Source organism: Streptomyces sp. NPDC107562 (assembly GCF_055657325.1).
The window spans coordinates 113357-337376 of record NZ_JBVKBE010000008.1 but is presented as its reverse complement, the minus strand read 5'-3'; the positions used below and the strand labels follow the sequence as shown (position 1 = coordinate 337376).

Below are 224020 nucleotides of genomic sequence, written 5' to 3'. Positions count from 1 at the left end.
CGCCGCCGATCTCGAGGAGTGCGGCGACGAGGAAGAGGGCGGCGGAGCGCAGGACGAGCATGAGGGCAGCCTCGCATGCCGGGGCGGGGCTACGAGGCTCAGGGCGCCGTCGCCGTGGCCGCCCGCGCGCTCGCCGCGTACGCCGTCGGTGTCGTGCCCACCGTGCTGGTGAAGTCCCGTACGAGGTGCGCCTGGTCGGCGTAGCCGAGGTCGGCGGCGAGGCCGGCCCAGTCGACGTCGTGGCGGGTGGCGGCGAGCTCCAGGGCCTCGTGGAGGCGGTAGCGGAGGACGACCCACTTCGGGCCCACTCCGACGTGTCCCGAGAAGAGTCGTTGCAGCGCGCGTACGGACATGCCGTGCGCGCGGGCGAAGTCCTGGACCCGGCGGACGGTGCGGTCGGCGCGGATGGCCTCGACGAGGTCCATGGCGAGGTCGGCCTGGGGGTCCGGTGCCGGGGTGAGGGCGAGGAGGAAGGCGTCGAGGGCGGCCCGCCGGACCTCGTCCCGCGGGGACGACAGGATCGAGGCGGCGGTGCCGGGACCGGCGGCCGCGAAGACCTCCTCGGCGGTCAGTGTGCGGCCGGTCCAACGGGACGCCGGTGCGCCGGGCGCGTAGGGACGGAAGCCGCCGGGGCGGTACTTCACTCCGCAGACGCGTCCCCGTCCGGTCAGCTTCCTGGTGTAGAGGCCGCGCGGGATGCCCGTCACCTCGCCGTAGGGCGGTCCCTCGGCCTCGTCCCACTGGAAGGTGAGGTTCACCGAGGGGTGCGGCACGACGCGTGAGGCGTAGGGCTCGGGCAGGTCCCAGTCGATGAACCAGTAGGTCTCGACGTACCGGCGCAGCGGCTCGGCAGGCCGGTGGCGGCGGAACCGGACGCGGGTCAGCAGCCCCGCCGGGTCGACGATCCCTCGGGTGTCGCGGCGGGGTGCGGCCATGGCGGGATGGTACGTCGCGTTTGTTCAAGCGGGGCGGGTTCCGGCGTCCCTACGGTCGGGGCATGGAGACGAACAGCGGGAACGTGGGCGGGTACGGCATCGACGCTCTCCTGGGCATGGCGCGGGAGCGGGCCGTGTCGGTGGTGCGGGCGCTGCCCGACGCTGCGCTCGCCGCTCCGACGCCCTGCGCCGACTACGACGTGAAGGCCCTGGTCAACCATCTCTTCCAGGTGGTCGTGGAGTTTCAGAAGCTGGCCGCCAAGGGGACGGCGGACTTCTCCGGCACTCCCGACCGGGTCGGCGAGGGGCCGGACTGGCGGGAGCGGTTCGCGGGCGAGGCCGACGCGCTCGTGGCGGCCTGGGCGGCGCCGGGCGCGCTGGAGGGCACGGCGGGGGCGTGGCGGATGCCCGCGCCGCTGGTCGCCTCGATGGCGCTGCTCGATCTGACCGTGCACGGGTGGGACCTGTCCAGGGCCACGGGCGCCCGCCCGGCCGGGGACGAGGAGGCCGCGCCGGCGGTGGTGGTGGCGCAGCTCACCCGTACCGTCGCCGCGCTGGCGCCGACCGCTCGGGCGACGGGGGTGTTCGGGGACCCGGTGCCGGTGGCCGACGACGCTCCGGCGTTCGAGCGGCTGCTCGGGCGGACCGGGCGGGATCCGCGGTGGGCCTCTCCCACGGGCTGACAGGGGGTGCGTGGACGGGGAGGGAATAGGGGGTCGCGGGTGGGAGTTCTCCAGGTATAGTTGAACCGTCAACAACTTGGAGGTTGAGCGACCATGCAGTTCGGGATCTTCAGCGTCGGGGACGTCACCCCGGACCCCACCACGGGCCGTACGCCGACCGAGCGCGAGCGGATCAAGGCAATGGTCGCCATCGCGCTCAAGGCCGAGGAGGTCGGCCTCGACGTCTTCGCGACCGGCGAGCACCACAACCCGCCTTTTGTGCCCTCGTCGCCGACGACGATGCTCGGCTACATCGCGGCGCGCACCGAGCGGCTGATCCTCTCCACCTCGACCACGCTGATCACCACGAACGACCCGGTGAAGATCGCCGAGGACTTCGCGATGCTCCAGCACCTGGCCGACGGGCGGATGGATCTGATGATGGGGCGCGGCAACACCGGCCCGGTCTACCCCTGGTTCGGGCAGGACATCCGGCAGGGCATCAACCTCGCCATCGAGAACTACGCCCTGCTGCACCGGCTGTGGCGCGAGGACGTCGTGAACTGGAAGGGCAAGTTCCGCACGCCGTTGCAGGGATTCACGTCGACTCCGCGACCGCTGGACGGAGTGCCCCCGTTCGTGTGGCACGGGTCGATCCGGTCCCCCGAGATCGCCGAGCAGGCCGCCTACTACGGCGACGGCTTCTTCCACAACAACATCTTCTGGCCGGCCGAGCACACCAAGCAGATGGTCGAGCTGTACCGGACCCGGTACGCCCACTACGGCCACGGCACGCCCGAGCAGGCGATCGTCGGGCTCGGCGGGCAGGTGTTCATGCGGAAGAACTCGCAGGAAGCGGTGCGTGAGTTCCGTCCGTACTTCGACAACGCGCCGGTCTACGGGCACGGGCCCTCGCTGGAGGACTTCACCGAGCAGACCCCGCTGACCGTGGGCTCGCCGCAGCAGGTGATCGAGAAGACGCTGAGCTTCCGCGAGTACGCCGGTGACTACCAGCGACAGCTGTTCCTGATGGACCACGCCGGCCTTCCCCTGAAGACCGTGCTGGAGCAGCTCGACATGCTGGGCGAGGAGGTCGTGCCGGTGCTGCGCGAGGAGTTCGCCAAGGGGCGGCCGGCGGACGTGCCGGACGCGCCGGTGCACGCCTCGCTGCTCAAGGCCCAGGAAGGTGCCGGGAAGGCCGAGGAAGGGGTGAGTGCGGCATGAAGCTCGTCGTCGTCTCGGCGGGGCTGAGTGTCCCGTCGTCCACCCGGCTGCTGGCCGACCGGCTGGCCGCGGCCGCGCAACGGCAGGCGCCGGCCGACGCGCCGGTCGAGGTGCGGGTGGTGGAGTTGCGTGAGCTCGCCGTGGACATCGCGCACAACTTCACGGGCGGGTTCGCCGGCCGGGAACTGTCCGCCGCGCTCGATGCGGTCACGGAGGCGGACGGGCTGATCGTGGTCACGCCGGTGTTCGCGGCGTCGTACAGCGGGCTCTTCAAGTCGTTCTTCGACGTGATCGACCCCGAGGCGCTGGCGGGCAAGCCGGTGCTGATCGCGGCGACCGGCGGTACGGCACGCCACTCGCTGGTGCTGGAGCACGCCCTGCGCCCGCTCTTCGCCTATCTGAAGGCGATCGTCGTCCCGACCGGCGTGTACGCCGCCTCGGAGGACTGGGGTGCGGAGGGGCTGGACGAGCGCGTGGAGCGGGCGGCGGGCGAACTGGTCCGGCTGATGACCGGGCTGTCCCTGGGCAGGCCGGCCCGCGCGGAGGTCTCCTCGGGCACGTCGGCCGCCGCCGTGTTCGACGGGGCCGAGGTGGTCCCGTTCGAGCAGCAGCTCGCCGCGCTGCGGCCGGCCGGGTAGGCGTGGCCGACGAGGGCGGTCGGGGTGCCGCCGGGGGCGTCTCGGCTGTTCCGGGCGGGTGAGAGGCCAGTAAGAGAGCGAGGGCCGCTCGCCCGCCCGGTCGTGGCAGCGCCCCGCTTTGCCACACTGGACGGGTGCCCCAGACAGTGCTGCTCGCCGAGGACGACCGTGCCATCCGCAACGCCCTGGAACGGGCCCTGACCCTGGAGGGCTACCGGGTCACCGCGGTCGCCGACGGCGTCGAGGCGCTGGCGCAGGCGCATCGCACGCCCCCGGACGTGCTGGTGCTGGACGTGATGATGCCGGGGATCGACGGTCTCCAGGTCTGCCGGGTGCTGCGCGCCGAGGGGGACCGGACGCCGATCCTCATGCTGACGGCGCTCGTGGAGACGGCCGACCGGATCGCGGGGCTGGACGCGGGCGCCGACGACTATGTCGTGAAGCCCTTCGACGTCGAGGAGGTCTTCGCGCGGTTGCGGGCCCTACTGCGGCGCACGGCGGGCGGGCCCGTCGCCGTCGAGGCGCCGGAGCGGGTGCCGCTGCCCGCGCGGTACCTGGAGGCGGCCGGGCTGCGGATGGATCCGCAGGCGCGACGGACCTGGCGCGGCGAGCGGGAGCTGGAGCTGACGCGCACGGAGTTCGAGCTGCTGGAGCTGCTGGTGCGCAACGAGGGCATCGTGCTCGACCACTCCACGATCTACGACCGGATCTGGGGCTACGACTTCGGGCCGGGCTCGAAGAACCTCGCCGTGTACGTCGGCTATCTGCGCCGGAAACTGGACGAGCCGGGGGCGCCACAGCTGATCCATACCGTGCGCGGGGTGGGTTACGTGCTGCGGGAGGACTGAGTGGGCCGCCTGCGGAGGGCGGGGGCGACGGTCGGGGGCCGCCTGCGTGCCGGGACGGGGCACGGGACGGGGCACGGGACCGAGACCGGTGCCGAGGCCGGTGCCGAGGCCGGTGCCGAGGCCGGGCCCGGCTCTCCGGCGGGCGGGCGGTGGCGACGCCGCACGGCGGCGGGGGCGGGCGGGTCGGCCGGCTCGGCGGGGCGGTGGCGACCGCGGCTCGTGTCGTTGCGGACGACCTTCGCCGTGTCCTTCGCGACCGTGACCGCGGTCGTCACCGTGCTCGTCGGCATCCTGTCCTACGGCGCCGCCGCGCGGCTGGTCCGGGTCGACCAGCAGTCGGTGTTCGACGAGGTCGTGCAGGATCTGCGGGGCGAGGTGAGCGAGCGCCGGATGACCCCGGAGGACTTCTCGTCCGCGCCGGGACACGACTTCGTCCGGCCCGCCCGTACCGATGTGCAGGTCCTCGGACCGGACGGCCGTGTCGTCGACCCGGGCAGTCCGGGGCTGCCGGTCACCGTCGCCGACCGGGGCGTCGCGGGCGCGGTGCGGGCCGGGACGCTCGCCCAGCACAAGGACGTCGACGTCGGGGACGACGTCTACCGGGTCGCGACCGTCTCGCTGGGCGGCGGCCGGGGCGCGGTGCAGGTGGCGCAGGAGTTCAGCGACACCGAGGACCTGTTGCGCGCGCTCCAGCAGCGGACGCTGCTGCTGATGGCGGCGGTGGTGGTCGGGGCGGGCCTGTTCGGCTGGTGGCTGGCGCGGCGGATCACCCGGCGGCTGGTCATCCTGACGTCGGCGGCGGAGGCGGTGGCCCGCACCCGGCGGCTCGGTATCGACGTGCCCGTGACCGGCAGCGACGAGGTGGGACGGCTCGGCCGGGCCTTCGACCGCATGCTGGGCCGGCTGGCCCAGTCCGAGGAGGACCAGCGGCGGCTGGTGCAGGACGCCGGGCACGAACTGCGTACGCCGCTGACCTCCCTGCGGACGAACATCTCCCTGCTGCGCCGCATCGACGAGCTGCCGCCCGGGACGCGCGAGGAACTGGTCGCCGACCTGGCCCAGGAGGCGCGCGAACTGACCGACCTCGTCAACGAGTTGGTGGACCTGGCCGCGGGGCAGTCGGACGCCGAGCCGCCGCAGCAGGTCGATGTCACCGCCCTCGCGGAGGATGTCGCGGGCCTCGCGCGACGGCGCACCGGACGCCGGATCGAGGTCCGCGCGAGCGGCGACACGACGACGCAGGGGCGGCCGGGGATGCTGACCCGGGCGCTGTCGAACCTGGTGGAGAACGCGGCGAAGTTCGACGCCGGCGGCACCGCCCCCATCGAGATCGTGGTCTCCGGCCCGGCACGGCCGGGGACGATCCGGGTGGAGGTGCACGACCGGGGGCCCGGCGTCGCCGACTGCGACCTGGACCGCGTCTTCGACCGCTTCTACCGGGCCGCGGACGCCCGGTCCCTGCCGGGATCGGGGCTGGGCCTGTCGATCGTGCGGGAGGTGGCACTCGCGCACGGGGGCGCGCCGTTCGCCTGGCGGCGGGAGGGGGGCGGGGCGGTGATCGGGTTCACGGTGGGGGGCGGCGCTTGACGACCCCGATCGACCGCCGCTGTCGGGAAGTCGTCCCGAAGTCGTCCGGAAAGCCGGTGCCTCCCCGTGAGAGCGCTCAAGGGGAGGCACCGGCATCCGTCATTCGGTTGCGTCGACCGGGAAGTCCCGGTCCAGGACAGCTCGCACTGCTCTGATCTCCCGCCTCCAGTCAGCGCTCTTCAGGGTCGCGGGATCCCATGCGACCACGGGGTCGCCCCCCGCCACGCAGTAGCCGTAGATCTGGCCCGCGACGTCCTCGGTGAAGAGGTGGTCGAAGTGGAAGGTGCCCTCGAACGCCACCCACGCGATGCCCTCGGCGTGCGCGGCGGCCTTCCGCAGACACTGCCGCAGGTAGGGGGCGAAGTCCTGGTCGGTGTCCTGGAAGGTGAGGTCGTACTCCTGGATCACCGCCCGTCTCCCCCCTGGTTCGGGGGCGACCGGAAAGAACGCGACCTCGTCCGGACGCGGACTCCCCGCCACCTCGAAGTCGTCCGGTTCCAGCCGGGCTTCGCGACGGCCCAGCGTGAAGAGGACGACGACCGCGGGGCCGCTCCAGGAGATGGCGTCCTCGAGGGAAGTCACCACAGGCCCCACTTCGTCATGTTCTTGGCACCGGGCACCATCGCGGTGAGGAGCTTGCCCTGGTACGGCCCTTCCTTCGCCACGAACATCACCACCACCTTGCCGTTGACCCGCTTCGCGAATCCCTTGGCCTGCGTGTCGCCGACCTTCCAGTCGAACGTCTTCTCCGGTGAGGTCAGGATCTGCGAGAAGTTGTCCTGAAGGTACTTGACCTGGGAGGCGACACTTCCCTTGTTGGGGATCAGACCGTCCTTGATCAGGTACCGGATGGCATGACCGCCGCCCTTGTTCATACCCGTGAAGGCGTCCCCGACCGTGTCGTCCGTGAAGCCGATCGGGCAACTCGAATTGTGCACCAGGACGGGGGTGGCGCCGGCCAGCACGTAGTACGTGTGGAAGTCGGCGACACTCAGGTTGTGGACGCGCTGCTCGGGCGCGGTCCACGCTCTGGTCCCGCCGACCCGTGCCGGGGGACCGGCGGGGGTGCGCAGCCGGTCACCAGATGTGAGGTGCGCGGCGTCGCGCCAGGCGTTCTTCCCGCCGATCACCCGGAAGGGGTGGTTGTCGGTGCTCACGACCGTGCCGCCGGTCCGTGCGCCAGGACCGGCGACGGTGACGTCCACGAGGTTCTTGCGGCCCGTACCGGTGAGGGTGACCCGGACGCCCTTCGCCTCGGTACGGCCGGACGCGAGGTCCGTGGCCATGACCCGGTCGCCGACCCGGACGTCCTCGATCGCCTTGGTCCGGTTGCCGGCCATCAGGACTCGGGTGCCCGGGGCGAAGCTGCTCCTCCCGCAGGTCGTCTTCTTCAGGATCTTCAGCTTCAGCGCGCTGAGAGCGAGGCCCTTCAGACACGAGGGCTTCTTGTCCGTGAGGCACTTCTCGATCTCCTCGGCACCCACGTACCAGGCGATCAGGCGGTCGAGATACGTGGTGCTGATGCATCCCATGCCACCGGCGCCGTCACCGCCGCAGACCAGGAGCACCTCGCCCGGCTTGAGGTCGCCGTCCTCCAGGAGATTGCCGCGGTACTGGACCAGGCGCTTCTCGAGAGCGTTGCGCAGTTCCTCGTCGGACAGCGGCTTGCTGGGTTCCTGCGCCTCCTGCTGAATCTGCGCCTTCAGTTCCGCCACCAGTTTGTCGGCCGCGGTCCTCATGGCCGCGGTCGCGGCCTTCGCCGCGGCGTCGGCGTCCTGGCCCGCGGCTTCGGCGGAGACACCGGCGTTGTAGGCGGAGGTGTTGGCCTCGACGGAGTAGCCGTAGGCGACGCTCGCGGAGTGCTGGGCGCGTTCCGCGGAGCGGGCCGCCGACTGGGCGTCCTGCCGCGCCGCCGCGGCCGCCTCCCTGGCTGTCCGCGCGGACTGCGCGGCACGTTCGGCGGACGACGCCGCCTCGTCGGCGGACGCGTCGGCCTGCTGGGCGTACTCGTCGGCCTGGTCGGACGACGCCTTGGCCTTGTTCGCCCACTCCACGGCCTTGGCGGCGTCCTTGCGGGCTTCCGCGGCGACCTTCTGGGCGTCGGCGGCGTTCTTGTGGGCGAGCGACGCCGACTTGTGGGCGGCCAGCAGCAGGGCGTTGATCCCGGCGACGTGGGCGGCAGCGTCGGCATCCCGCTGACGCGCCTTGTGGAGCCCGATCTCCAGGAAGGGGCGCAGCCCGGACGGTGGACCGGACAGCACGGCCTGTGCCGCGGCCTGTACCTCCGGACCACCGGTGGCGAGGGCCTGGGTGACCGCCACGCGGTCGTCGTCCTCGCGGGCCCGGTACTGTCCGACGTCGAGGAACTCCGCCACGTCGGCCGCGGTTCCGTCCAACGCCTCGCCGGCCGCCGCCCGCACGCCCGGACCGCCTTCTGCCGCGAGCCTGGCGACGGCGACCCGGTCGTCGTCGTCCTTGCCCGGGTAGGCGCGGGTGCGCAGGAACTCCCGCACCTGCTCGACCGGCTTGTCCAGCACGTCGAGGGCGGCCTGCCGCTGCGCGGGGATCCGGCTGGTCGCGGCGATGTGCGCCACGCCGGCCCGGTCGTCCTGTTCGAGGGCCACCGCCAGCCGGGTGCGCACGAACTCGGCCACGTCCTCGTCGGTGCCGGACAGCGCTGCCTCGGCGGCGTCCTTCACCCAGCTTCCGCCGTTGCCCAGCATGTTGACGGCGGCCTGCCGCCCCTTGGCGGCGGTGACGGCCGGGTCGGACGCCGCCGCGGCCTCGGCCAGCAGCGTCCGCGTCTGCGAGTCGAGCTCCTGGAGACGGCCGACCTCCCACTGGGCGGCGGCCCCACGGGCCTCGTGCGCCCGGTTGGCCTCCTCGGCGGCGAAGACGGCCTCGTCCTGCTGCTGTGCCAGCCGCTCGGCGTCGGCCTTACGGGCCAGTTCCGCCACGTCGGAGGCGCGCGTGGCCGCGGTCAGCGCGTTGTTGGCGGCCTGGGTGGCCGCGTTCGCCGCGGCGGTGGACTCCTTGGCGGCGTCCACCGCCTTGCCCGCCTCGTCGGCCGCCTTGTTCGCCGCGATCGCCGCGGCCTCGGCGTGCGCGGCGGCGTCGTTGGCCGCGTCCCGTGACTGACGCGCGGCGGTGGCGGCCTGGTTCGCGTTGGCCTGGGCGGCGTTGGCCGCCCGCGTGGCCCGGTCGGCGAGTCGCTTGGCCTGAGCCGCCGCCGTCTGCGCCTCGTCGCTCTTGGCGCCCGCTTCACCGGCCCAGCGGCCGGCGTCGGCGGCCGCGGCCGCAGCCGCAGCCGCGTTGGCGCCCGCACTGGCCGCGGCTCCGGCGGCCTTCGCGGCGTTCTCGGCTGCGATGCCGGCCTGGTCGGCGGCGTCGGCCGCCTTCCGGGCTCCCGACGCGGCGGCGTTCGCCTTCTGCGCGGCCTCCCGTGCCTGCTGGGCTCGGTTGGCGTCGCCCGCCGCAGAGGCAGCGGCGGATCTGGCCGTGGACGCCGCGTTTCCGGCCTGGCTCGCGGCGTAGGCCGCCTGGGCCGCGGCGGCGGCGGCCACCCGTGCGACCGCGTTCGCGGCCGCGGCGGCGGACACCGCCGTGCGGGCCGACTGGGCCGCCCGGTTCGCGGCTGCCGCCGCCCGGGACGCGGCGGCAGCCGCCTTGCCCGCCGAGTCCTTGGCCGCCAGCGCCTCCTGTGCCGCGACCTGCGCCGCCTGCTTGGCCGCGTTGGTCGCGGCCTCCGCCTTGGCCGCCTCCTCCTTGGCGGTCTCGGTCAGCTCCTTGGCCTGCTTCTGTGCCTTGTCGGCGAGCTGGGCCAGCTGGGTGACGGTGAGCGACTCCTGGTCGCGTGCGGCGGCAACCTCCCACCCGTGGTCCAGGAAGTGCTGGACGTCCTCGGCCGTGCCGTCCAGGGCCTGGCCTGCGAGCAACTTCACGTTCGGGCCGCCGGTGGCCATCAGACGGGCGACCTGGACCCGGTTGTCGTCCTCGCGGGCCCGGTACTGGCCTTCCTTCAGGAACGCGTCCCAGTCGTCCGGCGTGCCGTTCAACGCCGCGCTGCCCGCCTCCTTGACGCCGGGACCGCCGAACGCCATGACCTGCGCCACCGACACCCGCATGTCGTCCTCGTACGGCCTGGTGAAACCGCCGTCCAGGAAGGCCTGCAGCTCCGTGGCCCCGCCGCTCAGGGCGGTGTCGGCCGCCTCGCGCACACCGGGACCGCCCAGGGCCATGATCTGCGCCACCTCGACCCGCATGTCCTCCACCTGGAGGGCCGGCAGATCCACGTCCAGGAACGTCTCGATGTCGGCGTCCGAGCCCAGCAGCACTGCTTCGGCCGCCCGCCGTACGCCCGGGCCGCCGTACTCCCATTGCAGAAGCACGTCGGCTCGCGAGTACTCCGGTGGACCGTCCGCCGCCGTGGCGGGACGCAGATCGATGCCCAGCACCATCGCCAGGGCCATGAGCGTCGCCATGACACCGTGCCACCACGGCACGGCTCTTAATCTGGCATTCAACGCGTTTTCTCCCAAATTTGACTGACCCTCAGTGGTGGCCAGGTCCTTGCATGTCGAATTGATCCTCACCGGCTCGTCACGACTGCACAATCGACACTTGGCCAACTTCAGTGTCCTTTCCGATGCCTGAAGGGGGAATTCCGTTTTCATCGGGTGTTCACCTTGGAATTCGTGTTTTCGGGTCGGAAGTGTGTGGCTCGGATCACTGTTGTTTGCGGTGTGTGCGGGTGTCAGGATTGCGGGCCGGTCCGGCCAACTGCTCGTCAACGCGGCTTGCTGCGATGGTCAGTTGCCGTTCCGGCAGTGTCATGAACCCAAGGCGAGGGACATTTATGAGAGTGCTTTCCCGGATGGTGGCCGCCGGTGTCGCCGTCGGTCTCGCGGGGCTGGCTCACACGATAGGAGCTCCCGGCGAATCGGAGACCGTCCCGGTGCGCGCCGTGGCCGATGAAGCCCCGGGATACGCGGTGGAGGATTTCGCGTATCCGCAGGCCGACAAAATCCAGCAGGAGCGGGGATTCGTCCTCAAGCGCGGTGACGGACACATCGTCCTCGCCGACTGCGGTCCGGCCGGACTGCTGGAGGTGTCGGCGCGCAACCAGGAGAAGATCTGCTTCCGGGTCACGGGGAACGAGGGCCATCTGAGCCTGGAGGTGCCCGCGGTCTACGCCGTCAAGGGCAACAGCTACCAGACCGAGGTCAGTATGACCGTCGGCACCGAGGAGAACACCTACGAGATCGACAAGAACACCTGGACGCCGGTCGGGGAGGGCACCGACCCGGACGGGCGCCGGCACATGCTCGTGGAGATCGTCACCGCCAAGTAGCCCCGTGACCACCCCACTTCACGAAGCCGGCGCTCCCGAGCCGCCCGGTCCCGCGACCCCGCCTCAAGGAAACGGACATGCCCAGACCTCGTAGCATCCGCCTCTCCACCCTGGCCGCGTTCACCGCGGCTCTCACGACGGCCCCGATGACGGTGTTCGCCGCCCCGGCCCAGGCCGTGTCCGGCGCGGCCGCGGCGGACAACGCCCACGCCTTCACCGCCCGCCTGGACATCGGGGACGGGCGACGCGCCTGCTCCGGCGCGCTGGTGTACGCGCAGTGGCTGCTCACCGCCGCCGGCTGCTTCGCCGAGAACCCGGCCGTGAGCCTCGACGTGCCGGCGGGCGCGCCCGCGCTGCCGACGACCGCCACCGTCGGCCGCACCGACCTGACCACCACGACCGGTCAGGTGCGCGACGTCGTCCAGCTCGTTCCGCACCCGGACCAGGACCTCGTACTCGCGAAGCTCGCCACCCCTGTCACGGGCATCACCCCCGTCGCTCTCAGCGCCACCGCGCCCGCGGCGGGGGAGGAGCTGCGGGTCGCCGGATACGGCCGCACCAAGACGGAGTGGGCTCCGCTGCGCCTGCACACCGGCACCTTCACGGTGGACTCGGTGAGCGCCGCCGAGGTCGGCATCACCGGCAAGGACGGCGTCGCCGTCTGCAAGGGCGACACCGGCGGCCCCGCCTTCCGCGAGGCAGGGGGAACGGTGCAGCTGGTCGGCATCAACAGCCGCTCCTGGCAGGGCGGCTGCTTCGGCACCGACGAGACCGAGACCCGTACCGGCGCGATCGGCATCCGCATCGACAAGGCGCGCAACTGGATCAACGCCAACGTCGGCCCGTCCTGCACCACCACCGGCGCCCTCTACTCCGTCACCACGGCCGGCAGCCTCCTGCGCCGCAACGTGGGCGACCCCGCCAACGGCACGGCCACCGTCCCCGAGGCCTCCACCATCGACTCCGGCTGGAACCAGTACCCCCGCGTCCTGGCCGGCCCGAGCGCCGGCTTCTACGGCATCAAGGACGACGGCCTCTACTTCAGCCACCGCGTCGGTTCCACGGGCGTGTGGGACGTGCACCACCGGAAGATCAGCACCGGGTTCACCACGTACCGTCTGCCCGAGAACCGCAACGAGATCAGCGTCGACCGCGGCGGCCACATCTGGCACGTCGACGGCGGCGGCGACCTGCGGTGGGTCCAGTACACCAGCGCCACCGACAGCTGGAACCCGGCCGGCAACAAGAAGATCGACTCCGGCTGGGGCCGCTACAGCCACATCGTCGCCACCGACGACGGGGTGCTGTACGGGATCGACTCGGCGACCGGTCATCTGCTGCGTTCACGCTACGACTTCGAGAGCGAGCGCTGGCTCCAGCGTCACACCACGGTCAGCTGGGCCGACTGGCGGGACTCGAAGAGCATCACGTCCTTCGGCGGCGACGTGCTCGTGCGGGTCAAGGCAGGCGGCGAGGTGCGCCACTACCGCTACCACGAGCCGTCCGGGAACTTCGACGGGGTCTACAACCTCCTGATCGGTTCCGGCACCCACTGGGCCGGCTACACCAGCGTGAGCGGTGCCCCGGACGCCTGCGGCCTGCGGGCCGACCCCACGCCGGAGTCCCCCGCGATCGACGCGGACCGCACCGGACCCGCCGACGTCCTGCAGACGTCCACCGGTGCGATCGAGTACGCCTACACCGACGGCCAGGGCCGCCTCGTCAACGGCCGGCAGGCCGACCCGGCCGACTTCACCTCCGTCCAGTGGACGACGGGCCCGGCCACCGAGTCGTTCTCCGGCACGCCGCAGCTCGCCGAGCAGCCCGACGGGGCGGTGGCACTGACCGTCCAGAACGTCAACAGCCGGACCTGGTGGCGCCGGCACGCCGCGGACAGCGCGTCCTGGGGCAACTGGGTCGACCTCGCCGGCGCGATGAAGGGGCACCCGGTCACCGCCGAGCGGCCCGACGGCGTGCTGGTGCAGTTCGCCGTCGACGCCGACGGCAGGCCCTGGAACCGCGCCCAGCAGCGGCCCAACGTGGACTTCATGGGCTGGATCAGGCTCGACGGCGAAGGCTTCGCCGGACCGCTGACGGCCGTCACCGTCCGCGACGGCATCCAGCTCTTCGGCACCGACGGCACCGGACAGCTGCGCACCGCGACGGTCAAGGACGGCGTGGCCGGTACCTGGACCGACCTCGGTGAGCTGAAGGTCGGCCACACTCCGGCGGTGGTCGTGTACCCCGGCTACCGGCTCGGTGTCTTCGCCCGGTCCACCGGCGGCAAGATCGTCAGCATGGTGCAGGCGAGGGAAGGGGCGGCCTTCCCCGCCACCTGGACCCAGGTCGGCGACCTCACCGCCACCGGCGCCCCGTCCGCCGTCATCGACCCGGTGACCGGCTTCACCGAGGTCGTCGCACGCGGAACGGACGGAACGATCCACACCAGCCGCGAGACCGTCCAGGGTTCCTTCGGCACGTGGAGCGCCTGGCAGCAGGCCGGCACCGAGCGGTCGGCCACCGACCCGACGGCCTTCACCTACACCGCAGGCACAGGCTCCGCCTGGGCCTACGTCTTCCGTACCGACGCGGGCGAGGCCCGCATCCAGCAGGGTCCGTCCGCCGGCTAGTCCGGCCGGTACGGCCCCCCGCCGCACGACACCGGGCGGCGGGGGGCCGTACGCCGCCCGCTATCGTCGCTGCGATCAGCCGACGCGCGGAGTCTTGATGCAGAAGACGGAACACCTCGCCCCGCATGGGGACGTGGCGGGTGCACAGGACGGGGAAAGGGAGGCCGGCGGTGCGCGGCGCACTGCCGTGGTCGCATCCTCCTGGCCGCGGCACTGGCCGCTTCTCCTGCTGGCCGCCGCGCTGCTGCCCGGTGCGTTGCTCGTCGCCGCGGGACGGTGGGGCGACGAGCCCGCCGTCCAGGCGTGGCGGACGGTGTGCCTGGCCGTCACCGTGCAGGCGTTGCCGTTCCTGCTGCTCGGTACGGCGCTGTCGGGCGCGATCAACGCGTTCGTGCCGGCGCGGGTGTTCCAGCGGTTGCTGCCCAGGCGGCCGGCGCTGGCCGTGCCGGTCGCGGGGGCCGCCGGTGTCGTCCTGCCCGGCTGCGAGTGCGCCTCGGTGCCGGTCGCGAACAGCCTCATCGGCCGCGGCGTCACCCCGGCCGCCGCTTTCGCGTTCCTGCTGTCCGCGCCCGCCGTCAACCCGATCGTGCTGACCGCCACTGCGGTCGCGTTCCCCGGCAGCCCGGAGATGGTGCTGGCCCGACTGCTCGCCTCGCTCGTCACGGCGGTGGTGATGGGCTGGCTGTGGCTGGCACTGGGCAGGACGGAATGGCTGAAACCGGCCGTCCGGCACGCGGGTCACCATGCGGGGCACAGCCGCTGGAGCGAGTTCCGGCGCGGCTTCCAGCACGACTTCCTGCACGCGGGCGGCTTCCTCGTCGTAGGGGCCATGGCGGCGGCCACCTTCAACGTGGCGGTCCCGCGGTCCGTGCTGGAGACCTTCTCCGGCTCGCCGTGGCTGTCCGTGCTCTTCCTGGCCGCGCTCGCCATCCTGCTCGCGGTCTGCTCGGAGGCCGACGCGTTCGTCGCGGCCTCGCTCACCGGCTTCTCCCCGGTCGCGCGGCTCACCTTCATGGTCGTGGGGCCCATGGTCGACGTGAAGCTGATCGCCCTCCAGGCCGGCACGTTCGGACGGGCCTTCGCGTTCCGCTTCTCCGCCGCCACGACGGTCGTGGCGGTCCTGTCCAGCGCACTGATCGGAGCGGTACTCCTGTGAAGCGCCCCCTCCAGATCACCCTGCTCGCCCTGAGCGGCGCGGGCGTCCTGCACGCCTCCCTTTTCACCGACCTCTACCTGCGCTACGTCAAGGAGGGCATGAGGCCGCTGTTGATCGCGTCGGGGGTGCTGCTGCTGGCGCTGGCGGCCGCGGAGGCGTGGTGGGGCAGGCGCAGGGACGGCGCCCCCGGTGCGCACGACCACGACGGCCACGGAGGCGAGGGCGGCGAAGGCGACGACGAGCACCACGCTCACCACAACCACTCCGGCACGCCCAGGGTCGCCTGGCTGCTGCTGCTCCCCGCGCTGAGCCTGCTCTTCTACGCCCCGCCGGCCCTCGGCGCCTTCACCGCGTCCCGCGAGGCCCCCAAGGCGCTGGCGGAGGAGGACCACTTCGACCCGCTGCCGGCGACGTCGCCGCTGCCGATGACCCTCACCGACTTCACGCAGCGCGTGCAGCAGGACCGTGAGCGGGCGATCAAGGGACGCACCGTCCAGCTGACGGGTTTCGCCACGCCTGTCCGGAACGGCTGGTACCTGACCCGGCTGATGCTGAGCTGCTGCGCGGCGGACGCCCAGTCGCTGCGGGTCCGCGTGCACGGCGTCCCGGCCCCGCCGGCCGACCAGTGGGTGACCCTGACCGGGACCTGGCACCCCTCCGGCACCCTCGGCACCAGGTCGGCCGAGGCCGCGCTGGACGCCCGGACGGTCGAGCGGATCGCCAGGCCGACGAACGGTTACACCGACGCGCTGCCCCTAACGGCGCCCTGAGGTCCGGCCTCAGGGCCAGACCAGGCAGTACGGCTGATGCCCCGCCTCGTGCAGCCGTTTCGAGAAGTCCTGCCACTCGTGGAGCAGTTGGTACACGTTGAACGCGTCCCGCGGGCCGCCCCGGTCCGGGACCGTCGACCAGATGAAGGCCGCCGCGCCCACCGCTTCCTCGCCGATGCCGCGCAGCGGGTCGACGACGGTCATCGGGAGCTTGACCACCGCGTAGTCGGGGTGCAGCACGACCAGTTCGAGCGGGGGGACCTTGTGCAGGGGGACGCCTTCGATGCCGGTGAGCACCATCGCGGCCATCGTCTCCGGCTTGATCTTGGTGAACATGCCGTTCATGCCGAGTTCGTCGCCGCCGAGTTCCTCGGGGCGCATCGAGATCGGGACGCGGGCCGCCGTGGCACCGTCCGGCGCGCCGAAGTACTTGTACGTCACCCCCACCCGACCACCATTCCTGCTCCCGGCCCGCAGTCGGTCGATCCGCTCGGACTCACTCGGCACACCCTGTGTCTGACGGGCTTCGGTCGATTCCTCCGCCTCGCGCCGGTGCTTTCCCCGCCGGGCGCGTCGAGGACCCAGGTCATCGGTCCCCTCGCCCAGTCCACCACCGCGATGCATATCTCCACCCGACTGCTTTTCTAGGACGCGGGGCCCCCGCCGCGCAACCCGATCATCGTGTCAGTGACCTCCCCCACGGCCGCGCGCCGAAACGTGCGGTGAAACACCTGTCCGCAGGATCTTCGCAGCCCCTGATCGCCGTGCCCCGCAGGAGCTGTGTGTATCAGGTCTCAGTTTCGCAGACGGACGGGGTGCAGGAGGATCGATCACGAGGTGCCGCGTCCTACCCTGAGGAGGTCAGTGGCAACCGGAAGTCCGAGAAGTCCGAGAAGTCGGAGAAGTCGCACGTCATGAGCGAACTGCCCTATTCATACGAAGCGCCTGTCTCGCAGGCTCTATTCGACCGTGCGGCCGCCGTCACGCCCGGCGGCGTCAACTCCCCGGTGCGTGCCTTCCGCGCCGTCGGCGGTACGCCCCGCTTCATGGTGTCCGGCAGCGGGCCGTATCTGACGGACGCCGACGGACGCGAGTACGTCGACCTGGTCTGCTCCTGGGGCCCCATGATCCTCGGGCACTCGCACCCCGAGGTGATCGCCGCCGTCCAGGAGGCGGTCGCGCGCGGCACGTCCTTCGGGACGCCCGGCGAGGGCGAGGTGGCGCTGGCCGAGGAGATCGTCGGGCGGGTCGGGCCGGTCGAGCAGGTGCGGCTGGTCTCCAGCGGGACCGAGGCGACCATGTCCGCGATCCGCCTCGCCCGTGGGTTCACCGGGCGGTCCAAGGTGATCAAGTTCGCCGGGTGCTACCACGGGCACGTCGACGCCCTGCTCGCCGCCGCGGGCAGCGGTCTGGCGACCTTCGCGCTGCCGGACACCCCGGGCGTCACCGGGGCCCAGGCCGGGGACACCATCGTTCTGCCGTACAACGACCTGGAGGCCGTGCACGCCGCCTTCCATGCCCACCCCGGCGAGATCGCGTGCGTGATCACCGAGGCGTCCCCCGGCAACATGGGCGTCGTGCCGCCGGCGCCGGGCTTCAACCAGGGCCTGAAGGACGCGTGTGCGCAGAACGGGGCGCTCTTCGTCTCCGACGAGGTGATGACCGGCTTCCGGACCAGCCGCTCCGGATGGTTCGGCGTCGACGGTGTGGTGCCCGACCTGATGACCTTCGGCAAGGTGATGGGCGGTGGCTTCCCCGCCGCCGCGTTCGGCGGGCGGGCGGACGTCATGGCGCACCTCGCCCCGGCCGGCCCCGTCTACCAGGCCGGCACCCTGTCCGGGAACCCGGTGGCCACCGCCGCCGGCCTCGCGCAGCTGCGGCTCCTGGACGACGCGGCGTACACCAAGGTCGACGAGGTGTCGCGGCAGATCCAGGCGCTGGTCGGCGAGGCGCTCGCGAAGGAGGGCGTCGCGCACACCGTGCAGAGCGCCTCCAACATGTTCTCGGTGTTCTTCACCGACCGCGCCGTGCGCGACTACGAGGACGCCAAGGCGCAGGCGTCGTACCGGTTCACCGCGTTCTTCCACGCCATGCTGGCGGGCGGCGTCTATCTGCCGCCCTCCGCCTTCGAGTCCTGGTTCGTCTCCACCGCGCACGACGAGCGCGCGGTGCAGCGCATCGCCGACGCCCTCCCGGCGGCGGCCCGCGCGGCGGCGGAGGCCACCGCATGAGCGCGCGGGACATCACCGTCGTCCACGTGATGCGGCACGGCGAGGTCGCCAACCCGGACGGGGTCCTGTACGGGCGGCTGCCCGGGTACCACCTGTCGGAGCTGGGGCGGCAGATGGCCGACCGGGTCGCCGAGCACCTCTCCAGCCGTGACGTCACCCACGTCGTCGCCTCGCCGCTGGAGCGGGCGCAGGAGACGGCGACGCCGATCGCCAAGGCGCACGGGCTGGACCTGGCGACAGACCCGCGGCTGATCGAGGCCGACAACGTCTTCCAGGGCAAGACCTTCGGTGTGGGGGACGGCGCGCTGCGCAGCCCCGGGAACTGGAAGCACCTGGTCAACCCGTTCCGGCCGTCGTGGGGCGAGCCGTACGTCGAGCAGGTCATCCGGATGATGGGCGCCCTGGACGCGGCGAAGGACGCGGCGCGGGGGCACGAGGCGGTGCTGGTGAGCCATCAGCTGCCGATCTGGATCCTGCGCTCGTACGTCGAGAAGCGCCGTCTGTGGCACGACCCGCGCCGCAGGCAGTGCACGCTCGCGTCGCTGACGTCCTTCACGTACGAGGGGGACCGGATCGTCTCCGTCGGCTACAGCGAGCCCGCCCGTGATCTCGTCCCGCCGCACCTGCTCGCCGGTGCGAAGCCGGTGAAGGGCAAGGACAAGGCTTTTGGGGCGTAGACGTCCTCTGTGACGAATTCGTCGTGGTCATACCGAATCGTTGACCGATAAGGGGAACCTCCCGGTGCGCCGCGCTGTCTGACTGGGTGACACCAGCGAGCGCAACGGACGGGGATGGCATGCCTCACATCAGTCGACGGGGAGCGATGGGACTCGGCGCCGGGGCCGCCGCCGCACTGGGGCTCGCCGGATGCGGAACCCTCACCTCCTCGGACGGTTCCGGCCACCCCGGCGGTTCCGGTCGGACCCCGCACAGCGGTCCGACCGGCGGCAGCCCCAGCCCCAGGCCCACCGCCCGTCCCCTCGGCGACGGGTCGACCTCCTTCACCGGCAAGCAGCCGATGCAGCCGGACCGGCCCGTGCCGCTGGAGCCCGGTCAGACCCCGCCGCAGTTCGTGGTCTTCTCCTGGGACGGCGCCGGCGAGGTGGGCAACGGGCTCTTCCCGCGCTTTTTGGACCTCGCCAAGGAGCACGAGGCGCACATGACCTTCTTCCTCTCGGGGCTGTATCTGCTGCCCGAGTCGAAGAAGCGGCTCTACGACCCGCCGAACAACCCGCGTGGCGCCTCCGACATCGGCTATCTCACGGACGCGCACATCAAGGACACGCTGGCGGGCGTGCGCCGGGCGTGGCTGGAGGGCCACGAGATAGGCACCCACTTCAACGGCCACTTCTGTGCCGGTTCCGGCTCGGTCGGCAACTGGACGCCGCAGCAGTGGCGCAGCGAGATCGACCAGGCCAAGTCGTTCGTGAAGGAGTGGCGGACCAACTCGGGCTGGACCGATCTGCCGTCGCTGCCCTTCGACTACGACAAGGAACTCGTCGGCGGTCGCACGCCCTGTCTGCTCGGCCAGGACAGCCTGCTGACCACCGCCCGTGAGCTGGGCTGGCGCTACGACGCCTCCTCGCCGGGGGGCCGTCAGGTCTGGCCGCAGAAAAAACAGGGCATATGGGACCTTCCGCTCCAGCAGATACCGTTCCCCGGGCGCTCCTTCGAAGTCCTCTCGATGGACTACAACATGCTCGCCAACCAGTCGGTGAACTCCACCAACGCTCCCGCGTACCACTACCCGGGCTGGCGCGAGCAGTCCGCGCAGGCCTACATCCAGGGCTTCAAACGGGCATACGAGACAAATCGCGCCCCCTTCTTCGTCGGCAACCACTTCGAGCAGTGGAACGGCGGCATATACATGGACGCCGTCGAGGAGGCCCTGAAGTACATCGCGGGGGAGAGGGAGAAGGGCGGCGACGTACGGCTGGTCTCCTTCCGGCAGTTCGTGGACTGGCTGGACGTGCAGCGGCCGGAGGTCCTCGACCAGCTGCGCACCCTGGACGTGGGACAGGCGCCCGCCGGCGGCTGGAAGGGCTTCGTCGAGGCGCCCGCGACCGGCACCGCGGGGTCGGGGAACGCCGCCTGACAGGCGGGTGTCCGCCCCCGAGGGGGGTGCGCAAGATCCCCAGAACGGGCATGCGAAACTTTTCACATGAGTGCCGCCCGTCGCGCCCGTAGCCGTACCGCCCTGCTCGCCACCTCCGGCGCCGCCGTCGCCGCGCTGCTGCTGTCCGCGTGCGGCTCCGGCGGTACGTCCGGGGGCGGCGGCGAGACGAACTTCGTCGCGGGCTCCGACGGCATCGACACCGCCGGCAAGGGCGACCGGGCCGCCGCGCCCGACCTGTCCGGCAAGACCATCGACGGCGGGCAGTTCGACGTCGCCGACTACAAGGGCAAGGTCGTCGTCCTGAACGTGTGGGGCTCGTGGTGCGCCCCGTGCCGGGCCGAGGCCAAGAACCTCGAAGCGGTCTACCAGGACACCAAGGACCAGGGTGTCCAGTTCGTCGGCATCAACACGCGCGACACCAGCACCGGTCCGGCGCTCGCCTTCGAGAAGGAGTTCGGCGTCACCTACCCGAGCCTGTACGACCCGACGGGCAGACTGATGCTCCGGTTCGAGAAGGGCACGCTCAACCCGCAGGCCATCCCGTCCACGCTCGTCATCGACCGGGACGGCAAGGTCGCCGCGCGCACGCTCCAGCCGCTGAGCGAGGAGAAGGTGCGCGAGATGCTCGACCCGGTCCTCGCGGAGAAGTGACGTGGGGGCAGTCACCGAGCTCGCCGCGACCGGGCTCAACGACACCGTGCGGGGCGGCGCGCTGCTGCTCGCCCTGCCCGTCGCGCTCCTCGGCGGCCTCGTCTCCTTCTTCTCCCCGTGCGTCCTGCCGCTCGTCCCCGGCTATCTCTCCTACGTGACCGGGGTCACCGGCACCGACCTCGCCGAGGCCCGGCGCGGGCGGATGGTCGTCGGCGCCTCGCTGTTCGTGCTCGGCTTCACCGCCGTCTTCGTCTCCGGCGGCGCGCTGTTCGGCTACTTCGGCTCGACCCTGCTGGAGTACCAGGCCACGCTGACCAAGGTGCTCGGGGTGCTCATGGTGGCGATGGGCGTCTTCTTCATGGGGCTGATGCCCTGGCTGACGCAGCGGGAGTTCCGCTTCCACACCCGGCCGTCGACCGGGCTCGTCGGAGCCCCGGTGCTGGGCGCGCTGTTCGGCATCGGCTGGACCCCCTGCATCGGGCCGACCCTCGCCTCCGTGCTCGCGCTCTCCTCCAACCAGGCCAGCGCGGGACGCGGAGCCGTCCTCACCGTCGCCTACTGCCTCGGCCTCGGCGTCCCCTTCGTGCTCGCCGCGGTCGCCTTCCGCAAGGCCCTCGGCGCCTTCGGCTGGGTCAAGCGCCACTATGTGTGGGTGATGCGCATCGGCGGGATCATGATGATCGCGACCGGTGTGCTGCTGCTGACCGGGGCGTGGGACCGCCTGGTGCAGGACATGCAGACCTGGTCCAACGGCTTCACTGTGGGGATCTGATCGATGAGCAAGACCACGGCAAGGGCGACCGACGCCTCGGCGGACCAGGCCCGGGAACAGCACCCGGACCCGAGTCAGGACCAGGACCTCGGCGCGGCCGGCTCCCAGCTGTCCACCGCGCCCGCGGAGGACGCCCCGAACCTGCCCGCCCTCGGCGTCATCGGCTGGGCCCGCTGGTTCTGGCGGCAGCTCACCTCCATGCGGGTCGCGCTGCTGCTGCTCCTGCTGCTGTCGCTGGCCGCGATCCCCGGGTCGCTGATCCCGCAGAGCGGCGTCGACGCGACCCAGGTCGCCGACTTCCGCAAGCGGCACGAGACCCTCGCGCCGCTGTACGACACCCTCGGCCTCTTCCACGTCTACAGCTCGGTGTGGTTCTCCGCGATCTACATCCTGCTGTTCGTCTCCCTCATCGGGTGCATCGTGCCGCGCACCTGGCAGTTCGTCGGCCAGCTGCGCAGCCGGCCGCCGGGCGCGCCCCGGCGCCTGACCCGGCTGCCCGCCTACACCACGTGGCGCACCGAGGCCGAGCCCGAGCAGGTCCGCGAGGCCGCGCTCACCCTGCTGAAGAAGCGCCGCTTCCGCGCCCACCTCGCCGGTGACGCGGTCGCCGCCGAGAAGGGCTATCTGCGGGAGGTCGGCAACCTCGCCTTCCACATCGCCCTGATCGTGATGCTGATCGCCTTCGCCTGGGGCCAGCTGTTCAAGTCCGAGGGCAACAAGCTGATCCTGGAGGGGGACGGCTTCGCCAACACCCTCACGCAGTACGACGACTTCAAGTCCGGCAACCTCTTCACCCCGGACGACCTGGACCCGTTCAGCTTCACCCTCAAGGACTTCCACGGCACCTACGAGGCCACCGGCCCCAACCGGGGCACCCCGCGCACCTTCGAGGCGAGCCTCGGCTACGGCGTCGGCGCCTACGGCAAGGAACGGCCGATCACCGTCAAGGTCAACGAGCCGCTGGAGATCGACGGCTCCAAGGTCTACCTGGTCAGCCACGGCTACGCCCCGATCGTCACCGTGCGGGACGCCGAGGGGAACGTGGTGATGGACAAGGAGGCCGTGCCGCTGCTGCCGCTGGACGCCAACGTCACCTCCTCCGGCGCGCTCATGGTGCGGGACGGCTACCGCAACGCCAAGGGTGAGAAGGAACAGCTCGGCTTCAACGCCTTCTTCGTGCCCAGCTTCGCCGGCGAGGGCCACGGCACGATGCTCTCCCAGTTCCCGGCGCTGCTGAACCCGCGGCTCGCGCTGTCGGCGTACCACGGCGATCTCGGTGTCGACTCCGGGATCCCGCAGAGCGTCTACCAGCTGAACAAGAAGAACCTCGAGGAGTTCAAGGACTCCCAGGGCAAGCTGTTCAAGAAGCGGCTGGCGGTCGGCGAGACCATGACCCTGCCGAACGGGGCCGGTTCGGTCACCTTCGAGGGCGTCAAGGAGTGGGCCGGCTTCCAGATCACCCAGCAGCCCGGCAGCGGCTGGGCCCTGTCCGGCGCCGTGGCCGCCATCCTCGGTCTGGCGGCGTCCCTGTTCATCCAGCGCCGTCGCGTGTGGGTGCGCGCGGTGCGAGGCGCCGACGGCGTCACCGTCGTCGAGATGGCCGGCCTCGGCCGCAGCGAGTCCGCCAAGGTTCCGGAGGAGCTCGGCGATCTCGCCGCGACGCTGTACGAGAAGGCGCCGGGCGCGCCGGACCCCGACGACCACCCCGCAGATTCCCCCGACCCCGACACCGACCCCGATGCCGTACCTGCCGAAGGGGCTGAGAAGTGACTCTCGCCGCCGCGACCAACGAGAACCTCGCGGACCTCAGCAACACGCTGATCTACTCCGCGATGGCCGTCTACACCCTGGCCTTCTTCGCCTACATCGCCGAATGGATCTTCGGCAGCCGTAGCAAGGTCGGCCGTACGGCCGCCGCGCTCACCGCCGCCGAGGGGGCCGCCCAGGCTCCGGCCGTCACGGTGAGGAAGGCCGGCGGGACCGCCGTGATGGAGCGGCCGAAGGTCGTCGTCCGGGCCGCGGCCGGCACCCGTGACGTGCCCGACGGGCCCGGGGCGCACGGCGGCGACGAGAAGGGCGACCTCTACGGGCGCATCGCCGTGTCCCTCACCGTGCTCGCGTTCCTCGTCGAGTTCGGCGGTGTGCTCGCGCGAGCCCTGTCGGTGCAGCGGGCGCCGTGGGGCAACATGTACGAGTTCAACATCACCTTCTCCACCGTCGCCGTCGGCGTGTACCTCGCGCTGCTCGCGCTGCGGAAGAACATCCGCTGGCTCGGCCTCCCGCTGATCACGTCCGTCCTCCTCGATCTCGGCGTGGCCGTTACCGTCCTGTACACCGCCAGCGACCAGTTGGTCCCCGCGCTCCACTCGTACTGGCTGTACATCCACGTCTCGACCGCGATCCTGTGCGGCGCCGTCTTCTACGTCGGCGCCGTCTCCACGGTGCTCTACCTCTTCCGCGACTCCTACGAGAACAAGCTCGCGGGCGGCGGCACACCGGGCCGGTTCGCCAGTTCCGTGCTGGAGCGGCTGCCCGCCGCATCCTCGCTCGACAAGTTCTCCTACCGGGTCAACGCCGCCGTCTTCCCGCTGTGGACGTTCACGATCATCGCGGGCGCGATCTGGGCCGGCGACGCGTGGGGCCGCTACTGGGGCTGGGACCCCAAGGAGACCTGGTCCTTCATCACCTGGGTCGCCTACGCCGGTTACCTGCACGCCCGTGCCACGGCCGGCTGGAAGGGCCGCAAGGCCGCGTACCTGGCGCTGGTCGCGTTCGGCTGCTGGCTGTTCAACTACTACGGCGTCAACATCTTCGTCTCCGGCAAGCACTCGTACGCCGACGTGGGGCTGGGTGCCCTGCGGTCCGTCGGGTTCTGAGCCCCGCGGCACAGGAGAAGGCCGGTTCCCGTGACCCGCGTCACGGGAACCGGCCTTCGTCGTACGGACAGGCAAGTGGACGTGGAAGCACAACTGCGCCGACGCGTACGCGCCGGGGACCACCAGGCATTCGGTGAGCTCTTCGACGCCTACGCGCGCTCCGTCTACAACCACGCCTACCGGCTCACCGGCGACTGGGCGAGCGCCGAGGACATCGTCTCGCTGACCTTCCTGGACGCCTGGCGGCTGCGCGAGAAGGTCGACGACGAGGGCGGCTCCCTGCGGCCCTGGCTGCTCGGCATCGCCACCAACGTCGCCCGCAACACCCGCCGCGCCGCGCGACGACACGCGGCCGCCGTCGCCCGGCTCCCCCGCGAGGAGGCGGAGCGTGACTTCGCCGACGAGGTCGCCGGGCGGATCGACGACGCCGCCCAGCTGGCCCTCGTACGCACCGCCCTGGCCCGGTTGCGGCGGGCCGAGCGGGAGGTGCTGGCGCTGTGCGTGTGGTCGGGTCTCGACTACCAGGCCGCCGCCGAGGCGCTCGGGGTGCCGGTGGGGACCGTGCGGTCGCGGCTCTCACGTGCCAGGACAAAACTCGCGAAACACATGGAACCGCCGAGCATGCGCGGACAGATGAGAGGTGACCGCAGCATCGCGGTCAAGCCCGTAGGGGAGGGAAACCTGTGAACGAGTTCTCCGAGAGAGACCTTCCGCCGGGCCGTCACCGACTCCTCAAGGAGCATCTGATGACCGAGATCCGGCAGTCCTGCGACCCCAGGCCCGCCCGCAGGCCCTGGCTGCGTCCCACGCTGGTGGCCGGAGCCGCCGCGGCGGTCACCGCGGTCGCGCTCACCTTCGCCGTGCCGGCCGGGTCCTCCGGGACGCCCGCCGCCTCGAAGGAGGCGGTGGCCCTGCTGGAGGACATCGCGCTGGCGGCCGAGAAGTCCGAGGTGCCCGGCGGCATCCGGGACGACCAGTTCGTCTACGTCAAGAGCCGGGACGCCTACGCCGGTCATGTCGACGGACGCCGAGTGCCGCCCGGCCCCGTCCACGACCGGGAGATCTGGCTGTCGGTCGACGGCACGCGCGCGGGGCTCCTGGAGGAGGACCGGCCGGGCCACGAGCGCCTGCCGCTGGACCCCGAGGGCTCCGGCCAGGAGCGGGCCACCAACTACCGTGCGCTGTCGAAGCTGCCGACCGACGCGGACGCGATGCGGGACTGGCTGTACCGCACCGCCGGCGCGCAGGTCGACGAGGAGCGCCCCGACCGGGACCACGCCGCCTTCGTGCTCTTCGGCGACCTGATCCGGGAGTCGCTCATGCCGCCGGAGGTCGGCGCGGCGCTGTACCGGGCGGCCGCGACGATCCCCGGCGTCGAGGTGGTCCACGGAGCGAAGGACTCCCTGGGGCGCACGGGCGTCGCGATCACCCGGTCCGGTGACGGTGAGCGCGAGGAGCTGATCTTCGACGAGAAGACCCTCACCTTCCTCGGTGAGCGCGTGGTCGGCGCCGACGGCCTGGTGGACGGCACCAGCGCGGTCGTCGAGCGCACGGTCGTCGACGAGGCCGGGGAGCGGCCGTAACACGTGCGTGCCCCGGCGTGACGGGTCAGGCTGGTGTCATGACCGGTTCCATCGAGCAGGGCATCAGCCAGACCCACGGGAACACGCACATCCTGCACTTCCTGGTGCGGCTCCCCCGGTCCATGGAGCAGGTCTGGCCCGCGCTGGCCACGGCCGACGGGCTCGCGGCCTGGTTCACCCAGGCCGACGTGCTCGAACCGCACCTCGGCGGCGCGGTCACCCTGCGTGACCTCGGTTCGGGAGAGGTCACCGCCTGGGACGTCGACCGGGTCGCCGAGTACACGGTGGAGGGCGGCGGCCGCGTCCGGTTCCATCTGGAGCGGGACGGTGAGGGCAGCGCCCTGCGGTTCACCCATGAGTTCGAGGGGGAGCAGCAGTCGGAGGGCGGCTGGCGGAATCGCTTCGAACGTCTGATTGAGGTGCTGGCGGCGGGGCTCCCGTAGCGGGAGCCCCGTGGCACGGCTCACTCCACCGTGATCGAGTCCAGCTTCTCCCGCAGATACACATGTGAGTCCACCGGCTCGTACGCCACCCGCCCCACCGGCGCCGGGACCGACTCCACCCGGGTCCCCGGCGTGCACTCGCCGAAGTAGACCAGCGACATCAGCTCCTCGGCGGGGGCGTCCGCGGGCGGCGGCAGGACGCGGTGGCGGCCGGAGCGCCAGCGGTCCCCGGTCCAACGCGCCATCAGGTCACCGATGTTGACGGTGAATGCCGCCGGGTCCCACGGGGCGTCCGCCCAGCCGCCCTCGTCCGTGTACACCTGGAGCCCGCCCTTTCCGGCCTGCCGGTCGAGGAGGGTGACCGTCCCGAAGTCGGTGTGCGGGCCGATCCGGAACTGGCCGGGCTCGGGCGCGCCGAGCACGTCCCTGCCCGGGTACCAGTTGATGTTGAAGCCGTACGTGGGACGGCCCATGTGCCGCGTGAAGAAGTCGGCTTCGAGGCCGAGAGCCCGGCCGAGCAGGGAGAGCAACTCGTTCTCCAGCACGGCCATCCGCGCCAGGTACTCCTCGCAGAGCGGCCTCAGTGCGGGCACCTCCGCCGGGAAGACGTTCGGCGCGTACCACTGCGCGTCGACCACCGGGTCGTCGAACGGCTCGTGCGTCGCGAAGGTCAGCGACTCCTTCAGGTCCGGCGGGGTCTCGGTGCCCTCCGCGTGGCCGTTGGCCTCCGCGCCGGGCCCGAGCCAGCCGCGCCCGCCGACCTTCGCGGCGTACCGCTGCTTCACGGGCGCGGGGAGGGTGAAGAACGCCCGGGCGGTCGCGCGGAGGCGGGCGCGCAGTCCCGGGTCCACGCCGTGCCCGGTGACCAGGAGGAAACCGGCGCTCTGCAGGGCCTCGTCGACGGTACGGGCGATGCGGGCGCGGGTGTCGTCGTCACCGGACAGCCAGGGCCGCAGATCGATCGTCGGGATGCGGGGGGTGGGGGAGTCACTCACCGATGTCCTCGTTCCACAGAGCCGGGTGCGTGGCGATGAAGGCGCGCATCATCGCCACGCACCCGGGGTCGTCCAGGAGCACGATCTGCACGCCGTGCTCCGCCAGCCACTCGTGCCCGCCGCGGAAGGTGACCGCCTCGCCGATCACCACCCGGGAGATGCCGAACTGCCGGACGAGCCCTGAGCAGTACCAGCACGGCGAGAGGGTCGTCACCATCGTCGTACCGCGGTACGACCGCTGCCGTCCCGCGTCCCGGAAGGCCGCCGTCTCCGCGTGCGCCGAGGGATCGCCGTCCTGCACGCGCCGGTTGTGGCCCCGGCCGAGGAGGGTGCCGTCGGGGCCGTACAGCGCGGCGCCGATCGGGATGCCGCCCCCCGCGAGTCCCGCGCGGGCCTCGGCGACGGCGGTGGCGAGCCACGCGCGTGCCCGTGCCTGATCCGGTGCCAGATCCATGGGTCCACTCTCCCGGCGCGACGACACCCGGGCAACGCCCCACCGCCCCGATCCGTCACGGCCCCACGTGCGGGGGAGGCGCCGGCCGAGGACGACGGGATCGACGGGTGGGAGGCGCTGGGCGTCTTCGCAGGGGTGCCGCAGGTCGCCGGGCGGTTGCGGCGATGGCGGACGCGGGGCTCGGCCGTTTGCCGCTGGGGCAGCCGGCGCCGCCGGGGGTTCCCTCCTCGCGCAGGGTCCCCCGCCGGGGACCGAACGTACGCGGCCCCTTCGGCGTCACAGTGAGGACGGGTGACGGACGGAGGCGGAGATGAAGAGGGACGGGTGGGCCGTCGCGGCCGGCGTGCTGGTGTTCGGGGTTTTCGGGGTGCTCCCGGGATGCGCCGTCGAGGGCCGGACCGTGACGGACGAGCAACCGGGCGGCCCCACGCGGGCGTCCGAGTGCGCCGGACGGGTGCCAGGGCGCGACCTGCAGGAGACGCTCGCGTCCGTCAGCAGCCGGGCCCAGCGGCACACGGACGTCTTCACCGGGCTCTCCGTCGACGAGGGCGCCCGGACCGTGGACGTCTACCGCGTACCCTCCGCGGCCTTCGACGCCGACGTCTGCGGTGCTACCGGAAAGGGAGTGACCCTGCGCCTGTACGACACCGACGTCGACCGCCGTGATCTGGACGCCCTCGCGGCACGGGTCTCGGCCGACATGAACCGCTGGGACGGCACTTTCGAGCTGCGTGAGGTCGGGGTGGACGAGCGGGGATGGGTGCACGTCGGCGTCGACGACCCGGACGCCGCCAGGGACGTCCTCGTGGCGGAGTTCGGCGGGGAGCACCTCAGGGTCGTGGAGGCCGGGGAGGCCTCCGCCGACTGAGCGTCAGGCCTCGTCGCCGTCCCTCTTGCGGCCCTTCTCGTCCTCGTCCTCGTCCTCCGAGAGCGACTTCAGGAACTCGGGGTTGTCGTCGGGCGCGACCCACCGCGCGCCGCGTCCGGGCCGTGTCTCCGGGCGCCGGCGCTTGCCCGCGATCAGCCAGGAGATCGAGCCGACGAGCGGGAAGAGGAGCACCAGGATCGCCCACAGCGGCTTCGGGATGTGCCGGATGTCCTTCTCGTCGGTGCTGATGCAGTCGATGAACGCGTACACGCTCAACGCCAGGGGCACGACGAACATCAGGATCCGGAGCATCGGCGGTCACCTCGTGGAACGGCGGTCGGGGGCCGCTCGCACGGCCCCCGTGACGGGGCCAGGGTAGCCCCTCGGGGATACTTGTCCGCATGGCTTACGACGATCTTCGCTCCCTGCTCAGGGCACTGGAGCGCGAGGGGGACCTGAAGCGCATCAAGGTGGAGGTCGACCCGTATCTGGAGGTCGGGGAGATCGTCGACCGGGTGCAGAAGGCGGGCGGCCCCGCACTGCTCTTCGAGAAGGTGAAGGGCTCGTCCATGCCCCTCGCCATGAACGTGTTCGGAACCGACCGGCGGCTGCTGAAGGCGCTGGGGCTGAAGTCGTACGGGGAGATCTCCGAGAAGATCGGCGGGCTGCTGCGGCCCGAACTGCCGCACGGGTTCGTCGGGGTGCGCGAGGCCTTCGGCAAGCTCGGCACGATGACCCACGTCCCGCCGAAGAAGGTCAAGGACGGCCCTGTCCACGAGGTCGTCCTGCACGGCGACGACGTCGACCTGGAGCAGCTTCCGGCCCTGTTCACCTGGCCCAAGGACGGCGGCTCCTTCTTCAACCTGGGCCTGACCCACACCAAGGACCCCGAGACGGGCGTCCGCAACCTCGGCCTGTACCGCCTCCAGCGCCACGACCGGCGCACCATCGGCATGCACTGGCAGATCCACAAGGACAGCCGCAACCACTACCAGGTCGCCGCCCGCCGGGGCGAGCGGCTGCCTGTCGCGATCGCCTTCGGCTGCCCGCCCGCCGTGACGTACGCCTCCACCGCGCCGCTCCCCGGCGACATCGACGAGTACCTGTTCGCCGGGTTCCTCGCGGGCAAGCGGATCGAGATGGTCGACTGCAAGACCGTGCCGCTGCAGGTGCCGGCGCAGGCGGAGGTCGTCGTCGAGGGCTGGCTGGAGCCCGGCGAGATGCTCCCCGAGGGCCCGTTCGGCGACCACACCGGCTTCTACACGCCGCAGGAGCCGTTCCCCGCGCTGAAGATCGACTGCGTCACGATGCGGAAGCGGCCGCTGCTCCAGTCGATCGTCGTGGGCCGGCCGCCGACCGAGGACGGACCGCTCGGCCGTGCGACGGAGCGTTTCTTCCTCCCGCTGCTGAAGATCATCGTGCCGGACATCGTGGACTACCACCTGCCCGAGGCGGGCGGCTTCCACAACTGCGCGATCGTCTCGATCGACAAGAAGTACCCCAAGCACGCGCAGAAGGTCATGCACGCGGTCTGGGGCGCGCACATGATGTCCCTGACCAAGCTGATCGTGGTCGTCGACTCCGACTGCGACGTCCACGACCTGCACGAGGTCGCCTGGCGGGCCCTCGGCAACACCGACTACGCCCGCGACCTCAGCGTCGTCGAGGGCCCCGTCGACCATCTCGACCACGCGTCGTACCAGCAGTTCTGGGGCGGCAAGGCGGGCATCGACGCGACGAAGAAGTGGCCCGAGGAGGGGTACACGCGCGACGGAGGGTGGCCCGACATGGTGGAGTCCGATCCGGAGACGGCGGCCAAGGTGGACCGCCGCTGGAGGGAGTACGGCCTGTGAGTTCCGCATCCGCCGCGCTGCCGCAGCCGGGCCGCACCAAGGCCTTCCTGCGGCTGGTGATGATCGAGCACTCGGTCTTCGCGCTGCCCTTCGCCTACATCGCCGCCCTCACCGCGATGTTCGACCTGGACCGCAACATCCACTGGGGCCGGCTCCTGCTGGTCACCGTCTGCATGGTCGGCCTGCGCACCTTCGCCATGGCCGTCAACCGGATCATCGACCGCGAGATCGACGCCCGGAACCCGCGCACCGCCCAGCGCGAACTGGTCACCGGCGCGATGTCGGTACGGCACGCCTGGACCGGCGCCCTGATCGCGCTGGTCGTCTTCCTCGGCGCGGCGGCCCTGCTCAACCCGCTCTGCCTGGCCCTCGCCCCGGTCGCCGTCATCCCGATGGTGATCTACCCCTACGGCAAACGGTTCACGAACTTCCCCCAGGCCATCCTCGGCCTCGCCCAGGCCATGGGCCCGATCGGCGGCTGGCTCGCGATCACCGGCGAGTGGTCCTGGGACGCCGTGATCCTCGGCCTCGCCGTCGGCATCTGGATCGGCGGCTTCGACCTGATCTACGCCTGCCAGGACGTCGAGACCGACCGGGAGATCGGCGTCATGTCGGTGCCGGCCCGCTTCGGCATCCCGGCGGCGATCTGGGCGGCCCGCGCGTGCCACGCCCTGACCACCGCCCTGTTCGTCTGGTACGCCCTGGCCACCGGCGCCGGCGCGTTCTTCTGGCTGGGCCTGCTGGCCGTCGCGGGCGCGTTCGTCTACGAGCACACGATCGTCCGCCCGCACGACCTGTCCCGCCTCGACCGCGCGTTCTTCAGCGTCAACGGCTTCATCGGCATCGCCCTGTTCGCGTGCGCCCTCCTCGACCTCCTGGTCCGGGGCCTGACCGTGTGAGGACGGTCGCCGGGCAGGCCGACACTGCCCGGCGGCCGGCTCCCCGTCGATCCCCAGGCGGACGACCCGTCCTGAGGTCCGCTGCGCGCACCGGTACGCTCAAGATGTGAACGCAGGGGAATCGCAGCGCGCGCCTTGGATCGTGGGGGTGTCCGGAGCTTCCGGAACGCCGTATGCGGCTGCTGTGCTGCGTGCGTTGCTCGCTGCCGGGGAGAGCGTCGACCTGGTCGTCAGCCGGGCCTCGCGGCTCACCCTGCTGGACGAGACGGGGCTCTCCTTCCGGGACGCGCACTGGCGGAGCGACCTGCGGGAATGGCTGGCCAGGGGGGCCGACGGAAAGCCGGACACCTTCGCCGTGGACCTCGACGGCGTACGGCACTGGAGCGCGGGGGACCTGGCCGCCGGGCCGTCCTCGGGCTCGTACCCGGCGAAGGGGATGCTCATCGTGCCGGCGTCCACCGCCTGCGTGGCCGGTGTCGCCCTCGGGCTCTCCAAGGACCTGCTGCAACGGGCCGCGAGCGTCACCCTGAAGGAGGGCCGCCCGCTGGTCGTGGCCGTGCGGGAGGCACCGCTCGGCGGACAGACGCTGCGCCACCTCGTCGCCCTGGACGACGCGGGGGCGGCCGTCGTACCCGCCTCGCCGGCCTTCTACGCGGGCGCCACCCACATCCAGGACCTCGTCGACTTCGTCGCCGGCCGGGTCCTCGACGCGGCCGGCGTGCCGCACACGCTCTACCGCCGCTGGGCGGGCGAACTCGGGGGCGGTTCGCGCACCACCTGAGCCGCACCCCGACCCCTCACCCCTTTCCAACTCGTCAGACTCTTCAGTGGAAGGCTTCGATCGCATGGACGCCGTGGACAGGCAGCTCATCCAGGCCCTGAGAGAGAACGGCCGGGCCTCCTACGCGGAGCTGGGGCGCCTCGTCGGGCTGTCGGGGCCCAGCGTCACCGACCGCATCAACCGGCTGGAGGCGGCCGGCGTCATCACCGGCTACCGGGCCACCGTGAACGCCGCCTCGCTGGGCCTCGGCGTCATCGCCCTGATCGGCATCTCGCTCTCCGACGCCGCCGACCACGAGGACGTGGCGCAGCGGCTGCGGGACCTGCCGGAGATCGAGGACTGCTGGTTCATCGCCGGTGACGACTCGTTCATGCTCAAGGTGCGCGCGACCGACGTGGACGGACTGGAGAAGATCATCCGCCGGCTCTCCGGCACCAAGGGCGTGTCCCGGACCCGCACCACCATCGTGCTGTCCACGAAGTGGGAGAACCGGGTGGGTGAGCTGCCCGAGGAGGTGTAGACGCGCAGCGTCGAACGGGGTCACCGCCGCCCGAGGGGCGGGGAGTACGGTGTGCGGAGTCTGTCGGAGAGAGGTGTGCGCATGGATGTCGGGCTCAAGCGCGAGCTGGAGCAGAAGGTCCGCTCCGGTGAGCGGCTGACTCGTGAGGACGGCATCGCGCTGTACGAGTCGGACGACCTGGCCTGGCTCGGCGGTCTCGCCCACGAGGTGCGCACGCGCAAGAACGGCGACGTCGTGCACTTCAACGTCAACCGCCACCTCAACATGACCAACGTCTGTACGGCCTCCTGCGCGTACTGCTCCTTCCAGCGCAAGCCGGGGGAGAAGGACGCGTACACGATGCGCATCGAGGAGGCCGTGGGGCTCGCCAAGGCGATGGAGGCGGACAACCTCACCGAGCTGCACATCGTCAACGGCCTGCACCCCAACCTGCCGTGGCGCTACTACCCGCGCTCCCTGCGCGAGCTGAAGGCCGCCCTCCCGGACGTCTCGCTGAAGGCCTTCACCGCCACCGAGATCCACCACTTCGAGACGATCTCCGGCCTCTCGGCGTCGGAGATCCTCGACGAGCTGATCGACGCCGGTCTGGAGTCCCTCACCGGCGGTGGCGCCGAGATCTTCGACTGGGAGGTCCGGCAGCACATCGTGGACCACCGCACCCACTGGGAGGACTGGTCGCGCATCCACCGGCTGGCGCACGAGAAGGGGCTCAAGACCCCCTCGACCATGCTCTACGGGCACATCGAGGAGCCCCGCCACCGGGTCGACCACGTGCTGCGGCTGCGTGAACTGCAGGACGAGACCGGCGGTTTCCAGGTCTTCATCCCGCTGCGCTACCAGCACGACTTCGTCGACATGAAGGACGGCAAGGTCCGCAACCGCCTTCAGGCCCGTACGGCCATGGCGACCCCGCTGGAGGCCCTGAAGACCTTCGCCGTCTCCCGGCTGCTCTTCGACAACGTCCAGCACGTCAAGGTCTTCTGGGTGATGCACGGCCTGCAGACCGCCCAGCTCGCCCTCCAGCACGGCGCGGACGACATGGACGGCTCGGTCGTCGAGTACAAGATCACCCACGACGCCGACAACTACGGCACGCCTCACAAGCTCACCCGCGACGACCTGCTGGACCTCATCCGCGACGCCGGCTTCCGTCCCGTGGAGCGCAACACGCGGTACGAGGTCATCCGCGAGTTCGAGGGCCCGGACCCGGCGCGCCGCGAGGCCCCGCAGCCGATGCGGCTCTGATTGCGCCCTCGGGCGCCCGTTTCGCGCGGACCCGGCCCGGGGTACCCGGCGACCGTGACTTCCCGTACGGCGGCACCCGAGGACCGGTACAGCGCCGAGCCCTTCGTCCCGGCGGAGGCCGCGAGCCTCGACGCCCTGCGCGAGGCCGCCGCCGGCTGCCGGGGCTGCCCGCTGCACCGCGACGCCACCCGGACCGTCTTCGGCGCGGGAAACGCCCAGGGACGTGTGATGCTCGTCGGCGAACAGCCCGGCGACCAGGAGGACCGGCAGGGCAGGCCGTTCGTGGGCCCCGCCGGGAAGCTCCTCGACCGGGCGCTCGCGGAGGCCGGGATCGACCCCGGTGAGACGTACGTCACCAACGCGGTCAAGCACTTCAAGTTCACGCGGGCGGAGCCCCGTAAGCGGCGCATCCACAAGGCGCCCACCCTGCGGGAGGCGGCCGCGTGCGGCCCCTGGCTCGCCGCCGAGCTCGCCCTCGTCGAACCCGAGCTGATCGTCGTGCTGGGCGCGACCGCGGGCAAGGCGCTGCTGGGCTCGTCGTTCCGGGTGACGCAGGTGCGCGGGACCGTGCTGGAGGAGGAGATCCACGGGCGCCGCGAGCGGCTGGTGCCCACCGTGCACCCGTCGTCGGTGCTGCGCGCCGACGACCGGGAGGCGGCGTACCAGGGGCTGGTCTCGGATCTCGGCGTGGCGGCACGGATACTGGCGTGAGGGCACGGGCGCGGCCGGTCGCCGGCACGTCTCGGAAGCCTCTCGCCAGACCGCGTCCGTAATAGGTACGATCCCCGCATGCCCCTTACGTTCACGCTCGATCCCGCCGTCGACCGCTCCCTGCGCGACGGCCTGCTCGACCTCTGGACGGACGTCACCAACGCCGGTGGAGCCGTCGGATTCGTCCCGCCCGTGACGCGCGAGGCGGTGCGCCCCGAACTGGTGAAGCAGTTCGTGGCGCTGGCCGAGGGCCGCAGCCGGCTGCTCGCCGGATTCGACGAGGACGGCCGCATCGCCGCGACCGCCTTCCTCACCTTCAACACCCATCGGCTGATGGGGCACTGGCTGTGGCTGTACACGGTGATGGTGCACCCGCGTCACCAGGGCAAGGGGTACGGCCGTGATCTGCTGGCGGCCGCGGCGGACGCCGCCCGCGGGTTCGAGGGCATCGAGGCGATACGCCTCACCTGCCGCAGCGGCATGGGCCTCGAGCGCTTCTACGGGTCCTGCGGCTACAAGGAGGTCGGCCGCATCCCGGACGCGATCCGTGTCGCCCCCGGCGACGACCGCGACGACGTCATCATGCTGCTGCCGCTGCACTGAGCGCCCGCAAGCGCCCGCGGCACGCACCCCCTTGCAAGATCGGCTCGCGGGCGTGCTTCACTGGACGGTGCCCTTTGGGTAGTTCTGGCCCTTCGACACGGAAGAGTGGATTGAGATGCTCCGCTACACGCTGATGCGCCTCGGAATCTTCGTGGGCTGCCTCGTGGTCGTCTGGGGCCTCGTCTACTCCGGTGTCGCCCCCCGCGGGCTCGGCGCCTCCAACGGCATCTGGGTGGTGCTGCTCGCGCTCGTCGTCTCGGCGCCGATCAGCTTCGTCGTGCTGCGCAAGGAGCGGGACCGGGCGTCCGTGCGGATCGTGCAGAAGGTGGACCGCGTCAAGGCCAACTTCGAGGCCAGCCGCAGCCAGGAGGACACCGCGGACGACGCGGCGCGCGCGCAGGGCCAGACCTCCTGAGACTGCTTTGTCGGGATTCGTAAGGTAATGCCCGCTGTGTACCTCTCAAAGTAAGGCTTTGGGGATCTCAAAGCTCTGGTGTTAAGGTCGGCGCATGAAGTCATCAGCCGCGCCCGTCATGCCTGAGCGCATGCCCGTGTGCCCGCTGCTGGTGGCGCGTCTGCACGTGGACCTCTGCTGGTGCGCGTCCGCGATCTGTCGCCTCTGACGTTCCGCGACCCCCGTCCCCACGTCAGCCCTCGCGCACCCTCACCGGAGCATGTCCGTGTCCACGCACACGCAGTCCTTCAAGCTGCCCAAGGTCCCCTTCTGGGCCCAGATACTTCTCGGCCTCCTCCTCGGCGTCCTGCTCGGCTGGACGGCCAGGAGCCAGGACGTCTCCTGGCTCGTCACCGCGCTGGAAAAGGTCGGCGACACCTTCATAGGCCTGCTCAAGCTCGCCGTCGCCCCGCTCGTGTTCTTCGCCATCCTGGTCTCGATCACCAACCTGCGGAAGGTCAACAACGCGGCACGCCTCGCGTCCCGCACCCTCCTCTGGTTCATGATCACCTCGCTGATCGCGGTGGCCATCGGTCTCGCCATCGGCCTGGTCACCAACCCCGGCGCCGGTACCGGCCTCACCCCCAAGGACGGGGAACTGCCCGAGAAGACCGGCTCCTGGATCGACTTCCTCACGGGCATCGTCCCGACCGACGTGATCACGCCGTTCACCGAACTGAACGTGCTCCAGATCGTGTTCATGGCCGCCGTCGCCGGTGTCGCCGCCCTCCAGCTCGGTGAGAAGGCCCAGCCGATCCTCACCCTGAGCGAGTCCGTCCTCGAACTGCTCCAGAAGGCCCTGTGGTGGGTCATCCGGCTCGCCCCGCTGGGCACCGTCGGCCTCATCGGCACGGCCATCGCCACCTACGGCTGGGACCTGCTCGGCAAGTACGCGACCTTCACCGCCGACATCTACGTCGGCTGCGCGCTCGTGCTGTTCGTGGTCTACCCGGTGCTGCTCGCCACCGTCGCCAAGGCCAATCCGCTCCAGTTCTTCAAGGGCGCCTGGCCCGCCATCCAGCTGGCCTTCGTGTCCCGGTCGTCCGTGGGCACCATGCCGCTGACGCAGAAGGTCACCGAGCGCCTCGGCGTCCCGAAGGAGTACGCCTCCTTCGCCGTGCCGTTCGGCGCGACCACCAAGATGGACGGCTGCGCCGCGATCTACCCGGCCATCGCCGCGATCTTCGTCGCGCAGATCTTCGACATCCAGCTCGGGGTCGGCGACTACCTGCTGATCGCCTTCGTGTCGGTGGTCGGCTCGGCCGCGACGGCCGGTCTGACCGGCGCCACGGTCATGCTGACCCTCACCCTGTCCACCCTCGGTCTGCCGATGGAGGGCGTCGGCCTGCTGCTCGCCATCGACCCGATCCTGGACATGATGCGCACGGCCACGAACGTGGCCGGGCAGGCGCTGGTGCCGGTCGTCGTGGCGGCCCGTGAGGGGCTGCTCGACCGGGAGGCGTACGACAGCGCGGGCGGCTCGCCGGTGGAGGAGCGGGAGCGGGTGGCCGTCGCCGCCTGAACCGGCGCGTGACCGGTACCGGCCCGACACCTGCCGCGCGGACCGTACGCTGAACCGCATGGGTGCCGTGAAGACCAAGCGGATGCCGCGTGCGGTCCGTGAGCAGCAGATGCTGGACGCCGCCGTCCGCATCTTCGGGCAACGGGGGTACATCGCGGCGTCGATGGACGACATCGCCGAACTGGCGGGTGTGTCCAAGCCGTTGGTGTACCTCTACCTCAACTCCAAGGACGACCTCTTCACGGCCTGCATCCGCCGCGAGGCCCGGGCGCTCTTCGACGCCGTCCGGGCCGGCGTCCGGCGCGAGGTGCCGGCCGACCGCCGGCTCTGGGACGGGCTGCTGGCGTTCTTCACCCACACCGCCCAGCACCCCGACGGCTGGTCCGTGCTGCACGTCCAGGCCCGTAGCCACGGTGAGGTGTTCGCCGCCGAGGTCAGGGCGGTGCGCGCGGACATCGTCGCCTTCGTCACGCAGCTGATCGCCGAGGCCGCCCGCGACGCGCACCGGGATCCCGGGCTGCCGGAGCCCGAGGTAGCCGGGCTCGCCGAGGCCCTGGTCGGCGCCGCCGAGTCGCTCGCCGACTGGGCCAACCGCAGCCCGCATGTGACGGCCCGGCAGGCGACGGCGACGCTGATGAACTTCGCCTGGTCGGGGCTCGGTGAACTCCTCGCGGGCCGCCGCTGGTCACCCCCGTCGGACTGAGGGCCTGTCCGTGGTGTGCGGCCGGACGGTCCCGGTGAGGTGGATCCGGCCGCCGTCGCCGCGCAGCGCGAACCGCCCGTCGTCCGCGGCGTACTCCACCGTCCCCGGCAGCGGCACCGGTGCCCGGAACTCCGCCCGCACCCGCACCGCGTCGGGCGTGCCGTGCGCGGCCAGGCAGCGGGCCACCGTCCACATGCCGTGCGCGATGGGGCGCGGGAAGCCGAACGGGCGGGCGGTGAGCGGGTGCAGGTGGATGGGGTTGCGGTCGCCGGAGACGGCGGCGTAGCGCCGTCCGACGTCGGCGGCGAGCCGCCACGCGGTCCCCGCGGACGACGGCTCGCCTCCCCGGGAGGCGGACGGCGTCCGGTCGCCGCGCGCCTGCGCGCCGACCGTGCGACGGCGCGCCAGATAGGTGCTCCGGGACTCCCACACCACCTCGCCCTGCGTGCGGGCCTCGGTCACCACCGTCGCCTGCGTCCCGCGGCGGTGCGGGGCCAGTCCCTCGACGTGCACGACGAGTTCGTAGGTGCCGTCGGCCCGCAGGGCCGTGCGGCGGGTGAGGTCGATCGAGGTGTGCACCAGGCCGAGCAGCGGGAGCGGGAAGCCCCGGCCGCTCATCAGCCGCATGGCCGTCGGGAAGGCCAGGACGTGCGGATAGGTGAGGGGGAGGGTGTCCTCGCCGGTCGGGAGGCCGCACACCCGCGCGTAGGCGGCGAGCCGGTCCAGGTCGACGCGGACACCGGACCGGAGCAGCCGGTTCCGGGGGAAGTCGGCGTCCGGGCGGGGGCGTTTGAAGGGGGAGCGGAGGGCGCCGGTGACGAGCGGAAGGTGGTCGGACAGGGACACAGCCGTTTCCTCACTCTCACCGTCCTGCTTTACTCCTCAGTAAGGTTACCGGAGGTAAGCACAACTGCCGCAAGGCCTCCGGTACTCCACATCCCCGGCCCGGGAACCTCTTCGAACCCGCACAACCTCCCCACGTGGGAGCCGTACCATCTGCCACCTGAACCCCGGGGACGCCCCCAGCACGCCCCATCGGTGAACGCCTCCGTACGCGCCGTGCGTACCTCATGCAGCGAAGCCGTACCACGCTGCAGGCCCCAGGAGCTGCCATGCCCATCTCGTACTCTTCCTCGCCCGTACCGCAGCAGACGTCGGCGTCGTCGCTCGCATACGACCCGGACGGCGGGCCGGTCCTCGTCGAGCCCGAGATACGCCGACTGGACGGCGAGGTGCGCGAGGTGGCCGTGCCGTCGCTGGTACCGCCGGTGTCGCACGGCTCGCTGGCCGACCTGCCGTTCGAGAACGCGGCCGTGGCGCCGGACCGCCCCGTCCTCAGCCGCCGCGGCGACGACGGGAGCTGGACGGACGTCACGGCGGCGGAGTTCGCCGCGCAGGTACGGGCGGTGGCGAAGGGCATGATCGCCGAGGGCCTGGTGCCGGGCGACCGCATCGCGATCATGGCGCAGACGTCGTACGAGTGGACGCTCCTCGACTTCGCGGCCTGGGCCGCCGGGCTGGTGAGCGTCCCCGTCTATCCGACCTCGTCCGTCTTCCAGACCCGCTGGATCCTCCAGGACTCCGGGGCGGTCACGCTGGTGACCGAGACGGCGGCCCAGGCCGCCGCCCTCGGGCCCGAACTCCCGCACCTGCCCGACCTGCGGCACCTGTGGGTCATCGAGAAGGGCCACGTGGACCGGCTCGCGGAGCTGGGCGAGCCGGTGCCGGACACCGAGGTCGACGTACGCCGCGGGATGCTCGGCCCGGACACCCTGGCGACCCTCGCCTACACCTCGGGCACCACGGGCCGCCCCAAGGGCTGCGCGCTGACCCACAGCAACTTCCTGGCGGAGGTCGACAACGCGATCGAGCTCCTCTACCCGGTCTTCAAGGCACGCACCAGCGAGGAGGCGTCCACCCTCCTCTTCCTGCCGCTCTCCCATGTGTTCGGCCGCATGGTGGCCGTGGCCTGCGTACGCGCCCGGGTCCGGCTGGGGCACGCGGGCAGCCTGAAGGCGGAGGACCTGCTGGCCGACCTCGCGGCCTTCCGGCCGACCTTCCTGCTGGCCATCCCGTACATGCTGGAGAAGGTCTACAACAGCGCCCGCGCCGCGGCCGAACGCGGCGGCCGGGCACCGGCGTTCGACCGCGCCGCGAAGGTCGCCCGCCGCTACGGCGAGGCCGCGGTGGCCCGGGCCGGCGGCACCGGGTCCGGCCCCGGCGCCTCCCTGAAGGCCTCCCGCGCCTTCTACGACCCGCTGGTCTACCGCCGGATCCGCAACGCGCTGGGCGGCAGGATCCGTTACGTCGTCTGCGGCGGCTCCCCGCTCGGCCGCGACCTCGCCGCCTTCTACGCGGGCGCGGGCATCGACGTGTACGAGGGCTACGGGCTGTCCGAGACGACCGGAGCGGCGACCGTGACACCGCCGCTCAAACCCCGGCTCGGCACGGTCGGCTGGCCGCTGCCCGGCACCCGGGTGCGGATCGCGGCGGACGGCGAGATCCTGCTGGCCGGCGGCCAGGTCTTCCGTGGTTACTGGGACCCGCACGCCGGCGGAGTGGTCCCGGCGGCGCCGGACGGCTGGTTCCCGACGGGCGACATCGGCCGGCTGGACGACGGCGGCTACCTCACCATCACCGGCCGCAAGAAGGAGATCCTGATCACCGCGGGCGGCAAGAACATGGCACCGGCGCCGCTGGAGAACTGGCTCCGCTCGCACCCCCTGATCTCGCACTGCCTCGTCCTCGGTGACCGCCGCCCGTACATCACCGCCCTGATCACCCTCGACGTCGACGGCATCACCCACTGGCGGCAGATGAACGGCAAGCACCCGGTGCCGCCGGAACTCCTCGTCGACGACGCGGAGCTGCGGGCGGTCCTGCAGCGCGCGGTCGACGAGGCCAACAGACTCGTCTCCCGTCCCGAGTCCATCCGCCGCTTCACCGTCCTGCCGACCGACTTCACGGAGACGGCCGGCCATCTGACCCCCTCGATGAAGCTCCGCCGGGAGGCGATCCTGCGGGACTTCGCCGGCGAGGTGGAGGCCCTCTACGGCGAGTGACGCGTCCCGGGAAATTCGTTTGCGGCCGGGCGGGTGGGGGCTTGTAGCGTGGCCCGCATGTGTGGCTTCGGCATCGGGACAGGTATCGCAGTGACCGACCGCGGGCGCGACTAGCGCCTGTTGCGACAGCGGCGGCTGCCGCGCGCAACGGGCCTGGCCGACGGACTTTCGGCCGGGTGACGCGCCTTCGCGCCCGCTCTCCCGGGATCACTCCTCGAAAGGAACCGCCGCCTCAGCGAGTCAGCGCCGGGCGGTCACTTCGTGCTGCCCGGCCTCATCCCGAAGCCGCGGAGATCCTGTTGCGCACCCCGTATCCCGGCCGCCACGAGCTGGGCCAGAACTTTCTGATCGACCCCACCACCATCGCCACCCTGGTCCGGCTGGTCGCCGGCACCGAGGGACCGATCGTCGAGATCGGCACGGGCGACGGCGCCCTCACCCTGCCCCTGCAACGCCTGGGCCGCCCCCTGACCGGCGTGGAGATCGACGGCCGGCGCGCCGCGCGGCTGGCCCGCCGGGTGCAGCCGCCGACCTCGGTCGTGCACGCCGACTTCCTGCGGTTCCGGCTGCCTCCCGCGCCCTACGTCCTGGTCGGCAACCTGCCCTTCCACCAGACCACCGGCATGCTCCGCCACATCCTGCACGCCACCGGCTGGACCGAGGCGGTCCTGCTGGTGCAGTGGGAGGTGGCACGCCGCAGGGCCGGGGTGGGCGGCGCGACGATGATGACGGCCCAGTGGTGGCCCTGGTGCACGTTCGGCCTGGCCGGCCGGGTCCCGGCGACGGCGTTCCGGCCCCGGCCCGGTGTCGACGGGGGCCTGCTGACCATGTCGCGCAGGCAGCGGCCGCTGCTCCCGCCGGCCGACCTGAATGCCTACCAGGCGCTCGTGCGGCGTGTCTTCACGGCCCCCGGCCGCGGTCTGCCGGAGATCGTCGCCGCGTCGCTGCCCCGGGCGGCCCGCCCCGAGGCCCACCGCTGGCTACGTCGGCAGGGCTTCCCGTCCCACGCCCTGCCCAAGCACCTCACCGCGGAACAGTGGGCACACCTGCACCACCTGTCGTCACGCCGGGCGTGAGGGGCAGCGCCGCCGGATTCCGCACGGAATTCCCGGAGAATTCATAGGCGCGCAAGGAATGAGAGGTGCGCGCAAAGGCAGGAGCCCCGTCGCCGGATGGCGCGGGGCTCCTTGGGTATTGCACTCGATCCTGGATCAGAGGATCAGACCGGGGTGACGTTCTCCGCCTGCGGGCCCTTCGGGCCCTGGGTCACGTCGAAGGTCACGTGCTGGTTCTCCTCAAGGGACCGGAAGCCGGTCGCGTTGATCGCGGAGTAGTGGACGAAGACGTCGGGGCCGCCGCCTTCCTGGGCGATGAAACCAAAGCCCTTTTCGGCGTTGAACCACTTCACGGTTCCGGTAGCCATAAGCCCTCCTTGGGCCCAAAGGGTTGCCCTGCTCCAGAACCAGCAAGTGTGAAGATTGAGTTCTGCACAACTGCATATGTCCGAGAACGTCGAGAGCCCGCGGTCACATGCTCCGCAGGCTCTGTACTGCAAGGGAAACCAAACTGCAACTTGCGGCGAGCCTAGCACGCGGGCAGCCGAAAGCAATAGGGGTCAAGATCACGTCACCCGGATGTTTGAACGTCGTGTCGACGTTGACGTCAAGAGGGGGACCCCAGAAGGCTGCACCCTACCCCACTGGGTCTAGCCTCTCGATGTGGACATTTCTCGCACGCGGCCGCGCGTCGGTCACATCCAGTTCCTGAACTGTCTGCCCCTCTACTGGGGGCTCGCCAGAACGGGAACGCTGCTGGACTTCGAGCTGACGAAGGACACCCCGGAGAAGCTCAGCGAGCAGCTGGTACAGGGCGACCTCGACATCGGGCCGATCACCCTCGTCGAGTTCCTGAAGAACGCCGACGACCTCGTCGCGTTCCCGGACATCGCCGTCGGCTGCGACGGACCGGTGATGTCCTGCGTGATCGTCTCCCAGGTCCCGCTGGACCAGCTGGACGGTCGCCGGGTCGCTCTCGGCTCCACCTCGCGCACCTCCGTACGCCTCGCCCAGCTGCTGCTGGCGGACCGTTTCGGCGTACAACCCGACTACTACACGTGCCCGCCCGACCTCAGCCTGATGATGCAGGAGGCCGATGCGGCCGTCCTCATCGGCGACGCGGCCCTGCGGGCCAACCTGCTCGACGGGCCGAAGTACGGGCTGGAGGTGCACGACCTGGGCGCGCTGTGGAAGGAGTGGACGGGGCTGCCTTTCGTCTTCGCCGTCTGGGCGGCCCGCCGCGACTACCTGGAGCGCGAGCCCCTGATCACCCGCACGGTGCACGAGGCCTTCCTCGCCTCCCGCAACCTCTCCCTGGAGGAGGTCACCAAGGTCGCCGAGCAGGCGGCCCGCTGGGAGGCCTTCGACGAGCGGGTCCTGGAGCAGTACTTCACCACCCTCGACTTCAGCCTCGGCGGCTCCCAGCTGGCCGCGGTGGCGGAGTTCGCCCGCCGGGTCGGCCCGACGACCGGCTTCCCGGCGGACGTGAAGGTGGAGCTGCTGCAGCCGTAGTACGGACGCGCCCGGTACGCCGATACCCTGCGGGCAGTGGAGGCGTACGGGGGAGAGGGGGCGGCCATGCAGCCGCTCGGCGTCGACGAGCCCACGGTCATCGGGCCCTACCGGCTGCTCGGCCGGCTCGGTTCCGGTGGCATGGGCCGGGTGTATCTGGGCCGCAGCGCGGGCGGCCGTACCGTCGCGGTGAAGATCGTCCACCCGCATCTCGCGCTCGACGAGGAGTTCCGCGCCCGCTTCCGCCGCGAGGTGGAGGCCGCGCGGCGGGTGGGCGGCGCCTGGACCGCGCCGGTGCTGGACGCGGACCCGCAGGCCCCGGTCCCGTGGGTGGCCACCGCCTACGCCGCCGGCCCGTCGCTCGCCGCGGCGGTCGCGGACCGGGGTCCGCTGCCCGCGCGTTCGGTACGGGCACTGGGGGCGGGCCTCGCCGAGGCGCTGGTCGCGGTGCACGAACTGGGCCTGGTGCACAGGGACGTCAAGCCGTCCAACGTGCTGCTCACCCTGGACGGCCCCCTGCTGATCGACTTCGGGATCGCGCGCGCCCTGGACGGCACCGCCTCGCTCACCTCGACCGGGGTGTCGATCGGCTCGCCCGGATACATGTCGCCGGAGCAGATCCTCGGCAAGGGGGTCAGCGGGGCGGCGGACGTCTTCTCGCTGGGCGCGGTGCTGGCGTACGCGGCGACCGGTGAGCCGCCCTTCCCCGGGGACTCCTCGGCCGCGCTCCTCTACAAGGTCGTGCACGAGGAGCCGCGACTCGACGCCCTGGAGGGCGAGTTGCGCGAGGTCGTCGAGGGGTGCCTCGCGAAGGAGCCCGGCGCCCGGCCGGCCCCGGCGGAGGTGGCCCGGCGGCTCGCACCGGAGGGGGCGGCGCGGCTGGTGGCGGCGGGCTGGCTGCCGGGGGCGCTGGTGGAGCAGGTGAGCCGGGGGGCCGTACGGCTGCTGAACCTGGAGGCGGCGGGGGGCGACGCGGCGGCGGTGGGGTTCGGCGGGCCGGTGACGGGCGCAGGACCACAGCCGGGAGCGGACGGGAGTTCGGCGGGTGCGCCCGGGGCCGTGGCCGGCGCCGGGCCGGGTGCGGCGCGTGTCCCGGATTCCGTGGTCGGCCCGGGGCCCGGGGACCTCGGGGGCACGGGTGGTGCCGCCGCCGGCGGTCCGGCCCAGGGCGTGGGGTCCGCCGTGGGGGCGTTCGGGCCGCCGCCCGTGATGCCGGGGGCGGTGCCCGAGCCGCGCGCGGCGGAACCGCAGGACAGGGTGCCGGATGCGGGCAAGCCGCCCGGCAAGGTGTCGGTGAGCGTCGCCGCGACGGCCGTACCGGAGGCCGGCGGGCGGGGCCGGCGGGTGAGCTGCACGGTGGTGCTCGCCGTCGCCTGCGCGGCGGTGACGGTCGGCTCGGTCCTCGTCTTCGACCTGCTGCCCGGCGGCCGTCCCGACAGCGCGGACAGCGCCGGCACCGACGCCGCCTCTCCCGCCCCGACCGCCGGAGCAAGCGGCGGCCCGTCCGACGTCCCGGCCCGCTACCTCGGTACGTGGGAGGGCTCGGGAACCGCCCTCGACGGCAACCTGCCCGCGGGCACCTTCCGGGTCACCGTGCAGCGCGCCGAGGTGGGCGAGGAACTGGGCCGGCTGCGGCAGACCGATCAACTGGGCGGCGTCTGCGTCGACGTGCTGACGCTGCAGCAGGTGACCGAGAAGCACCTCGTCGCCCGGTCGGTCGGAGCGAAGGACAACCACGGCGGATGCAACCAGGAGCCCGCGACGGTCCGTCTCGTGCCGGTGGGTGACGACCTGAAGTACGAGTCGGACAGCGCGGGTTCGGGCAGCCCGGAAGCCCGGATGTCGAAGCTGCGCTAGGTCTCCGACGGGTCGGCCGGACAGGAGGCGAGGAGGGTGAACAGGCTTGGGTGAAGGGCTGGTGATCGCCGCCGCCCTGGTCTGGGGCGTGGTCGCGGGCGCGCTGCTGCCGCGGGCCGCGTACCGCTTCTCCGTGCCGCCCGGCGAGGCGTGGCGGGACCGGTGTCCGGAAGGGCACCCGGTCCGGGGGTGGGCCGGGCAGGCGCGGTGCGGGATGTGCGCGGGCGACGGCCGGGGGTACGACTCCGGCGCGCCGTTCCTCGTCGCCGTCACCGCCCTCCTGTGCGCCGCCCTCGCAGCCGTCACCGGTCCCCGGCCCGAACTCGGCGTCTGGCTGCTGATCACGCCCGTCGGTGCGCTGCTCGCGGTCGTCGACCTGCGGGTTCACCGGCTGCCCGACCCGCTCACGCTGCCCCTCGCGGTCGGCACCCCGGCCCTGCTGGGAGTCGCTTCGCTGGTGCCCGGACACGCCGGGGACCCGGGCACCGCCCTGCTGGGGGCCCTCGCCCTCGGCGGCTTCTACCTCCTGCTCTTCCTGATCAACCCCGCCGGCATGGGCTTCGGCGACGTGAAACTGGCGCTCGGGGCGGGGGCGGTGCTCGGCTGGTACGGGTGGGGGGCGGTGCTGCTCGGGACCTTCGCCGCCTTCGTGTGCGGGGCGGTGTACGGGGGTGCCCTGGTCGTCCTGCGGAAAGCGGGGCGGAAGACCGCCGTTCCGTTCGGGCCGTTCCTGCTCGCGGGGGCCTGCGCCGGGGTGCTGCTCGGGGCGGCGGGCTGAGGGGCGGCGGGTGCGGAGCGGTGGGCGGGACGGGCTGAGGGCGGGGTGGGAAAACGGCTGGCGTAGGCTGGTTCAGTCCGTCCACGACCCTTGACGAAAGGGACATCCGGTGACCGAGCAGGCCGACCTCCAGTCCGTCCTCGACCGTGCCGCCGAGGGTGGGCGGATCACCCCCGAGGAGGCGCTCGACCTCTACCGGGATGCCCCGCTCCACGCGTTGGGCGCCGCCGCCGACGCCGTACGCCGCCGTCGGTACGCGGGCACCGAGCACATCGCGACGTACATCATCGAGCGGAACATCAACTACACGAACGTGTGCGTCACGGCGTGCAAGTTCTGCGCCTTCTACGCCCCGCCGAAGGACAAGGCGAAGGGCTGGACCCGGGACCTCGACGACATCCTGCGCCGGTGCGCGGAGACCGTCGAACTCGGCGGCACGCAGGTGATGTTCCAGGGCGGTCACCACCCCGACTACGGCGTCGAGTACTACGAGGAGCACTTCGCGGCGATCAAGAAGGAGTACCCGCAGCTCGTCATCCACAGCCTGGGGGCGAGCGAGGTCGAGCACATGGCGCGGATCTCCAAGGTGACGGTCGAGGAGGCCATCCAGCGGATCCACGCCGCCGGGCTGGACTCCTTCGCCGGCGCCGGCGCCGAGCTGCTGCCCGAGCGGCCGCGCAAGGCCATCGCCCCGCTCAAGGAGAGCGGCGAGCGGTGGCTGGAGATCATGGAGACGGCGCACGGGATGGGCGTCGAGTCCACGTCCACCATGCTCATGGGGACCGGCGAGACCAACGCCGAGCGGATCGAGCACATCCGGATGATCCGTGACGTACAGGACCGCACGGGCGGCTTCCGCGCCTTCATCCCGTATCTGTACCAGCCGCAGAACAACCACTTGAAGGGCCGCACCCAGGCCACCATCTTCGAGTACCTGCGGATGATCGCGATCTCCCGCCTCTTCCTCGACAACGTCGCCCACATCCAGGGTTCCTGGCTCACCACCGGCAAGGACGCCGGGCAGATGACCCTGCACTACGGTGCGGACGACCTCGGCTCGGTGATGCTGGAGGAGAACGTCGTCTCGGCGGCCGGTGCCAAGCACCGCTCCAACCTGCTGGAGATGATCGAGATGATCCGCACCGCGGACCGGGTGCCCGCGCAGCGGAACACCACCTACGAGCACCTCGTCGTGCACGACGACCCGGCGAACGACCCGGTCGACCAGCGCGTCATGTCCCACATCTCGTCCACCGCGATCGAGGGCGGCACGGCTCACCCCGAGCTGAAGCTGCTCGCCTCCAACTGACTTGCTGACCATCCACGCGGACTCCAGGGGACGCGCCCTCGCCGTGCGCGGCGAGTGGGTGCTCGCCGCCGGTGCCCTGGAGGAGCTGAACCGCGCGCATCCGCTCGCCCGCGTGCGGCGCTGGCCCGGCATCCTCACCTCGGGACTGGTCAACATGCACGGGCCCGAACTCCTGGAGCAGGCCTACCACCCGGACCCGCGCGAGGCCGGCGAACTCGGCACCGAGCCCGTGACCGGGGACGCCCTGGCCGCGCTCGGCATGGACGAGGCGCGCTGGGGCGCGAGCGCGCGACGCGGGGTGCAGCGGATGCTGGCGCGCGGGACCGTCGTGGTGGCCGGGACGTTCACCAACCGGGCCGTCGTCGCGGCCGTCCGGCGCTCCGGGATCGGCGTGACGGGGCGGCTCGGGGTGCCGGACGGCGTGCCCTCGCTCGACCCCTTCGGCTCCGGGCTGCGCGTGGACTCCCCGCCCCCGCGCGAGAGCGGTTCCGCCGCGCGCTTCGCCGTGTTCGACGTGCGGGACGAGGCGGAGCTGGCCGAGCGCGGTGGCGGCAGCTGTGTGGCGACCGTGGTGGCGGGACGGATCGTCTTCCGGCGGAAGTAGGCGGCGCCGCCTGCCCGCCCGTGAGATGCCGCGCCCCTGTCTTCGAGGGGGTGCTGCAAGAATGGTCCCCGTGACCCGCGCTTCCCTGAACAAGCAGCCGCACGAAGTCGCCTCGATGTTCGACGACGTGGCGGAACGGTACGACCTGACGAACGACGTGCTGTCGCTCGGCCAGGACCGGGTGTGGCGCCGGGAGGTCGCGAAGGCGGTCGACGCGCGCCCCGCGCAGAAGGTGCTGGACCTGGCCGCCGGTACGGCCACGTCCTCGTTGCCCTTCACGCGTGCCGGTGCCTACGTCGTGCCCTGCGACTTCTCGCTCGGCATGCTCCAGGTCGGCAAGCAGCGCCACCCCTGGCTGCCGCTGACGGCCGGCGACGCGACGCGGCTGCCCTTCAAGGACGACGTGTTCGACGCCGTCACCATCTCCTTCGGGCTGCGCAACGTGCAGGACACGGATGCGGCGCTGCGCGAGATGTACCGGGTGACCCGACCGGGGGGACGCGTGGTGATCTGCGAGTTCTCGCACCCGACCTGGCAGCCCTTCCGCACCGTCTACACCGAGTACCTGATGCGGGCGCTGCCGCCGGTGGCCCGGGCCGTGTCGTCCAATCCGGACGCGTACGTCTATCTCGCCGAGTCCATCCGCGCCTGGCCCGACCAGCCGGCGCTGGCCGAGCGGCTGGGCAAGGCGGGGTGGTCGAAGGTGGCGTGGCGGAACCTGACGGGCGGCGTGGTCGCCCTGCACCGCGGCTTCAAGGCCTGACGCAGAGGCGCGTGCCTGAGCCGACGGCGCGAGCCCAGCTCGGGCCTGGTCAGGGGCGCGTGCCTGAGCCGACGGCGCGAGCCCAGGTCGGGCCTGGTCAGGGGCGCGTGCGTGAGCCGACGGCGCGAGCCCAGGTCGGGCCTGGCCAGGGGCGCGTGTCTGGTTCGGGCCTGGTCGGGGGCGCGAGCCCAGGTCGGGCCTGGTCGGGGGCGCGTGTCTGGTTCGGGGCCGAGTCGGGGGCGCGTGCCCGGTTCGGGGCCGAGCCGCGGGCGCGGGCCCAGGCTCACCTGATCGCCTCGAACGTGTCCCCGGGCTGCCCCAGCTCGCGTTCCATCCCGCCGCGCGGCGGCCTCGGCAGCCGGGGTTCGCGGACGCCCGCGCCTCCGCCGCCCTCGCCCTCGCCGAGGTCGAACCAGACGCTGACCACCGCGCCGCGCGGCACCTCGACGCCGGGCGGCGGGTACTGCCGTACGACGTAGTCCACGACGGTCAGATGGAAGTCGGGCCGGTCGGGCGTGGCCAGCAGCACTCCCTGCGCCTTGGCCGCCTCGCGGGCGTCCATGGCCATCAGGCCGACGAACCTCGGCACGCGTACTTCGGGTGTCTTGGGTGTTATGCGCACAGATGTCACCCCCAGAGGTACTGGAAGGGTAACCGCCCGGGGGTGCCGTCCGGAAGCGTCAAGTGGCTTTCCGTAGCCGACTATTACTCTCCGTGACCGATCGAGGTGTCACAGATCCAGTCGGAAACAGTGCCCCAACTTGTCGGTCTCGGGACTGCTGAAGGTCTCGGCGAGGTGCATACCGAGTCGCTCGGTGACCGCGATCGACCGGGTGTTGCCCGCGCTGACCATGGCGACCACGCTGCCGACGCCCACCGCGCGCACCCGGTCCAGGGTCATCCGCGCGGCAGCCGTCACATACCCCTTGCCCCAGTGCTCCCGGCCGAGCCGCCAGCCGATCTCGATCTCGCCCTTCGGGCCCCACTGCCGCGGCCACGGCTGGGCGCCGGTGAAGCCGATGACCCGGTCGTCGGCGTCGAGCACGGTCCACAGGCAGAAGCCCAGTTCGGCGTCGTGTCTGCGCTGGCGGGCGGTGAGCTCCTCGTAGACGGACAGCTCGGCGGACCTGCCGCCGTGGAACTCCATGACGTCCGGGTCGTCGAAGACCCGGTGCCAGGCCACGGCGTCCTCGTCGGTGGGGACACGCAGCCGTACCACGGGCAGAGCTCGGTTCACTGGGTATCCCTTCGGCGGGTTGATCAATTCTGCTGAATAGACTGCCCATGTCCAGTGCCGGTCGGCACACAGATTTCGAACTTGGGGAGATCCCGCCGTGGCCGAGTCTCTGACGGACAACACCGCCGATGTGATCGTCGTGGGCGCGGGCCCGGCCGGCTCGGCCACGGCGTACCACCTCGCCAAGGCCGGGCTGGACGTACTGCTCCTGGAGAAGACCGAGTTCCCGCGCGAGAAGGTGTGCGGCGACGGGCTGACCCCGCGCGCCGTCAAGCAGCTCGTGGCGATGGGCGTCGACATCTCGGAGGAGGCCGGCTGGCTGCGCAACAAGGGTCTCCGGATCATCGGCGGAGGCGTGCGGCTGCAGCTGGACTGGCCGGATCTCGCCTCCTTCCCCGACTACGGACTGGTCCGCAAGCGCGACGACTTCGACGAGCAGCTCGCCCGCCAGGCGCAGAAGGCGGGCGCCCGCCTCTACGAGCGGTGCAACGTCGGCGCGCCGATCGTGGACGAGCGCACCGGCCGTATCACCGGTGTGCACGCGAAGCTCGGCGACACCGGGGAGAAGCGCGAGGTCACCTTCCACGCGCCGCTGGTCGTCGCCGCCGACGGCAACTCGACCCGCCTCTCCCTCGCGATGGGCCTGCACCGCCGCGAGGACCGCCCGATGGGCGTCGCGGTCCGCACGTACTTCACCTCCCCGCGCCACGACGACGATTACCTGGAGTCCTGGCTGGAGCTGTGGGACCGCAGGGGTCCCGGTGAGGACCGGCTGCTGCCCGGCTACGGCTGGGTCTTCGGCATGGGTGACGGCACCTCCAACGTCGGCCTCGGCGTGCTCAACACCTCCGACTCCTTCAAGGAGCTGGACTGGCGCGAGGTCCTCAAGGCCTGGTGCGCCTCCATGCCCGAGGACTGGGGCTACACCCCGGAGAACATGACCGGCCCGATCCGCGGCGCCGCCCTGCCGATGGCCTTCAACCGGCAGCCGCACTACACCCGCGGCCTGCTGCTCGTCGGCGACGCGGGCGGACTGGTGAACCCCTTCAACGGCGAGGGCATCGCCTACGCGATGGAATCCGGCCAGATCGCCGCCGACGTCATCGTCCAGGCCCACGCCCGCTCGACCCCCGCGGGGCGCGAACTCGCCCTCCAGCGCTACCCCCGCGTCCTCAAGGACACCTACGGCGGCTACTACACGCTGGGCCGGGCCTTCGTGAAGCTCATCGGCAACCCGAGGGTGATGAAGATCGCCGCCCAGCGCGGACTGACGCACCCCGTCCTGATGAAGTTCACGCTGAAGATGCTGGCCAACCTGACCGACCCGACGGGCGGCGACGCGATGGACCGCATCATCAACGGGCTGAGCAAGGTGGCCCCGAAGGCCTGATCAGGCCGTCGGCCAAGGACGGGCCGGTCCGTGACAGGACCGGCCCGGGCGGCGCGGGCCGGTGCGTGCGGGTGCCCGCGGTCGGCCGGGAATCGGGCTTACGGCCTGCGCGGCGGATCCCTACCCTCCCGTTGCCATGACAACAGAACACGCGCAACAGCCGACACGGCGGCCGCCGACCGGACGGACCCGCAGACGTTTCCTCGCCGGGACCGGTGCCGGGGGAGCCGCCCTGGCGCTGGGTGCCGCCGCCGGCCGCGCGAGCGCCGCCCCCGAGGGCCGGACCGTCGCCGTGCTCGGCGGCGGCGTGTCCGGCCTCAGCGCCGCGCACGAACTCGCCGAACGCGGCTACGCGGTGACCGTCTACGAGTACTACGACGCCCTGGGCGGCAAGGCCCGCTCGATGGACGTCCCGGGCACCGGAGCGGAGGGACGACGGCCGCTCCCCGGGGAGCACGGGTTCCGGTTCTTCCCCGGTTTCTACCGGAATCTGCCCGACACCATGCGCCGCATCCCCTTCCCCGGAAACCCCGACGGCGTGCGCGGCAACCTGCGCAACGGCACCGAGGCCCTGTTCGCCCGCGCCTCGGGCCGCCCCGATCTGCACTTCCCGCTGCGCCGCGTCACCACCCCGCCCGCCCCCGGCACCCTGACCCTGTCCTGGATCCGCGACCAGCTGATGTCCGTCCTGGACCTCGGCACCCGCCTCCCCGCCCACGAGGCCGCCTACTTCGTGGGCCGTCTGCTCGTCCACCTCACCAGCTGCGACGCCCGCCGCGAGGACCAGTGGGAGAGGACGTCCTGGTGGGACTTCATCCGGGCGCAGGAGATGAGCCCCGAGTACCAGGCGCTCCTCGGCATCGGCCAGACCCGCAACCTGGTCGCCACCCGCGCCGAGGTCGCCTCCACCCGCACCGTCGGCCGCGTCATCATCGAGGCCCTGCTGCTCTGGGGGCTCCTCGGCCGCGGCACGGACGGACCCGACGCGGACATCGACCGTGTGCTCAACGCCCCCACGAGCGAGGCGTGGATCGACCCCTGGGAGACCCACCTGCGCTCCCTCGGCGTCCACTTCGTCCTCGGTGCCCAGGTACGGGAGGTGCTGTACGGGGGCGGCCGGGTGCGAGGCGTGCGGGTCTCGGACCGCGACGGCGGCGAGGAGTGCACCGTCACGGCCGACCACTACGTCAGCGCGCTGCCCGTCGAGCACGCCCGGCTGACGTGGGGCCCGGGCCTGCGCGCGGCCGACCCGCAGCTGGCGCGCTGCGACGCGCTGGAGACGGACTGGATGACCGGGGTGATGTTCTACCTGCGCACGCCCACGCCGGTGGTCCACGGCCATGTCAACTGCCTCGACTCACCCTGGTCGGTGACGGCCGTCGGCCAGGCGCAGTTCTGGGACGTACGGGACTTCTCGCGTGACTACGGCGACGGGCGGGCGCGCGACTGCCTATCCGCGATCATCTCCGAGTGGGACAAACCCGGCATCCTCTACGGCAAGACGGCCCGCGAGTGCACGAAGGAGGAAGTCGTCGCCGAGCTCTGGGCCCAGCTGAAGGACGGCGTGAACGACGCGGGGAAGACCACGCTCCGGGACGAGGACCGGCTCGGCTGGTTCATGGACCCGGCGGTGACCGGCCTGGGTGGCCCCGCGCCGCGCAACCGCGAACAGCTCCTCGTCCACCCCACGGGCACGCTCCACAACCGCCCCACGGCCCGTACGGCGGTCCCGAACTTCTTCCTGGCCGGCGACTACGTCCGCACCGACGTCGACCTCGCCAGCATGGAAGGCGCCAACGAGTCGGCCCGACGCGCGGTCAACGCCCTGCTCGAAGCGGACAATTCACCCCAAGGGCGCTGCCTCGTCCGGGAGCTGTACCGGCCGCCCGAGCTGGAGCCCCTCAAGCGTGTCGACGCGCTGCGCCACCGGCTCGGCCTGCCCAACACCTTCGACCTCGGCTGACGCCGGCCCGCGCGGATGCGGAGGGGGGCCGCCGCCCCCGAGCGGCTGCGGCCCCTTCCCCTTCCGACCTCGATGCGCCTTTTGTGTAGTGGTGTTACGGCGCTTTCGCGTCAGAGGACGCGCACCGCACCCGAGGCCGGGTAGCCGGACAGGTCCTGGATGACGACGCCCTTCGAGGGGTTCGCCGCGTCCAGGTACTGGCCGTTCCCGATGTAGACACCCACGTGGTACGCGGAGCCCTTGCCGCCCCAGTACAGGATGTCGCCGACCTGCAGGTTGGACGTGCCGACCTCGGTGCCGACCATCGACTGGTCCTGCGACACGCGCGGAAGGTCCACACCGACCTGCTTGAACGCCGCCTGCACCAGGCTGGAGCAGTCCCAGGCGTTGGGACCGCTGGCGCCCATCACGTAGGCGTCGCCGACCTGGGCCTGAAGGAAGGCGATGACGGTCGCGACGCTGCCGCCGGACGGCACGCTCACGGCGTCGGACGCGCCGGAGGCCTCGGAGGTCGTCGAGAGGGTGGTCCGCTCGGCGTCGCGCGCGGCGCGCTCCGCGGCGGCCTGACGCGCCTCCTCGGCGGCCTTCTTGCGGGCCTCCGCCTTCTTCTTGGCCACGGCCAGGTCGGCCTTGGCCTCCTTGGCGGCCTGGGCGGCGGCCGCGTCACGCTCGGCCTGCAGCTCGTAGTTCGCGGCGGCCAGTTGCGTGGCGTCCGCGGACTGGGCGACCTGTGCCGACAGGTCGGCCGTGAGGGTGGGCAGCTCGATCGTCTGCGTCACCGGCTCGGCGGCGTTCGCCGAGGCCGACGCGCCGGCGACTGCCACGGTGCTGAGGATGCCACCGGCAACTCCGGCGCGCATCGCCATCTTCGAGGCGCTGCGCTGGCGGGGCTTCCGGTGGCTACGTATGTGAGCGGTGTGGGACATGGGAACAAGCGGTATCAGGGGCTCCTCCATACCTTCAAGAAACGTGTGGTCCGCCACAGTTGTTCAATCGGCGGCCCGAATCCCCGGTGCGTCACCCTTTATTGACGCCGTAACGGACATTGCGGACCTGGGCCATCAAGCCTGTGATCATGGGCTTTCTTCGTTACGTCCGAATTGCCCGCCACCTACCACTGGTTGGGACGGTTGGCCAACCCCGCTTCTCATGGCCCTCTCATGAATGTGGCGGAGGTCACGGAACGGTTACCGGAGTCCGTGCGTCCGGTGCACGGAATCCGACGCCGCCGAGTTCGTGAACGCGTGCACGCGTCCACATCTGGTTCCGAGGTCCCCCCGATGTGTGAACGCGGCCCACTATCAGGCCGTGGCACCCAGCTCCAATTTGCATGCAGCGGAAGTCTCTTGATATGGAGACGCCCCTCTGAGCTGCGCTGACTAGCGGAAATGTCACCACTGGTGATCACTTGAACGCTTCAAGTGCGAAGATCGCCGATCATCCGACTTCATGATCCTTCATCAGGTGGTGGAGATCACAAAGCTTGTGCAATACCCCGTGTCGCAGATCACAGAGCGGCAGGCATAAGATGCGAGGCAGTTGGGCTTGTGACCTGCTTCACATGTTCTCGATCTTCGCCGGGACGAGCGGGGCTCGTGGGACACGAGGGGCGGATGTGAGCCCATGCACCACCGCCAGCAGTCAGTGCCGACTGAGAGGAGCGAGGAGCGGTGAACGCTTATGCGCCCATCCTCGTACTGGGAGCCCTCGGGGCAGGCTTTGCGATCTTCTCCGTGGTCATGGCCACGCTGATCGGTCCGAAGCGGTACAACCGCGCCAAGCTCGAAGCCTACGAGTGCGGCATCGAGCCGACCCCCACGCCGGCCGGCGGCGGGCGCTTCCCCATCAAGTACTACCTGACGGCGATGCTCTTCATCGTCTTCGACATCGAGATCGTCTTCCTCTACCCGTGGGCCGTCACCTTCGACGCCCTGGGTGTGTTCGGGCTCGTGGAGATGCTGCTCTTCGTGCTCACCGTCTTCGTCGCCTACGCGTACGTGTGGCGGCGCGGCGGCCTGGAATGGGACTGAGGGGCCTTTAGTCATGGGACTCGAAGAAAAGCTGCCGAGCGGATTCCTGCTGACCACCGTCGAGCAGGCCGCGGGCTGGGTACGCAAGGCGTCCGTCTTCCCCGCCACGTTCGGCCTCGCCTGCTGTGCCATCGAGATGATGACCACCGGCGCGGGACGTTACGACCTTGCCCGGTTCGGCATGGAGGTCTTCCGCGGGTCTCCCCGCCAGGCGGACCTGATGATCGTGGCCGGCCGGGTCAGCCAGAAGATGGCGCCCGTGCTGCGGCAGGTCTACGACCAGATGCCGAACCCCAAGTGGGTGATCTCCATGGGGGTGTGCGCCTCCTCCGGCGGCATGTTCAACAACTACGCCATCGTCCAGGGCGTCGACCACGTCGTCCCGGTCGACATCTATCTCCCCGGCTGTCCGCCACGGCCGGAGATGCTGATGGACGCCATCCTCAAACTCCACCAGAAGATCCAGAGCTCCAAGCTCGGCGTGAACGCCGAGGAGGCGGCCCGGGAGGCGGAGGAGGCGGCGCTCAAGGCCCTGCCCACGATCGAGATGAAGGGGCTGCTGCGATGAGCGACGCCGACAGCGGGGCGCCGGACGGCGTCAACCCGGAGAAGGACCTCTCCGCCTCCAACCTCCCCGGCCAGCGCGGCCAGGGCGGCGAGGAGATCCGCGTCCAGCGCGGCATGTTCGGCGCCGACAACGGCGGTGACACCTCCGGCTACGGCGGCCTGGTCCGCTCGATCCGGCTGCCGGGACCGGCCACCCGCCCCTACGGCGGCTGGTTCGACGAGGTCGCCGACGAACTGGAGGGCGCCCTGGAGGAGCAGGGACTGCTCCCCGAGAACGCCGTCGAGAAGACGGTCGTCGACCGGGGCGAGGTCACCTTCCACATCGAGCGCGAGCACCTCGTCCGCGTCGCCCGCACCCTGCGCGACGACCCGGCCCTGCGCTTCGAGCTGTGCACCGGGGTCAGCGGCGTCCACTACCCGAGCGACAAGGGCCGCGAGCTGCACGCCGTGTACCACCTGCGCTCGATCACCCACAACAGGCTGATCCGCCTGGAGGTCAGCGCCCCGGACAGCGACCCGCGCATCCCGTCGCTGGTCGCCGTCTACCCGACCAACGACTGGCACGAGCGCGAGACCTACGACTTCTTCGGGATCGTCTTCGAAGGTCATCCGGCCCTGACGCGGATCATGATGCCGGACGACTGGCAGGGCCACCCGCAGCGCAAGGACTACCCCCTCGGCGGCATCCCCGTCGAGTACAAGGGCGCCCAGATCCCGGCTCCGGACCAGCGGAGGTCGTACTCATGAGCACGCAGCACGCAACTCCGCGGGAGACCACCGAAGGCACCGTCTACACGGTCACCGGTGGCGACTGGGACGAGGTCGTCCAGTCCGCGGCCCGTGCCGACGACGAGCGCATCGTCGTCAACATGGGGCCCCAGCACCCCTCCACCCACGGCGTGCTCCGCCTGATCCTGGAGATCGAGGGCGAGACGGTCACCGAGGCCCGGTGCGGCATCGGCTACCTGCACACCGGCATCGAGAAGAACCTGGAATTCCGTACGTGGACGCAGGGCACCACCTTCGTCACGCGCATGGATTACCTGACGTCCTTCTTCAACGAGACCGGCTACTGCCTCGCCGTCGAGAAGCTCCTCGGTATCGAGGACGAGATCCCCGACCGGGCCACGCTCATCCGGGTGCTCCTCATGGAGCTGAACCGGCTCTCCTCGCACCTGGTGTGCATCGCCACCGGCGGCATGGAGCTCGGCGCCACCACGATCATGATCTACGGATTCCGTGATCGTGAAATGATTCTCGACATCTACGAGCTCATCACGGGCCTGCGGATGAACCACGCGTACATCCGCCCCGGCGGACTCGCCCAGGACCTGCCGCCCGGCGCGGTGGACCAGATCCGCGAGTTCGTGAAGAAGATGAAGAAGAACCTCCCGGAGTACGACAAGCTCGCCACCGGGAACCCCATCTTCAAGGCCCGCATGCAGGACGTCGGCCATCTGGACCTGGCCGGCTGCATGGCCCTCGGCGCCACCGGCCCGATCCTGCGCTCCACAGGGCTGCCGCACGACCTGCGCAAGTCCCAGCCCTACTGCGGATACGAGACCTTCGACTTCGAGGTCCCGACCGCCGACACCTGCGACTCCTACGGCCGCTTCCTGATCCGCCTGGAGGAGATGCGCCAGTCGCTCAGGATCGTCGAGCAGTGCCTGGACCGGCTGCAGCCCGGGCCGGTCATGGTCGGCGACAAGAAGATCGCCTGGCCCGCCCAGCTGGCGCTCGGCCCGGACGGGCTGGGCAACTCGCTGGACCACATCAAGAAGATCATGGGCACCTCCATGGAGGCCCTGATCCACCACTTCAAGCTCGTGACCGAGGGCTTCCGCGTCCCGCCGGGGCAGGCGTACACGGCGGTCGAGTCGCCCAAGGGCGAGCTGGGGGTGCACGCCGTGTCCGACGGCGGCACCCGTCCCTTCCGGGTCCACTTCCGTGACCCGTCCTTCACCAATCTGCAGGCCATGGCGGCGATGTGCGAGGGCGGCCAGGTGGCCGACGTCATCGTCGCCGTCGCGTCCATCGACCCCGTGATGGGAGGCGTCGACCGGTGACCACCTCTTCTTCGGAGCGGGGCGTCAGCCTGGGCATGCCGGAACTGCCCGCGCCCGACTACCCGGACGACGTCCGAACCCGGCTGGAGGCGGACGCGCGCGAGGTCATCGCCCGCTACCCCGACTCCCGGTCCGCCCTGCTGCCGCTGCTGCACCTCGTGCAGGCGCAGGAGGGCCATGTCACGCGCACGGGCATGCAGTTCTGCGCGGACGTGCTCGGTCTGACCACGGCCGAGGTCACCGCGGTCGCCACCTTCTACACCATGTACCGGCGCCGGCCGAGCGGTGACTACCAGGTGGGGGTGTGCACCAACACCCTCTGCGCGGTGATGGGCGGTGACGCGATCTTCGAGGCGCTCCAGGAGCACCTCGGCGTCGGCAACGGGGAGACCACCGACGACGGCAAGGTCACCCTGGAGCACATCGAGTGCAACGCGGCCTGCGACTTCGCCCCCGTCGTGATGGTCAACTGGGAGTTCTTCGACAACCAGACGGTGCAGAGCGCGAAGCGCCTGGTGGACGACCTGCGCACGGGAGCCCGGGTCGAGCCGACCCGTGGGGCGCCGCTGTGCACGTTCAAGGAGACCGCCCGGATCCTCGCGGGCTTCCCCGACGAGCGGGAAGGGGCCGTCGAGGCCACGGGCGGCGCGGGACCCGCGTCCCTGGTGGGCCTCCGCCTGGCCAGGGGAGAGGCCGCACCCGCGCGCGTGGTCCATCCGCGGGAGGGCGGCCCGCACGAGGAGCCGCAGGACGGGGCCGTGCACGAGCCGTCGCCGACCGAGCACCTCAGCTCGCACGACGCACCGCAGAAGACATCGGCGTCCGACCCCTCCCACCCGGCAGGGCCTACCGCCGAGGAGGGGGAGTGATGACGTTGGCACCCGAGCTGAAGGACACCAGCCCCGAGAAACTGCTCGCGCCCGTGCTGTCGTCCTTCTGGGACGAGGACGGGTCCTGGACGCTGGACGTCTACCGACGGCACGACGGGTACGAGGGACTGCGCAAGGCCCTCGCGATGACGCCCGACGACCTCATCGCGTACGTCAAGGACTCCGGGCTGCGCGGCCGTGGTGGCGCCGGATTCCCGACCGGAATGAAATGGCAGTTCATTCCCCAGGGAGATGGAAAGCCGCACTATCTTGTTGTCAACGCCGACGAATCGGAACCCGGGACGTGCAAGGACATCCCGCTCCTCTTCGCGAACCCGCACAGCCTCATCGAGGGCATGATCATCGCGTGCTACGCCATCAGGTCGTCGCATGCCTTCATCTATCTGCGGGGTGAAGTCGTCCCCGTCCTGCGGCGGTTGCACTCGGCCGTGGCCGAGGCGTACGCGGCGGGCTACCTGGGCGAGAACATCCTCGGCAGCGGGCTCGACCTCGACATCACGGTGCACGCCGGCGCGGGCGCGTACATCTGCGGTGAGGAAACGGCGCTGCTGGACTCGCTGGAAGGCCGCCGGGGTCAACCGCGGCTCCGTCCCCCCTTCCCTGCCGTCGCGGGCCTCTATGCGTGCCCGACTGTCGTGAATAACGTCGAATCGATCGCCTCAGTTCCCGCCATCCTGAAAAACGGAAAGGAATGGTTCAGGTCGATGGGGAGCGAGAAGTCGCCCGGCTTCACGCTTTATTCCCTCAGCGGTCACGTCGCGAGTCCCGGCCAGTACGAGGCGCCGCTCGGGATCACCCTGCGCCAGCTCCTCGACATGAGCGGCGGGATGCGGCCCGGCCACCGGCTGAAGTTCTGGACGCCGGGCGGCTCCTCGACACCGCTGCTCACCGACGAGCACCTCGACGTCCCGCTGGACTACGAGGGAGTGGGCGCCGCGGGTTCCATGCTGGGCACCAAGGCGCTTCAGTGCTTCGACGAGACGACCTGCGTCGTGCGCGCCGTGACCCGCTGGACCGAGTTCTACGCCCACGAGTCCTGCGGCAAGTGCACGCCCTGCCGTGAAGGCACCTACTGGCTGGTGCAGTTGCTGAGGGACATCGAGGCCGGCAAGGGCGCGATGAGCGACCTCGACAAGCTCGCCGACATCGCCGACAACATCAACGGCAAGTCCTTCTGCGCCCTCGGCGACGGTGCCGCCTCACCGATCTTCTCCTCGCTCCAGTACTTCCGTGACGAGTACGAGGAGCACATCACGGGCCGTGGCTGCCCGTTCGACCCGGCCAGGTCGACGGCCTGGGCCGACCACCGTACGGAGGTGAACGCATGACTGTGACCACGAGCGCTCCCTCCGGTGGGGGAGAGGCGGCGGTGCCGCCGGAGGACCTCGTCACGCTGACGATCGACGGCGCCGAGATCAGCGTGCCCAAGGGCACCCTGGTCATCCGGGCCGCCGAGCAGCTCGGCATCGAGATCCCGCGGTTCTGCGACCATCCCCTCCTCGACCCGGTCGGTGCCTGCCGTCAGTGCATCGTCGACGTCGAGGGGCAGCGCAAGCCGATGGCGTCCTGCACCATCACGTGCACCGACGGGATGGTGGTCAAGACCCAGCTGACCTCGCCGGTCGCCGAGAAGGCGCAGCACGGCGTGATGGAGCTGCTGCTCATCAACCACCCCCTGGACTGCCCGGTCTGCGACAAGGGCGGCGAGTGCCCGCTGCAGAACCAGGCGATGTCCCACGGCAACGCCGAGTCGAGGTTCGAGGGCCGCAAGCGCACCTTCGCCAAGCCGGTCCCGATTTCCACGCAGGTGCTGCTGGACCGTGAGCGGTGCGTGCTGTGCGCGCGCTGCACACGGTTCTCCAACCAGGTCGCGGGCGACCCGATGATCGAACTGCTGGAGCGGGGCGCGCTGCAGCAGGTGGGCACCGGCGAGGGCGACCCCTTCGAGTCGTACTTCTCGGGCAACACGATCCAGATCTGCCCGGTCGGCGCGCTCACCTCGGCGGCCTACCGGTTCCGCTCCCGCCCGTTCGACCTCGTCTCCTCGCCGAGCGTCTGCGAGCACTGCTCCGGCGGCTGCGCCACCCGCACCGACCACCGGCGCGGCAAGGTCATGCGGCGCCTCGCGGCGAACGACCCCGAGGTCAACGAGGAGTGGATGTGCGACAAGGGGCGCTTCGCGTTCCGGTACGCACAGGTGAAGGACCGCCTGGAGACGCCGCTGCTGCGCAACGCCGAGGGTGAGCTGGAGCCCGCCTCCTGGCCGGAGGCGTTGCAGATCGCGGCCCAGGGGCTGCTCGCCTCGCGGGGCCGCACCGGTGTGCTGACCGGCGGCCGGCTCACCGTCGAGGACGCCTACGCGTACAGCAAGTTCGCGCGGGTGGCGCTCGACACCAACGACATCGACTTCCGCGCGCGTGTGCACAGCCCCGAGGAGTCCGACTTCCTCGCCGCGCGGGTCGCCGGCCGTGGCCGGGACCTCGACGGCACGGGCGTCACGTACACGCTTCTGGAGAAGGCGCCCGCCGTCCTGCTGGCCGGGTTCGAGTCGGAGGAGGAGGCGCCCGGCGTCTTCCTGCGGCTGCGCAAGGCCTGGCGCAAGCACGGGCAGAAGGTGTTCTCGCTGGCCACGCACAGCACGCGCGGCCTGGAGAAGGCGGGCGGCACGCTGCTGCCCGCGGCCCCCGGCACCGAGACCGAATGGCTGGACGCGCTCGCGAGCGGCGTCGGCCTGGAGGACGGTGGCGCGGTGGCCGCGGAGGCGCTGCGCGCCGACGGCGCGGTGATCGTCGTCGGCGAACGGCTGGCCGGTGTGGCCGGTGGGCTCACCGCCGCCGTACGGGCCGCGGCCGCCACCGGCGCCCGGCTGGTGTGGATCCCCCGGCGGGCCGGGGAGCGCGGTGCGATCGAGGCCGGTGCGCTGCCCTCGCTGCTGCCGGGTGGCCGCCCGGCGACCGACCCGCGCGCACGGGACGAGGTCGCCTCCGCCTGGGGCGTCGCCGAACTCCCGCTCCGCTTCGGCCGGGACACCGGCCAGATGATCGAGGCCGCCGCGAGCGGTGAGCTCCAGGCGCTGCTGGTGGCCGGGGTCGAGGTCGCCGATCTGCCCGACCCGGCACGCGCGCGGGAGGCGCTCGGCGAGGTCGGCTTCCTGGTCTCGCTCGAACTGCGGCCCAGTGAGGTCACGGAGCTCGCCGACGTGGTCCTGCCGGTCGCCGCGGTGGCCGAGAAGGCGGGCGCGTTCCTCAACTGGGAGGGCCGGGTCCGCTTCTTCGAGGCCGCGCTCAAGCCCGACCAGATGAGCCGCCGCCTGGCCCCCACCGACGCCCGGGTGCTGCAGATGCTGGCCGACGCCATGGACGTGCACCTCGGTCTGCCGGATCTGCGGACCGCGCGCGCGGAGCTGGACCGGCTCGGTGCCTGGAGCGGGGAGCGGGCCACCGAGCCCGTGCAGAGCGCGGGCGTCCTGCCGCGGCCGGCCGCCGGTGAGGCCGTACTGGCCGGGCACCGGCTGCTGCTCGACCAGGGCCGCCTCCAGGACGGCGACGAGGCGCTGGCCGGGACACGGCACGCCGCACGCGCGCGCGTGTCACCCGCCACGGCGGCCGAGGCGGGGGTCGAGGAGGGCGACGTGCTCGCCGTGACCGGCCCCGCCGGCACGGTCCGGCTGCCGCTTCGGATCACCGAGATGCCCGACCGCGTGGTCTGGCTGCCGCTGAACTCCGCGGGCGGGGGCGTGGCCTCCGACACCGGGGCGCTGCCCGGTGCCCTCGTCCGCATCGGTCCGGCGACGCCCGCCGGTGAGGCCCCCAAGGAGGTGGAGGCATGAGCCCGTACTTCGTCGCCGCTGAAGACCTCTCCATGTTCGGCCGCGACCCGTGGTGGCTGGTCGCGATCAAGGCGGTGTTCTGCTTCGCCTTCCTGATGGTGACCGTGCTGTTCTCCATCGTGTGGGAGCGCAAGGTCGTCGCCTGGATGCAGCTGCGCATCGGGCCCAACCGGCACGGCCCCTGGGGCATGCTCCAGTCGCTCGCCGACGGCATCAAGCTGATGCTCAAGGAAGACCTGATCGTCAAGCGCGCCGACAAGGCGGTGTACGTCCTCGCGCCGATCGTCGCGGCCATCCCCGCCTTCATGGCGATCGCGGTGATCCCGTTCGGCCCGTCCGGCAACGAGATCTCGATCTTCGGTCACCGCACCACGATGCAGCTGACCGACCTTCCGATCGCGATGCTGTACATCCTCGCGGTCGCCTCGGTCGGCATCTACGGCATCGTGCTGGCGGGCTGGAGCTCCGGCTCCACCTATCCGCTGCTCGGCGGTCTGCGCTCCTGCGCGCAGATGATCTCGTACGAGATCGCCATGGGTGCCGCGTTCGCGTCGGTGTTCCTCTACTCGGGCTCGATGTCGACGTCGGCGATCGTCGAGGCGCAGGCGGACAGATGGTTCGTGGTGCTGCTGCCGGTCTCCTTCGTGATCTACATCGTCACGATGATCGGCGAGACCAACCGCGCCCCGTTCGACATGCCGGAGTCCGAGGGCGACCTGGTCGGCGGGTTCAACACCGAGTACTCGTCGATCAAGTTCGCGATGTTCATGCTCGCCGAGTACGTGAACATGGTGACCGTCTCGGCCGTGTCCGTGACGCTCTTCCTGGGTGGCTGGCGGGCCCCGTGGCCGATCAGCACCTTCTGGGAGGGCGCCAACCACGGCTGGTGGCCGATGCTCTGGTTCGTGGTCAAGGTGCAGCTGCTGCTGTTCTTCTTCATCTGGCTGCGCGGCACGCTCCCGCGCGTGCGCTACGACCAGCTGATGAAGCTCGGCTGGAAGGTCCTCATCCCGGTCTCCGTGGTCTGGCTGATGCTGGTCGCGACCGTGCGGACGCTGCGGAACGAGAACTACGCCTTCGCCGACATCGCCCTCTGGGTGGGTGGCGGTGTCCTCGCCCTGCTGCTGCTCTCGTTCGTCGTGGACTTCTTCCGCGACCGCTCGGGGCCGGCCCAGCCGGCGGCCGAGCAGCCCGCGTTCGACCCGATGGCCGGTGGGTTCCCGGTGCCGCCGCTGCCCGGACAGGAGCTGCCACCGGTGCCGAGGCGCCGCTCGCGCCGGGAGCGGGAGCTGATTGTCAGTGGTGGGCCCGATACTCAGAGTGATGGATCTCTGGGTGGATCTACGGATGGAAAGGAGGCGTCCGATGGCTGAGGAGCCCAAGGAGACCAAGCCCGGTTTCCAGAACCCCGTGGCCGGCTTCGGCGTGACCTTCAAGGCCATGTTCAAGAAGCGGCTGACCGAGCAGTACCCGGAGCAGCAGAAGACCACGGCCCCACGGTTCCACGGACGGCACCAGCTCAACCGCCATCCGGACGGCCTGGAGAAGTGCGTCGGCTGCGAGCTGTGCGCCTGGGCCTGCCCCGCCGACGCCATCTACGTGGAGGGCGCCGACAACACCGACGAGGAGCGCTACTCGCCGGGCGAGCGGTACGGGCGGGTGTACCAGATCAACTACGCCCGCTGCATCCTGTGCGGCCTGTGCATCGAGGCCTGCCCCACGCGCGCGCTCACGATGACCAACGACTTCGAGCTCGCCGACTCCAGCCGCGCCAACCTCATCTACACCAAGGAGCAGCTGCTGGCCGGCCTGGAGGAGGGCATGGTCGACTCGCCGCACGCCATCTACCCCGGGATGGACGAACAGGACTACTACCGGGGCCTGGTGACGGAGGCCGCGCCCGGCACGGTGCCTCAGGTCGCCCTCTCCAAGGGAGAGACGCCCCAGGAGGCGGCCTCGACCTCCGGTGACGCCGAACCCGCCTCGGAGAAGGTGGTCGGACGATGACCGCGCAGCTCGCCGCCTACACCACCTCCACCGGCGAGGCCGTCCAGTTCTGGATCCTCGGCACGGTCGCGGTGATCGGCGCCCTGTGCACCGTCTTCATGAAGAAGGCCGTGCACAGCGCGCTCTGCCTGGCCGGCACCATGATCATCCTGGCGGTGTTCTACCTCGCCAACGGCGCCTACTTCCTGGGCATCGTGCAGATCGTCGTCTACACCGGCGCGATCATGATGCTGTTCCTGTTCGTGGTGATGCTGGTAGGTGTCACCGCGGCGGACTCCCTGAAGGAGACCATCAAGGGCCAGCGCTGGCTGGCCCTCCTGTGCGGCCTCGGCTTCGGCGTCCTGCTCGTCGGCGGCATCGGCAACGCGTCCCTGACGGAGTTCAACGGCATCGGCCAGGCGAACGCCGGGGGCAACGTCGAGGGCCTCGCCGCCCTCATCTTCACCAAGTACGTCTTCGCGTTCGAGCTCACCGGCGCCCTGCTGATCACGGCCGCCGTCGGCGCCATGGTCCTCACCCACCGCGAGCGCACCGAGCGCGCGAAGACCCAGCGGGAGCTGGCGCAGGAGCGGGTCCGCGAGGGCAAGCACGTGCCGCCGCTGCCGGCGCCCGGCGTGTACGCGCGGCACAACGCCGTGGACATCGCGGGCCTGCTGCCCGACGGCACTCCGTCCGACCTCACGGTCAGCAAGACGCTGCGCGAGCGCGGACAGATCCGGGACGTGTCCACGGAGGCGCTCAACGATCTGCGGGCTCTCGAACAGCGTGCGCAGGAGCGGCTGGAGCGGGACGAGATCGATCCGCCGACGTTCAAGCGGACCGAGGAGGCGTCGAAGTGAACCCCGTCAACTACCTCTATCTCGCCGCTCTGCTGTTCACGATCGGCGCGACCGGCGTGCTGATCCGGCGGAACGCGATCGTGCTGTTCATGTGCGTCGAGCTGATGCTCAACGCCTGCAACCTCGCGTTCGTGGCCTTCTCCCGGATGCACGGCAATCTCGACGGCCAGATCATCGCGTTCTTCACGATGGTCGTCGCCGCCGCGGAGGTCGTGGTCGGTCTCGCGATCATCGTGTCGCTGTTCCGCTCCCGCCACTCGGCCTCGGTCGACGACGCCAGCCTGATGAAGCTCTAAGGGGTCGCTGAAGTGGAGAACCTGATTGCGCTGCTGATCGCGGCGCCCCTGCTCGGAGCGGCCGTCCTGCTGTGCGGCGGCCGACGGCTCGACGCCGTCGGCCACTGGATCGGCACGGTCCTCGCGTTCGTCTCCTTCGCCCTCGGCGCGGTCCTCTTCGCCGATCTGCTGGGCAAGGGCGCGGAAGAACGGACGCTGACACAGCACCTGTTCAGCTGGATCCCCGTCGAAGGCTTCCAGGCCGACGTCGCCTTCCAACTCGACCAGCTGTCGATGACGTTCGTCCTGCTGATCACGGGCGTCGGCTCGCTGATCCACCTGTACTCGATCGGGTACATGGAGCACGACGAGCGGCGCCGCCGCTTCTTCGGCTACCTGAACCTGTTCCTCGCGGCGATGCTGCTGCTGGTCCTCGCCGACAACTACCTCCTGCTGTACGTCGGCTGGGAAGGCGTCGGTCTCGCCTCCTACCTGCTGATCGGCTTCTGGCAGCACAAGCCCAGCGCCGCCACCGCCGCCAAGAAGGCCTTCCTGGTCAACCGCGTCGGTGACATGGGTCTGTCGATCGCGATCATGCTGATGTTCACGACCTTCGGGACGTTCGCGTTCGGGCCGGTGCTCGGCGGTCACGACGAGCCGGGCCTCGTCGGCGACACCTCCGAGGGCATGCTCACGGCGATCGGCCTGATGCTGCTGCTCGCCGCCTGCGGCAAGTCCGCCCAGGTGCCGCTGCAGTCCTGGCTCGGGGACGCGATGGAGGGCCCGACCCCGGTCTCGGCCCTGATCCACGCCGCGACCATGGTGACGGCGGGCGTGTACCTGATCGTCCGCTCCGGAGCGCTCTTCAACGCCGCGCCCGACGCCCAGTTGGTCGTCACGATCGTCGGCGCGGTCACGCTCCTGTTCGGTGCGATCGTCGGTTGCGCCAAGGACGACATCAAGAAGGCGCTGGCCGGCTCGACCATGTCGCAGATCGGCTACATGGTCCTCGCCGCCGGCCTCGGTCCCATCGGCTACGCCTTCGCGATCATGCACCTGGTGACGCACGGCTTCTTCAAGGCCGGGCTGTTCCTCGGCGCCGGTTCGGTCATGCACGGCATGAACGACGAGGTCGACATGCGCAAGTACGGCGGGCTGCGCAAGTACATGCCGATCACCTTCGTCACGTTCGGCCTCGGCTACCTCGCGATCATCGGTTTCCCGGGCCTGTCCGGCTTCTTCTCCAAGGACAAGATCATCGAGGCGGCGTTCGCCAAGGGGGGCACCGAGGGCTGGATCCTCGGCGCCTGCGCCCTGCTCGGCGCGGCCATCACCGCGTACTACATGACGCGCGTGATGCTGATGACGTTCTTCGGGGAGGAGCGCTGGCGGCACGCGGCGACCGCGTCCCCGGCCGAGCCCGACGTGGAGCCCGCCGCCCGCACCCACGGCGAGCACGCCGAGCCGCACCCGCACGAGTCGCCCCGGTCCATGACGATCCCGATGATCGTGCTGGCCTTCGGGTCGGTCTTCGCCGGCGGGTTCTTCAGCATCGGCGAGCGCTTCGTGCACTGGCTGGAGCCGGTCACCGGCTACGAGCACGGGCACCCGCCGGTCAGCGCGCTGACGGTCACGCTGTCCACGGTGGCCGTGATGGTGATCGGTGTCGCGGTCGCGTACGCGCAGTACGGCCGCCGTCCGGTCCCGGTCGTCGCCCCGCGCGGGTCGCTGCTCACCCGGGCCGCCCGTCGCGACCTGCTCCAGGACGACTTCAATCATGTCGTCCTGGTCCGTGGCGGCGAGCACCTGACGCGGTCCCTGGTGTACGTCGACCACACCCTGGTCGACGGAGTCGTCAACGGCACGGCGGCCTCGGTCGGCGGCCTGTCCGGGCGGCTGCGCAAGCTGCAGAGCGGCTTCGCGCGGTCGTACGCGGTCTCGATGTTCGGCGGCGCGGCGGTCCTCGTTGCCGCGACCCTGCTGATGAGGGCGGTCTGATACCGATGTCCTTTCCTCTGCTGACAGCGACAGCGGCGCTCCCGGCGCTGGGGGCGATCGCCACGGCCGCCGTCCCGGCGGCGCGGCGCACCGCCGCCAAGTGGCTGGCGCTGCTCGTCTCGCTCGCCACGCTCGCCCTCGCCATCACGGTGCTGGTCCGCTTCGAACCGGACGGCGACCGCTACCAGCTCACCGAGTCGCACGCCTGGATCGCCGAGTTCGGCGTCCGCTACGAGCTGGGTGTGGACGGCATCGCGGTGGTGCTCATCGCGCTCACCGCGCTGCTGATCCCGTTCATCGTCCTCGCGGGCTGGCACGACGCCGACCCGCTGGAGACGGGCAGCAGGCGGTGGCGGCCCACGCAGGGCTTCTTCGCGCTGATCCTGGCCGTCGAGGCGATGGTGATCCTCTCCTTCGAGGCCACCGACGTCTTCCTCTTCTACATCTTCTTCGAGGCCATGCTCATCCCGATGTACTTCCTCATCGGAGGCTTCGGGGACCGCGCCCACGAGCACGGTGAGCAGGTGGCGTCGACGCAGCGGTCGTACGCCGCGGTGAAGTTCCTGCTCTACAACCTGGTCGGCGGTCTGATCATGCTGGCCGCGGTGATCGGCCTCTACGTGGTCGCGGGGAACTTCTCCCTGACCGAGATCGCCGAGGCCCGGGCGAACGGCTCGCTGGAGATGTCGACCAGCACCGAACGCTGGCTGTTCCTCGGCTTCTTCTTCGCCTTCGCGGTGAAGGCGCCGCTGTGGCCGCTGCACACCTGGCTGCCCAACGCCATGCAGGAGTCGACCGCCCCGGTCGCCGTGCTGATCACGGCGGTCGTGGACAAGGTGGGGACCTTCGCGATGCTCCGCTTCTGCCTCCAGCTGTTCCCGGAGGCCTCGAAGTGGGCGACGCCCGTCATCCTCGTACTGGCGCTGATCAGCATCGTGTACGGGGCGCTGCTCGCCGTCGGCCAGCGGGACATGAAGCGCCTGATCGCGTACGCGTCGATCTCGCACTTCGGCTTCATCGTCATGGGCATCTTCGCGATGACCAGCCAGGGCCAGTCGGGCGCGACGCTGTACATGGTCAACCACGGCATCTCGACGGCCGCGTTGATGCTGGTGGCCGGCTTCCTGATCTCGCGGCGGGGCTCGCGCCTGATCGCGGACTACGGCGGGGTCCAGAAGGTCGCTCCGGTGCTCGCCGGCACCTTCCTCATCGGCGGCCTGGCGACCCTGTCGCTGCCCGGGCTCGCGCCCTTCGTCAGTGAATTCCTGGTCCTGGTGGGCACGTTCGCGCGCTATCCGGTGATCGGCATCATCGCCACCTTCGGCATCGTCCTCGCCGCGCTCTACACCCTCGTCCTGTACCAGCGGACGATGACGGGCCCGGTGAAGCCGGCGGTGTCCGCGATGCCGGACCTCAGGGTGCGTGAGCTCGTGGTGGTGGCCCCGCTGGTGGCGTTGCTGATCTTCCTGGGCGTCTATCCGAAGCCCCTCACGGACATCGTCAACCCGGCGGTGAAGCAGACCATGTCCGACGTACAGAAGCAGGACCCCCGGCCCGAGGTGGAGGCGGCCAAGTGAGCGCAACAGCCGTCCACAGCCTGTGGACAACCGCGGCGGATCCGATCGCCAAGATCGACGCGCCGAAGATCGAGTACGCCCAGCTGTCACCCATGCTGATCGTGATCGGCGCGGCGATCATCGGGGTGCTGGTCGAGGCGTTCGTCCCGCGCAAGTCCCGTTACTACGCGCAGATGTTCGTGTCCGCCGTGGGTCTGGCCGCCGGTTTCGCGGCGGTCGTCGCCCTCGCGGCGGACGGGTACGGCACCACGAAGGCGCAGATCGCGGCGATGGGCGCGGTCGCGGTCGACGGACCGGCGCTGTTCCTGCAGGGCACGATCCTGCTGTCCGCGCTGGTCGCCCTGTTCACCTTCGCCGAGCGGCGGCTCGACCCCGCCACGCACGGCAACCGGGTCGACTCCTTCGCCGCCCAGGCGGCGTCGGTGCCCGGCAGCGACAGCGAGAAGGCCGCGGTCAAGGCGGGCTTCACCACCACCGAGGTCTTCCCGCTGCTGCTCTTCGCGGTCTCCGGGATGCTGCTCTTCCCGGCGGCCAACGACCTGCTGACGCTGTTCGTGGCGCTGGAGGTCTTCTCGCTGCCGCTGTACCTGATGTGCGCCCTGGCCCGCCGCAAGCGGCTGATGTCGCAGGAGGCGGCGGTCAAGTACTTCCTGCTCGGCGCGTTCGCCTCCGCGTTCACGCTGTTCGGGATCGCCATGCTGTACGGCTACTCCGGCTCGATGTCGTACGGCACGATCGCGCAGGTCGTCGACGGCACCCTGACCGACATCACCCCCGCCCTCGCGAGCACCATGGGCCACGACGTGCTGCTGCTGATCGGCACCGCGCTGATCGTGATGGGGCTGCTGTTCAAGGTGGGCGCGGTGCCGTTCCACATGTGGACGCCCGACGTGTACCAGGGCGCGCCGACGCCGGTGACGGGCTTCATGGCGGCGGCGACGAAGGTGGCCGCGTTCGGCGCGCTGCTGCGGATCCTGTACGTCGTGCTGCCCGGCCTGCGCTGGGACTGGCGGCCGGTGATGTGGGGCGTCGCGATCGTCACCATGCTGGGCGGCGCGATCGTCGCGATCACACAGACCGACATCAAGCGGCTGCTGGCGTACTCGTCGATCGCGCACGCGGGGTTCATCCTCGCGGGTGTCATCGCGACGACGCCCGACGGTGTGTCCTCCGTGCTCTTCTACCTGCTGGCGTACTCGTTCGTGACGATCGGTGCGTTCGCGGTGGTGACGCTGGTGCGGGACGCCGGCGGCGAGGCGACGCACCTGTCCAAGTGGGCAGGGCTCGGACGCAGGTCGCCCCTGGTGGCGGCCGTGTTCGCGATCTTCCTGCTGGCCTTCGCCGGTATCCCGCTGACCTCCGGCTTCGCCGGGAAGTTCGCCGTGTTCAAGGCGGCGGCGGAGGGCGGCGCGGGGCCACTGGTGGTGATCGGTGTGATCTCGTCCGCGATCGCCGCGTTCTTCTACATCCGGGTGATCGTCCTCATGTTCTTCAGCGACCCGAAGCCGGAGGGCCCGACGGTCGCGGTGCCGTCGCCCCTGACGGTGACGGCGATCGGGATGGGCGTGGTGGTCACGCTGGTGCTGGGTGTGGCGCCGCAGTACTTCCTGGAGCTGGCGGGGAACGCGGGGGTGTTCGTGCGCTGACGCACCCCCGTCCGCAGCGGCCCTCCTCGTCGACCGGGGAGGGCCGTTCCGTTGCCCGGGCTCGGAGGAAGCCTGTGGATAACTCCGGGGCTGTCGGTGCGGGCGCCTATCGTGGACGCAGTGGTCGAGAGGCGACGTACGGGGGCACGGCGATGGGTGGGACAGGCGGGGTAGTGTCATGGCGGTAGCTGAGAGTGAGGCGTTGGCTGCACTCCACAAGGTCTTCGGGTACGAGGCCTTCCGTGGGGAGCAGGAAGCGGTCATCGAGCATGTGGTGGCCGGTGGCGACGCCGTCGTCCTCATGCCGACCGGTGGCGGCAAGTCCCTCTGCTACCAGATTCCGGCCCTGGTCAGACCGGGTACGGGCATCGTGGTGTCGCCGCTCATCGCGCTGATGCAGGACCAGGTCGACGCGCTGCGGGCGCTGGGTGTGCGGGCCGGGTTCGTCAACTCCACGCAGGACTTCGACGAGCGGCGCGTGGTGGAGGCCGAGTTCCTCGCCGGTGAGCTGGACCTGCTGTATCTGGCGCCCGAGCGGCTGCGCCTCGACGCCACGCTGGACCTGCTGTCACGCGGGAAGATCTCCGTCTTCGCGATCGACGAGGCGCACTGCGTGTCCCAGTGGGGGCACGACTTCCGGCCCGACTATCTGACGTTGTCGCTGCTCGGCGAGCGGTGGCCCGAGGTGCCGCGGATCGCGCTGACGGCGACCGCCACCCGGGCCACCCACCAAGAGATCACCCAGCGGCTGAACATGCCGGCGGCCCGGCACTTCGAGGCGAGCTTCGACCGGCCCAACATCCAGTACCGGGTCGTGCCGAAGGCCGACCCCAAGAAGCAGCTTCTCGGCTTCCTGCGCGAGGAGCACGCGGGCGACGCGGGCATCGTCTACTGCCTGTCGCGGAAGTCGGTGGAGGCGACGGCCGAGTTCCTGACCAGGAACGGTGTCGAGGCCGTGCCGTACCACGCGGGCCTGGACGCCGGCACGCGAGCGGCGCACCAGTCGCGGTTCCTGCGGGAGGACGGGCTGGTCGTCGTGGCGACGATCGCCTTCGGGATGGGGATCGACAAGCCGGACGTGCGGTTCGTGGCCCACCTGGACCTGCCCAAGTCCGTGGAGGGGTACTACCAGGAGACCGGCCGTGCCGGGCGGGACGGTCTGCCGTCCACGGCCTGGATGGCCTACGGGCTCAACGACGTCATCCAGCAGCGCAAGCTGATCCAGTCCGGTGAGGGCGACGAGGCGTTCCGGCGGCGGGCGGCCGCGCACCTGGACGCGATGCTGGCGCTGTGCGAGACGGCACAGTGCCGCCGGGGCCAGCTGCTCGCCTACTTCGGCCAGGAGCCGGACCCGGCCGGCTGCGGCAACTGCGACACCTGTCTCACACCGCCCGAGACCTGGGACGGCACCGTCGCGGCGCAGAAGGTGCTGTCGACGGTGGTGCGGTTGCAGCGGGAGCGGGGGCAGAAGTTCGGCGCGGTGCAGATCGTCGACATCCTGCTGGGCAGGCGCACCGCAAAGGTGATCCAGTTCGACCACGACCAGCTCTCGGTGTTCGGCATCGGCGAGGAGCTGAGCGAGGGCGAATGGCGTGGCGTGGTCCGGCAGTTGCTCGCCCAGGGGCTGCTCGCGGTCGAGGGTGACTACGGCACGCTCGTGCTGACCGAGGCCAGCGGCGGCGTGCTGCGCAGGGAGCGGGAGGTGCCGCTGCGCAAGGAGCCGAAGAAGCCGGTCGCGGCGCGGGCGGGATCCTCGGCGTCCGGGCGCGGCGAGCGCAAGGCGAAGGCCGCCGCGGCGGAGCTGCCCGAGGAACTCCAGCCGGCCTTCGAGGCGCTGCGCGCCTGGCGCGCCGAGCAGGCGCGCGAGCAGGGCGTCCCGGCCTACGTCATCTTCCACGACGCCACCCTGCGTGAGATCGCCACCGCCTGGCCCCGGTCGGTGGCGGAGCTCGGCGGCATCAGCGGAGTCGGCGAGAAGAAGCTGGTGACGTACGGGGAGGGCGTGCTGGCGGTGCTGGCGTCCCTGGACGGATCGAGCGGCTCGGCGCGGCCACCTGCCGAGGATCAGGGCGCGGACGAGTGGCCCGAGCCGGACGCGGAGCCGGAGCCCGAGCCCGAGCCGGACGACTGGACCTGAGGCCTGTCCGACCTGTCCGACCCCTTCGTCCGACCCCTTCGTCCGGGCCACTCGTCTCACAGCGCTCGCGCCGCGTACGCCCTGACATCCGCGTCCGGGTCCGTCGTGGCCGTGGCCAAGGCCGCGCGGGCGTCCGCCGCGGCGCGGTGCTGGGTGAGGGACAGGACGGCGGCCTTGCGGACGTCGGCGTTCGGGTCGGCCAGTGCCTTGGCCAGGGCCGGGACGGCCAGCTCGGGAGCCGCCGCCGACAGAGCGGTCGCGGCGCCGGACCGGACCTGCCAGGCGGGGTCGGACAGGGCGGCCCGGGCCCGGAGGGCGAGCGGTGCGGGGATGCCGGTGGTGCCCAGCGCCGCGTAGGCGGCGCCGCGCACCAGGGCGTCGGTGTCGCCGGCGAGGTCCGCGAGCGCGCGCAGGACCGCTTCGGCGTCGCGGTGTGACGCAGCGGCGCCGAGGTCGGCCCCGGGCGGTGTGCCGCCGGTCAGGCGGTCCGCGGCCACGGTGGCCAGCCCCTTGGCGATCGTCACCCGGACCTCGCGGGACGGGTCGGCCGTCGCCGCGCGGGCCAGCTCCGCGGCCGCGTCGACCGACACGAGGGCGCGGACGGCCTCGACACGGACGGCGACGTCGGAGTCCGACAGGGCCTTCGCGAACAGACCGGCGTCGCCCAGACGCAGGGCGCGCAGCACGTCCAGGGCGGCGGCCCGCACGGTCCCGTCGGGCTCGCTGAGCGCGGCGGCGAGACCCTCGCGCAGGGCGGGTTCGGGCGGCAGCGTCTCCACCAGCTCGCGCAAGGAGGCCGCGGCGGCGGCGCGCACCTCCGCTGCGGGGTCGCGCAACGCCTTCGCGAGGGCGGGACCGGTGCCAGGGGGCAGCGTCTCGGTCAGGACGGCGACGGCCTCGCGCCGGACGGCGGGGACGGGGTCGGTCAGGTACGGGCGGAGGGAGTCGAGTCCTGGCTGCTCCTCGGCGAGGGCGACCAGTTCGAGGAGGCGGGCGGCGGACTGCCCGGAGCCGGGCGTCGCCCCGGGCACCGGGTGCGGGGCGCCGGAGCGTGCCGTGGCGGCTCCGGCGTGGGTCGCGACGGGCGCCGCGTCCCGGCCGCCCGCCGTGGCCACGTCCTCGGCGTGGACCTCGCCGAGGGGACGGGAGGCACCGCCGACGGGGGCGAAGCCCTCGACCGGAACCAGATAGGGAGCCACGGGCCTGGCCGTGAACTCCATCGCACCGGAGGGGGACTTGTGCAGATCGAGGTGGTGGAACCAGGACTCGTCGTCGCGACGGGGATGGTCGAGGCGGTCGTGGTAGAGGCCCCAGCGGGACTCGGTGCGGGCCAGCGAGGCGCGCGCCGCCATCTCCGCGCAGTCGCGGATGAAGGTGACCTCGGCGCACCGCATCAGCTCGTGCGCGGTGCGCGCCCCCATCGCGGCGATGTCCTCATGCATTCGCTCGAAGGACTCCAGGGCCAGCGACAGCCGGGCGCCGGACTTGGGCGGAGCCACGTAGTCGTTCACGAAGCGGCGCAGCTTGTACTCGACCTGGGTCTGCGGCGGGCCCTCGGGATGGCGCAGCGGGCGGTAGATCAGCTCGTGCGCCTCGCGCAGCTGATCGGCCGGCAACTCGCCCTCGTACGGCGTGCAGCCGGCGGCGTCCGCCCCTGCCAGGTCACCGAAGACGAACGCGCCGATCATGTAGTTGTGCGGCACGCAGGCGAGGTCGCCGGCGGCGTACAGCCGGGGGACGGTCGTGCGGGCGTGGTCGTCCACCCGTACGCCCGAGGCCGAGTGGCCGCCGCACAGTCCGATCTCGGAGATGTGCATCTCGACGTCATGGGTGCGGTAGTCGTGGCCGCGCCCGGAGTGGAAGGTGCCGCGCGTGGGGCGTTCGGTCGAGTGCAGGATCGACTCCAGGGCGGAGAGCGACTCCTCGGGGAGGTGGCTCAGCTTGAGGTACACCGGGCCCCGGTCGCTCGCGACCTCCGCCGCGAACTCGGCCATCATCTGCCCGGACCAGTAGTCGGAGTCGACGAAGCGCTCGCCGTGGCGGTTGACCTGGTAGCCGCCGAAGGGGTTGGCGACATAGGCACAGGCGGGCCCGTTGTAGTCCTTGATCAGCGGGTTGATCTGGAAGCACTCGATGCCGGTGAGCTCGGCGCCCGCGTGGTAGGCCATCGCGTAGCCGTCACCGGCGTTGGTCGGGTTCTCGTAGGTGCCGTAGAGGTAGCCGGAGGCGGGCAGGCCGAGGCGGCCGCAGGCGCCGGTCGCGAGGATCACCGCGCCCGCGCGGACCGTGACGAACCGCCCGGTACGGGTGTGGAAGCCCGCCGCGCCCACCGCCCGCCCCTCGGCGGTGAGCACCCGCACGGGCATCACCCGGTTCTCGATCCGGATCCGCTCCCGCATCTCCCGCCGCCGCAACTGCCGGTACAGGACCTTCTTGACGTCCTTGCCCTCCGGCATCGGCAGCACGTAGGAGCCGGAGCGGTGCACCTGGCGGACCGCGTACTCGCCGTGCTCGTCCTTCTCGAACTTCACTCCGTACGACTCCAGTCGCCGCACCATGGCGAAGCCGAGGGTGGCGGTCCGGCGGACGGTGGACTGGTCGACGATGCCGTCGTTGGCGCGGGTGATCTCGGCGACGTAGTCGTCCGGTTCGGCGCGGCCGGGGACGACCGCGTTGTTGACGCCGTCCATGCCCATGGCGAGCGCACCGGAGTGGCGGACGTGGGCCTTCTCCAGGAGCAGCACGTTCGCGCCGTGCTCGGCGGCGGTGAGCGCCGCCATGGTGCCGGCCGTGCCACCGCCGATGACCAGGACGTCGCAGGTCAGCTCCTCGGCCGTGGCGAGCGCCGGGATCTGCAGGGGCTGCGCGGGGGTGTTCACCAGGATGCCTTTCAGGTGCCGAGCGAGCGGAGGACGTCGCGGCGCAGCGCCGCGCGGGCCGGGTGGTCGTGCGCCGTACGGTCGCGGGGACTCGGGATGTCGCGTACGGCGGTCAGCCGGCCGCCGCCGAGGAGCGCGACGCGGTCACCGAGGAACAGGGCCTCGTCCACGTCGTGGGTGACGAAGACGACGGTCGCTCCCGTGCCGCGCAACACGCCGACCAGCAGGTTTTGCATCCCGGCGCGGGTCTGTGCGTCGAGCGCGCCGAAGGGTTCGTCCATCAGGACGGCGCGCGGACGGGCGGCCAGCGCGCGGGCCAGTTGCGCGCGCTGGCGCTGGCCGCCGGAGACGCGGTGCGGCAACTGGCCCGCCTGCGCGGTCAGGCCGACCCGTTCCAGCCAGGCCCCGGCCTGCTCCCGGCGGACGGCGCGCGGCACGCCCTGGACGGCCAGGGGCAGTTCGACGTTGGCGCGCAGCGTGCGCCAGGGGAGGAGGGCGTCCTCCTGGAAGACCAGGGCACGGGCGGCCGACGGTCCCTCCAGCGGGCGCCCGTCCTCGAAGAGGGTGCCTGCCAGGGGGGCCAGCAGTCCGGCGAGGGTGCGCAGCAGCGTCGACTTGCCGCAGCCCGAGGGGCCGACGACGGTCAGGATCTCGCCGGGCGCGACGTCCAGGTCGACGCCGGTCAGGGCGGGGGTGCCGGGACGGCCGAGCGTGGCGCCGCGCACCCCGAGCCGGGCGCCGCCGCCGGCGGCCGGGGCGGTGCCGTCCTGCGGGCCGAGGGCGGTCGTCGTCTCGGAGGGGATGCTCATCACGCCTCTCCTCGGGCTCGGGCCGGCTGCGGTCGGGGCCGTGCCCCCGGGTCGTAGGAGGTCCGCGGCAGCCAGCCGGTGAGGCGGCGCCCCACCAGTTCCACGGCCGTGGAGGTGACCCAGCCGAGCACGCCGATGGTGACCATGCCGACGAACACACCCGGGTAGTCGACGACCGTGTAGTCCTGCCAGGTGCGGTAACCGACGCCGTACTGGCCGGAGATCATCTCGGCGGAGATCACGCAGATCCAGGACACGCCGATGCCGACGGACAGTCCGCCGAAGACGCCGGGCAGGGCACCCGGCAGCACGACGGACCCCAGGATCCGCCACCGGCCGCCGCCCATGGTGCGCACCGCCTCCTCCCACACCGGGGTGAGCGCGCGCACCGCGTGCCGTGTGGAGACCAGGACCGGGAAGAAGGCCGCGGTGCAGGTGATGAAGACGATGCCCTGTTCGTTGGAAGGGAAGAGGAGGATCGCGACGGGCACGAGGGCGATGGCGGGGACCGGGCGGACGACTTCCAGCAACGGGCCGAGCAGGTCCTCGGCGAGCCTCGACCGGGCCACGAGCACGCCCGCGGCCACCCCGAGGACGGCGGCGAAGAGGAAACCGGTGAGGATCCGGGTGAGGCTGTCGGTGAGATCCGTCCAGTAGTCCGGGCCCGCCAGCCGGTCGCTGAAGGCGCGGGCCACGTCGGTGACGGTGGGGAACTGCGAGAAGCGCAGCCACAGGTCCACGTCGAGGCTGGTCAGCAGCTGCCACAGACCGAGGGCCGCGACCGGCGAGAGCGCGCGCAGCGCGTACCGGGTCACGAGGCGCGCTCCAGCGCGGCGGCGTACGTGACGAGCCGCGCGCCGTCGTGCCGGGCGACGTGGGCTCGCGCGGTCTCCGGGGCGACGAAGGGCAGCAGCCTCGTGCCGTCGGCCACCCAGACCGCCTTGTCGGCGAACCACAGGGTGCCGGTGGTGGCGTCGGGGACATAGGCGGCGCGGACGGCGTCCCCGTGCCGGGAGACGTGACGCAGCAGCTCGGTGGGGGAGGCGAAGGTACGGGTCTTGTCGGCACCCTCGTGCCACACCTCGCCGGCGGCCTGCGGGGGTGTCGCGGCGAGGCGGGCGGCGTAGGAGGCCCCCAGTGCCCGCTTCACGTACCGGTCGTCGACGAAGGCGTCCACGTCCACGTCGCCGGTCAGTCCCGTGGACTTCAGGATCGCCACGTCCTGCTCCAGGGCGGCGACGAGCCGGGGCTTGAGGGCAGGGTCGAAGGTGGCGATGCCGTGCGCGCCGTTGTACAGGTAGACGACCTCGGCGGGCAGCCCGGTGGCCTGCGCGACCTTCTCGGCGGCGGTCACGGGATGGTCGTTGAGGTAGTCGGTCGCCTCCGCCTGGGCCTTGAGGAACGCCTCCAGTACGGCCGGGCGCCGGGTCGCGAAGTCCTCGCGGGCGGTGACGCCGTGAAAGGTGGGGAGGTTCAGTTGCGCGCCGTCGTACAGGGCCTTCGCCTTGCCCTGGTGGGCGAGCAGGCCCGGCCAGGCGACGAACTGCGACACGGCGTCCGCGCTGCCCGCGGCGAGGGCGGAGGCGCCCACGGCGGGCTGCTGGTTGAGCTTCTCCACGTCCTTGCCGGGGTCGAGGCCGGCGCGTTGCAGGGCCCGGATCAGGGTGCCGTCGGCGGCTGAACCGACGCTGGTGGAGACCCGCTTGCCCTTCAGGTCCTTGAGCGAGCTCAGGTGCGAGTCCGGTGCGGTGACGATGGTGTTGAGGCCGCCGCGGAGGTTGTAGCCGGTGACCGAGACCAGACGGGTGGGGCGGTCGAGCTGCTGTCCGCGGGCCGCGTTGATCAGCAGCGGGAAGTCGCCCATCGAGCCGATGTCGATCTTCCCGGCGGTCATCTGGGCGGTGATCGGGGCGCCGGTGGCGTAGTCCTGCCAGTCCACCTTGTAGGTGACGCCGTCACCGAGGGCGTTCAGCTGTCTCTCGAAGGAGCCGAGCGAACGGAGCAGGGTGCCGGCGGTGACGGTGTTGATCGTCTTCGACTGGTAGCCGACGGTGACGGTGACCGTCGAGCCGTCACCGGCCCCGGCGCTGCCGCCGCAGGCCGTCAGGGAGGCGGCCAGAAGGGCGGCGGACGCGGCGACTGCTGTGCGTTTCATGGGAGTCGGGACCTCTCACCGGAGCAGATAGGGCATGTTGACCGTGACGGCTCCGGTGGGACAGCGGGCCGCGCACGGGCCGCAGTACCAGCACTCGTCGACGTGCATGTAGGCCTTGCCGTTGCTCTCGTCGATGGCGAGGGAGTCCAGCGGGCACATGTCCACGCAGAGGGTGCAGCCGTCGATGCACAGGGACTCGTCGATGGTCACGGGCACGTCGGCCCGCTGGGGCGCCAGAGGCATGGCTGTCTCCAGGGAGGTCCTGCGAAGAGGGGCGGGTCTGGGGAAACGGAGCGCGGTGCGGGTCAGAGGGACCGGTGGAGAACACCGCTCATCGTGATGCGGTCGCCGCGGAAGCGGATGAACTCCAGGTCGACCGGGCGGCCGTCGGCGAGGTGGGTGAGGCGTTCCAGCATCAGCACGGCGGCGCCGCGCGGGGCCTCCAGGACGGCGGCGGAGTGGGCGTCCGCGCTGACCGCCTCCAGGGTGATCTCGGCGTGGCCGAGCGGCCGGCCCGCGAGTGCCTCCAGGAGGCGGAACACATCCGTGTTCTCCAGGTCGGCGCCCAGCAGTCCGGTACCGATGTCGAGGGGGACGTAGGTGAGGTCGAGGGAGAGCGGGAGGCCGTTCAGCCGCCGCAGGCGCTCGATGTAGAGCACATCGGTGCCGGGCGGGACCTTCAGGCGTTCGGCGACGGGCGCGGGTGCCGGGGCGGGTCCCATCGTGCGGACCTCGTTGGTGACCCGGCCGTGTTCCCGCAGGGTCTCCGCGAGGCCCAGCAACCGGTCGAGGCCGTGGGGGTACTTACGGGCCACGACCACGGTGCCCACGCCGGGTTGGCGTGCCACGAGTCCCTCGGCGCGCAGCAGGTCGAGCGCCTGGCGGACGGTGTTGCGGGTGGCGCCGTACTCCTCGGCGAGGGTCGACTCGTGCGGGAGCGTGCCGCCGGGGAAGGCGTCGGACAGGAGTTGGCGGCGGAGCAGGTCGGCCAGTTGCCGGGCCCGGTCGGCGCGCAGCCGGCGCCGCGCGCGGTGGGCGGCGACGGTGGTCGCGCCGTGGCCGGCGTGGTCCCGGATGCGGTCGGTCGGTGGCATGGCTCGAACCATACCGATCCGGTAGGGATAGAGGTGTTGCGGAAGTGTTGCGCCAGTCCGCGGACCGGGACAAGCGCCGCTGAGCTGGGGATTCGCCGGTGACACGGCCGGTTCTGCCACCCCGGCCGCCGCTTGGGGCCCACCACCGGGGACAGGGGGCGCGCGTCGTCAGGAGAGTGCGGTCAGCCCGGGAGCGAACGTGATCAGCAGGGGCAGCAGCGGCACCAGAGCCGCCGCGGTCGTCGTCAGGGCCCGGTGCCGGCGGTCGAGCCGGGCGGGCGGCTCCAGGAGGCGGTCCACGCGTTCACCGAGCAGGCGATGGCTGGAGGCGCAGGAGAGGACCCCCCGGTGCTGGTTGAGTTCGATCAGGGCCAGCGCGGTGGTCAGGTGGCCGCAGCGGCGGGAGGCCGTGTCGTCGGCGGAGAGTTCGACCAGGCGGTGCGTCTGGTCGCAGAAGTGGGCGAAGAGGGGGACGCGCGGGAACCCGGTGGCGAGCGCGGTGGACAGGTGCAGCAGCCAGTCGTGACGGGCGCGGGCGTGGCCGCGCTCGTGGGTGAGGACGGCATCGAGCTGATGGTCGGTGAGTCGGTGCAGTGCCCCGGTCGTGACGATCAACTGGGGCGGGCTGCCCGGCATCCACCAGGCGTCGGGGTACTCGTCCTCCAGGACCAGCAGCGGCCCCCGGGCGGCGGGCAGGCCCGCGGGCAGGTCGGGGGCGCGTTCCCGGAGGTGTGCGCGGGCCCGGCCGCGACGCCGCCTGGCCTCGAACAGCTCGCGCACCAGCATCGCCGTGGTCCACGCGGCACCGCAGGCCAGCAGCAGGGTCAGCGCGGCGGCCCAAGGAGGCGCCGCCGACAGGTCGTAGGCGGCGGCAACGCGCGGCGGGGCGGGCGCGAAGACCTGGTCACGCACCGTCTGGAAGACGGCCGCCGCGCCCAGGACCAGCGCGGTCAGACAGCACAGCAGCACCGTGGCGACCAGGCACTGCCACACCCACAGCCCCACGACGGGCTCCCGTTCGGGCCACGCGGCGCGCACCAGCGCACCCGGGGCCGGTACGGCGGCGGCCAAGGCGACGACGCTCAGCAGGAGCAGGCAGACGGTCATGCCACGGGCTCCGGATCCTGGTCGGGAGGGGGCGGCTTGGGGTCGGTGCTGGTCGGTGCGGTGCGGTGCGGTGTGGTGCGGTACGTATCTCAAGGCGTACGGCGTACGCCGCATGCCGCACAGGCCCGCGCCGCAGACCGCACCGCCCGCCGTCAGTATGACGGTGACGGGCGGTCGCGGTCAGCGCCGAAGCCGCCGCTGTCGTGGAAACCTCACTCCGCCACGACGCGTCCCGTCACCTCGCCGAGCCCCACGCGCACGCCACCCGCGCCCGGAGCCCAGGCCGTCATCGTCACGACGTCGCCGTCCTCCAGGAACGTGCGCTTGCCGTCGGGCAGTTCGATGACGTCGCGGCCGTTCCAGGTCAGCTCCAGGAGCGAGCCGCGCTCGCCCTCGCCGGGGCCGCTGACCGTGCCCGAGCCGTAGAGGTCGCCGGTGCGCAGGGAGGCGCCATTGACGGTCATGTGGGCCAGTTGCTGGGCCGCCGTCCAGTACATGGTGGAGAAGGGCGGTTCCGCGACGACGTGGCCGTTGAGGGCGACGGAGATCCGCAGGTCGTAGCCGCCGGGCTCCTCCTCGGTGTCGTCCAGGTAGGGCAGCAGGGGGTGCGTCCGCGCGGGCGGGGCCACCCGCGCCTCGTCCAGGGCGTCCAGCGGGGTGATCCAGGCCGACACCGAGGTGGCGAAGGACTTGCCGAGGAAGGGGCCGAGGGGGACGTACTCCCAGGCCTGGATGTCGCGGGCGGACCAGTCGTTGAGGAGGCACAGCCCGAACACGTGGTCGCGGAAGCCGGACAGCGGCACGGGCGTGCCCATCGCCGAGGGGACGCCGACCACGAAGCCGACCTCGGCCTCGATGTCCAGGCGGACGGACGTGCCGAAGACCGGTTCGGCGTCGGCCGGGGCCTTGCGCTGGCCGCTGGGGCGGACGACGTCGGTGCCGGAGACGACGACGGTGCCGGCGCGGCCGTGGTAACCGATCGGCAGGTGCTTCCAGTTGGGCGTCAGGGAGTCCGCGGCGTCGGGGCGGAAGATCTGGCCGACGTTGCGTGCGTGGTTCTCGGACGCGTAGAAGTCGACGTAGTCCGCGACCTCGAAGGGCAGGTGCAGGGTCACCGAGGACAGCGGGTGCATCAGGGGCGCGAGGGACTCGCGGTGGGACGGCACGGTGACCCAGGCCGTCAGTGCGCGCCGGACGTCGGACCAGGCCGTGCGGCCCGCGGCGAGCAGCGGGCCCAGGGTCGGGCGGGCCAGCAGTTCGGCGTACGGGGAGCCGAGCGCCAGTGCCGCCGCGCCGGCGTCGAGGACGTGGTCGCCGAGACGGACGCCCACGGTCCGTTCGGCGGACCCGGCGGGCGAGAACACGCCGTACGGAAGGTTGTGCGGACCGAAGGGGTCGCCCTCGGGGACATCGAAGGGGGGCATGGGGTGCTGCCTCACTTTCGTACGCGCGGTCCATGCGGTCGCGGATCACGTTACGGCGGCGGCACCTGTCTTGGGCAGTGTCCGACAGGCCGGAAAGATTCCGAATGTCCCGAAAGGTGTAGCGCGCCGCCGGACAGAAGATCCGTCCCGTCGATCCGTCACAACGACCGCCCCCGATCCGTCAGTGCGGTGAAGGCAAGGATCGCACCGGTCACTGACAACAGGAGGCACCACCATGCAGGCACGGATGACGAACCCGGCGTACGTCCTCCCGGGCGCGCTGAAGGGCGTCGGGGCGCTCCTCCAGGCCATCGGGGAGAGCGGGCTGGACCGGGAGGTCGCGGAACTGGTCGGGCTGCGGGTCAGCCAGATCAACGGCTGCGGCGCCTGCGTCCACGGACATGTGGACAATCTGCGTAAAGCGGGCGCAAGCGAGGAGCGCATCGCCTCGGTCGCCGCCTGGCGGCACGCGCCTTTCTACAGCGACGCCGAGCGCACCGCGCTGACCCTCGCGGAGACCGTGACGCGGCTGGCGGACCGGTCCGAGGAGGCGGTTCCGGACGGCTTGTGGGACGAGGTCGCCGACCACTTCGACGAGAGGGAACTGTCGGCGCTGATCCTGGCCGTCTCCCTGACGAACCTGTTCAACCGCGTCAACACCACGATCAAGGAGCCGGCGGGCACCACGTGGGGGTGAAAAGCGGACAGTGGGAAGGTAGTTGGGAATGAACGGTGGGGGTCCGGTGTCCGTATTCTCTGATCATGGCCGCACCCACCGCATATGCCGCGCGCACCGAGTACGCGCGCACCGACTACGCCCTCATCGCCACTGACCTGGACGGAACGCTGCTCCGCGGCGACGACACGGTCTCCGACCGCTCGCTCGCCGCGCTCGCGCGGGTCTCGGCGACCGGGGCCCGGCATCTGGTGGTGACCGGCCGGCCGGCGCCGCGGGTACGGCCGCTGCTGGAGATCCTCGGCGGCGGGCTCGCGGTGTGCGGCCAGGGCGCCCAGCTGTACGACGTCGGCGCGGATCGTCTGCTGTGGTCCGTCACGCTGGACCGGGAGCTGGCCGAGACGGCGCTCGGCAAGATCGAGGCCGAGGTCGGCCAGGTGTACGCGGCCGTCGACCAGGACGGCGTCGACGGGCTCACCCTCATCGAGCCGGGCTATCTGATGCCGCACCCCACGCTGCCCGCGGTGCGGATCGATCGTCGCGAGGACCTGTGGTGCGCGCCGATCAGCAAGGTGCTGCTGCGCCATCCGTCGCTGTCGGACGACGAGTTGGCGGCGGTGGCCCGCGCGGTGGTCGGCTCGCTCGCGACCGTCACCATGTCGGGGCCGGGGACGGTCGAGCTTCAGCCGTGCGGCATCACCAAGGCGACGGGGCTGGCGCTGGCGGCCCGGCACCTGGGCCTGAGCCCGGAGCGGACCATCGCCTTCGGGGACATGCCCAACGACATCCCCATGTTCGACTGGGCCGCGTACGGCGTGGCCATGGCCAACGCCCACCCCGAGCTCAAGGCGGTGGCCGACGAGATCACCCTGTCGAACGAGGACGACGGCATCGCCGTCGTCCTCGAACGGCTGCTGGCCGAGGCTCAGTACGGGCCGAAGACGTTGTCGATGGAGCCGTAGCGGTCGGCCGCGTAGTTGCAGGCGGCGGTGATGTTGGCGACCGGGTCGTACGGGTCGTACGCCGTGCCGGTCACGTGGTAGGCCTCGAAGGTGGGGTCGATGACCTGGAGCAGGCCCTTGGACGGGGTGCCCTTGGCGGCGTTGGAGTCCCAGTTGTTGATGGCCTTCGGGTTGCCGGACGACTCGCGCATGATGTTGCGGTAGATGCCGTTGTACGACCCGGGAATGCCGTTCTGCGCCATGACGTCGAGGGACTGGCGGATCCAGCCGTCGAGGTTGTTCGTGTAGTACTTGACGGTCGAGGGCATGGCCGTGGGCGCGGCCGCGGAGGCGCTGGTGGCGCCGATCAGCGGCAGGGCGAGTACGGCGGCGCCGGTGCCTGCGAGGGCGAGCCTGCGGGCGATGCGGGCAGTGCGGGTACGACTGATCTGACCGTTTGCAGTCATGGGGACTGTCCTCTCCGGCGCCTGCGAGGTGAGCTGTCGGGTTCGGGCGGGGAGCTGCCCGGCCGCCTCTTGCGAGTGCGACTTCACCCCGAGCCGTTCCGGTGTGCCGTGGTGTGCGGCGTCCGGTCCGGCGGCCTACCTGGGTCCCCCGCTCCTGCCGTGCGGTGAGTGAGTCCGTCATGGGTGGCGCGGGCGGCGGCAGGATTCGGCGTTCCGCCCGACTCGCCCGGAACGTATGCGAGAGCACATGTCCGAAACAAGAGGTCGTTTCACCTATCGCGGGATTTGATCTTCGAAAGGCGACTTGACCGCTCGTGATCCTTTGCAGCCGAAAAGAGTCAACTCGGCCGTGCGCAAAGGCGGATCGCGGCAGTCGTGTAAGGGACTCGTGAAGACGCCCGAGTGAGCCAACTCACGTGCGGGCAGAAGAATGGCAAATCGGGCAATAGGCCCAAGTCCTAGTCAACCGGCGGTCCGTGGAACGCGCTTCTCCCATGTGCGATGAAAGACCACCTCGGTGCCATAGGTGCAAATCGCCTCATTTGAGGTCAAAAACTCCTCCGCGGTGCAGGTGATCTCCGCACGCGTGCGGACCGTCGTGTCCCAGGCGAGCTCCGGGCGGTGCAGCCGGATCGTCCGGTCCGAGCGGGTGCGGGCGGACAGCGGATCGGCCTCACGGACCGTGTACGTCTCCAGCGTGTCCTCGGTGAGCTCCAGCCCGTCGGGGTACGCGCGCAGGTCGCCGTGGTCCGGACGGACCTCCAGCCGCCACTCGCCCTTGGCCACGTCCCGCACCACCAGGCGCTCGGGATGCGGTTCGTCGAGGGTGGCCGCCTCGGCGGCGCCGAGGGGTGCGGACTGCTCCGGTTCCTCGAACGTGGGGGACGGGACCGCGGTACGCGCGCGTACCGGCAGTTCGAGAGTGCTGCCGGCCGGATCCACGGTGAAGCCGGCCGCCGAGTCCGGCTGGGGCCAGATCCAGGGCCAGTACGCGGAGGCGAGGGAGAGGCGGATGCGGTGGCCGGGCGGGAAGGCGTATCCGATGCCGTCTAGCTCGACGGTGACGTCCTCGGTGGTCCCCGGGGTCCACGGCACGGCCCGGCCCCGCCCCTCGCGCGCCGACAGGTTCAGCACCCCCCGCGTCACCAGCGTCGAGGAGCCGTCCGGTGTCACGTCGCACACGCGCGCGACCACCTGCCCGCGCGGCACCTGCGAGGTCAGCCGCAGCCGCACCCGTGGCCGCCCCAGTACCCAGGTCTCGCGCGCCACCGCGAAGTCGAAGCTCGCCCCGCGCGCGTCCTCCTCCCGCTGGTCCGGCGGCAGGTCGGCCTCCCTGCCGAACGGGAGGAAGCGCCCCGCGTCGACGCCCGTGTGCTGGGGTGACCGGACGAGTACGGGCGCGCCCTGGAGGGCGTACGTGACCGTCGTCACATGGGGGGAGGGCCAGGCGGGCTCACCGGTCCAGCGGCCGGGCAGCGTCCCGTACCGGGGCGCCGGGGGATGCGCGTCCATCACGTACGACCGCAGCAGGGGTTCGCTCATGGCCCCGGTGTCCTTGCCCTTGAGCCAGTGGTCCCACCAGCGCAGGGTCTCCTGGAGGAAGCCGATCGCCGGGCCGGGCGGCAGGTCGCGGTCGGGGTACTGGTGCGACCAGGGCCCGATCAGGCCGCGCACACGGTCGGCCGGAAGGCGCTCGACCAGACGGAGCACGGTGTCGCGGTACGGGTCGTGCCAGCCGCCCACCGCGAGCACGGCGGCCTCGACCGCGCCGTAGTCGTCGACGGCACCGCCGGCCCGCCGGTGCTCGTCGCGCACCTGGTGGCCGAGCCAGGTGTGGATGAGGGGCTCGACCTCTTCGAGGCGCCGCAGCCACATGTCCCGCCAGGCGTCGCCGACGTACCGCGGATCGGGTGGCCGGCAGGCGAAGGCGAGCAGGGTCGCCGCCCGTGCGTGCATGTCCGCCGCCAGGACGGAACCTCCCAGGTAGTGCCCGTCGTTGTCGTAACGGTCGTCCGGGGAGCAGACGCTGACGACCGCCTTGAGCGGCCCGGGCGCGAGGGCCGCGATCCGCAGGGAGGTGAATCCGCCCCAGGAGATGCCGAACATGCCCACCTTGCCGTCGCACCAGGCCTGCGCGGCCAGCCAGTTCACCACCTCGACGCCGTCGCCCAGCTCCGTCGCCGAGTACTCCTCCGTCGGCGTGCCCTCGCTGTTGCCGTGCCCGCGCACGTCGACGCGGACGGAGGCGTAGCCGTGGCCGGCGTACCAGGGGTGGCGCTGGTGGTCGCGGGGCGCGGTCCAGTCGGTCAGGCGGTACGGGAGGTACTCCAGGAGCGCGGGCACGGGTTCGTCGGTGATCGGGCGCCACACGCGCGCGTACAACCGGGTCCCGTCGGGCAGCGGGATACGGAGGTCCTCGTGAGTCGTCTCGTAGGGGAAGGACGTACGGATGTGCATGGGCGTGACCCCTGGGAGGGCTTCAGCGGACCGCACGCGGAGCGCGGCGCGGCCAGGACGCGGAGGTCGTCGCCGCCGGGGCGGCGGGCGCGGACTTCGCCGCGCGCTTGCGGCCGGCCGGGTGACGGCGGCCGGGGGTCAGGGGGCGGACCTCGGGGCCGGTGTCGACGGCGCTGCGGGGCAAGGGGCACCTCTTCCGGCTAAGTCGGTAAATACCTGCTCATATCAACTGATCAAAAACATACCCGCAGTGATCCGATACCGCCTGAGGTGTAACGGTGGGCGGCCTCGGTGATCGAAACGTGACCGGATACGCTGACTTGAGTGAAGGCAGCGACCTATCGACATTCCGCGTAATCGCCAGTAGACACCAGCAGACAGGAGACCCCTCGTGACCGTCGTCGGGCCGTTCGGGCTGAGCGTGCGGGACCAGGCTCTGGAAGCCGATGTCCAGGCCGGATTGGCGGCTGTCGAGGAAGGGTTGCTCGAAGCCACCAAGAGCGAGGTCCCCTTCATCACGGAGGCCGCGCAGCATCTGGTGCGGGCCGGCGGGAAGCGGTTCCGGCCGCTGCTCGTGATGCTGGCCGCCCGGTTCGGCGACCCGTACGCACCCGGAATCGTGCCCTCCGCGGTGGTCGTGGAGCTGACGCATCTCGCGACGCTGTACCACGACGACGTGATGGACGAGGCCGCGGTGCGCCGCGGGGTGCCGAGCGCGAACGTCCGCTGGGGCAACTCCGTGGCCGTCCTGACCGGTGACTTCCTGTTCGCCCGCGCCTCGCACATCCTGGCGGACCTCGGTCCCGAGGCGGTCCGGGTGCAGGCCGAGGCGTTCGAACGGCTGGTGACCGGTCAGATCCTGGAGACCGCGGGGGCGTCGGACGGGCGGGACCCGGTCGAGCACTACCTCGACGTGCTCGCCGGCAAGACGGGTTCCCTGGTGGCGGTGTCGTGCCGGTTCGGCGCGATGATGTCCGGGGCCGACGAGTCGGTGGTGGACGTGCTCACCCAGTACGGCGAGCGCCTGGGCGTCGCCTTCCAGCTCGCCGACGACGTGCTGGACATCGCCTCCGACTCGCACGAGTCGGGCAAGACGCCGGGCACGGACCTGCGGGAGGGCATCCCGACGATGCCCGTGCTGCGGCTGCGCGAGCGGGCCGACCGGCTCGGGCTGGCGGAGGACGTCGCGCTGTGCGAGCTGCTCGCCTCCGACCTCTCCGACGACGCGCGGCACGCGGAGGCGCTGGCCGCGCTCCGGGCGCATCCGGCGCTGGAGCAGGCGCGGCGCGACACCGTCCGGTTCGCGCAGGAGGCGCGGGCGGCACTCGCCCCGCTGCCCGAGTGCGACGCGAAGACGGCGCTGACGGAACTGTGCGACGCCGTGGTGCACCGGGCGGGATAGCGGTCCGACGGCTTCGGCCGTCCGCCGTGCCTTGGTGGTCCGACGGCTTCGGCCGTCCGCCGTGCCTTGGTGGTCCGACGGCTTCGGCCGCCCGTCCCGGTTCGGCCTTGGGGCCGATTTCGGGCCTGCCCGGCTCGGACTGCCGGTCCGGCTCTGGTCCCTGCCCCGATCGGTCCGGGGGCCGATGGGCCGGCCGTCGGACCCGGCTCCGGTCGTCTGCCCGGTCTCTGCCGTCGGACCGGTCCGGGGGCCGATGGGCCGGCCGGCCGGTCTTCGGGCCGGTGGGGGCCGTGCCGGCTTCGCGGGGCGCTCGTCCGGCCCTCGCTACCCCCGTAGTACTCGGGGCTCCCCTCGTACCCCTACGGGTAGGGGGTGATGCCGTCGTGTCGTGTCATACCCCAGCAGTACGCGGAGTTGGCTCCCGGGTCTGACGCATCTTGCCGCCTGATTTGGTCAGATGGAGAACACGGGAACACACCACTCCTCACCGATCCGGGTGAGAATGGCGGCTCAGGGTGGGACCCCTGCGAGGACGCGACGAGGCAGCCGCCGCCGACGACGGAGGTAAGGCACACATGGCACCGTACGAATCCGACGACACCACGGCCGTGGCCGACGCGGACGAACTGCGCGCGGCACGGCGGCGCAAGGCCGCCCGGTACGTCGTCCCGGCGGCGGTCCTGGGATTGGCGGCGGGCACCATCGGGCTCGTCCCCGCCCTGGCCGACTCCGGCAGCCCCGACCTGCCGAAGATCACCGCCGAGGAACTCCTGGAGAAGATCGCCGCGTCGGACGTGGAGCAGCTGTCCGGCACGGTGAAGATCAGCACCGACCTGGGACTGCCCGACCTGGGAGGCCTCGAGGGTGACCTGATGTCAGGCGCCACCCCGTCCGGCGGCGGCGAGGGCTCCTCCGCCGACCCGTCGGCGAAGCTGACCGAGCTGGCCACCGGCACGCACACCCTGCGCGTCGCCGCCGACGGCCCCGACAGGCAGAAGCTGTCGCTGCTGGAGAACGCCGCCGAGTACAGCCTGATCCACAACGGCAAGGACGTCTGGGGCTACGACAGCGCGTCCAACGAGGTCTACCACGGCACCTCGGACGAGGGCGTCGAGCGGGGCGAGCGGGGCGCGGACGAGACCCCGGCCACACCCAAGGGGATGACCGAGGAGGCGCTGAAGGCGGTCGACGACACCACGTCCGTGACCGTCGACGGCACCGCCCAGGTGGCCGGCCGGGACGCCTACAAGCTGCTGATCGAGCCGAAGCAGTCCGGCTCCACGGTGGGCGCGATAAGCGTCGCGGTGGACGCCGAGACCGGGATGCCGCTGAAGTTCACGCTGACCCCGGCGAGCGGTGGCGCCGCCGTGGTGGACGCGGGCTTCACGCAGGTCAGCTTCGCCAAGCCCGCCGCGTCGACCTTCGACTTCACCCCGCCCAAGGGCGCGAAGGTGACCGAGGAGGGCAGCGTGGAGGCGCCGGAGCACTCCTCGCAGCGGCCGGAGGAGGAGGACCTCGCCAAGGGCCTCGAAGGGCTGAACGTCATCGGCGAGGGCTGGACCTCCGTCGCCGTCCTCGACTCCGGGGCCGAGGGCGCGGCCTCCGGCGCCGGGCGCGGTGACATGGGCGAGCTGGGCGCCGCGGGTGGCTTCCTGGGCTCCCTCGGCGACGAGGTGAACGGCACGTTCGGCTCGGGCACGGTCTTCAAGACCCGCCTGGTCAACGCGCTGATCACGGACGACGGCAAGGTCTACGTCGGCGCGGTCACCAAGGACGCGCTGGTGAAGGCGGCCGACTCCGCGAAGTAGACCGCGGGCGGGCACCGACTCCGGGCACCGACTCCGGGCGCCGTGCCCGGGGTTCGGTGCCGGCGCGGGTTCGGTACGGGGACGACGCATCGAGGGGCCGCATGGACGACACGTCCGTCACGGGTTCGCGGCGGGAGGCCGCGGGTGAGGGCATCATCCACACCCGCGCGCTCACCAAGCGCTACCGCGGTGGGCAGCTCGCCGTCGACGGTCTCGACCTGACCGTCCCGGCGGGCAGCGTCTTCGGCTTCCTCGGTCCGAACGGCTCCGGCAAGACCACCACCATCCGCATGCTGATGGGTCTGATCGAGCCCACGTCGGGCACGGCGCACGTGCTGGGACGTCCCATGCCCCGCGCCACGCGCGCCGTGCTCCCGCACGTGGGTGCCCTGATCGAGGGCCCGGCCCTGTACGGCTTCCTCTCCGGCCGCGACAACCTCCTGCGCTACGACTCCGCGGACCCGTCCGCCGACCCCCGCACCCGGCGCGCCCGCGTCGCGGCGGCACTGGACCGGGTGGGTCTGGCGGCGGCCTCGGGCAAGAAGGCGAAGGCCTACTCGCTGGGCATGAAGCAGCGGCTGGGCCTCGCGGCCGCCCTGCTCCAGCCGCGTCGGCTGCTCGTCCTGGACGAGCCGACCAACGGGCTCGATCCGCAGGGCATGCGCGAAATCCGCTCCCTCGTGCGGGAGCTGGCCTCCGACGGCACGACCGTGTTCCTCTCCTCCCACCTGCTCGACGAGATCGAGCAGGTCTGCACGCACGCCGCGGTGATGGCGCAGGGCCGGCTGATCACCCAGGGCGCGGTGGCGGACCTGGCGGCGGGCACGCAGGGCCGGCTGGTGGTGACCACGCCGGACACGGGGGACGCGGCCCGGGTGCTGAAGGAGCGCGGGGTCGGCGATCTGTCGGTCAGCGAGGACCGGGTGACGGGGGAGCCGCCCGAGGGGGAACTCGCGGAACTGAACGCCGCGTTGGTCGAGGCCGGCGTGCGGGTCCGTGGCTTCGGGGTGGAACGGGCGTCCCTGGAGGACGCGTTCGTGGCGCTGACGGGGGAGGGCTTCGATGTCGCGGGCTGAGACCGCCGTGCCGCGCCGCGGCCCGCTGTGGACCTTCGGTCTGCTGCGCAGCGAGCTCGGCATCACCTTCCGGCGCTGGCGCACCCTCGCGCTGCTCGGCGTGCTGGCCGCCGTGCCCGTGCTGGTCGGCATCGCCGTGAAGATCGAGACGAGCGACGGCTCCTCCCCCGGCGGTGGCGGCGGAGGCCCGGCGTTCATCACCCAGATCACCAACAACGGCCTGTTCCTCGTCTTCACCGCACTCGCGGCGACCCTGCCGTTCTTCCTGCCGATGGCCGTGGGTGTCGTCGCGGGCGACGCGATAGCCGGTGAGGCCGGCGCCGGCACCCTGCGGTACCTCCTGGTCGCCCCGGCCGGACGCACGCGCCTGCTGCTCACCAAGTACGCCACCACGATGGCCTTCTGCCTCGCGGCCACCATGGTGGTCGCCGTCTCGGCCCTGGCCGTCGGGGCGCTGCTGTTCCCGTTGGGCGACCTGACGACCATCTCGGGCACACGGATCGGCTTCGCCGAGGGTCTGGCCAGAGCCCTGCTGATCGCCCTGGTCGTCGCCGCCTCACTGGTCGGCGTGGCGGCGCTCGGCCTGTTCGTCTCGACGCTGACCAGCAGCGGTGTCGCGGCGATGGCGACGACCGTCGGGCTGTTGATCACGGTGCAGATCCTCGACCAGATACCCCAGCTGCACGCGATACAGCCGTACCTCTTCTCGCACTACTGGCTGTCCTTCGCCGACCTGATGCGCGAGCCGGTCCTCTGGGACGAGCTGAGGCGCAACCTCGGCCTCCAGGCGCTCTACGCCGCCGTGTTCGGCTCGGCCGCGTGGGCGCGGTTCACGGCGAAGGACGTCACCGCGTAGCCGTGGGGCCCAGGGGCTACGCCGCCTCGTAGGGGAAGCGCGCGAGCGGCGCCTCCTGCGCGAAGAAGGACTTCGCGCGGGCCAGGGCCTCGGTGTCCTTCAGCACGTCACCGGGCTTGCTGCCGTTGCCGAGCAGGACTCCGCCGAAGCGCATCCCCATGTACGCGGCCGAGTTGCGCAGGGTGCCGATCAGCGGGTCGGCGACCTCGCTCTCCTCGTGCGCCAGCGCGGTGACGCCCCAGAGCGTGCGGTCGGCCAGCGTCGCCTTGAAGTCCAGGCCGGGGGTGCGCAGCCAGCCCGACCAGTAGTCGAGGTAGCGCTTGACGTGCGCGGACACCGAGTACCAGTAGAGCGGGGAGACGATCACGATGTCCGTCGCGGCGAGCGTGGCGTCGAGCAGCAGTGCGACGTCGCCCTCCGTGGGGCGGACGTGGTCGCTGTCGTGACGGAGGTCCTCGAAGTCGGGCAAGGGATGCGCGGCGAGGTCGATCCACTGCTGCCCGACTCCGGCGGGGAGTTGATCGGCGGCCGCGCGGGCCAGCATCTCGGTGTTGCCGTCACTGCGGCTGCTGCCCAGCACGAACAGAAAACGTCGGTCCATGGTGTTCCCCCAGTGGATCTCGTAAAGGCGGCGCACGACGATTAAATGCCCGTGCAGTATATGCATACGCATAAAGCTGCCGTCCAGTGTCCGCCGGGGTGCGGAGGCGGGGATCGGATCCCCGTGGGGCGTCGGGCCGCGGGTCTTGGGACGATGCTGTGACGCCTCGGTGACGCGTGTATCGGGCGAAATCGGTGAGACTCGACGGTAGGGTCCGCCGAGGCGTGGACGCCGGCGAGTGAGGGAACCGATGTCTCGACCAGGCCGCGACAAGACGCGGGAACAGCAGGACCAGGGTGCGGGTGCGGTGATCGACGTCCGCGTCCCCGGCGCGGGGCCGGGCACAGATGGGCCCGTCAGCGCCTCGATCGGTGGTGTCCCGGTCGCTCCCGTGCCCGGCGAGGAACTGCAGCGGACGGTACTGAAGCACCTCCACCGCATCGCCGTCTCCACCGGCCGTCCGGTCCTCGCCACCGTTCACGACGAGCGGATCGGGTACGTCGTACCGCTTCAGGTTCACCCGGACGGGTCGAGTTGTTTCACGGCGGATCCGGTGCCGACCGGCGCGGCGGAGCCGGAGGCTGTCGTGCCCGGGTCGGCGAGCCGGTCGAGGGCCGCCGCGCCGTCGGCGCCTAGCACCGCTCAGGCCGCCGTGTCCCCCTCGTCGCCCGCCGCACCGCCGCTGCCGCCCCAGGCGGCTCCTCCGTCCCGGCCGCCCCAGGAGCCCGTGTGGCCCGCGGCCCAGCCTCCGGAGGACAACGTCACGCAGACGCTGCGTACTCCGCCGGCCTCCGGGCCCACCTCCGCGCCGACGTTCCGGCTGCGGGCCATTCAGGAGCCGCAGCCGCTGGGCGAGTTCGGGCCGCCGCCCGTCATGGAGGCGCGGCCGCACCCGCAGCCGCTCGTCGCGCCGGATTCCGGCGCGGGCCGCGACCCGGATCCGAAGCCGACGCCGCCCCGCGGCTTCGACGCGGTCGCCGAAGCCATCCTCGAGCCGCAGGACGTCACTCCGCTCCCGACCTCCGCCCTGCTCGCCGAGCCCACGGCCCGTATCGGCGAAGCCGTGAAGACGGGGCACATAGACACCGCGGCGACCGTGTCGGAGCAGGCCCTGGCGGAGGCCTCGGCCGCGCTGCCGCCCGACCACCCCGAATTGCTCCGGCTGCTGGAACTCACCGCGTACGTCGCGTACCTGGCGGCCGAACCGGTCCGCGCCTTCCGGCTCTCCCTGGACGTGGCCCGCAGTCACCGCCGCACGCGGGACGCGGAGGGCGCCTACGGGAACGTGCAGAGCGCGGCCACGGCATGGCGGGCGGTACGCGATCCCGAGCTCGGCCTGGAGCTGGGGCGTGAACTGATCGCCCTGTGGACCGAGTTGGCCGCGGAGGGCGGTCCGGCCGCCGAGGACGTGGAGGAGCTGGAGTCCGCCCACGCGCGCATGGACCGTCTCACCGCACGGGCGGGCAGGGCGTCCGGAGACTGAGCGGGCACCCCGGAACCCCGGAACCCCCGGAACCCCCGGAACCCCCGGCACCTTCCGGCGCCCCCGGCACCTTCCGGCGCCCCCGGCACCTTCCGGTACCCCCGGCACCCCCGGCACCCCCGGCACCGTCCGGCACCCCCGGCGCCCCGGCCTGGCCTAGTGCACGCAGAACTCGTTCCCCTCCGGGTCCGTCATCACCACCCATTCACCGCCGGCCTCCCTGACCTCCCGCACCGTGCTCGCGCCCAGGCCACGCAGCCGCTCCACCTCGTCCGCGCGCCGCCCCTCCCCGGGATGCAGGTCCAGGTGCAGCCGGTTCTTGCCGGCCTTGGGCTCGGGCACGCGCTGGAACAGCAGCCGCCGCCCCAGCCCGGTGCCGCTCTCCTTCTCGTGAGGATCGTCGGGATGCCGTACGGCGACCAGGTCCCGGAAGGCCGGGCGGCCGTGGAAGTCCACGGTGGCGGCGACGGGGAGGGCGCCGAGCTGGAGCAGCCGTTCGATCAGGGCGCTGTTGTCCTCGACCTCGTAGCCCAGCGCGGCGGCCCAGAAGTCGGCCTGCGCGTGGGGGTCGTCGGCGTCGATGACGAGCTTCCAGTGCACAACAGTGGTGGATGCCTTGTCGGTCATGCCCCCAGTTATAGACCGGCGGCGCCCTGAGCCTCCCGTTCGTCGTACGCGGCCCGCGCGGCCGCGATCTCCCGCTGATGCTCCTCCGTCCACCGCACCAGGGACTGGATCGTGGCGTGCAGGGTGCCGCCCAGAGGCGTGAGCTCGTAGTCGACGCGGGGCGGTACGACGGGGTGGACCGTGCGCGTGACCAGGCCGTCCCGTTCCAGCTGGCGCAGGGTGACCGTCAGCATGCGCTGGCTGACGCCGTCGATCTCGCGGCGCAGCTCGGTGAAGCGGAGTCTGCGGTTCTCCAGGAGGGCGATGACAAGCAGCGACCACTTGTCCGCGACCCGGTCGAGGATCTGCCGTACCTCGCAGCCCTCGCGGGTGTCCCACTGGAAGGGATCGGCGTCGCCGTGGTCCACGGTGCTCTCGCAGTTACTCGGTGACTTAGAAGTGCCTACTTCCATGTCTCTCGATGCTGCCGCAGGCTGGCAATGGTTACAAGAGGGAACCGACCCTCCGTCCGGTAACCGCCCCCTGCCTATCCCCTGGAGTGTTGCCATGGGCACCCGCGCCTGGGCTCTGTTGCTCGTGCTGTGCGGAACGATCTTTCTGGAGGGCATCGACGTCGCGATGATGGCCGTCGCGATCCCGTCGATCAGGGCCGACCTCGCGCTGTCGACCGGTACGGCGGCCTGGGTGATGAGCGCGTACGTCCTCGGCTACGCCGGCTTCACCCTGCTCGGCGGGCGCGCCGCGGACCTGCTCGGACGCCGCCGGATGTTCCTGATCTGGCTGACGGTCTTCCTGCTCTTCTCCGGGCTGGGCGGGTTCGCCACCGACGGCTGGATGCTGGTCGTGGCCCGCTTCGTCACCGGTGTCGCGGCGGCGTTCATGACCCCGGCCGCGCTGTCGCTGATCACCACCTCGTATCCGCAGGGCCCGCAGCGCAATCAGGCCCTGCTGGTCTTCGCCGGCACCGCCGCCGGCGGCTTCTCGCTGGGCCTGGTCATCGGCGGGCTGCTCACGTCGATCGGCTGGCGATGGGTGTTCTTCGCGCCGGTGCTGCTGGCGGGGGCCCTGCTGATCGCGGCGGTGCGCCTGCTGCCCCGGACACCCCCACCCCGGCCGGTCACGCCGGCCGGGTTCGACCTGCTCGGCGCGGTCACCGCCGCCGGCGCCATGCTGCTGGCCGCGTACACCGTCGTACGGCTGGAACACGGTCTGCGGGGCTGGCCTCTCACCGCCGTCGCGGCCTGCACCGCCCTGGTGCTCGCGGTCACCTTCGTCGCCGTCGAGCGGCGCTCCGCGGTGCCGCTGGTCCGGCTCGGCATCCTGCGCAACGGCTCCGTGGTGCGCGCGGATCTCGGCGCGCTGCTCTTCGTGGGCGCCTTCTTCGGCTTCCAGTTCGTGGTGACGCTCTACCTGCAGGAACTGCGCGGCTGGTCCTCGCTCCAGACCGCGATCGCCCTGGTCGTCATGGGCTGCGACGCCGTACTCGCCCCGACGCTCACCCCGAAGCTGGTGGCCCGCTTCGGCAACGCCCGCGTGATCCTCGGCGGCTTCGTGCTGGCGGTGCTCGCCTACGCGCTGTTCCTGCCGCTCGGGATGGACTGGTCGTACGCCGCCATGTTCCCGACGCTGATCATCGCGGGCACCGCGTTCGCGCTGGCGTACGGGCCGCTGACCATCGCGGCGACGGACGGTGTCGCGGAGGAGGAACAGGGTCTTGCGGGCGGACTGCTCAACACCGCGACACAGTTCGGCTCGGCGATCGGGATCTCCGCGGTGACCGCCGTCTACGGCCTGGCGTCCACGACCGACTCGGGCCCGGAGGGCACGCTGTCCGCGTTCCGCGCGGCGCTGACGGTGCCGGTCGCGATGGTGGTGGCCGGCACCCTCCTCTCGCTCCTCAGCCTGCGGGCCGCCCGGCGCGCGGTGCGCAGCGCGTCCCAGGTGAGCAGCGTCAACGCCAGCCAGACCAGCGCGAACCCGGCCCAGCGCTCGGGCGGCATGGCCTCGCGGAAGTAGAGGACGCCCAGCCCGAACTGGAACACCGGGGCCAGGTACTGCAGCAGCCCCAGGGTGGTCAGGGGCACACGGATGGCGGCCGCGCCGAAGCAGACCAGCGGAAGCGCGGTCACCAGCCCGGTCGCGGCGAGCAGGGCCGCGTGCCCGATGCCCTCGGTGTGGAAGGTCGACTCGCCCCGGCCGCTCAGCCACAGCAGATAGGCGAGCGCGGGCAGGAACTGGATCGCGGTCTCCGCGGTGAGCGACTCCAGGCCGCTGAGGTTCACCTTCTTCTTCACGAGGCCGTAGGTGGCGAAGGAGAGGGCGAGGACCAGCGAGACCCACGGCGGGCGGCCGTAGCCGACGGTGAGGACGACCACGGCGGCGAAGCCGACGCCGACCGCCACCCACTGCACCGGCCGCAGCCGTTCCTTCAGCAGCAGCACGCCCATCGCGATGGTGACCAGCGGGTTGATGAAGTAGCCGAGGGACGCCTCGACCACCTGGCCGTTGTTCACGGCCCAGATGTAGACGCCCCAGTTGACGGTGATGACGGCCGCGGCGACCGTGACGAGCCCGAGGCGGCGCGGCTGGCGCAGCAGCTCGCCGGCCCAGCCCCACCGCCGTACGAACAGCAGCGCGACGGCGACGAAGGCGAGCGACCACACCATCCGGTGGGCGAGGATCTCCACCGAGCCTGCGGGCTTCAGCAGCGGCCAGAACAGGGGGACGAGCCCCCACATCCCATAGGCCGCGAAGCCGTTCAGCAGGCCTATGCGGCTCTCGCCCCTCGACTTTCCGGACACCGGCTTCTCCTTCGCGCTCCAGCCCACCGCACGAAGGTAGCGCCGACCACCCCCGCCTGTCATGGCCGTATCGCCATACGGTCATGACGGGCGGAGAGGGTGGTGCGGGGTCAGCCCTTGAGGGCCGTGGCGATGGCCTCGGAGAGCGGGGTGGTCGGACGTCCGGCCAGGCGGGAGAGGTCGCCGGTGCGCACGGCCAGCTCGCCCTTCTCGATGGACGCGTCCACCCCGGCGAGGATCGCGGCGAGCGGCCCGGGCAGCCCGGCGGCGGTCAGGATGTCCTGGTAGGCCTCGACCGGAACCGGGGTGCAGGCGATGTCCCTGCCGGTCTGCCGGCTGAGTTCGGCCGCGTACTGCGTGAACCCCCACGCCTCGTCACCGCTCAGCTCGTAGGTCCGGTTCTCGTGGCCCGCCCCCGTCAGCACCGCCACGGCGGCGGCCGCGTAGTCGGCACGCGAGGCGGAGGCGACCCGGCCCTCACCGGCGGCGGTGACCACCGCGTCGTGCTCCAGGACCGGGGCGAGGTTCTCGGTGTAGTTCTCGTGGTACCAGCCGTTGCGCAGCAGCACGTACGGCACTCCCGAGGCCCGCACCAGTTCCTCGGTGGCGCGGTGGTCGTCGGCGAGCGCGGCCGTCAGGCCGCCGGGGGCGCTGGTGTAGGCGAGCAGCGCCACGCCGGCCGACCGCGCGGCGTCGATCACGACCTTGTGCTGGGAGACGCGGCCCTTGTCGAACTCGTTGCCGGAGATGAGCAGCACCTTGTCGCCGGCGGCGAAGAGGCCGTCGAAGGTCGCGGGCGCGTTGTAGTCGGCGAGCGCGATCCGCACCCCGTGTTCCGCGAGGCCGGCGGCCTTCTCGGGGTCACGGGCGACGGCGGTGACCGTGTCGGCCGGCACCTTCTGCAGCAGCTGCTCGACGACGTGGTGGCCGAGGTGTCCGGTGGCTCCGGTGACGACGATGCTCATGGTGGGCTCCTCCGCGGAGTGCGTGTGTCAGGGGGTTGACACTCACCCTAGGAGGGGCACTAACTCTGGGAAAGTACCCACTTTGAAGTAAGGTACAGGCATGGCGGAAAGAGCGGGGAAGCCCGAGAGTGAGGCGATGTGCCCGTACCGGCTGGTGCTGGAGCACGTGACCAGCCGCTGGGGCGTACTGGTGCTGATCCGGCTGCTGGAACGCCCGCACCGCTTCAGCGAGCTGCGCCGGGCGATCGGTGAGATCCGGCAGGTCAGCGAGAAGATGCTCACCCAGACACTGCAGACCCTGGAGCGGGACGGGCTCGTCCACCGCGACGCCCACCCCGTGATCCCGCCCCGTGTCGACTATTCGCTCACCGGCCTCGGCCGCGAGGCCGCGGAGCAGGTGCGGGCGCTCGCGCTGTGGACGGAGCAGCGGATGGGGGACGTGGAGCAGGCGCGCGAGACCTACGACAAGGCCCGGGCCTGAGCCCGGGCCGGTGTCGCGTCGTGGGCCGGGTTCAGCCGACGACGGTCCAGGTGTCGCCGCCGGCCAGCAGCGCGGCGAGGTCGCCCTTGCCGTTCTGCTCGACGGCCGCGTCGAGCTGGTCGGTCATCGCCGCGTCGTAGACCGGGCGGTCGACGGCGCGGAAGACGCCGATCGGGGTGTGGTGCAGGGTGTCGGGGTCGGCGAGCCTGCTGAGGGCGAAGGCGGTGGTCGGGGAGTCGGCGTGGGCGTCGTGCACGAGGATCTGCTCCTCGTTCTCCGGCGTCACGGTGACGACCTCGAGATCGCCGGTCCGCTGGTTGCGCACCACGCCGCGGGCGGCGTCGGCGCCGAAGCGGATCGGACGGCCGTGTTCCAGCCGGATGACCGCCTCCTCGGCCCGCTGCTGGTCCTTGAGGGCGTCGAAGGCGCCGTCGTTGAAGATGTTGCAGTTCTGGTAGATCTCGATGAGCGCGGTGCCGGGGTGGGCGGCCGCGGCACGCAGGACCTCGGTGAGGTGTTTGCGGTCGGAGTCGACGGTGCGGGCGACGAAGGAGGCCTCCGCGCCCAGGGCCAGGGACACCGGGTTGAAGGGGGCGTCCAGCGAACCCATGGGGGTCGACTTAGTGATCTTGCCGACCTCGGAGGTGGGGGAGTACTGGCCCTTGGTCAGCCCGTAGATCCGGTTGTTGAACAGCAGGATCTTGAGGTTGACGTTGCGGCGCAGGGCGTGGATGAGGTGGTTGCCGCCGATGGAGAGCGCGTCGCCGTCGCCGGTGACGACCCAGACGGACAGGTCGCGGCGGGAGGCGGCCAGGCCGGTGGCGATGGCGGGGGCGCGGCCGTGGATGGAGTGCATCCCGTACGTGTCCATGTAGTACGGGAAGCGCGAGGAGCAGCCGATGCCGGAGACGAAGACGATGTTCTCCCTGGCCAGACCCAGTTCGGGCATGAAGCCCTGGACCGCGGCGAGGATCGCGTAGTCACCGCAGCCGGGGCACCAGCGGACCTCCTGGTCCGTCTTGAAGTCCTTCATGGACTGCCTGCCCGCGGCCTTGGGCACCAGGGAGAGCGCTTCGATCGTGCCGGTGCCTTCCAGGGACGTCTCAGCCATCGATGGCCTCCTTCAGCGCCGTGGCCAGCTGCTCGGCCTTGAACGGCATGCCGTTGACCTGGGTGTACGAGCGGGCGTCCACCAGGTACTTCGCCCGGATCAGCGTGGCGAGCTGACCGAGGTTCATCTCGGGGATCACCACCTTGTCGAAACGCGCCAGCACGTCCCCGAGATTCCTCGGGAACGGGTTCACGTGCCGCAGATGCGCCTGTGCCACGGGGAGCCCGGCCGCGCGCAGCCGCCGTACCGCCGCCGTGATCGGACCGTAGGTGGACCCCCAGCCCAGGACCAGGACCTTCGCGTCGGCGGGGTCGTCGACCTCGATGTCGGGGACGTCGATGCCGTCGATCTTCGCCTGCCGGGTGCGGACCATGAAGTCGTGGTTGGCCGGGTCGTAGGAGATGTTCCCGGTGCCGTCCTGCTTCTCGATGCCGCCGATACGGTGCTCCAGACCCGGCGTGCCCGGGATCGCCCAGGGACGGGCGAGGGTCTGCGGGTCCCGCTTGTAGGGCCAGAACGCCTCGCTGCCGTCGTCCAGCGTGTGGTTCGGGCCCTGCGCGAACTGCGTGGTCAGGTCCGGCAGCTCGTCGAGCTCCGGGATCCGCCACGGCTCGGAACCGTTGGCGAGGTACCCGTCCGAGAGCAGGAACACCGGCGTGCGGTACGTCAGCGCGATCCGCGCCGCCTCCAGTGCCGCGTCGAAACAGTCCGCCGGGGTCCGCGGCGCCACGACCGGCACCGGCGCCTCACCGTTGCGCCCGAACATCGCCTGCAGCAGATCGGCCTGCTCGGTCTTGGTCGGCAGACCCGTCGACGGGCCGCCCCGCTGGATGTCCACCACCAGCAACGGCAGCTCCAGCGACACCGCCAGCCCGATCGTCTCGCTCTTGAGCGCCACTCCGGGGCCGGAGGTGGTGGTCACGGCCAGCGAGCCGCCGAACGCCGCACCGAGCGCCGCGCCGACACCCGCGATCTCGTCCTCGGCCTGGAAGGTGCGCACCCCGAAGTTCTTGTGCCGGCTCAGCTCGTGCAGGATGTCGGAGGCCGGCGTGATCGGGTACGAGCCCAGGAACAGCGGCAGATCCGCCTGCCTGCTCGCCGCGATCAGCCCGTAGGCCAGCGCCAGATTCCCCGAGATGTTGCGGTACGTGCCCACCGGGAACGCCTTCGCGGCCGGCTCGACCTCGTAGGAGACCGCGAAGTCCTCCGTGGTCTCCCCGAAGTTCCAGCCCGCCCGGAACGCCGCGATGTTCGCCGCCGCGATGTCCGGCTTCTTCGCGAACTTCGACTGCAGGAACTTCTCCGTACCCTCGGTCGGCCGGTGGTACATCCACGACAGCAGACCCAGCGCGAACATGTTCTTGCTGCGCTCGGCCTCCTTGCGGGACAGGGAGAAGTCCTTCAGCGCCTGCACCGTCAGCGTGGTCAGGGGCACCGGATGCAGCTGGTACCCGTCGAGCGAACCGTCCTCCAGCGGGTTGGTCCCGTAGCCGACCTTCTGCATCGCCCGTTTGGTGAACTCGTCCGTGTTGACGATGATCTCCGCACCACGCGGCAGATCCTCCACGTTCGCCTTCAGCGCCGCCGGGTTCATCGCCACGAGCACGTTCGGCGCGTCACCCGGGGTGAGGATGTCGTGGTCGGCGAAGTGCAGCTGGAACGACGAGACGCCCGGCAGCGTCCCGGCGGGCGCCCTGATCTCGGCGGGGAAGTTCGGCAACGTCGACAGGTCGTTGCCGAACGACGCGGTCTCCGAGGTGAAACGGTCACCGGTGAGCTGCATACCGTCACCCGAGTCCCCCGCGAACCTGATGATCACTCGGTCGAGACGGCGGACGTCCTTGACGCCGGCCGCTTTGCGCTGCTCTCCCACGACCGCTCCGTCGGCCTGCTCCGCTGGGCTACTGACCTGGCTCGTCACTGAACTGGACCTCCTTCGAGGCGCTGTCGGGGACCGACCCCACAGGGTCCTCCCAGCACCAACCCTACGACTGGACGGCTCGCCAGCCCTCGGCCATTCGCATGATGATTACCTGCCCGAGCAGCTCCCCGCATCCCGTTCGAATGCGCCGTACGGGTCCTCCCCGAGGCCGCTGCGACCGGTGCGGATACGGGGACTCAGGAGTTCAGATAGGTGAGCACGGCGAGGACGCGGCGGTGGTCCCCGTCGCTCGGGGACAGCCCCAGCTTGAGGAAGATGTTGCTGACGTGCTTCTCGACCGCGCCGTCGCTCACCACCAGTTGCTTGGCGATGGCGGAGTTGGTGCGGCCCTCGGCCATCAGCCCCAGGACCTCCCGCTCCCTCGGGGTGAGCCCCGCGAGCACGTCCTGCTTTCGGCTGCGTCCGAGCAGTTGCGCCACGACCTCCGGGTCGAGGGCCGTACCCCCCTGGGCCACCCGGACGACCGCGTCCACGAACTCCCGCACCTCGGCCACCCGGTCCTTCAGCAGGTAGCCCACGCCGCGGCTGGAACCGGCCAGCAGTTCGGTGGCGTAGCGCTCCTCCACGTACTGGGACAGCACCAGCACGCCGAGTCCCGGATGGGTCTTGCGCAGCCGCACCGCCGCCCGGACGCCCTCGTCCGTGTGCGTCGGCGGCATCCGCACGTCGGCGACCACGACGTCGGGCAGAGCGCCCTCGGCGTCCAGCTCCGCGATGGTCTTGATCAACGCCTCCGCGTCACCGACGCCGGCGACGACGTCGTGCCCGCGGTCGGTGAGCAGCCGGGTCAGGCCCTCCCTGAGCAGCACCGAATCCTCGGCGATGACCACCCGCACCCTGTCCTCCACGATCCTCGGCCCCCCGTTGCTCGACTACGCCCCAAAGACCCGTCAAGCATTCCAGGTTTTGCCAGGGGGTGGGGTGGGTGCGGGGGCCTGCTCCATGTGTCGGTGACGGCTCAGCCGCGCCAGGGCAGTTCCGCGGTGACGCGGGTCGGGCCGCCCGCGGGGGAGTCGACCACCAGGATGCCGTCCACCGCGTCCAGCCGCTCCGCGAGCCCCGCCAGTCCGGAACCGCTGCCCGCGCCGGCCGCGGCCCCGCCCACGCCGTCGTCCGTGACCTGCAGCATGAGCCGGTCCTCGGACCGCCAGACGTCCACCGTCGCCGAGGTGGCCCGCGCGTGCTTGCTGATGTTCTGCAGCAGCTCGGAGACCGTGAAGTAGGCGATGCCCTCTGTCGCGGGGGCCGGCCGTGACGCCAGGTCGACGTCCACCTGCACCGGCACCGTGCACCGGGAGGCCACCGAGGAGAGCGCCGCGTCCAGGCCGCGGTCGGTGAGGACCGCCGGGTGGATGCCGCGCGCCAGGTCCCGCAGCTCCTGGAGAGCCGTCTTCACCTCGCCGTGCGCCTCGTCCACCATGCGCGCCGCCGCCCGCGGGTCCTCGGCGAGCTTCTCCTTCGCCAGCCCGAGGTCCATCGCCAGCGCCACCAGCCGGGCCTGTGCCCCGTCGTGCAGGTCGCGCTCGATGCGCCGCAGATCGGCGGCGGCCGTGTCGACCACGACCCCCCGGTCCGACTCCAGCTCCACCACCCGCGTCGCCAGCCGCGACGGTCCGAGCAGCCCGTGCACCAGCAGCCGGTCCACCAGCGTGAGGGCCCGCACGATCCACGGCGTGGCCAGCGTGAACAACAGCCCCACCAGCGCCGTCACCGTGATCTCGAACGGGTTGTCCAGGTAGATCCGGTGCGTCTCGTCGCCGTACAGCTGCAACCCGTCCTGGCCGCCGTACATCGGGAAGACCCAGTACCAGAGCGGATACGTCAGCAGCGCCCAGCCGTACGCCCAGAAGTTCACCGCGACGACGAAGGAGAAGACCGCCCACGGGAAGTGCAGCACCGAGTACAGCAGGTGGCGCCAGGACGAGCCGCTCTTGAGGACCGCGCCCATCCACCCCGTCAGCCCGCTCCTGCGCATCCGCAGCGGCTCCGGGTCGGCGACGTCGAGCCCGAGCAGTCCGCGCGCCCGCGCCCGCTCCAGCGAGCCGAGGCCCCGGCAGCCGGCCAGCCCCGCCGCCAGCACCGGTATCCCGAGGAACGTCACCAGCAGACCCGCACCGACCGAGACCATCGTCACGGCGTACGTGAACATCAGCACGCTGATCGGCAGGCTGAGCAGCACATAGGCGAACTCGCGCCAGGTGCGGCCCTCGAAAGGCGCCCGCAGTCCGGCCGGCAGCCGGGACCGCCGCCCCGCGCTCCGCCGCGCACCCCGGTCGGACGTCGCCCTCGGGCGTCCGTAGCCGTGCCCGTACTCCGTGGCCATGGGCGTGGTCCCCGTTCCTGTCGGTCTGCCGTGTCTGTCGTGGTCCCACCCTGCTGGACCCGGGAGCCGCGGACCATGGAGGCCGTCGGCATCTTGGGCGGGGGGTTTTCCCTACCCCCGCCTCGCGGGTCCCGCCCTCAGCGCTGCCGGTCCCGCCAGGGCAGTTCCGCGGTGACGACCGTGGGGCCGCCCGCCGGGGAGTCGACGACGAACAGCCCGTCGACGGCGCCCAGCCGCTCCGCCAGCCCCCGCATGCCCGTACCGCCGTCGAGCGCGGCGCCGCCCCGGCCGTCGTCGGCGACCTGTATGAGGAGCCGTTCCTCGGTACGCCACACGTCCACGGACGCGGACTTCGCCGCGCTGTGCTTGCTGACGTTCTGCAGCAGCTCCGAGACGGTGAAGTAGGCGATGCCCTCGATCGCCGCGGCGGGCCTGGCCTCCAGGTCGACGGTCACCTTCACCGGCACCGTGCACCGGGAGGCCACCGAGGACAGGGCCGCGTCCAGGCCGCGGTCGGTGAGGACCGCCGGGTGGATGCCGCGCGCCAGGTCCCGCAGCTCCTGGAGCGCCAGCTTCACCTCGCCGTGCGCCTCGTCGACCATCGCCGCCGCGTACTCGGGGTCCTCCAGCAGCTTCTCCTTGGCCAGACCGAGGCCCATGGCCAGGTTGACCAGGCGGGCCTGCGCCCCGTCGTGCAGATCGCGCTCGATGCGCCGCAGATCGGCGGCGGCCGTGTCGACCACGACCCCCCGGTCGGACTCCAGCTCGGCGATCCGCCGCTCCAGCTCGTCGGAGGGCGACAGCAGCGCGCGCACCATCGCCCGGTCCGCGTTGGCCAGGCCCCGCGCGATGAACGGCAGCACCGGCCACAGTACGAACAGCGAGGTCAGCGTGAGCGTGAAGGTGAGGATGCCCCAGGGCAGCCGGATGAAGTCGTACAGGGCGGTCCGCCAGCCCACCGGGTCCTTCAGCGCCATCCACAGCCTGGGGAGGAAGCCGCCCGCGCCCCGGCGTGGCAGCGGGCTCGGCTCGTCCACGCGCACCCCGAGCAGCGTGCGGGCCCGGGCCCGCTCCAGCCTGCCGAGCTGCCGGGCGCCCAGCAGACCCGCGGCGAGCAGCGGGAAGCCGATCACCGTGACGGTCAGGAAGGCGCCGACGGACAGCATGGTGACGACGTAGACGAAGCCCAGCAGGGACGCCGGCAGATTCGCCAGGAGATGCGCGATCTCCTTCCAGGTGTGCCTGTCGTAGGCGAACCGGGCCGGCGGCAGACGGTCCGTGTCTCGGACGGCCGCCGGCGCGGTCGCGGACGGGAAGTGTTCGGTCACATGGGCCAGCGTGCCCGGCGGCGGGCGTCGGCGCCATGAGGTGCGCCGCCACGTTCTGCGGGGGAAAACCCCACCCCTGCCCCGCCGGGCCTCGATGGGCTGCTTACCGCCTCTTTAACAGGCCCTAGACTCACGTTGCGTACAGATCGTCGAACGATGGCGTGACGTCGCGAGGCCGGAAGGCCACTCGAACAGCCATGAGGTCGAGGCCAGGGGAGCGAGGGACGGACGTGCGGGAACCGACCGTCGAACCGACCGCCGTCATCGCGGCGGAGTACTTCCAGTCCTACTCGGTCGTCGGACTGCTCGCCGCCGTCGGCGTGCTGTTCGTCGCCGTCGCCTTCGGCGCGGGGCGGCTGCTGCGGCCCGTCGTGCCCACCCCCGAGAAGCTCCTCACCTACGAGTGCGGCGTCGACCCCGTCGGCGAGGGCTGGGCCCACACCCAGGTCCGCTACTACGTCTACGCCTTCCTCTACGTGATCTTCGCGATCGACTCGATCTTCCTCTTCCCGTGGGCCACGGTCTTCGCCGCCCCCGGATACGGAGCGACGACCCTCGTCGAGATGTTCATCTTCCTGGGCTTCCTTGCCGTGGGCCTGCTCTACGCATACAAGAAGGGTGTCCTGGCATGGACGTGACGCCGGAAACGACTCCTTCGGCGCCTGCCGCGGACGCGGGGCGGCCCGGCACCGCCGCGGAGCCCGTGCTGCTTCCCGAGCCGAAGCGCCTAGGCGCCCTCGCGCGCCTCGCCCCCGAGCCGATGAAGGTCGTCCTCAACTGGGGTCGCCGCTACTCGCTGTGGGTCTTCAACTTCGGACTCGCCTGCTGCGCCATCGAGTTCATCGCCGCGTCGATGGCCCGGCACGACTTCATCCGTCTCGGTGTCATCCCGTTCGCGCCGGGCCCCCGCCAAGCCGACCTGATGGTCGTCTCCGGCACGGTCACGGACAAGATGGCGCCCGCCGTCAAGCGCCTCTACGAACAGATGCCCGAGCCGAAGTACGTCATCTCCTTCGGCGCCTGCTCCAACTGCGGTGGCCCGTACTGGGACTCGTACTCCGTCACCAAGGGCGTCGACCAGATCATCCCCGTCGACGTCTACGTGCCCGGCTGCCCGCCCCGCCCCGAGGCGCTGCTCCAGGGCATCCTCAAGCTCCAGGAGAAGATCGCCCGCGAGTCGCTGGAGGAGCGGTACGGTTCCGCTCGTCCGTCGGCGGCGGCCCTGCGCAGCGGCCTCGTCCTCCCGCCGGCCACGGACGCCACCGGCAGGGGGGAGGCCCGATGAACGGCACGGTCGGCTGGCTTCCCGCGCCCGCCGAGGACCTCTTCGGCCTGGAGGCCACGGCCGAGGAGTCGTACGAGGTCCTGACCGTCGACGTACCGCCCGCGTCCTGGACCGCCGCCCTGCGCACGGCACGGGACACCCTCGGCTGCACCTTCTTCGACTGGCTGAGCGCCGTCGACGAACCCGGCACGGGCTTCCGCGTCTCGGCCCACCTGGTCGCCCTCGACCCGGTGCGCCGCCTGCTGATGCGCACCACCGTCCCCCACGAGGCGCCCGTCCTCGCCTCCGCCGTCGAGGTCTTCGCGGGCGCCGGCTGGCACGAGCGCGAGACCCACGAGATGTTCGGCGTCGGCTTCGAGGGCCACCCCGCCCTCGACCACCTCCTGCTGCCGGAGACCTTCGAAGGCCACCCCCTGCGCAAGGACTTCGTCCTCGCCGCCCGCGTCGTCAAGGCCTGGCCCGGCGCGAAGGAGCCAGGCGAGTCCGAGCACGGCGGGCCCAAGCGCCGCCAGATGCTGCCGCCGGGCGTTCCCGACCCCAACGAATGGGGTCCCCTCAAGGGTCGGCTTCCCGCGGCCCCCGCCCGCCCGGCCCGCGGCCCCGCTCGCGCCGCGGGCGACCGCCCCGCACGCCGGACCCGCACCGCGGCGGAGGGCTCCACCGGTAGGCCCACGGAGGCCCCGCCCGCTGAGGCCCCGCCCACGGAGGCCCCGCCCACGGAAGTCCCGCCCGCTGAGGTCCCGCCCTCGACGGCCGCGCCGCGCCGCGCCCGCAGCGTCGGCGAGGGGTCGGCCTCGCAGCGTGCGAAGGTCTCTGAGGCCGCCGAGGACACGCCCCGTGCGCCGGCAGCCGGCGGTACGGAGGGTCCACGGGCCGGGCAAGGCGCCGAGGCCGCCGCGCAGCCGGGCACCGACGCCCCGGCCGCCCCTGCCGGCCCCCGTCCGCGCCGTGCCCGCAGCGCGTCCGAAGGCTCCGCCTCGCAGCGCGCCGCACAGGAGCCGACGGCGCAGCAGCCCACCCGCCCAGCCACCTCGCGCAGTTCCGACGCCCCGTGGCACCACGCCCGCCCCGCCTTCGACGAGACCGCGACGCCCGAGCCCGAGGACCGGGTCGAGGAAGAAGGCGTGAACGCTGACGCTGACGCGGACGAGGACGAGCAGAAGTCCGACCCGTCAGGAGGCCGGCCGTGAACGACGTGCTCGACGTCGCCCTGCGACTCCTTGTCGTCTTCGTCGTCTTCCTGACCTTCCCCTTGATCGTCGGACAGACCGAGCACAAGGTGATGGCCCACATGCAGGGCCGCCTCGGCCCCATGTACGCCGGCGGCTTCCACGGCTGGGCCCAGCTCGTCGCGGACGGCGTGAAGTTCGCGCAGAAGGAGGACGTCGTCCCCGCGGGCGCGGACCGTCGCATCTTCCAGCTCGCCCCGGCCGTGGCCCTCCTCCCGTACCTGCTGGTCCTGCTCGCCATCCCCATCGGCCCCGGCGAGGGCGCGGTGGGCGTGGTGATCGACGCGGGCATCTTCTTCGTGCTCGCCGTCATGGGCGTCGGCGTCCTCGGCTCCCTGATGGCCGGCTGGGCCAGCGCCAACAAGTACTCCCTCCTCGGCGGCCTGCGCACCGCGGCCCAGCTGCTCGCCTACGAACTGCCGATGCTCCTCGCCGCCGCCTCCGTCGCCATGGCCGCCGGCACGGTCTCCCTGACCGGCATCCTCGACGCCTTCGAGTGGTGGTGGCTGCCCTGGCAGATCGTCGGAGCGATCGTCTTCTTCGTGGCGGGGCTCGCCGAGCTCCAACGCCCGCCGTTCGACATGCCGGTCGCCGACTCGGAGATCATCTTCGGGGCGTACACCGAGTACACGGGCCTGCGCTTCGCCCTGTTCCTGCTCGCCGAGTACGCCGGGATCGTCGTCCTGTGCGGCCTGACCACCGTCCTCTTCCTCGGCGGGTGGCACGGCCCCTGGGGTGCCGACGGACTCGGCTGGGTGTGGACGCTGCTGAAGGCCGCCGTCCTCGCGTTCCTCGTGATCTGGCTCCGCGTCACCTACCCACGGCTGCGCGAGGACCAGCTCCAGAAGCTGTCCTGGACCCTTCTCGTCCCCCTCTCCCTCGCCCAGATCGCCCTCACCGGCATCGTCAAGGTGGTGATCCGGTAGCCATGGCCGAGTCTCTCCCGCCCACCCGGTCCCGTTTTCCCGGCAGCGGTCTGGCCAAGGGCCTGGCCGTCACCCTGCGCACGATGACGAAGAAGTCCGTCACCGAGCAGTACCCGGACGTCGAGCCCGACCTCCCGCCCCGTACCCGCGGCGTGATCGGCCTGTTCGAGGAGAACTGCACGGTCTGCATGCTGTGCGCCCGGGAGTGCCCGGACTGGTGCATCTACATCGACTCCCACAAGGAGACCGTGCCGCCCGCCGCCCCCGGCGGCCGTGAGCGCAGCCGCAACGTCCTCGACCGGTTCGCGATCGACTTCGCGCTGTGCATGTACTGCGGTATCTGCATCGAGGTCTGCCCTTTCGACGCGCTGTTCTGGTCCCCGGAGTTCGAGTACGCCGAGACCGACATCCGCGACCTCACCCACGAGCGCGACAAGCTCCGCGAGTGGATGTGGACGGTGCCCGCCCCGCCGGCCCTCGACCCGGGCGCGGAGGAACCGAAGGAGATCGCCGCCGCCCGCAAGACCGCCGAGAAGCTGGCGGCGACGGCCGAGGCCGAGGCGGCCCCGCCCGGGCCCGCCGAGCCCACCGACCCCCAGGGAGGAGCCTCGTGACCCCGGCCGCGGCCCACCACGCACACCTCGCCGCCACCTCGCACGGATTCCTCTCCCCGACCGGCGTCGAAATCGCCTTCCTGCTCGTCGGCGTGGTCACCTTCGGCGCCGCGATCGTCACCGTCACCACCCGGCAGCTGGTGCACGCAGCCCTGTGGCTGGTGGTCACCCTCGGCGGCCTCGCCGTCGAGTACCTCCTGCTCACCGCCGAGTTCATCGCCTGGGTGCAGGTGCTGATCTACGTAGGGTCCGTCGTCGTCCTCCTCCTCTTCGGCCTGATGCTCACCAGGGCCCCCATCGGCCGCTCCCCGGACGCCGACTCGGGCAACCGCTGGGCCGCACTCGCCGTGGCCGTCGCCTCGGCCGTCGCCCTGGTCTGGGTGGTCGTCGACGCCTTCCGCACCACCTGGATCGACCTGGACGGCGCCCCCGCCGGATCCACCGAGGTCACCGGCAAGTCCCTCTTCCAGAACTGGGTCCTCCCCTTCGAGGCCCTCTCCGTCCTCCTCCTCGCCGCGCTGGTCGGCGCGATCGTCCTGTCGCGCAAGGCGAAGGCCGACGCCGCGACGACCACCTCCGCCGACGGCCCCTCGGTGCCCGGCACCAAAAGCGACAAGGGCGGTGCCCGCTGATGCACCTCGCCTATCCCGCCGTGCTCTCCGCCCTCCTGTTCTGCACCGGCCTGTACGGCGTCCTGGCCCGCCGCAACGCGATCCTGGTCCTGATGTCGGTCGAGCTGATGCTCAACGCCGTCAACCTCAACCTGGTCGCCTTCGACGTCTGGCTCAGCAGGACCGCCCAGGAGACCCTGCACTCCGGCCAGGCCCTGACCCTGTTCACCATCGCCATCGCGGCCGCCGAGATCGGCATCGGCCTCGCGATCGTCCTCGCCGTCCACCGCAACCGCGGGACCTCGGACATCGACAAGCTCCGCGACACCGCCGAGGGCCACGAGACCGACGGACCCGACGGCGAGGCCGGCGCGGCCGGGCCGGACGCCGAGAAGGCTGAGGCCACCGCGTGACCACGACCACCCTCGCCTACCTCGTTCCTCTCCTTCCGTTCCTGGGCGCGGCCGCCGGGCTGTTCCTCGGCCGCACGGCCCCCGGCTTCGTCCGTCCGATCGCCGTCCTGCCGACGCTCGCCTCGCTCGTGCTCGCCGTGCTCGTCGCCGTACGGCAGAGCGGCGACGAGGCCGTCACCTCCGCCACCGAGCTCACGCCCACCGGGTCGATCCCGATCGAACTCGCCCTGTACATCGACGGCTTCGCCGCCCTGGTCGCCGTCCTCGTGGTGTTCGTCGCGCTCTGCGTGCAGATCTACTCGACCGGCTACCTCCAGGACGACCCCCGCTATCCCTCGTACGCCGCGCTCGTCTCCCTGTTCACCTCCGCGATGCTCCTCGTCGTGTACTCGGGCGACCTGATCGTGCTGCTGGTCGGCTGGGAAGTCATGGGCATCTGCTCCTACTTCCTGGTCGGGCACTACTGGGAGACCCCGGAGGCCCGCGCCGCCTCGATCAAGGCGTTCCTGGTCACCAAGCTCGGTGACGTCCCCTTCCTGATCGGCCTGTTCGCGCTGGCCGTCGACGCAGGGTCGTTCCGCATCACGCAGGTGCTCAAGACGGTCGCGGACGGCGGGCTCGACCACCCCACGCCGATCGCCCTGCTGCTCCTGGCCGGTGTGGCCGGCAAGTCGGCCCAGTTCCCGCTCCACACCTGGCTTCCCGACGCGATGGCGGGCCCCACTCCCGTCTCCGCGCTGATCCACGCGGCGACGATGGTCGCCGCCGGTGTCTACTTCATCGCCCGGCTCCTCCCCGTCTTCCAGGCCTCCGCGGCCGCGATGGTCGTCCTCGCCGTGACGGCCGCCGTCACCATGGCCGGGTCCGGGGTCGCCGCGCTCGCCCAGGACGACATCAAACGTGTCCTCGCCTACTCGACGATCGGTCAGCTCGGCTACATGACCGGCGCGCTGGCCGTCGCCGACCGGGGCGCCGCCGTCTTCCACCTCCTGTCCCACGGCGCTTTCAAGGCGCTGCTGTTCCTCGCGGCGGGCGTGGTCATCCACGCCGCCGGCACCAACTCACTGGCCGCCATGTCCCGCATGGGCGGCCTGCGCGACCGGGTCCCCGACGCCTACTGGACGATGACCGTCGCGCTCCTCGCGCTCGCCGCGATCCCACCCTTCAGCGGCTTCTTCTCCAAGGAGGCCGTCCTCGGCGCCGCCGAGCACGTCACGACCGGGCACACCCCGGACGTGCCCGGCGCCGCGGGCTGGATCGTCCTGGTCGCCGGCCTGCTCACGGCCCTGCTCACCGCCGCCTACGCCATGCGCCTGTGGCTGCTGGCCTTCCGCGGACGCGGGCCCGAGGTGCCCGACCACGGCAGGCAGCCGCTGACGATGACCGTGGTGCTCTGGGTGCTGGCCGCCCCGTCCCTGGCCCTCGGCGGCCTGGCGTACCAGTCGCTGCCCGGCTGGTTCGACGGCGGCGAGCTGACCCCGACACTCACCACGTCCGTGCTGGGCACGGGGCTGGCCCTGATCGGCGGCCTGGTCACCTATGCCGCTTGGCGCCACACCAGCGCCCGCGCTGCCCGGGTCCCGATCGGCGCGGTCGCCGCCCACCCGGAGGGCGACGCCGGACAGGTCGAGGCCGAGGCGATCGCCACCCACGAACCCGCCTACGGCGACGTGGCCCACGCACCCGACCCGGCGGATCCCGGGCGCCTGCTGCTGGGCCCGCTGCACCGGCACGCCGCCGCCGGCTTCCACCTGGACGCCCTCTACTCGGCGCTGTTCGTCCGCCCGGTCCAGGGCGGCGCCGCTCTGGTGCGGTTCCTCGACCGCGAGGTCGTCGACACCTACGTACGCGGGGCGGGCGCCCTGCCCCGCTGGCTGGGGGCCGCCGTCCGGCGCGCCCAGACCGGCAACGTGCAGACCTATGTGAGCGCGCTGCTCGCCGGCACCGTCGTCCTGGTGGTCGCCGTCGTCCTCGTCGCCACGGGAGCGTGAGCAGGCGTGATCGATATCAACGAGTCCGTGATGCAGTTCCTCCTGGCGTTCGTCGTCGTCGGGCCGCTCCTCGGCGCCGTCGCCGCTCTGCTGCCGGCGCCGCCCGGACTGAAGGGGAAGTCGCCGGAGCAGGCGGTGCTGCGGCACGGCGTCACCGTGACCGGCGTCGTCCTGCTCGCCGCGATCGTGCTGGCGCTCGGCTTCGACCACGACCAGCCGTCGAAGATGCAGGCGAGCACGGACATCAGCTGGATCCCCGCGCTCGACGTGCGGATCCACCTCGGTGTCGACGGCATTTCCCTCCCCCTTGTCGTCCTGACCGCGCTGCTGACGTTCCTGTGCGCGCTCTACTCGTACTTCAAGATGCCTGCGGGACCGGGGCCGAAGGCCTTCGTCGCCCTGCTGCTCGTCCTGGAGTCCGGCACCCTCGCCACCTTCGCCGTCCTCGACCTGCTGCTGTTCTTCCTCGCCTTCGAGACGGTCCTGATCCCGATGTACTTCCTCATCGCCCGCTGGGGCGGCGAGGGCCGGGCGCAGGCCGCCTGGAAGTTCATCCTCTACACGCTGCTCGGTTCCGTGGTCATGCTGCTCGGCCTGCTGCTGATCGGAATCACCGCGGGCACATTCGACATGGTGGCACTCGCCACTGACAACGGCCGGTCGCTGACCACATCCGTGCAGGTCATCGCCGTTCTGGCGATCGGGATCGGGCTCGCGGTCAAAACGCCGATGTGGCCGCTGCACAGCTGGCTGCCCGACGCCCACACCGCCGCTCCGACCGTCGGTTCGGTCCTGCTGGCCGGCGTCATGCTGAAGATGGGTACGTACGGATTCGTCCGGATTCTGCTGCCGGTGGCGCCGGACGGATTTCGCACCTTCGCCCCCTGTCTCGCCGCCTTCGCCGTCGTAGGGATCGTCTACGGGTCACTGGCCTGCCTCGCGCTCGCCAAGCAGGGCGCGAAGGGCGACCTCAAGCGCCTGATCGCCTACTCCTCCGTCGGTCACATGGGCTTCGTCCTGCTCGGCATCTCCACCATGACGCCGACCGGTGTGAACGGCGCCCTGTTCGCCAACATCGCCCACGGCCTGATCACGGGCCTGCTGTTCTTCCTGGTCGGCGCGTTGAAGGATCGCACGGGCACCACCGACCTCGACGCCCTCGCCGACGGCACCGGGGCCGCGCTGTACGGCAAGGCGCCGCGCTTCGGCGGCCTGCTCGCCTTCGCCGCCGTCGCCTCCCTCGGTCTGCCCGGTCTCGCCGGTTTCTGGGGAGAGATGCTGGCGCTGTTCGGCGCCTTCCAGCCCGCCGCGGGCCTCAGCCGCCCGGCGTTCCTCACCTTCATGGCGATCGGCGCGTTCGGCACCCTGCTCACCGCCGCGTACCTGCTCGTCGTGGTCCGCAGGGTCTGCATGGGCGTCGTGCCGCAGGAGGCGCCCCGGCTCGCCGACGTCCACATGTACGAATACGCGGCGTGGACCCCGCTGGTCGCCCTCACCGTCGTCGCCGGACTCTGGCCGAAGGTCCTCCTCGGTCTGACCGACCCGGCCGTGCAGCAGCTCCTCTCAGGAGGCACCCGATGAGCTCCCTGGCCCAGTCGCCGGCCGTGTCCCTGGTCCAGTCCGTCGACTGGGCGGCCATCGCGCCGCCCACCGTCGCGGCCGTGGTCGCCCTCGGCGTCCTGGTCGCCGACCTGTTCGTCGGCGACGCCCGCAAGGCGCTCCTCGGATGGGTGTCCGTGGCCGGTCTCGCCGTGTCCACGCTCCTGCTGCTGCCGCTCCTGGACGGCGACCGCGCCACTTTCTGCCTGACCGGCGACGCCGACGTGTGCAGCTACGTGGCGGACCGGTTCACGCTCGTCATCCAGTTCCTGGTCCTCGGCGGCGCCCTCCTGGCCGCCCTGCTGTCGGTCACCGCCCTCAAGGACGCGCGCAGGGGACTGCCCGAGGGGGAGTTCTGGTTCCTGCTGCTCTCCTCCGCGGCCGGCGCCGCCCTCCTGCCGGCCTCGCGCGACCTCGCGACGCTGATCGTCGCCCTGGAGGTCGCCTCGCTTCCGGCGTTCGCCCTGGTCGGCATCCGGCTCGGCGACCGGAAGTCCTCGGAGGCGGCCCTGAAGTTCTTCCTCTCGTCGGTCACCGCGACCGCCGTCAGCCTCATGGGCATCAGCTTCGTGTACGCGGCGACCGGGTCCCTTCATCTGCACCAGATCGCCGACCGCATCCAAGGCGTCGACGGTCAGCTGCACACCCTCGCGCAGACCGGCGTCGCCCTGACCCTCGTCGGCTTCGCCTTCAAGACGGCCGCCGTGCCCTTCCACTTCTGGGTGCCCGACACCTATGTGGGCGCCCCGCTGCCGGTCGCGGCCTATCTGTCGGTGGTCGGCAAGGCGGTCGGCTTCTCCGGGCTGATCCTCGTGACCGTCGTCGCCTTCCCCTCGTACGCCGACGTCTGGGGCCCCGCGCTCGCCGCCCTGGCCGCGCTCACCATGACCGTCGGCAACGTCGGCGCCCTCCGGCAGCGCAGCACACGCGCGTACAGCGCGGTCCGTCTGCTCGCCTGGTCCTCCGTCGGCCAGGCCGGCTATCTCCTGGTGCCGATCGCCGCCGCCGCGTACTCCGGCGACCCCGAGCACTCGATCGGCTCCACGGTCGCCTACGCGCTCATGTACGCCGCCGTGAACCTGGGCGCCTTCGCGGTCGCCGCACTGGTGGGCCGCACCAAGACCCTCAACCGCGTCAGCGACTACCGCGGCCTGTACGCCTCGAACCCCGTGACCGCGCTGCTGCTGGGCTTCTTCCTGCTGTGCCTTGCCGGACTGCCGCCCGGCGTCATCGGTCTGTTCGCCAAGGTCACCGTGTTCTCCGCGGCCGTCGACGCGGGGCTCGGCTGGCTCGCCGTGGTGATGGCCGTCAATGTGGTGATCGCCCTGTACTACTACCTCCAGTGGACCGCCCTGCTGTTCCGCGCCCCTGCCGCAGAGCCCGCCAGGCATCTCGTACCGGCCCCCCTCACGGCCGCGATCGCGCTGACCGCCGTCCTCGCCGTCGGACTGTCCGGCGCCCCGCAGCTGGTCCTCCGCTTCGCCGACACGGGGCTCTTCTAGCCCGACGAGGCCTTTTCGCAGGCCACCCGCACGGAGGGATGCCCTCACCCGGACGGCCGACGCGCGCCGCCGCACCCGCAAGGGAACTGGCGGCCCTCGCCTCGCGTTGTCCAGATCGGGAGGGTCCACTGGACGTGTCACCACGGCACCAGCGGGACCGGAGATCAACTGGCAAAGGGTTCCCCTGCTGCACCACTTGGAGGGCGTACCGTGCACCGCCGGCACAACGGGCTCAGGACGGCAGTACTCCTCGGGGGACTGTCCGCACTCATCATCCTCATCGGCAGCTTCTTCGGGCGCGTCGGTCTCGTCGCCGCCGTCCTGATCGCCCTGGGTACGAACGCGTACGCCTACTGGAACAGCGACAAGCTGGCCCTGCGCGCCATGCGCGCCCGCCCGGTCAGCGAGTTCGAGGCCCCGGCCCTGTACCGCATGGTCCGCGACCTCTCCACGCAGGCCCGCCAGCCCATGCCCCGCCTGTACATCTCCCCGACGGAGGCGCCGAACGCCTTCGCGACCGGCCGCAACCCGCGCAACGCGGCGGTGTGCTGCACCGAGGGCATCCTGCGCATCCTGGACGAGCGTGAGCTGCGCGGCGTCATCGGCCACGAACTGAGCCATGTCTACAACCGCGACATCCTCATCTCGTCGGTCGCCGGCGCCCTCGCCTCCGTGATCATGTTCCTGGTCAATTTCGCCTGGCTGATCCCGATCGGCCGCTCGGACGACGACGACGGCCCCGGGCTCCTCGGCATGCTGCTGATCATGATCCTGGGGCCCCTGGCGGCCACCCTCATCCAACTGGCCATCAGCCGCTCCCGCGAGTACGAGGCCGACGCCTCCGGCGCCCAGCTCACCGGCGACCCGCTCGCCCTCGCCGGCGCGCTGCGCAAGCTGGAGGCCGGCACCAAACAGCTTCCGCTGCCCCCCGAGCCCCGGATCGAGACCGCGAGCCACATGATGATCGCCAACCCGTTCCGCCCGGGACAGGGTCTGTCCAAGATGTTCTCCACGCACCCGCCCATGGCCGAGCGCATCGCTCGCCTCGAGCAGATGGCAGGTCGCCGCCCATGAAGACCGTCCTGAACGTCATATGGCTCGTCCTGAGCGGCTTCTGGCTGTTCCTCGGCTATCTGCTGGCGGGCGCGCTGCTGTGCATCACGATCATCGGCATCCCGTTCGGCATCGCCGCGTTCCGCATCGGCGTCTACGCCCTGTGGCCCTTCGGGTACACGACGGTGGAGCGCCGCGACGCGGGAGCCCCCTCGTGCGTCGGCAACGTCCTGTGGCTGGTCCTCGCGGGATGGTGGCTGGCCCTCGCCCACATCGTCACCGGCATCGCGCTGTGCGTCACGATCATCGGCATCCCGCTCGGCATCGCCAACTTCAAACTCATCCCCGTCTCGCTGCTGCCGTTCGGCCGCGACATCGTCTCCACGGACCAGCCCTTCGTCCCCGGCTGGTGACACCGGCCTCCCGGCACGTTGTCCACAGCCGCGAGGTTGTCCACAGGCCGGCCCCGTTGTCAGTGCCGCCTTGCATCATGAACCCATGACCGAGATCGAGCAGTTGCTGGCACGGGTGGCGGACAAGGCCCGTAACACCCAACCGTGGGGCTGGACTTCGCTTCCCGAGCCCGTGGACGCCGCCACGGTGGCCCGCGCCGAGGCCGCGCTCGGCTTCCGCCTGCCACCCCTGCTTGCCGAGCTCTACGCACGGATAGGGGACGGCGGATTCGGCCCGGAGTACGGTCTGCTGCCCCTGCTCGACAGCCCACCCGCCGGCGAGCCCGCCGCCGTCGTGCAGTACCTCGCCAACCGCGAGACCGGCCGCAAGGACCCCGAGTGGCCGTGGCCCGAAGGCGTCCTGCCGATATCGCACTGGGGCTGCGCGATGTACGCCTGTGTGGACTGCCGCGACCCGCACGCCCCCGTACTGCTCTTCGAACCGAACGCGGACGACGCCGACCACGCCTGGTACGTGGACGCCCCCAGCCTCACCGCCTGGCTGCGCGCCTGGATCGAGGGGACGGGCTGGTACGAGGAGACGAACGAGGGGCTGGACCTCGCGCCCTGGTCCGACTTCCGTACCCGCACGGCCCCGACGCCGGCCCCCTGACCGGCTGGGCCCCGCCCCCTGTGCGGATGCGGGCATCGTCAAGATCACAGCTCCCGGACGGTGGGGAGCCGGCACGGAAGGGCAGGTTCACCGCATGAGCATCATCGCCTGGATCATCCTCGGCCTGCTGGCCGGAGCCATCGCCAAGATCCTCCTGCCGGGCCGCGACCCGGGCGGGCTCGTCGGCACGACGGTGATCGGCATCGCCGGGGCCTTCCTCGGCGGCTGGATATCGGCCCGCTGGCTGGACCACCCCATCACCAAGGACTTCTACGACGGCGCCACCTGGGCGGCGGCGATAGGCGGCGCCCTGGTCCTGCTGATCGCCTACCGCATCATGTTCGGCCACTCGCGCGACTGAGCGCGCACGGGTGCCGGGCACCGGCGAGCACCGGTCTGCGTGGTCCTGGTTCCCGGCGTGGCAAGGGCGGGCCTCCGGATCGTCGGCGCCCGCCCCACCTCGGCTCACCGGCTCATCGGCCGCACGCGGCGCGGTGGTTACCGGTAGTTCACGAACTGCAGCGCGAAGTCGAAGTCCTTGCCCTTCAGCAGGGCGATCACGGCCTGCAGGTCGTCCCGGCTCTTGGACGTGACGCGCAGCTCGTCGCCCTGGACCTGCGCCTTGATGCCCTTGGGGCCCTCGTCGCGGATGATCTTCGCGACCTTCTTCGCGTTCTCCTGGGAGATGCCCTCCTCGATCGACGCGAAGATCTTGTATTCCTTGCCCGAGAGCTGGGGCTCACCCGCGTCCAGGGACTTCAGCGAGATGCCTCGCTTGACCAGCTTGGACTCGAAGACGTCGAGGACGGCCTTCACACGGTCCTCGGAGTTCGCCTCCATCAGGATCTTGTCGCCGGACCACGAGATCGAGGCGCCCACGCCCTTGAAGTCGTAGCGCTGCGAGATCTCCTTGGCGGCCTGGTTGAGGGCGTTGTCGACCTCCTGCCGCTCGACCTTCGAGACGATGTCGAAACTGGAGTCGGCCATGTGGTGTGGCTCCTTGTATCAGGGGGCGAATCGGTGCGTGGCGGCCCACGCGGCGGCGACCCGGCCCGCCTCGGACGCGGGGCCGCATCCGGACAAGACTAGCCACCCCCCGTCCCCCGGGCGGCGATCAATCGGGTGGCGAAGCACCCCTCCGTATCGGGTATTGTTTACGTCGTTGCCAGCGGCACCGCCGAAAAGCGGTTCGATCGGCAGCAACCCCCGGCGGTGTGCCCGAGCGGCCAAAGGGAGCAGACTGTAAATCTGCCGGCTCAGCCTTCCCAGGTTCGAATCCTGGCGCCGCCACTCTGGGGAAAACCCCCTTCGACCAGCCTTGATGGCAGGTCGGAGGGGGTTTCTCGTTGGTGGGCGGATTTCATGGGTGGATTTCCGTGGGCGGGCGGACTCAATCGGAACGCAGGGCCAGCGCGTTGAACCCGGTGCCCGTGTCCAGGGCGGCGACCTGGTCCTCCAGGAGCGGCAGCCGCGCGGTGAGGGCGGGATCGATCAGGCCGGTCTGGGCGAGCACGGCCGCCTGGTCCCAGTAGACGTGCTCGCTGTCGATGGCGCCGTCACGGAAGGCCACGATCGCCACGAGGGGGATCCGTACGGCCCGGCCGGTCGGGGGCACGCCCGGGAGGATCCAGGGGACCTCGATGTCGTGGGTGAACGAGACGATCAGCTCGTCGACGACCCTGTCGTCCCCCACCGTGCGGGAGACGGACCGCAGAGCGAAGTCGGCGGGGTTGCGGCCGATGAACCAGCGCGCGTAGAAGTCGGACACCTCGCGTCGCCCGCTGGCGCCCATCGCGGTGGGCACATGGAGCACGGTCGGGTGGTCGGTCATCGTGCTCATGGTGGCTTGCAGGTCCAGGTTCACGAACTCGCCGTCCGTGTGGGCCGTCCAGCAACGCTCCATGGCCGCGTGGTCCACCATGAGGATCTCCTTGGGACGGGACGGGACGGGTCGGGGGCCTTCAGTATCCGGGCGGTCGGGCCCGTCCGCTATCGCAGGACAACAGCCCTGACGCGCGGTTTGCGCCAGTTGTGCTAGATACGGGTTATGTCGTCTCCTTGGCCTCCCGCGTCGCCTCTTCCGACTCCCGAGGAGGACGCGGACGGACTCCAGGACGCCGCGCTCACGCGATCCGTGCTGAAGGCGGCGGTCGCGGACCCGCAGCGGCTGCCCGAGACCCTCGCCTCCTACGCAGTCCGCCAGATGGGCCCGGCCGCCGCGCGCTCGGTGACCATGACGCGCGCGGCGCACCCCGGTGCCGGCCTGGCCGAACTGCAGGACGTGCTGCTCGCCCGGGGCAAGCGTCGGGTCGTCTCCGAGGGAGCCCTCATCGGCGGCCCTTTGATGATCATGGCGCCGTTCGCGTTCTGCGCGGCACTGCTCAGCCAGGCGCGGATCTGCCTGGAACTGACGGCGCTGGCGGGACAGGACCCCACCGCACCCGTCCGCAGCGCCGAACTCCTCGTTCTGCAAGGGGTGTACGCCGACGTCGACCGGGCGCGGGCCGCCCTCGCGGAGGCGGCACTGGCCGAGCAGGGCAAAGCCGGGAAGAAGCCATTGCGGGCCGTGGAAGCCGGGCCGCACCGGGGGCGCACGCGGACCCTGTTCGAGCTGACCCTGCGGATGGCGCGGGTCCTCGGACTGATCGCGCCGAAGGAGCAGGCCCGGGTGAAGGCGGGGCGGGTGCGGCGACGGCTGGTCGCGGCCGGAGGGTACGTCCTGCTGGTGGCCGTGTTCCTGGTCGGTCTGATCGCCCCGTTCGTCTGGATGCCGTACCTGGGCCGGTCCTACAGCCGGGCCACCGACAGCCTTTTGGACCGGGCCCTCGCCCTCTACTTCGGCGAGCAGGCCGCCCGGCGCCGCCGGACGAGGGGCGCTCCCGGGATGGCGGCGGCCCTGGCGAAGGCGCTCCTGTCGCTCCTGGTCCCCGTGGTCCTGGTCGCGGTGATCGTCCTCGCCGACCTGCGGGTCGCGGACAGTCGCTGGCCCGTCCTCGCCGTCACCCTGCTGACGGCGTCGTTCGGGGTCGCGGCCGCCTGGCAGTGGAGACGCCGACGCCGGAACCGGGCCCACTGACCGCGACGCGGGCACCCGTCCCCCTCGCCACAGGCCTACGGGCACCTTCTCCGAGGCGCTCGGGGCACACTGGCTCCATGAGCTTGTGCTCCTCCCGCCGCAGGACCTGCCCCGAGTGCCGTCGTGATATCGCCGTCGTGGCGGGGCGGTTCGCCCGGCACGACCCGCCCGGTGCCCGGGAGAGCGGGCTGCTCGTCTCGTGCCCCGGTTCGCGCCGCCAGGCCGAACTGGGCGCGGCGCAGCCGTCCTTGGACGGGCACGTGGTGCCGGACTTCCCCGGACAGCTGCCGCTGTTCTGACGCGCGTGCGCCCGTGCGAGGGCGCACGCGCGTCGGAACTCAGTTCCCGGCGACGGACTTCACGGCCACCGACACCGGAGCGGAGCCGCTGATCAGCTCCAGGGTCAGGCCCGCCGTGGCCGGGGTCTCGAGCAGTTCCACCAGCGCGGCGGCCACGTCGTCGCGCGGGATCGGGCCGCGACCGGTGTGCGCCTCCAGGCGTACGAGGCCGGTGCCGACGTCGTTCGTCAGTTGGCCGGGACGCAGGATCGTCCAGTCCAGCGCCTGCTGGCGGCTGACGTGCGCGTCGGCCTCGCCCTTGGCCCGCAGATAGACGTCGAAGACCTCGTCCCCCGGGTGGTCCGGGTCGGCGCCCATCGAGGAGACGATCACAAAGCGCCGTACGCCGGCCCGTACCGCCGCGTCCGCGAACAGCACCGCCGCGGCCTTGTCCACCGTGTCCTTGCGTGCCACTCCGCTGCCGGGACCGGCACCCGCCGCGAACACCGCCGCGTCGGCACCCTGCAGATGGGCCGCGACCTCTTCGACCGAGGCCGACTCCAGGTCCAGCAGCACCGGTTCGGCGCCCGCCTCCCGCAGATCGTCGCCCTGTTCCGCGCGGCGGATGATGCCCGCGGCCTCGTCACCGCGCGCGGCGAGCAGACGCTCCAGCCGCAGCGCGATCTGTCCATGACCTCCAGCGATGACAATGCGCATGCTTCCGACCGTACGCCCGAACGGCGGCATTCGCCGGGTGCCACGAGCGTGTCCCGGACGGGGGGCCTACGACACCTCTCCCCGCCCCTGCCGGGGCAGCCCCAGCTCCGCGGACACGGCCGAGTTGCAGTACTCGCGTACCGCGCTCGTCCGCGCCACCACGCGTCCCCGGTGCACCACGATCCGGCTGTACGCGAGCGACAGGGCACCGGACAGCCGGTCGCCGCGGACGGCGAGCAGTTCGGCCGGGAACCCCGCCTCCACCCGCACCTCGGGAAGACCGAGGGCGGCGCGGGCCGAGGTGCTGACCGCGTCGTAGGCGTCCTCGGGGCGCAGACCGTGGTGGGAGGCCAGGAGGTAGGCCGCCTCCAGGGGGTCGCCGCGGCCCACCGGGTTCGAGGCGTCCCGGAGGGCCCCGCTGCCGGCGGCGAGCCGTACGCCGGCGGACCGCAGCAGCCGTACCGGAGCCGTCCCGCGCCGGTCGGAGCCCGCGCACCCGCCCTGCGGGAGGCACACCACGGTCACCCCCGCCGCCGCCAACTGGTCGGCGGTGCGGGACGCCACGTCGGTGGGCAGGTCGCCCAGGCCGCCGCACGGGCCGATCGTCACGCCGGGGCGCAGGCCGCCGGCCATGGCGGCGAGACGGGCGAGGCGGGCGGGGTCGGTGGCGTCGGTGTGCAGGTCGACGGGGCAGCCCTGCTCGGAGGCGACCTCCAGGACGGCCTCCACGTAACCCGTCGGATCGGGGTCGAGATCGGGGCAGCCGCCCACCACGGAGGCGCCCATCTTCACCGCGTCCCGCAGTATGGCCAGACCGTCCGCGCCGGCCACCCCGGTGAGCAGTCGCGGCATCGCCACCGTGGTCAGTTCCGCCAGTCCGCGCAGCGATCGCCGCGCCCGCAGTACGGCGGTCAGCGCGCCCAGACCCGGGACGTCGCCCACGCGCACCTGTGCCCGCAGCGCGGTCGCCCCGTGCCCGAGTTGCAGCAGGGTCGCCTCGGTGGCCCGGCGCTGGACGTCCTGGGGGTCGTAGGAGACCGGACCTTCGCCGTCGGCGGACAGGGCCGTGTCGGCGTGGGCGTGGGCCTCGGCCGGGGCCGGCAGGAGGAGGTAGCCGCTGAGGTCCACCCGGCTGCCGCCCCCGCCTCCTCCGCCGGTGCCGCCACCGCGGGCCCCGCCCAGGCTGCCTGCCGTACCGACCGCCTCGATGCGCCCGCCGCCCAGCCGGACGTCCACCGTGCGGCCGTCGGTCAGTCGCGCGCCGCACAGCAGCAGGGAGTTCCCGTCGCCCTGTCCCGCGCCGGACGGGAACGACGACGAAGGGGGCGGCTGCGGCTGGCTGTCGGGCATCGCGCTCCAGGGCTCGGGCTGGGGGCTCGGATCGGGGCCTGGGGCAGGCCTCGGTGGGGGTCAGGGCCTGGGATCAGGGCTCGGGGTCCGGACGGCGCTCACGGCGTGCCGACGTGCCACGAGGCATGATCACGCAGAGTGAGTCGAGCCTAGGGCGGGGTTCGGCCCGTGGCGCGGAGGAGCGCAATAGTCGTACCGGTGTGGTCCGCCCGTCGGCGGCGGTGCCGCGGGGGCTTTCGGGGCCGCCGGGAGGCGTGCGACGGGGGCCCGACAAGGGCGGTGAAACGGATTTGGGTGAACGGCGGCCGAGCGTGTAATGTCTTCATCGCTCGCCCCAATAGCTCAGTCGGCAGAGCGTCTCCATGGTAAGGAGAAGGTCAACGGTTCGATTCCGTTTTGGGGCTCTGGTGTGTGAGGTTCCCGTCGTCAGGCGGGGTCCGATCGCATCGCAGCGGTGTAGCTCAGTCGGTAGAGCAAGCGGCTCATAATCGCTGTGTCACCGGTTCAAGTCCGGTCACCGCTACTGACAGTAGCCGATTGCGGGGTCGGTCCTTCGATCGGCTACTCTTTCTTGCGTTGAATTAACCTACCCGTTCGTCAAGGAGCACTCACGTGGCTGCCACCGACGTCCGCCCGAAGATCACGCTGGCCTGCGTGGAGTGCAAGGAGCGGAACTACATCACCAAGAAGAACCGGCGTAACAACCCGGATCGCCTGGAGATGAAGAAGCACTGCCCGCGTTGCAATGCGCACACCGCGCACCGCGAAACGCGCTGAAGCAGGCCAGTCCATCTCGTAGGACTCAGAGAACGAGGCCGTCCCCGCTGTTCAGGGGGGCGGCCTCGTTGCTTTTTCGGTCACCCTTCCGGTCGGCGTGGCACCGAGCACAATCGGCCGTGGAGGCCTTCTATACGGTTGACCCGGCGCGGTGCTCGCCCGGCGGAGCCCCTTGGGGGGCCGTCGTTTCACCGGTCGACCAGAGCAGAAACCAGGAGGTGCCGAGCCATGGCGCTCGACCAGTCCTTCGTGGGGCGGACCTACCCGCCCACCGACGCCTATGAAGTGGGACGGGAGAAGATCCGTGAGTTCGCGGAGGCGGTGGGGGACGCCAATCCGGCCTACACCGACCCGGACGCCGCCAAGGCCCTCGGCCACTCCGACGTGATCGCCCCGCCCACATTCGTGTTCGCGATCACGTTCAAGGCGGCGGGGGAGGTCGTCGCCGACCCGAAGCTCGGCCTGGACTACAGCCGGGTGGTGCACGGCGACCAGAAGTTCGCCTACAGCCGCCCGGTACGCGCCGGTGACCGGCTCTCGGTCACCTCGACCATCGAGGCCGTCAAGTCCATGGCCGGAAACGACATCCTGGACATCCGGGGCGAGGTGCACGACGAGGCCGGGGAGCACGTCGTGACCGCCTGGACCAAGCTGGTGGCCCGCGCGGCCGAGGAGGCGTGAGCAGATGACCGCCCAGATCGCGTACGCCGACGTCGAGGTCGGCACCGAACTGCCCGCGCGGGCCTTCCCCGTGACGCGCGCCACCCTCGTGCGGTACGCGGGCGCCTCCGGCGACTTCAACCCGATCCACTGGAACGAGAAGTTCGCCAAGGAGGTGGGTCTGCCGGACGTCATCGCGCACGGCATGTTCACCATGGCCGAGGCGATCCGCGTGGTCACCGACTGGACCGGGGACCCGGGTGCGGTCGTCGAGTACGGCGTCCGCTTCACCAAGCCCGTCGTCGTCCCGAACGACGACCAGGGGGCCGTGATCGAGGTCAGCGGCAAGGTGGCCGCCAAGCTCGACGACGGCACGGTCCGCGTGGACCTCACGGCGACCAGCGCCGGCCAGAAGGTGCTCGGCATGTCCCGGGCGGTCGTGCGGCTGGCCTGAACCTGCGCGTGAGCAAGGGGCGTTCGCCAGGAGGCGGGCGCCCCTTGCTCACGCGATCCGGCCCTCGACCCCTTGACGAAGTTAGTGATTGAGCACTAACTTTCTTGCATGGTCAGGATGAGCGCAGAGGAGAGGCGTGAGAGCGTCGTCCGTGCGGCGATCGCGGAGTTCGCGCAGAACGGCTACCACGGCACCTCCACCGAGGCGATCGCCCGGCGTGTGGGTGTCTCGCAGCCGTATCTCTTCCGGCTCTTCCCCGGCAAGAAGGCCATGTTCCTCGCGGCCGCCGAACGCTGTCTGGAGGACATGCGCCGCCTCTTCGAGGAGGCCGCCGGCCGGCTGAAGGGCGAGGAGGCCCTGCATGCCATGGCCGAGGCGTACACACGCCTGATCGTCGAGCAGCCGGAGCGGCTGCAGATGCAGTTGCAGATCCATCTCGCGGTGGCGGCCGCCGAGGCGTCGGGGGACCACGAGTTCGGCGAGATGGTCCGCAGGGGCTGGATGGAACTCTGGGACACCGTGCACCTGCCCTTGGGCGGTGACGTGAACGAGACCACGACGTTCATGGCGTACGGAATGCTCGTCAACACCCTGGCGGCGATGGGGTTCCCGCCCGGTCATCGGGTGTGGGAGGGGCTCTATGTCTCCGCCCGGGTGCAGGGAGGGCTCGGCGGGACGCGGTAGCCGGGTGCGGGGGCGGCGCTTCGAGGGCGTCCTGCTCGCGTGACCGGACTCGTGCGGCCCTGAAAGTTAGTCATCAATTACTAACCGAAGCAGGACAACCGAAGCAGGACAGCAGCTCTGGGGGAGCGATGTCACAGCAGAGAGCACGTGCCGTCTGGGCGCTGGTGATCACCAGCGTCGCCGGGTTCATGGCGTCACTCGACAACCTCGTCGTCACCACCGCACTGCCCTCCATCCGGGAGGACCTCGGTGGGGCGCTGCACGACCTCGAATGGACCGTGAGCGCCTACACGCTCACCTTCGCCGTGCTGCTGATGTTCGGGGCGGCGCTCGGCGACCGCTTCGGGCGGCGCCGGCTGTTCATCGGCGGGCTCGCGCTGTTCACGGTGGCGTCCGCCGCCGCGGCGATGGCGCCCGGCATCGACTCCCTCATCGCCGCGCGAGCGGTCCAGGGCGTCGGAGCGGCCGTCATGATGCCCCTGACGCTCACCCTGCTGACGGCGGCCGTGCCGGCGGAGAAGCGGGGGACGGCGTACGGGGTCTGGGGCGCGGTCAACGGGCTGGCCGTGGCCTCCGGGCCGCTCGTCGGGGGCAGTCTCACCGAGCACATCTCCTGGCAGTGGATCTTCTGGCTGAACGTTCCGCTGGGGCTCGCGCTGCTGCCCCTCGCCCGGCTGCGGCTCACCGAGTCGCACGGCACCGGAGCACCCCTCGACGTGCGCGGCACGCTGCTGGCCAGCGGTGGGCTCTTCGGGATCGTGTACGGACTGGTCCGCGGGCCGGTCGACGGATGGACCGGCCCGGTGGTGCTGACCGGGCTGTTCGCCGGCGCGGCGCTGCTCGCCGGGTTCGTGCTGCACGGCATGCGCGGGCGCGACCCCATGCTGCCGATGCGGCTGTTCCGCTCCCGGGCGTTCGCCGGCATCAACGCGGCGAGCATGCTGATGTTCCTCGGCATGTTCGGTTCGATCTTCCTGCTCAGCCAGTACATGCAGGGCGTGCTCGGGTACTCGCCGACCGAGGCGGGGCTGCGGATGCTGCCGTGGACCGGGATGCCGATGCTGGTCGCCCCGATCGCCGGGATCCTCTCCGACCGCGTCGGTGGCCGGCCGGTCGTGGCCACCGGACTCTTCCTGCAGGCCGCCGGGCTCGGCTACCTCGCCTCCGTGACCAGCGTCGACGCCTCCTACGCCGCCCAGCTGCCCGGCCTGATCCTCAGCGGCATCGGCATGGGGCTCTTCTTCGCCCCGGCTTCCAGCCTGGTCATGTCCGGCGTGAAGCCCGGCGAGCAGGGCATCGCCTCCGGCGCCAACAACGCCCTGCGTGAGGTGGGCGGCGCGCTCGGCATCGCGGTCATGTCCTCGATCTTCGCGGCGCAGGGCGGCTACGAGAGCGCGCAGACGTTCGTCGACGGACTGCGGCCGGCGGTCATGGTCGGTGCCGGGGTGGTGGGCCTCGCGGGCGCCGCCGCCCTGGTCGTCCCGGGGCGCCGCACCGGCGCCCCGGCACACGCCGCGCCGGACGAGGCGCCCCGGGTCCTGGAGGGCGCGGCCCCCTAGGACCTGTCCGGCGGATCAGGCCGGTTCGGGCAACGGTGCCTCATCAGCACAGGTGAGCGGTGCCTGGGCGCCCCAGGCACCGCGATTCCGGCATGATCCGCCGGACAGGCCCTAGCCCCGCCCCGGCACGGTCTCCCGAGACACGGCACCGTGCCGCCGAACCGAACCGAACCGCACGCGCGTGTAGGGCCCCGTTCCGAGTGGCGGGGCCCTACGCGCGCGTGCGCCCTGCACCGGTGCCGCGGGCGACGCGCGTCTGTCGGTGCTGTCGGTGCTGTCGGTGCTGTCGGTGCCGTCTCGTAGTCTTGGGCGCGTGCAGGTACTCCACGACGCTCCGCTCGCCCCCCTGACCACCTTCCGGCTGGGCGGTCCCGCGACCCGGCTGGTGACCGCGACGACCGACGCCGAGGTCGTCGAGGTCGTGCGGGAGGCCGACGCCACCGGGACACCGCTGCTGATCGTCGGCGGCGGATCGAACCTGGTCATCGGGGACAAGGGCTTCGACGGGACGGCCCTGCGCATCGCCACCCGCGGCTTCGAGGCCACGGGCACCCGACTGGAGCTGGCGGCCGGTGAGGTGTGGACGGACGCCGTCGCCCGCACCGTGGAGGCCGGGCTCGCCGGTGTCGAGTGCCTGGCCGGGATCCCCGGGTCGGCCGGCGCGACCCCGATCCAGAACGTGGGGGCGTACGGCCAGGAGGTCTCCTCCACCATCACCGAGGTGATCGCCTACGACCGCACGGCCGGTGAGACGGTCACGCTGACGAACGCCGAGTGCGCCTTCTCCTACCGCCACAGCCGCTTCAAGGCCGACCCCGAGCGGTACGTCGTCCTGCGCGTCCGCTTCGGGCTGGAGGACGCGGGCGGGCTCTCAGGTCCCCTCCGGTACGCCGAGACGGCCCGCGCGCTCGGCGTCGGGCCCGGAGACCGGGTCCCGCTCGGCGACGCCCGCGACACCGTGCTGAAGCTGCGCGCCGGCAAGGGCATGGTGCTCGACCCCGAGGACCACGACACCTGGTCCGCCGGCTCCTTCTTCACCAACCCGATCCTCGACGACGCCCAGCTCGCCGCGTTCCACGCGCGCGTGCGGGAGCGCCTCGGCGAGGGCGTGGAACCGCCGGCGTACCCGGCCGGTGACGGGCACACCAAGACCTCCGCCGCCTGGCTGATCGACAAGGCGGGCTTCACCAAGGGGTACGGCACCGGTCCGGCCCGGATCTCCACCAAGCACACCCTGGCCCTCACCAACCGCGGCGAGGCGACCACGGAGGACCTGCTGGCACTGGCCCGCGAGGTCGTCGCCGGGGTGCGTGAGGCCTTCGGGATCACGCTGGTCAACGAGCCCGTGACGGTGGGCGTCAGCCTCTGACCGCGGCCGGCCCGTCCGAGGTCAGCCAGGTGTCGACGCCCGCCAGAAGCCGCTTCTTCGTCTCGTCCGGCGCCGCCGAGGCGCGGACCGACTGACGGGCCAGTTCGGCGAGTTCCGCGTCGGTGAAGGCGTGGTGGTCACGGGCGATCTCGTACTGGGCCGCCAGCCGCGAGCCGAACAGGAGCGGGTCGTCGGCGCCCAGTGCCAGCGGGACGCCGGCCTCGAAGAGCGCGCGCAGCGGGACGTCCTCGGGCTTCTCGTAGACGCCGAGGGCCACGTTCGACGCCGGGCAGACCTCGCAGGTGATGCCGCGGTCGGCCAGGCGCTTCAGCAGGCGTGGGTCCTCCGCCGCGCGCACCCCGTGGCCCAACCGGTCGGCGTGCAGGTCGTCCAGGCAGTCGCGGACCGAGGCGGGACCGGTCAGCTCGCCCCCGTGCGGGGCCGACAGGAGGCCGCCCTCGCGGGCGATGGCGAACGCGCGGTCGAAGTCGCGGGCCATGCCGCGCCGCTCGTCGTTGGAGAGTCCGAAGCCGACCACGCCCCGGTCGGCGTACCGGACGGCGAGGCGGGCCAGCGTGCGCGCGTCCAGCGGGTGCTTCATCCGGTTCGCGGCGACCAGCACGCGCATCCCGATCCCGGTCTCCCGCGCGGCCGTCTCCACCGCGTCCAGGATGATCTCCAGCGTCGGGATGAGACCGCCCAGGCGCGGGGCGTACGACGTCGGGTCGACCTGGATCTCCAGCCAGCCCGAGCCGTCTCTCACGTCCTCCTCGGCGGCCTCCCGCACCAGCCGCTGGATGTCCTCGGGCTGCCTCAGGCACGAGCGCGCGGCGTCGTACAGGCGCTGGAAGCGGAACCAGCCCCGCTCGTCCGTCGCGCGCAGTTTCGGCGGCTCCCCGCCGAGCAGGGCGTCGGTCAGCGCCTCGGGCAGCCGGACGCCGTACTTGTCGGCGAGCTCCAGCAGCGTGCCCGGCCGCATGGAGCCGGTGAAGTGCAGATGCAGATGGGCCTTCGGGAGGTCGGAGACATCACGTACACGTTCCATTCCAGGATCCTGCCGTACGGTTCGCTCGTCCCTCCAGCGCTTTCCCCGTTAGTGGTCTTGCTCGCACGAAAACACGAAGGAACGGGCCGTCTCCCCTGAGGGAAACGGCCCGTCACGCGCGGGTGCGCCACGACGACGTCGCGGAACGTCAGTCGCGCGCCTCCGCGAGCAGCTTCTGGATGCGGCTCACGCCCTCGACGAGGTCCTCGTCCCCCAGGGCGTACGACAGCCGCAGGTAGCCCGGCGTGCCGAAGGCCTCGCCCGGGACGACCGCGACCTCGGCCTCCTCCAGGATCAGCGCGGCCAGCTCGACCGTGTCCTTCGGGCGCCGGCCGCGGATCTCCTTGCCGATCAGGGCCTTCACCGACGGGTACGCGTAGAACGCGCCCTCGGGCTCGGGGCAGAACACCCCGTCGATCTCGTTGAGCATGCGCACGATCGTGCGGCGGCGGCGGTCGAAGGCCTCGCGCATCTTGTCGACGGCGGTCAGATCGCCGGAGACGGCGGCCAGCGCGGCCGCCTGGGCGACGTTCGAGACGTTCGAGGTGGCGTGCGACTGCAGGTTCGTCGCGGCCTTCACCACGTCCTTCGGGCCGATGATCCAGCCCACCCGCCAGCCGGTCATCGCGTACGTCTTCGCGACGCCGTTGACGACGATGCACTTGTCGCGCAGCTCGGGCATGACAGCCGGCAGCGACACGGCCGAGGCGTCGCCGTAGACCAGGTGCTCGTAGATCTCGTCGGTGAGCACCCACAGGCCGTGCTCGACGGCCCAGCGGCCGATGGCCTCGGTCTCGGCCTCGGAGTAGACCGCGCCGGTCGGGTTGGACGGGGAGACGAAGAGGACGACCTTCGTCCGCTCGGTGCGGGCGGCCTCCAGCTGCTCCACGCTCACCCGGTAGCCGGTCGTCTCGTCGGCGACGACCTCGACCGGGACACCGCCGGCCAGCCGGATCGACTCGGGATACGTCGTCCAGTAGGGGGCGGGGACGATGACCTCGTCGCCCGGGTCGAGGATCGCGGCGAACGCCTCGTAGATGGCCTGCTTGCCGCCGTTGGTGACCAGGACCTGGGACGCGTCGACCTCGTAGCCGGAGTCGCGCAGCGTCTTCGCGGCGATGGCGGCCTTCAGCTCGGGCAGGCCGCCGGCCGGCGTGTAGCGGTGGAACTTGGGGTTCTTGCAGGCCTCGATCGCGGCCTCGACGATGTAGTCGGGGGTCGGGAAGTCGGGCTCGCCGGCGCCGAATCCGATCACCGGACGCCCGGCGGCCTTCAGGGCCTTGGCCTTGGCGTCCACGGCGAGGGTGGCGGACTCGGAGATCGCGCCGATGCGGGCCGAGACCCGGCGCTCGGTGGGTGGGGTTGCAGCGCTCATGCGTCCATCGTTTCAGACCGGAAACCGGCCCGGCACACGGGTTTCACGGACTGAACAGCCTGGGGCAAACCGTTGAACAACAGTCCGGATACATCGGGTGGCCTCGGCGATCTTCGGCCGGTCGGCATGCCGCGGGGCGGTGATCTGCCCACAGTGCGGGCGCACGGGGCCATTTCTGTTCGACGCCCGGCCCCGGACCACGTACACTCACACCTCGTTGGCCTCCAGCGGGCCCGCGCTCGACCGGTGCACACCGAGCACCCGGTTGGATGCGGTACGTTGGGGGGCACATGAAGGGTCGTAGCTCAATTGGTAGAGCACCGGTCTCCAAAACCGGCGGTTGGGGGTTCAAGTCCCTCCGGCCCTGCTACACACACCGCCAGGATGTGTGCGCAGGTACATACAGCTTTGCACCGCCGTGCGGCTCAAACCGGGCGCGGCACGGCCACGACCCGGGATCAGGTGAGGACGAATGACGGACGCCGTGGGCTCCATCGACACGCCTGATGCTCAGGATGAGGCACCGGAGAAGAAGACCCGCAAGGGTGGTAAGCGTGCCAAGAAGGGCCCGCTGAAGCGCCTCGCCCTCTTCTATCGGCAGATCGTCGCCGAACTCCGCAAGGTCGTCTGGCCCACCCGCACGCAGCTGACGCGATACACGACTGTCGTGATCATCTTCGTCGTCGTCATGATCGGACTGGTCACCGTGATTGACTATGGGCTCGACCACGCCGCCAAGTACGTCTTCGGCTGAGCCAAGAGCGAAGGGCGCCGGGACCCGGCGCCCCTTTCGCGTGTTCCACCCCTCTGTATCCAGGAAGAAGCAGCCACCGTGTCTGACCCGAACGTGAACGACGACGCCATCGAGCCGGTCGAGTCCGTGGAAGACGAGCTCGACATCGTCGAGGGTGCGGACGAGGACCTGGACCAGGCCGAGGCTGCCGACGCCGCCGCGGGTGAGCCCGCCGAGGAAGCCGCCGTGCACGTGGAGGACGAGCCCGCGGACGACGCGGAGCCCGAGGACGAGGCCGCCGAGGAGGCCGAGCCGGAGTCCGAGCTCGACCCCATCCAGAAGCTCCGGGAGGAGCTGCGGACCCTGCCCGGCGAGTGGTACGTGATCCACACCTACGCCGGTTACGAGAACCGCGTGAAGACCAACCTCGAGCAGCGCGCCGTCTCGCTGAACGTCGAGGACTACATCTTCCAGGCCGAGGTGCCGCAGGAAGAGGTCGTCCAGATCAAGAACGGCGACCGTAAGACCATCAAGCAGAACAAGCTCCCGGGCTACGTCCTGGTCCGCATGGACCTGACGAACGAGTCCTGGGGCGTCGTCCGCAACACCCCCGGCGTCACCGGCTTCGTGGGCAACGCCTACGACCCGTACCCGCTGACCCTGGACGAGATCGTCAAGATGCTCGCCCCGGAGGCGGAGGAGAAGGCGGCCCGCGAGGCCGCCGAGGCCGAGGGCAAGCCGGCGCCGCAGCGCAAGGTCGAGGTCCAGGTGCTGGACTTCGAGGTCGGCGACTCGGTCACCGTCACCGACGGCCCGTTCGCCACCCTGCAGGCGACGATCAACGAGATCAACCCCGACTCCAAGAAGGTCAAGGGCCTGGTGGAGATCTTCGGCCGGGAGACGCCGGTCGAGCTCTCGTTCGACCAGATCCAGAAGAACTGACCCTCTGGACATATCGCTTCCGCGCAGGTCAGGTGGGCTCTCGGAGCCTGTCTGACCTGCACGGTTTTTAGCCGCGCATCTATACCCGTTATCGTTGTGCGGTATGCCTTCTGCCGAGACGCGACTCGGCGGACGGTAGACCCGAATCGAAAGGACCCGGAGAGCTATGCCTCCCAAGAAGAAGAAGGTCACGGGGCTCATCAAGCTCCAGATCCAGGCCGGTGCCGCCAACCCGGCTCCGCCGGTCGGCCCCGCGCTGGGTCAGCACGGCGTCAACATCATGGAGTTCTGCAAGGCCTACAACGCGGCGACCGAGTCGCAGCGTGGCTGGGTCATCCCGGTGGAGATCACGGTCTACGAGGACCGCTCCTTCACCTTCGTGACCAAGACCCCGCCGGCCGCCAAGATGATCCTCAAGGCCGCGGGTATCGAGAAGGGCTCCGGCGAGCCGCACAAGACCAAGGTCGCCAAGATCACCGAGGCGCAGGTCCGCGAGATCGCCACCACCAAGATGCCCGACCTCAACGCCAACGACCTGGACGCCGCCGCGAAGATCATCGCCGGTACCGCGCGTTCCATGGGCGTCACGGTCGAGGGCTGAGCCCCAACCTCCCAGTGCAGTAGTGGCAGGGCCTGCTCGGCCTGGACCACAACTCCTCAGAATCCCAGGAGCAGTAGTGAGCAAGCGCAGCAAGTCTCTCCGCGCTGCGGACGCCAAGATCGACCGGGACAAGCTCTACGCCCCGCTCGAGGCCGTCCGTCTCGCCAAGGAGACCTCCACGACCAAGTTCGACGGCACCGTCGAGGTCGCCTTCCGTCTGGGTGTCGACCCGCGCAAGGCCGACCAGATGGTCCGTGGCACCGTGAACCTTCCGCACGGCACCGGTAAGACCGCCCGGGTCCTGGTCTTCGCGACCGGCGACCGTGCCGAGGCCGCGCGTGCCGCGGGCGCCGACATCGTCGGCGCCGACGAGCTGATCGACGAGGTGTCGAAGGGGCGTCTGGACTTCGACGCCGTCGTCGCCACCCCGGACCTCATGGGCAAGGTCGGCCGCCTCGGCCGCGTGCTCGGTCCCCGTGGTCTGATGCCGAACCCGAAGACCGGCACCGTGACCCCGGACGTGGCCAAGGCCGTGACCGAGATCAAGGGCGGCAAGATCGAGTTCCGCGTCGACAAGCACTCGAACCTGCACTTCATCATCGGCAAGTCGTCCTTCGACGACACGCAGCTGGTGGAGAACTACGGCGCGGCGCTGGAGGAGATCCTCCGTCTGAAGCCGTCCGCCGCCAAGGGTCGCTACATCAAGAAGGCCGCCATCACCACCACGATGGGCCCCGGCATTCCGGTCGACCCGAACCGCACCCGCAACCTCCTCGTCGAGGAGGACCCGGCCGCGGTCTGAGCCCTCAAGGCTCGCTGAAGTCGGTCACGGGCCCCGCACCTTCGAGGTGCGGGGCCCGTTCGCGTGTCCGCGCGGCCGGGACTGTCACCGCACGGTCGGGGCACCGGTAAATCCCAGGGGCCCTGTCGGACCCCTGGGATAGGCTCACAGCTCCATCAGAGACACGTGGTTCATACATGTGATCCACAGGGTGTGCACAGACTTCCCGTGGGGGGAATCGATGAAGCTTTCCGCGCGCATGAGGAACAGGGCGGGCATCGCCGCGCTGGCGGCCCTGACGCTGGCCGGCGGAGCCGTCGGCTGTGGGGCCGGCAAGGGGGACGGCGCGTCCGGCTCGCGGAGCGTCCAGCAGGTCCTGACGGTGGCCTACGAGAAGACCGCCGAGGCCAAGTCCGCCAAGGTCGAGATGACCATGTCGATGCCCGCGGGCATGGACGGCGGCGGCGACATGACCATGTCCGGCGTGATGGGCTGGGACCCGACCGTCATGGACGTGACCATGAAGGGCTCCATGCTCGGCGCCGAGCCGGACATGCCCGAAGAGGTCCGCATGGTCTGGCGTGACGAGGTCATGTACATGGACATGGGTGACTCGGCCGCCATGGAGATGGACGGCAAGAGCTGGATGAAGCTGGACCTCAAGGCCGCCGCCGAGGCCGCAGGGGACCCGGCTCTGACCCGCCAGATGACCTCCGGCCTGGACAACATGAACCAGAGCCCGGCCGAGCAGCTCGCCCTGCTCCTGGAGTCGCCCAACCTGAAGCACGTCGGCAGCGAGAAGGTCGACGGCGTGGACGCCGAGCACTACAAGGGCACGCTCACCGTCAAGGAGATGATGGAGAGCAACAAGAGCCTGGACGTCCTGGAGCCGGGGGACCGCAAGAAGCTCCTGGAGAACGTCGAGAAGTCCGGCATCAAGGGCTACGACACCGAGGTCTGGGTCAACGAGGACGACCTGCCGGTCAGGATGGACGTCACCATGGCGTCCCCCGCCGGCGACGTAGACATGAGCATGAAGCTCTCCGACTACGGCGCCAAGGCCGAGGTGGAGGCCCCGCCGGCCGCGGAGACCTTCGACCTGTTCGAGATGCTCAAGGGGCTGGGAGAGGCCGCGGGCGGCGAGGGCGCCTTCGGCGAGGACGCCCCGGAGATGGATCTGAGTGGACTGGAGGGCCTGGAGGCCGGGTCCGACGTCTAGCCGCTCCGGGACCGGATTTGCTTGACAGCGATCCGGTCCCGTACGCTTCCCCAGAAGCCAAAGACCGCTGGTCGTTGCCGTGCGCTCGTACGAGGGCGCGGTGGCCGAAGGATCCGCTGAACAGCGGACGACCCGCGCAGGTGACTGTGGAAGTACTCCCGGAGTGCGTACGCCAGCGTATGCGCGGCCGGTCGAGTCCGCCCCGTGCGCCTGCGCCGGGGCGTTTCGTTTTTCCCAGTCCTCCTTCGGGTCCGCGCGGTCCGAATCACCCGGAAGGAGGCCGAGGCTCTATGGCGAGGCCCGACAAGGCTGCCGCGGTTGCCGAGCTGACGGACAAGTTCCGCAGCTCCAACGCCGCCGTGCTGACCGAGTACCGCGGTCTCACCGTGGCGCAGCTCAAGACGCTGCGTCGTTCGCTCGGTGAGAACGCCCAGTACGCCGTGGTGAAGAACACGCTGACCAAGATTGCGGCCAACGAGGCCGGGATCACGCTCGACGACCAGCTCTTCGCTGGTCCGACGGCCGTCGCCTTCGTCACCGGTGACCCGGTGGAGTCGGCGAAGGGTCTTCGTGACTTCGCCAAGGACAACCCGAATCTCATCATCAAGGGCGGTGTCCTTGACGGCAAGGCGCTGTCCGCCGACGAGATCAAGAAGCTTGCGGACCTCGAGTCCCGCGAGGTTCTGCTCAGCAAGCTGGCCGGTGCCTTCAAGGGGAAGCAGTCCCAGGCTGCCTCCGTCTTCCAGGCACTGCCGTCGAAGCTCGTCCGCACCGTGGACGCGCTGCGCGCCAAGCAGGCCGAGCAGGGCGGTGCCGAGTAACTCGGCTCGCACATTGACCGCCGCGGCCTGAACGCGACGGTCACAGCGGGCCAGACGTACGCCCGCCAGACATGTACATCCGGCACCAGCCGAATTAGTGGAAGGACCGCCATCATGGCGAAGCTGTCTCAGGAAGACCTGCTCGCGCAGTTCGAGGAGATGACCCTCATCGAGCTCTCCGAGTTCGTGAAGGCGTTCGAGGAGAAGTTCGACGTCACCGCCGCCGCGGCCGCCCCGGTCGTCGTCGCCGGCCAGGGTGGCGGCGCTGCCGCCGAGGCCGTCGAGGAGAAGGACGAGTTCGACGTCGTCCTCACCGGCGCCGGCGACAAGAAGATCCAGGTCATCAAGGTCGTGCGTGAGCTGACCTCCCTGGGTCTGAAGGAGGCCAAGGACCTCGTGGACGGCGCCCCGAAGCCGGTTCTCGAGAAGGTCGCCAAGGACGCCGCGGAGAAGGCCGCCGAGTCCCTCAAGGGCGCCGGCGCCTCCGTCGAGGTCAAGTAACACCTCACGGGTCCCGCACGGACTCCCGCGCACGCACCGCGGCCCGTAGGCCGTGATCGGCCCTCAGGGGCTGTAACGCGAACGCACCGAAGAGCGATCATCCATCCGGGTGGTCGCTCTTCGGCGTTCCGAGGGCCCGGCGGCGGCTGCCTTGCACCCGTGGATGCGAGGGGTAAGGTGATCTTCGTCGTGCCTCTCGGCGCCCCAGGTGGCGGGCTGCACGTGACGAGCGCAGCACCCCCGCTTGGGCATGGGGGCCTTGACGAACCGCACGCAGCGCGCAATTCTCAGGACGCGTCGTCACAAGGATCCGAATCCGAGGCATGGATCGACGGCGAAGAGGGCAGTATCACCGTGGCGTTGAGGGCGTGGCCTTGTCGCAGGGGTTGAGGACAACGAGGGCATCGAGGGTCTTCGAGTACCCGCACTGGACATCAGTGTGCCAAGTGGCTACACTGACCCTTTGCGCTGCCTGTTAGCTGTCCCCTGCCCGTCACCAGGGGCATGCCCTCGCTTGAGCACCGACGATCGGACCGTCCCTGACCTGGGACTATCTGTCTCTGTGCATCGGTGAGGGGCCGGTACGCGCGTAGTGAGTCCGAGCCCTCGGAAGGACCCCCTCTTGGCCGCCTCGCGCAACGCCTCGACCGCGAATACGAACAACGGCGCCAGCACTGCCCCGCTGCGCATCTCTTTTGCAAAGATCAAGGAGCCTCTCGAGGTTCCGAACCTGCTCGCGCTGCAGACCGAGAGCTTCGACTGGCTGCTCGGCAACACGGCCTGGCAGAGTCGGGTCGAGGAGGCTCTGGAGAACGGTCAGGACGTCCCCACCAAGTCCGGGCTCGAGGAGATCTTCGAGGAGATCTCCCCGATCGAGGACTTCAGCGGGTCGATGTCGCTGACGTTCCGCGACCACCGCTTCGAGCCGCCGAAGAACTCGATCGACGAGTGCAAGGAGCGTGACTTCACCTACGCGGCTCCGCTCTTCGTCACCGCCGAGTTCACCAACAACGAGACCGGCGAGATCAAGTCCCAGACGGTCTTCATGGGCGACTTCCCGCTCATGACGAACAAGGGCACCTTCGTCATCAACGGCACCGAGCGTGTCGTGGTGTCCCAGCTGGTCCGTTCGCCGGGTGTGTACTTCGACTCCTCCATCGACAAGACGTCCGACAAGGACATCTTCTCCGCCAAGATCATCCCGTCCCGGGGTGCCTGGCTGGAGATGGAGATCGACAAGCGCGACATGGTCGGTGTCCGTATCGACCGCAAGCGCAAGCAGTCCGTCACCGTCCTCCTGAAGGCGCTCGGCTGGACCACCGAGCAGATCCTCGAGGAGTTCGGCGAGTACGAGTCCATGCGCGCCACCCTGGAGAAGGACCACACCCAGGGCCAGGACGACGCGCTGCTCGACATCTACCGCAAGCTGCGTCCGGGCGAGCCCCCCACCCGCGAGGCCGCGCAGACGCTGCTGGAGAACCTGTACTTCAACCCCAAGCGCTACGACCTCGCCAAGGTCGGCCGCTACAAGGTCAACAAGAAGCTGGGTACGGACACCGGGTTGGAAGCGGGTGTCCTGACCGTCGAGGACATCATCGCGACGATCAAGTACCTGGTGAAGCTGCACGCCGGTGAGACCGAGACCGTCGGTGAGTCGGGCCGCTCGATCATCGTCGAGACCGACGACATCGACCACTTCGGCAACCGTCGTATCCGCAGCGTCGGCGAGCTGATCCAGAACCAGGTCCGTACGGGTCTCGCCCGTATGGAGCGCGTCGTGCGCGAGCGCATGACCACCCAGGACGTCGAGGCGATCACGCCGCAGACCCTGATCAACATCCGGCCGGTCGTCGCCTCCATCAAGGAGTTCTTCGGCACCAGCCAGCTGTCGCAGTTCATGGACCAGAACAACCCGCTGTCGGGCCTGACGCACAAGCGTCGTCTCAACGCCCTCGGCCCGGGTGGTCTGTCCCGTGAGCGGGCCGGCTTCGAGGTCCGTGACGTCCACCCCTCGCACTACGGCCGCATGTGCCCGATCGAGACGCCCGAAGGCCCGAACATCGGTCTGATCGGCTCGCTCGCCTCCTACGGCCGGGTCAACGCGTTCGGTTTCGTCGAGACGCCGTACCGCAAGGTCGTCGAGGGCCGGGTCACCGACGACGTCGACTACCTGACGGCCGACGAGGAGGACCGCTTCGTCATCGCGCAGGCCAACGCCACGCTCAACGACGACATGCGGTTCGCCGAGAACCGCGTGCTGGTCCGCCGCCGTGGCGGCGAGGTCGACTACGTCGCCGGTGACGACGTGGACTACATGGACGTCTCGCCGCGCCAGATGGTGTCGGTCGCGACCGCCATGATCCCCTTCCTGGAGCACGACGACGCCAACCGTGCCCTCATGGGCGCGAACATGATGCGCCAGGCCGTTCCGCTGATCCAGGCGGAGTCCCCGCTCGTCGGCACCGGCATGGAGTACCGCTCCGCCGTCGACGCCGGCGACGTGGTCAAGGCCGAGAAGGACGGTGTGGTCCAGGAGGTCTCCGCGGACTACATCACCACCGCCAACGACGACGGCACGTACATCACGTACCGCCTGGCCAAGTTCTCCCGGTCCAACCAGGGCACCTCGGTCAACCAGAAGGTCATCGTCAACGAGGGCGACCGCATCGTCACGGGCCAGGTGCTCGCCGACGGTCCGGCCACCGAGAACGGCGAGATGGCCCTGGGCAAGAACCTGCTCGTGGCGTTCATGCCGTGGGAGGGTCACAACTACGAGGACGCGATCATCCTGTCGCAGCGCCTCGTGCAGGACGACGTCCTCTCCTCGATCCACATCGAGGAGCACGAGGTCGACGCCCGTGACACCAAGCTCGGCCCCGAGGAGATCACCCGGGACATCCCGAACGTCTCCGAGGAGGTCCTCGCCGACCTCGACGAGCGCGGCATCATCCGTATCGGTGCCGAGGTCGTCGCCGGCGACATCCTCGTCGGCAAGGTCACGCCCAAGGGTGAGACCGAGCTGACGCCCGAGGAGCGCCTGCTGCGCGCGATCTTCGGTGAGAAGGCCCGTGAGGTCCGTGACACCTCGCTGAAGGTCCCGCACGGCGAGATCGGCAAGGTCATCGGCGTCCGCGTCTTCGACCGCGAGGAGGGCGACGAGCTTCCCCCCGGTGTGAACCAGCTGGTGCGCGTGTACGTGGCGCAGAAGCGCAAGATCACCGACGGTGACAAGCTCGCCGGCCGACACGGCAACAAGGGCGTCATCTCGAAGATCCTCCCGATCGAGGACATGCCGTTCCTCGAGGACGGAACCCCGGTCGACATCATCCTCAACCCGCTCGGTGTGCCGTCCCGAATGAACCCGGGACAGGTTCTGGAGATCCACCTCGGCTGGCTCGCCAGCCGCGGCTGGGACGTCTCCGGTCTCGCCGACGAGTGGGCCGAGCGTCTGCAGGCGATCGGCGCCGACAGCGTCGAGCCCGGCACCAACGTCGCCACCCCGGTCTTCGACGGTGCGCGTGAGGACGAGCTCGCCGGTCTGCTGGAGCACACGATCCCGAACCGCGACGGCGAGCGCATGGTGCTCCCGAGCGGCAAGGCACCGCTGTTCGACGGCCGCTCGGGTGAGCCGTTCCCGGAGCCGATCTCGGTCGGTTACATGTACATCCTCAAGCTCCACCACCTGGTCGACGACAAGCTGCACGCCCGTTCGACCGGTCCGTACTCGATGATCACCCAGCAGCCGCTGGGTGGTAAGGCCCAGTTCGGTGGCCAGCGGTTCGGCGAGATGGAGGTGTGGGCGCTGGAGGCTTACGGCGCCGCGTACGCCCTCCAGGAGCTGCTGACCATCAAGTCCGACGACGTCACCGGCCGCGTGAAGGTCTACGAGGCCATCGTCAAGGGCGAGAACATCCCTGAGCCCGGCATCCCCGAGTCCTTCAAGGTGCTCATCAAGGAGATGCAGTCCCTGTGCCTCAACGTGGAGGTGCTGTCCAGCGACGGCATGTCCATCGAGATGCGTGACACCGACGAGGACGTCTTCCGCGCAGCGGAGGAGCTCGGCATCGACCTGTCCCGGCGCGAGCCGAGCAGCGTCGAAGAGGTCTGACGGAGTCCGGCGGGCCCTCTGAACACCCACAGAAGGCCCGCCGACCCCGGGACCCCGTTTCAGACCCCATGACTTACGACCCTGAGAGGGATTGACGCATAGTGCTCGACGTCAACTTCTTCGACGAGCTCCGGATCGGCCTGGCCACCGCTGACGACATCCGTCAGTGGAGCCACGGCGAGGTCAAGAAGCCCGAGACCATCAACTACCGCACCCTCAAGCCCGAGAAGGACGGACTCTTCTGCGAGAAGATCTTCGGTCCGACCCGGGACTGGGAGTGCTACTGCGGCAAGTACAAGCGCGTCCGCTTCAAGGGCATCATCTGTGAGCGCTGTGGCGTCGAGGTCACGCGCGCCAAGGTGCGCCGTGAGCGGATGGGCCACATCGAGCTGGCCGCTCCCGTCACGCACATCTGGTACTTCAAGGGCGTTCCGTCGCGGCTGGGCTACCTGCTCGACCTCGCCCCGAAGGACCTGGAGAAGGTCATCTACTTCGCCGCGTACATGATCACGTACGTGGACGAGGAGCGCCGTACGCGCGACCTGCCCTCGCTGGAGGCCCACGTCTCCGTCGAGCGTCAGCAGATCGAGCAGCGCCGCGACGCCGACCTGGAGGCCCGCGCCAAGAAGCTCGAGACCGACCTGGCCGAGCTGGAGGCCGAGGGCGCCAAGTCCGACGTGCGCCGCAAGGTGCGCGAGGGCGCCGAGCGTGAGATGAAGCAGCTGCGCGACCGTGCGCAGCGCGAGATCGACCGTCTCGACGAGGTGTGGAACCGGTTCAAGAACCTCAAGGTCCAGGACCTGGAGGGCGACGAGCTGCTCTACCGCGAGCTGCGTGACCGCTTCGGCACGTACTTCGACGGCTCGATGGGTGCCGCGGCGCTGCAGAAGCGCCTGGAGTCCTTCGACCTCGACGAGGAGGCCGAGCGCCTCCGCGAGATCATCCGCACCGGCAAGGGCCAGAAGAAGACCCGTGCGCTCAAGCGCCTGAAGGTCGTCTCCGCGTTCCTGCAGACCAGCAACAGCCCCAAGGGCATGGTGCTCGACTGCGTGCCGGTCATCCCGCCGGACCTGCGTCCGATGGTGCAGCTGGACGGTGGCCGCTTCGCGACCTCCGACCTGAACGACCTGTACCGCCGTGTGATCAACCGGAACAACCGACTGAAGCGGCTTCTCGACCTCGGCGCGCCCGAGATCATCGTGAACAACGAGAAGCGCATGCTCCAGGAGGCCGTGGACGCCCTCTTCGACAACGGTCGTCGTGGTCGCCCGGTCACCGGTCCCGGCAACCGCCCGCTGAAGTCCCTCAGCGACATGCTGAAGGGCAAGCAGGGTCGTTTCCGTCAGAACCTGCTCGGCAAGCGTGTGGACTACTCCGCGCGTTCCGTGATCGTCGTCGGTCCGCAGCTCAAGCTGCACCAGTGCGGTCTGCCGAAGGCGATGGCGCTGGAGCTGTTCAAGCCGTTCGTGATGAAGCGCCTGGTCGACCTGAACCACGCGCAGAACATCAAGAGCGCCAAGCGCATGGTCGAGCGCGGCCGCACCGTGGTGTACGACGTCCTCGAAGAGGTCATCGCCGAGCACCCGGTGCTGCTGAACCGTGCGCCCACCCTGCACCGCCTCGGCATCCAGGCCTTCGAGCCGCAGCTGGTCGAGGGCAAGGCCATCCAGATCCACCCGCTCGTCTGCACCGCGTTCAACGCGGACTTCGACGGTGACCAGATGGCCGTGCACCTGCCGCTGTCCGCGGAGGCGCAGGCCGAGGCCCGCATCCTGATGCTGTCCTCGAACAACATCCTCAAGCCCGCCGACGGCCGTCCGGTGACGATGCCGACCCAGGACATGGTGCTGGGTCTGTACTTCCTCACCACGGACGCCGAGGGTCGCGACATCAAGGGCACCGACCGTCCGTTCTCCTCGGTCGCCGAGGCGATCATGGCGTTCGACGCCGGCGAGCTGTCGCTGCAGGCGCCCGTCGACATCCGCTTCCCGGTGGGCACCATCCCGCCGCGTGGCTGGGTGCCGCCGGTCCGCGAGGAGGGCGAGCCGGAGTGGCAGCAGGGTGACAGCTTCACGCTGAAGACCACGCTGGGCCGCGCGCTCTTCAACGAGCTGCTGCCCGAGGACTACCCGTTCGTCGACTACGAGGTCGGCAAGAAGCAGCTCTCCCAGATCGTCAACGACCTGGCCGAGCGCTACCCGAAGGTCATCGTGGCGGCGACGCTCGACAACCTGAAGGCGGCCGGCTTCTTCTGGGCCACCCGCTCCGGTGTCACCGTGGCCATCTCCGACGTCGTCGTTCCCGAGGCGAAGAAGGAGATCGTCAAGGGCTACGAGGCGCAGGACGAGAAGGTCCAGAAGCAGTACGAGCGCGGTCTGATCACCAAGGACGAGCGCACGCAGGAGCTCATCGCGATCTGGACCAAGGCGACCAACGAGGTCGCCGAGGCGATGAACGAGAACTTCCCGAAGACCAACCCGATCTTCATGATGGTGAACTCGGGTGCACGAGGCAACATGATGCAGATGCGTCAGATCGCCGGTATGCGTGGTCTCGTGTCGAACGCCAAGAACGAGACGATCCCGCGTCCGATCAAGGCCTCGTTCCGTGAGGGCCTGTCCGTGCTGGAGTACTTCATCTCCACGCACGGTGCCCGTAAGGGTCTGGCGGACACCGCTCTGCGTACCGCCGACTCGGGTTACCTCACCCGTCGTCTGGTCGACGTCTCGCAGGACGTCATCATCCGCGAGGAGGACTGCGGCACCGACCGTGGTCTGCGGCTGTCGATCGCCGAGCGTGGCGCCGACGGCGCGCTGCTCAAGGCGGAGGACGTCGAGACGTCCGTGTACGCGCGCTGCCTCGCCGAGGACATCGTCGTGGACGGCAAGGTGCTGGCCCCGGCCGGCACCGACCTGGGCGACGTGCTCATCGACGAGCTGATCCGGCACGGTGTCTCCGAGGTCAAGACCCGCTCGGTCCTGACCTGCGAGTCCGCCGTCGGCACCTGCGCCATGTGCTACGGCCGCTCGCTGGCCACCGGCAAGCTGGTCGACATCGGTGAGGCGGTCGGCATCATCGCCGCCCAGTCCATCGGTGAGCCCGGTACCCAGCTGACGATGCGTACCTTCCACACCGGTGGTGTGGCCGGTGACGACATCACCCAGGGTCTGCCGCGTGTCGTCGAGCTCTTCGAGGCCCGTACCCCGAAGGGTGTCGCCCCGATCTCCGAGGCCTCCGGCCGCGTGCGGATCGAGGAGACCGAGAAGACCAAGAAGCTCGTCATCACCCCGGACGACGGCAGCGACGAGACGGCGTTCCCGATCTCGAAGCGTGCCCGGCTCCTGGTCGGCGAGGGCGACCACGTCGAGGTGGGCCAGAAGCTCACCGTGGGTGCCACCAACCCGCACGACGTGCTGCGCATCCTGGGTCAGCGTGCCGTCCAGGTCCACCTGGTCGGCGAGGTCCAGAAGGTCTACAACTCGCAGGGTGTGTCGATCCACGACAAGCACATCGAGATCATCATCCGGCAGATGCTCCGCCGTGTGACGATCATCGAGTCCGGCGACGCCGAGCTGCTGCCCGGCGAGCTGGTCGAGCGCTCGAAGTTCGAGACCGAGAACCGTCGTGTGGTCCAGGAGGGCGGTCACCCGGCCTCCGGTCGTCCGCAGCTGATGGGTATCACCAAGGCCTCGCTGGCGACCGAGTCGTGGCTGTCGGCGGCGTCCTTCCAGGAGACGACCAGGGTCCTGACGGACGCGGCGATCAACGCCAAGTCCGACTCCCTGATCGGCCTCAAGGAGAACGTCATCATCGGTAAGCTCATCCCGGCCGGTACGGGTCTGTCCCGCTACCGCAACATCCGGGTGGAGCCGACCGAGGAGGCCAAGGCCGCGATGTACTCGGCCGTCGGCTACGACGACATCGACTACTCGCCGTTCGGCACGGGCTCCGGCCAGGCCGTGCCGCTGGAGGACTACGACTACGGTCCGTACAACCAGTAAGCGAGTCGCATGAGTCGAGGGGCGGTCCCGTGTCGGGGCCGCCCCTCGGGCGTTCGCTCGGCTAGTTCTTGGTGCCGTCCACGATGACCGGGGTGCCGTCGGCGCCCGTGCCGCACGGCACCGCGTAGACCGGGTTGGCACGGGAGGCCTCCTTGAAGGCCTCCAGGCACTGGTTGTAGAGCACCTTGTCGCTGAGCGAGCGGTCGATGATCTTGTTGGCGCGGGCGATGCCCTCCGCCTCGATCCGCTTGCGCTCGGCCTCGGCCTTGGCCGTCCGCGCCGCCTCGGTGGCCCGCTGGGTGTCCTGTTCCTGCTGGATCTTCTTGTCGATCTGCTCCTGGAGCTTCTCCGAGGGCTTCACGTTGCGCAGGTTGACGGCGGTGACGTCGATCCCGCGCGGCGCCAGACGCTCCTTGATCAGGGCGGTGATCTCCGCGCTGATCTGCTCGCGGGCGGAGGCGTAGCCCTCCTCGCTGGTGTGCTGCGCGAAGACGTTGCGGATGATCTCGCGGCTGTCCGGCAGCACCAGCCGCTCCTGGACCGCTTCCTCACTGCCCGCCAGCCGGTACAGCTCGACCGACTTCGCCGGCACCACGGCCCACTTGATCGTGACGTCCGCGTAGAGGACGCCGCCCTGGGAGGAGCGGACCTCGACCACGTCCTTGTCGTAGAGGTTGAGGTCGACCGGGCGGGTCGAGAAGGCCGTCACGTCGGTGAACGGTGACTTGAAGTGGATGCCGGAGGTCAGCGGCTTGCCGATCTTGCCGAAGGTCACCGGCACACCGACCTCGTAGGCGGTCACGACATGGACGCAGGCGAAGACGCCGGCCAGCAGGCCCGCCACGGCGCTCAGCGCCGCTCCCAGCTTCCAGCCTCCCTCGGCACGGGCACGGCCGATGAAGAAGGCGACGATCGCCGCTATGAGCAGCAGGACGGACAGCACGAACACGGTTTTCCCCCTCCGGAACACGGGTCCGCGCCCCTCCCCGGGCGCGGTCGGCAGCGCAGCTTAGCCGTCGGGTGATCGGGCCAAGGGGATGCCAGGTGAACAGCCACCCGGACATATGTCCTGAACGTGCGACGCCTACGGGATGCCCAGTTCGAACAGCACGAAGTGCGCGTACCAGCCCGACGCCGGGGCCGCGGTCGCGAAGAAGACCGTCAGCACCGGCCATGACAGCCGGCTCATGGCGGCGGCGGGGGCGAGCAGGAGGGGGAAGCAGGGGAGCAGATAGCGCGAGGTGTTGCCGAAGATCTGCTGGGTGCCCAGGACGCTGACGACGCTCGCGAGCGTGTACGCGACGAGGACCAGCGGCGGCCGCTTGCGCAGCATCAGCACGATCAGGAAGGGCAGCGCCAGGACGAGTTGGAACGCGAGGAGGTCCGGCACGGAGAAGGCGAAGATGTAGTCGTGCTTCCCGATCGCCGTGTTGCCCAGCACGTCCAGGGTGTACGCGCCGAAGTCGAAGAAGTGCAGCCAGCCGTCGCGCTGGAGCGTGAAGTACGCCGTCAGCTCGCCCATGCTGAGCCCGACCCAGACGACATAGGTGAGCAGGCCGAGCGGCGCGGCGCACATGGCGTACACCGGCCCCGCCACACCGTGCTTGCGCCGCCCCTCCCGGCGGGCCAGCGTCACCAGCGCGGCGAGCCCCACGGCGCCGATGAGCGCGGCGGACGTGGGGCGGTTCAGGCCGGCCACGAAGGCGAGCAGCCCGGCGGCGACCCAGCGGCCCTTCATCACGCAGTAGCAGGACCAGGCGGCGATCGCCACGAACACGGACTCGGAGTACACCGCCCACTCGACGCCCGAGCCGGGTGCCACCGCCCACAGACCCGCGGCGATCGTGCCTGCCCGGGCTCCCGCGAGCAGCGAGATCACGGCGTAGATCCCGGCGGCCGCGACGAAGGAGGCGATCACCGAGACCAGGATCCCGGACCCGTACAGCCCGAGCCCGGTCACCTCGGAGGTGCCGCGGATCAGTCCGGGGTAGAGGGGGAAGAACGCCACGGAGTTCTGCTCGACCGTGAACATCCCGCCGGGATCCAGCCGCCGCAGCGGCCCGGGGTCGTATCCCTTCTCGGCGACCTGGAGGTACCACCAGCCGTCCCAGGTGGCGAGGACGTCCCACCAGTGGGCGCCGCCGCCGAAGCGCGGGTTCTTCTCCCGGTACTCGCCGGAGGCCATCAGCAGGATGGCGAAGACGACGGTGCCGACGAGCTTGGTGGCGCCGTAGAGGAGCAGGGGGGCGCCGTAAGGCCGCAGACCGTCCGGGACCCTCGGGGGCCAGGAGACCCGCGGTATCCGGGGGAGGGGCATCCGGGAGGTGCGGGACGCCCCGTCGGGCTTCCCGGACACGGGGGGATCCGTCGCCTCGGAACTGGCGGCCGTGCTCATGACTGTGGTCCCCCTCCGGCCCGATCACCGGGCCCCGGGCGGGGGGCGTCACAGTCCGGATGATCGCGAAACATCTGCCATAAGATCCCCACAGCGTCGCACATGTGTGCAAGCGCCAGGGGCTCGGGTGCGGCCGTGCTCGGCCGAACAGGATATTTGGCGTGGTCAGTGCCGCCCGGTGGGCGCCGGGCATTTGTTTTGACCGCAGCGTATGCGGTAGGTACGCTCAGACCTTGTGCCTGGGGTGTGCCCTGGCTTCCGTGCGTGCCTTCAACCGCACGGGGTCCGAGAGCGGCCACCGTAATCTGCGCTTCCCTCTGCCTCGCGGTGGGGGTCCGCGGGATTCGACACACCCGACCGCGTGGGTCGGCGACGTTCCAGGTTAGCTGTACCTATCGGCACACAGAAACCGGAGAAGTAGTGCCTACGATCCAGCAGCTGGTCCGTAAGGGCCGGCAGGACAAGGTCGAGAAGAACAAGACGCCCGCACTCGAGGGTTCCCCTCAGCGCCGGGGCGTCTGCACGCGTGTGTTCACGACCACCCCGAAGAAGCCGAACTCGGCCCTGCGTAAGGTCGCGCGTGTGCGTCTGACCAGTGGGATCGAGGTCACCGCTTACATTCCGGGTGAGGGACACAACCTGCAGGAGCACTCCATCGTGCTCGTGCGCGGCGGCCGTGTGAAGGACCTGCCGGGTGTTCGCTACAAGATCATCCGCGGCTCGCTCGACACCCAGGGTGTCAAGAACCGCAAGCAGGCCCGCAGCCGCTACGGCGCCAAGAAGGAGAAGTAAGAATGCCTCGTAAGGGCCCCGCCCCGAAGCGCCCGGTCATCATCGACCCGGTCTACGGTTCTCCTCTGGTGACCTCCCTCATCAACAAGGTGCTGCTGAACGGCAAGCGCTCCACCGCCGAGCGCATCGTCTACGGCGCCATGGAGGGCCTGCGTGAGAAGTCGGGCAACGACCCGGTCATCACGCTGAAGCGCGCGCTCGAGAACATCAAGCCGACCCTCGAGGTCAAGTCCCGCCGTGTCGGTGGCGCCACCTACCAGGTGCCGGTCGAGGTCAAGCCCGGCCGTGCCAACACCCTGGCGCTGCGCTGGCTGGTCGGTTACTCCCGCGCCCGTCGCGAGAAGACCATGACCGAGCGTCTCCTCAACGAGCTTCTCGACGCCTCGAACGGCCTCGGTGCGGCCGTGAAGAAGCGCGAGGACACCCACAAGATGGCCGAGTCCAACAAGGCCTTCGCGCACTACCGCTGGTAGTCGCAGACCCCATCGAGACCGAGAGAAGACTGAAGCCTTATGGCTACCACTTCACTTGACCTGGCCAAGGTCCGCAACATCGGGATCATGGCCCATATCGACGCGGGCAAGACGACCACCACCGAGCGGATCCTCTTCTACACCGGCGTCAGCTACAAGATCGGTGAGGTCCACGACGGCGCCGCCACGATGGACTGGATGGAGCAGGAGCAGGAGCGTGGCATCACGATCACCTCTGCTGCCACCACCTGCCACTGGCCGCTCGAGGACAACGACTACACGATCAACATCATCGACACCCCGGGGCACGTCGACTTCACCGTCGAGGTGGAGCGTTCGCTGCGCGTCCTCGACGGTGCCGTGACGGTGTTCGACGGTGTCGCCGGTGTCGAGCCGCAGTCCGAGACGGTGTGGCGCCAGGCCGACCGTTACGGCGTGCCGCGGATCTGCTTCGTCAACAAGCTGGACCGTACCGGCGCCGAGTTCCACCGCTGCGTGGACATGATCTCGGACCGCCTGGGCGCCCAGCCGCTCGTCATGCAGCTCCCGATCGGTGCCGAGGCCGACTTCAAGGGCGTCGTGGACCTGGTCCGCATGAAGGCGCTCGTGTGGTCCGCCGAGGCGGCCAAGGGCGAGATGTACGACGTCGTCGACATCCCGGCCACGCACACCGAGGCCGCCGAGGAGTGGCGCGGCAAGCTGGTCGAGGCCGTGGCGGAGAACGACGAAGAGGTCATGGAGCTGTACCTGGAGGGCGAGGAGCCCACCGAGGAGCAGCTGTACGCCGCGATCCGTCGTATCACCATCGCGTCCGGCAAGTCCGACGGCACCACGGTCACCCCGGTGTTCTGTGGCACCGCGTTCAAGAACAAGGGCGTCCAGCCCCTGCTCGACGCGGTCGTGCGCTACCTGCCGACCCCGCTCGACGTCGAGGCCATCGAGGGCCACGACGTCAAGGACCCCGAGGTCGTCGTCAAGCGCAAGCCCTCGGACGAGGAGCCGCTGTCCGCGCTCGCGTTCAAGATCATGAGCGACCCGCACCTGGGCAAGCTCACCTTCGTCCGGATCTACTCCGGTCGCCTGGAGTCCGGCACCGCGGTGCTGAACTCGGTCAAGGGCAAGAAGGAGCGCATCGGCAAGATCTACCGCATGCACGCCAACAAGCGTGAGGAGATCGACTCGGTGGGCGCCGGCGACATCGTCGCCGTCATGGGCCTCAAGCAGACCACCACCGGTGAGACGCTGAGCGACGACAAGAACCCGGTCATCCTGGAGTCCATGGACTTCCCGGCGCCGGTCATCCAGGTCGCCATCGAGCCCAAGTCCAAGGGTGACCAGGAGAAGCTGGGTGTCGCCATCCAGCGTCTCGCGGAGGAGGACCCCTCCTTCCAGGTTCACTCGGACGAGGAGACCGGCCAGACCATCATCGGTGGCATGGGCGAGCTGCACCTCGAGGTGCTGGTCGACCGTATGCGCCGTGAGTTCAAGGTCGAGGCCAACGTCGGCAAGCCGCAGGTCGCCTACCGCGAGACGATCCGCAAGGCCGTCGAGCGCGTGGACTACACCCACAAGAAGCAGACCGGTGGTACCGGTCAGTTCGCCAAGGTGCAGATCGCGATCGAGCCCATCGAGGGCGGCGACGCCTCGTACGAGTTCGTGAACAAGGTGACCGGTGGTCGCATCCCGAAGGAGTACATCCCTTCGGTCGACGCCGGTGCGCAGGAGGCCATGCAGTTCGGCATCCTCGCCGGCTACGAGATGACGGGCGTCCGCGTCACGCTTCTCGACGGTGCCTACCACGAGGTCGACTCCTCCGAACTCGCGTTCAAGATCGCCGGTTCGCAGGCCTTCAAGGAGGCCGCGCGCAAGGCCAGCCCCGTGCTGCTCGAGCCGATGATGGCCGTCGAGGTCACCACGCCCGAGGACTACATGGGTGAGGTCATCGGCGACATCAACTCCCGCCGTGGTCAGATCCAGGCCATGGAGGAGCGGGCCGGTGCCCGCGTCGTGAAGGGCCTCGTGCCCCTTTCGGAGATGTTCGGCTACGTCGGGGACCTCCGCAGCAAGACGTCGGGTCGCGCAAGCTACTCGATGCAGTTCGACTCCTACGCCGAGGTTCCGCGGAACGTCGCCGAGGAGATCATCGCGAAGGCCAAGGGCGAGTAACGCACCGCGTTCACACGCCGTAGGCTTGACTCCGGAGCCTCTCGGGGCATTCACCCGCAATCCTGGATGAATGCCCCGGGGCCCGGGACTTAACAGCAAAGATCACCTGGCGCCGATGAACCAAGGCGTACAGAACCACTCCACAGGAGGACCCCAGTGGCGAAGGCGAAGTTCGAGCGGACTAAGCCGCACGTCAACATCGGCACCATCGGTCACATCGACCACGGTAAGACGACCCTCACGGCCGCCATTACCAAGGTGCTGCACGACGCGTACCCGGACCTGAACGAGGCCACCCCGTTCGACAACATCGACAAGGCGCCGGAAGAGCGTCAGCGCGGTATCACCATCTCCATCGCGCACGTCGAGTACCAGACCGAGGCGCGTCACTACGCCCACGTCGACTGCCCGGGTCACGCGGACTACATCAAGAACATGATCACCGGTGCCGCGCAGATGGACGGCGCGATCCTGGTGGTCGCCGCCACCGACGGCCCGATGCCGCAGACCAAGGAGCACGTGCTCCTGGCCCGCCAGGTCGGCGTGCCGTACATCGTGGTCGCCCTGAACAAGGCCGACATGGTGGACGACGAGGAGATCCTGGAGCTCGTCGAGCTCGAGGTCCGTGAGCTGCTCTCCGAGTACGAGTTCCCGGGCGACGACCTGCCGGTCGTCAAGGTCTCCGCGCTCAAGGCCCTCGAGGGCGAGAAGGAGTGGGTCGACTCCGTCCTCAACCTGATGAAGGCTGTCGACGAGTCCGTCCCGCAGCCCGAGCGTGACGTCGACAAGCCGTTCCTGATGCCGATCGAGGACGTCTTCACGATCACCGGTCGCGGTACGGTCGTCACCGGCCGTATCGAGCGTGGTGTCCTCAAGGTCAACGAGACCGTCGACATCATCGGCATCAAGACCGAGAAGACCACCACCACGGTCACCGGCATCGAGATGTTCCGCAAGCTGCTCGACGAGGGCCAGGCCGGTGAGAACGTCGGTCTGCTGCTTCGCGGCATCAAGCGCGAGGACGTCGAGCGCGGCCAGTGCATCATCAAGCCGGGCTCTGTCACCCCGCACACCGAGTTCGAGGCCCAGGCCTACATCCTGTCGAAGGACGAGGGTGGCCGTCACACCCCCTTCTTCAACAACTACCGTCCGCAGTTCTACTTCCGTACGACGGACGTGACCGGCGTGGTGACCCTCCCCGAGGGCACCGAGATGGTCATGCCGGGTGACAACACCGAGATGACGGTGGAGCTCATCCAGCCCGTCGCCATGGAAGAGGGCCTGAAGTTCGCCATCCGTGAGGGTGGCCGGACCGTGGGCGCCGGCCAGGTCACCAAGATCACCAAGTAAGTCCGCTTGCTTGAGGGTCGCCTGACCTGAAAAGGCCTGAAGGGGCCCGTACGACTTCGGTCGTACGGGCCCCTTTGCCGTGCCCGGCCGCGCTCGAACAATCGGAAGGCTGTCCCGCTCCTGAGTGAAACCTGGTCGAACACTGTGCGGCGGAATGGCGAGAGTTACGGCAACTTCCCTGTGCGCACGGGGGGATTGTTCTTTTCTGTCCCCGTGGGGCGGAAAGTACCGACGTAGCGTGAAGGGTCGTTCAGTGGCCGTCGGGCCCCGAGTCTCTCCCGAGGATGGCTAGGACTCCTGATGCAGGGTGCGCGCAGCGGATTGTCGATACCCATGCCGGTCGCGGTGGCCGAACGCCCGCCGAAGCCGCTGGGCGCGCCGAAGGTGGACACCTCGGCCCGGGCCCGCCGGCAGCGGCCCCGGCTGTACGTGGTCGACGGCATCCGGCTCGTCGCCGCCCTGATGGTGGTGCTGCACCACTTCGTCGGCACCCGGCGGGCGAACGGCGCCGGCAACATCATCTGGGACCGCCCGGTGTCGGAGCTGATGCCGACCGTGTTCCGCGTCGCCTCCTTCGGCTGGATAGGCGTCGAGATCTTCTTCGTGATCAGCGGTTTCGTCATCTGCATGTCGTGCTGGGGCCGAACGCCGAAGGACTTCTTCGTCTCGCGCGTGATCCGGCTCTACCCCGCCTACTGGTTCGCCGTCCTCTTCACGACGGCCGTGCTGGTGCTGCTGCCGGGGGTGCAGGAACGGCTGCGGCTGCGGGAGATCCTGTTCAACCTGACGATGCTGCAGTCCGGTTCCAAGGTCCCGAACGTCGACCCCGTGTACTGGACGCTCTGGTCGGAGCTCCGCTTCTACCTGCTCTTCCTCGTCGTCGTCGCCATGGGCCTGACGTACCGCCGGGTCGTCGTGTTCTGCTGCGTCTGGGGCGCCGCGGCGATGCTGGCCCCGATCTCCAAGTTCCCGCTGCTGACGCTGGTCGCCGACCCGAGCGCCGCCTGGTACTTCATCGCGGGTCTCGCCCTGTACCTCATGCACCGCTTCGGCCAGGACCTGCTGCTGTGGGGCATCCTCGCGATGTCCTGGCTGATGGGGCAGCTGGAGCTGGGGGAGCGCGTCGAGTACGAACAGGTCAGCAGCTGGCGCGGGGCGGTCGTCATCTTCACCGTCTTCATGCTGCTGATGGTGGGCATCGCCCTCGGCTGGACCGACCGCATCCGCTGGAAGTGGCTGGTGACGGCGGGCAGTCTGACGTACCCCCTGTACCTCATGCACTACCTCGCGGGCATAGTCCTCATCCATCACCTCCGCGGCACGATGGACCCCCGCCTCCTGGTCGCGAGTCTGATCGCCGGGTTCCTGGTGCTCAGCTGGCTGGTGCACCGTCTCGTGGAGCGGCCGGTGGCGCGGGCGCTGAAGAAGGGGCTGGAGTCCTCGTTCGTACGGCTGCGGAGTTTTCAGCGCGCGGCGTGACGGCGTCGGGCCCGGGTGCCCCGTGCGTGCACCCGGCTCGGGCGCGGTGGCGTGCGGGTGCTCCTACGGCACCACGACGAACACCGGGTCCACGCCGACCCCGCGCCGGACGAGCCCCTCGGCGCGCGGCGGCGCGGCTGATCCGCAGGTCCCGGCGGGCGCGAAGGCCGGCCGTCCCTCGGTGAGCAGATCGGCCGGCTACCGCTCGGGCCACGAAGCGCAGGTCGTCACGCGGGCGTGGGGCGGGCACGTGCGCGAGCCGGTCGGCCAGGGTGCCCAGCAGCGGACCGTGGGTGCCGCCGAGCCGGCGCGAGGCCGTGGCGCGCGCGGAACGGGCGAACCGCGCCGCCTCCTGCCGCGGTTCGGTCACCGCGGGCGGGGAGGAGCGGGGGCAGGAGGTTGGTACAGGCCGGTTGGGGCGGGCTTGGGGCGGTCTTTCGGCGTGGGATCGGGTATCCCTGGCATGCAGCAGGCCTCGTGCGTCCTGAACGCGCGGGTCGGGCAGGCCGTACCAGCGGTCGTGCCGGAGGAACCGGATGAAAGGGAGCCCGTGACGAAGCGACGCGACGAGAGCAGGACGACGGACACGCTGAACCGCCTCCGCGCGGAGATCGAGGACCGCAACCCCGCACAGCCGGAGTTCCTCCAGGCCGTCGCCGAGGTGCTGGACACGCTGGCACCCGTGCTGGCGGAGCACCCGGAGTACGCCGAGGCCGGGCTGGTGGAACGGCTGTGCGAGCCGGAGCGGCAGATCGTCTTCCGGGTGCCGTGGCAGGACGACCGGGGCCGGGTCCACGTCAACCGGGGCTTTCGCGTGGAGTTCAACAGCGCCCTCGGCCCGTACAAGGGCGGTCTGCGCTTCCACCCCTCGGTGAATCTCGGCATCGTCAAGTTCCTGGGCTTCGAACAGGTCTTCAAGAACGCGCTGACCGGCCTCGGCATCGGCGGCGGAAAGGGCGGCAGCGACTTCGACCCGCGGGGGCGCAGCGACGCGGAGGTCATGCGGTTCTGCCAGTCCTTCATGACGGAACTGCACCGCCACATCGGCGCGCACACGGACGTGCCGGCGGGTGACATCGGCGTCGGCGGCCGGGAGATCGGCTACCTCTTCGGCCAGTACCGCCGTATCACCAACCGCTGGGAGGCCGGCGTGCTCACCGGCAAGGGCCCGGGCTGGGGCGGCTCGCTGATCCGCCCGGAGGCGACGGGGTACGGGAACGTCCTGTTCACGGCGGCGATGCTGCGGGAGCGCGGGGAGGACCTGGAGGGCCAGACCGTGGTGGTGTCGGGCTCAGGGAACGTCGCGATCCACACCGTCGAGAAGCTGACGGCCCTCGGCGCCAACCCGCTCACCTGCTCGGACTCCTCCGGTTACGTGGTCGACGAGAAGGGTGTCGACCTGGAGCTGCTGCGGCAGGTCAAGGAGGTCGAGCGGGCCCGGATCGCCACCTACGCGCAACGCCGTGGCGCCTCCGCGCGGTTCGTGTCGGACGGCCGGGTCTGGGAGGTTCCGGCCGACGTCGCCCTGCCGTCCGCGACCCAGAACGAACTCGACGAGAAGGACGCCGCGGCCCTGATCCGCAACGGCGTGAAGGCGGTCTCGGAGGGCGCGAACATGCCGGCGACCCCGGGTGCCGTCCAGCTGTTCCGGCAGGCCGGGGTCGCCTTCGGCCCCGCCAAGGCGGCGAACGCCGGTGGCGTGGCGGTCAGCGCCCTGGAGATGGCCCAGAACGCCTCCCGTACGGCCTGGCCCGCGGCCCGCGTCGAGGAGGAACTCGCCCGCGTCATGACCGACATCCACACCACCTGCCGTGAGACCGCCGCCCGCTACGGCAGCCCCGGCGACTACGTGACGGGCGCGAACATCGCGGGCTTCGAGCGGGTGGCGGAGGCGATGATCGCCCAAGGGGTCATCTGATACGTGGCCGGCCGCGCCGGGTCAGAGGCGGTGGACCGTGTGCAGGGTGGTCGCGTACGTGCCCGTGCCGTCCAGGAGCGACGCGCCGCCGAGGTCGGACATCGTCGGTCCGTCGACCGTCTTGCGGCTGGAGAGGAAGCGGCGGCCGCCCGCCGTGTCCTTGCCGAGGTAGATCCCGACGTGGTCGACCGTGACCGTGGCGTTGTCGTCGCCGGAGTCGGCGTTGAACAGGACCAGGTCGCCGGGCTGGAGCTGGGACGCGGCGGGCGGCTTCGTCCCGTCGGTGCGGTCGACCCGGACGCCGGGCGCGTGGTCGGCCATGTCACGGGACCTGCGCGGTATCCGGGTGCCGGAGGTGTCCTCGCCCGCGGCCAGCGGCAGGCCCATGTGGAAGCCGTACACCATCCGCGTGTAGCCCGAGCAGTCCAGATTGCCCACCTGCCGGGTGGACGGGCCGGTGTGGGTGCCGTCGGGGAAGGTCCAGCCAAGGTTCATGTACTCGTGGAAGTCCGCCCCCTCGTAGCGGTTGCCCTGCGGGTCCAGGTAGCCGTACCCGGATTCGCCGAGGACCTGCCTGCCCTCGGCCGGTCCGGAGCCGGCGGTGACCGCGGGAGCGCCGGTGAGGAACATCGCCGCGTGCGCCAGGACGTCCGGCGCGGTCGAACCGGCCCAGCCGCGGACCGTTTCCTCGACCTCGGGCGTCCAGGTCCCGTCGAAGGGCTCCGGCAGTACGCGCACCCAGTCGCGATGGGTGACCGTCGGCGGTGCCGCCCACCGCGCGGCGCTCACCTCGAAGTGGCCGACGAGCAGCCTGACCGGCAGGTTGGTGCAGCCGTCGCCTGCGAGCGCGCGCAGGCCGACCCGCCCCTTGCCGAAGGCGGGGTCGGTGACGTCGGCCGTCCAGGCGGAGGGCTCCGTGCCGGCCGAGCGCCAGGCCTTCACGCGGATACGGGTGCCCTCGCGGCGTACCCGGATCGTCCAGTCGGTGCCCGCGGGGACGCCGGTGGCGAGGGTGACGGCGGTGGTCAGCTGGGTGACCGCGTCGGCGACCTCCTTCTCGACCCGCAGTTCGACCGCGCCGGTGGTGAGGAAGGAGAGCCGGGCCCGGTAGTTGTTGTGGGTGTCCTGGTAGCCGAACGACAGCCCGTAGGAGCAGGCCTGGCCGGTGGGCACCTTGTCGAACCGGGCCACGCAGCGGACGTCCACGTCCGTGAGCTCACCGTCCCGCACGGTCGCGTGCCGGCTGGCGTAGTCCGTGGTCAGGGCGATGACACCGGTGCCCGGCTGCACCGAGTAGTCCCCGTCGGCCGGGCCGAGCGTGGACCAGCTCCCGCCGCCGGGGGAGTTGCCCCAGGAGCCCTGCAGCGTACGTCCGAAGTCGTCGGCGAAGGGCTTCTTGTCCTCCGTGAACGTCCGCTCCGGGCCGGGCAGAACGACGGTCCGGGCCCCGTGCGTCAGCAGCGCGACGCGCCGGCCCACCGAGGTCACCTCGGTGCGGGCCGGGGTCCCCGGCAGCACGGTCGCGGTGAGCGGCGTGGCCAGCGTCACCTGCGTGAAGTAGGAGGCGTCCAGCGGCGGCATCGCCACCGAGGATCGGGCCGGACCCGGATCGGCGGGCGCGGCGAACGGCTCGACGGCGTGGGCCGGTTCGGCGGCCCGTGCCGGGGCGGTGGCGAGAGCGCCGAGCGGGACGGAGGCGGCCGAGGCCGCGAGGGCGGCGAGCAGGCCGCGCCGGGAAGTGGTCGACATGCCGACCATGATCACGTCACGCCGGTCGCGGAAGACAGCCGTCCGCCCGACCGGTTCGCCCGGGGCGGCGCCGGGGCCCCTGGCGGGGGCCGCACCTGATCGGCGTAGCGGCCCGCGGCAGCGCAGGGCCGACGCGCCGTTCGCGACGTACGGTCCCGGTATGAAGCGGACTCCCGCATGAAGCCCAGGGCGGGCGTCGGGCTGACCTCGGCCATGGTGCTGCTCACCCTGGTGACCGGCATGATCGAGGCCGTCAGCTTCCTCGTGCTGGGCCCGGCCTTCACCGCCGTGCAGACCGGCAACCTGCTCTTCCTCGCCTTCGCGCTCATCGGCGCCGCCGAACTCTCCCCGGCCGCCGCGGGGGTCTCCGTCGTCGGCTTCATGGCCGGCGCGGTGGCCGGCTCCCTGTTCGAGGCCTACGTGGACGTCCATGGCCGCCGCTGGCTCGTGCCCGGCCTGATCACCGAGGCGCTGCTCCTCGCCTGCGGCGGCCTTCTCGCGTGGCACATCGGCGCCGACGACCCGGGCGCCGGCCGTGGCACCGGCCGCCACCTGGTCGTGATCGCCCTGGTGGCGGCGGCCATGGGCGTACGCAACGTCACCACCATGCGGGTACAGGTCCCGGACGTGCCGACCACGGTCTCCACACGGGCGCTCACGGCGTTCCTCGGCGGGCTCGTCCCGGCCGCCGACCGCCGCATCGGCGACGGCCCGCGCACCGAGGGCCGTCGCCTCGTGTCGGTCGGCGCGATGTTCGTCGGGGGCCTGATGGGCGCCTGGCTGCTCCGCGAGGCGGTGCGCCCGGCAGTGCTCCTGCTGGTGCCCGCCGCGGTGGCCCTGGTCCTGGGCGCGTTGTTCTGGGCGCTGCCGCGACGGCGGGCGTGGGAGTCGGACTGAGCGGCGCCGGCGCCCCGGACCGGGGTTTGACCTGCGTCACGCCCGGGGTATTCTCTCCGGCTCGATTGGCGTCGGCACTGCCCCATATGGCAGACTGTCCGAGTTGCTCGGTCGAGTGTTGATGCTGCGCGCCTCCCGCCGGGAGGACCGGAAGCGAGTCCCACAGTACTCGTCGTCCCCATGGGGGGCGGACGTACGGGAATCTTCCGGGAAGTGTCAGTGCGGCACCGGCCAGGCACCCGGTGGGCCTCTCGCCCCCGGTTCACGGTTCCGGCAGGGCTGTGTGCGATCCCGCAGGGATGTTCGATCAAGGGACATCTGTGTCAGCGAGACCGCGACACGCCCGACCGCGTGGGTCGGAGAAGAGAACAGGAACACCGGGTTCCAGAGCTGTTAGAGACAGGACTGCGAAGTAGCCATGGCGGGACAGAAGATCCGCATCCGGCTCAAGGCCTACGACCACGAGGTCATCGACTCCTCGGCGAAGAAGATCGTCGAGACGGTGACCCGCACTGGTGCGTCGGTCGCGGGCCCGGTGCCGCTGCCCACTGAGAAGAACGTGTACTGCGTCATCAAGTCGCCGCACAAGTACAAGGACTCGCGCGAGCACTTCGAGATGCGCACGCACAAGCGCCTGATCGACATCCTCGACCCGACTCCCAAGACCGTTGACTCTCTGATGCGACTCGACCTCCCGGCCGGTGTCGACATCGAGATCAAGCTCTGAGGCCGGTGATCTGAGAGATGGCTAAGCAGATCAAGGGCATCCTGGGCGAGAAGCTCGGCATGACGCAGGTGTGGGACGAGAACAACCGCGTTGTTCCCGTCACCGTCGTCAAGGCCGGGCCCAACGTCGTCACCCAGGTCCGTACGAACGACGCCGACGGCTACGAGTCCGTCCAGATCGCGTTCGGCGAGATCGACCCGCGCAAGGTGAACAAGCCCCTCAAGGGCCACTTCGCCAAGGCCGACGTCACCCCCCGTCGCCACCTCGTCGAGATCCGCACCGCGGACGCCTCCGAGTACACGCTGGGCCAGGAGATCACCGCTGAGGTGTTCGAGGCCGGCGTGAAGGTCGACGTGACCGGCAAGAGCAAGGGCAAGGGCTTCGCCGGTGTCATGAAGCGCCACAACTTCCGTGGCCTCGGCGCCGGACACGGCACCCAGCGCAAGCACCGCTCGCCCGGTTCCATCGGTGGCTGTGCCACCCCGGGCCGCGTGTTCAAGGGCCTCCGCATGGCGGGTCGCATGGGCAACGAGCGGGTCACCACCCAGAACCTGACCGTCCACGCCGTTGACGCGGAGAAGGGTCTGCTGCTCATCAAGGGCGCGGTTCCCGGTCCGAACGGCGGCCTCGTCCTGGTCCGCACCGCGGCCAAGGGGGCCTGAGGTAACCGATGAGCACTGTTGACATCCTTTCGCCGGCGGGCGACAAGGCCGGTTCCGTCGAGCTCCCCGCGGAGATCTTCGGCGTTGAGAAGGTCAGCATCCCGCTGATCCACCAGGTCGTCGTCGCGCAGCTGGCCGCTGCCCGCCAGGGCACGCACAAGACCAAGACCCGCGGTGAAGTCCGTGGTGGCGGCAGGAAGCCGTACCGCCAGAAGGGCACCGGCCGCGCCCGTCAGGGCTCGACCCGTGCGCCGCAGTTCGCCGGTGGTGGCGTCGTCCACGGCCCGCAGCCGCGTGACTACTCGCAGCGGACCCCGAAGAAGATGAAGGCTGCCGCGCTGCGTCACGCCCTCACCGACCGGGCCCGCCACAACCGCATCCACGTCGTCTCCGGCGTCGTCGAGGGTGAGAACCCGTCGACGAAGGCCGCCCGGACGCTGTTCGGCAAGATCTCGGAGCGCAAGAACCTGCTCCTGGTCGTCGACCGCGCCGACGAGGCCGCGTGGCTGTCCGCCCGCAACCTGCCCCAGGTCCACATCCTGGAGCCGGGCCAGCTGAACACGTACGACGTTCTCGTCTCGGACGACGTGGTCTTCACCCAGGCCGCCTTCGAGTCCTTCGTGTCCGGCCCGAAGGCCACCGACACCGAAGGGAGCGAGGCCTGATGGCTACGCGTCACCCGAGCATCGCCTCCAAGGCGGCCAAGGCCGCCAAGGCCGCGCGCGTCGCCAAGGCGCGTCGCCACGAGGCCGAGGGCAAGAACACCGTCGTCACCCCGGCGAGCAAGGCCTTCACGGACCCCCGTGACGTCCTGCTCAAGCCGGTCGTGTCCGAGAAGAGCTACGCGCTTCTCGACGAGGGCAAGTACACGTTCATCGTGGCCCCGAACGCCAACAAGACCCAGATCAAGCAGGCCGTCCAGGCGGTCTTCTCGGTCAAGGTCACCGGCGTGAACACGATCAACCGCCAGGGCAAGCGCAAGCGCACCAAGACCGGTTTCGGTCAGCGTGCCGGCACCAAGCGCGCGATCGTGACCCTCGCCGAGGGCGACCGTATCGACATCTTCGGCGGTCCGACCTCCTGACGGAGGTCCGGATCGTCCGATATCGGACGAGGACTGAGAAATGGGAATCCGCAAGTACAAGCCGACGACTCCGGGCCGTCGTGGCTCCAGCGTCGCCGACTTCGTCGAGGTCACGCGGTCCACGCCGGAGAAGTCGCTGGTCCGCCCGCTGCACAGCAAGGGCGGCCGTAACAACGCCGGTCGTGTGACCGTTCGCCACCAGGGTGGCGGACACAAGCGCGCCTACCGAGTGATCGACTTCCGTCGTCACGACAAGGACGGCGTGCCGGCGAAGGTCGCGCACATCGAGTACGACCCCAACCGCACCGCGCGCATCGCGCTGCTGCACTACGCCGACGGCGAGAAGCGCTACATCCTCGCCCCGCGCAACCTGCAGCAGGGTGACCGCGTCGAGAACGGCCCCGGGGCCGACATCAAGCCGGGCAACAACCTGGCGCTGCGCAACATCCCGGTCGGTACCACGATCCACGCGATCGAGCTCCGTCCCGGTGGCGGCGCCAAGTTCGCCCGCTCCGCCGGTGCCTCCGTGCAGCTGCTCGCGAAGGAGGGCTCGATGGCCCACCTGCGCATGCCGTCCGGAGAGATCCGCCTGGTCGACGTGCGCTGCCGCGCCACCGTCGGCGAGGTCGGCAACGCCGAGCAGTCGAACATCAACTGGGGCAAGGCGGGCCGCAAGCGGTGGCTGGGCGTTCGCCCGACCGTCCGTGGTGTGGTCATGAACCCGGTGGACCACCCGCACGGTGGTGGTGAGGGCCGGACCTCCGGTGGTCGTCACCCCGTGTCCCCGTGGGGCAAGAAGGAAGGCCGTACTCGTTCGCCCAAGAAGGCGTCGAACAAGTACATCGTCCGCCGCCGCAAGACGAACAAGAAGCGCTAAGGACGGGTTGAGATGCCTCGTAGCTTGAAGAAGGGGCCCTTCGTCGACGACCACCTGCTCAAGAAGGTGGACGCCCAGAACGAAGCCGGCACCAAGAACGTCATCAAGACCTGGTCCCGTCGCTCGATGATCGTGCCGGCCATGCTCGGCCACACGCTCGCGGTGCACAACGGCAAGACCCACATCCCGGTGTTCGTCACCGAGTCGATGGTCGGCCACAAGCTCGGCGAGTTCTCGCCGACGCGCACCTTCCGGGGCCACGTCAAGGACGACCGGAAGTCGAAGCGCCGCTAACGCGGATCGCATTCAGACAAAGAAACCTGAAAGGGACAACCATGGAAGCCAGGGCCCAGGCGCGGTACATCCGCGTCACGCCCATGAAGGCCCGCCGTGTGGTGGACCTCATCCGTGGCATGGATGCCACGGAGGCCCAGGCGGTCCTGCGATTCGCTCCGCAGGCCGCCTCCGTACCGGTCGGCAAGGTGCTCGACAGCGCCATTGCCAACGCCGCGCACAACTACGACCACACCGACGCCGACAGCCTCTTCATTTCCGAGGCGTACGTCGACGAGGGCCCGACCCTGAAGCGGTTCCGGCCGCGTGCCCAGGGCCGTGCCTACCGGATCCGCAAGCGGACCAGCCACATCACCGTGGTCGTCAGCAGCAAGGAAGGAACCCGGTAATGGGCCAGAAGGTTAACCCGCATGGGTTCCGCCTCGGTGTCACGACGGACTTCAAGTCCCGTTGGTACGCCGACAAGCTGTACAAGGACTACGTCAAGGAAGACGTCGCCATCCGTCGGATGATGACGTCCGGCATGGAGCGCGCCGGCATCTCGAAGGTGGAGATCGAGCGCACCCGTGACCGCGTCCGCGTCGACATCCACACCGCTCGCCCGGGCATCGTCATCGGCCGCCGTGGCGCCGAGGCCGACCGCATCCGCGGCGACCTGGAGAAGCTGACCGGCAAGCAGGTCCAGCTGAACATCCTCGAGGTCAAGAACCCCGAGACGGATGCTCAGCTGGTCGCCCAGGCCGTCGCCGAGCAGCTCTCCTCCCGCGTCTCCTTCCGTCGGGCCATGCGCAAGAGCATGCAGTCCGCCATGAAGGCCGGCGCCAAGGGCATCAAGATCCAGTGCGGTGGCCGCCTCGGCGGCGCCGAGATGTCCCGCTCGGAGTTCTACCGCGAGGGCCGCGTGCCCCTGCACACGCTCCGCGCGAACGTGGACTACGGCTTCTTCGAGGCCAAGACGACCTTCGGCCGCATCGGCGTGAAGGTCTGGATCTACAAGGGCGATGTCAAGAACATCGCCGAGGTCCGTGCCGAGAACGCTGCCGCCCGTGCGGGTAACCGCCCGGCTCGCGGTGGCGGCGGCGCCGACCGCCCGGCCCGTGGTGGCCGTGGCGGCGAGCGTGGCGGGCGCGGTCGCAAGCCGCAGCAGGCTGCTGGTGCCGAGGCCCCCAAGGCCGAGGCCCCCGCGGCTGCCGCTCCGGCTGAGAGCACCGGAACGGAGGCCTGACCGACATGCTGATCCCCCGTAGGGTCAAGCACCGCAAGCAGCACCACCCGAAGCGCCGCGGTATGGCCAAGGGTGGTACGACGGTTGCGTTCGGCGAGTACGGCATCCAGGCCATGACTCCGGCGTACGTGACCAACCGCCAGATCGAGGCGGCCCGTATCGCGATGACCCGCCACATCAAGCGTGGCGGCAAGGTCTGGATCAACATCTACCCGGACCGCCCCCTCACCAAGAAGCCCGCCGAGACCCGCATGGGTTCCGGTAAGGGTTCTCCGGAGTGGTGGGTCGCGAACGTGCACCCGGGTCGGGTCATGTTCGAGCTGTCGTACCCCAACGAGAAGATCGCCCGTGAGGCGCTGACCCGTGCGGCCCACAAGCTGCCGATGAAGTGCCGGATCGTCAAGCGCGAGGCAGGTGAAGCGTGATGTCGGCCGGTACCAAGGCGTCCGAGCTGCGCGAGCTGGGCAACGAGGAGCTTCTGGCGAAGCTCCGCGAGGCCAAGGAAGAGCTGTTCAATCTCCGCTTCCAGGCGGCGACCGGCCAGCTCGAGAACCATGGCCGTCTCAAGGCGGTCCGCAAGGACATCGCCCGGATCTACACCCTCATGCGTGAGCGTGAGCTCGGCATCGAGACGGTGGAGAACGCCTGATGAGCGAGAAGAACGTGACTGAGAACGCAGAAGCGCGCGGCTTCCGCAAGACCCGTGAGGGTCTTGTCGTCAGCGACAAGATGGACAAGACCGTCGTCGTCGCCGTCGAGGACCGCGTCAAGCACGCGCTGTACGGCAAGGTCATCCGCCGTACGAACAAGCTCAAGGCGCACGACGAGCAGAACGCCGCGGGTGTCGGCGACCGTGTCCTCCTCATGGAGACCCGGCCGCTGTCCGCGACGAAGCGCTGGCGCGTCGTCGAGATCCTCGAGAAGGCCAAGTAATCCCTCCTAGGGGGACCCCCTAGGCATCGTTCCGCCAGGCTCGGGGCGGGCGCGTCCTGCGCGCCCGCCCCGGGAACCGGCAGACAACCAGGAGATAGACGTGATCCAGCAGGAGTCGCGACTGCGTGTCGCCGACAACACTGGTGCGAAGGAGATCCTTTGCATCCGTGTGCTCGGTGGCTCCGGTCGCCGCTACGCGGGTATCGGTGACGTCATCGTCGCCACCGTCAAGGACGCGATCCCCGGTGGCAACGTGAAGAAGGGTGACGTCGTCAAGGCGGTCATCGTTCGCACCGTCAAGGAGCGCCGCCGTCCGGACGGCTCGTACATCCGCTTCGACGAGAACGCCGCCGTCATTCTGAAGAACGACGGCGACCCTCGCGGCACCCGTATCTTCGGCCCCGTCGGCCGTGAGCTGCGCGAGAAGAAGTTCATGAAGATCATCTCGCTCGCGCCGGAGGTGCTGTAAGCATGAAGATCAAGAAGGGCGACCTGGTCCAGGTCATCACCGGCAAGGACAAGGGCAAGCAGGGCAAGGTCATTGCCGCTTACCCGCGCGACGAGCGTGTCCTGGTCGAGGGTGTCAACCGGGTCAAGAAGCACACCAAGGCCGGTCCCACGGCTCGCGGTTCGCAGGCCGGCGGCATCATCACCACCGAAGCCCCCATTCACGTGAGCAATGTTCAGCTCGTCGTGGAGAAGGACGGCAACAAGGTCGTGACCCGCGTCGGTTACCGCTTCGACGACGAGGGCAACAAGATCCGCGTTGCCAAGCGGACGGGTGAGGACATCTGATGGCTACCACCACCACTCCGCGTCTGAAGACGAAGTACCGCGAGGAGATCGCGGGCAAGCTGCGTGAGGAGTTCTCCTACGAGAACGTCATGCAGATCCCCGGCCTCGTCAAGATCGTGGTCAACATGGGTGTGGGCGACGCCGCCCGCGACTCCAAGCTGATCGAGGGCGCCATCCGCGACCTCACCACGATCACCGGTCAGAAGCCGGCCGTCACCAAGGCCCGCAAGTCCATCGCGCAGTTCAAGCTGCGTGAGGGACAGCCGATCGGTGCCCACGTCACGCTCCGTGGCGACCGCATGTGGGAGTTCCTGGACCGCACCCTGTCGCTCGCGCTGCCGCGCATCCGCGACTTCCGTGGTCTGTCCCCCAAGCAGTTCGACGGCCGTGGCAACTACACCTTCGGTCTCACGGAGCAGGTCATGTTCCACGAGATCGACCAGGACAAGATCGACCGCGTCCGGGGTATGGACATCACCGTGGTCACCACGGCGACCAACGACGCTGAGGGCCGCGCGCTCCTTCGTCACCTCGGCTTCCCGTTCAAGGAGGCGTGAGCGAGATGGCGAAGAAGGCTCTGATCGCTAAGGCTGCTCGCAAGCCCAAGTTCGGTGTGCGTGGCTACACCCGCTGCCAGCGCTGCGGCCGTCCGCACTCCGTGTACCGCAAGTTCGGCCTGTGCCGCGTGTGCCTTCGTGAGATGGCTCACCGTGGCGAGCTGCCGGGCGTGACCAAGAGCTCCTGGTAATTCCCGTAAGAGGGGATTCCTGAAGCTCTCGGTAAGCATCTGGGTCGGCAGGGGCCCTTCTCCGCATGCATTAGGCTTGCGGGGTTGGGCGTCTGCCGCCCGTACGACTTACTACGCCGTAGGTCCACCGCGCCGCACCCGTCCCGTCTCGGATCGGGGAGAGGGATGGCGCACCAGGAAACCCCGGCGAGAGAGGCCGAAGGCCAATTCATGACCATGACTGATCCGATCGCAGACATGCTTACGCGTCTGCGGAACGCGAACTCGGCGTACCACGACACCGTGGCGATGCCGCACTCGAAGATCAAGTCGCACATCGCGGAGATCCTCCAGCAGGAGGGCTTCATCACGGGCTGGAAGGTCGAGGACGCCGAGGTCGGCAAGAACCTCGTCCTGGAGCTGAAGTTCGGCCCCAACCGTGAGCGCTCCATCGCGGGCATCAAGCGGATCTCCAAGCCCGGTCTCCGGGTCTACGCGAAGTCCACCAACCTGCCGAAGGTGCTCGGCGGCCTCGGCGTGGCGATCATCTCCACGTCGCACGGGCTTCTCACCGACAAGCAGGCCGGCAAGAAGGGCGTAGGCGGAGAAGTTCTCGCCTACGTCTGGTAACGGAAGGGAACGGAGGAAACAGCTATGTCGCGCATCGGCAAGCTCCCCATCGCGGTTCCCGCCGGCGTGGACGTCACCATCGACGGCCGTACGGTCAAGGTCAAGGGCCCCAAGGGCGAGCTGACCCACACCGTCGTGGCACCGATCGAGATCGTCAAGGGTGAGGACGGCGTTCTGAACGTCACCCGCCCGAACGACGAGCGTCAGAACAAGGCCCTCCACGGCCTGTCCCGCACGCTGGTGGCGAACATGATCACCGGCGTGACCCAGGGTTACGTGAAGAAGCTCGAGATCAGTGGTGTCGGTTACCGCGTGACCGCCAAGGGCTCGAACCTCGAGTTCGCGCTCGGCTACAGCCACCCGATCGTGGTCGAGGCCCCCGAGGGCATCTCCTTCAAGGTGGAGAACCCGACCCGTTTCTCGGTCGAGGGCATCGACAAGCAGAAGGTCGGCGAGGTTGCGGCCAACATCCGCAAGCTGCGCAAGCCCGACCCGTACAAGGCCAAGGGCGTCAAGTACGAGGGCGAAGTCATCCGCCGCAAGGTCGGAAAGGCGGGTAAGTAAGCCATGGCATACGGACAGAAGATCCTCAAGGGCGACGCCTACAAGCGCGCCGCGATCAAGCGCCGTCACATCCGGATCCGCAAGCGGATCGCCGGTACGGCGGAGCGTCCCCGTCTGGTCGTTACCCGCTCCAACCGCCACATCGTGGCCCAGGTGATCGACGACATCAAGGGTCACACCCTGGCGTCCGCGTCCACCCTGGACACCTCGGTGCGCGGTGGCGAGGCCGACAAGTCCACGCAGGCCAAGCAGGTCGGCGCCCTGGTCGCCGAGCGCGCCAAGGCTGCGGGCGTCGAGGCCGTCGTGTTCGACCGTGGTGGCAACCAGTACGCCGGGCGCATCGCCGCCCTGGCGGACGCCGCCCGCGAAGCCGGACTCAAGTTCTGAGTCCCCGTCGCGCAGCGACTGATGTCACTGCGTAGCTAGCGGAAAAAAGAGAGAGGTAATTCCAATGGCTGGACCCCAGCGCCGCGGTGGCGGTGCCGGTGGCGGCGAGCGGCGGGACCGGAAGGGCCGTGACGGCGGCGCAGCTGCCGCCGAGAAGACCGCGTACGTTGAGCGCGTTGTCGCGATCAACCGCGTCGCCAAGGTTGTGAAGGGTGGTCGTCGCTTCAGCTTCACCGCGCTGGTCGTGGTGGGCGACGGTGACGGCACCGTGGGTGTCGGTTACGGCAAGGCCAAGGAGGTGCCGGCCGCCATCGCCAAGGGTGTTGAGGAGGCCAAGAAGCACTTCTTCAAGGTCCCCCGTATCCAGGGCACCATCCCGCACCCCATCCAGGGTGAGAAGGCTGCCGGCGTCGTGCTCCTGAAGCCCGCGTCGCCCGGTACCGGTGTGATCGCCGGTGGTCCGGTGCGTGCCGTGCTCGAGTGCGCCGGTATCCACGACGTGCTGTCGAAGTCGCTCGGCTCCGACAACGCGATCAACATCGTGCACGCGACCGTGGAGGCCCTGAAGGGTCTGCAGCGTCCCGAGGAGATCGCGGCCCGCCGTGGTCTGCCGCTCGAGGACGTCGCCCCCGCGGCTCTTCTCCGTGCACGTGCCGGGGCGGGTGCGTAATCATGGCGCAGCTCAAGATTACGCAGGTCAAGTCCTACATCGGCAGCAAGCAGAACCACCGTGACACCCTGCGTTCCCTTGGTCTCAAGGGCATCAACACGCAGGTCGTCAAGGAGGACCGCCCCGAGTTCCGCGGCATGGTGCACACCGTCCGCCACCTCGTGACGGTCGAGGAGGTCGACTGATCATGGCGGAGAACAACCCGCTCAAGATCCACAACCTCCGTCCCGCCCCGGGCGCCAAGACCGCCAAGACCCGTGTGGGTCGTGGTGAGGCGTCGAAGGGTAAGACGGCCGGTCGTGGTACCAAGGGTACGAAGGCTCGTTACCAGGTTCCGGAGCGCTTCGAGGGTGGCCAGATGCCCCTCCACATGCGTCTTCCGAAGCTGAAGGGCTTCAAGAACCCGTTCAAGACCGAGTTCCAGGTCGTGAACCTCGACAAGCTGGCCGCGCTCTACCCCGAGGGTGGCGAGGTCACCGTCGAGGGTCTGGTGGCCAAGGGTGCCGTTCGCAAGAACAGCCTCGTCAAGGTCCTCGGCCAGGGCGAGATCTCCGTGGCGCTGCAGGTGACGGTCGACGCCGTCTCCGGCTCCGCCAAGGAGAAGATCACCGCCGCCGGCGGTACCGTCACCGAGCTCGTCTGAACACAACAGGCGCCTCGATGACTTGAGCGATCCCGACCGGGGATACCCCACAAATGGGGTATCCCCGGTTGGTCGTTCCAAGGGTGGCAGTCGCGCGGGTAAGGTGGCCTGCACTGCCAACTTTCACAGCTGTCGCACGTCGGGCACTTTGAGCGGCAGTTGACCGTTATCCATGTCGTTGTTCTATTGGAACCTCAAGACCGTCACCCTTGACGCAGACGCGCGGGGGTCGCAGGAGGCACCGTGCTCACCGCGTTCGCCCGGGCGTTCAAGACGCCCGACCTGCGCAAGAAGCTGCTCTTCACGCTCGGCATCATTGTGGTGTACCGAGTCGGTACACACATCCCGATTCCGGGCGTCGACTACCAGAACGTCCAGACCTGTATCGACGTAGCCAAGGGCAACCAGGGTCTGTTCGGTCTGGTCAACATGTTCAGCGGCGGCGCCCTGCTGCAGATCACGATCTTCGCGCTCGGCATCATGCCCTACATCACCGCGAGCATCATCCTGCAACTCCTGACGGTGGTGATCCCCCGCCTCGAGGCCCTCAAGAAGGAGGGGCAGGCGGGTACGGCGAAGATCACGCAGTACACCCGCTACCTGACCGTGGCGCTCGCCATCCTGCAGGGCACCGGCCTCGTCGCCACCGCCCGCAGCGGCGCCCTGTTCCAGGGCTGCCCGGTCGCCGGCCAGATCGTCCCCGACCAGTCGATCTTCGTCACCATCACCATGGTGATCGTCATGACCGCCGGTACGGCCGTCGTGATGTGGCTCGGTGAGCTCATCACCGACCGCGGCATCGGCAACGGCATGTCGATCCTGATGTTCATCTCGATCGCCGCCACCTTCCCGTCCGCCCTGTGGGCCATCAAGCAGCAGGGCACACTGGCCGACGGCTGGATCGAGTTCGGCACGGTCATCCTCGTCGGCCTGTTCATGGTCGGCCTGGTGGTCTTCGTCGAGCAGGCCCAGCGCCGGATCCCGGTGCAGTACGCCAAGCGCATGATCGGCCGCCGCGCCTACGGCGGTACGTCCACCTACATCCCGCTCAAGGTGAACCAGGCGGGTGTGATCCCCGTCATCTTCGCCTCGTCGCTGCTCTACATCCCGGCGCTGATCGCGCAGTTCTCCAGCGGGAACTCCGGCTGGAAGAGCTGGATCGAGGGTCACCTGGTCCAGGGCGACCACCCGATTTACATCACTCTGTACTTCTTGCTCATTGTTTTCTTCGCGTTCTTCTACGTGGCGATCTCCTTCAACCCCGAGGAAGTCGCCGACAACATGAAGAAGTATGGTGGCTTCATCCCGGGCATCCGGGCTGGCCGACCGACCGCTGAGTACCTGAGTTACGTACTCAACCGGATCACCTGGCCGGGTTCGCTGTATCTGGGTCTGATCGCTCTCGTGCCGACGATGGCGTTGGTTGGTTTCGGGGCAAACCAGAACTTCCCGTTCGGTGGTACCAGCATCCTGATCATCGTGGGTGTCGGTCTCGAGACGGTGAAGCAGATCGAGAGCCAGCTCCAGCAGCGCAATTACGAAGGGTTCCTCCGCTGATGCGAATCGTCCTCGTCGGCCCGCCGGGTGCCGGTAAGGGTACGCAGGCCACTCGCCTTGCCGAGAAGCTGTCGATCCCGCACATCTCCACGGGCGACCTGTTCCGCGCCAACATCAGTCGGCAGACGGAGCTCGGCAAGCTGGCGAAGTCCTACATGGACGCCGGCAACCTGGTGCCGGACGAGGTCACCATCGCCATGGCGAAGGACCGCATGGAGCAGCCGGACGCCGAGAACGGCTTCCTGCTGGACGGTTTCCCGCGCAACGTCTCGCAGGCCGAGGCGCTGGACGAGCTGCTCCGGAGCGAGGGCATCACCCTGGACGCCGTGCTCGACCTGGAGGCGCCCGAGACCGAGGTCGTCAAGCGGATCGCCGGGCGGCGCATCTGCCGCAAGGACTCCGCGCACGTCTTCCACGTGACGTACAGCGCGCCGAAGCAGGAGGGCGTCTGCGACGTCTGCGGCGGCGAGCTCTACCAGCGGGACGACGACACCGAGGAGACCGTGCGCAAGCGGCTGGAGGTCTACCACACGCAGACCGAGCCGATCATCGACTACTACAAGGCGCAGGGGCTGGTCGTCACCATCTCCGCGATGGGTGCGGTCGACGAGGTCACGGGGCGTGCGCTGGAGGCGCTCAAGCGCGAGGACGACGGTCAGTAGTCGTTCGTCGTACGTGGTCGGCGGCCGCGGTTCCCCCTGAGGGGACCGCGGCCGCTGCGTGGGGTGGGACCGGCGCGACCGCCCCGTATCGTGGAAGAAGTCCGTCCCCTCCCGGTCCAAGAAAGGCCGTCGTCCTCATGGTGCAGATCAAGAGTCCCGAGCAGATCGCCAAGATGCGTGAGGCCGGGCTGGTCGTCGCCGCCATCCACGCGGCCACGCGTGCGGCGGCGGTGCCCGGGGCCAGCACGAAGGATCTGGACGAGGTCGCGCGCAAGGTGCTCGCGGAGCACGGGGCGAAGTCGAACTTCCTGGGGTACGGCGGTTTCCCCGCGACCATCTGCACCTCGGTGAACGAGGTCGTCGTGCACGGCATCCCGTCCGAGGACGTCGTCCTCAAGGACGGCGACATCATCTCCGTCGACTGCGGCGCCGTGGTCGACGGCTGGCACGGCGACGCGGCCTACACGGCGTTCGTGGGCTCCGGTCACGCTCCGGAGCTCATCGAGCTGTCGCGGGTGACCGAGGAGTCGATGTGGGCGGGCATCGCGGCGATGAAGCAGGGCAACCGGCTGGTCGACGTCTCCCGGGCCATCGAGACGTACATCCGCCGCCAGCCGAAGCCCGGCGGCGGCCGCTACGGGATCATCGAGGACTACGGCGGCCACGGCATCGGCACCGAGATGCACATGGACCCGCACCTGCTGAACTACGTCGACCGGCGGCGGGGCAAGGGCGCGAAGCTGGTTCCCGGGTTCTGCCTGGCCATCGAGCCGATGGTGTCGCTGGGCACCCCGCGCACCGAGGTCCTCAAGGACGACTGGACGGTCATCACCACCGACGGCACCTGGTCCTCCCACTGGGAACACTCCATCGCCCTGACCGAAGAAGGCCCCCTGGTCCTGACGGCCCCCGACGGCGGCAAGGCGAAGCTCGCGGAGTACGGGATCACGGCGGCGCCGGATCCCGTCGCATAATGATCATGGGCTTGGGGCAGACTGCCTCGATTCGTCTTTCCGGGTGCGCTGTCGTAGACTGACTCGTCGGCTCTTGTGTACCCGCATGTCTGCATGCGCCCGTAAGGGAAAAGTCCAGGGGTCGATCAAGGTAGTCGATTCCGAAGGGCGAAGCGTGGCCAAGAAGCAAGGTGCCATCGAGATCGAGGGCACTGTCGTCGAGTCTCTGCCGAACGCCATGTTCAAGGTCGAGCTCCAGAACGGCCACCAGGTCCTGGCACACATCAGCGGCAAGATGCGCATGCACTACATCCGCATCCTCCCTGACGACCGGGTCGTGGTGGAGCTGTCTCCGTACGACCTCACGCGTGGCCGGATCGTCTACCGGTACAAGTAGATCTTGCCCTCGCCCCGTGTGCGTACGCGGGGCCGTCGGCAACTGACCCGGAGAACCTCACCCCATGAAGGTCAAGCCGAGCGTCAAGAAGATCTGCGACAAGTGCAGGGTGATCCGCCGTCACGGCCGGGTCATGGTCATCTGCGACAACCCGCGCCACAAGCAGCGCCAGGGCTGACCGCAGGACCTCTCCCTCTGCACCTCTTTCGCAGAGATTCGCGCGACGCGAGCTGAATATGTTCATACGCAGGGCCCGAGCCGTCGTGCGGCTCGACACCCCCGGTCGGAGGCCGGGGACCCAGTTCGTACCTGATACGGCGGCTGGGAACCGGTCCTGCGGAAGACCTCCGAAGATCACCAGGAGCCATTGAATGGCACGCGTTTCCGGTGTCGACATCCCGCGCGAAAAGCGCGTGGAGGTCGCCCTCACCTACGTGTTCGGCATCGGCCGGACCCTCTCGCAGGCGACGCTGGCCGCCACGGGCATCGACCCGAACACCCGCGTCCGCGACCTGAGCGAAGAGCAGCTCGTCGCGATCCGCGAGTACGTCGACAGCAACATCAAGACCGAGGGTGACCTCCGTCGCGAGATCCAGGCCGACATCCGCCGCAAGGTCGAGATCGGCTGCTACCAGGGTCTGCGTCACCGCCGCGGCCTGCCGGTCCGCGGTCAGCGCACCAGCACCAACGCCCGCACCCGCAAGGGCCCGCGTCGCGCCATCGCCGGCAAGAAGAAGCCGGGCAAGAAGTAGTCCGCAGCGGACTCGCCGTCCAGCGGTCTTCGCTGTAGGACCGACCACCTCCCGTAGGAGTAAGAGATGCCCCCCAAGGGACGTCAGGGCGCTGCCAAGAAGGTGCGCCGCAAGGAAAAGAAGAACGTCGCTCACGGCCACGCGCACATCAAGAGCACGTTCAACAACACGATCGTCTCGATCACGGACCCCTCGGGCAACGTGATCTCCTGGGCCTCCGCCGGCCACGTCGGCTTCAAGGGCTCCCGCAAGTCCACGCCGTTCGCCGCGCAGATGGCCGCCGAGTCGGCTGCCCGCCGCGCCCAGGAGCACGGCATGCGCAAGGTCGACGTGTTCGTCAAGGGCCCGGGTTCCGGTCGTGAGACCGCCATCCGTTCGCTCCAGGCGACCGGTCTCGAGGTCGGCTCCATCCAGGACGTCACCCCGACCCCGCACAACGGCTGCCGTCCGCCCAAGCGCCGCCGCGTCTGATCTTCGCGCGGGCCGCTTGGTCCGAGGTTTTCGGGCGGTACGACTCCTTCGGGTCGTATCGCCCGTACCCTTGTAGGAAATCGACATCGGGCTACCGCCCGGTGGCTCAGGGCGTCAAATAGCGGGCGCCCCTGACAGAAGGAACGCAACATGCTGATCGCTCAGCGTCCCTCGTTGACCGAAGAGGTCGTCGACGAATTCCGCTCCCGGTTCGTGATCGAGCCGCTGGAGCCGGGCTTCGGCTACACCCTCGGCAACTCCCTGCGCCGGACCCTCCTGTCCTCGATCCCGGGTGCGGCGGTCACGTCCATCCGCATCGACGGCGTGCTGCACGAGTTCACCACCGTGCCGGGCGTCAAGGAGGACGTCACCGACCTGATCCTCAACATCAAGCAGCTGGTCGTCTCCTCGGAGCACGACGAGCCGGTCGTGATGTACCTGCGCAAGCAGGGCCCGGGTCTGGTCACCGCCGCCGACATCGCGCCCCCGGCCGGTGTCGAGGTGCACAACCCCGACCTCGTCCTCGCCACGCTCAACGGCAAGGGCAAGCTGGAGATGGAGCTGACGGTCGAGCGCGGCCGCGGTTACGTCTCCGCCGTGCAGAACAAGCAGGTGGGCCAGGAGATCGGCCGTATCCCGGTCGACTCCATCTACTCGCCGGTGCTCAAGGTCACGTACAAGGTCGAGGCCACGCGTGTCGAGCAGCGCACCGACTTCGACAAGCTGATCGTCGACGTCGAGACCAAGCAGGCGATGCGTCCGCGCGACGCCATGGCCTCCGCCGGCAAGACGCTGGTCGAGCTGTTCGGTCTCGCCCGCGAGCTGAACATCGACGCCGAGGGCATCGACATGGGTCCGTCCCCGACGGACGCCGCGCTCGCCGCCGATCTGGCACTGCCGATCGAGGAGCTGGAGCTCACCGTTCGGTCGTACAACTGCCTCAAGCGCGAGGGCATCCACTCCGTGGGTGAGCTCGTGGCGCGTTCCGAGGCCGACCTGCTCGACATCCGCAACTTCGGTGCGAAGTCGATCGACGAGGTCAAGGCGAAGCTGGCCGGCATGGGCCTGGCCCTCAAGGACAGCCCGCCCGGATTCGACCCGACCGCCGCCGCCGACGCCTTCGGCGCGGACGACGACGCGGACGCGGGCTTCGTGGAGACCGAGCAGTACTAGGACCTCGGGCCAGCCGGTCCGTTTTCGGGTGCGGGTGCGCTGTGCTTGATCGCGCAGTTCCCCGCGCCCCTTCCGGAAGCGCTCCTGCGGACCTGCTTCCGGATCTCCGACGGGCAACCGCTCGCTCGGATACTGACCTCGGTACCTGATACGGCCGGGGCAGAGACACAGGAGATGGAAAATGCCGAAGCCCACCAAGGGTGCCCGTATGGGCGGCAGCGCCGCGCACGAGAAGCTGCTCCTCGCGAACCTCGCGAAGGCGCTCTTCGAGCACGGCCGTATCACCACCACCGAGGCGAAGGCGCGCAAGCTGCGTCCGTACGCCGAGCGTCTGGTCACCAAGGCGAAGAAGGGCGACCTTCACAACCGCCGTCAGGTGCTCCAGGTCATCACGGACAAGAGCATCGTCCACACGCTCTTCACCGAGATCGGCCCGCGCTACGAGAACCGTCCGGGTGGCTACACCCGCATCACCAAGATCGGTAACCGCCGTGGCGACAACGCGCCCATGGCCGTCATCGAGCTGGTCGAGGCGCTGACCGTCGCGCAGCAGGCCACGGGCGAGGCCGAGGCCGCCACCAAGCGTGCCGCCAAGGACGCCGAGGCCACGGAGGCCACCGAGGCCAAGGTCGACACGACCAAGGCCGAGGACGCCACCGAGGCTCCCGCCGAGGAGTCGAAGGACGCTTAAGCGTTCTGCCGGGGGCTGTTCGTCGGTGGCTGCGGGTTCGCGGTGGCTGATCGCGCAGTTCCCCGCGCCCCTTCAGGGCGTTGCGGGCCCGTTCCTTTCGAGGAGCGGGCCCGCTCTTTCGTTGCTGAGAGGATCTGTACGTGAGTGATGTAGCAGCACCCGGTGACGTGCGTGTCCGCCTCGATCTGTCGTACGACGGCGGCGAGTTCCACGGCTGGGCCAAGCAGGCCGGTGGGAAGCGGACCGTGCAGGGGGAGATCGAGGACGCCCTGCGGACCGTGACGCGGACGCGGCACACGACGTACGAGCTGACCGTGGCCGGCCGGACCGACGCCGGTGTGCACGCGCGGGGCCAGGTGGCGCACGTCGATCTGCCCCGTGAGGTGTGGGCGGAGCAGAAGGAGAAGCTGCTCAAGCGGCTCGCCGGACGGCTGCCGAAGGATGTGCGGGTGTGGGCCCTGCGCGAGGCCCCGGCCGGCTTCAACGCCCGTTTCTCGGCGGTCTGGCGCCGCTACGCCTACCGGGTCACCGACAACCCCGGCGGTGTCGACCCGCTGCTGCGGGGCCATGTCCTGTGGCACGACTGGCCGCTGGACGTCGACGCGATGAACGAGGCGGCCCGGGCGCTGCTCGGGGAGCACGACTTCGCCGCCTACTGCAAGAAGCGGGAGGGCGCCACGACCATCCGCACGCTGCAGGAGCTGAGTCTGGTGCGCGGTGACGACGGGATCGTCACCGCGACCGTGCGGGCGGACGCCTTCTGCCACAACATGGTGCGCTCCCTGATAGGCGCCCTGCTGTTCGTGGGGGACGGGCACCGCCCGGCCGACTGGCCGGGGAAGGTGCTCGCCGCCGGCGTCCGGGACTCGGCGGTGCATGTCGTACGGCCGCACGGGCTCACGCTGGAGGAGGTCGGCTACCCGGCGGACGACCTGCTGGCCGCGCGCAACAAGGAGGCGCGCAACAAGCGGTCGCTGCCGTCCGCGGGTTGCTGCTGACCCCGGGGCGCCGCCCGGCGGCGGTCTACTCGTTCGCCGCCGCGGAGGCTTGGGCCTCGCCCCTCCTGCGGATCTGACGGAAGGTGAACTCGGCCAGGTCGTCGCCGGTGGAGAAGACCGCCGTGTCCTTGGGCGTCACGTCGTTGCCGTTGGTGAAGCCGGCGATGGTGAAGTAGGCGTAGCGGCCGTAGGAGTTGGTCGTGGAGCGGCAGACCGCGGCGTTGCAGAACGCCTTGACGCCGCCGCCCGACAGGGACTTCACGATGCTCTTGCTGTCGGACTGGTCCTTGACCTTGGCCGCCTGGGCCTCGGTGTCGAAGACCGCAACGCCCACCGTCACGGCCATGCCGTCCTTGGTGTAGGTGACGCGCAGCAGCCGGGTGCAGTCGTTGGCCTTGAGTACCTTCGGCAGGCTCCGCGCGGCGGCCGAGCCGCAGTTCTTGGTGTCGGCCGTCGGCCCCTTCTTGTAGACGGTCTCGCCCATGGTCAGCTGGGTGCCGGGGAAGAGACCGGCCGCGCTCAGCGGTGCGGTGTCCTTGGCCTTGCTGGAGATGAAGTCCTTCGGGTCCAGCGGCGGCGGCGCGCTGGTCGGCGCGAAGGACGGCGCGGGGGCGCCGGACTCGCTCGGGATGTCGGCCGTCGCGGGCAACTGGGAGGACGGGTCGTTCGCCGCCTGGTTGTTGCCGTTCGCGGAGACGACGGCCACCGCCACGGCGGCGCCCACCGCGACGGTCGCGAGCGCGCCGCCGCCGATGAACAACAGCCGGCGCCGCTTGTGGCGCGACTCGGACGCCTCGGCGAGTGCCGCCCAGTCCGGCGTCTGGTCGCTGCCGCTGTTCCAGGGCTGCTGCGATTGCGGTTTCCAGGGATCCCACTGGGACTGGGGTCCCCCCTGCCCATAGCTCATGGGGCGCAGTTTAGACGGGCCGAGGGGTGTGCTGGTCCGTCTCAACCAGCCCTGCAAGGCCTAGCGTTCGCTCCATGAGCGCGGGCAAATACGGCATCTCCGGGTGGTTGGTACGAAGGGTCGCGGGCGGTCTGTGGGGGGTTGTCGTCGAGATCGTGGTGGGGACGGCGCTCTCGGGGACCCGCGTGCCGGGGTCGTCGTACGACCTTCTGCTGCTGGTCGTGCCGCGTTGCTGCTCCGCGCGGGCGCGTCGGCGGGCGAGACGGGCGCTCACCTTCTGTGCGGCGGTCGTCACCGTGCGGTGCGAGCGGCCGCGCTCCTGAAAAAAAGGCGGGTGGCGAGGACGTAAAGTGGGGAGGAGAACTGGATGCCGTGGTCGTGGCGCACCCGTTTTGACCGGGTGGACACGCCACAGGTATCCTGCTTCTTCGTTGTGTATTGGCTTGCTCATTCTCACGGGACGGGCCCTTACACCGGTCCACCGGGCCGATGACCAGCGACCAGCACGCGGTTTGCGTCACCGCTGTGCGGTCAGGGCTGTCGTGATCGTTTCGGTGACCTGTTCAGGACCATTCACTCGAAGCGAAGGCTACGAACCGTGCGTACGTACAGCCCCAAGCCCGGCGATGTGACGCGCCAGTGGCACGTCATCGACGCTCAGGACGTCGTCCTGGGTCGTCTCGCCACCACCGCCGCGTCCCTTCTGCGGGGCAAGCACAAGCCGATCTACGCGCCCCACGTCGACACCGGTGACTTCGTCGTCATCATCAACGCCGACAAGGTGCACCTCTCCGGCAACAAGCGGACCCAGAAGATGGCGTACCGCCACTCCGGCTACCCGGGTGGTCTGCGCTCCGTCCGTTACGACGAGCTGCTCGACAAGAACCCCGAGAAGGCCATCGAGAAGGCCGTCAAGGGCATGCTTCCCAAGAACACCCTGGGCCGTCAGATGCTCTCCAAGCTGAAGGTCTACCGCGGCGAGAACCACCCCCACGCTGCCCAGCAGCCGGTTCCGTTCGAGATCACCCAGGTCGCGCAGTAAGTCCGGCCACCCCCTAAGACTGAAGAGAATCTGAGGAGAATCGTGGCCGAGACCACTGCCGAGCAGCCGCTCGAAGAGCTTGACATCGACAGCTACACCACCGAGTCCGAGGTCCCCGTCGAGGGTGAGTACACCTCGGAGTCCATGGCCTCCCGCTTCGGCGACCCGCAGCCGGCCGCCGGCCTGGGCCGTCGCAAGAACGCCATCGCCCGCGTCCGGATCGTTCCGGGCTCCGGCAAGTGGAAGATCAACGGTCGCACCCTTGAGGACTACTTCCCGAACAAGGTGCACCAGCAGGAGGTCAACGAGCCCTTCAAGGTGCTCGAGCTCGAGGGCCGCTACGACGTCATCGCCCGTATCGCCGGTGGCGGCGTCTCCGGCCAGGCCGGTGCGCTCCGTCTCGGTGTCGCCCGTGCGCTGAACGAGGCGGACGTCGACAACAACCGTGGTGCCCTGAAGAAGGCGGGCTTCCTGCGCCGCGACGACCGTGCGGTCGAGCGCAAGAAGGCCGGTCTGAAGAAGGCCCGTAAGGCTCCGCAGTACAGCAAGCGCTAAACCGCGGGCTGTACTCCGAACGCCCCGGCGGCACGCCACTGTGCCGCCGGGGCATTCGTTTATCAACGAGCACAGGCGTATAACGGCACAAGACGCTCAAAGTCTTGTGTGATGGGATGGCCAGGCATCATATGCCTGGGAATCCGGAGCCCCGAGCACGGGCCGCACCCGCGGGGCTGCCGGAACTGACGTTTCCTCAGGAGGACAAGTGGGACGACTCTTCGGCACGGACGGCGTTCGCGGTGTCGCCAACGCGGATCTGACGGCCGAGATGGCGCTCGGCCTGTCCGTCGCGGCGGCCCACGTGCTGGCCGAGGCGGGCACCTTCGCCGGCCACCGGCCGACGGCGGTGGTCGGGCGGGACCCGCGCGCGTCCGGAGAGTTCCTGGAGGCCGCGGTGGTCGCCGGCCTCGCCAGCGCGGGCGTGGACGTCCTGCGGGTCGGCGTGCTGCCGACGCCGGCCGTGGCGCATCTGACCGGTGCGCTGGGGGCCGACCTGGGCGTCATGCTCTCCGCCAGCCACAACGCCATGCCGGACAACGGCATCAAGTTCTTCGCGCGGGGCGGGCACAAGCTGGCGGACGACCTCGAGGACCGGATCGAGTCCGTCTACGAGGAGCACCGGCGCGGTGAGCCCTGGGAGCGGCCGACCGGGTCCGGGGTCGGGCGGGTGCGCGACTACGAGGAGGGCTTCGACCAGTACGTCGCCCATCTCCTCGCCGTCCTGCCGAACCGGCTGGACGGGCTGAAGATCGTCCTGGACGAGGCGCACGGGGCGGCGGCCCGGGTGTCGCCGGAGGCCTTCGCACGGGCCGGTGCCGAGATCGTCACGATCGGCGCCGAGCCGGACGGGCTGAACATCAACGACGGGTGCGGTTCGACACACCTGGACCTGCTGAAGGCCGCGGTGATCGAGCACGGGGCCGACTTCGGTGTCGCGCACGACGGCGACGCGGACCGGTGCCTCGCCGTGGACCACACCGGCGAGGAGGTGGACGGCGACCAGATTCTGGCCGTGCTCGCGCTGGCGATGCGGGAGCGTTCCGCACTGCGCTCCGGCACCGTCGTCGCGACCGTGATGTCGAATCTGGGCTTCAAGCTGGCCATGGAGCGCGAGGGCATCCAGCTGGTGCAGACCGCGGTGGGCGACCGGTACGTGCTGGAGGAGATGAAGGAGCACGACTACGCCCTCGGCGGTGAGCAGTCCGGGCACGTGATCGTCCTCGACCACGCCACGACCGGTGACGGCACGCTCACGGGGCTGCTGCTGGCGGCGCGGGTCGCGCAGAGCGGGCGGTCGCTGCGGGAGCTGGCCGGTGTGATGGAGCGGCTGCCGCAGGTGCTGGTCAACGTCCCGGACGTGGACAAGTCGCGGGTGGGCACGTCCGCGGACCTGGCTGCCGCCGTCGGGGAGGCCGAGCGGGAGCTGGGAGCGACCGGGCGGGTGCTGCTGCGGCCGTCGGGGACCGAGCCGCTGGTCCGGGTCATGGTCGAGGCGGCGGACATCGACCAGGCGCGGTCCGTGGCCGGGCGGCTGGCCGATGCCGTGAAGTCGGCGCTGGGCTAGCGCCGGGGCGGGGAGCTGCTGGTGCCGGGCCGTGGGTCGGACCTGGCTAGTCGCGCAGTTCCCCGCGCCCTTTGTCAACCGGCTTCGGTCATCCGGGGTCGGCGGGACGACCAGAACCACTTCTGTGCCAGCAGGGTGAGGGTGCCGGCGAGGATGATGCCGAGCAGGTTCAGCAGAAGCTGTTCGGTGGAGCCGACGGTCTGCTCGGTGTCGCCGTAGCTCAGGGCGACGGCGGCGTTCGCGGCGGCCGGGACGGTCGTGACGGAGATGGCCACCCCGACGAGGGCGCCGGACTTCGCGGAGGTCAGGGAGAGGGTGCCGGCGGCGCCCGCCAGGACCGCGACAACGAACGAGAACCAGTCGGGGGCGTAGACGAACCCGGTCTGCGGCCGGTCGCCCTCCAGCTTCTGCTCCGTGAACAGGCCCACGGAGTCCATGAAGAGGCTGAACGCCACCGTGACCGCCATCGCCACCGCGAAACCCACCAGCAGCGCGATCAGTGAGCGCAGCGCCAGGCGGGGGCGGCGTTGCACCATCGCGGTGCAGATGCCGGCCAGCGGGCCGAACTCCGGGCCGACCGCCATCGCGCCCACGATCAGGATCGCGTTGTCGAGGACGACGCCGCAGGCCGCGATCATCGTGGCCAGCGTGATGAACGCGAGGTAGGTGACCGAGAGGGTCGACTCCTCGTGCGTCGCCTCGGTCAGGTGCTCCCACAGCACGGCGTCCGCGGCCTCGCCGGGGGCGTCCTTCTCGGCCTTGACGGCGCGCTTGGACAGCGACAGGTCGATGTCCTCGACGGCGATCGAGCCGTAGTCCTCGATGCCCAGTTCCTGGAGCCGGCTGAGCAGTTCGTCGCCCGCCTCCCGGGCGACGTCACATGTCACCACGTCCCCTGCCGGGTTGCGGGCGGCGCCCGTCAGCACGCACAGGTGCGCGGTGCCGACGGTTTCCTCGATGACACGGATCACGGCGTCGGTCCGGTCGGACGGTGTGATCACCCGGATATGCAGCATGACGCCTTTTTAACAGCCCGGCGCGTGGCGTGGGTCAGAGCTTGCGCAGCCGCAGGCGTTGCACCTTGTGGTCGGGGCCCTTGCGGACGACCAGGGTCGCGCGGCCGCGGGTGGGGGCGATGTTCTCCACCAGGTTGGGCTTGTTGATGGTGCGCCAGAGGGTGCGGGCGTAGTCGACGGCCTCGTCCTCGGAGACCTGGGTGTACTTGCGGAAGTAGGAGTCCGACTTCTGGAAGGCCGTGTGGCGGAGCTTCTTGAAGCGGTTCAGGTACCAGCGCTCGATGTCCTCGGCGGTGGCGTCGACGTAGACGCTGAAGTCGAAGTAGTCGGCGAGACCGACGCGGGTGCGGCCGTCCTTGCCGGGGAGGGCGGGCTGGAGGACGTTCAGGCCCTCGACGATCAGGATGTCCGGGCGGCGCACGACGAGCCGTTCGCCGGGGACGATGTCGTAGATGAGGTGGGAGTAGACGGGGGCGGTGACCTCGTCCTTGCCGGCCTTGATGTCGGCGACGAAGCGGGTCAGGGCGCGGCGGTCGTACGACTCGGGGAAGCCCTTGCGGGACATGAGGCCCCGGGCTTCCAGCTCCTTGGTGGGGAGCAGGAAGCCGTCGGTGGTGACCAGTTCCACGCGCGGGTGCTCGGGCCAGCGGGAGAGCAGGGCCTGGAGCAGGCGGGCGACGGTGGACTTGCCGACGGCGACGGAGCCGGCGACGCCTATGACGAAGGGCGTGCCGGACTGGGAGCCCTGCTCGCCGAGGAAGGTGTTGAGGGCGCCGCGGAGGGCGTCGGTGGCGCCGACGTAGAGATTGAGGAGACGGGAGAGCGGGAGGTAGATGTCCCGCACCTCGTCGAGGTCGATGACGTCACCGAGGCCGCGCAGCTTCTCGACTTCCTCCGCCGTCAGGGGCAGCGGGGTCTTGTCGCGCAGCGCGCTCCACTCGGCGCGGGTGAGGTCGACGTAGGGAGTCGCCTCCGGCCGGGGCCGGTGGGCGCTCCGTGTCGGGGAGACCGGAGAGATCACAGTCCATTGTTACGGGAGTGTGGACGGCAGGGGGCGTGGGATGCGTCACGCGGGGGATGTCGGTCGGGGCGGCGGACCCGCGGCGGTGCTTTCGTCAGTGCGCGTCGGGGACCGATCGCAGCGAGCTGTCGTCGACGACGAGCTCGTGGTAGCCGAAGTCCTCGCCGAGCTCGTGGTACCGCAGGTGGCGCGACTCCGTGACCGGCACCCGGTACGCCTTGAGGACCCGTGCCCGAAGTCGATCCAGAGTCCCGTCGTCGTACCGTCACTTCGTTCACCGGACCAGGTGCTCGACCTCGTCGACGTGGTGCTCGCCGAAGCCGAATCGTTCACCGATGGACCGGTACCGCTCGTACTGGCCACGCGTCACCGACACGGACAGCACGCGCAGGAGCCGGAGGAACAGCCGGAATCCGAGGTCGGGATCGACCTGGTGGACCACCTGTTCCAGCGCCGACAGGGCCTGCGCGGCGGGTACCGGCTGCCAGTGGGCGCTGATGGCTTCCTCCGCCAACGCAGGTGCCATCTCACGGAGTTCCCTCAGCACCGTGCCGGCCGGCTCCGCAGGTGCCGGCGGTACTACGGGGGTGTACGTGGGGGCGACGTCCCTCAGCCGTTCCCCGCACACTTCCGCGATCAGCCGCAGCCAGTCCCGCCCGTCGACACGCAGTGCCGCGTCCGACACCGCGAGCCACAGGGTCGTGATCGTGTCGTCGGACAGGGGGGAGTGCAGCAGACGCAGTGCGTCCTCCAGCAGGAGGGCCGCCGCCGAACCCGGGGACTGCAGGGGCTCGTCCGTATCGCTCACACACCGGATCTCGCTCCGGGCCCGGTCCGCACGCCAGTCCTGGTGGGCGTTGCCGGCGAGACGGGAGAGACCGAAGTCCCACGACGTGCCGCGGTGGGTGGTGTCGATGGGCGGCCAGTCCACGGCGAGGCCGTCGCGGACGGTCCCGACCGGAAACCCGAGCCGCTCGCCGAGCCGGAGGAACCGGTCGTACCGCTCCTTCGAGACTTGGACGGAAGACGCCTTGAGGGTCCGTAGGAAGAGGCGGAATCCGAGATCGGCATCGGTTCTGCCGGCCACCCGCACGAGGCTCGGGACGAGGTCGCGCAGCCCGGTGGCGCCGGTCAGTTCGACGGATGGATCCTGGATCTCGGCGACCACGTCCCCGCACAGGTCCCCGTCCAGCACGGGTTGGACCGGCGGGGGGACGTAGGAGGCCTTGTTCTGCCGGAGGCGTTCCGTGGCCAGGTCCGAGAGCGCCTCCAGCCACGTGCGGACGTCCATGCCGTGGTCGGCCGGATCGAGAATCCGGCCGACCGCGGCCAGCCACACCACGTGGAGAACGTCGTCCGGCACCTGGCCGTCCAGCAGCCGACGGGCGTCCTCCCCCAACTCCACGGCTTCCTCGCCGTCGGACTCGTCCGCCGACCGGGCCGCGACCGCGAGCGCGGCCGGGAGGTCGACGGCGGTGCCGGCGGCGGGACCGTCGGGGGAGCACAACCGCTCGGTCAGACCGGTGAGCCCGAAGTCACCGGAGTAACCCAGTTCGACGTACGTCGGACGATTCAGTGGCATGGATGATGTCCTACACGGGTTGTGGCCTGAACGGCCTGTCGACTACTTCGGGTAGGCGGTCTTGACGACGAAGCCGTAGCGGCCGTTGCCGTTGTGACCCTTGACCTTCATCAGGATCACCACGACCTCGTTGCCGGCGTTGTCGATCGTCCTCCCGTCCGGGTGGTACCGCTTGCCCAGGGAGGGATAGGCGTCCCACGTCCCGCTGATCGCCGGGTACTGCTCACCGTCCCTGGCCTTCGCCGCCCAGTTCTGGAACCTCTTCCACTTGTCGTGGTCGAAGACCTTCTGGCCGCTCGCCGTCCGCTTGCTGAAGTAGTCGCCGACCACCCGGTCCACAGCCTGCTGGGCGATCTCCTCGCTCGTCCAGACCGTGTTGGGCTTGCCCTTCCTCGCGGCGAGACGGAACGCCTCGGCGGCGTTCGGCCGGACGTGTTCCTTCAGCGTGTGGATCTCATCGCCGTACTTCGCAAGAGCCGGGAGGTCCTCGTCCCCCAGGTTCAGGCAGTTGTGGACCATGACGTCCGCCGCCTCGGCCCCTTCGGTGCGCACATGGAACGTGTGCAGACCGTCGACGGTGAGGTCGTAGACCTGACGCGGCGCGAGACCGGACCGGTCGCGTACGCCGGTCACGGCGCGGAACGTCCCGTCCGGGCTGACCAGCCGGTCCCCCGGGCGCAGTGCGGAGGCGAGGACCCAACCGCGCGCGTCGGTGCGGATCTTGTGACCCGCCGTGGTGTCCAGTCGGCTGCCGCCGGCCAGACCGATGGTCACCAACCGTTCGGTGGGGTGCCGGAAGGTGTCGGTGACGGGCTCGGCACGCAGCCTTCCGGACCCCGGGTCCGCGGCGACGACCAGGTCGCCTTCCCGCACGTCGCGGATCGCCTTGCGCGTACCGTCGGCCATCAGCACCGGGGTGTCACCGGGGAAGCTGTTGACCCTGCACGTCGTGATGACGTCCTCGTAGGCGTTGACGCCCGACTCGATCCTCGCGAGCGTCCCCGGGTCGATGTCCAGGGCCTTGAGGGCCTTGTAGGCGTCGGCGATGCCGATGCCGGTCTTCAGTGCGGCGTCCAAGGCGTTGAGCGCCTCGGCGATCTTGGTGAAGGCCTTGCCCGGGATGAAGTTGCTGGCCGCCCAGGCGCAGCCGCTGACGCTGCCGTGCCAGCAGTCCAGGAAGTCCTGGACCAGGACCGCCTTGAGGATCTGGTAGACGACGGTCTGCTTGATCAGGTCGAGCTTGCTGAAGTAGTGCGTGACGTCCTTCTTCAGCCCCTTGAAGGACTCGGTCTTGACCAGCATCGTGTCCTCCGGCGGACAGCCGGTGGCTGTGGCCGACGCCTCGGGGTCGGTGCACACGAAGAAGTCGACCGTGGCGTCGAAGGTGACCGCGAACGTGACGGTGCAGCCCTCGAAGCCGATCTCGATGACGCAGTCGTTCTTCTGGTCGGCGGCGGTGACCTCCACGCTGTCCTCGTCGACGACGTACCAGGTGCCGCCGATGCCCGTTCCGGCGCCGTCGGAGACCTGCTGGTTGGCCTGTTCGCGCTCCGCGGCCTCCGCGGCGGCCTGGGCCTCGTCGGCGTACTTCTGGGCGTCCTTGGCCGCCTCCTCGGCCTCCGTCGCCGCCACGTCGGCGCGCTCGGCCGCCGCTCGGGCGTCCTTCGCCGCCTGCTCCGCCTCGGCCGCGGCCGCGCGGGCCGCCGAGGCGTCCAGGGCGGCCTGGTCGGCCGCGTCGCGGGCCTCCACGGCGTAGCCCTCGGCGCGTCCGGCCGCGCGGTCGGCGGCGGCCGCGTCCTCGGTGGCCTGGCGGTCGTACTCGATCGTGCGGGCCAGGGACGCCGAAGCCGCCGACGCCGCCTTGGCGGCGTCCGCCGCGTAGCCGAGGGCCTCCTTGGCGTAGCCGCGGGCGGTCGCCGCGTGGGCGGCGGCGTTCGCGGCGTGGACGTACGCCTGCTTCGCGTCGCCCTGCGCCTGCTCGGCGAGGTTCTTCGCGGCCGCGGCCTCCGCCTGCGCGTTCTGGGCGTGCGCGTCGGCGACGGCCTTCTGCTGGTCGGCGATCGACTTCGACGCCTGTCCGGACAGGACGACCAGGGAGGCCGCCGAGTCGGTGTCGACGTACGGTGAGCCGATCTGGATGGCGTCGTTGGCCGGCTGGGCGACCTGCGCGGCGGCGGCGTGCGCGTCGGCCGCGGCCTGTGCGGTGACGTACGCGAAGCCGGCGGCCTTCGCCGAGGCCGCGAGTGCCTTGGCGGCCTCCTTGTTCGCCTCGTCCGCGTGGGTCTTCGCCGTCTTGGCCTGCTTCTCCGCCTCGTCGGCCATGGCCACCGCGGCCTTCGCCTCCGACGCGGCGTGCTCGGCCGCGTCGATGGCGTCCGCCACGGCCGCGGTCGCGGTCCGCACCGCGGCGTCGGCCTTCAGCTTCGCCGCCTGGGCGCTGTCCGCGTGCGCGCGGGACCGCTTGGCGGCGGCCTCGGCGCGGGTGGCGGCGGCATCGGCGTCCGCGGCCGCCTCGGTCGCGGCGTCGGCCGCCGTACGGGCCCGTCCCGCGGCCGCCTCGGCGTCGTCGGCGTGCCCGGCCGCCGCGTCGGCCGCGGCCCTGGCCTCCTGGGCGTTGCTGTCCGACTCGTGGGCCTGGGCGTAAGCCTCCTTGGCGTCGGCCTTGGCGCGTGCGGCGTCGGCCTTCTGCTCGGCGTCCCAGGCGTCGTCCCGCAGGTCGCGGGCGTTGTCGCGGGCCTTGACCGCGGCGTCCCGCCTCTCGACCGCCGTCGCCTCGGCGGCCTCCGCCCTGGTCCTCGCGTCCTTGGCGTTCGTCGCCTCGGTCTCGGCGGTCCGCCGGTGTTGGGCGGCCTCGGCCTGCTTGGCGGCGGCGGTCTCCTTCTCCGCCTTCGCCGTCTTCTCCTCCGCCTCGGCGGCCAGCCGCTCGGCGTGCGCGTCCGCCGCGGCGGCCTTCGCGTCGGCCTCCGCCTTCACCGCCACGGCCAGCTTCGCCTCGGCGGTCTCCTTGTCCTTCTTGGCGTTGTCCCGGTGCAGCTTGGCCGCGTCGGACGCCGCCTTGGCCTGCAACTCGGCGATCCGGGCGGCCTCCTTGCGGAACTCCGCCTTCGACTGCGCGGCCTGCGCCAGCGCCCGCTGCGCGATCGTCTCGCTGTCGCCGGCGGATGCGCGGGTCGCCGCCTCGGCGGTCTCCGCCGCCTTCACCAACGCCTCCAGCGCGGCCACGGCACCCTTGGTGACCTGCGCCTTCTGCTGACCGGCCAGCAGTCCGCGACCACGCGGCGCGCCGCTCGCGTCGGCGACGGCGTACGCGGCCTGGGTGGCGGTGTCCGAGGCCGTGGCGGACTTCTTCGCGGCCTCCCACTGTGCCTTGACGACGGCGAGCTGCTTCTTGGCCTGCGTCTGGGCGTCGGTGATGCCCTTCTTGGCCTTGTCGAACTGCGGCTTGTCCGGGTAGCTCAGGCTGTCGGTTCCCTTGTGTCCCTGCGGGACGATCCGGTACTTCTGCGGGTTGCCGCCGTTGCAGGCCCACAGCCACGCGTCATGACCGGTGTCGAACTTGTTGAGGTCCAGGCACTTGTCGGTGGCGGCGTTGCGCAGCCCGGCGGCCGCGCGGATGTCGAAGTTCCACTGCTGCGCCTTGCTGCCGTTGCAGGTCCAGATCTGGATCTTCGTACCGTTGGCGCTGTTGCTGCTCTGCACGTCGAGGCACTTCTGTGCGTTGACGTTGAACAGGGCGTAGCCGTCGTGGTAGCCGTGGAACTGCCACTGCTGCGCCGCGCTGCCGTTGCAGGTGTAGATCTGCACGGGCGTGCCGTTGGTCTTCGCGCCGCCCTGGACGTCGAGGCACTTGCCCTTGGCGGCCTCGACCTGGATGACCGACGGGGAGTCGCCGACCCAGCCGAGGCCACCGGCGGACCAGTAGTCCTGCCAGCGGGCGAGGTGGTCGGCGATCCAGGACTGGCCGAGCATGTCGGCCATGGCCTCGGACGCCTTGGTGAGGGCGGCGGTGGCGTCGCGGTTGGCGCCCAGGATCTGGTTGCGCTGGGTGGCCTGGGAGGTGATCTCCCGCTGCCACTCGGCCGCGGCGACGTCCTCGACCTGGCGCAGGGCCTTGTTGGGGTCGATCGGGTCACGCCAGGCGCAGGTGGCGAACCGGGTCTTCAGGTCCTCGACCGCGATACGGAACTCGGGGCTGTCCGGCTGCGGAGCGGTGCGGGGGAAGCCGCCGGAGGCGAGGAAGATACGGGCGTTGTCCGCGCCCGTGGGTTCCAGGGACCAGTCCGTGAGGTGTTCGAAGGCGCCCTGCTCGTAGAGCGCGCGGTTCCACTCGTCGCGCGGCAGACTCGGGTCGGGGTCGGTGCCGTAGAGCGGCGTGCCGAGGTCCTTGACGGCCTTCACCGTCTGCGCGTCGGCCTCCGGTGTCGGATCGTAGAAGTTGAACTTCTCGTTCCAGTTGGGGCCACCGGCCCACTTGCCCAGGCCTGTCTGGTCGTAGAAGTCGTCGCCGTCGTGGACGCCCGGCACCCACTCGAACTCGGCGACGGTGAACCCGCCGGGGGTCTCCAGGCCGTCGAGGGGCTTCTCCCAGGCGTCACGGCGTGCGTGGAGGCGGTCCCAGGTCGCCTTCCAGTCGGTGTTGTCCTTCTCGTGCTCCTGACGCAGCGGGCCGTCGAACGCGCCGTCCAGTGTCGCCAGTTCACGCAGCTTCTCGGGCGTCTGGTTGAGCGCGTTCTGGGCGAAGCCGTACATCCGTGGCCCGCCCAGGCGCAGCGAGTCGTTCATCAGACACTGGTCGAAGCGCAGTTGCTCGTCGGCCGTGGTCTCGTACCAGTCGTCCGGCCGCTCGCTGGACCGTGTGGTGCTCGACGCCGTCGGCAGACCGGCGAGTTCGGGGCCGGTGACGAGCGTGGCCGGGACGGCGAAGGCCGTCAGCAGGAGAGTGACGCGGGTGAACAGTCTGCGCCTTCCCGGCCCTGTGGCGGGGAAGACGGGTGGTCTGGAACGCAAGAGCGCATCCCTTCATCGCAAGGAGAACGACCGGAGGCCCGCCGGCGCGGTCGGGCGGGGCGGTCTGGAACGAGCGAGGCGGCGGCCGGCGTCAGATGCGCCGGGCGTGGCCGAAGGGCAGAGGATGCGCGGCTCGCGGACGCGGCCGCTCGACGAACGGCCGATGGGCACGCGGATGCGACAGATCCAGCGGCATGACAGATCCCTCCCCCGTAGCGACACCGTTCCCCCGGTCGCTGAATGACGTGCGCGACGACCGGATTGGTCATGATCCGGTCAGGTGCGCGGCGACACCTTAGGCACAGGGCGACGTTCGAACATAGGGCCGGATGGGGGGTGTGGGGAGGTTGGCGTGATCACGGCTGCGGGGGAGAGGGGTCCGCGGATGGTGCTCGTTCACGCCAGGATCCTTCACGGCTAGGGGATTTCTGTGAACTTCCTGTGCGTGCCGAGGTGGTGGTGGCGCTGCGGTGCGGGCGAAGGATGGCCGGATTCCGTCCCCCGGGTCGGAGGTGCCGGGACGGCCCGGAAAAGTGCCGTCAGGGCGTTCGTACCGTCGTGGGAATTTCCGATTTCGGGCACGCGAGAGCAGTTTTGAGTGTCTTTCTGATCGTAGGCTGCCCGTCATGTGCGGAATCGTGGGATACGTGGGATCGCAGTCGGCGATCGAGGTCGTGACCGCCGGGCTGAAGCGGCTGGAGTACCGGGGGTACGACTCGGCGGGCGTCGCCGTGCTCGCGGACGGTGGGCTGGCGTCGGTGAAGCGGGCCGGGAAGCTGCTCAACCTGGAGAAGGAGCTGGTGGAGCGGCCGTTGCCGGCCGGCTCGACGGGGCTCGGGCACACGCGGTGGGCCACGCACGGCGGGCCCACGGATGCGAACGCGCATCCGCATCTGGACAACGCCGGGCGGGTCGCCGTCGTCCACAACGGGATCATCGAGAACTTCGCCTCCCTGCGGGCCGAGTTGGCGGAGCGCGGCCACGCGCTGGCGTCCGAGACCGACACCGAGGTCGTCGCCCATCTGCTCGCCGAGGAGTTCGCGGCGAGCGCGGACCTCGCGGAGGCGATGCGGCGGGTGTGCCGGCGGCTGGAAGGAGCGTTCACGCTGGTCGCGGTGCACGCGGACGTGCCCGACGTGGTCGTGGGGGCGCGGCGGAACTCGCCTTTGGTGGTGGGCGTCGGGGAGGACGAGTCCTTTCTCGCCTCGGACGTCGCCGCGTTCATCGCCCACACGAGGTCGGCGATCGAGCTGGGGCAGGACCAGGTGGTGGAGCTGCGCCGGGACGGGGTCACGGTGACGGGCTTCGACGGCCGGCCCGCGCTCGTGCGGTCGTACCACATCGACTGGGACGCGTCGGCCGCGGAGAAGGGCGGTCATGACTACTTCATGCTCAAGGAGATCTCCGAGCAGCCCAAGGCGGTCGCCGACACGTTGCTGGGACGCATCGACGTGTCCGGCTCGCTGACGCTGGACGAGGTGCGCATCTCCCCGGAGGCGCTGCGGGAGGTCGACAAGGTCGTCGTCGTCGCGTGCGGCACGGCCTTCCACGCGGGGCTGATCGCGAAGTACGCCGTCGAGCACTGGGCGCGCGTCCCCTGCGAGGTGGAGCTGGCCAGCGAGTTCCGGTACCGGGACCCGATCCTCGACCCCCAGACGCTCGTCATCGCCATCTCCCAGTCCGGCGAGACCATGGACACGCTGATGGCGCTGCGGCACGCCCGCGAGCAGGGCTCCCGGGTACTGGCGATCTGCAACACCAACGGCTCGACGATCCCGCGGGAGTCGGATGCGGTGCTGTACACCCACGCCGGACCGGAGGTCGCGGTGGCGTCCACGAAGGCCTTCCTCACACAGCTGGTGGCCTGCTATCTCGTCGCGCTGTACCTCGGCCAGGTGCGGGGCACCAAGTGGGGGGACGAGGTCCAGGACGTGATCCGGGACCTGTCGAACATCGGGGGCGCGGTGGAGCGGGTCCTCGAGACCATGGAGCCGGTACGGGAGCTGGCGCGCTCGCTCGCCGCGAAGGACACGGTGCTGTTCCTGGGGCGGCACGTCCTGTACCCGGTCGCTCTCGAAGGCGCGCTGAAACTCAAGGAACTGGCGTACATGCACGCCGAGGGCTTCGCGGCGGGCGAGCTCAAGCACGGGCCGATCGCCCTCATCGAGGAGGATCTGCCCGTGGTGGTCGTCGTCCCCTCACCGCGGGGGCCGTCCCTGATCCACGACAAGATCGTGTCCAACATCCAGGAGATCCGGGCCCGGGGCGCGCGCACCATCGTGATCGCGGAGGAGGGGGACGAGGCGGTCGTGCCGTACGCCGACCATCTGGTCCGCATCCCTCGGACGCCGACGCTGCTTCAGCCGCTGGTGGCCACCGTGCCGTTGCAGGTGTTCGCGTGCGAGTTGGCGACCGCGCGCGGGAACGACGTCGACCAGCCGAGGAACCTGGCCAAGTCGGTGACGGTGGAGTGAGGCGGGCCACGGGGTGGGGAATTCGCACGCTGTGAGGCAGGTGCAGTGTGAACGGGAGCGGGAAATGGGTGCGGACCCCGTGTTGTCGGGGGTCCGCACCCATTTCCCCTTCCTGTCCCGGCGTCCCTTCCGGGATCAGGTACGGAATCAGTGGCGGAAGGCGTCCTTCGCCTTTTCCCAGGCCTGGCGTGCGTCGCCCTGGGCGCTCTGTGAGCGGCCTTCGGCGTGCATGCGGCGGTTGCCGGACGTGCGGCCGAGGGCTTCCTTGGCCTTGCCCATCAGCTGCTCCGCCTTGGCCTTCGCCTTCTGGTTGCCCGTCATGAGTTTCCACATCCCAACGTCGTCACGGCGTTTGGTGATGTTCGGGTTACCGCTTCGGTGAGGGCTAAACGACCCGGAATCTCGTGTGCTTGTCCGCTCGGAAGCGGGGAACTCGTCGTCCTGGAGGTTGATAGATATGGTTCCCCTTCTTCTCGTTCTTCTGCTGGCTCTGATCCTTTTCGGTGCCGGCTTCGCACTCAAGGCACTGTGGTGGATCGCGATCATCGTGATCGTGCTGTGGCTGCTGGGCTTCCTGGTCCGGCCCGCGGGCGCAGGAGGAAAGCGCGGTCGGTGGTACCGCTGGTAGGGCGCTGCCGGTAGGTCACTGAGCGGCGTGCGCGTCGACACGAAGGGCCCGGTCACCGACCGGGCCCTTCGTGTGTCCGGCCCCGGAGACCCCGGAGATGTGACCCACCAGGGAGCACAGTGCGCGGAACATGTGAAATCGGGCATCACTTCCCGCCCGGCGGGCACCCGCGTCGCACCGGGCGCCGGTGCGCAAGGGAACCAGCGCCTCCATGCCGGCGCCCGGCCTCGCGCTTAGGGTGCTCGGCATGAGCATCATCGGGGTCGGGATCGACGTGGCGGAGATCGACCGGTTCCGGGCGTCGCTGGAGCGCACGCCCGCACTGGCCGAGCGGCTCTTCCTGCGCAGCGAGTTGCTGCTGCCGAGCGGTGAGCGCCGCGGCATCGCCTCGCTGGCGGCGCGGTTCGCCGCGAAGGAGGCGGTCGCCAAGGCCCTCGGCGCGCCGGCCGGGCTGCACTGGACCGACGCGGAGGTGTACGTCGAGGAGAGCGGGCAGCCACGGTTGCGGGTGACCGGGACGGTGGCCGCGCGTGCCGCCGCTCTCGGCGTCCGGTCCTGGCACGTGTCGCTCAGTCACGACGCGGGCGTCGCCTCGGCGGTCGTCGTCGCGGAGGGCTGAGGCCCGCCCGTGGCTGGGCGCGACGGTGACCGTCGGGTGCGGGAGACTCGAACGTATGCGTACTGCGTACAGCGTGGAGACGGTCCGGGCGGCCGAACGGGAGTTGATGGCGCGGCTTCCTGAGGGGGCGTTGATGCTGCGGGCGGCGGCCGGGCTCTCGGCCGCCTGCGCGGAGCTGCTCGGGCGGGTGTACGGCAGCCGTGTGGTGCTGCTGGTCGGGAGCGGGGACAACGGGGGTGACGCGCTCCACGCCGGGGCGCGGCTGGCCCGGCGGGGCGCCGGGGTGACGGCCGTGCTGCTGTCGCCGGAGCGGGCGCATGCGGGCGGGCTCGCCGCGCTGCGGCGCGCCGGGGGCTCCGTGGCGGGTGTCGACGGCGCCGAAGGGCTGATCGAGCGGGCCGATCTCGTCGTCGACGGGATCGTGGGGATCGGGGGGAAGGGCGGGCTGCGGTCCGAGGCCGTGCCGTTGGCGCAGGCCGCCGATCGGGCACGGGCGGCCGTGGTCGCCGTCGATCTGCCGAGCGGTGTCGACGCCGACACCGGGGAGGTGCGGGGGGCTGCCGTCCGGGCGGATCTGACGGTGACGTTCGGGACGCACAAGCCGGGGCTGCTGGTGGATCCCGCGCGGGAGTACGCCGGGTCGGTGCGGCTCGTCGACATCGGGCTGGGGCTGCCGGACGGGGGCGCCGAGTTGGAGGCCCTGCAGCACGCAGACGTGGCCGCGTTGCTGCCGCTGCCGGCTCCCGAGAGCGACAAGTACCGGCGCGGGGTCGTCGGGATCGCCGCCGGGTCGGCCCGTTATCCGGGCGCCGCCGTGCTGGCCGTCGCCGGGTCGCTGCGGGGTGGGGCGGGCGCCGTGCGGTACGTGGGGCCCGCCGCGGACGCGGTGATCGCGCGGTTCCCCGAGACGCTGGTGTCGGACCAGGGGCCGCGCCGGGCGGGGCGGGTGCAGGCGTGGGTCGTGGGCCCGGGGGCCGGGGACGACGCGGACACGGTGGCCGAGGTGTTGCGGGCCGACGTGCCGGTGCTGGTGGACGCGGACGGGTTGCGGCTGGCGCCGCAGGCGGCGGTGCGGGAGCGGAGCGCGCCGACGCTGATGACTCCGCACGCGGGCGAGGCGGCGGCGTTGCTCGGGGTGAGCCGGGAGGAGGTCGAGGGTGCCCGGCTCGGCGCCGCGCGGGAGTTGGCGGCGCGGTACGGGGCGACGGTGCTGCTGAAGGGGTCGACGACGCTGGTGGCCGACGCGGGGAGCGGAGCCGCCGTACGCGTGAACGCGACCGGGACGGGCTGGCTGGCCACCGCCGGGAGCGGCGATGTGCTGTCGGGGCTGGCGGGGTCGTTGCTGGCGGCCGGGCTCCCGGCGCGGGACGCGGGCAGTGTGGGGGCGTACCTGCACGGGCTGGCCGGGCGGCTCGCGGCCGACGGCGCGCCGGTGGGCGCCCACGACGTGGCGGAGGCGATCCCGGCGGCCTGGCGGGACGTGCGCAGGCGGTGAGCGGCAGGCCTCGTACGGGGCCGGGGCGAACGGGCGAACGGGGAGACAGGCGGGTGACCGTCGCGGGAGCGAACGGGCGGGTGGCGGCGCGGGGGCGACGCGGCGCGTGGCGGACAGGTGGCACGGCCGGTCCGTGGGGTCGGGGTCGAAGAGACGTCCGATCGCTCTGAGAGACTGGGCGCGATGAGTACCACTGCACAGCTGCCGAGCACCGCCCCGTTGCGCGGTCGGGCCGAGATCGATCTTGGCGCGCTGCGCGCCAACGTGCGGGCGCTGCGCGCCCATGCGCCCGGCGCGGCCCTGATGGCCGTGGTGAAGTCCGAGGCGTACGGGCACGGCGCGCTGCCGTGCGCGCGGGCGGCCGTGGCGGCCGGCGCGAGCTGGCTGGGCACCGCCACGCCCGAGGAGGCCCTGGCGCTGCGGGCCGACGAGGGCATCCCGGCGGACGTCCGGATCATGTGCTGGCTGTGGACGCCCGGCGGGCCCTGGCGCGCGGCCGTCGAGGCCGGCATCGACGTGTCCCTGAGCGGTATGTGGGCCCTGCGCGAGGTCACCGAGGCCGCCCGGCAGGCGGGCCGGCCCGCGCGCGTGCAGCTCAAGGCCGACACCGGGCTCGGGCGCAACGGCTGCCAGCCCGGCGACGACTGGGCCGAGCTCGTCGCGGCGGCCGTGCAGGCGGAGGCCGAGGGCCTCGTCCGGGTCACGGGACTGTGGTCGCACTTCGCGTGCGCCGACGAGCCGGGGCACCCGTCCATCGCCGTCCAGCTCGGCCGCTTCCGGGAGATGGTGTCGTACGCCGAGGGCGAGGGCGTCCGTCCCGAGGTGCGGCACATCGCCAACTCGCCCGCCACTCTCACGCTTCCCGAGTCCCACTTCGATCTCGTCCGCACGGGCATCGCGCTCTACGGCATCTCGCCCAACCCCGAGATCGGCACGCCCGCCGACTTCGGGCTGCGGCCGGTGATGACGCTGTCCGCGTCGCTGGCGCTGGTCAAGCAGGTGCCCGGTGGCCACGGGGTGAGTTACGGCCACGGGTACACCACGCCCGGCGACACCACCCTCGGCCTCGTCCCGCTCGGTTACGCCGACGGCATCCCGCGGCACGCCTCGGGGACCGGTCCTGTGCTGATCGGCGGGAAGTGGCGGACCGTCGCCGGACGGATCGCGATGGACCAATTCGTCGTCGACCTCGGCGGGGACGAGCCGCCGGTGGGTGCGCGGGCCGTCCTGTTCGGGCCCGGCGACCGGGGCGAGCCCACGGCCGAGGACTGGGCGCAGGCCGCGGGGACGATCGCGTACGAGATCGTGACCCGCATCGGAACGCGCGTTCCGCGCGTCTACGTCGACGCGGAGACCTCGGCGGGGCGAGCGGGGACAGGTCGGCCGGGAACAGCCTCTCAGGGGTAGGTGAACGGGGAACAAGACGGGTATCCGGGCCGGTGCCACCGGCTCTCGGCGCGGGCCCGCACCGGCTGACCCGACGGGGTCGGCCCGACGGGGGTCGGCGGGCGGGCGGTGGGCCCGACGCAGTACTGAGGATCCGGCGAAGAGGAGCGGTACGTGAGCGAGAGCAGTGCGGAGGGCGTCGCCGACGCCGCCGCGGCCGTCGCTTCCGCCACGGGGGTGGCCGGAAACTGGCGCAAGGTGACCGGCGTCGCCGGTGCCGCCATAGGTGTGATCGCGGCCGGCGCGGCCGCCGGCGTCGCGATAGAGCGGATGACTGTGGGCCGCGGCATGCGCCGCAAGGCCCGGCTCGCCCTCGACTCGACGGGACCGTACGGCGCGCTGCGCGGCACCCCCGGACGGGCCTACGGCGACGACGGCACCGAGTTGTACTACGAGGTGGACGAGGTCGAGGCGGAGGCCGGCGTCGCGCCACGGCGGCGCCGGCTCTTCGGGCGCAAGGCCCCCGCCCCCGTCACCGTCGTCTTCAGCCACGGCTACTGCCTCAGCCAGGACTCCTGGCACTTCCAGCGGGAGGCGCTGCGGGGCGTCGTGCGCACCGTGCACTGGGACCAGCGCAGCCACGGCCGGTCCGGGCGCGGGGCGGCGCAGCTCCAGGACGGTGCCCCCGTCACCATCGACCAGCTCGGCCGGGACCTGAAGGCCGTGATCGACGCGGCCGTGCCCGAGGGCCCCGTCGTGCTGGTCGGGCACTCGATGGGCGGCATGACGATGATGGCCCTGGCCGCGCAGTGCCCCGAACTGATCCGGGACCGGGTCGTCGCGGTCGCCCTCGTCGGTACGTCCTCGGGGAAACTCGGCGAGGTCAACTTCGGGCTGCCCGTCGCCGGGGTCAACGCGGTCCGACGGGTGCTGCCCGGCGTGCTGCGGGCGCTCGGGCAGCAGGCGGAACTGGTGGAGAGGGGACGCCGGGCGGTCGCCGATCTGTTCGCCGGGATCATCAAGCGGTACTCGTTCGCCACCCGGGACGTCGACCCGGCCGTGGCGCGGTTCGCCGAGCGGATGATCGAGGGGACACCCATCGATGTCGTCGCCGAGTTCTACCCGGCGTTCACCGACCACGACAAGACCGAGGCGCTCGCGCACTTCGCGGATCTGCCGGTGCTGGTGCTGGCCGGGCTCAAGGACCTGGTGACGCCGAGCGAGCACAGCGAGGCCATCGCCGCGCTGCTGCCCGACGCGGAACTGGTGCTCGTGCCCGACGCCGGGCACCTGGTGATGCTGGAGCACCCGGAAGTGGTCACCGACCGGCTCGCCGACCTGCTCACGCGCGTGGGTGCCGTGCCGGCAGGGGCTACCGTGGGTGGCTATGGAAGCACCAGCGGCACCGCACAACCCGGCTGAGACCGAGCTGATCGTCCACTCGCCCGAGCAGATGCGCGACCTCGGCCTCCGGCTCGCCAAACTGCTGCGCGCCGGGGACCTGGTCATGCTCAGCGGCGAGCTCGGCGCGGGCAAGACCACGCTGACCCGAGGGCTCGGCGAAGGGCTCGGCGTGCGCGGAGCGGTCACCTCGCCGACCTTCGTGATCGCCCGCGTGCATCCGTCCCTGGTGGCCGGGCCGCCGCTCGTCCACGTCGACGCGTACCGCCTGGGCGGTGGCCTGGACGAGATGGAGGATCTCGACCTCGACGTGTCGCTGCCCGAGTCCGTGGTCGTCGTGGAGTGGGGCGAGGGCAAGGTCGAGGAGCTGACCGAGGACCGGCTGCAGGTCACCATCCACCGGGCCGTGGGCGACACCACGGACGAGGTGCGGCACGTGACGCTCGCGGGCCTCGGCGAGCGCTGGGCACCGGTGGACCTGGAGTCGCTGTCCGCATGACCGCATGAACATTCCGACATGACGTCGGCAAGATATTGCGTCCGGTGTCCCGGACGTGGTCACATGGTATCCAGCGGCGGTTAGGTGTACCTAAGTTGCACCCACTGGCTCCGCCCCCGCCACTCAGGAGGCGTCCATGTCGACCACGGACCGCACACCGCAGCCGCGCCCGTTCGCGCCCGCCGGAGTGCCCATGCGCGATCTGCTGGCCTCCTGCGCCGCGGCGAGGGCGATCTCCACTCCGCCGCCCGCCCCCGAGCCGCCGGCGCCCCGGCAGGACGTGGACCACCGCGAGGCGGCTTAGGGCCTAATCCGGCGGATCAGCCGGGATCGCGGTGCCTGGGGCGCGCAGGTTCGACGCCCGGCTCCCACCGGGACGGCAGCCGCTCGCGGACGTCCGGGCGCCTACCGGATGACGACGACCTTCTGGCCGATCGTCGCGAACATCCACATGGCGTCGCCGTCCTCCTGCGTCTCCCGGATGCCCCCGGTCCGCACCGACGGGTCCGGTGGCGCGGTCGACCCGTCCGTCGCCGCGCTGAAGCCGATGACCACGCCGTCCACGGTGGTGAAGCGGACGACATGTTCCACCTGGGTGCCGTCGGAGCCGGTGGTCTCGCCCGAGCGGGACGTCACCGCGTAGGTGCCCGGCGCCGGGTCGACCGCGCTGGGCATCACCTTGAACGTGTGCTGGACCCGGTTGCGCGGGCCGACCAGCCAGACCCGGTCGTCGTCGAGCGAGTACACGACCCGTTCGCCGACGCCGGAGCCGCCGGGCAGGGCGGTGGGGTGGCGCTTGTCGCGGGGGGCCTTGGACGCGGCCGCCGCGGGTGAGCCGCCGAGGCCGTTCGGCGACCCGCTCAGCTCGGCGGGGACGGTCGCCGACGCCTGATAGGCGAGGAAGCCGACCGCCGTGAGGGCGGCCGCCGTCAGCCCGGTCACGATTCCGGCGCTGGTGCTGGCCACGGCGCCCACCTCCGCGTCGTAGGTCTGGCTTGTGGTTACCGTAGGTGACGGTAGCAGCACGGAGCGGGAGGAGCCGGGCGGCCGAGCCCCCGACCGGGCACCGTGTCGGGCCCCGGACGGGCCGTCGGCTCGATGGCGTCCGCCGTCGGCCGCGAGGAGCCGTACGCTGAATGCGTGCTCTTGCTCGCTCTGGATACCGCCACCCCCGCCGTGACCGTCGCCCTGCACGACGGTACGGACGTCATCGCCTCGTCGAGCCAGGTGGACGCCCGCCGGCACGGTGAGCTGCTGCTTCCGGCCGTCGACCGGGTACTGAACGACGCCGGGCTGAAACTCGACGCCGTCACCGGGATCGTCGTAGGGATCGGCCCGGGGCCGTACACCGGCCTGCGCGTCGGGCTGATGACCGCGGACACCTTCGGACTCGCGCTCGGCGTCCCGGTGCACGGCGTGTGCACGCTGGACGGGCTTGCCTGCGCGGCCGACATGGAGGGCCCCTTCGTCGTGGCGACCGACGCCCGGCGCAAGGAGGTCTACTGGGCGCGGTACGACGACTCGCGCACCCGCGTCACCGAACCGGCCGTCGACCGGCCCGCCGACATCGCCGCCGAGGTCGCGGGCCTGCCCGCGGTCGGCGCGGGCGCGCTGCTCTACCCGGACACCTTCCCGGTCGCGCACGAGCCCGAGCACGTCTCGGCCGCCGCGCTCGCCCGGCTGGCCGCCGAGCGGCTCGCCGAGGGTGCGGAACTCCCGCCCGCCCGGCCGCTGTACCTGCGCCGTCCGGACGCGCAGGTGCCCAAGAACTACAAGGTGGTCACCCCCAAGTGACCGAGGTGACCGAGCCCGTGGCGCCCGTGCTGCGGGAGATGCGCTGGTGGGACCTCGATCCCGTGCTGGAGCTGGAGCGGGACCTGTTCCCCGACGACGCCTGGTCGCGGGGCATGTTCTGGTCCGAACTCGCCCACGCCCGCGGTCCGGGGGCGACCCGGCGGTACTTCGTCGCCCAGGACGGCGACCGCGTCGCCGGATACGCCGGACTCGCCTCCGCCGGTGACATCGCCGACGTCCAGACGATCGCCGTCGCCCGCGCGTACTGGGGCACCGGTCTCGGCGGTCGGCTGCTGACCGAGCTGCTGCGGGCGGCGACCGCGTTCGAGTGCGCCGAGGTGATGCTCGAATGCCGGGTCGACAACGTCCGCGCCCAGAAGCTCTACGAGCGCTTCGGCTTCGAGGCGATCGGTTTCCGGCGCGGCTACTACCAGCCCGGCAACGTGGACGCCCTGGTGATGCGCCTGACCGACCCTGCAACCTCCGTACAAGGAACCGAGATCCGACATGGCTGACGAACCCCTGGTGCTGGGGATCGAGACCTCCTGCGACGAGACCGGCGTCGGCGTCGTCCGCGGCACCACCCTGCTGGCGGACGCCGTCGCCTCCAGCGTCGACGAGCACGCCCGCTTCGGCGGTGTGGTGCCGGAGGTCGCGTCCCGCGCGCACCTGGAGGCGATGATCCCCACCGTCGACCGGGCGCTGAAGGAGGCGGGGGTCAGCGCCAAGGACCTCGACGGCATCGCCGTGACGGCCGGGCCGGGACTGGCCGGCGCGCTGCTCGTCGGCGTGTCGGCGGCGAAGGCCTACGCCTATGCGCTCGGCAAGCCGCTGTACGGCGTCAACCACCTGGCCTCGCACATCTGCGTCGACCAGCTGGAGCACGGGGCGCTGCCCGAGCCGACGATGGCGCTGCTGGTGTCCGGCGGCCACTCGTCGCTGCTGCTCTCCTCCGACATCACCTCCGACGTGCGGCCGATGGGTGCCACCATCGACGACGCGGCCGGCGAGGCCTTCGACAAGATCGCCCGGGTGCTGAACCTGGGCTTCCCCGGCGGTCCGGTCATCGACCGGTACGCGCGCGAGGGCGACCCCGACGCGATCGCGTTCCCCCGCAGTCTGACCGGCCCGCGCGACCCGGCGTACGACTTCTCCTTCTCCGGTCTGAAGACGGCCGTGGCCCGCTGGATCGAGGCCAGGCGGGCGGCCGGTGAGGACGTGCCGGTGCGCGATGTGGCGGCGTCGTTCCAGGAGGCCGTCGTCGACGTGCTGACCCGCAAGGCGGTGCGGGCCTGCCGTGACGAGGGCGTCGACCACCTGATGATCGGCGGTGGCGTCGCCGCCAACTCCCGGCTGCGGGCGCTGGCGGCGGAGCGCTGCGAGGCGGCCGGGATCCGGTTGCGGGTGCCCCGGCCCAAGCTGTGCACCGACAACGGGGCGATGGTCGCGGCGCTGGGCGCCGAGATGGTCTCGCGGGGCCGGGCGGCGTCGAGCTGGGACCTGTCGGCGGACTCGTCCCTGCCGGTGACGGACCCGCACGTGCCCGGGCACGACCATGTGCACGAGGTCAGCAAGGAGAACCTCTACTCGTGACGGTCGCGTTGATGTGGGAGGCGCGGGCGGTGCAGGGGCGGGGGGAGGAACTGCTGGCGTGGGCACGCGCGCAGCGCCTCGTCCCCGGCCCGCTGCGCCGGGAGACCTTCCGCGCGCCGCAGGACCGGGTCCTCGTCATCACGTGGTGGGACGCGGCCCCCGACGCCGCCCTCCCGGAACTGCCGGAACCGGACGGCGATTTGGTCACTCGTGCGGTGCACCGATGGCGGTTCGAGCCGGTGGACGACGAGTGAGGGGCGCTCCGCCGAGAAGCGCGCCGCTCCCGTCGGCGACAGCCGGTCAGGCACCTGGCGGACGCCGGTGCCGCGGACGCCTCGCGAGGTAAGGAGCGGCGCGACGTGACGGCGGAGCACCGCCGCCGACGTCCCCCATGACAGGCCCTCGCCGGGCCGCCGATGGGCGGAAGCCCGGCCACCGCAGCGGGCCCGCCACAGCCGACCGGCCGGGCGCCGCTGACCCGAACTGGCTCGGCCTGCGACGGCCGCCCGACACGGCGGGTCGTCAGGGGAGGAGCGCGACGGGTGGACACCACGGTAGGGCCGTGACCGTAAGACCCCGACGCAGGTGCCAGGGACCGCCGTGCGGGGCCGGCGACGGCCGGCCCGCCACGGCAGGGCCGCCAGGCTGTAGCGGTCGCGTGAGGCCCGACCCAGGCCCGCCACAGCGGGCCGCCGGGCCGGCCCGGCTCCGACGCAGGCCGCCACGGTAGGACCGTCGGGCTGGGCCACGACTGCCCGCCACCCCGGTCGCCAGGGCGTGAAACCGCGAGGGCCGGCCTGCCAGGCTGGGGCGTTGCCGTAGGGCTCCGGCGCAAGCCCGTCACGATCGGGCTGGGCCGCCACCGGAGAACCCCGTCGTTGGCCCGTCACGGTAGGACGCCGCGCGTGACCGGTACGTAGGCCCCGGCGTGAAGCCCCGTCCATGGCGGTGGTGCCGGGCGTCTGCGAATCTTTCGGATGGCTTGTCGAATGTTCCGGTGGGGTGTGGTGCCGTGCGGGGCCGCAAACGGGGGCCGCGGGGATACGATCGCCGGCATGACTCCCCCGGAAAGCCCTCAGACCCGGACGGCACGGCGGTCCTCGCAGAGCGCGACGCTCGCCGAGATCGCCCGTGAGGCCGGAGTCTCCGCGCCGACTGTTTCGAAGGTGCTCAACGGCCGGGCCGACGTCGCGCCCGCCACCCGCACCCGCGTCGAGGGGCTGCTGCGGGCCCACGGCTATCGGCGGCGCCGGGCCGAGGCGGCCCGCTCACCGTTGATCGACCTGGTCTTCCACGAGCTGGACAGCGCCTGGGCCCTGGAGGTCATCCGGGGCGTGGAGAACGTGGCCCGGGAGGCGGGCCTGAGCGTCGTGCTGTCCGAGAGTGCGGGCCGGCTGACGCCCGGGCGGACCTGGGCCGACCAGGTGGCCGCCCGCCGCCCGCACGGCGTGATCCTGGTGCTGAGCGAGCTCGACGAGTCCCAGCGGGCGCTGCTGACCAGCCGTTCCATCCCGTTCGTCGTCATGGACCCGGCGGGTGACCCGGGCACCGACGTGCCGTCGATCGGCGCGACCAACTGGCAGGGCGGACTCGCCGCGACCCGGCATCTGGTCGAGCTGGGGCACACCCGGATCGGAGCGATCACCGGGCCGTCGCGGATGCTGTGCAGCCGGGCCCGGATGGACGGCTACCGGGCGGCGCTGGAGACCGCGGGACTGCCGGTCGACCCGTCGCTGGTCGTGACGGGCGACTTCCACCACGACGCCGGCTACCGGCTCGGCCTCCAGCTGCTGCGCCGCCCGGACCGGCCCACCGCCGTCTTCGCCGGCAACGACCTCCAGGCGCTCGGGCTGTACGAGGCGGCGCGCGAGCTGGGGCTGCGGGTGCCGCAGGACGTGAGCGTGGTCGGGTTCGACGACCTGCCGGTGGCGCGCTGGGTGGGCCCGCCGCTGACGACCGTACGGCAGCCGCTGACGGAGATGGCGGAGGCGGCGGCCCGGCTGGTGCTGGACCTGGGGCGCGGGGACGCGGCCGCCGCCGCGACGCGGGTGGAGCTGGCCACGAGCCTCGTGGTGCGCAGCAGTACGGCCGCACCGCCGAAAATTTCGGACGGCCTTGGCCAGGAGAAGTCTTAGATTTTCCGAAGAAAAAGGGGTTCGCGTACCCGCTCGACATAATTCGGACGTACGTTCCTGTCCGTGACGGGACACATAACGGAACATGACGGGGACGGGGACGAGGGTCCAAGAGGCGGACGGCCGAGGGCGCTGAGGATCGTGGGCCTGGCGCTCGCCGCCGCCCTGGTGCTCGGGGGCGCCGGGGCGGGCTGGGTCTACTGGCGGCTGAACGACAACATCACGAGCGTCGACATCAACGGCGCCCTCGGCGACGACCGCCCGGTGAAGCCGACGCCCTCCCTGGCCGCGTCCGCCTCGTCGCCGCCCCAGGAGGCCCTGAACATCCTGGTGCTGGGCTCGGACTCGCGTGGCGGCGCCGAGAACCAGGCCCTCGGGGGCGGCGACAGCGAGGGCGCCAGGTCGGACACCGCGATGGTCGTGCACCTCGGCCCCGGCCGCACCGAGGCGACCGTCGTGAGCATCCCGCGTGACACCCTGGTCACGCGTCCGTCCTGCCCGCTGGAGTCGGGCGGTGAGACGGCCGAGGCCCACGGCGTCATGTTCAACACCGCCTACGAGCGCGGCGGTCCGGTGTGCGCGGTGAAGACCGTCGAGTCGATGACCGGCGTTCGTATGGACCACTACATGGAGATCGACTTCGCCGGTTTCGCCGGGCTCGTGGACGCGCTCGGCGGGGTCACCGTCACCACCGGGGAGGACATCGACGACGAGGACAGCCATCTGACCCTGGAGGCCGGCACCCATCACCTCGACGGCAAGCAGGCGCTCGCCCTGGCCCGCACCCGGCACGGCATCGGGGACGGCAGCGACCTGGGGCGCATAGGCCTTCAGCACCTGCTGGTGAAGGCGTTGCTGGAGCAGATCGCGTCGACCAGCCTGCTGTCGGACCCGGCCCGTCTGTACGAGGTCGCGGACGCGGTGACCGGGAGCCTGACGACCGACACCGGTCTCGACTCGCTGCCGGAGCTGGTGGGGTTCGGGGAGAGTCTTCGGGACCTGCCGGCGCACGCCATGAAGACGGTGATGATGCCGGTCCTCCCGGCGGCCTCCGACCCGAACCGGGTGGTGGCCGACGAGCCGGAGGCGGGGGACCTGTGGGAGTCGCTGCGGTAGGTGGGTCCGCGGGCGGGCGGTGCGGTACGCGGAGGGGGCGCTGAAAAAAGTTCCGAGAATTCTCGGCGGGGGTGTCGATGGGGGGCGTCGCCGTTCGACGCATGGGTGAGAGCAACCACCACGGCAGCCGCCACCACGGCAGCCGCCACCACGGCAGCCGCCGCCACGGCAGTTGCCACCACGACCGAGGAGCCACCATGCCCCGTTACCTGTCGCTCGTGCAGATCGACGAGAAGAACGCCCCCGCCGAGGGCCCCAGCCCCGAGCTGATGCAGCGGATGGGGGAGCTGATCGAGGAGATGACCAAGGCCGGTGTGCTGCTGGACACCGCCGGGCTGACACCGACCGCGCAGGGCACCCGGGTGCGCTACGAGGGCGGGCAGATCTCCGTCACCGACGGGCCCTTCACCGAGACCAAGGAGGTCGTCGGCGGATACGCGCTGGTCCAGGCCAAGGACAAGACCGAGGCGATCGAGTGGACCAAGCGGTTCCTGAAGGTCCACGAGGCGCACTGGACGGTGACCTGCGAGGTGCGTGAGGTCGCCGAGGGCTGAGTCCACCCCGGTTCCGCTTGGCCCGGGGCCGCGCGGGGTGTTCGATGGTGGGCTGTGGAACCACAGCCCACCGCCGGCCCCGGCGGCAGCGCGGACGCCGCCCGGCACGCCGTCGGGACCGTCTTCCGTATCGAGTCGCCCCGGATCATCGCCGCCGTCGCCCGGATCGTCCGGGACGTCGGCCTCGCCGAGGAACTCGCGCAGGACGCGCTGGTCGCGGCGCTGGAGCAGTGGCCGCGGGACGGCGTGCCGGACAACCCCGGCGCCTGGCTCATGACCACCGCCCGGCATCGCGCCGTCGACCTGGTCCGGCGGCGGGAGAACTACGCCCGCAAGCTCCAGGAGATCGGCCGGGACCTGTCGGTCGCGGCCCCGCCCGAGGAGCCCGCCGACCCGGACGACATAGACGACGACCTGCTGCGGCTGGTCTTCACGGCCTGCCACCCCGTGTTGTCCTCCGAGGCCCGCATCGCCCTCACCCTGCGCCTGCTCGGCGGCCTGACGACGCCCGAGATCGCCCGCGCGTTCCTGGTGCCGGAGGCGACGGTCGCGCAGCGCGTCGTCCGCGCCAAGCGCACGCTCGCGACGCGGAACATCGCCTTCGAGGTGCCCTACGGCCCCGACCGCGAGGCCCGTCTGTCCTCCGTCCTGGACGTCATCTACCTGATCTTCAACGAGGGGTACGCCGCCACGGCCGGCGACGATCTCCTGCGTCCTGGCCTCTGCGAGGACGCGCTGCGCCTGGCCCGCGTGCTCTCCGCTCTGATGCCCAAGGAGCCCGAGGTCCACGGTCTGACGGCCCTGCTGGAGTTCCAGGCCTCGCGCACGGCCGCCCGCACCGGCCCGCACGGCGAACCCGTGCTCCTGCGGGACCAGAACCGGCGCCGCTGGGACCGCCTCCTCCTCGCCCGTGGCATCACGGCGCTCAGCCGTGCCGACGCCACCGCCGCCGGCCCCCCGGGCCCGTACGTCCTGCAGGCCGCCATCGCGGCGTGCCACGCGCACGCGTACACCTGGGAGGAGACGGACTGGTCCCGCATCGCGACGCTGTACGGCCTGCTCACCGCCCGCGCCCCGTCGCCGGTCGTCGAACTGAACCGCGCGGTGGCCGTCTCCCTGGCCGAAGGCCCCTCGCGTGCCCTGGAGATGGTCGACGCCCTGGCCGCCGAACCCGCGCTGCGCGACTACCACCTGCTGCCGAGCGTCCGCGGCGACCTGCTGCTCCGGCTGGGACGTGCGCGGGAGGCCCGTGCGGAGTTCGAGCGCGCGGCGGCACTCGCCCGCAACGGGCGCGAACGGGAGCTGCTGCTGCGCCGGGCCGCCGACTGCGGCTGACCGGGCCGTTGCCGCCGGGGGCCGCTCAGGCCACCGGGTGGCCGATCAGCATCGTCGGGGCACCCGCGACCCGGGTCAGGAACACCGTCGCGGAATGCGGGCCCTGCGGCTTCACCTTCCTGCGCAGTTCCTCCGGCTCCACCGCCGAGCCCCGCTTCTTCACGGTCAGGATCCCCACCTGCCGTTCCCGCAGCAGTGCCTTCAGCTTCTTGACGTTGAAGGGAAGCCGGTCGGTGATCTCGTAGGCGGAGGCGTACGGCGTCGGGTGCGCCTCGTCGGAGGTGACGTAGGCGATGGTCTCGTCGACCAGCCCGCCGCCGACCTCGGCGGCCACCTCGGCGACCAGATGGGCGCGGACGACGGCGCCGTCGGGCTCGTACAGATAGCGACCGACGGGGCGGACCGCCGGATTCGGCAGGCGCCGGGAGCGCAGGGTGCGCGGGCCGGGCAGCAGGGTGGCGCGCACCAGGCCGGGCTCCGTGCCGAACCACAGCACCGCCTCCTTCACGTCCCCGCCGTCCGAGATCCACTCCGCCTCGGCGGCCTCGGGCACCGCCTCGTGCGGGATGCCGGGCGCGACCTTGAGGGCGGCGTACCGGGCGGCGGCGGCCATCCGGACCGCCGAGGACAGGGGCGGCGAGTACGCCTCCGGATCGAAGATCCGGCCCCGCCCACCGCGGCGCGCCGGGTCCACGAAGACGGCGTCGTACGCCGACACGTCCACGTCGGTGACGTCCGCCTCGCGCACCTCGATCAGCCCGTCCAGGCCCAGCGCCTCGGCGTTGGCCCGCGCGACGGCCGCCGTCAGCGGGTCGCGGTCCACGGCGAGGACACGGATCCCGGCGCGGGCGAGGGCGAGCGCGTCTCCGCCGATCCCGCAGCACAGGTCGGCCACGGAGGCCACGCCCAACTCGGCGAACCGCCGGGCGCGATGGGCCGCGACGCTCGCCCGCGTCGACTGCTCGACCCCACCCGGTGTGAAGTACATCCGCTCCGCGTCCGCGGGACCGAACTTGGCCACCGCCCGCTGCCGCAGCCGCGCCTGGCCGAGCGCCGCCGACACCAGGTCGGCCGGGTGGTCGCGGCGCAGCCGGGTGGCGACGGCGAGTTCCTGGGCGGGGTCCGTGCCGCGCACCTCGTCGAGGAGGGCCCGGCCTTCGGGGGTGAGGAGAGGGGCGAGGTCGTTCACCGGGACATTGTCGGCCAGTCGGTGGATGGTCCGCCTCCGGCGGTGGTGTCAGCGGGGGTTCGGGGGTGGGGCCTGGGAGGATCCGGCTCCATGGAACTAGTAGTACAAAATGACAAAAAAGGGCCGAATGGCCGCCGGAAAGCCACGACGGTCATGGCGGGGGTCGCCGTGCTGGCCGCCGCCGCCGTCGCCTCGGGCTGCACCAGGAGCACCGAGGCGCCCCCGCCCCTCAAGGCGCCCCCGGCCCGGGCCCTCGACGGATACGCCGCCAAGCTCCGCGCCGAGCAGGCCGCCAGGGTCGCCGCCGCCAAGCGCTGGGGCCTGAAGGAGACCCCGCTGCGGGCGCCGGCACCGCCCGAGCGGAAACCGGAGATCACCACCCGCGAGGGCTTCGAGGTGGACGGACACGAGGAGCAGGGGCTTCCGCCGGTCTTCACCACCGTCCCCACCAAGGAGAAGGTCGTCTTCCTCACCATCGACGACGGCGCCGAGAAGGACCCGGCGTTCCTGCGGATGATGAGCGAGCTGAAGATCCCGTACACCGCGTTCCTCAGCGACTACCTGGTCAGCGAGGACTACGACTACTTCCGGCGGATGCAGGCCAGGGGGGTGACCCTGAACAACCACACCCTCACCCACCCCTATCTGCCCGGACTGTCCTACGACGAGCAGAAGCACGAGATCTGCGGGATGCAGGACGTCATCGAGGAGCGCTACGGCAAGCGCCCGCTCCTGTTCCGCCCGCCCTACGGCAACTACAACTCCGACACCCTGCACGCCGCCAAGGACTGCGGCGTCACCCACGTACCGCTGTGGAACGAGGAGGTCTTCGTCGACCGCTGGGACTACCGCGAATGGGACCGGGACATCCACCCCGGCGACATCGTCCTCAGCCACTTCCGGGGCACCGACGACTGGGCGGGCGAGATGCCCGACATGATCCGCGTCTTCCTCGACAAGATCACGGCGAAGGGCTACGCGGTGGGCCGCCTGGAGGACTACCTGTGATTCGGCGCGGGTGGACGGCCGGGGCCGCGGTACTGCTGGCCCTGCTCGCCGGCTGCGCCCTGCCCGACGGCCCGCGCGGGCGGTCCGCGGAGGCGGGGGCGGCACCCGGCTCGGCGGCCTCGGCGATGCCGCCCCACCTGCGCTGGGGGCTGTCCGCGCCGCTCTCCCCGCCGCCCGCGCCCGTGCGGCACCTCGCCCGGCCCGCCGACGGTCTCGCCCCCGTGCTGGACCGCATCCCGACCACCCACAAGGTCGTCTTCCTCACCTTCGACGACGGCGCCGAGAAGGACCCCCGCTTCGTCGACATGGTCCGTGACCTGCGCCTGCCCGTCAGCATGTTCCTCACCGACAGCGTCGTCGGCCCCGGCTACGGCCACTTCGCGCGGCTCCGCTCGGTCGGCGCGAGCGTCCAGAACCACACCCTCGACCACGCCGCCCTGCGCGGGGTGCCGTACGCCGGCCAGCGCGCCGAGATCTGCGGCCAGCAGCAGAAGCTCCAGTCCCGCTTCGGTCTCCGCCCGCATCTGTTCCGCCCGCCCTACGGCACGTACGACACGACGACCCGCAAGGCGGCCGTCGACTGCGGCATCAAGGCGATCGTCCTGTGGCGCGCCACGATGGACGCGGCCGACCTCACCTTCACCGAGGGCCCCGCCCGGCTGCGCCCCGGCGACATCGTCTCGGTCCCCTCGACCGAGACCCCCGAACCCAAGCTCCGTGAACGCACGACCCGCCTGCTGCGCCGGGTCCAGGAGGCGGGGCTGACGGTGGGGCGGCTGGAGGACTATCTGTGACGGACGCGCCGGTGAATCTGTGACGGGGCCTGACGGGGCGCCGCGAGGCCGACGCGCCGCGACCGATTGGCACTCCGCTTGACCGAGTGCTAATCGCAGTCATAGTCTCGGCTCTGGCACTCCCCACTGGAGAGTGCCAACACAGCGACGGGCAGGTCCGGCACCCGCGACGACGGATCCACCTGGTCGCCACCTCAGACAGTTAACCCCGTGAGATCTCCGAAGGGGGAGGTCGGATCGTGACGACCACCAGCTCCAAGGTTGCCATCAAGCCGCTCGAGGACCGCATCGTGGTCCAGCCGCTCGACGCCGAGCAGACCACCGCCTCTGGCCTGGTCATTCCGGACACCGCCAAGGAGAAGCCCCAGGAGGGCGTCGTCCTGGCCGTGGGCCCGGGCCGCTTCGAGGACGGCAACCGCCTTCCGCTCGACGTTTCCGTCGGCGACGTCGTCCTGTACAGCAAGTACGGCGGCACCGAGGTGAAGTACAACGGCGAGGAGTACCTCGTCCTCTCGGCTCGCGACGTCCTCGCGATCATCGAGAAGTAGTTCACCCACAGCACACCGTTTGAGCTGCGCCCCTGGCCCCCGCGACCGTTAACGAAGCCGGGCGTCCGGGGCGCAGTTCGTTTACCGCAGACTTTCCGAGAGGGCTCCCGCTGCCATGGCGAAGATCCTGAAGTTCGACGAGGACGCCCGTCGCGCCCTCGAGCGCGGCGTCAACAAGCTCGCCGACACGGTGAAGGTGACGATCGGCCCCAAGGGCCGCAACGTCGTCATCGACAAGAAGTTCGGCGCCCCCACCATCACCAACGACGGCGTCACCATCGCCCGTGAGGTCGAGGTCGAGGACCCCTACGAGAACCTCGGCGCCCAGCTGGTGAAGGAGGTGGCGACCAAGACCAACGACATCGCGGGTGACGGTACGACCACCGCGACCGTCCTGGCGCAGGCGCTGGTCCGCGAGGGCCTGCGGAACGTCGCCGCCGGCGCCTCCCCGGCCGCCCTGAAGAAGGGCATCGACGCCGCGGTCAGGGCCGTCTCCGACGACCTGCTGGCCTCCGCCCGCCCGATCGACGAGAAGTCCGACATCGCGGCCGTCGCCGCGCTGTCCGCCCAGGACCAGCAGGTCGGCGAGCTGATCGCCGAGGCGATGGACAAGGTCGGCAAGGACGGTGTCATCACCGTCGAGGAGTCCAACACCTTCGGTCTGGAGCTGGACTTCACCGAGGGCATGGCCTTCGACAAGGGCTACCTGTCGCCGTACTTCGTGACGGACCAGGAGCGCATGGAGGCCGTCCTCGACGACCCGTACATCCTCATCCACCAGGGCAAGATCTCCGCGATCGCGGACCTCCTGCCGCTGCTGGAGAAGATCATCCAGAGCAACGCCTCGAAGCCGCTGCTGATCATCGCCGAGGACGTCGAGGGCGAGGCCCTCTCCACCCTCGTCGTGAACAAGATCCGCGGCACCTTCAACGCCACCGCCGTGAAGGCCCCCGGCTTCGGCGACCGCCGCAAGGCGATGCTCCAGGACATGGCGACCCTCACCGGCGCCACGGTCATCTCCGAGGAGGTCGGCCTCAAGCTCGACCAGGTCGGTCTGGACATCCTCGGCAGCGCCCGCCGCGTCACCGTCACCAAGGACGACACCACGATCGTCGACGGTGCCGGCAACAAGGCGGACGTCGAGGGCCGGATCGCGCAGATCAAGGCCGAGATCGAGGCCACGGACTCCGACTGGGACCGCGAGAAGCTCCAGGAGCGCCTCGCGAAGCTGGCCGGCGGCGTGTGCGTGATCAAGGTCGGCGCCGCCACCGAGGTGGAGCTGAAGGAGAAGAAGCACCGTCTGGAGGACGCCATCTCCGCGACCCGCGCCGCGGTCGAGGAGGGCATCGTCTCCGGTGGTGGCTCCGCGCTCGTCCACGCCGTGAAGGTGCTGGACGACAGCCTCGGCAAGGAGGGTGACGAGGCCACCGGTGTCGCCGTCGTCCGCCGCGCCGCCGTCGAGCCGCTGCGCTGGATCGCCGAGAACGCCGGCCTGGAGGGCTACGTCATCGTCTCCAAGGTGGCCGAGCTGGAGAAGGGCAGCGGCTACAACGCCGCCACCGGCGAGTACGGCGACCTGATCAAGTCCGGTGTCATCGACCCGGTCAAGGTCACCCGCTCCGCCCTGGAGAACGCCGCCTCCATCGCCTCCCTGCTGCTCACGACCGAGACCCTGGTCGTCGAGAAGAAGGAAGAGGAGCCGGAGGCCGCGGCCGGCGGCCACGGTCACGGCCACGCGCACTGACCTCAGCGGTACCAGGTGAGGCCCGGCACCCGAGGGTGCCGGGCCTCCCTGTTTCCCCTCGCGGGCTCTAGCGCTCCATCTCCTCGAACACGCCCAGCTGTTCCAGCAGCCCCAGGCGGTCGTACTCCCACCAGCCCTCGGCGAGCTTTCCGTCCCCGCCGCACCGGAAGACCGTGGTCCCCGTCATCGTGACGTCCTTGCCGGTGGCCGCGATCCCCAGGAACTCGCCTTTGTGCCGGGCCTTCCAGAACCACCGCGCGCACACCCGGTCGCCTTCCGCGATCAGGTCCTCGATGCTGAAGGCGAAGTCGAACCCGTCCCGCCAGACCCGCATCTCGCGCCGGACGTGGTCCATGCCGACCGTGTCCTGCTCGGTCGCCGGATCATGACTGCGATAGTGCTCCGCCATCACCTCGTCGAGCGGAGGCAGCTCACCGGGCGTCCCCGCCAGGTCGAAGAACCTTCGCACGACGACGCTGGAGACCTGCTCGTCGCGGACCACGTCCAGATCGGTGAACGTCGGCTTCCCGTCGCACAGGGCGACCATCTCCTGGAAGATCCGGTCCGTCTCCGGGAGCGTCGAATTCCGCATCGCCTCCTCGTACGAGGGGAACTCCACGATCTCGATGAAGTGCGACGCGTCGCCCCGGTCCTTGCCGATCAGACTGTGCGTCGCGGTCCGCTTGCCCTTGGTCTGCTCGACCCAGGCGTCCATCAGCCGATCCAGCTCCTGGAACCGGGTGGTCTTGCAGTCGATGACCTGTACGAATGTCATGGCGCCGCCTCCCGTCCCCCCTGGGTCCCGGTGCACGGCTCCATTCTCCCACCAGGGCGCCGGCTACTGCGGGCCGTACTTCCGTCCGGCCCGCGAGCTGACGCCGCCGAGCAGTGCGCGCGGCGCCACCTTCACCATGCCCATGAGTGCCTTGTAGCGGGGGTCCGGGATCGAGACGGTCCTGCCGCGGGCCAGGTCCGCGAGGGCAGCTGCCACCAGCTTGTCCGCGTCGAGCCACATCCAGGACGGGATGTTGTCCGTGCCCATGCCGGCCCGCTGGTGGAACTCGGTACGGACGAAGCCGGGGCACAGCGCCATCAGCCGGACGCCGGTGCCCGCCAGGTCACGGGCCGCGCCCTGGGTGAACTGGACGACCCAGGCCTTGGAGGCCCCGTAGGTGCCGCGCGGGACGAAGGCGGCGACCGAGCCGACGTTCACTACCCCTCCCCGCCCGCGCTCGCGCATGGCCTCGGTCGCCGCCGACGTCAGCCGCAGGACGGCCTCGCAGTGCACCTTGAGCATCTTGAGCTCGTCGGCCATGGAGACGTCGAGGTAGCGGCCCTTGTTGGCGAAACCGGCGTTGTTGATCAGGAGATCGACGGGGTTCCTGCGATCGGCGAGACGGCCGGCGACCGCCTCGATGCCGGCGTCGGTGGCCAGGTCCGCGGTGAGGACCTCCGCCTCGATGCCGTGGCGGTCGTGCAGTTCGGTCGCCTGCTCGCGGAGGCGCTTGGTGTCGCGGGCCACCAGGACGAGGTTGTGCCCGTCCGCCGCCAGCCGCCGCGCGAACGCGGCGCCGATTCCCGCGGTCGATCCAGTGATCAGAGCCGTTGTCATGGCCCAAGGGTAGTGACCCGGACCGCCCGCCGACGGTGGCGGACGGTGAAGTTTTCGCGCATGGCACCCTCGTGACCTGCGGTCAGGCGTCCTGGGGCGCCGCGTACCCGCTCGCCATGTCCCGCCACTCCGGGTGCAGGGCGGAGCCCGCCGCGAGGAGCCGCGGCAGCAGCGTCCGCTCCGTCGTCCCCGCGCGGAACGTGAGCGCGACGGACACCTCGTGGTCCGGCCGGTGCACGACCTCGACCGGGTCGCCCGCACGGATCTCGCCGGGTTCCAGCACCCGCAGATACGCCCCCGGAGCCGCCTGTCGGGTGAACCGCTTCACCCAGCCCCGTTCCTCCAGATGGCTCTGGAAGGTCCGGCAGGGTATCCGCGGCGAGGTGATCTCCAGCAGCACCTCGCGGCCGATCCGCCAGCGCTCGCCGATCAGCGCCGCGGAGACGTCGAGGCCCGCCGTCGTGAGGTTCTCGCCGAAGCAGCCGTTGGCCAGCGGACGCCCCAACTCGCGCTCCCACGCGTCGAGGTCCTCGCGCGCCATCGCGTACACGGCCTGGTCGTCACCGCCGTGATGGCGGGTGTGGCACACCGCGTCCCCGGCCAGCCCGCTTCCCCCGACACCTTTGGGGCCGGGCGCCGCCACGTGGACGGGCACGTCCACCGGGCGCTTGTCGATCCCGGTCAGGCCCTGGGGATGGTCCGTGTAGGTGACGGCCCGCGCGCGGCCCAGGTTCACTGACAGAAGCCTCATGGCCGCACCGTAGGCGACCAGGGGCCAAAGTGTCGACGCATTATTCGGCGGCGTACCCAAGCTTCGCTTATGCTTGAGGAGTGATCGAGGCCCGTCATCTGCGCGTCCTGCGCGCCGTCGCCGCCACCGGCTCCTTCTCCGCCGCGGGGCGCGAACTGGGCTGCACTCAGCCCGCGGTCAGCCAGCAGATGAAGGCGCTGGAGACCTCCGTGGGCACGCCCCTCCTGGTGCGCACCGGACGGGAGATGCGGCTGACGCAGGCCGGCGAGGCCCTCGTGCGGCACGCCTCGGGCATCCTCGCCGGGCTCACCGCGGCCGAGGAGGAGGTCGCGGCCATCGCCGGGCTGCGCGCGGGGCGGGTGCGGCTGGTGTCGTTCCCCAGCGGCAGTTCCACGCTCGTGCCGACCGCGCTCGCCGCGCTGCGCGCCGCGCACCCGGGCACCCGGGTCTCCCTGGAGGAGGCCGAGCCGCCCCAGTCCGTGGACAAGCTGCGGGCCGGCGACTGCGATGTCGCGCTCGCGTTCCGTTACGAGGGTGCGGCGGGCGCCGAGGAATGGGACGACCTGGTCGTACGGCCGCTGCTGAGCGACCGCCTGGTGGCGCTGGTGCCGGAGCGGCACCGGCTGGCCCGCTCGCGTTCGGTGGCCATCGGGGAACTGGTCGACGAGCCGTGGATCGCGGGCTGTCCGCGCTGCCGCGGCCAGTTGATCGAGGTGTGCGCGGGGGCCGGGTTCACGCCGCGCATCGACTTCGCCACCGACGACTATCCGGCGGTGGTCGGCCTGGTGGGCGCGGGGCTGGGGGTGGCGGTGCTGCCACAACTGGCGATCGAGTCCGTGCGACCCCGGGGGGCTCGGGCGATGGCGCTGGAACCGGCGGTGCGGCGGGAGATCGTCGCGCTGACGCTGCCCGATCTGGCGCAGGTGCCGGCGGTGCAGGCGACGCTGGATGAACTGGCGCGGGCGGCGACCCGCTAGCCGCGCGCGTCGGAAGTCGGAGACACGTTCAGGCGTGCTCCATCTGGAGAAACGTTCCTTCAGGTGTTCGAAGCGGTGCTGCCGCCCGTCGACGCCGGCACCAGCCGGTGGCGGGCCCTGCCCATGAGCTCCTCGCGCTCGTCCTCGGTCAGTCCGCCCCACACTCCGTACGGTTCGCGCACCGCCAGGGCGTGCGCTGCGCACTGGGCGCGGACCGGACACCTCATGCAGACCTCTTTGGCCGAGTTCTCGCGAGCGCTCCGCGCCGCCCCGCGTTCGCCCTCCGGGTGGAAGAAGAGCGAACTGTCGACCCCGCGACAGGCAGCGAGGAGCTGCCAGTCCCACAGGTCCGCGTTCGGTCCGGGAAGGCGGGAGAAATCTGCCATTGTGTGACCCCTTGTAGCCGTTCTGAGCGGATACGGTGCCCACGACCGTACATCTACGATCTAAGGAGATGAAAATATGACTCATTGCGAATCTAGCCTCAGACACCAGCAGATGGGAAGAAATAGGTCTAAATGGGGCATGGGTTGTGATGAAAGGTTGCGGGTCCCTTGTGCATGTCTGCGCCGTGTCCGCGCCCTCACGTAGAGTGCCGAAGAGGGCACACAGCCCCGTAACTCTTTCGAGTGACCGTCGTTGAGAGTGCGGAGGCGGTTGAAAACACAAGCGCTCGGGCAGGCGTCCGAGACGGTCGACCGCACAGGTGACGATTTCGTACCAGCCTGGAGGCTCAAGGTGACGCGCATCAGCTGCGGAGGGCGGCCATGACTTCCGTCCTCGTCTGCGACGACTCCCCGCTTGCCCGAGAGGCGCTCCGCCGCGCGGTCGCGACCGTGCCCGGCGTCGAGCGCGTGACGACGGCGGCCAACGGCGAGGAAGTCCTCCGCCGCTGGGGTGCCGACCGCTCGGACCTGATTCTGATGGACGTACGCATGCCCGGACTGGGCGGCGTCGAGACGGTGCGGCGGCTGCTGTCCGCCGACCCCGGTGCGCGCATCATCATGCTCACCGTCGCCGAGGACCTCGACGGCGTGGCCCTCGCGGTCGCCGCCGGCGCCCGGGGTTACCTGCACAAGGACGCCTCACGGGCGGAGCTGCGCGCCACGGTCACGCAGGCGCTGGCCGACCCGACCTGGCGGCTCGCCCCCCGGCGGCTGCGGTCCGCCGAGATGGGCGCGGCGCCCACGCTCACCGCGCGTGAGATCCAGGTGCTGGAGGGCATGAGCCACGGCCGTTCCAACGCCGAGATCGGTCGCGAGCTGTTCCTCTCCGAGGACACGGTCAAGACCCACGCCCGCCGTCTGTTCAAGAAGCTCGGTGCCTCGGACCGGGCGCACGCGGTGGCGCTGGGCTTCCGCTGGGGTCTGGTGCGCTGACGCGTGTCCCGGTGAGCGGGGGCGCGACGAGCCCCCGCTCGGGTGGGGGAGGAGGCGACACGATGGGGGTACCTCCCTGCCGGTCCGGGAACGACGGCCCGCCGCACGGCGACGCCGCGCGTACGCCGGCGGCCGGTGACCTGGATGCCGGCTGCTCCGGTGCGCCGGAGTCCGGTGGGCCGCTCGTCCGGCGCGTGGGCGCGGCGGTGTTCTCCGGTCCGTGCGACGGGCGCGAGGGCGCCGCGTGTTCCGGTCCCAGCGTCCGGTGCCCGGATGCCAGGTTCTCCTGTCCCTGTCCCTGTGCCGGGTGCGTTGGTGCCGCGTCCTCTGGTCCTGGTGCCGCGGGCCTGGGTGCGGCGGCTGAGACGACGGTCCGTGGGATCCGTACCAGGTGCTCGGACGGGGCGGGTGTCCCCGATGAGACCTCGGCGGCTGCGGATTTCGTCGTGCGTCCGAAGACCCTCCGGCGTTCGGGTGGGCGCATGACCCGTGGTGCCGTCGTACGTGGTCACAGGGGTCGTGCCGACAGGTCGGTCCGGTGCAGGTCACGCGTCGACGGCAGTCGTGGCGGGGCGGCCCGGAGGGCGGGCGCTGCTTGTTTCGGCGCGGATGCCGCATCCTTGAGGTGTGGAGTTCCTCGGGGACGAGTCGGTCGAGCGGAAGGGGAGGGCGCAGGGGATGACTTCCGGCGCACCTACTCATAACGCTTCGGTGCACAACAACGGAGGCAGTGCCGCGGGCCGCCCGGCCGCAAGGCACCATGGACCGATGCGTGAAGACGAGGCGGCCAAGGCCCCAGGGGGCATCGGTGCGCTCGTCCACCGCGCGGTCGACGGGGACGAGCAGGCCACGCACGACCTGCTCGCCCATGTACACCCCCTGGCGCTGCGCTACTGCCGCACCCGGCTGTCCCGCCTCCCGGGGGACGCGCGCCACTTCGTGGAGGACCTGGCCCAGGAGGTCTGCGTCGCCGTCCTGCTCGCGCTGCCGCGCTACCGGGACACCGGACGCCCCTTCGAGGCCTTCGTCTTCGCCATCGCCGCGCACAAGGTCGCCGATCTCCAGCGGGCGGCCATGCGGCACCCCGGCTCGACGGCGGTCCCGTCCGACGAGATGCCCGAGCGGCCGGACGACTCGCTCGGTCCCGAGGAACGGGCGCTGCTCAGCAGCGACGCCGAGTGGGCCAAGAAACTGCTGGCCAACCTGCCGGAGAACCAGCGCGAGCTGTTGCTGCTGCGCATCGCCGTGGGTCTCACGGCGGAGGAGACCGGTCAGATGTTGGGAATGTCACCCGGCGCGGTGCGGGTGGCCCAGCACCGCGCACTGAGCAGGCTGCGGGCGCTCGCCGAGCAGTAGCCAGGCCCGGCGGATGAACAGGCGTGGGCGGCCTTCCGTACGAACATACGAAGCCCTCGACCGTCCTGCATCGTGGAATTTGCTGGCCGTGCTTCCCGTTAGCATGGACATCCGCACCGAGCAAGGCCATTTGGGGAAGGTGTCATGACTGCGAACGTCGACGGAGTGCCCGGAAAATTCGCGACCCTCGGGCTGACCTACGACGACGTGCTGCTGCTGCCGGGCGCGTCCGAGGTGCTGCCCAACGCGGTCGACACCTCGTCCCGGATCTCCCGCAATGTGCGGGTCAACATCCCGCTCCTGTCCGCCGCCATGGACAAGGTCACCGAGTCGCGCATGGCGATCGCGATGGCCCGTCTGGGCGGCGTCGGTGTACTGCACCGCAACCTGTCCGTCGAGGACCAGGTCAACCAGGTCGACCTGGTGAAGCGCTCCGAGTCGGGAATGGTCACCGACCCGATCACGGTGCATCCGGAGGCCACGCTCGGGGAGGCGGACGCGCTGTGCGCCAAGTTCCGCATCAGCGGTGTCCCCGTCACCGACCCGGCCGGCCGGCTGCTGGGCATCGTCACCAACCGCGACATGGCCTTCGAGAGTGACCGCAGCCGTCAGGTGCGCGAGGTCATGACGCCGATGCCGCTGGTCACCGGCAAGGTCGGCATCTCCGGGCAGGACGCCATGGAGCTGCTGCGCCGCCACAAGATCGAGAAGCTGCCGCTCGTCGACGACGAGGGCGTGCTCAAGGGTCTGATCACGGTCAAGGACTTCGTCAAGGCGGAGAAGTACCCGAACGCCGCCAAGGACGCCGAGGGCCGGCTGCTCGTCGGTGCCGCGGTCGGCGCCAGCCCGGAGGCGCTGGAGCGCGCGCAGGCGCTCGCCGCCGCCGGTGTGGACTTCCTGGTCGTCGACACCTCCCACGGCCACAGCAGCAACGCCCTGAGCTGGATGTCGAAGATCAAGTCGAGTGTGGACGTCGACGTGATCGGCGGCAACGTCGCCACCCGCGACGGCGCGCAGGCCCTGATCGACGCCGGTGTCGACGGCATCAAGGTGGGTGTGGGCCCCGGCTCGATCTGCACCACGCGCGTGGTGGCGGGCATCGGCGTACCGCAGGTCACCGCCATCTACGAGGCCTCGCTCGCGGCCCGTGCGGCGGGCATCCCGCTGATCGGCGACGGCGGCCTGCAGTACTCCGGCGACATCGGCAAGGCGCTCGCCGCCGGTGCCGACACCGTGATGCTCGGCAGCCTCCTCGCGGGGTGCGAGGAGTCGCCCGGCGAGCTGCTGTTCATCAACGGCAAGCAGTTCAAGTCGTACCGCGGCATGGGCTCGCTCGGCGCCATGCAGTCCCGCGGCCAGGCCAAGTCGTACTCGAAGGACCGCTACTTCCAGGCGGAGGTCGCCTCCGACGACAAGCTCGTCCCCGAGGGCGTCGAGGGCCAGGTGCCCTACCGCGGCCCGCTGGCCAACGTCCTGCACCAGCTCGTCGGCGGCCTGCGCCAGACCATGGGCTACGTGGGCGCCGCCACCATCGAGGAGATGGAGTCCAAGGGCCGCTTCGTGCGGATCACCTCCGCGGGCCTCAAGGAGAGCCACCCGCACGACATCCAGATGACGGTCGAGGCGCCGAACTACAGCCGTACGTGACACGCACGCGCGCGTGAGGTGTTTCCAGGGCGGCTCCGGAGCATCCGGGGCCGCCCTTGTCGTGCCCGTCGGGGATACTGGAAGGCGCTGAAACGCATCAGGGAAAGGCCACACACGTGACTGAGATCGAGATCGGGCGCGGCAAGCGCGGCCGCCGGGCGTACGCCTTCGACGACATCGCCGTCGTCCCCAGCCGCCGTACGCGGGACCCGAAGGAGGTCTCGATCGCCTGGCAGATCGACGCCTACCGCTTCGAGCTGCCCTTCCTGGCCGCTCCCATGGACTCCGTCGTCTCGCCGGCCACGGCCATCCGCATCGGCGAGCTCGGCGGCCTGGGCGTGCTGAACCTCGAAGGCCTGTGGACGCGGTACGAGGACCCGCAGCCGCTGCTCGACGAGATCACCGAGCTGGACGCCGACAGCGCGACCCGCCGCCTTCAGGAGATCTACGCGGCGCCGATCAAGGAGGAGCTGATCGGGCAGCGCCTCAAGGAGGTGCGCGACTCGGGCGTGGTCACCGCGGCCGCGCTCTCCCCGCAGCGCACGGCGCAGTTCTCCAAGGCCGTCGTGGACGCCGGCGTGGACATCTTCGTCATCCGCGGTACGACGGTGTCGGCGGAGCACGTCTCCGGCTCGCACGAGCCGCTCAACCTGAAGCAGTTCATCTACGAGCTGGACGTCCCGGTGATCGTCGGCGGCTGCGCGACGTACACCGCGGCCCTGCACCTGATGCGCACCGGCGCGGCGGGCGTGCTGGTCGGCTTCGGCGGCGGCGCCGCGCACACCACGCGCAACGTCCTGGGCATCCAGGTCCCGATGGCGACGGCGGTCGCCGACGTGGCGGCGGCCCGGCGGGACTACATGGACGAGTCCGGCGGCCGCTATGTGCACGTGATCGCGGACGGCGGTGTCGGCTGGTCCGGCGACCTGCCCAAGGCGATCGCCTGCGGTGCCGACTCGGTGATGATGGGCTCCCCGCTGGCCCGCGCGACCGACGGTCCCGGCAAGGGCCACCACTGGGGCATGGAGGCCGTGAACGAGGAGCTGCCGCGCGGCAAGAAGGTCGACCTCGGCACGGTCGGCACCCTGGAGGAGATCCTCACCGGCCCGTCGCACACCCCGGACGGCTCGATGAACCTCTTCGGCGCCCTGCGCCGCGCCATGGCCACCACCGGCTACAGCGAGCTCAAGGAGTTCCAGCGCGTCGAGGTGACGGTGGCGGACTCGCAGCACCGCCGCTAGGTCCGGTCGCGAAAGGGCCCGGCCACCGTTCGGTGGGCGGGCCCTTCGGTTTGCCCGGTCGGGCCGGCTTTCTACGCCGCCGCCTTCTTGGTGGCGGAGTACGCGGTGAACGCGCCGATGGCGAGGAACAGGAACGTCATCGGGTCGGCGGACTCCTGCCAGGCCTCCATCAGCAGGTCCAGATGACCGGTGAACATCTCGGTCGCCGAGACGCCGAGCAGGTCGGCGGCGAGCATCGCGGCGCCGACGAGCTGTCCGAGGTAGACGGCGCCGAGCGAGAGCAGGCCGCTCAGCACGGGCAGCACCGGGTTCGCGCCGCCGACCTTGCCGGCCGCGAAGCCGACGACGAAACCGACGCCGATCGCCGCGAAGCCGATCTCGTACTCGGTGGCGCCGACGATCGCGCCGTAGATCCCGGCGGAGACCAGGGCCGCCACGACGGCGGCGAGCACGCCGAGGGCGACGTTGCTCCGCGCGGGGGCGGGCGGCGCCGGCGGGACGGGGACGGGCTGCTGCTGGGCGAACGGGTTGCCGTCGGTCGGCTGCGGTGGCACTGACTGGGTCATGACAGAAATCCCCCCACGGGACTGATGAGCGAGTGGCGTCCGCGCACAGATGTGCGACAGGGACGCCGAAGGGTAACAGGCGCACCCGACCGCTCCACCAGCGAATTCACCGCCGCCGGGCCGGTCAGAGACGGTGTGCCGCTCCGGTGGGGGTGGTGCCCCGGGTGTCGAGCAGGAGCTGTGCCTTCACCGACAGGCCCTGGAGGTCGTAGGTGCGGTGGTTCTGGAGCAGGATCGTGAGGTCGGCCTCCGCAGCGGCCTCGTAGAGGGAGTCGGCGCGCGGGACCGGGCGGTCCAGGATGCTCCAGGACGGGATGTGCGGGTCGTGGTAGCTGACGGAGGCGCCCAGCTCCATCAGGCGGATCGCGACCTCCTGGGCAGGAGTGGCCTGCTGGTCGGCGAGGTCGGGCTTGTAGGTGACGCCGAGCAGGAGCACGCGCGCGCCGCGGGCGGACTTGCCGTGCTCGTTGAGCAGGGTGGCGGCGCGCTGGACGACGTAGCGGGGCATGCGGCCGTTGACCTGCTGGGCCAGTTCCACCATGCGCAGGCCGCGGCCCGCACGGCCGGTCAGGTCCTGCGGGACGGCGTGGCCGCCGACGCCGGGGCCGGGGCGGAAGGCCTGGAAGCCGAACGGCTTGGTCTCCGCGCAGCGGATGACGTCCCACAGGTCGACGCCCAAGTCATGGCAGAGGACGGCCATCTCGTTGACCAGGGCGATGTTGACGTGCCGGTAGTTGGTCTCCAGGAGCTGCACGGCCTCGGCCTCGCGGGGGCCCCGCGCGCGGACGACCTTGTCGGTGAGCCGGCCGTAGAAGGCGGCGGCCGACTCGGTGCAGGCGGGGGTGAGGCCGCCGATGACCTTCGGGGTGTTGGCCGGGGTGAAGTCGCGGTTGCCCGGGTCGACGCGGCTGGGCGAGTACGCCAGGTGGAAGTCGCGCCCGGCGCGCAGCTGTGAGCCCTCCTCCAGCACGGGGCGCAGGAAGTCCTCCGTCGTGCCCGGGTAGACCGGCGACTCCAGGATGACGGTGGTGTGCGGGCGCAGCCGGGCGGCCAGGGTGCGGGCGGCCGCCTCCACCTGGCTGAGGTCCAGCCCGCCGTCCGCGCTCCTCGGGGTCGGGGCGCAGATGACCGCGGTGCGCACCCGGCCGAGCTCGCTCGGACCCACCGCGTGCCGGAAGCCCCCCGAGAGCATCCGGCGCAGTTCGGCGGGGCTGAGCGAGCCGGGCTCGGGGCCGGTCTTGTAGCCGACGGTGGGGATGCCGGCGGCGACGGCGGCCTGGGCCAGCGGCAGGCCGAGCGGGCCGAGTCCGATGACGGCGAGATCTGCGGGCATGGAGTGGGCCGTCCTTCCCAGTAACCGAAGCGGGACAGGTGCGCAAGCCCTGTGGACAGGACGAGCGAGCGCACAGTCAGACTAGGAGTAAATATGACCGTTTTGCGGTATTGCGCTCGGCCGTGTCCGTGCTCGTTTCCGTGTTCTCGCGGCTTCCGGCCGCCGGTGTCGGGGCAGGTTGTCCACAGGCTGGAGATGTGTGGTGGCTGAAGTCGGACGACGCGGTCAGACTTTGAGCGTGGGGGATGTGGACCGGGTCACGCCCGACGGGTGCGGCCGACGCGAGGCGATGAGCGGGAGGCAGCAGTGAGGACAGGGACACTGGGGCCGGCGCAGCGCGCCGAGTCGCTCGCGGCGATGGCCGATCGGGAGCTGGACCTGCTGGTCGTGGGCGGCGGAGTGGTCGGCGCGGGCACCGCGCTGGACGCCGTGACACGCGGTCTGTCCACCGGTCTGGTCGAGGCACGGGACTGGGCGTCGGGCACGTCGAGCCGCTCCAGCAAACTGATACACGGCGGCCTGCGCTATCTGGAGATGCTCGACTTCTCCCTGGTCCGCGAGGCGCTGAAGGAGCGCGGCCTGCTGCTGGAGCGGCTGGCGCCGCACCTGGTGAAGCCGGTGCCCTTCCTCTACCCCCTGCAGCACAAGGGCTGGGAGCGGCTCTACGCGGGCTCGGGCGTCGCGCTCTACGACGCCATGTCGATGGCCCGCGGGCACGGCCGGGGCCTGCCGGTGCACCGGCACCTGAGCCGCAGTCACGCCCTGCGCGTGGCACCCGCGCTGAAGAAGGACGCGCTGGTCGGCGCCCTGCAGTACTACGACGCCCAGATGGACGACGCCCGGTTCGTCGCCACGCTGGTGCGCACCGCCGTGTCCTACGGCGCCAAGGCGGCCAACCGGGCCCGGGTGACCGGCTTCCTGCGCGAGGGCGAGCGCGTGGTCGGGGCCCGCGTGCAGGACGTCGAGGGGGGCGGGGAGTACGAGATCCACGCCAAGCAGATAGTCAACGCGACCGGTGTGTGGACCGACGACACCCAGGCCATGGTGGGGGAGCGGGGACAGTTCCACGTCCGCGCCTCCAAGGGGATCCACCTGGTGGTGCCCAAGGACCGCATCCACTCCAGCACCGGCCTGATCCTGCGCACCGAGAAGTCCGTGCTGTTCGTCATTCCGTGGGGCCGGCACTGGATCATCGGCACCACCGACACCGACTGGGACCTCGACAAGGCCCACCCCGCCGCCTCCAGCGCCGACATCGACTATCTGCTGGAGCATGTGAACTCGGTGCTCGCGGTGCCGCTCACCCGCGACGACGTCGAGGGGGTGTACGCCGGACTGCGGCCGCTGCTCGCCGGGGAGTCCGACGCCACCAGCAAGCTGTCGCGCGAGCACACCGTCGCGCACCCGGTACCGGGGCTGGTGGTGGTGGCCGGCG

220 protein-coding genes, 4 tRNA genes, 1 pseudogene and 1 riboswitch (2 of these 226 cut by a window edge) are annotated in these 224020 nt (G+C 70.8%); of the genes and pseudogenes, 168 read left to right on the top strand and 57 right to left on the bottom strand.

Features of this window, described 5'->3' with window-relative positions:
* Window positions 1-61: the 5' end (the start) of a YnfA family protein gene (locus ACZ7LV_RS23645; RefSeq protein WP_471941898.1), read on the bottom strand. Its footprint begins 275 nt before the window's first position; 61 of the gene's 336 nt are visible here — the first part of the coding sequence; it begins with the start codon at window positions 59-61; the stop codon falls past the left edge of the window.
* A 37-nt stretch (window positions 62-98) separates the two neighbouring features.
* Window positions 99-935 (bottom strand): DUF6597 domain-containing transcriptional factor, encoded by an 837-nt coding sequence (locus tag ACZ7LV_RS23640; RefSeq protein ID WP_471941896.1) that lies wholly within the window; start codon window positions 933-935, stop codon window positions 99-101.
* A gap of 62 nt (window positions 936-997) precedes the next feature.
* Between ACZ7LV_RS23640 and ACZ7LV_RS23635 the strand changes: the two genes are divergently transcribed.
* From ACZ7LV_RS23635 to ACZ7LV_RS23615, 5 genes are all read left to right on the top strand, one after another.
* The gene (locus ACZ7LV_RS23635) at window positions 998-1618 is read left to right on the top strand and encodes a TIGR03086 family metal-binding protein (protein WP_471941895.1); all 621 of its coding nucleotides are present in this window, start codon (window positions 998-1000) and stop codon (window positions 1616-1618) included.
* A gap of 93 nt (window positions 1619-1711) precedes the next feature.
* A complete protein-coding gene (locus tag ACZ7LV_RS23630; protein ID WP_471941893.1) occupies window positions 1712-2821 on the top strand; it encodes an LLM class flavin-dependent oxidoreductase in 1110 nt (369 codons plus the stop codon).
* Window positions 2818-3459: a CE1759 family FMN reductase gene (locus tag ACZ7LV_RS23625; RefSeq protein WP_471941892.1), complete on the top strand. Its 642-nt coding sequence runs from the start codon at window positions 2818-2820 to the stop codon at window positions 3457-3459. Before ACZ7LV_RS23630 ends, ACZ7LV_RS23625 begins: the two co-directional genes overlap by 4 nt.
* A gap of 134 nt (window positions 3460-3593) precedes the next feature.
* Window positions 3594-4307, top strand: a complete 714-nt coding sequence (locus tag ACZ7LV_RS23620) for a response regulator transcription factor (RefSeq protein ID WP_471941891.1) — start codon at window positions 3594-3596, stop codon at window positions 4305-4307.
* 219 nt (window positions 4308-4526) lie between these two features.
* Window positions 4527-5894: a HAMP domain-containing sensor histidine kinase gene (locus tag ACZ7LV_RS23615; RefSeq protein ID WP_471941969.1), complete on the top strand. Its 1368-nt coding sequence runs from the start codon at window positions 4527-4529 to the stop codon at window positions 5892-5894.
* Between the two features lie 99 nt (window positions 5895-5993).
* On the opposite strand, the gene ACZ7LV_RS23610 is transcribed toward ACZ7LV_RS23615, so the two are convergent.
* Both ACZ7LV_RS23610 and ACZ7LV_RS23605 read right to left on the bottom strand, forming a co-directional pair.
* Complete coding sequence (locus tag ACZ7LV_RS23610) at window positions 5994-6476, bottom strand: hypothetical protein (RefSeq protein WP_471941890.1); 483 nt, start codon at window positions 6474-6476, stop codon at window positions 5994-5996.
* Entirely contained in the window at window positions 6473-10375 is a 3903-nt protein-coding gene (locus tag ACZ7LV_RS23605) for a polymorphic toxin-type HINT domain-containing protein (RefSeq protein WP_471941888.1), read from the bottom strand. Before ACZ7LV_RS23605 ends, ACZ7LV_RS23610 begins: the two co-directional genes overlap by 4 nt.
* A 374-nt stretch (window positions 10376-10749) precedes the next feature.
* Here ACZ7LV_RS23605 and ACZ7LV_RS23600 point away from each other — a divergent pair, with 374 nt between their 5' ends.
* From ACZ7LV_RS23600 to ACZ7LV_RS23585, 4 genes are all read left to right on the top strand, one after another.
* Window positions 10750-11244 (top strand): hypothetical protein, encoded by a 495-nt coding sequence (locus tag ACZ7LV_RS23600; RefSeq protein WP_471941887.1) that lies wholly within the window; start codon window positions 10750-10752, stop codon window positions 11242-11244.
* A gap of 77 nt (window positions 11245-11321) precedes the next feature.
* Window positions 11322-13874: a tachylectin-related carbohydrate-binding protein gene (locus ACZ7LV_RS23595; protein WP_471941886.1), complete on the top strand. Its 2553-nt coding sequence runs from the start codon at window positions 11322-11324 to the stop codon at window positions 13872-13874.
* 97 nt (window positions 13875-13971) lie between these two features.
* On the top strand, window positions 13972-15030 hold the full coding sequence (locus tag ACZ7LV_RS23590) for a permease (RefSeq protein WP_471941884.1): 1059 nt from the start codon (window positions 13972-13974) through the stop codon (window positions 15028-15030).
* Window positions 15027-15800 (top strand): TIGR03943 family putative permease subunit, encoded by a 774-nt coding sequence (locus ACZ7LV_RS23585; protein ID WP_471941883.1) that lies wholly within the window; start codon window positions 15027-15029, stop codon window positions 15798-15800. Before ACZ7LV_RS23590 ends, ACZ7LV_RS23585 begins: the two co-directional genes overlap by 4 nt.
* 9 nt (window positions 15801-15809) lie before the next feature.
* On the opposite strand, the gene ACZ7LV_RS23580 is transcribed toward ACZ7LV_RS23585, so the two are convergent.
* Complete coding sequence (locus ACZ7LV_RS23580; protein WP_401679377.1) at window positions 15810-16424, bottom strand: hypothetical protein; 615 nt, start codon at window positions 16422-16424, stop codon at window positions 15810-15812.
* A 290-nt stretch (window positions 16425-16714) separates the two neighbouring features.
* Here ACZ7LV_RS23580 and hemL point away from each other — a divergent pair, with 290 nt between their 5' ends.
* The 10 genes from hemL (at window position 16715) to ACZ7LV_RS23530 (ending at window position 26472) form a co-directional block, all read left to right on the top strand.
* Window positions 16715-18031 (top strand): glutamate-1-semialdehyde 2,1-aminomutase, encoded by a 1317-nt coding sequence (gene hemL, locus ACZ7LV_RS23575; RefSeq protein ID WP_471941881.1) that lies wholly within the window; start codon window positions 16715-16717, stop codon window positions 18029-18031.
* Window positions 18028-18708 carry a histidine phosphatase family protein gene (locus tag ACZ7LV_RS23570; protein WP_471941880.1) on the top strand — a complete coding sequence of 227 codons (681 nt, stop codon included), beginning with the start codon at window positions 18028-18030 and terminating at the stop codon, window positions 18706-18708. The genes hemL and ACZ7LV_RS23570 overlap by 4 nt, the downstream gene beginning before the upstream one ends.
* A 119-nt stretch (window positions 18709-18827) precedes the next feature.
* Entirely contained in the window at window positions 18828-20126 is a 1299-nt protein-coding gene (locus ACZ7LV_RS23565; protein WP_471941878.1) for a polysaccharide deacetylase family protein, read from the top strand.
* Window positions 20127-20192: 66 nt separating this feature from the next.
* A complete protein-coding gene (locus ACZ7LV_RS23560; protein ID WP_471941876.1) occupies window positions 20193-20798 on the top strand; it encodes a TlpA family protein disulfide reductase in 606 nt (201 codons plus the stop codon).
* Window position 20799: 1 nt separating this feature from the next.
* Window positions 20800-21570, top strand: coding sequence for a cytochrome c biogenesis CcdA family protein (locus tag ACZ7LV_RS23555; RefSeq protein ID WP_401679392.1), 771 nt, complete (start codon window positions 20800-20802; stop codon window positions 21568-21570).
* Window positions 21571-21573: 3 nt separating this feature from the next.
* Window positions 21574-23340: a cytochrome c biogenesis protein ResB gene (resB, locus tag ACZ7LV_RS23550; RefSeq protein WP_471941875.1), complete on the top strand. Its 1767-nt coding sequence runs from the start codon at window positions 21574-21576 to the stop codon at window positions 23338-23340.
* Window positions 23337-24446 (top strand): c-type cytochrome biogenesis protein CcsB, encoded by a 1110-nt coding sequence (ccsB, locus tag ACZ7LV_RS23545; protein WP_471941874.1) that lies wholly within the window; start codon window positions 23337-23339, stop codon window positions 24444-24446. Before resB ends, ccsB begins: the two co-directional genes overlap by 4 nt.
* Before the next feature lie 81 nt (window positions 24447-24527).
* Window positions 24528-25133, top strand: a complete 606-nt coding sequence (locus tag ACZ7LV_RS23540; protein WP_471941967.1) for an RNA polymerase sigma factor — start codon at window positions 24528-24530, stop codon at window positions 25131-25133.
* Window positions 25130-26029: a CU044_5270 family protein gene (locus ACZ7LV_RS23535; RefSeq protein WP_471941872.1), complete on the top strand. Its 900-nt coding sequence runs from the start codon at window positions 25130-25132 to the stop codon at window positions 26027-26029. The genes ACZ7LV_RS23540 and ACZ7LV_RS23535 overlap by 4 nt, the downstream gene beginning before the upstream one ends.
* Before the next feature lie 38 nt (window positions 26030-26067).
* Window positions 26068-26472, top strand: coding sequence for an SRPBCC domain-containing protein (locus ACZ7LV_RS23530; RefSeq protein ID WP_471941870.1), 405 nt, complete (start codon window positions 26068-26070; stop codon window positions 26470-26472).
* Window positions 26473-26492: 20 nt separating this feature from the next.
* Here the strand turns inward: ACZ7LV_RS23530 and ACZ7LV_RS23525 are convergent, their stop codons facing one another.
* Window positions 26493-27467 carry an isopenicillin N synthase family dioxygenase gene (locus ACZ7LV_RS23525; protein WP_471941868.1) on the bottom strand — a complete coding sequence of 325 codons (975 nt, stop codon included), beginning with the start codon at window positions 27465-27467 and terminating at the stop codon, window positions 26493-26495.
* On the bottom strand, window positions 27460-27921 hold the full coding sequence (locus ACZ7LV_RS23520; protein WP_471941866.1) for a nucleoside deaminase: 462 nt from the start codon (window positions 27919-27921) through the stop codon (window positions 27460-27462). The genes ACZ7LV_RS23525 and ACZ7LV_RS23520 overlap by 8 nt, the downstream gene beginning before the upstream one ends.
* Window positions 27922-28231: 310 nt before the next feature.
* Between ACZ7LV_RS23520 and ACZ7LV_RS23515 the strand changes: the two genes are divergently transcribed.
* On the top strand, window positions 28232-28789 hold the full coding sequence (locus tag ACZ7LV_RS23515; RefSeq protein WP_471941864.1) for a hypothetical protein: 558 nt from the start codon (window positions 28232-28234) through the stop codon (window positions 28787-28789).
* Between the two features lie 3 nt (window positions 28790-28792).
* Here the strand turns inward: ACZ7LV_RS23515 and ACZ7LV_RS23510 are convergent, their stop codons facing one another.
* On the bottom strand, window positions 28793-29101 hold the full coding sequence (locus ACZ7LV_RS23510; protein WP_471941862.1) for a PLD nuclease N-terminal domain-containing protein: 309 nt from the start codon (window positions 29099-29101) through the stop codon (window positions 28793-28795).
* Between the two features lie 89 nt (window positions 29102-29190).
* Here ACZ7LV_RS23510 and ACZ7LV_RS23505 point away from each other — a divergent pair, with 89 nt between their 5' ends.
* The 11 genes from ACZ7LV_RS23505 (at window position 29191) to ACZ7LV_RS23455 (ending at window position 38080) form a co-directional block, all read left to right on the top strand.
* Window positions 29191-30642, top strand: a complete 1452-nt coding sequence (locus ACZ7LV_RS23505; protein ID WP_471941861.1) for a menaquinone biosynthesis decarboxylase — start codon at window positions 29191-29193, stop codon at window positions 30640-30642.
* Window positions 30639-31541, top strand: a complete 903-nt coding sequence (mqnP, locus tag ACZ7LV_RS23500; RefSeq protein ID WP_471941859.1) for a menaquinone biosynthesis prenyltransferase MqnP — start codon at window positions 30639-30641, stop codon at window positions 31539-31541. Before ACZ7LV_RS23505 ends, mqnP begins: the two co-directional genes overlap by 4 nt.
* 106 nt (window positions 31542-31647) lie before the next feature.
* Window positions 31648-32322 (top strand): UbiX family flavin prenyltransferase, encoded by a 675-nt coding sequence (locus tag ACZ7LV_RS23495; protein ID WP_471941857.1) that lies wholly within the window; start codon window positions 31648-31650, stop codon window positions 32320-32322.
* Window positions 32323-32386: 64 nt separating this feature from the next.
* Entirely contained in the window at window positions 32387-32842 is a 456-nt protein-coding gene (locus ACZ7LV_RS23490; protein WP_351610121.1) for an Lrp/AsnC family transcriptional regulator, read from the top strand.
* 81 nt (window positions 32843-32923) lie between these two features.
* A complete protein-coding gene (gene mqnE, locus ACZ7LV_RS23485; protein ID WP_471941855.1) occupies window positions 32924-34087 on the top strand; it encodes an aminofutalosine synthase MqnE in 1164 nt (387 codons plus the stop codon).
* Between the two features lie 54 nt (window positions 34088-34141).
* On the top strand, window positions 34142-34798 hold the full coding sequence (locus tag ACZ7LV_RS23480) for a UdgX family uracil-DNA binding protein (protein WP_471941854.1): 657 nt from the start codon (window positions 34142-34144) through the stop codon (window positions 34796-34798).
* A 78-nt stretch (window positions 34799-34876) separates the two neighbouring features.
* Window positions 34877-35401 carry a GNAT family N-acetyltransferase gene (locus ACZ7LV_RS23475; protein WP_401679436.1) on the top strand — a complete coding sequence of 175 codons (525 nt, stop codon included), beginning with the start codon at window positions 34877-34879 and terminating at the stop codon, window positions 35399-35401.
* 115 nt (window positions 35402-35516) lie between these two features.
* Entirely contained in the window at window positions 35517-35816 is a 300-nt protein-coding gene (locus ACZ7LV_RS23470; protein WP_471941853.1) for a DUF4229 domain-containing protein, read from the top strand.
* 118 nt (window positions 35817-35934) lie between these two features.
* Window positions 35935-36024 carry a putative leader peptide gene (locus ACZ7LV_RS23465; RefSeq protein ID WP_401680223.1) on the top strand — a complete coding sequence of 30 codons (90 nt, stop codon included), beginning with the start codon at window positions 35935-35937 and terminating at the stop codon, window positions 36022-36024.
* Window positions 36025-36075: 51 nt separating this feature from the next.
* On the top strand, window positions 36076-37377 hold the full coding sequence (locus tag ACZ7LV_RS23460; protein WP_471941851.1) for a dicarboxylate/amino acid:cation symporter: 1302 nt from the start codon (window positions 36076-36078) through the stop codon (window positions 37375-37377).
* A gap of 58 nt (window positions 37378-37435) precedes the next feature.
* Complete coding sequence (locus ACZ7LV_RS23455) at window positions 37436-38080, top strand: TetR/AcrR family transcriptional regulator (protein WP_471941850.1); 645 nt, start codon at window positions 37436-37438, stop codon at window positions 38078-38080.
* On the opposite strand, the gene ACZ7LV_RS23450 is transcribed toward ACZ7LV_RS23455, so the two are convergent.
* Window positions 38063-38926: a MaoC family dehydratase gene (locus tag ACZ7LV_RS23450; RefSeq protein WP_471941848.1), complete on the bottom strand. Its 864-nt coding sequence runs from the start codon at window positions 38924-38926 to the stop codon at window positions 38063-38065. The genes ACZ7LV_RS23455 and ACZ7LV_RS23450 overlap by 18 nt on opposite strands.
* A 266-nt stretch (window positions 38927-39192) precedes the next feature.
* Between ACZ7LV_RS23450 and ACZ7LV_RS23445 the strand changes: the two genes are divergently transcribed.
* Both ACZ7LV_RS23445 and erm read left to right on the top strand, forming a co-directional pair.
* A complete protein-coding gene (locus ACZ7LV_RS23445) occupies window positions 39193-41142 on the top strand; it encodes an AMP-dependent synthetase/ligase (protein ID WP_471941847.1) in 1950 nt (649 codons plus the stop codon).
* Between the two features lie 299 nt (window positions 41143-41441).
* Window positions 41442-42218 carry a 23S ribosomal RNA methyltransferase Erm gene (gene erm / locus ACZ7LV_RS23440; RefSeq protein ID WP_471941845.1) on the top strand — a complete coding sequence of 259 codons (777 nt, stop codon included), beginning with the start codon at window positions 41442-41444 and terminating at the stop codon, window positions 42216-42218.
* Window positions 42219-42361: 143 nt separating this feature from the next.
* Here erm and ACZ7LV_RS23435 read toward each other — a convergent pair whose 3' ends face one another.
* Window positions 42362-42565, bottom strand: coding sequence for a cold-shock protein (locus ACZ7LV_RS23435; protein ID WP_189701348.1), 204 nt, complete (start codon window positions 42563-42565; stop codon window positions 42362-42364).
* A 295-nt stretch (window positions 42566-42860) separates the two neighbouring features.
* Between ACZ7LV_RS23435 and ACZ7LV_RS23430 the strand changes: the two genes are divergently transcribed.
* The 6 genes from ACZ7LV_RS23430 (at window position 42861) to ACZ7LV_RS23405 (ending at window position 49020) form a co-directional block, all read left to right on the top strand.
* Window positions 42861-43709, top strand: coding sequence for a menaquinone biosynthetic enzyme MqnA/MqnD family protein (locus ACZ7LV_RS23430; RefSeq protein ID WP_471941844.1), 849 nt, complete (start codon window positions 42861-42863; stop codon window positions 43707-43709).
* Between the two features lie 66 nt (window positions 43710-43775).
* Window positions 43776-45566, top strand: a complete 1791-nt coding sequence (locus ACZ7LV_RS23425; RefSeq protein ID WP_471941966.1) for a serine/threonine-protein kinase — start codon at window positions 43776-43778, stop codon at window positions 45564-45566.
* A gap of 46 nt (window positions 45567-45612) precedes the next feature.
* Window positions 45613-46344, top strand: coding sequence for a prepilin peptidase (locus ACZ7LV_RS23420; RefSeq protein ID WP_471941842.1), 732 nt, complete (start codon window positions 45613-45615; stop codon window positions 46342-46344).
* Between the two features lie 109 nt (window positions 46345-46453).
* Entirely contained in the window at window positions 46454-47653 is a 1200-nt protein-coding gene (gene mqnC, locus ACZ7LV_RS23415) for a cyclic dehypoxanthinyl futalosine synthase (protein WP_471941840.1), read from the top strand.
* A 1-nt stretch (window position 47654) separates the two neighbouring features.
* Entirely contained in the window at window positions 47655-48257 is a 603-nt protein-coding gene (locus ACZ7LV_RS23410) for a hypothetical protein (protein ID WP_471941838.1), read from the top strand.
* A gap of 70 nt (window positions 48258-48327) precedes the next feature.
* Window positions 48328-49020 carry a demethylmenaquinone methyltransferase gene (locus ACZ7LV_RS23405; RefSeq protein WP_385382830.1) on the top strand — a complete coding sequence of 231 codons (693 nt, stop codon included), beginning with the start codon at window positions 48328-48330 and terminating at the stop codon, window positions 49018-49020.
* A gap of 283 nt (window positions 49021-49303) precedes the next feature.
* Here ACZ7LV_RS23405 and ACZ7LV_RS23400 read toward each other — a convergent pair whose 3' ends face one another.
* Window positions 49304-49642: a PASTA domain-containing protein gene (locus ACZ7LV_RS23400; protein WP_401679472.1), complete on the bottom strand. Its 339-nt coding sequence runs from the start codon at window positions 49640-49642 to the stop codon at window positions 49304-49306.
* A gap of 108 nt (window positions 49643-49750) precedes the next feature.
* Entirely contained in the window at window positions 49751-50257 is a 507-nt protein-coding gene (locus tag ACZ7LV_RS23395; RefSeq protein ID WP_471941836.1) for a GNAT family N-acetyltransferase, read from the bottom strand.
* A 97-nt stretch (window positions 50258-50354) separates the two neighbouring features.
* On the opposite strand from ACZ7LV_RS23395, the gene ACZ7LV_RS23390 reads away from it, so the two are divergent.
* Together ACZ7LV_RS23390 and ACZ7LV_RS23385 are read left to right on the top strand one after the other, a co-directional pair.
* On the top strand, window positions 50355-51647 hold the full coding sequence (locus ACZ7LV_RS23390; protein WP_401679478.1) for a geranylgeranyl reductase family protein: 1293 nt from the start codon (window positions 50355-50357) through the stop codon (window positions 51645-51647).
* Window positions 51648-51783: 136 nt separating this feature from the next.
* Window positions 51784-53610 carry a hydroxysqualene dehydroxylase gene (locus ACZ7LV_RS23385; RefSeq protein WP_471941834.1) on the top strand — a complete coding sequence of 609 codons (1827 nt, stop codon included), beginning with the start codon at window positions 51784-51786 and terminating at the stop codon, window positions 53608-53610.
* Window positions 53611-53720: 110 nt separating this feature from the next.
* Here ACZ7LV_RS23385 and ACZ7LV_RS23380 read toward each other — a convergent pair whose 3' ends face one another.
* On the bottom strand, window positions 53721-54566 hold the full coding sequence (locus ACZ7LV_RS23380) for a C40 family peptidase (protein ID WP_471941832.1): 846 nt from the start codon (window positions 54564-54566) through the stop codon (window positions 53721-53723).
* Window positions 54567-55280: 714 nt separating this feature from the next.
* Here ACZ7LV_RS23380 and ACZ7LV_RS23375 point away from each other — a divergent pair.
* The 15 genes from ACZ7LV_RS23375 (at window position 55281) to recQ (ending at window position 73471) form a co-directional block, all read left to right on the top strand.
* Window positions 55281-55640, top strand: a complete 360-nt coding sequence (locus tag ACZ7LV_RS23375; protein ID WP_007383963.1) for an NADH-quinone oxidoreductase subunit A — start codon at window positions 55281-55283, stop codon at window positions 55638-55640.
* A 13-nt stretch (window positions 55641-55653) separates the two neighbouring features.
* Complete coding sequence (locus ACZ7LV_RS23370; RefSeq protein WP_030174336.1) at window positions 55654-56208, top strand: NuoB/complex I 20 kDa subunit family protein; 555 nt, start codon at window positions 55654-55656, stop codon at window positions 56206-56208.
* Window positions 56205-56954, top strand: a complete 750-nt coding sequence (locus ACZ7LV_RS23365; protein WP_471941831.1) for an NADH-quinone oxidoreductase subunit C — start codon at window positions 56205-56207, stop codon at window positions 56952-56954. The genes ACZ7LV_RS23370 and ACZ7LV_RS23365 overlap by 4 nt, the downstream gene beginning before the upstream one ends.
* Window positions 56951-58273 carry an NADH-quinone oxidoreductase subunit D gene (locus ACZ7LV_RS23360; protein ID WP_471941829.1) on the top strand — a complete coding sequence of 441 codons (1323 nt, stop codon included), beginning with the start codon at window positions 56951-56953 and terminating at the stop codon, window positions 58271-58273. Before ACZ7LV_RS23365 ends, ACZ7LV_RS23360 begins: the two co-directional genes overlap by 4 nt.
* The gene (gene nuoE / locus ACZ7LV_RS23355; protein ID WP_471941828.1) at window positions 58270-59142 is read left to right on the top strand and encodes an NADH-quinone oxidoreductase subunit NuoE; all 873 of its coding nucleotides are present in this window, start codon (window positions 58270-58272) and stop codon (window positions 59140-59142) included. Before ACZ7LV_RS23360 ends, nuoE begins: the two co-directional genes overlap by 4 nt.
* A complete protein-coding gene (gene nuoF, locus ACZ7LV_RS23350; RefSeq protein ID WP_401679496.1) occupies window positions 59142-60491 on the top strand; it encodes an NADH-quinone oxidoreductase subunit NuoF in 1350 nt (449 codons plus the stop codon). The genes nuoE and nuoF overlap by 1 nt, the downstream gene beginning before the upstream one ends.
* Window positions 60488-62992, top strand: coding sequence for an NADH-quinone oxidoreductase subunit G (locus ACZ7LV_RS23345; protein ID WP_471941826.1), 2505 nt, complete (start codon window positions 60488-60490; stop codon window positions 62990-62992). Before nuoF ends, ACZ7LV_RS23345 begins: the two co-directional genes overlap by 4 nt.
* On the top strand, window positions 62989-64365 hold the full coding sequence (gene nuoH, locus ACZ7LV_RS23340) for an NADH-quinone oxidoreductase subunit NuoH (RefSeq protein WP_471941824.1): 1377 nt from the start codon (window positions 62989-62991) through the stop codon (window positions 64363-64365). Before ACZ7LV_RS23345 ends, nuoH begins: the two co-directional genes overlap by 4 nt.
* Window positions 64358-64999 (top strand): NADH-quinone oxidoreductase subunit NuoI, encoded by a 642-nt coding sequence (nuoI, locus tag ACZ7LV_RS23335; RefSeq protein WP_471941823.1) that lies wholly within the window; start codon window positions 64358-64360, stop codon window positions 64997-64999. The genes nuoH and nuoI overlap by 8 nt, the downstream gene beginning before the upstream one ends.
* Window positions 64996-65838, top strand: coding sequence for an NADH-quinone oxidoreductase subunit J (locus ACZ7LV_RS23330; RefSeq protein ID WP_471941821.1), 843 nt, complete (start codon window positions 64996-64998; stop codon window positions 65836-65838). The genes nuoI and ACZ7LV_RS23330 overlap by 4 nt, the downstream gene beginning before the upstream one ends.
* On the top strand, window positions 65835-66134 hold the full coding sequence (gene nuoK / locus ACZ7LV_RS23325) for an NADH-quinone oxidoreductase subunit NuoK (protein ID WP_100598032.1): 300 nt from the start codon (window positions 65835-65837) through the stop codon (window positions 66132-66134). Before ACZ7LV_RS23330 ends, nuoK (ACZ7LV_RS23325) begins: the two co-directional genes overlap by 4 nt.
* Window positions 66135-66146: 12 nt before the next feature.
* The gene (gene nuoL, locus ACZ7LV_RS23320; protein WP_471941819.1) at window positions 66147-68111 is read left to right on the top strand and encodes an NADH-quinone oxidoreductase subunit L; all 1965 of its coding nucleotides are present in this window, start codon (window positions 66147-66149) and stop codon (window positions 68109-68111) included.
* A gap of 5 nt (window positions 68112-68116) precedes the next feature.
* Window positions 68117-69688: an NADH-quinone oxidoreductase subunit M gene (locus tag ACZ7LV_RS23315; protein WP_471941817.1), complete on the top strand. Its 1572-nt coding sequence runs from the start codon at window positions 68117-68119 to the stop codon at window positions 69686-69688.
* Window positions 69685-71334, top strand: a complete 1650-nt coding sequence (gene nuoN / locus ACZ7LV_RS23310; RefSeq protein WP_471941816.1) for an NADH-quinone oxidoreductase subunit NuoN — start codon at window positions 69685-69687, stop codon at window positions 71332-71334. The genes ACZ7LV_RS23315 and nuoN overlap by 4 nt, the downstream gene beginning before the upstream one ends.
* A gap of 178 nt (window positions 71335-71512) precedes the next feature.
* A complete protein-coding gene (gene recQ, locus ACZ7LV_RS23305) occupies window positions 71513-73471 on the top strand; it encodes a DNA helicase RecQ (protein WP_471941814.1) in 1959 nt (652 codons plus the stop codon).
* A gap of 56 nt (window positions 73472-73527) precedes the next feature.
* Here the strand turns inward: recQ and ACZ7LV_RS23300 are convergent, their stop codons facing one another.
* From ACZ7LV_RS23300 to fahA, 8 genes are all read right to left on the bottom strand, one after another.
* On the bottom strand, window positions 73528-76350 hold the full coding sequence (locus ACZ7LV_RS23300; RefSeq protein ID WP_471941812.1) for a fumarate reductase/succinate dehydrogenase flavoprotein subunit: 2823 nt from the start codon (window positions 76348-76350) through the stop codon (window positions 73528-73530).
* Window positions 76351-76361: 11 nt separating this feature from the next.
* A complete protein-coding gene (locus ACZ7LV_RS23295) occupies window positions 76362-77159 on the bottom strand; it encodes an ABC transporter ATP-binding protein (protein ID WP_471941811.1) in 798 nt (265 codons plus the stop codon).
* Window positions 77159-77974, bottom strand: a complete 816-nt coding sequence (locus tag ACZ7LV_RS23290) for an ABC transporter permease (protein WP_471941808.1) — start codon at window positions 77972-77974, stop codon at window positions 77159-77161. Before ACZ7LV_RS23290 ends, ACZ7LV_RS23295 begins: the two co-directional genes overlap by 1 nt.
* Window positions 77971-79314: an ABC transporter substrate-binding protein gene (locus ACZ7LV_RS23285; RefSeq protein ID WP_471941806.1), complete on the bottom strand. Its 1344-nt coding sequence runs from the start codon at window positions 79312-79314 to the stop codon at window positions 77971-77973. Before ACZ7LV_RS23285 ends, ACZ7LV_RS23290 begins: the two co-directional genes overlap by 4 nt.
* 15 nt (window positions 79315-79329) lie before the next feature.
* Entirely contained in the window at window positions 79330-79557 is a 228-nt protein-coding gene (locus tag ACZ7LV_RS23280; protein WP_471941805.1) for a 4Fe-4S dicluster domain-containing protein, read from the bottom strand.
* Window positions 79558-79619: 62 nt separating this feature from the next.
* Complete coding sequence (locus ACZ7LV_RS23275; RefSeq protein WP_471941803.1) at window positions 79620-80408, bottom strand: GntR family transcriptional regulator; 789 nt, start codon at window positions 80406-80408, stop codon at window positions 79620-79622.
* 168 nt (window positions 80409-80576) lie between these two features.
* Entirely contained in the window at window positions 80577-81515 is a 939-nt protein-coding gene (locus tag ACZ7LV_RS23270; RefSeq protein WP_471941801.1) for a M56 family metallopeptidase, read from the bottom strand.
* A gap of 212 nt (window positions 81516-81727) precedes the next feature.
* Window positions 81728-82939 carry a fumarylacetoacetase gene (gene fahA, locus ACZ7LV_RS23265; protein WP_471941800.1) on the bottom strand — a complete coding sequence of 404 codons (1212 nt, stop codon included), beginning with the start codon at window positions 82937-82939 and terminating at the stop codon, window positions 81728-81730.
* 235 nt (window positions 82940-83174) lie between these two features.
* On the opposite strand from fahA, the gene ACZ7LV_RS23260 reads away from it, so the two are divergent.
* Window positions 83175-83636 (top strand): carboxymuconolactone decarboxylase family protein, encoded by a 462-nt coding sequence (locus tag ACZ7LV_RS23260; RefSeq protein ID WP_471941798.1) that lies wholly within the window; start codon window positions 83175-83177, stop codon window positions 83634-83636.
* A gap of 65 nt (window positions 83637-83701) precedes the next feature.
* On the top strand, window positions 83702-84577 hold the full coding sequence (locus ACZ7LV_RS23255) for an HAD family hydrolase (protein ID WP_471941797.1): 876 nt from the start codon (window positions 83702-83704) through the stop codon (window positions 84575-84577).
* On the opposite strand, the gene ACZ7LV_RS23250 is transcribed toward ACZ7LV_RS23255, so the two are convergent.
* From ACZ7LV_RS23250 to ACZ7LV_RS23240, 3 genes are all read right to left on the bottom strand, one after another.
* Window positions 84541-85023: a transglycosylase SLT domain-containing protein gene (locus ACZ7LV_RS23250; RefSeq protein ID WP_471941795.1), complete on the bottom strand. Its 483-nt coding sequence runs from the start codon at window positions 85021-85023 to the stop codon at window positions 84541-84543. The two genes, ACZ7LV_RS23255 and ACZ7LV_RS23250, sit on opposite strands and share 37 nt — an antisense overlap.
* Window positions 85024-85026: 3 nt before the next feature.
* Window positions 85027-85204, bottom strand: a riboswitch (cyclic di-AMP (ydaO/yuaA leader).
* Between the two features lie 281 nt (window positions 85205-85485).
* Window positions 85486-87480, bottom strand: coding sequence for a CocE/NonD family hydrolase (locus ACZ7LV_RS23245; protein WP_471941793.1), 1995 nt, complete (start codon window positions 87478-87480; stop codon window positions 85486-85488).
* Between the two features lie 22 nt (window positions 87481-87502).
* Window positions 87503-87664, bottom strand: coding sequence for a hypothetical protein (locus ACZ7LV_RS23240; protein ID WP_471941792.1), 162 nt, complete (start codon window positions 87662-87664; stop codon window positions 87503-87505).
* A gap of 207 nt (window positions 87665-87871) precedes the next feature.
* Between ACZ7LV_RS23240 and ACZ7LV_RS23235 the strand changes: the two genes are divergently transcribed.
* From ACZ7LV_RS23235 to ACZ7LV_RS23220, 4 genes are all read left to right on the top strand, one after another.
* Window positions 87872-88882, top strand: coding sequence for a polyprenyl synthetase family protein (locus tag ACZ7LV_RS23235; protein ID WP_471941791.1), 1011 nt, complete (start codon window positions 87872-87874; stop codon window positions 88880-88882).
* Window positions 88883-89457: 575 nt separating this feature from the next.
* Window positions 89458-90690: a LolA family protein gene (locus ACZ7LV_RS23230; protein ID WP_471941789.1), complete on the top strand. Its 1233-nt coding sequence runs from the start codon at window positions 89458-89460 to the stop codon at window positions 90688-90690.
* A gap of 101 nt (window positions 90691-90791) precedes the next feature.
* Window positions 90792-91766 carry an ABC transporter ATP-binding protein gene (locus tag ACZ7LV_RS23225; RefSeq protein WP_471941787.1) on the top strand — a complete coding sequence of 325 codons (975 nt, stop codon included), beginning with the start codon at window positions 90792-90794 and terminating at the stop codon, window positions 91764-91766.
* Window positions 91753-92622 carry an ABC transporter permease gene (locus ACZ7LV_RS23220; RefSeq protein ID WP_471941785.1) on the top strand — a complete coding sequence of 290 codons (870 nt, stop codon included), beginning with the start codon at window positions 91753-91755 and terminating at the stop codon, window positions 92620-92622. The genes ACZ7LV_RS23225 and ACZ7LV_RS23220 overlap by 14 nt, the downstream gene beginning before the upstream one ends.
* Before the next feature lie 16 nt (window positions 92623-92638).
* Here ACZ7LV_RS23220 and ACZ7LV_RS23215 read toward each other — a convergent pair whose 3' ends face one another.
* Window positions 92639-93223 carry a flavodoxin family protein gene (locus ACZ7LV_RS23215; protein ID WP_471941965.1) on the bottom strand — a complete coding sequence of 195 codons (585 nt, stop codon included), beginning with the start codon at window positions 93221-93223 and terminating at the stop codon, window positions 92639-92641.
* 250 nt (window positions 93224-93473) lie between these two features.
* Between ACZ7LV_RS23215 and ACZ7LV_RS23210 the strand changes: the two genes are divergently transcribed.
* A complete protein-coding gene (locus ACZ7LV_RS23210) occupies window positions 93474-94706 on the top strand; it encodes a tetratricopeptide repeat protein (RefSeq protein ID WP_471941783.1) in 1233 nt (410 codons plus the stop codon).
* A 156-nt stretch (window positions 94707-94862) separates the two neighbouring features.
* On the opposite strand, the gene ACZ7LV_RS23205 is transcribed toward ACZ7LV_RS23210, so the two are convergent.
* Together ACZ7LV_RS23205 and ACZ7LV_RS23200 are read right to left on the bottom strand one after the other, a co-directional pair.
* Window positions 94863-95333, bottom strand: coding sequence for a VOC family protein (locus tag ACZ7LV_RS23205; RefSeq protein WP_471941781.1), 471 nt, complete (start codon window positions 95331-95333; stop codon window positions 94863-94865).
* An 8-nt stretch (window positions 95334-95341) separates the two neighbouring features.
* Window positions 95342-95785 (bottom strand): winged helix-turn-helix transcriptional regulator, encoded by a 444-nt coding sequence (locus ACZ7LV_RS23200; RefSeq protein WP_401679563.1) that lies wholly within the window; start codon window positions 95783-95785, stop codon window positions 95342-95344.
* Here ACZ7LV_RS23200 and ACZ7LV_RS23195 point away from each other — a divergent pair.
* Window positions 95784-97037, top strand: a pseudogene (locus tag ACZ7LV_RS23195) (MFS transporter); the annotation flags it as partial. The gene ACZ7LV_RS23200 and the pseudogene ACZ7LV_RS23195 overlap by 2 nt on opposite strands.
* A gap of 80 nt (window positions 97038-97117) precedes the next feature.
* Here the strand turns inward: ACZ7LV_RS23195 and rarD are convergent.
* Both rarD and ACZ7LV_RS23185 read right to left on the bottom strand, forming a co-directional pair.
* Window positions 97118-98134, bottom strand: coding sequence for an EamA family transporter RarD (gene rarD, locus ACZ7LV_RS23190; protein ID WP_471941780.1), 1017 nt, complete (start codon window positions 98132-98134; stop codon window positions 97118-97120).
* Window positions 98135-98244: 110 nt separating this feature from the next.
* Window positions 98245-99099 (bottom strand): SDR family oxidoreductase, encoded by an 855-nt coding sequence (locus tag ACZ7LV_RS23185; protein ID WP_471941778.1) that lies wholly within the window; start codon window positions 99097-99099, stop codon window positions 98245-98247.
* 100 nt (window positions 99100-99199) lie between these two features.
* Here ACZ7LV_RS23185 and ACZ7LV_RS23180 point away from each other — a divergent pair, with 100 nt between their 5' ends.
* Entirely contained in the window at window positions 99200-99580 is a 381-nt protein-coding gene (locus tag ACZ7LV_RS23180; protein WP_471941776.1) for a winged helix-turn-helix transcriptional regulator, read from the top strand.
* A gap of 31 nt (window positions 99581-99611) precedes the next feature.
* Here the strand turns inward: ACZ7LV_RS23180 and ACZ7LV_RS23175 are convergent, their stop codons facing one another.
* The 5 genes from ACZ7LV_RS23175 to ACZ7LV_RS23155 all read right to left on the bottom strand — a co-directional run bounded on the left by ACZ7LV_RS23175 (window position 99612) and on the right by ACZ7LV_RS23155 (window position 106284).
* Window positions 99612-100691, bottom strand: coding sequence for a 2-oxoacid:ferredoxin oxidoreductase subunit beta (locus ACZ7LV_RS23175; protein WP_401679575.1), 1080 nt, complete (start codon window positions 100689-100691; stop codon window positions 99612-99614).
* Window positions 100684-102612, bottom strand: coding sequence for a 2-oxoacid:acceptor oxidoreductase subunit alpha (locus tag ACZ7LV_RS23170; RefSeq protein WP_471941774.1), 1929 nt, complete (start codon window positions 102610-102612; stop codon window positions 100684-100686). Before ACZ7LV_RS23170 ends, ACZ7LV_RS23175 begins: the two co-directional genes overlap by 8 nt.
* 197 nt (window positions 102613-102809) lie before the next feature.
* Entirely contained in the window at window positions 102810-103469 is a 660-nt protein-coding gene (locus ACZ7LV_RS23165; protein WP_401680226.1) for a LuxR C-terminal-related transcriptional regulator, read from the bottom strand.
* Between the two features lie 122 nt (window positions 103470-103591).
* Window positions 103592-104956: a sensor histidine kinase gene (locus ACZ7LV_RS23160; protein WP_471941772.1), complete on the bottom strand. Its 1365-nt coding sequence runs from the start codon at window positions 104954-104956 to the stop codon at window positions 103592-103594.
* Window positions 104957-105093: 137 nt separating this feature from the next.
* Window positions 105094-106284, bottom strand: a complete 1191-nt coding sequence (locus ACZ7LV_RS23155) for a sensor histidine kinase (protein WP_471941770.1) — start codon at window positions 106282-106284, stop codon at window positions 105094-105096.
* 197 nt (window positions 106285-106481) lie between these two features.
* On the opposite strand from ACZ7LV_RS23155, the gene ACZ7LV_RS23150 reads away from it, so the two are divergent.
* The 14 genes from ACZ7LV_RS23150 (at window position 106482) to ACZ7LV_RS23085 (ending at window position 118933) form a co-directional block, all read left to right on the top strand.
* Window positions 106482-106922, top strand: a complete 441-nt coding sequence (locus ACZ7LV_RS23150) for an NADH-quinone oxidoreductase subunit A (protein ID WP_471941768.1) — start codon at window positions 106482-106484, stop codon at window positions 106920-106922.
* Window positions 106913-107569: an NADH-quinone oxidoreductase subunit B gene (locus ACZ7LV_RS23145; protein ID WP_471941766.1), complete on the top strand. Its 657-nt coding sequence runs from the start codon at window positions 106913-106915 to the stop codon at window positions 107567-107569. Before ACZ7LV_RS23150 ends, ACZ7LV_RS23145 begins: the two co-directional genes overlap by 10 nt.
* Window positions 107566-108759 carry an NADH-quinone oxidoreductase subunit C gene (locus tag ACZ7LV_RS23140; protein WP_471941765.1) on the top strand — a complete coding sequence of 398 codons (1194 nt, stop codon included), beginning with the start codon at window positions 107566-107568 and terminating at the stop codon, window positions 108757-108759. Before ACZ7LV_RS23145 ends, ACZ7LV_RS23140 begins: the two co-directional genes overlap by 4 nt.
* Window positions 108756-109724: a complex I subunit 1/NuoH family protein gene (locus ACZ7LV_RS23135; RefSeq protein ID WP_471941763.1), complete on the top strand. Its 969-nt coding sequence runs from the start codon at window positions 108756-108758 to the stop codon at window positions 109722-109724. Before ACZ7LV_RS23140 ends, ACZ7LV_RS23135 begins: the two co-directional genes overlap by 4 nt.
* A 2-nt stretch (window positions 109725-109726) precedes the next feature.
* On the top strand, window positions 109727-110338 hold the full coding sequence (locus ACZ7LV_RS23130) for a NuoI/complex I 23 kDa subunit family protein (RefSeq protein ID WP_471941761.1): 612 nt from the start codon (window positions 109727-109729) through the stop codon (window positions 110336-110338).
* Window positions 110335-110970, top strand: a complete 636-nt coding sequence (locus ACZ7LV_RS23125; RefSeq protein ID WP_471941760.1) for an NADH-quinone oxidoreductase subunit J family protein — start codon at window positions 110335-110337, stop codon at window positions 110968-110970. The genes ACZ7LV_RS23130 and ACZ7LV_RS23125 overlap by 4 nt, the downstream gene beginning before the upstream one ends.
* Window positions 110970-111362, top strand: a complete 393-nt coding sequence (gene nuoK, locus ACZ7LV_RS23120) for an NADH-quinone oxidoreductase subunit NuoK (protein WP_471941758.1) — start codon at window positions 110970-110972, stop codon at window positions 111360-111362. Before ACZ7LV_RS23125 ends, nuoK (ACZ7LV_RS23120) begins: the two co-directional genes overlap by 1 nt.
* Window positions 111359-113353, top strand: coding sequence for an NADH-quinone oxidoreductase subunit 5 family protein (locus ACZ7LV_RS23115; protein ID WP_471941756.1), 1995 nt, complete (start codon window positions 111359-111361; stop codon window positions 113351-113353). Before nuoK (ACZ7LV_RS23120) ends, ACZ7LV_RS23115 begins: the two co-directional genes overlap by 4 nt.
* Before the next feature lie 6 nt (window positions 113354-113359).
* Window positions 113360-114934 (top strand): complex I subunit 4 family protein, encoded by a 1575-nt coding sequence (locus ACZ7LV_RS23110; protein WP_471941755.1) that lies wholly within the window; start codon window positions 113360-113362, stop codon window positions 114932-114934.
* A complete protein-coding gene (locus ACZ7LV_RS23105; RefSeq protein WP_471941753.1) occupies window positions 114931-116454 on the top strand; it encodes an NADH-quinone oxidoreductase subunit N in 1524 nt (507 codons plus the stop codon). The genes ACZ7LV_RS23110 and ACZ7LV_RS23105 overlap by 4 nt, the downstream gene beginning before the upstream one ends.
* A gap of 210 nt (window positions 116455-116664) precedes the next feature.
* A complete protein-coding gene (gene htpX / locus ACZ7LV_RS23100) occupies window positions 116665-117528 on the top strand; it encodes a zinc metalloprotease HtpX (RefSeq protein WP_471941751.1) in 864 nt (287 codons plus the stop codon).
* Window positions 117525-117920 carry a YccF domain-containing protein gene (locus tag ACZ7LV_RS23095; protein WP_471941749.1) on the top strand — a complete coding sequence of 132 codons (396 nt, stop codon included), beginning with the start codon at window positions 117525-117527 and terminating at the stop codon, window positions 117918-117920. The genes htpX and ACZ7LV_RS23095 overlap by 4 nt, the downstream gene beginning before the upstream one ends.
* 85 nt (window positions 117921-118005) lie before the next feature.
* A complete protein-coding gene (locus tag ACZ7LV_RS23090) occupies window positions 118006-118572 on the top strand; it encodes an SMI1/KNR4 family protein (protein WP_471941747.1) in 567 nt (188 codons plus the stop codon).
* 94 nt (window positions 118573-118666) lie between these two features.
* Entirely contained in the window at window positions 118667-118933 is a 267-nt protein-coding gene (locus tag ACZ7LV_RS23085; protein ID WP_471941746.1) for a GlsB/YeaQ/YmgE family stress response membrane protein, read from the top strand.
* A gap of 137 nt (window positions 118934-119070) precedes the next feature.
* On the opposite strand, the gene ACZ7LV_RS23080 is transcribed toward ACZ7LV_RS23085, so the two are convergent.
* Complete coding sequence (locus ACZ7LV_RS23080; protein ID WP_471941744.1) at window positions 119071-119559, bottom strand: YajQ family cyclic di-GMP-binding protein; 489 nt, start codon at window positions 119557-119559, stop codon at window positions 119071-119073.
* Window positions 119560-119780: 221 nt separating this feature from the next.
* Between ACZ7LV_RS23080 and ACZ7LV_RS23075 the strand changes: the two genes are divergently transcribed.
* Window positions 119781-119862, top strand: a tRNA-Tyr gene (locus ACZ7LV_RS23075).
* Window positions 119863-119962: 100 nt separating this feature from the next.
* Here ACZ7LV_RS23075 and ACZ7LV_RS23070 read toward each other — a convergent pair.
* Window positions 119963-120493, bottom strand: coding sequence for a nuclear transport factor 2 family protein (locus ACZ7LV_RS23070; RefSeq protein ID WP_471941742.1), 531 nt, complete (start codon window positions 120491-120493; stop codon window positions 119963-119965).
* 126 nt (window positions 120494-120619) lie between these two features.
* Here ACZ7LV_RS23070 and ACZ7LV_RS23065 point away from each other — a divergent pair, with 126 nt between their 5' ends.
* Window positions 120620-121648 carry a hypothetical protein gene (locus tag ACZ7LV_RS23065; RefSeq protein WP_471941741.1) on the top strand — a complete coding sequence of 343 codons (1029 nt, stop codon included), beginning with the start codon at window positions 120620-120622 and terminating at the stop codon, window positions 121646-121648.
* 77 nt (window positions 121649-121725) lie between these two features.
* Window positions 121726-121947: a hypothetical protein gene (locus ACZ7LV_RS23060; protein ID WP_471941739.1), complete on the top strand. Its 222-nt coding sequence runs from the start codon at window positions 121726-121728 to the stop codon at window positions 121945-121947.
* Window positions 121948-121986: 39 nt separating this feature from the next.
* Here ACZ7LV_RS23060 and ACZ7LV_RS23055 read toward each other — a convergent pair whose 3' ends face one another.
* Together ACZ7LV_RS23055 and ACZ7LV_RS23050 are read right to left on the bottom strand one after the other, a co-directional pair.
* Complete coding sequence (locus ACZ7LV_RS23055) at window positions 121987-122643, bottom strand: NAD(P)H-binding protein (protein WP_471941737.1); 657 nt, start codon at window positions 122641-122643, stop codon at window positions 121987-121989.
* A 66-nt stretch (window positions 122644-122709) separates the two neighbouring features.
* The gene (locus tag ACZ7LV_RS23050) at window positions 122710-123993 is read right to left on the bottom strand and encodes an amidohydrolase family protein (RefSeq protein ID WP_471941736.1); all 1284 of its coding nucleotides are present in this window, start codon (window positions 123991-123993) and stop codon (window positions 122710-122712) included.
* 331 nt (window positions 123994-124324) lie between these two features.
* Between ACZ7LV_RS23050 and ACZ7LV_RS23045 the strand changes: the two genes are divergently transcribed.
* The 8 genes from ACZ7LV_RS23045 to ACZ7LV_RS23010 all read left to right on the top strand — a co-directional run bounded on the left by ACZ7LV_RS23045 (window position 124325) and on the right by ACZ7LV_RS23010 (window position 129496).
* A tRNA-Thr gene (locus ACZ7LV_RS23045) sits at window positions 124325-124397 on the top strand.
* Window positions 124398-124443: 46 nt separating this feature from the next.
* Window positions 124444-124516 (top strand) — tRNA-Met (locus tag ACZ7LV_RS23040).
* A gap of 89 nt (window positions 124517-124605) precedes the next feature.
* Window positions 124606-124770 (top strand): 50S ribosomal protein L33, encoded by a 165-nt coding sequence (gene rpmG, locus ACZ7LV_RS23035; protein WP_003948671.1) that lies wholly within the window; start codon window positions 124606-124608, stop codon window positions 124768-124770.
* 228 nt (window positions 124771-124998) lie between these two features.
* Window positions 124999-125451, top strand: a complete 453-nt coding sequence (locus ACZ7LV_RS23030; RefSeq protein WP_471941734.1) for an FAS1-like dehydratase domain-containing protein — start codon at window positions 124999-125001, stop codon at window positions 125449-125451.
* Window positions 125452-125455: 4 nt separating this feature from the next.
* The gene (locus ACZ7LV_RS23025) at window positions 125456-125884 is read left to right on the top strand and encodes a MaoC family dehydratase (RefSeq protein WP_471941732.1); all 429 of its coding nucleotides are present in this window, start codon (window positions 125456-125458) and stop codon (window positions 125882-125884) included.
* Between the two features lie 108 nt (window positions 125885-125992).
* Window positions 125993-126568 (top strand): TetR/AcrR family transcriptional regulator, encoded by a 576-nt coding sequence (locus tag ACZ7LV_RS23020; RefSeq protein WP_471941731.1) that lies wholly within the window; start codon window positions 125993-125995, stop codon window positions 126566-126568.
* A gap of 128 nt (window positions 126569-126696) precedes the next feature.
* Window positions 126697-128127, top strand: coding sequence for a DHA2 family efflux MFS transporter permease subunit (locus tag ACZ7LV_RS23015; RefSeq protein WP_471941729.1), 1431 nt, complete (start codon window positions 126697-126699; stop codon window positions 128125-128127).
* A gap of 313 nt (window positions 128128-128440) precedes the next feature.
* Window positions 128441-129496 carry a UDP-N-acetylmuramate dehydrogenase gene (locus ACZ7LV_RS23010; protein ID WP_471941727.1) on the top strand — a complete coding sequence of 352 codons (1056 nt, stop codon included), beginning with the start codon at window positions 128441-128443 and terminating at the stop codon, window positions 129494-129496.
* On the opposite strand, the gene ACZ7LV_RS23005 is transcribed toward ACZ7LV_RS23010, so the two are convergent.
* Window positions 129486-130541: an adenosine deaminase gene (locus ACZ7LV_RS23005; RefSeq protein ID WP_471941725.1), complete on the bottom strand. Its 1056-nt coding sequence runs from the start codon at window positions 130539-130541 to the stop codon at window positions 129486-129488. The two genes, ACZ7LV_RS23010 and ACZ7LV_RS23005, sit on opposite strands and share 11 nt — an antisense overlap.
* A 148-nt stretch (window positions 130542-130689) precedes the next feature.
* Window positions 130690-131916: a pyridoxal phosphate-dependent aminotransferase gene (locus tag ACZ7LV_RS23000; protein WP_471941723.1), complete on the bottom strand. Its 1227-nt coding sequence runs from the start codon at window positions 131914-131916 to the stop codon at window positions 130690-130692.
* A gap of 294 nt (window positions 131917-132210) precedes the next feature.
* On the opposite strand from ACZ7LV_RS23000, the gene ACZ7LV_RS22995 reads away from it, so the two are divergent.
* The 10 genes from ACZ7LV_RS22995 (at window position 132211) to ACZ7LV_RS22950 (ending at window position 145623) form a co-directional block, all read left to right on the top strand.
* A tRNA-Trp gene (locus ACZ7LV_RS22995) sits at window positions 132211-132283 on the top strand.
* 105 nt (window positions 132284-132388) lie between these two features.
* A complete protein-coding gene (secE, locus tag ACZ7LV_RS22990) occupies window positions 132389-132670 on the top strand; it encodes a preprotein translocase subunit SecE (protein ID WP_401679706.1) in 282 nt (93 codons plus the stop codon).
* Between the two features lie 78 nt (window positions 132671-132748).
* Window positions 132749-133591, top strand: a complete 843-nt coding sequence (gene nusG / locus ACZ7LV_RS22985) for a transcription termination/antitermination protein NusG (RefSeq protein ID WP_471941721.1) — start codon at window positions 132749-132751, stop codon at window positions 133589-133591.
* Between the two features lie 166 nt (window positions 133592-133757).
* Window positions 133758-134192, top strand: a complete 435-nt coding sequence (rplK, locus tag ACZ7LV_RS22980) for a 50S ribosomal protein L11 (RefSeq protein WP_033528316.1) — start codon at window positions 133758-133760, stop codon at window positions 134190-134192.
* A gap of 76 nt (window positions 134193-134268) precedes the next feature.
* Window positions 134269-134994 (top strand): 50S ribosomal protein L1, encoded by a 726-nt coding sequence (gene rplA, locus ACZ7LV_RS22975; protein WP_399895389.1) that lies wholly within the window; start codon window positions 134269-134271, stop codon window positions 134992-134994.
* Between the two features lie 220 nt (window positions 134995-135214).
* Window positions 135215-136192 (top strand): SCO4651 family lipoprotein, encoded by a 978-nt coding sequence (locus ACZ7LV_RS22970; protein WP_471941719.1) that lies wholly within the window; start codon window positions 135215-135217, stop codon window positions 136190-136192.
* 290 nt (window positions 136193-136482) lie between these two features.
* Entirely contained in the window at window positions 136483-137013 is a 531-nt protein-coding gene (gene rplJ, locus ACZ7LV_RS22965) for a 50S ribosomal protein L10 (RefSeq protein ID WP_381276453.1), read from the top strand.
* 114 nt (window positions 137014-137127) lie between these two features.
* A complete protein-coding gene (gene rplL / locus ACZ7LV_RS22960; protein ID WP_471941717.1) occupies window positions 137128-137514 on the top strand; it encodes a 50S ribosomal protein L7/L12 in 387 nt (128 codons plus the stop codon).
* 622 nt (window positions 137515-138136) lie between these two features.
* A complete protein-coding gene (rpoB, locus tag ACZ7LV_RS22955) occupies window positions 138137-141622 on the top strand; it encodes a DNA-directed RNA polymerase subunit beta (protein WP_471941716.1) in 3486 nt (1161 codons plus the stop codon).
* A 101-nt stretch (window positions 141623-141723) separates the two neighbouring features.
* A complete protein-coding gene (locus ACZ7LV_RS22950) occupies window positions 141724-145623 on the top strand; it encodes a DNA-directed RNA polymerase subunit beta' (RefSeq protein WP_471941714.1) in 3900 nt (1299 codons plus the stop codon).
* Between the two features lie 61 nt (window positions 145624-145684).
* Here ACZ7LV_RS22950 and ACZ7LV_RS22945 read toward each other — a convergent pair whose 3' ends face one another.
* Both ACZ7LV_RS22945 and ACZ7LV_RS22940 read right to left on the bottom strand, forming a co-directional pair.
* Window positions 145685-146572, bottom strand: a complete 888-nt coding sequence (locus ACZ7LV_RS22945; RefSeq protein WP_471941713.1) for a prohibitin family protein — start codon at window positions 146570-146572, stop codon at window positions 145685-145687.
* Window positions 146573-146707: 135 nt separating this feature from the next.
* Window positions 146708-148018 (bottom strand): hypothetical protein, encoded by a 1311-nt coding sequence (locus tag ACZ7LV_RS22940; protein ID WP_471941712.1) that lies wholly within the window; start codon window positions 148016-148018, stop codon window positions 146708-146710.
* A 420-nt stretch (window positions 148019-148438) separates the two neighbouring features.
* Here ACZ7LV_RS22940 and rpsL point away from each other — a divergent pair, with 420 nt between their 5' ends.
* The 6 genes from rpsL to gdhA all read left to right on the top strand — a co-directional run bounded on the left by rpsL (window position 148439) and on the right by gdhA (window position 156196).
* Window positions 148439-148810: a 30S ribosomal protein S12 gene (rpsL, locus tag ACZ7LV_RS22935; RefSeq protein ID WP_003948652.1), complete on the top strand. Its 372-nt coding sequence runs from the start codon at window positions 148439-148441 to the stop codon at window positions 148808-148810.
* Window positions 148811-148812: 2 nt separating this feature from the next.
* Window positions 148813-149283, top strand: coding sequence for a 30S ribosomal protein S7 (gene rpsG / locus ACZ7LV_RS22930; protein WP_053759523.1), 471 nt, complete (start codon window positions 148813-148815; stop codon window positions 149281-149283).
* 39 nt (window positions 149284-149322) lie between these two features.
* Entirely contained in the window at window positions 149323-151449 is a 2127-nt protein-coding gene (fusA, locus tag ACZ7LV_RS22925) for an elongation factor G (RefSeq protein ID WP_471941710.1), read from the top strand.
* Between the two features lie 156 nt (window positions 151450-151605).
* Window positions 151606-152799 carry an elongation factor Tu gene (tuf, locus tag ACZ7LV_RS22920; protein WP_401679735.1) on the top strand — a complete coding sequence of 398 codons (1194 nt, stop codon included), beginning with the start codon at window positions 151606-151608 and terminating at the stop codon, window positions 152797-152799.
* 333 nt (window positions 152800-153132) lie between these two features.
* Window positions 153133-154278, top strand: coding sequence for an acyltransferase family protein (locus tag ACZ7LV_RS22915; protein WP_471941708.1), 1146 nt, complete (start codon window positions 153133-153135; stop codon window positions 154276-154278).
* 520 nt (window positions 154279-154798) lie between these two features.
* Window positions 154799-156196 (top strand): NADP-specific glutamate dehydrogenase, encoded by a 1398-nt coding sequence (gdhA, locus tag ACZ7LV_RS22910; RefSeq protein ID WP_471941964.1) that lies wholly within the window; start codon window positions 154799-154801, stop codon window positions 156194-156196.
* Between the two features lie 21 nt (window positions 156197-156217).
* Here gdhA and ACZ7LV_RS22905 read toward each other — a convergent pair whose 3' ends face one another.
* Complete coding sequence (locus tag ACZ7LV_RS22905) at window positions 156218-157945, bottom strand: NlpC/P60 family protein (protein WP_471941707.1); 1728 nt, start codon at window positions 157943-157945, stop codon at window positions 156218-156220.
* A gap of 177 nt (window positions 157946-158122) precedes the next feature.
* On the opposite strand from ACZ7LV_RS22905, the gene ACZ7LV_RS22900 reads away from it, so the two are divergent.
* The 32 genes from ACZ7LV_RS22900 to truA all read left to right on the top strand — a co-directional run bounded on the left by ACZ7LV_RS22900 (window position 158123) and on the right by truA (window position 176714).
* The gene (locus ACZ7LV_RS22900; RefSeq protein WP_471941705.1) at window positions 158123-158842 is read left to right on the top strand and encodes a YoaK family protein; all 720 of its coding nucleotides are present in this window, start codon (window positions 158123-158125) and stop codon (window positions 158840-158842) included.
* A 418-nt stretch (window positions 158843-159260) separates the two neighbouring features.
* Window positions 159261-159569 carry a 30S ribosomal protein S10 gene (gene rpsJ, locus ACZ7LV_RS22895; RefSeq protein ID WP_003948644.1) on the top strand — a complete coding sequence of 103 codons (309 nt, stop codon included), beginning with the start codon at window positions 159261-159263 and terminating at the stop codon, window positions 159567-159569.
* 17 nt (window positions 159570-159586) lie between these two features.
* Entirely contained in the window at window positions 159587-160231 is a 645-nt protein-coding gene (gene rplC, locus ACZ7LV_RS22890; RefSeq protein ID WP_107465881.1) for a 50S ribosomal protein L3, read from the top strand.
* An 8-nt stretch (window positions 160232-160239) separates the two neighbouring features.
* Complete coding sequence (rplD, locus tag ACZ7LV_RS22885) at window positions 160240-160896, top strand: 50S ribosomal protein L4 (RefSeq protein ID WP_471941703.1); 657 nt, start codon at window positions 160240-160242, stop codon at window positions 160894-160896.
* Window positions 160896-161315 (top strand): 50S ribosomal protein L23, encoded by a 420-nt coding sequence (gene rplW / locus ACZ7LV_RS22880; RefSeq protein ID WP_471941702.1) that lies wholly within the window; start codon window positions 160896-160898, stop codon window positions 161313-161315. Before rplD ends, rplW begins: the two co-directional genes overlap by 1 nt.
* 40 nt (window positions 161316-161355) lie before the next feature.
* Window positions 161356-162192, top strand: coding sequence for a 50S ribosomal protein L2 (rplB, locus tag ACZ7LV_RS22875; protein WP_217143312.1), 837 nt, complete (start codon window positions 161356-161358; stop codon window positions 162190-162192).
* A gap of 12 nt (window positions 162193-162204) precedes the next feature.
* On the top strand, window positions 162205-162486 hold the full coding sequence (gene rpsS / locus ACZ7LV_RS22870; RefSeq protein WP_356692142.1) for a 30S ribosomal protein S19: 282 nt from the start codon (window positions 162205-162207) through the stop codon (window positions 162484-162486).
* A 41-nt stretch (window positions 162487-162527) separates the two neighbouring features.
* On the top strand, window positions 162528-162875 hold the full coding sequence (rplV, locus tag ACZ7LV_RS22865) for a 50S ribosomal protein L22 (protein ID WP_003974262.1): 348 nt from the start codon (window positions 162528-162530) through the stop codon (window positions 162873-162875).
* Entirely contained in the window at window positions 162875-163711 is an 837-nt protein-coding gene (gene rpsC, locus ACZ7LV_RS22860) for a 30S ribosomal protein S3 (protein ID WP_471941699.1), read from the top strand. The genes rplV and rpsC overlap by 1 nt, the downstream gene beginning before the upstream one ends.
* Before the next feature lie 5 nt (window positions 163712-163716).
* Entirely contained in the window at window positions 163717-164136 is a 420-nt protein-coding gene (gene rplP / locus ACZ7LV_RS22855) for a 50S ribosomal protein L16 (RefSeq protein ID WP_005313579.1), read from the top strand.
* The gene (gene rpmC / locus ACZ7LV_RS22850) at window positions 164136-164360 is read left to right on the top strand and encodes a 50S ribosomal protein L29 (protein ID WP_007494763.1); all 225 of its coding nucleotides are present in this window, start codon (window positions 164136-164138) and stop codon (window positions 164358-164360) included. The genes rplP and rpmC overlap by 1 nt, the downstream gene beginning before the upstream one ends.
* The gene (gene rpsQ / locus ACZ7LV_RS22845) at window positions 164360-164644 is read left to right on the top strand and encodes a 30S ribosomal protein S17 (protein WP_018543912.1); all 285 of its coding nucleotides are present in this window, start codon (window positions 164360-164362) and stop codon (window positions 164642-164644) included. The genes rpmC and rpsQ overlap by 1 nt, the downstream gene beginning before the upstream one ends.
* Before the next feature lie 100 nt (window positions 164645-164744).
* Window positions 164745-165113 (top strand): 50S ribosomal protein L14, encoded by a 369-nt coding sequence (gene rplN / locus ACZ7LV_RS22840; protein WP_003998823.1) that lies wholly within the window; start codon window positions 164745-164747, stop codon window positions 165111-165113.
* Between the two features lie 2 nt (window positions 165114-165115).
* Window positions 165116-165439 (top strand): 50S ribosomal protein L24, encoded by a 324-nt coding sequence (rplX, locus tag ACZ7LV_RS22835; RefSeq protein ID WP_401679762.1) that lies wholly within the window; start codon window positions 165116-165118, stop codon window positions 165437-165439.
* Complete coding sequence (gene rplE, locus ACZ7LV_RS22830) at window positions 165439-165996, top strand: 50S ribosomal protein L5 (RefSeq protein ID WP_030788262.1); 558 nt, start codon at window positions 165439-165441, stop codon at window positions 165994-165996. The genes rplX and rplE overlap by 1 nt, the downstream gene beginning before the upstream one ends.
* 5 nt (window positions 165997-166001) lie before the next feature.
* On the top strand, window positions 166002-166187 hold the full coding sequence (locus ACZ7LV_RS22825) for a type Z 30S ribosomal protein S14 (protein WP_003948630.1): 186 nt from the start codon (window positions 166002-166004) through the stop codon (window positions 166185-166187).
* A gap of 210 nt (window positions 166188-166397) precedes the next feature.
* Entirely contained in the window at window positions 166398-166796 is a 399-nt protein-coding gene (gene rpsH, locus ACZ7LV_RS22820) for a 30S ribosomal protein S8 (RefSeq protein ID WP_015658459.1), read from the top strand.
* Between the two features lie 24 nt (window positions 166797-166820).
* Window positions 166821-167360: a 50S ribosomal protein L6 gene (gene rplF / locus ACZ7LV_RS22815; RefSeq protein WP_365451861.1), complete on the top strand. Its 540-nt coding sequence runs from the start codon at window positions 166821-166823 to the stop codon at window positions 167358-167360.
* A 3-nt stretch (window positions 167361-167363) separates the two neighbouring features.
* Window positions 167364-167747, top strand: coding sequence for a 50S ribosomal protein L18 (gene rplR / locus ACZ7LV_RS22810; RefSeq protein ID WP_471941697.1), 384 nt, complete (start codon window positions 167364-167366; stop codon window positions 167745-167747).
* 64 nt (window positions 167748-167811) lie between these two features.
* Window positions 167812-168417 carry a 30S ribosomal protein S5 gene (gene rpsE, locus ACZ7LV_RS22805; RefSeq protein WP_009190144.1) on the top strand — a complete coding sequence of 202 codons (606 nt, stop codon included), beginning with the start codon at window positions 167812-167814 and terminating at the stop codon, window positions 168415-168417.
* Between the two features lie 2 nt (window positions 168418-168419).
* On the top strand, window positions 168420-168602 hold the full coding sequence (gene rpmD, locus ACZ7LV_RS22800; protein ID WP_003974250.1) for a 50S ribosomal protein L30: 183 nt from the start codon (window positions 168420-168422) through the stop codon (window positions 168600-168602).
* 2 nt (window positions 168603-168604) lie between these two features.
* The gene (rplO, locus tag ACZ7LV_RS22795) at window positions 168605-169060 is read left to right on the top strand and encodes a 50S ribosomal protein L15 (RefSeq protein ID WP_003974249.1); all 456 of its coding nucleotides are present in this window, start codon (window positions 168605-168607) and stop codon (window positions 169058-169060) included.
* Between the two features lie 243 nt (window positions 169061-169303).
* On the top strand, window positions 169304-170617 hold the full coding sequence (gene secY, locus ACZ7LV_RS22790) for a preprotein translocase subunit SecY (RefSeq protein WP_471941696.1): 1314 nt from the start codon (window positions 169304-169306) through the stop codon (window positions 170615-170617).
* Window positions 170617-171279, top strand: coding sequence for an adenylate kinase (locus tag ACZ7LV_RS22785; protein WP_401679772.1), 663 nt, complete (start codon window positions 170617-170619; stop codon window positions 171277-171279). The genes secY and ACZ7LV_RS22785 overlap by 1 nt, the downstream gene beginning before the upstream one ends.
* A 137-nt stretch (window positions 171280-171416) precedes the next feature.
* Window positions 171417-172253, top strand: a complete 837-nt coding sequence (gene map / locus ACZ7LV_RS22780) for a type I methionyl aminopeptidase (protein ID WP_471941694.1) — start codon at window positions 171417-171419, stop codon at window positions 172251-172253.
* A gap of 154 nt (window positions 172254-172407) precedes the next feature.
* The gene (gene infA, locus ACZ7LV_RS22775) at window positions 172408-172629 is read left to right on the top strand and encodes a translation initiation factor IF-1 (protein ID WP_003948620.1); all 222 of its coding nucleotides are present in this window, start codon (window positions 172408-172410) and stop codon (window positions 172627-172629) included.
* Window positions 172630-172693: 64 nt separating this feature from the next.
* The gene (gene rpmJ, locus ACZ7LV_RS22770) at window positions 172694-172807 is read left to right on the top strand and encodes a 50S ribosomal protein L36 (RefSeq protein WP_003974245.1); all 114 of its coding nucleotides are present in this window, start codon (window positions 172694-172696) and stop codon (window positions 172805-172807) included.
* A 193-nt stretch (window positions 172808-173000) separates the two neighbouring features.
* Window positions 173001-173381 (top strand): 30S ribosomal protein S13, encoded by a 381-nt coding sequence (gene rpsM, locus ACZ7LV_RS22765; protein WP_164587875.1) that lies wholly within the window; start codon window positions 173001-173003, stop codon window positions 173379-173381.
* A 66-nt stretch (window positions 173382-173447) separates the two neighbouring features.
* On the top strand, window positions 173448-173852 hold the full coding sequence (rpsK, locus tag ACZ7LV_RS22760; protein ID WP_003956432.1) for a 30S ribosomal protein S11: 405 nt from the start codon (window positions 173448-173450) through the stop codon (window positions 173850-173852).
* A 150-nt stretch (window positions 173853-174002) separates the two neighbouring features.
* A complete protein-coding gene (locus ACZ7LV_RS22755) occupies window positions 174003-175025 on the top strand; it encodes a DNA-directed RNA polymerase subunit alpha (protein WP_003966937.1) in 1023 nt (340 codons plus the stop codon).
* Window positions 175026-175206: 181 nt separating this feature from the next.
* Complete coding sequence (gene rplQ, locus ACZ7LV_RS22750; protein WP_401679778.1) at window positions 175207-175716, top strand: 50S ribosomal protein L17; 510 nt, start codon at window positions 175207-175209, stop codon at window positions 175714-175716.
* Between the two features lie 140 nt (window positions 175717-175856).
* Window positions 175857-176714, top strand: a complete 858-nt coding sequence (truA, locus tag ACZ7LV_RS22745; protein ID WP_471941692.1) for a tRNA pseudouridine(38-40) synthase TruA — start codon at window positions 175857-175859, stop codon at window positions 176712-176714.
* A gap of 25 nt (window positions 176715-176739) precedes the next feature.
* On the opposite strand, the gene ACZ7LV_RS22740 is transcribed toward truA, so the two are convergent.
* On the bottom strand, window positions 176740-177621 hold the full coding sequence (locus tag ACZ7LV_RS22740) for a hypothetical protein (RefSeq protein WP_471941691.1): 882 nt from the start codon (window positions 177619-177621) through the stop codon (window positions 176740-176742).
* Between the two features lie 74 nt (window positions 177622-177695).
* On the opposite strand from ACZ7LV_RS22740, the gene ACZ7LV_RS22735 reads away from it, so the two are divergent.
* The 4 genes from ACZ7LV_RS22735 to glmM all read left to right on the top strand — a co-directional run bounded on the left by ACZ7LV_RS22735 (window position 177696) and on the right by glmM (window position 180785).
* Window positions 177696-177944, top strand: coding sequence for a hypothetical protein (locus ACZ7LV_RS22735; RefSeq protein ID WP_471941689.1), 249 nt, complete (start codon window positions 177696-177698; stop codon window positions 177942-177944).
* Between the two features lie 275 nt (window positions 177945-178219).
* Complete coding sequence (rplM, locus tag ACZ7LV_RS22730; RefSeq protein WP_401679790.1) at window positions 178220-178663, top strand: 50S ribosomal protein L13; 444 nt, start codon at window positions 178220-178222, stop codon at window positions 178661-178663.
* A 42-nt stretch (window positions 178664-178705) separates the two neighbouring features.
* Window positions 178706-179218, top strand: coding sequence for a 30S ribosomal protein S9 (rpsI, locus tag ACZ7LV_RS22725; protein ID WP_401679793.1), 513 nt, complete (start codon window positions 178706-178708; stop codon window positions 179216-179218).
* A 208-nt stretch (window positions 179219-179426) separates the two neighbouring features.
* A complete protein-coding gene (gene glmM, locus ACZ7LV_RS22720) occupies window positions 179427-180785 on the top strand; it encodes a phosphoglucosamine mutase (RefSeq protein ID WP_471941687.1) in 1359 nt (452 codons plus the stop codon).
* 74 nt (window positions 180786-180859) lie between these two features.
* Here glmM and ACZ7LV_RS22715 read toward each other — a convergent pair whose 3' ends face one another.
* From ACZ7LV_RS22715 to ACZ7LV_RS22700, 4 genes are all read right to left on the bottom strand, one after another.
* Complete coding sequence (locus tag ACZ7LV_RS22715; protein WP_471941685.1) at window positions 180860-181801, bottom strand: DUF389 domain-containing protein; 942 nt, start codon at window positions 181799-181801, stop codon at window positions 180860-180862.
* A gap of 34 nt (window positions 181802-181835) precedes the next feature.
* Window positions 181836-182822: a type I pantothenate kinase gene (gene coaA, locus ACZ7LV_RS22710; protein ID WP_401679802.1), complete on the bottom strand. Its 987-nt coding sequence runs from the start codon at window positions 182820-182822 to the stop codon at window positions 181836-181838.
* 274 nt (window positions 182823-183096) lie between these two features.
* On the bottom strand, window positions 183097-184404 hold the full coding sequence (locus ACZ7LV_RS22705; protein ID WP_471941684.1) for a hypothetical protein: 1308 nt from the start codon (window positions 184402-184404) through the stop codon (window positions 183097-183099).
* Window positions 184405-184446: 42 nt separating this feature from the next.
* On the bottom strand, window positions 184447-189411 hold the full coding sequence (locus tag ACZ7LV_RS22700) for an RICIN domain-containing protein (RefSeq protein ID WP_471941683.1): 4965 nt from the start codon (window positions 189409-189411) through the stop codon (window positions 184447-184449).
* 626 nt (window positions 189412-190037) lie between these two features.
* On the opposite strand from ACZ7LV_RS22700, the gene glmS reads away from it, so the two are divergent.
* A complete protein-coding gene (gene glmS, locus ACZ7LV_RS22695) occupies window positions 190038-191885 on the top strand; it encodes a glutamine--fructose-6-phosphate transaminase (isomerizing) (RefSeq protein WP_471941682.1) in 1848 nt (615 codons plus the stop codon).
* A 147-nt stretch (window positions 191886-192032) separates the two neighbouring features.
* Here glmS and ACZ7LV_RS22690 read toward each other — a convergent pair whose 3' ends face one another.
* Complete coding sequence (locus ACZ7LV_RS22690; protein ID WP_471941680.1) at window positions 192033-192206, bottom strand: CsbD family protein; 174 nt, start codon at window positions 192204-192206, stop codon at window positions 192033-192035.
* A gap of 136 nt (window positions 192207-192342) precedes the next feature.
* On the opposite strand from ACZ7LV_RS22690, the gene ACZ7LV_RS22685 reads away from it, so the two are divergent.
* The 7 genes from ACZ7LV_RS22685 (at window position 192343) to ACZ7LV_RS22655 (ending at window position 198217) form a co-directional block, all read left to right on the top strand.
* Window positions 192343-192513: a hydrophobic protein gene (locus ACZ7LV_RS22685; protein ID WP_401679821.1), complete on the top strand. Its 171-nt coding sequence runs from the start codon at window positions 192343-192345 to the stop codon at window positions 192511-192513.
* Window positions 192514-192760: 247 nt separating this feature from the next.
* On the top strand, window positions 192761-193132 hold the full coding sequence (locus tag ACZ7LV_RS22680; protein ID WP_401679824.1) for a holo-ACP synthase: 372 nt from the start codon (window positions 192761-192763) through the stop codon (window positions 193130-193132).
* A gap of 55 nt (window positions 193133-193187) precedes the next feature.
* The gene (locus ACZ7LV_RS22675; protein ID WP_471941678.1) at window positions 193188-194627 is read left to right on the top strand and encodes an NAD(P)H-hydrate dehydratase; all 1440 of its coding nucleotides are present in this window, start codon (window positions 193188-193190) and stop codon (window positions 194625-194627) included.
* A 183-nt stretch (window positions 194628-194810) separates the two neighbouring features.
* A complete protein-coding gene (gene alr / locus ACZ7LV_RS22670) occupies window positions 194811-196034 on the top strand; it encodes an alanine racemase (protein ID WP_471941677.1) in 1224 nt (407 codons plus the stop codon).
* A 153-nt stretch (window positions 196035-196187) separates the two neighbouring features.
* Window positions 196188-197435: an alpha/beta fold hydrolase gene (locus ACZ7LV_RS22665; protein WP_471941675.1), complete on the top strand. Its 1248-nt coding sequence runs from the start codon at window positions 196188-196190 to the stop codon at window positions 197433-197435.
* On the top strand, window positions 197401-197913 hold the full coding sequence (gene tsaE, locus ACZ7LV_RS22660; protein ID WP_471941674.1) for a tRNA (adenosine(37)-N6)-threonylcarbamoyltransferase complex ATPase subunit type 1 TsaE: 513 nt from the start codon (window positions 197401-197403) through the stop codon (window positions 197911-197913). Before ACZ7LV_RS22665 ends, tsaE begins: the two co-directional genes overlap by 35 nt.
* A gap of 136 nt (window positions 197914-198049) precedes the next feature.
* Window positions 198050-198217 carry a hypothetical protein gene (locus ACZ7LV_RS22655; RefSeq protein ID WP_471941673.1) on the top strand — a complete coding sequence of 56 codons (168 nt, stop codon included), beginning with the start codon at window positions 198050-198052 and terminating at the stop codon, window positions 198215-198217.
* A gap of 101 nt (window positions 198218-198318) precedes the next feature.
* Here ACZ7LV_RS22655 and ACZ7LV_RS22650 read toward each other — a convergent pair whose 3' ends face one another.
* Window positions 198319-198879 (bottom strand): hypothetical protein, encoded by a 561-nt coding sequence (locus ACZ7LV_RS22650; RefSeq protein ID WP_471941671.1) that lies wholly within the window; start codon window positions 198877-198879, stop codon window positions 198319-198321.
* A 174-nt stretch (window positions 198880-199053) separates the two neighbouring features.
* Here ACZ7LV_RS22650 and tsaB point away from each other — a divergent pair, with 174 nt between their 5' ends.
* From tsaB to ACZ7LV_RS22610, 8 genes are all read left to right on the top strand, one after another.
* Window positions 199054-199707, top strand: coding sequence for a tRNA (adenosine(37)-N6)-threonylcarbamoyltransferase complex dimerization subunit type 1 TsaB (gene tsaB / locus ACZ7LV_RS22645; protein WP_471941669.1), 654 nt, complete (start codon window positions 199054-199056; stop codon window positions 199705-199707).
* Between the two features lie 5 nt (window positions 199708-199712).
* Window positions 199713-200222 carry a ribosomal protein S18-alanine N-acetyltransferase gene (gene rimI, locus ACZ7LV_RS22640; protein WP_401680229.1) on the top strand — a complete coding sequence of 170 codons (510 nt, stop codon included), beginning with the start codon at window positions 199713-199715 and terminating at the stop codon, window positions 200220-200222.
* Window positions 200215-201300, top strand: coding sequence for a tRNA (adenosine(37)-N6)-threonylcarbamoyltransferase complex transferase subunit TsaD (tsaD, locus tag ACZ7LV_RS22635; protein ID WP_471941668.1), 1086 nt, complete (start codon window positions 200215-200217; stop codon window positions 201298-201300). The genes rimI and tsaD overlap by 8 nt, the downstream gene beginning before the upstream one ends.
* The gene (locus tag ACZ7LV_RS22630) at window positions 201297-201554 is read left to right on the top strand and encodes a hypothetical protein (protein WP_471941666.1); all 258 of its coding nucleotides are present in this window, start codon (window positions 201297-201299) and stop codon (window positions 201552-201554) included. The genes tsaD and ACZ7LV_RS22630 overlap by 4 nt, the downstream gene beginning before the upstream one ends.
* Window positions 201555-202355: 801 nt before the next feature.
* Window positions 202356-203435, top strand: a complete 1080-nt coding sequence (locus ACZ7LV_RS22625; RefSeq protein WP_471941664.1) for a LacI family DNA-binding transcriptional regulator — start codon at window positions 202356-202358, stop codon at window positions 203433-203435.
* A gap of 57 nt (window positions 203436-203492) precedes the next feature.
* Window positions 203493-204551: an LCP family protein gene (locus tag ACZ7LV_RS22620; protein ID WP_471941962.1), complete on the top strand. Its 1059-nt coding sequence runs from the start codon at window positions 203493-203495 to the stop codon at window positions 204549-204551.
* A gap of 197 nt (window positions 204552-204748) precedes the next feature.
* The gene (locus ACZ7LV_RS22615; protein ID WP_471941960.1) at window positions 204749-205105 is read left to right on the top strand and encodes a YciI family protein; all 357 of its coding nucleotides are present in this window, start codon (window positions 204749-204751) and stop codon (window positions 205103-205105) included.
* Window positions 205106-205159: 54 nt separating this feature from the next.
* Complete coding sequence (locus ACZ7LV_RS22610) at window positions 205160-206440, top strand: RNA polymerase sigma factor (RefSeq protein WP_471941662.1); 1281 nt, start codon at window positions 205160-205162, stop codon at window positions 206438-206440.
* Between the two features lie 25 nt (window positions 206441-206465).
* On the opposite strand, the gene ACZ7LV_RS22605 is transcribed toward ACZ7LV_RS22610, so the two are convergent.
* Window positions 206466-207629, bottom strand: coding sequence for a THUMP-like domain-containing protein (locus tag ACZ7LV_RS22605; RefSeq protein WP_471941660.1), 1164 nt, complete (start codon window positions 207627-207629; stop codon window positions 206466-206468).
* A gap of 90 nt (window positions 207630-207719) precedes the next feature.
* Here ACZ7LV_RS22605 and ACZ7LV_RS22600 point away from each other — a divergent pair, with 90 nt between their 5' ends.
* The 4 genes from ACZ7LV_RS22600 to groL all read left to right on the top strand — a co-directional run bounded on the left by ACZ7LV_RS22600 (window position 207720) and on the right by groL (window position 211723).
* Window positions 207720-208637 (top strand): polysaccharide deacetylase family protein, encoded by a 918-nt coding sequence (locus ACZ7LV_RS22600; protein ID WP_471941658.1) that lies wholly within the window; start codon window positions 207720-207722, stop codon window positions 208635-208637.
* On the top strand, window positions 208637-209431 hold the full coding sequence (locus ACZ7LV_RS22595; protein WP_471941958.1) for a polysaccharide deacetylase family protein: 795 nt from the start codon (window positions 208637-208639) through the stop codon (window positions 209429-209431). Before ACZ7LV_RS22600 ends, ACZ7LV_RS22595 begins: the two co-directional genes overlap by 1 nt.
* Window positions 209432-209670: 239 nt before the next feature.
* On the top strand, window positions 209671-209979 hold the full coding sequence (gene groES, locus ACZ7LV_RS22590; protein WP_053135717.1) for a co-chaperone GroES: 309 nt from the start codon (window positions 209671-209673) through the stop codon (window positions 209977-209979).
* Between the two features lie 115 nt (window positions 209980-210094).
* Window positions 210095-211723 (top strand): chaperonin GroEL, encoded by a 1629-nt coding sequence (gene groL / locus ACZ7LV_RS22585; protein ID WP_471941656.1) that lies wholly within the window; start codon window positions 210095-210097, stop codon window positions 211721-211723.
* A gap of 67 nt (window positions 211724-211790) precedes the next feature.
* Here groL and ACZ7LV_RS22580 read toward each other — a convergent pair whose 3' ends face one another.
* From ACZ7LV_RS22580 to ACZ7LV_RS22570, 3 genes are all read right to left on the bottom strand, one after another.
* Window positions 211791-212498 (bottom strand): ester cyclase, encoded by a 708-nt coding sequence (locus ACZ7LV_RS22580; protein ID WP_471941654.1) that lies wholly within the window; start codon window positions 212496-212498, stop codon window positions 211791-211793.
* A gap of 63 nt (window positions 212499-212561) precedes the next feature.
* Entirely contained in the window at window positions 212562-213335 is a 774-nt protein-coding gene (locus ACZ7LV_RS22575) for an SDR family NAD(P)-dependent oxidoreductase (protein ID WP_471941653.1), read from the bottom strand.
* An 82-nt stretch (window positions 213336-213417) separates the two neighbouring features.
* Window positions 213418-214086 carry an MOSC domain-containing protein gene (locus ACZ7LV_RS22570; RefSeq protein ID WP_471941651.1) on the bottom strand — a complete coding sequence of 223 codons (669 nt, stop codon included), beginning with the start codon at window positions 214084-214086 and terminating at the stop codon, window positions 213418-213420.
* 80 nt (window positions 214087-214166) lie between these two features.
* Between ACZ7LV_RS22570 and ACZ7LV_RS22565 the strand changes: the two genes are divergently transcribed.
* Complete coding sequence (locus ACZ7LV_RS22565) at window positions 214167-215063, top strand: LysR family transcriptional regulator (RefSeq protein WP_471941649.1); 897 nt, start codon at window positions 214167-214169, stop codon at window positions 215061-215063.
* A gap of 59 nt (window positions 215064-215122) precedes the next feature.
* Here the strand turns inward: ACZ7LV_RS22565 and ACZ7LV_RS22560 are convergent, their stop codons facing one another.
* Complete coding sequence (locus tag ACZ7LV_RS22560; protein WP_401679883.1) at window positions 215123-215449, bottom strand: WhiB family transcriptional regulator; 327 nt, start codon at window positions 215447-215449, stop codon at window positions 215123-215125.
* A gap of 381 nt (window positions 215450-215830) precedes the next feature.
* Between ACZ7LV_RS22560 and ACZ7LV_RS22555 the strand changes: the two genes are divergently transcribed.
* From ACZ7LV_RS22555 to ACZ7LV_RS22540, 4 genes are all read left to right on the top strand, one after another.
* Entirely contained in the window at window positions 215831-216442 is a 612-nt protein-coding gene (locus ACZ7LV_RS22555; RefSeq protein WP_003948568.1) for a response regulator transcription factor, read from the top strand.
* A gap of 768 nt (window positions 216443-217210) precedes the next feature.
* Window positions 217211-217798, top strand: a complete 588-nt coding sequence (locus ACZ7LV_RS22550) for a sigma-70 family RNA polymerase sigma factor (RefSeq protein ID WP_471941648.1) — start codon at window positions 217211-217213, stop codon at window positions 217796-217798.
* A gap of 144 nt (window positions 217799-217942) precedes the next feature.
* Window positions 217943-219445: an IMP dehydrogenase gene (guaB, locus tag ACZ7LV_RS22545; RefSeq protein ID WP_401679889.1), complete on the top strand. Its 1503-nt coding sequence runs from the start codon at window positions 217943-217945 to the stop codon at window positions 219443-219445.
* A 116-nt stretch (window positions 219446-219561) separates the two neighbouring features.
* On the top strand, window positions 219562-220686 hold the full coding sequence (locus ACZ7LV_RS22540; RefSeq protein ID WP_401679892.1) for a GuaB3 family IMP dehydrogenase-related protein: 1125 nt from the start codon (window positions 219562-219564) through the stop codon (window positions 220684-220686).
* A 71-nt stretch (window positions 220687-220757) separates the two neighbouring features.
* On the opposite strand, the gene ACZ7LV_RS22535 is transcribed toward ACZ7LV_RS22540, so the two are convergent.
* The gene (locus tag ACZ7LV_RS22535; protein WP_471941646.1) at window positions 220758-221252 is read right to left on the bottom strand and encodes a hypothetical protein; all 495 of its coding nucleotides are present in this window, start codon (window positions 221250-221252) and stop codon (window positions 220758-220760) included.
* A gap of 124 nt (window positions 221253-221376) precedes the next feature.
* Window positions 221377-222585 carry a nucleotide sugar dehydrogenase gene (locus ACZ7LV_RS22530; RefSeq protein WP_471941644.1) on the bottom strand — a complete coding sequence of 403 codons (1209 nt, stop codon included), beginning with the start codon at window positions 222583-222585 and terminating at the stop codon, window positions 221377-221379.
* Between the two features lie 306 nt (window positions 222586-222891).
* On the opposite strand from ACZ7LV_RS22530, the gene ACZ7LV_RS22525 reads away from it, so the two are divergent.
* Window positions 222892-224020 carry the 5' portion of a glycerol-3-phosphate dehydrogenase/oxidase gene (locus ACZ7LV_RS22525; protein WP_471941642.1) on the top strand. Its footprint extends 578 nt past the window's final position, so the window shows 1129 of its 1707 coding nt (coding positions 1-1129); it begins with the start codon at window positions 222892-222894; the stop codon falls past the right edge of the window.

What these genes read in the sequence shown, in the direction of transcription:
- ACZ7LV_RS23640 (WP_471941896.1), bottom strand. Translation starts at nt 935, where the DNA reads ATGGCCGCACCCCGCCGCGACACCCGAGGGATCGTCGACCCGGCGGGG.
- ACZ7LV_RS23635 (WP_471941895.1), top strand. Translation starts at nt 998, where the DNA reads ATGGAGACGAACAGCGGGAACGTGGGCGGGTACGGCATCGACGCTCTC.
- ACZ7LV_RS23630 (WP_471941893.1), top strand. Translation starts at nt 1,712, where the DNA reads ATGCAGTTCGGGATCTTCAGCGTCGGGGACGTCACCCCGGACCCCACC.
- ACZ7LV_RS23625 (WP_471941892.1), top strand. Translation starts at nt 2,818, where the DNA reads ATGAAGCTCGTCGTCGTCTCGGCGGGGCTGAGTGTCCCGTCGTCCACC.
- ACZ7LV_RS23605 (WP_471941888.1), bottom strand. Translation starts at nt 10,375, where the DNA reads ATGGCGACGCTCATGGCCCTGGCGATGGTGCTGGGCATCGATCTGCGT.
- ACZ7LV_RS23600 (WP_471941887.1), top strand. Translation starts at nt 10,750, where the DNA reads ATGAGAGTGCTTTCCCGGATGGTGGCCGCCGGTGTCGCCGTCGGTCTC.
- ACZ7LV_RS23595 (WP_471941886.1), top strand. Translation starts at nt 11,322, where the DNA reads ATGCCCAGACCTCGTAGCATCCGCCTCTCCACCCTGGCCGCGTTCACC.
- ACZ7LV_RS23590 (WP_471941884.1), top strand. Translation starts at nt 13,972, where the DNA reads ATGCAGAAGACGGAACACCTCGCCCCGCATGGGGACGTGGCGGGTGCA.
- ACZ7LV_RS23580 (WP_401679377.1), bottom strand. Translation starts at nt 16,424, where the DNA reads ATGCATCGCGGTGGTGGACTGGGCGAGGGGACCGATGACCTGGGTCCT.
- hemL (WP_471941881.1), top strand. Translation starts at nt 16,715, where the DNA reads ATGAGCGAACTGCCCTATTCATACGAAGCGCCTGTCTCGCAGGCTCTA.
- ACZ7LV_RS23570 (WP_471941880.1), top strand. Translation starts at nt 18,028, where the DNA reads ATGAGCGCGCGGGACATCACCGTCGTCCACGTGATGCGGCACGGCGAG.
- ACZ7LV_RS23565 (WP_471941878.1), top strand. Translation starts at nt 18,828, where the DNA reads ATGCCTCACATCAGTCGACGGGGAGCGATGGGACTCGGCGCCGGGGCC.
- ACZ7LV_RS23560 (WP_471941876.1), top strand. Translation starts at nt 20,193, where the DNA reads ATGAGTGCCGCCCGTCGCGCCCGTAGCCGTACCGCCCTGCTCGCCACC.
- resB (WP_471941875.1), top strand. Translation starts at nt 21,574, where the DNA reads ATGAGCAAGACCACGGCAAGGGCGACCGACGCCTCGGCGGACCAGGCC.
- ACZ7LV_RS23530 (WP_471941870.1), top strand. Translation starts at nt 26,068, where the DNA reads ATGACCGGTTCCATCGAGCAGGGCATCAGCCAGACCCACGGGAACACG.
- ACZ7LV_RS23520 (WP_471941866.1), bottom strand. Translation starts at nt 27,921, where the DNA reads ATGGATCTGGCACCGGATCAGGCACGGGCACGCGCGTGGCTCGCCACC.
- ACZ7LV_RS23515 (WP_471941864.1), top strand. Translation starts at nt 28,232, where the DNA reads ATGAAGAGGGACGGGTGGGCCGTCGCGGCCGGCGTGCTGGTGTTCGGG.
- ACZ7LV_RS23510 (WP_471941862.1), bottom strand. Translation starts at nt 29,101, where the DNA reads ATGCTCCGGATCCTGATGTTCGTCGTGCCCCTGGCGTTGAGCGTGTAC.
- ACZ7LV_RS23505 (WP_471941861.1), top strand. Translation starts at nt 29,191, where the DNA reads ATGGCTTACGACGATCTTCGCTCCCTGCTCAGGGCACTGGAGCGCGAG.
- ACZ7LV_RS23490 (WP_351610121.1), top strand. Translation starts at nt 32,387, where the DNA reads ATGGACGCCGTGGACAGGCAGCTCATCCAGGCCCTGAGAGAGAACGGC.
- mqnE (WP_471941855.1), top strand. Translation starts at nt 32,924, where the DNA reads ATGGATGTCGGGCTCAAGCGCGAGCTGGAGCAGAAGGTCCGCTCCGGT.
- ACZ7LV_RS23475 (WP_401679436.1), top strand. Translation starts at nt 34,877, where the DNA reads ATGCCCCTTACGTTCACGCTCGATCCCGCCGTCGACCGCTCCCTGCGC.
- ACZ7LV_RS23470 (WP_471941853.1), top strand. Translation starts at nt 35,517, where the DNA reads ATGCTCCGCTACACGCTGATGCGCCTCGGAATCTTCGTGGGCTGCCTC.
- ACZ7LV_RS23465 (WP_401680223.1), top strand. Translation starts at nt 35,935, where the DNA reads ATGCCTGAGCGCATGCCCGTGTGCCCGCTGCTGGTGGCGCGTCTGCAC.
- ACZ7LV_RS23460 (WP_471941851.1), top strand. Translation starts at nt 36,076, where the DNA reads ATGTCCGTGTCCACGCACACGCAGTCCTTCAAGCTGCCCAAGGTCCCC.
- ACZ7LV_RS23455 (WP_471941850.1), top strand. Translation starts at nt 37,436, where the DNA reads ATGGGTGCCGTGAAGACCAAGCGGATGCCGCGTGCGGTCCGTGAGCAG.
- ACZ7LV_RS23445 (WP_471941847.1), top strand. Translation starts at nt 39,193, where the DNA reads ATGCCCATCTCGTACTCTTCCTCGCCCGTACCGCAGCAGACGTCGGCG.
- ACZ7LV_RS23435 (WP_189701348.1), bottom strand. Translation starts at nt 42,565, where the DNA reads ATGGCTACCGGAACCGTGAAGTGGTTCAACGCCGAAAAGGGCTTTGGT.
- ACZ7LV_RS23425 (WP_471941966.1), top strand. Translation starts at nt 43,776, where the DNA reads ATGCAGCCGCTCGGCGTCGACGAGCCCACGGTCATCGGGCCCTACCGG.
- ACZ7LV_RS23385 (WP_471941834.1), top strand. Translation starts at nt 51,784, where the DNA reads ATGACAACAGAACACGCGCAACAGCCGACACGGCGGCCGCCGACCGGA.
- ACZ7LV_RS23380 (WP_471941832.1), bottom strand. Translation starts at nt 54,566, where the DNA reads ATGGAGGAGCCCCTGATACCGCTTGTTCCCATGTCCCACACCGCTCAC.
- ACZ7LV_RS23370 (WP_030174336.1), top strand. Translation starts at nt 55,654, where the DNA reads ATGGGACTCGAAGAAAAGCTGCCGAGCGGATTCCTGCTGACCACCGTC.
- ACZ7LV_RS23365 (WP_471941831.1), top strand. Translation starts at nt 56,205, where the DNA reads ATGAGCGACGCCGACAGCGGGGCGCCGGACGGCGTCAACCCGGAGAAG.
- ACZ7LV_RS23360 (WP_471941829.1), top strand. Translation starts at nt 56,951, where the DNA reads ATGAGCACGCAGCACGCAACTCCGCGGGAGACCACCGAAGGCACCGTC.
- nuoF (WP_401679496.1), top strand. Translation starts at nt 59,142, where the DNA reads ATGACGTTGGCACCCGAGCTGAAGGACACCAGCCCCGAGAAACTGCTC.
- ACZ7LV_RS23345 (WP_471941826.1), top strand. Translation starts at nt 60,488, where the DNA reads ATGACTGTGACCACGAGCGCTCCCTCCGGTGGGGGAGAGGCGGCGGTG.
- nuoH (WP_471941824.1), top strand. Translation starts at nt 62,989, where the DNA reads ATGAGCCCGTACTTCGTCGCCGCTGAAGACCTCTCCATGTTCGGCCGC.
- nuoI (WP_471941823.1), top strand. Translation starts at nt 64,358, where the DNA reads ATGGCTGAGGAGCCCAAGGAGACCAAGCCCGGTTTCCAGAACCCCGTG.
- ACZ7LV_RS23330 (WP_471941821.1), top strand. Translation starts at nt 64,996, where the DNA reads ATGACCGCGCAGCTCGCCGCCTACACCACCTCCACCGGCGAGGCCGTC.
- ACZ7LV_RS23315 (WP_471941817.1), top strand. Translation starts at nt 68,117, where the DNA reads ATGTCCTTTCCTCTGCTGACAGCGACAGCGGCGCTCCCGGCGCTGGGG.
- recQ (WP_471941814.1), top strand. Translation starts at nt 71,513, where the DNA reads ATGGCGGTAGCTGAGAGTGAGGCGTTGGCTGCACTCCACAAGGTCTTC.
- ACZ7LV_RS23295 (WP_471941811.1), bottom strand. Translation starts at nt 77,159, where the DNA reads ATGAGCATCCCCTCCGAGACGACGACCGCCCTCGGCCCGCAGGACGGC.
- ACZ7LV_RS23285 (WP_471941806.1), bottom strand. Translation starts at nt 79,314, where the DNA reads ATGAAACGCACAGCAGTCGCCGCGTCCGCCGCCCTTCTGGCCGCCTCC.
- ACZ7LV_RS23280 (WP_471941805.1), bottom strand. Translation starts at nt 79,557, where the DNA reads ATGCCTCTGGCGCCCCAGCGGGCCGACGTGCCCGTGACCATCGACGAG.
- ACZ7LV_RS23275 (WP_471941803.1), bottom strand. Translation starts at nt 80,408, where the DNA reads ATGCCACCGACCGACCGCATCCGGGACCACGCCGGCCACGGCGCGACC.
- ACZ7LV_RS23270 (WP_471941801.1), bottom strand. Translation starts at nt 81,515, where the DNA reads ATGACCGTCTGCCTGCTCCTGCTGAGCGTCGTCGCCTTGGCCGCCGCC.
- fahA (WP_471941800.1), bottom strand. Translation starts at nt 82,939, where the DNA reads ATGCCCCCCTTCGATGTCCCCGAGGGCGACCCCTTCGGTCCGCACAAC.
- ACZ7LV_RS23260 (WP_471941798.1), top strand. Translation starts at nt 83,175, where the DNA reads ATGCAGGCACGGATGACGAACCCGGCGTACGTCCTCCCGGGCGCGCTG.
- ACZ7LV_RS23255 (WP_471941797.1), top strand. Translation starts at nt 83,702, where the DNA reads ATGGCCGCACCCACCGCATATGCCGCGCGCACCGAGTACGCGCGCACC.
- ACZ7LV_RS23250 (WP_471941795.1), bottom strand. Translation starts at nt 85,023, where the DNA reads ATGACTGCAAACGGTCAGATCAGTCGTACCCGCACTGCCCGCATCGCC.
- ACZ7LV_RS23245 (WP_471941793.1), bottom strand. Translation starts at nt 87,480, where the DNA reads ATGCACATCCGTACGTCCTTCCCCTACGAGACGACTCACGAGGACCTC.
- ACZ7LV_RS23230 (WP_471941789.1), top strand. Translation starts at nt 89,458, where the DNA reads ATGGCACCGTACGAATCCGACGACACCACGGCCGTGGCCGACGCGGAC.
- ACZ7LV_RS23225 (WP_471941787.1), top strand. Translation starts at nt 90,792, where the DNA reads ATGGACGACACGTCCGTCACGGGTTCGCGGCGGGAGGCCGCGGGTGAG.
- ACZ7LV_RS23220 (WP_471941785.1), top strand. Translation starts at nt 91,753, where the DNA reads ATGTCGCGGGCTGAGACCGCCGTGCCGCGCCGCGGCCCGCTGTGGACC.
- ACZ7LV_RS23215 (WP_471941965.1), bottom strand. Translation starts at nt 93,223, where the DNA reads ATGGACCGACGTTTTCTGTTCGTGCTGGGCAGCAGCCGCAGTGACGGC.
- ACZ7LV_RS23210 (WP_471941783.1), top strand. Translation starts at nt 93,474, where the DNA reads ATGTCTCGACCAGGCCGCGACAAGACGCGGGAACAGCAGGACCAGGGT.
- ACZ7LV_RS23205 (WP_471941781.1), bottom strand. Translation starts at nt 95,333, where the DNA reads ATGACCGACAAGGCATCCACCACTGTTGTGCACTGGAAGCTCGTCATC.
- ACZ7LV_RS23200 (WP_401679563.1), bottom strand. Translation starts at nt 95,785, where the DNA reads ATGGAAGTAGGCACTTCTAAGTCACCGAGTAACTGCGAGAGCACCGTG.
- ACZ7LV_RS23185 (WP_471941778.1), bottom strand. Translation starts at nt 99,099, where the DNA reads ATGAGCATCGTCGTCACCGGAGCCACCGGACACCTCGGCCACCACGTC.
- ACZ7LV_RS23180 (WP_471941776.1), top strand. Translation starts at nt 99,200, where the DNA reads ATGGCGGAAAGAGCGGGGAAGCCCGAGAGTGAGGCGATGTGCCCGTAC.
- ACZ7LV_RS23175 (WP_401679575.1), bottom strand. Translation starts at nt 100,691, where the DNA reads ATGGCTGAGACGTCCCTGGAAGGCACCGGCACGATCGAAGCGCTCTCC.
- ACZ7LV_RS23160 (WP_471941772.1), bottom strand. Translation starts at nt 104,956, where the DNA reads ATGGCCACGGAGTACGGGCACGGCTACGGACGCCCGAGGGCGACGTCC.
- ACZ7LV_RS23150 (WP_471941768.1), top strand. Translation starts at nt 106,482, where the DNA reads ATGAGGTCGAGGCCAGGGGAGCGAGGGACGGACGTGCGGGAACCGACC.
- ACZ7LV_RS23145 (WP_471941766.1), top strand. Translation starts at nt 106,913, where the DNA reads ATGGACGTGACGCCGGAAACGACTCCTTCGGCGCCTGCCGCGGACGCG.
- ACZ7LV_RS23140 (WP_471941765.1), top strand. Translation starts at nt 107,566, where the DNA reads ATGAACGGCACGGTCGGCTGGCTTCCCGCGCCCGCCGAGGACCTCTTC.
- ACZ7LV_RS23130 (WP_471941761.1), top strand. Translation starts at nt 109,727, where the DNA reads ATGGCCGAGTCTCTCCCGCCCACCCGGTCCCGTTTTCCCGGCAGCGGT.
- nuoK (WP_471941758.1), top strand. Translation starts at nt 110,970, where the DNA reads ATGCACCTCGCCTATCCCGCCGTGCTCTCCGCCCTCCTGTTCTGCACC.
- ACZ7LV_RS23105 (WP_471941753.1), top strand. Translation starts at nt 114,931, where the DNA reads ATGAGCTCCCTGGCCCAGTCGCCGGCCGTGTCCCTGGTCCAGTCCGTC.
- ACZ7LV_RS23095 (WP_471941749.1), top strand. Translation starts at nt 117,525, where the DNA reads ATGAAGACCGTCCTGAACGTCATATGGCTCGTCCTGAGCGGCTTCTGG.
- ACZ7LV_RS23090 (WP_471941747.1), top strand. Translation starts at nt 118,006, where the DNA reads ATGACCGAGATCGAGCAGTTGCTGGCACGGGTGGCGGACAAGGCCCGT.
- ACZ7LV_RS23085 (WP_471941746.1), top strand. Translation starts at nt 118,667, where the DNA reads ATGAGCATCATCGCCTGGATCATCCTCGGCCTGCTGGCCGGAGCCATC.
- ACZ7LV_RS23080 (WP_471941744.1), bottom strand. Translation starts at nt 119,559, where the DNA reads ATGGCCGACTCCAGTTTCGACATCGTCTCGAAGGTCGAGCGGCAGGAG.
- ACZ7LV_RS23070 (WP_471941742.1), bottom strand. Translation starts at nt 120,493, where the DNA reads ATGGTGGACCACGCGGCCATGGAGCGTTGCTGGACGGCCCACACGGAC.
- ACZ7LV_RS23065 (WP_471941741.1), top strand. Translation starts at nt 120,620, where the DNA reads ATGTCGTCTCCTTGGCCTCCCGCGTCGCCTCTTCCGACTCCCGAGGAG.
- ACZ7LV_RS23060 (WP_471941739.1), top strand. Translation starts at nt 121,726, where the DNA reads ATGAGCTTGTGCTCCTCCCGCCGCAGGACCTGCCCCGAGTGCCGTCGT.
- ACZ7LV_RS23055 (WP_471941737.1), bottom strand. Translation starts at nt 122,643, where the DNA reads ATGCGCATTGTCATCGCTGGAGGTCATGGACAGATCGCGCTGCGGCTG.
- ACZ7LV_RS23050 (WP_471941736.1), bottom strand. Translation starts at nt 123,993, where the DNA reads ATGCCCGACAGCCAGCCGCAGCCGCCCCCTTCGTCGTCGTTCCCGTCC.
- ACZ7LV_RS23030 (WP_471941734.1), top strand. Translation starts at nt 124,999, where the DNA reads ATGGCGCTCGACCAGTCCTTCGTGGGGCGGACCTACCCGCCCACCGAC.
- ACZ7LV_RS23025 (WP_471941732.1), top strand. Translation starts at nt 125,456, where the DNA reads ATGACCGCCCAGATCGCGTACGCCGACGTCGAGGTCGGCACCGAACTG.
- ACZ7LV_RS23020 (WP_471941731.1), top strand. Translation starts at nt 125,993, where the DNA reads ATGGTCAGGATGAGCGCAGAGGAGAGGCGTGAGAGCGTCGTCCGTGCG.
- ACZ7LV_RS23015 (WP_471941729.1), top strand. Translation starts at nt 126,697, where the DNA reads ATGTCACAGCAGAGAGCACGTGCCGTCTGGGCGCTGGTGATCACCAGC.
- ACZ7LV_RS23005 (WP_471941725.1), bottom strand. Translation starts at nt 130,541, where the DNA reads ATGGAACGTGTACGTGATGTCTCCGACCTCCCGAAGGCCCATCTGCAT.
- ACZ7LV_RS23000 (WP_471941723.1), bottom strand. Translation starts at nt 131,916, where the DNA reads ATGAGCGCTGCAACCCCACCCACCGAGCGCCGGGTCTCGGCCCGCATC.
- secE (WP_401679706.1), top strand. Translation starts at nt 132,389, where the DNA reads ATGACGGACGCCGTGGGCTCCATCGACACGCCTGATGCTCAGGATGAG.
- rplK (WP_033528316.1), top strand. Translation starts at nt 133,758, where the DNA reads ATGCCTCCCAAGAAGAAGAAGGTCACGGGGCTCATCAAGCTCCAGATC.
- ACZ7LV_RS22970 (WP_471941719.1), top strand. Translation starts at nt 135,215, where the DNA reads ATGAAGCTTTCCGCGCGCATGAGGAACAGGGCGGGCATCGCCGCGCTG.
- rplJ (WP_381276453.1), top strand. Translation starts at nt 136,483, where the DNA reads ATGGCGAGGCCCGACAAGGCTGCCGCGGTTGCCGAGCTGACGGACAAG.
- rplL (WP_471941717.1), top strand. Translation starts at nt 137,128, where the DNA reads ATGGCGAAGCTGTCTCAGGAAGACCTGCTCGCGCAGTTCGAGGAGATG.
- ACZ7LV_RS22940 (WP_471941712.1), bottom strand. Translation starts at nt 148,018, where the DNA reads ATGAGCACGGCCGCCAGTTCCGAGGCGACGGATCCCCCCGTGTCCGGG.
- rpsG (WP_053759523.1), top strand. Translation starts at nt 148,813, where the DNA reads ATGCCTCGTAAGGGCCCCGCCCCGAAGCGCCCGGTCATCATCGACCCG.
- fusA (WP_471941710.1), top strand. Translation starts at nt 149,323, where the DNA reads ATGGCTACCACTTCACTTGACCTGGCCAAGGTCCGCAACATCGGGATC.
- ACZ7LV_RS22915 (WP_471941708.1), top strand. Translation starts at nt 153,133, where the DNA reads ATGCCGGTCGCGGTGGCCGAACGCCCGCCGAAGCCGCTGGGCGCGCCG.
- ACZ7LV_RS22905 (WP_471941707.1), bottom strand. Translation starts at nt 157,945, where the DNA reads ATGTCGACCACTTCCCGGCGCGGCCTGCTCGCCGCCCTCGCGGCCTCG.
- ACZ7LV_RS22900 (WP_471941705.1), top strand. Translation starts at nt 158,123, where the DNA reads ATGAAGCCCAGGGCGGGCGTCGGGCTGACCTCGGCCATGGTGCTGCTC.
- rpsJ (WP_003948644.1), top strand. Translation starts at nt 159,261, where the DNA reads ATGGCGGGACAGAAGATCCGCATCCGGCTCAAGGCCTACGACCACGAG.
- rplC (WP_107465881.1), top strand. Translation starts at nt 159,587, where the DNA reads ATGGCTAAGCAGATCAAGGGCATCCTGGGCGAGAAGCTCGGCATGACG.
- rplD (WP_471941703.1), top strand. Translation starts at nt 160,240, where the DNA reads ATGAGCACTGTTGACATCCTTTCGCCGGCGGGCGACAAGGCCGGTTCC.
- rplW (WP_471941702.1), top strand. Translation starts at nt 160,896, where the DNA reads ATGGCTACGCGTCACCCGAGCATCGCCTCCAAGGCGGCCAAGGCCGCC.
- rplB (WP_217143312.1), top strand. Translation starts at nt 161,356, where the DNA reads ATGGGAATCCGCAAGTACAAGCCGACGACTCCGGGCCGTCGTGGCTCC.
- rpsS (WP_356692142.1), top strand. Translation starts at nt 162,205, where the DNA reads ATGCCTCGTAGCTTGAAGAAGGGGCCCTTCGTCGACGACCACCTGCTC.
- rplV (WP_003974262.1), top strand. Translation starts at nt 162,528, where the DNA reads ATGGAAGCCAGGGCCCAGGCGCGGTACATCCGCGTCACGCCCATGAAG.
- rpsC (WP_471941699.1), top strand. Translation starts at nt 162,875, where the DNA reads ATGGGCCAGAAGGTTAACCCGCATGGGTTCCGCCTCGGTGTCACGACG.
- rplP (WP_005313579.1), top strand. Translation starts at nt 163,717, where the DNA reads ATGCTGATCCCCCGTAGGGTCAAGCACCGCAAGCAGCACCACCCGAAG.
- rpmC (WP_007494763.1), top strand. Translation starts at nt 164,136, where the DNA reads ATGTCGGCCGGTACCAAGGCGTCCGAGCTGCGCGAGCTGGGCAACGAG.
- rpsQ (WP_018543912.1), top strand. Translation starts at nt 164,360, where the DNA reads ATGAGCGAGAAGAACGTGACTGAGAACGCAGAAGCGCGCGGCTTCCGC.
- rplX (WP_401679762.1), top strand. Translation starts at nt 165,116, where the DNA reads ATGAAGATCAAGAAGGGCGACCTGGTCCAGGTCATCACCGGCAAGGAC.
- rplE (WP_030788262.1), top strand. Translation starts at nt 165,439, where the DNA reads ATGGCTACCACCACCACTCCGCGTCTGAAGACGAAGTACCGCGAGGAG.
- ACZ7LV_RS22825 (WP_003948630.1), top strand. Translation starts at nt 166,002, where the DNA reads ATGGCGAAGAAGGCTCTGATCGCTAAGGCTGCTCGCAAGCCCAAGTTC.
- rpsH (WP_015658459.1), top strand. Translation starts at nt 166,398, where the DNA reads ATGACCATGACTGATCCGATCGCAGACATGCTTACGCGTCTGCGGAAC.
- rplF (WP_365451861.1), top strand. Translation starts at nt 166,821, where the DNA reads ATGTCGCGCATCGGCAAGCTCCCCATCGCGGTTCCCGCCGGCGTGGAC.
- rplR (WP_471941697.1), top strand. Translation starts at nt 167,364, where the DNA reads ATGGCATACGGACAGAAGATCCTCAAGGGCGACGCCTACAAGCGCGCC.
- rpsE (WP_009190144.1), top strand. Translation starts at nt 167,812, where the DNA reads ATGGCTGGACCCCAGCGCCGCGGTGGCGGTGCCGGTGGCGGCGAGCGG.
- rpmD (WP_003974250.1), top strand. Translation starts at nt 168,420, where the DNA reads ATGGCGCAGCTCAAGATTACGCAGGTCAAGTCCTACATCGGCAGCAAG.
- rplO (WP_003974249.1), top strand. Translation starts at nt 168,605, where the DNA reads ATGGCGGAGAACAACCCGCTCAAGATCCACAACCTCCGTCCCGCCCCG.
- ACZ7LV_RS22785 (WP_401679772.1), top strand. Translation starts at nt 170,617, where the DNA reads ATGCGAATCGTCCTCGTCGGCCCGCCGGGTGCCGGTAAGGGTACGCAG.
- map (WP_471941694.1), top strand. Translation starts at nt 171,417, where the DNA reads ATGGTGCAGATCAAGAGTCCCGAGCAGATCGCCAAGATGCGTGAGGCC.
- rpmJ (WP_003974245.1), top strand. Translation starts at nt 172,694, where the DNA reads ATGAAGGTCAAGCCGAGCGTCAAGAAGATCTGCGACAAGTGCAGGGTG.
- rpsM (WP_164587875.1), top strand. Translation starts at nt 173,001, where the DNA reads ATGGCACGCGTTTCCGGTGTCGACATCCCGCGCGAAAAGCGCGTGGAG.
- rpsK (WP_003956432.1), top strand. Translation starts at nt 173,448, where the DNA reads ATGCCCCCCAAGGGACGTCAGGGCGCTGCCAAGAAGGTGCGCCGCAAG.
- ACZ7LV_RS22755 (WP_003966937.1), top strand. Translation starts at nt 174,003, where the DNA reads ATGCTGATCGCTCAGCGTCCCTCGTTGACCGAAGAGGTCGTCGACGAA.
- rplQ (WP_401679778.1), top strand. Translation starts at nt 175,207, where the DNA reads ATGCCGAAGCCCACCAAGGGTGCCCGTATGGGCGGCAGCGCCGCGCAC.
- ACZ7LV_RS22740 (WP_471941691.1), bottom strand. Translation starts at nt 177,621, where the DNA reads ATGAGCTATGGGCAGGGGGGACCCCAGTCCCAGTGGGATCCCTGGAAA.
- ACZ7LV_RS22735 (WP_471941689.1), top strand. Translation starts at nt 177,696, where the DNA reads ATGAGCGCGGGCAAATACGGCATCTCCGGGTGGTTGGTACGAAGGGTC.
- ACZ7LV_RS22715 (WP_471941685.1), bottom strand. Translation starts at nt 181,801, where the DNA reads ATGCTGCATATCCGGGTGATCACACCGTCCGACCGGACCGACGCCGTG.
- ACZ7LV_RS22705 (WP_471941684.1), bottom strand. Translation starts at nt 184,404, where the DNA reads ATGCCACTGAATCGTCCGACGTACGTCGAACTGGGTTACTCCGGTGAC.
- glmS (WP_471941682.1), top strand. Translation starts at nt 190,038, where the DNA reads ATGTGCGGAATCGTGGGATACGTGGGATCGCAGTCGGCGATCGAGGTC.
- ACZ7LV_RS22690 (WP_471941680.1), bottom strand. Translation starts at nt 192,206, where the DNA reads ATGACGGGCAACCAGAAGGCGAAGGCCAAGGCGGAGCAGCTGATGGGC.
- ACZ7LV_RS22685 (WP_401679821.1), top strand. Translation starts at nt 192,343, where the DNA reads ATGGTTCCCCTTCTTCTCGTTCTTCTGCTGGCTCTGATCCTTTTCGGT.
- ACZ7LV_RS22680 (WP_401679824.1), top strand. Translation starts at nt 192,761, where the DNA reads ATGAGCATCATCGGGGTCGGGATCGACGTGGCGGAGATCGACCGGTTC.
- ACZ7LV_RS22675 (WP_471941678.1), top strand. Translation starts at nt 193,188, where the DNA reads ATGCGTACTGCGTACAGCGTGGAGACGGTCCGGGCGGCCGAACGGGAG.
- alr (WP_471941677.1), top strand. Translation starts at nt 194,811, where the DNA reads ATGAGTACCACTGCACAGCTGCCGAGCACCGCCCCGTTGCGCGGTCGG.
- tsaE (WP_471941674.1), top strand. Translation starts at nt 197,401, where the DNA reads ATGGAAGCACCAGCGGCACCGCACAACCCGGCTGAGACCGAGCTGATC.
- ACZ7LV_RS22655 (WP_471941673.1), top strand. Translation starts at nt 198,050, where the DNA reads ATGTCGACCACGGACCGCACACCGCAGCCGCGCCCGTTCGCGCCCGCC.
- tsaD (WP_471941668.1), top strand. Translation starts at nt 200,215, where the DNA reads ATGGCTGACGAACCCCTGGTGCTGGGGATCGAGACCTCCTGCGACGAG.
- ACZ7LV_RS22625 (WP_471941664.1), top strand. Translation starts at nt 202,356, where the DNA reads ATGACTCCCCCGGAAAGCCCTCAGACCCGGACGGCACGGCGGTCCTCG.
- ACZ7LV_RS22615 (WP_471941960.1), top strand. Translation starts at nt 204,749, where the DNA reads ATGCCCCGTTACCTGTCGCTCGTGCAGATCGACGAGAAGAACGCCCCC.
- ACZ7LV_RS22600 (WP_471941658.1), top strand. Translation starts at nt 207,720, where the DNA reads ATGGAACTAGTAGTACAAAATGACAAAAAAGGGCCGAATGGCCGCCGG.
- groL (WP_471941656.1), top strand. Translation starts at nt 210,095, where the DNA reads ATGGCGAAGATCCTGAAGTTCGACGAGGACGCCCGTCGCGCCCTCGAG.
- ACZ7LV_RS22580 (WP_471941654.1), bottom strand. Translation starts at nt 212,498, where the DNA reads ATGACATTCGTACAGGTCATCGACTGCAAGACCACCCGGTTCCAGGAG.
- ACZ7LV_RS22575 (WP_471941653.1), bottom strand. Translation starts at nt 213,335, where the DNA reads ATGACAACGGCTCTGATCACTGGATCGACCGCGGGAATCGGCGCCGCG.
- ACZ7LV_RS22570 (WP_471941651.1), bottom strand. Translation starts at nt 214,086, where the DNA reads ATGAGGCTTCTGTCAGTGAACCTGGGCCGCGCGCGGGCCGTCACCTAC.
- ACZ7LV_RS22560 (WP_401679883.1), bottom strand. Translation starts at nt 215,449, where the DNA reads ATGGCAGATTTCTCCCGCCTTCCCGGACCGAACGCGGACCTGTGGGAC.
- ACZ7LV_RS22555 (WP_003948568.1), top strand. Translation starts at nt 215,831, where the DNA reads ATGACTTCCGTCCTCGTCTGCGACGACTCCCCGCTTGCCCGAGAGGCG.
- ACZ7LV_RS22550 (WP_471941648.1), top strand. Translation starts at nt 217,211, where the DNA reads ATGCGTGAAGACGAGGCGGCCAAGGCCCCAGGGGGCATCGGTGCGCTC.
- guaB (WP_401679889.1), top strand. Translation starts at nt 217,943, where the DNA reads ATGACTGCGAACGTCGACGGAGTGCCCGGAAAATTCGCGACCCTCGGG.
- ACZ7LV_RS22535 (WP_471941646.1), bottom strand. Translation starts at nt 221,252, where the DNA reads ATGACCCAGTCAGTGCCACCGCAGCCGACCGACGGCAACCCGTTCGCC.
- ACZ7LV_RS22530 (WP_471941644.1), bottom strand. Translation starts at nt 222,585, where the DNA reads ATGCCCGCAGATCTCGCCGTCATCGGACTCGGCCCGCTCGGCCTGCCG.